This window comes from Bacillus sp. GbtcB14, assembly GCF_019091205.1.
GTDB lineage: Bacteria > Bacillota > Bacilli > Bacillales > Bacillaceae_G > Bacillus_A > Bacillus_A cereus_AG.
Map to the genome: position 1 here is coordinate 537,476 of NZ_JAGXJT010000001.1, position 230,686 is coordinate 768,161.

Genomic DNA, 230,686 nt, shown 5'->3' on the forward strand with positions numbered 1-230,686 from the left:
TCTTCTTTTGTTGGCATTTGCAACGGTACGCGCTCCGTAACTTTTAAATCGTAACCTTGTAAGCCAGCAATTTTTCTTGGATTATTCGTTAATAATCGTAAATGTTGTAAACCTAAATCTTTTAATATTTGAGCGCCGATACCGTAATCACGCAAATCAGCAGGGAACCCAAGTTTTTCGTTTGCTTCTACAGTATCGAACCCTTCTTCTTGTAACTTATAAGCGCGAAGCTTATTAAGAAGGCCGATGCCTCGTCCTTCTTGTCTCATATAGAGAAGAACGCCTTTTCCTTCACGCTCAATTTGAGCAAGTGCAGCATGGAGTTGTGGTCCGCAATCACAACGGCATGAGCCAAATACATCTCCTGTTAAGCACTCTGAATGAACGCGTACAAGTACAGGCTCTCCTGTTGAAATATCACCTTTTACGAGTGCGATATGTTCTTTCGTATCTAATGAATTAGAATAGCCAATTGCATGGAAAGTACCAAAATCTGTAGGTAATGTAATTTCTACTTCTCTCGTCACTAATGTTTGATGGTGGCGGCGATAAGCAATTAAATCTTCTATTGTAATCATTTTTATATCAAATTGTTTTGCACACTGTAGTAAATCAGGTACGCGTGCCATCGTACCGTCCTCATTGATAATCTCGCAAATAACTCCAGCTGGTTCTGCTCCGCAAAGCTGTGCTAAATCGACAGCAGCTTCTGTATGACCAGCGCGGCGGAGGACACCTCCTTCTTTCGCAATTAATGGAAAGATATGTCCAGGGCGATTGAAATCAGCACCTTTTGATGCAGGATTTAACAATTCTTGTATCGTAGTTGCACGTTCGTGAGCGCTAATTCCTGTTGTTGTAGAAACGTGATCAATGCTCACCGTAAATGCAGTATGATGCGAATCTGTATTATGAGCTACCATTGGTTCTAACTGTAGACGTTCTGCGTATTCTTCCGTAATCGGTACACAAACGAGGCCACGCCCATGTGTAATCATAAAATTAATCGTTTCCGGCGTAATATACTCTGCTAAAGCGATAAAATCGCCTTCATTTTCACGGTTTTCATCATCACATACGATAACGACTTTTCCTTGTTTTAAATCTTCTAGAGCTTCTTCAATACGATGAAACATCATGCTTCCCCCTTATAGAAATCCGTTTTCTTGTAAAAAGCTTTCGCTCATTGAACCTGTTCGTTTTACAGGTTTAGAAATAAAGCGTTCGATATATTTACCGATCATGTCACACTCGATGTTTACGATGTCACCGGCACTCTTTTCTCCGATAACAGATTCACTTACTGTGTGCGGGATGAGTGAGATTGTGATGGAAGTTTCGTCTATATCAAATATTGTTAAACTCGTTCCATCAACAGCAACGGATCCTTTATGCAAACAATAGCGCAGCAATTCATCAGAAATAGCTATTTTGTAATAGACGGCATTATAGTGCTGTTTTTTGTTTAATATCGTTCCGATGCCATCAATATGTCCTGAAACGAAATGCCCACCGAATCGTCCGTTTGCAGGCATTGCTCGTTCTAAATTTACTTTAGAGTGCGGTTTAAGCATGCGAAGTGATGTTGATTGCATCGTTTCAGGCATTGCGTCCACTGTGAAGGAAGTTGTTGTGAAACTCGTTACAGTTAAGCAAATACCGTTAACCGAGATACTATCACCTAAGTGAACATCTGATAAAATTTTGTTTGCATGAATCGTTAACTTCATCGCTTCTCCGCTTTGTTGCATGTTTGAAACAGTTCCTAATTCTTCTACAATTCCTGTAAACATTCCGTCACCTCACTGCGGGCATTTGCAACGATTTTTATATCATCGCCAATTTGTTTCATCTCTTGAATTTTCAAGGAAAGTGCATCTTGTAATGCTGTGAAACCATTTCCCCCAAATAAAGTAGGGGCATCTTTCCCACCAATTAATATCGGGCTTATATAAGTTATAATTTCATTGAAATACTTTGCTTGTAAGAAGCTTGCGTGAACGGTTTGACCACCTTCAACGAATAGAGAAAGAATTTGTTTTTTTCCAAGAAAGAAAAGGAGGTCCTCAATTTCAATTTGCTTCGTTTTCATTTGGAATATAGCTATATTTTCAGATTCATAAGAAGCTATTTTTTCTTTATTTACATCTTTCCCGACAAAAATCCATGTCGGTGCTAAACCATCTGTTATGACATGAGAAGATGGTGGCGTTCGTAAATGGGTATCTAAAATAACGCGAATAGGATGTTTACCCCCATTAGGAATTCTAGTTGTTAAATGCGGATTATCAGCTATAACTGTATTCACTCCAATGAGAATCGCATCATGTGTATGGCGGTATTGGTGAACATCAGCTCGTGCTGCTTCACCTGTAATCCACTTACTTTCACCAGTGACAGTTGCTGTTTTTCCATCTAAGCTCATCGCTGTTTTTATTGTTACAAATGGACGTTTCGTTTTCATGTAGTGAAAAAAGAAACGATTTAATAAGGTAGATTCTGCTTCAAGAACACCGGTAGTTACTTCAATGCCAGCTTCTTCTAATTTCCTTTTTCCATTACCAGAAACGAGAGGATTGCAATCAAGAGTAGCAATTACAACCCGTTTGACCCCTTTTTTGATGAGCAATTCACAGCAAGGTGGTGTCTTTCCAAAATGACTACACGGTTCAAGTGTTACATAAACGGTAGCTCCTTTTGCTTTTTCACCAGCCATATGAAGAGCATGAACTTCTGCGTGTTCTTCACCAGCACGTAAATGAGCTCCCATACCGACGATGTTTCCGTCCTTTACAACAACAGCACCAACCATAGGATTTGGACTTGTTTGTCCGGATGTCCCTTCGGCTAGCTGCAGGGCAATCCTCATATATTCTTGATCTGTCATTCTCTTCACCTCTCCTGAAAAAATCAAAAAACCCCAAGGATTTTATATCCTTGGGGTTTGGGAGACGTGATTTCTAGAAATATAGTTCGAATACGAAAGTATAGGAAAGAAACCTAACGATGATTGATATTTTGGCATAAGGAAAAAACCTAGCAAAATATCGAATTTTTCAAGCGCTAGTCGTATCTTTTTATTCCAGTATAGAAACATAAGTATACAAAATAAAACATATATAAAGATTCGAAATGAAACTTTAAAAATATGCATACTGAAATAAAAGTGTATTCGCTATATAAAATTACTAGAAAACATATCCTTCTCCCATCCAGACTATACTGTCGGCCCTAGAGTTTCACTAGATCCACCGTTTTCGAGTTGAAAACGGGTCACGGACTTAGAAGTTTGCACTTCATCACCGCCGGTTGGGAATTTCACCCGACCCCGAAGGATGTTGTTTGCTCAAATTATAGCACAAAAAAAATAAAAGGCTAGAAAAAAATATTCGAATGTGAAGAATTGTGTGAAAATATATGTAGGCTGGAATGGAGACAAAAGTATTAGAAATGTTGTAAGGAGAAGGGATATAACGGAGTTGCTAAAAAGAAAAAACATGCACAAAAAAATGTGCATGTCACATGTGAAATTATTCTGCCTCTGGTGCTCTAACAACAGACTCGAATTTCCCTTTATGCGAAGCATCGCAATAAGGCATATTTTTTGATAAACCACAACGGCATAAAGAAAATGCCGGTTTTGCTGGGAATACATTCCCTTGTGAATCGACTAATTCCACGTCCCCTGTAACGCGAAAAGAGCCATTATCATTTACTTTAATTTGTACTTTTGCCAACGCTATCCCTCCTTCCCAAACGCTTAATTTCATCATATAATCAAGGGAAGTGCTTGACAATATAAAAAGAGCACTTTGTTTGAGAAAGAAGAGAGTGTTATAATGGTTTTCATAACTGACTAGAGTAAGGTGACGAGAGATGGATAAACAATTACATACATTACGAAACATTGCAAATGAGCGCACGTGGGCATCATTTTTGAATGATAATCATCCATATAGTTTGTTACATTGGTCCATTGCAGGTGTAGGGCAAGAGGCGAAGGATGTTTGGTTACTTCAAGATGAAGTAACATTTCAAACGACAGAATTTCCAACGTTAGATGATGCAATGCAATGGATTTCTGAAAACATGGAACAAGTTACAGACGTTTTAGCGCAATAAAAAAACAGGCTTATGCAAGCCTGTTTTTTGTTTCTTTTACATATGAGTTTAAAAATTGATCAACGGCTGCTTCATACTCTTCTTTATTTTCGTTATAAGAGCAAGCGTGCGCGCCGCGCTCTGCAATATAAAGTTGTTTATTGTTTTCCTTTGCTTCATATAGTGCTTTCGTCATATCAGCTAAAATATAATCATCATCTTTACTATGAATAAAGAGGACGGGATTGTTAATGTTTTTTATACAATCAATTGGTGAAACTTCACGAATCGTATAACCGTCACGCACTTTTAAAAAAGCATTTGCTAAAGGTAATAAAGGCCATTTAGGTAAATGGAATTCAACTTTTAAACGGTGCTGTAATTGCCCGTAAAAATCAGAAAAAGGACAATCTGCAATATAGAAATCAGCACCATCTTCTACAAGTCCTGCGTATTGGAGAAGTGTTGCAGCGCCCATAGATTCACCATGAATACCGAGAGTAATATTTGTTCCAAAACGACTTTTTAGCCAGTCAACTACAGATTTTAAATCATGTTTTTCATAGTATCCATAGCTTGTTGTTTTTCCGCCAGTTTTACCATGACGACGATGATCATAAATAACGACATTATATCCTCTGTTTAAAAATAACCTTGCATATTTTACAGAGTTCATTTTATTTACAGTTACGCCGTGACAAAAAATCATAAACTTATTGGAATGACCAGCAGGAATGTAATATCCGTGAAGATCATATCCGAATTGCGAAGGAATATGAATTTCTTCTTTATGAAGAGCATCAAAATCCTCTATACGAAAATGTTTTTTCGTTTCTCTTTCGAGTACTTCTTCCTCTGTTTTTTTCTTTAAGTACATCACTTTATTTGTAAAGAAAATCCCAAGGGCAGTTATCGCACCTAGTATAGTAAACAATGCTGCAAAAAAACGTTTCATACTTTACCTCATCCTCCAAATACCATTACATGTGATACACTTACATTGTATCACAATGATAGAAAAGGGGAGAAATAGGAAATGGTGTATATACAAAAAATTACGCCAGCGATGAAAGAAACAATCCGAATGTTCATGTGTGAGAACTGGGGGAGTTCATTGATGGTTTCACGTGGTAAGGGGCATCAGTTAGAAGAGTTGCCAGGATTTGTTGCGCTCTTAGATGACAGAATAATTGGAATTATAACATATGAAGTGACCGGAAATATGTGCGAAATTGTATCTTTAGATAGCTTTGAAGAAAGAAAAGGAATAGGGACGAAACTTGTAGATTGTGTATTGCAAGTCGCAGAAGAAGAGCGGTGCAGGCAGGTTTGGCTTATTACAACAAACGATAATATGAATGCGTTACGTTTTTACCAAAAACGTAATTTTATGATGACTCATTTATATGTGAATGCAGTGGAAGAGGCACGAAAAATAAAGAAAGAAATTCCACGTATTGGGTATGATAATGTCCCAATTTTACATGAAATTCAGTTAGAGTATCGTTTAGTGTGATGATGTAACAATTTTCAGAAATGTAAGTTATTAACCTTGACGAATATTGTAATTTAGGTTACCGTAAAATTGTAATCTATTACCATATTAAGGGGTGACGATGTGGCAACTATACGTGATGTTGCAAAATTGGCAGGTGTTTCAGTCGCAACCGTTTCACGAGTTATTAATGAAAAAGGATACGTTCATGAGGACACAGTAAAACAAGTAAAGAAAGCAATTGAGGAATTACGTTATAGACCAAATAGTGCAGCAAAGCCATTGTTTAAAGAGAATTCAACGATAATTGCATTACTTGTAGACAATTTATATAACCCATCAAACATCACTTTGCTACATTGTATTGAGGAAATAGCATATAAAGAAGGGTATCAAATTATTGTTTGTAATATAGAGAATAAAGATGGATACATACATATGTTGAAGGAAAATAACGTTGCAGGTGTTATTTTGACAAGATCAGTTTTTAAAAGTATAGGAGAAATTCCACTTCCTTTTGTTGTGATTGATGAAAAAAAAGCTCATGCAAATTATTATGAAAGTGGACAAAGAGCGGTTTCTGTATTAAAAGAAAAAGACTGTCATTTTCTTGCTTATTTCGATGAGAGAGAAGATAGTGAAGAAATGGAAGAGCACATATCAGGATTTTTAGACGCTGCTTGGGAGGGAGGAATCTCTTATAGAGAAGTATGTGTACAAGGGTATACGAATAAACAGTTTATTACATTATTGCAAACTTATCCGTATATAGATGGAATTGTAACTTCAAGTGATAAGGTTACTTTTGAGTTAATTCGAGCAGCGAAAAATTTAAATATCCGTATACCGGATAAATTGAAAATTATCGGACTGAATGGGAACATAGAAAGTGAATGGATAGGTCCGTCACTCATGAAAATTGAAAGTTGTGTCGAAGAAAATGGGGAAATAGCTTTGCAACAATTAAAAGGAAAAATAAAAAAGTAAAAGGTGCGTATAAAACGCACCTTTTATAATGTAATTGCGGCAATAAAGCCGAATATAAGTAACGGTATATTATAATGCAGAAAAGTCGGTACACATGTATCCCATATATGATGGTGTTGACCATCAGCATTTAAACCGGATGTTGGTCCAAGTGTACTATCTGATGCTGGAGATCCCGCATCGCCTAGCGCTCCAGCTGTACCGATAATTGCAATTGTGGCCATTGGACTAAATCCAAGCTGCATGCAAAGAGGTACAAAAATTGTTGTTAAGATAGGAATGGTTGAAAAGGATGAACCAATTCCCATCGTAACGAGAAGTCCAATAACGAGCATAAGAAATGCAGCGAGTGGTTTGTTATTTCCAATTATATGTGCACTCGTTTGTACAAGGGATTCAACATGTCCTGTTTTTCGAAGGACAGCACCGAACCCGGCAGCAGAGATCATAACAAATCCGATAAAGGACATCATACGCATTCCGCTTGTTAAAATTGCATCTGCTTCTTTAAGAGGCAGACTACCACTAACTGATAAAACAATAATTCCCGCTAGAGCGCCGAAAATCATTGATTCTGTTGCTAATTGAACAGTCAATGTAGCTAAGATAGATACTAGCCCGAAAGTAATGCTTCGTTTTGTATAGGGAACGATTTCATTTTCGGTAGTATGAATTTGTTCTGTTTCGTACGTACGAGGTTTTCGATACGTAATAAATACAGCGACACATAATCCAATAATCATACCGATTGCTGGAATAGTCATCGCTTTTGGAATAAGCGTAACGTCAAATGTAAGACCACTTTGCGCCGCATTTGTTTGTAATACGTCATGATAAATTTTTCCGAATCCTGCAGGAATCCACATGTAAGGAGTAATTAAGCCGAATGTAATAATACATGTAACAAGCCTTCGATCTACTTTCAGCTCATTTAATACTTTTAAAAGTGCTGGAATTAAGATGGGGATGAAAGCGATATGAACAGGGATAACATTTTGTGAGAAACAAGCCATCGTTAAAATGATGAATAAAATAAGTATTTTTGAATAAACTTGTTTTTTTGTGTCTTGTTCATTGCCAATCCATTTTAATGCAGTTTGAATCATGGCATCTGGAAGTCCGGTTTTGGAAAGGGAAATAGCGAAACCGCCAAGCATTGCATAACTTAAAGCGATTGGAGCACTGTTTCCAAGACCAGTTGTAAAAGTGTTAATAGTTTCTGAAATACCGAGTCCGCCGATAATTCCGCCTGTTAAAGCTCCAACAATGATGGCGACAATGACCTGGACACGTAACAAACTAAGCAATAGCATAACTGCTACTGCGACGAGTACAGCATTCATAATAAATGTAATCTCCCTAAATTTTTATTGTGTTAAGGCAAGTAAATATGAAGCACTTTGCTATATTTATACATAGTTGCGACATATTATTATAAAATGTTTTCTATGAAATGTAAAAGAGCCTTTTGTTACTAATGTTGAAAAGCTAGCTCTTGTTTAATTGATTGTAAAGAATTAGCGAATAATTCTGGTTCTTCTAAATCAGGAGAATGTGCTGAATTTGGAAACCAAATCATCTTTTTTATGGGTGCTTCTATGACATCGCAATATTCCTGAACGAGTGCATAAGGAGTTTGATAATCATAGCGACCAGAACAAAAATAAACCGGAATAGATAAACTTGAAATAGAAGAAAAGAAATCGATTGTCAGCATTTCTTCCCATAAAACGCCAGATTTTAAATTTCCTGCGAGAAACTTGAACCAATCTAATAGCGTATATTCAGGAGAAAAGAAGCCTTTTCGTATGAAAGAAAAGGAAGATCCGTTTTGGATTGCTCCGCCGAATGTGCCAAGCCATTTTCTTTGAATAATGAGGCGTCTCGTATCTAAAAATGGTGGCTTGCCTAATTTTAAAAGGGAAGCTAACGCTTTTTTATGATTATGTTTTTTTGCAGAACGAATTAAATGCTGATATAGCAATTCTTCGTTTTGTTTCATATGTACAATCTGCCCAATACCGATGTAAGCCTCGATATACTGTGGATATTGATGTGCTATGTTAAGCCCAATAATGCTTCCCCAAGAATGACCAGCGAGAAATAGTTTCTGTTTATTGAACTTTTTAAGTACATAGTGAATAACTTCTTTTGCATCGGAAACGAATTGTTCGATTGTAAAATTTGCTCCGAAATCTTTCATTGAAAAAGATTTACCTGCCCCACGCTGATCCCAATTAATAACGATGAAATGTTTCTCCAATTCTTTTTGAAAATGGCGAATAAATCCGATTTGTGCCATGCCCGGTCCACCATGACAGCATAATAAAATAGGCTGCTCTATGCTTTGCCCGCGCATAAGGAGAGTTTGTTTTCGATTATGAATCATAACGCTTTCCATCGTAGCGATACTATTAGGAATGAGTTGTTTATTTTCATTATAAAACTGTGGAGTATAGCTACGAAAAAGCATATTGAAAACCTCCTTTTCTGAAATCGTATGAATCGCACAGGCTATTCGTTTTGCATATACTGTTAGAAAATCATTGTAACATACCATACTAGTGTCATTTCAACACGGGAGGAGGGAAATTGTGACGATTGGAGAAATTATAGATAGCTTAAATAGACGTGAATCCATCGCTATCATAGCAAAACGTCTTGAAATAAGCCCGTATACATTATCAAAGAAATTAAGATTAATTGGATACGAATATGATGGAGAACAGAAGAAACGTATTTTTGTAGGAGATGGAGAAGAACCGCGTCACTTACAACTCCAAGAAGCGACAGCCCTTCAATATGCGAAAACGGATTATCAATTATTAATTTATGAGCAATTACAAAGTATTTATGAGTTATTAAGAAAGAGAGAAGAAGTAATCGCGCCAATTATGAGTATAAGTACAGAGAAAAAGAAACGAACCTTTTCTATAAATAAAGAAATATTAGCAAAATTAGACGTTATATCAGAAGCGAAAGGAATTCAAAAATCTAAACTTGTAGAAGAGGCGTTACAGCAATTTTTACAGCAATATGACTTTAACAAAACAGCACATTTTGATGACTAAAGAAAAGGATACTAAGTTCATTGTAAGAACGAGTATCCTTTTTAGGTTTTACTAATATTGTGGATTAAGTAAGTATAAGTGCGTATCCTTTACAATGAAAATCTGGATCGCATATTAGGGAAATACTTAATTTATTTTTTGAATTCTACCATCAATAACTGGCTGAATTGGTTCTTTTAATTGTTTTACATAATCGACTAACGCTTCAAAGTCGTTTGGACCAGTTTCTGAATTCTTCCCATTTTTAAATGATACGAATCCGTCACCGCCAGAAGCTAAGAAAGCATTCGCAACTACGCTATACGTTTTAGATGGAGATAACTCTTCGCCATTTGTTAAGCGTATATTCGTAACTTTTTCACCGTTTGGTTTATTTGCATCCCACGTATATTGAATACCTGAAATTTGAAGCATTCTCGTCGTGCCTTTTTGCCATTGCTGATTTAAAATGTCGCGAATATCTTGGCCTGTTAAATCTACTTTAATCAATTGGTTTCCAAAAGGCTGAATGCCGTATAATTCGCCCCATGTAATATCGCCAGCATCTAAATCATTACGAATGCCTCCCGGATTCATAAGTGCGATTTGAGTTTGCATCGTTTGGCGCTGGGCATCGGCAACTAAATTTCCAAGAGTGGACTCACCAGCATCATTTTGTTTACGGTCAATAGGTGCTGTAGATTTTCCGACAACTTCATTTACAAGTGGTGCGATTTTTTCTTTATATTGATCTAGTTTTTTCTTTACTTGTTTATCAGGTTCTACACCTTCATGGTATGTTGTAATCACTTCAGCTTTTTTCTTTACAATATCTTTTGTTTTACGATCAATTGTTACATCTACGTCTGAGAAAGCTGTTCCGTAAGAGTTCGCTTGGACGATTAGTTTATTATTTACCGTACCATTTACATATGTGTGACTATGCCCACCAAAAATAACATCAACTTCCGGATCTGTTTCATTTGCAATTCGAGTAAGGTCTCCATTTGTCACACCAGACTCATCTGTTGTTCCGCCAACATGAGCAAGGACGACAATGGATTTAACGCCAAGACGCTTTAATTGTTGCGCTGATTTATTAATTGCTTCTACTTCGTCAGTGATTTCTACATTTTTAAGCATAGTAGGCATCACGACATTTGGTGTATCAGTTGTAACAACGCCAATGAATCCTACAGGCACACCATTTACCATTTTTACAGTAAATGGCGGTAAAAATAAGCGGCCGGTGGATTTATTATAGAAGTTAGCAGCGACATAAGGGAAGTTAGCACCTTTGAAATTCCCTGTTTTCTCGTGATATCCACCGTAAATGAGGCGTTTCATTTCATCGATACCTTCATCAAATTCATGGTTTCCGATTGTACCAACATCGAATTTTAAGTCATTTAAAAATTCAATCGTTGGTTCGTCTTGTAACAACGCTGAAACTGGTGGGCTAGCTCCGACAATATCGCCCGCATGTACGAGAAGTGTATTCGGGTTTTGCTTTTTACGTTCTTTTAAATAAGTAGCTAAGTAATCAGCGCCACCAGCTTCTTTGTTATTAATTTTTTTAACAGTATCTAGTTGTCCATGGAAATCATTAATACCAAGTATTTGTACGTCTATGTAGCGGTTTTGTTCAGCTGGAGTCTGAGATGGGGGAGCGGCAAATACAGTTGAAAAAGTAATGGTGCTTAAAACGGCAACAGCAGGAATGATTTTTTTCCACATAATTTAATTCTCCTTTTTTATAATCTGACATCATACGACATAATTTTAATAGATTCATAGGATTATATCTATATAAAAATTTAGTTTTTTTTGAAAAATTAATATATTTACAAAAAGTGAATAATAGAGTAACGAACCTTTTTTATTGTCGAGTTCATTGTGTATCTACTATAATGGAGAAAAAAGTAAAAGGTGAGTAACATGAAGAAAAAGAAGCAAAGACAAATGCAAAGACAATCGCAAGTGAATAAACCAGAGAAAGAGTCGCTTACATTAGGCGATCAATTAAATGATTCACTCATGCAGCAATTAAAGAATAAGAAGAAAGAATTGCAAGTGAGAGAAGAAGAAAAAGAGGCAGCTGAACTGGAAAGAAAGCGCCGAGAACAAAAAGAACGTGAAAAGAATAAATCATTTGAAGAACTGTTAAGTGAAAGTAGCCTTACTTGGAAAGACTTTAAATAATATAAAAAATGATCAGTGCATACCGCTGATCATTTTTTTGACGAGTTTGTAAGAAAAGGGGAGTTTTAATGAGAAAAATTGTAGTCGTTCCGCATGAAAATCATTGGAATGAAAAATTTCAAATAGAGGCCGAACGATTAAAATCGGCGATGCCAGAAATGGTGAAAGTCCATCATATTGGAAGTACATCAGTGCCAGGACTGGCAGCTAAACCAATTATAGATATGATTATGGAAGTAGAGAGTATCGACAGAGTAGATCATTGGAATGAACGTTTTGAAGAACTTGGTTATATCGTAAAAGGGGAAAATGGTATTTCAAGACGTCGTTATTTTATTCATGGAACGGAGGAAAAACGCTCGTATCACTTACATGTTTTTGAAAAAGGAAATCCTGAGATAGTAAGGCATTTAGCGTTTCGTGATTATATGATGGCTCATTGTGAAGAAGCAGAGGCATATGCAACCTTAAAGAAAGAATTAGCCGAAAAATATACATATGAGGGCACCTTATATACGGAAGGAAAAAATGAGTTTGTGCGTCGTGTTGATGAAAAAGCGAAAGAATGGAGAGAAGGAAATATGAATAATTGAGTTTGCGTTTTAGTGTATAAAATTATTATGTAAACTGTACATATGTTTTGACTTTTTGGTTGAATCTTGTTGAAATAAAGTGGTGGCTTATAAAAAATGTAACAATGAAAGGGAGACGACTGTGCACATTCCAACAACTACACTTCATAATGGCGTAAAAATGCCGATGATTGGTTTAGGCGTTTATAAAGCGAAAGAAGGCGACGAAGTAAAACAAGCAGTAAAAACAGCGTTAGAAGTTGGATACCGTTCGATTGATACAGCAACTGTATATGAAAATGAAAGCGGTGTCGGAGAAGCCGTTCGTGAATCAGGGATTCCGAGAGAAGACATATTTATTACAACAAAAGTTTGGAACGATGATCAAGGATATGAGGAAACACTTGAGGCGTTTGAAAAAAGCTTAAAGAAATTACAAATGGACTATGTAGATTTATATTTAATACATTGGCCAATAAGAGGGAAGTATGTCGATACGTACCGAGCGTTAGAAAAACTGTATGAAGAAGGTAAAGTGCGTGCGATTGGTGTTTCTAATTTTCATAAACATCATTTAGAGCTGTTATTACCAAATTGTAAGGTGAAGCCGATGGTCAACCAAGTGGAACTTCATCCGATGTTAGCGCAATTTGAATTGCGTGATTTCTGTCAAGGTGAGCAAATTCAAATGGAGGCATGGAGCCCATTAATGAGAGGTGGGGAAGTATTCGAGCACCCGATTGTTCAGGCCATTGCTACTAAATATGATAAAACACCTGCGCAAGTTATATTAAGATGGGATATTCAGAGCGGGGTAGTGACGATTCCCAAATCTGTTACACCATCTCGCATTAAGGAGAATTTTACTATCTTTGATTTTTCACTAACGGAAGAAGAGATGACTCAAATTAATACGTTAAATCGTAATTTACATGTAGGAACGAATCCTGATAAATATGATACGCTATGAAAAGACGCTACCAGTATGGTAGCGTCTTTTTTAACGATGTAAAGCGTAAGTATCACATTTCGCAATTTGCTGAAGTTGTATATATTCTGCTGTTGTTAACTGTGTTTGTTTACTAGCCTGTACATTTTCTTGTAATTGTTGAATAGAGCTTGCACCAGGTATAACAGCTGCAACGGTTTCGTTATGTAAGCAATATTGAATAGCTGTTCCTGTTAAAGAGCTTTCCCCGATTATTTCTTTTACACTCGCGAGTGTCGCATATAATTCATCGTAAGAATAAGAAAGGTAATCTTTTTCTTTTACTCTTTCTATCTTCCTTGCATTATTATCAGTTAAAATTCCTTTTGCAAGTGGTCCGCGAGCAATAATGCTAATTTGATGTTCATTTAGAAGTGGGAACCATTCTTCAGGGCGACGATTTAAAAGGCTATATTCCATTAGCACACTAACGATGTTTGAACGTTTTGCATACTCACGGATGACATTTGGACGTATAGAAGAAATACCGTAATGGCGAATAATACCTTCTTTTTTTAATTCTTCAAAGGCTTCAATTGTTTCATCTATTGGATCTTCAATCGTCCCGCCATGAAGTTGATAAAGATCAATATAATCAGTTTGAAGTCTACGTAAACTTTCTTTCACTTCAGCCTTTATGTAATTCTTAGAAGGATCCCAAGACCAGCCGTTTTTTTCTTCTGTCCATCGATTTCCAACTTTTGTTGTAAGAACAATTTGGTCTCGTTTCCCTTTTAAGGCTTTTCCAACAAATTCTTCGTTTAACCCATAATCATATAAATCCGCTGTATCAAAAAAATTGATTCCTAAATCGATTGCTTCATCGATAATACGCATAGCTTCTGTTTCAGATGTACCGAGAGACATGCAGCCAAGGCCCATTTCTGTAACAAACAAATCTGAGTTTCCTAATTGACGTTTTTTCATAGGTCAACCTCCTTACCCTTATTGTACGAAAGGAAAAAGAGGTTGACAAACGTTTCCTTTTTACCCTGATTGGTGAGGGCAAATAATCAGAGGGGATGCCTCCTCTGATTAAAGTTTCACTTTACTTGCTGTAATCCACTCTTGTACAGTTGTATACTCTTTGCCATATTGTTTTAGCTTATGACGAATTTGCCATGCTTTTCCGACTAAAGTGACGCGATTTGGTAAAATATAAACTTTCATTTCTATCACGCTCCTTTCAATGTGGTAAAATGTATGAGGAAAGAATAGGAAATAGAACAGGGAGATGAAGTAGTATGAGTAATCTTGCAGAGAGAACAGTAAAAACTGAGCCGATTTTTGATGGTAGAGTTATAAAAGTTCGTGTTGATGATGTAGTATTACCAAATGGAGCAATGAGTAAACGTGAAATTGTAAATCACCCTGGTGCAGTTGCTATTATTGCTATTACTGATGAGGGGAAAATTGTGCTTGTTGAGCAGTATCGTAAAGCGCTTGAAAAGGCGATTATAGAAATTCCAGCCGGCAAGTTAGAACCTGGTGAAAAACCTGAAGTGACAGCTGTTCGTGAATTAGAAGAGGAAACAGGATATGTATGTAAAAATATGGAGCTTATTACTTCTTTCTATACATCTCCAGGATTTGCAGATGAAATTTTATATGTATATAAAGCGACAGGTTTGACGAAAAAAGAAAATAAAGCTGAGTTAGATGAAGATGAGTTTGTGGAATTGATGGAAGTATCATTAGAAGAAGCGATTACTCTTATGAAAGATCTTCGTATTCATGATGCGAAAACGATGTTTGCAGTACAATATTTACAACTACAAAAATAAACACTCGCCAAAGGCGAGTGTTTTTTAATTGATTTTTGCGTATACGCGTGCATCACGTAAGCTACCGTCTGGTGCTATGAAATCATTTTCCATTGTACCTTCTAGAATAAATTCTAAACGTTCTGCTAGGTTACATGCATTTGTATTTGTTGCATCAATACGGATTTCAATTCTTCTAGCACTTAGCTTATCAAAGGCAAATTGAATGGCACCTTTAATAGCTTCAGTCATATAGCCTTGTTTTGTATAAGCACTATGCAGCCAAAAGTGAAGTGAAAACTTTGGAATATCCCAGTTTTCAGGCTTGAGCGTTATAGCCCCAATGAATGTACCAGATACTTTATCGTATAAGTGAAAATCAAGTGTTTCACGAAGTAAAAACTGCCCGTGAGCGTTACGAACGATTTCTTCAGCACTTTCTTCTGTCTCAGCGTTAATTGGCATCCACGGTACTAAGTCTTCTAGAGAAGCTTGGATTGCTTCATACACTTCTGCACCATCACCTGGAAATGGCTTACGAACTTGTAAGCGTTCAGTTTGAAATAATGTTGGAAAATCTAATAATAATGGTTTCAAGAGAAATCCCTCCTATTCTCTACTTTTTAGTTTAGCAAAGTAGAGCGGAATTTCAATGTTAATTCGTCATACTTTTTTCTTTCTTTCATACATTTTTAGTAAGAGTGTGAACGGAGGGAAGAAAAATGTGGAGAAAAACTTGGCAAGACCGTGTAATGTCTCACATACAGGAAAACTCTTCATTATATATATTTAACGCAGTTTTATTATTGATGGGAGTAATATTTGGGGCCATTCTCGTAAATAGTCTACAATTAAATCAAAAACAAGATTTATCATTTTATTTACAACGTTTTTTTGGACAAGTTTCTAAAGGAGAATTTGCTATTGCAAGCGAAATGTTTCGAGAAAGTTACTTTTCGCAATTAAAATACATTGGATTTATTTGGATTTTGGGGATTTCAATTATTGGTTTGCCACTTATTTTTATTTTATTGTTTGTAAAAGGAGTAGTTGTCGGATTTACAGTAGGTTTTTTAGTCAGTCAGCATGGATGGAATGGATTATTATTAGCATTCGTTTCTGTATTGCCACAAAACCTCATTATTATTCCAGTATTTCTCGTTATGACAACAATTGCAGCAAGCTTTTCCTTACGCATGATTAGGCATCAATTTATTCGGAAAATAACCGAGCCGCTATTACCGTTATTAATTCGTTATACATGCTTCTTTCTTGTAATTGGAGCGGTGTTAGCTCTTGCTTCTAGTGTAGAAGCTTATGCATCACCAGTTTTAATGAAAGAAGTCGTTGAGGCTATTAATAAACAATAAATACTTTATGAGAATAATTATCAATTTGTTTTTATTGTTTTTCTTTTGACAGAAGCCCTTCTTCTGATATAATGGTGTAAGAGTGGCGAGGAGGGAGTAGTACCGAATGGAAGAAAGAATTGAACGAATTAAGAAGCAATTACATGCAGCGAGCTACAAGTTAACACCGCAACGTGAAGCAACAGTTCGTGTGCTGCTAGAAAATGAAGAAGATCATTTAAGCGCAGAAGATGTTTACCTCCTTGTAAAAGAAAAGTCGCCAGAGATCGGATTAGCAACCGTCTATCGAACTTTAGAACTATTATCTGAGTTAAAAGTTGTCGATAAGATTAACTTCGGAGACGGTGTTTCACGCTATGACTTACGCCAAGAAGGTGCGCAGCGTTTCCACCATCATTTGATTTGTACACAATGTGGTGCTGTACAAGAAATACAAGAAGATTTACTTGGTGAAGTGGAAAGGAAAGTAGAACGTGACTGGAACTTTAAGGTGAAGGATCATCGTTTAACATTCCATGGGATTTGTAAAAATTGTCAAGAAAATGAAACGGATGAAAAATAACCTTTTCCTATTTATCTAGGAAGAGGTTTTTTATTTGAATAAGGTATAAATTGGTGAAAGCTTGGCATATGTTGTAATAACTTATATTTTGGAGGAATTTACAATGCGCCGAGCTTTAAAATTAACTTTTGATGGGATAAAAGTATTTTTATTATTTACAAGTTGTACGATTTTGTTTTATTTCGCTATACTATGGATAAATGAAGAATATGAAAGCTATCATCGTTATGAAAAGCCAAAAGAAGAGACTGTAGAAAAAGTATCAGGGAATGAAGAGCCGGCAAAGGATGCTTTCGTAAATAGAATGATGTTTTTCTATGAAAATGGGGAGTAGTGTAGATTGGAAGATCAATTAAAAGATTTTATTCATTATATGGTTGTCGAAAAAGGACTAGCGAAAAATACAGTAGTATCTTATGAACGGGATTTAAAAAGTTATGTAAAGTATTTGCAAAATGTAGAACAAGCGAAAAGCTTTCATGAAGTGACACGCTTGCACATTGTTAATTTTCTGCAGCACTTAAAAGAAAACGGAAAATCTTCGAAAACATTAGCACGTCATATTGCATCGATTCGTTCGTTTCACCAATTCTTACTTCGTGAACGAGCGGTAGAGCACGACCCATCCGTACATATTGAAACGCCGCAAGGAGAACGGAAATTACCGAAAGTATTATCAATCGATGAAGTAGAAGCGTTACTTCAGACACCAAAAATGACGAGTGCTTTTGGGGTTCGTGATAAAGCGATGCTAGAGTTATTATATGCAACAGGACTTCGTGTTTCGGAATTAATTGCCTTAAATTTAGAAGATGTACATTTAACGATGGGATTTGTTCGTTGCATAGGGAAAGGGAATAAAGAAAGAATTATTCCACTAGGAAGTTTAGCGACGGAAGCGATTCAAAAGTATATTGAAAAGGGAAGAAGAGAATTGATGGGTAAAAAAGTAGTAGATGCACTCTTTTTAAACCATCATGGGAATCGATTATCAAGACAAGGATTTTGGAAAATTTTAAAACGATTAGCGAAAGAAGCAAATATTGCAAAAGAGCTTACACCGCATACGTTGCGCCATTCTTTTGCTACGCATTTATTAGAAAATGGAGCAGACTTGCGTGCGGTGCAAGAAATGCTAGGACATGCAGATATTTCAACGACGCAAATTTATACGCATGTTTCAAAAGCTAGATTAAAAGATGTATATAAACAGTTTCATCCGAGAGCATAGTTACTATGCTCTTTTTTCATAGAATCAGAAGGGAAGACCGCTTCACAGAAACTTCACAAACATTTCGTATATTGTTTTCAGCAGAAGACTAGAATATTACAATGTATTTCCTCTATACTAAATAAGGAATGAAGGAGGAAATGATGATGAAAAAACTTATTATGATTTTATTTATCGCGATGCTAGCGTTGGCTGGCTGTAATACAAACAAAGAAGAACCGAAAAAAGAAAAGAAACTTGAAAGTATAAACGTAGCGATTCAAACGAATCCGAAAGAAATTAAACCTGGTGAAAAAACAGAAGTACAAGCACTTGTTACACAAGGTAAAGAAAGAGTAACGGATGCTGATGACGTAAAGTTTGAAATTTGGAAAGATGGCGACGAGAAACATGAGATGCTAGACGGTAAGCATAAAGGGAAAGGTGTTTATGCAGTAGAGAAAACATTTGAAACTGATGGAGTATATCATATTATTCCTCATACAAATGCACGCGATATGCACGTTATGCCAGCACACAAAGTTGCTGTAGGAAATGCGAAAGTAGAAGATGCGAAAAAAGAAAATAGTGATCACGGTGCAGGACATGGCGATCATAAAAGCGATACAATGATCCACCTTATGGCTGGTGATATAAAAGCAAATGCAGAATCAACAATGAAAGTTCATTTAAAACAAAAAGAAGAAGCGTTAACTGGTGCTGAAGTACAACTTGAGATTTGGAAAGATGGTGTTGAAAAGCACGAATTTATTCCAGCGAAAGAAGGAAATAAAGGAGAGTATGAAACGAAACATACTTTCAAAGAAAACGGTGCTTACAAAGTGAAAGTTCATGTTAAAAAAGGTGAACTACATGAACATAAAGAAGAAACAGTAGAAGTAAAATAAAAAGTAGCTCTTTAGAGCTGCTTTTTATTTTTATCCCGCAAACGCCCGATTGATGAGGGCTAATAATCATTGGAGACGAACGAAACATCTGCTAATCAAAGTTTCGTTTTATATGAAGAAATAAATCATAAAATAATTAGCACTTATTTGCATAATGGATTACAATAGAAGTGTGAAGAAAATGAGAAATTCTACGAAAATGTATTAAAAAGAAAGCGTAAACATGTTATGATATCAGTATCAGATGTCTGACATCTGACTTAGAAAAAACTAGAAATGTTTTTGAGTCGTTTCAAAGGAAACGAAATAGGTTAGAGAATCAATTAAAGAAGTACTGTTTGCCAGTGAGAACGAAAGATAATTCTTATGAATAACAGTTTCACTTTATAGCGTTTTGAACATACTACAAGAAGTAGAACTGAACTTATAGGAGGTCGCAGTTATGAATAAATATAAACGTATATTCCTAGTCGTAATGGACTCTGTAGGAATCGGCGAAGCACCAGATGCTGAGCAATTTGGTGATTTAGGTTCTGACACAATTGGTCACATTGCTGAACATATGAATGGATTACAAATGCCAAATATGGTGAAGTTAGGTCTTGGTAACATTCGTGAAATGAAAGGTATCTCTAAAGTAGAAAAACCGCTTGGATATTATACAAAAATGCAAGAGAAATCTACTGGTAAAGATACAATGACAGGACACTGGGAAATTATGGGTCTTTACATTGATACACCATTCCAAGTGTTCCCTGAAGGATTCCCAAAAGAATTACTTGATGAATTAGAAGAAAAAACAGGTCGTAGAATTATCGGTAATAAACCAGCTTCTGGAACTGAGATTCTTGATGAACTTGGTCAAGAACAAATGGAAACAGGTTCTTTAATCGTTTACACTTCTGCTGATAGCGTATTACAAATCGCAGCACACGAAGAAGTAGTGCCACTTGAAGAGTTATATAAAATTTGTAAAATTGCACGTGAATTAACGTTAGATGAAAAGTACATGGTAGGTCGTGTTATCGCTCGTCCATTCCTTGGAGAACCAGGGAAATTCACACGTACACCGAACCGTCATGATTATGCGTTAAAACCATTTGGCCGCACGGTAATGAATGAATTAAAAGATAGTGACTACGATGTGATTGCTATCGGTAAAATTTCTGACATCTATGATGGTGAAGGGGTAACTGAATCACTTCGTACGAAGTCTAACATGGATGGAATGGATAAGCTTGTAGATACATTAAACATGGACTTTACAGGCCTTAGCTTCTTAAACTTAGTTGACTTTGATGCATTATTCGGTCACCGCCGTGATCCACAAGGATATGGAGAAGCACTGCAAGACTATGATGCACGTCTTCCAGAAGTATTCGAAAAACTAAAAGAAGATGATTTATTATTAATTACAGCAGACCATGGTAATGATCCAGTACATCCTGGTACTGATCATACACGTGAATATGTACCGTTATTAGCATATAGCCCAAGCATGAAAGAAGGCGGACAAGAATTAGCACTTCGTCAAACATTTGCTGATATTGGTGCAACGGTAGCAGAAAACTTCGGTGTGAAAATGCCAGAACACGGAACAAGCTTCTTAAACGAGCTAAAGAAATAGGGGGATAAACAAATGAATCGTGAACTTATTACAAAATCAGCTTCATACTTAAAAGAGAAATTTCAAGAAACGCCACAAGTAGGACTAATCCTTGGATCTGGACTAGGTGTATTAGCAGATGAAATTGAGAACGCAGTAACAGTACCTTATAGTGAAATCCCTGAATTCCCAGTTTCAACTGTAGAAGGCCATGCAGGTCAATTAGTATTCGGTACACTTCAAGGTGTAACAGTAGTAGCAATGCAAGGACGTTTCCACTTCTATGAAGGATACGACATGCAAAAAGTAACATTCCCAGTTCGTGTTATGAAAGAACTAGGTGTAGAAACAGTTGTTGTAACAAATGCAGCTGGTGGTGTAAATACATCATTCGAGCCAGGCGATCTTATGTTAATTTCAGACCACATTAACTTCATGGGTACAAATCCATTAATCGGACCAAATGATTCTGAAATGGGTGTACGTTTCCCTGATATGTCTACATCATATACGACAGAACTTCGTGAAATGGCGAAACAAGTTGCAGCAGACTTAAATATTAAAGTACAAGAAGGTGTATACGTAGGAATGACAGGTCCTGTATATGAAACACCTGCTGAAATTCGTATGCTTCGTACACTTGGCGGAGATGCAGTTGGTATGTCAACAGTACCTGAAGTAATTGTAGCGCGTCATGCTGGTATGAAAGTACTTGGTATTTCTTGTATTTCAAATATGGCAGCTGGTATTTTAGATCAGCCACTTCACCACGATGAAGTAATCGAAACGACAGAACGTGTTAAAGCTAACTTCTTAGCATTAGTAAAAGCAATCGTAAAACAAATGAAGGGGTGACCTCACAATGAGAATGGTGGACCTAATTGCAAAAAAACGTGACGGACATGCATTAACGACAGAAGAAATTAACTTTATTGTTGAAGGATATACGAATGGTGATATTCCTGATTATCAAGTAAGTTCACTTGCAATGGCAATTTTCTTCCAAGATATGAACGATCAAGAACGTGCTGATTTAACAATGGCAATGGTAAATAGTGGTGATACAATCGACTTATCAGCTATTGAAGGAGTAAAAGTAGATAAGCACTCAACAGGTGGCGTTGGTGATACAACAACACTTGTATTAGGTCCATTAGTAGCCGCTTTAGGTGTACCGGTTGCAAAAATGTCTGGACGTGGTTTAGGACATACTGGTGGTACGATTGATAAATTAGAAGCAGTTCCAGGATTCCATGTTGAAATCGAAAATGATGAATTCATGCGTCTTGTAAATGAAAACAAAATCGCAGTTATTGGTCAAAGTGGAAACTTAACACCTGCGGATAAAAAATTGTATGCACTTCGTGATGTAACGGCAACAGTAAACTCAATTCCGCTTATTGCAAGCTCGATTATGAGTAAAAAAATTGCTGCTGGTGCAGATGCAATTGTTCTTGATGTAAAAACTGGAGCAGGTGCATTTATGAAAACAGATGAAGATGCAAAACGTTTAGCAGAAGCGATGGTGCGCATTGGTAATAACGTTGGTCGTAATACGATGGCTGTTATTTCTGATATGAGTCAACCGCTTGGTGAGGCCATTGGTAACGCACTTGAAGTACAAGAAGCAATTGATACATTACAAGGTAAAGGGCCAAAAGATTTAGAAGAGTTATGTTTAACACTTGGAAGTCAAATGGTGTACCTTGCTGGACAAGCTTCATCTTTAGAAGATGCACGTGAGAAATTAATTGAAGTAATGAACAACGGTAAAGCGCTAGAATCATTTAAAACGTTCTTATCAGCGCAAGGCGGCGATGCATCTGTTGTTGATGATCCTTCAAAATTACCACAAGCACAGTTTGAAATTGAAGTAGAAGCGAAAGAAGACGGTTATGTATCAGAAATCGTTGCAGATGAAATCGGAACAGCAGCAATGCTTTTAGGAGCAGGACGTGCGACGAAGGAATCTGAAATTGATTTAGCAGTGGGCTTAATGCTTCGCAAAAAAGTAGGGGACAGCGTGAAAAAAGGTGAATCCCTTGTTACAATTTACGCAAACCGTGAAAATGTGGAAGATGTAAAAGCAAAAATTTATGAGAACATGAAGATCTCTAAAGACCACGTAGATGCACCAACTTTAGTGCATGGTATTGTAACGAAGTAATAAAAAAGGCCAAGGAGTACTTCTCCTTGGCTTTTTTTACTATTTTTTGTTTATAATAATAATGGGTGAAATTATGATTAGAATTTGTGCAATAACAAAAACAGATGAAGTATTATATGATGTTTCGCTAGAAGAAACAACGAAAGACCATATTGTATGGTATTGGCTAGATTTATATAAGCCAACGAAAGAAGAGTATACATACATTTTGCAAGATCATTTTAAGTTCCATCCCCTTGCAATTGAAGACTGTATAGAATATGTACAGAGGCCAAAAGTTGATTTTTATGATGGATATAACTTTTTAGTTCTTCATGCATTTGGTGAGGATGGATTAGAACCGCACGAGATCGATTTATTTATTAGTGATCGTTTTATTGTTTCTTTCCACTTTTCTCATAACAATGCAATTGAAAGAGTATGGAAAACACTTGGAGAAAAGAAGCGTATTAAAAATAGTCCTTTACACGTAGCGCATACAATTATCGACCAGATTGTAGATGACTATTTTGCACCTGTATATTACATTGAGGATCATTTAAATGCCATTGATGATAATTTAACGGGTGAGACAGCCGGGAGTGTGCTAGAAGAAGTATTTGATATACGTGCAGATTTATCGAAACTAAGGCGTACAATCATTCCGATGCGTGATTTATTGTATCGTATTTTAAATTCGACTCGTTTTTACGGTATAAGTGATCATGAAATTTATTTTAAAGATATACATGATCATTTGCTGAAACTGACAGAAATGATTGAGGCAAGCCGGGAGTTAACGGCAGATATTCGAGATAGCTATTTTTCATTAAACTCACATCATATGAATAACATTATGAAAACATTAACGGTCTTCTCAACTATTTTCATGCCCCTAACATTTATCGCAGGAGTATATGGAATGAACTTTTCACATATGCCAGAGCTTGGTGGGAAGTATAGTTATTTTATTTGTTTATTGTTAATGGCGTTAATTGGTGGTGGAATGATGGCCTGGTTTTATAAAAAGGGCTGGTTTAAATAAAAAAACACCGAGGTATTCACCTCGGTGTTTTTTTATTTAACCAATAGCATGTAATACGAACATGGCTAAGAATAAGCATGTAACGATATACATAGACGGTGCGACTTCTTTACGCTTTCCAAGAGCAATTTTTAAGATAGGATAAGCAATAAATCCGAACGCAATGCCATCAGCGATACTATATGTGAGCGGGATCATGACGATAATTAAGAACGCTGGAAATCCTTCTGAAAAATCGTTCAGAGGAATTTGCTGAATGCTTGTAATCATCAGGCCGCCAATAATAATTAAGATTGGTGCAATGGCACTATCAGGAATTAGTTTCACAAACGGAAGTGCAAACAGTGATGCAAAGAATAACAACCCTGTAACGATAGACGTCAGACCTGTCTTTCCGCCTGCAGTAATACCTGCGGCACTCTCTACTGTTGATACGGTAGGGCTTGTGCCAAATAGACCACATGTCATTGCTGAAATTGCATTGGCTTGGTAAGCACGTGGGAATTTACGGTCATCTTCTAATAAACCGTGCAGTAGTCCCATGTTCTCAAAAATAAGCACCATGCTTAAGGAGAATGTTGCAATCCAAAACGGTAAGGAAGAAAGTTTGCCAAATGACATAGCTCCAAACACATCGCCGTAATTAGCGAATGAGAATGAACTATTTCCGATTTGACTTGTATCAACAAGACCAAATAGCCATGCAATACCAGTTCCTATTGCAATCGTCCATAAAAAGCTTCCACGTACGTTACGAATAAATAGTACAAGTGCAACGATAAGAGTAAGCACGGTCGCAAGAACGACAGGGTTACTTAATTTACCCATTGCAACAGCAGTATTTGGATTCGAAACGACTAAACCACCTTTTTGCAATCCGATAAATGCTAAAAATAATCCGATGCCGACAGTAATAGCTTCCTTTAATGACTTTGGAATCGATACTGAAAGCACGCGAGCGATTGGTGTAAACGCAGCAATTGCAAAAATAATACCAGAGATGAAGACAGCTGCTAATGCTTCCTGCCAAGTTAATCCGAGCGTATGCACAGCAGTGTACGTGAAGAATGCATTTACACCCATACCAGGGACAAGAATAGCAGGTGCATTTGCCCAAAATGCCATGAGTAGACATCCGATAAATGAACTGAAAACAGTTGCTAAAATTCCAGCTTCAAGAGGAATGCCAGCATCGGATAAAATTGACGCATTTACAATCATAATATATACGATCGTGAAAAATGACGTAACTCCAGCTAAAACTTCTTGTTTTGGTGATGTTTCGTGTAAACCTAATTTAAATGTTCTTTCAAGTATTCCTTTCATGTTAAACCTTCTTTTTCATATCCCTCTCCCACCCGTGATATCTCTTTCGTAAGAGCTCACCGTCCTTTATTATATCAGAACATCATGTTTTTACAACAAGGAAAATGATAACGTTTACTTATAAATGAAATTATTTATAAATACGTAAAAATGGCTCGTATTGTTGAAATGATTTCTAATTCTCCCGATTGAATGGGTGGAGCTGCTTGTGCATGTAAAGTAGCATAGGACGTTACTTCCCGTGGTAATTGGGCAGATTCTTCAACGAATGAGAGTGGAACAGGATTAATGTTTAAATTGTATGTACTCGCAATAGCACGAGCTTTTTCCACCGCTTGTTGCAGAGCTTGAATGAGAGCTTGCTCATAATATTTATTTGGATGAGATATTCGAAAACGTAATCCTTTTGCTAAGTTTGCTCCATTTGAAACGGCTATATCATATACTTCCCCTGCTTTTTGTACATTTAAAACGGTAATTTCATACAAATGTTCTACACGATATCCTTGTAATAATGCTTTATCATTTACATATTCGTACTGGGGCGTAATCGTATATGAAATGGTTTCTATATTTTTGTCGGCAATACCTAGTTGTTTTAGTGCATCCAATAATTGTTTTGATTGCACTGCATTTTCTTCTTGCGCTTGTTTCACATTTTTACTATCAGTTCTAATGCCAAGTGTTAATATAACAACATTGGGTTTTGCTTTGACAACACCTTCACCTTGTACAGTAATAGTCGCTTCTTTACCAGTATTAGCTGTGCGTACGTTGTGTAAATAAGGATTCATTCCACCTTGCATCTTCCATCACCATCCTTATTTATATGTATATGTGTGAACAAAAAAGAAATTTATATGAAAAAAGTTACATAAATGAGAATGTTGAGGGAAGAAAGCATATACAACATAGGTATTTATAGATTATAATATGTGTAAATATGATAAAAAAGGGACGAGGCTAGTGAACGAAAAAAGAGAAACACTGATTTTAGAGTTATCCGGATCATTCCGAAAGATGATACGTTTATTACAAAATGATATTAATACACGTTTTGCAGAACATATGCCATACAATGAATTTTCTGTATTACGCGCGTTATTTTTAAACAGTCCACAGATGGCTTCGCAAATTGCGAGTGAAGTAAACGTAACCTCCAGTCATATTACAGCTGTTACTGACCGTCTCGTACGAAAAGGGTTTGTAGAAAGAAAGCGTTCAAATTCAGACCGTCGTATCGTGTACCTAGAAATTACAGAACACGGAAGAGAAGTAACTGAAAAACTTGAAGCTGTGCGTAAAGAATATTATAAAGAGAGATTTAAAGGTTGGAGCGACCAAGAAATAGAAATGGTTTTAGATCTATTTGGCCGCGTATTATAATAAATGAGGATAGGAAGCGAAAGCTTTCCTATCCTTTTTCTTTTGAATAAAAACATTTTGAAACTCCAATACTTTAATTAAAAAGAATCGGAGTGAAAAATTATGAAACGTATTTCTATGCTTTTTATTATGATTGGAAGTTTTTTCTGTTTTCATCAATTCGCGGACGCCGCGACGCCTCTTCAAGTCGTTCAGAAAGAATTACAACATATTTCAAATAAGCAACCTGTTTTATATTCAAAACTATGGATTCGCTCTATGCAGAATGCTATTTTATTTCATCATAGTGATAACATTCGGCATGAAGATACGATCAGTAATGTAACAAAGTCTTCTCTTGTAAAAGTAAAACAGCTTCCACTTCAGAAAGCATCACAGTACATCCCGAGATTATCACAATATATTTCTAAGTTTGAGGCTGAGAATGTGCAAGTGTATTATGTGGCAGCTCGATATGAAGTGAAAAAAGAAAATCCGTATCAGTTAAATGGAATGAATTATTTTATGCAAGTGTTTATTCAACAAGGGGGAGAATGGAGAATTGCTGAAAGTATAGTTGCTCCAACAGATCAAATCGTCGCAAATGGTGACGGGTTTGGAACGAAGCAAGAAAAAGAGTATGGGAAAAGAAGAGAGAATGTGAAATAACCTCTTTATTTAGATCGGGATATATATAATAAAAAAGCATTGCTCTTGTGCAATGCCCTTTTTTATTTAGTTCATATAAGAGTTAAATAATCTATAACATCTTTCTTTTGTCATTGTATCACTTTTTTCGGCAGCTTCTATTAATGCCATTGTTCCGTGTTTATAGTTTCACATCTATAATGCTTTTTGAAACATGTATCCACCACCTTAATTCATATTTATTTTCCTCCAAAAGCAAACTTCAATTTTAAAAGACGTGTAAAAATGAAGTAACTCATGATAGCGAATAGGAAAAATCCAACATAATAAGATAGAAGTGCATCTCGTCCGCCTAATATTCTACCGCCAAGCAGTCCGAAGCATAGAACGGTGCAAATCATGAACCATTTTTGCAAGTTAGGAAACAATAGTATTTTTCCGTTTTGTTCGTTCGGTGTACGTGTGTATAGAAAGATTGCCATTGATAAAAAGATAATGATGTAAGCAAATGGTGTTAATAGTGTCCAAGGAGAAGGTACAGAAGTATGCTCCATTGGATTGTCCTGTGGTACACTAGAAAGTTTATTGCCACGGTCATCAAATGTTTCTATCGGGTGGTAATCATAAGTAATAGAAAAAGATTCTAATGGTGAAATGATACCTATATGTTGTAAGTACTCATAAGTATGGTGCTCTATTTCTCCCAATGCCTCTAAAGACCATTGTGTATGGGAATAAATGAATCCGGAAATTAACATTCCAAAACCGTATGGTAAAAATAATAAAATGATAGTTAAACTACTTTGAGAGAATATATGTCCAGTAATGGTTCCGATAAATAAGGTGAATGTATAAATAGCGATAAGTGCAACCGTAGCATATAGAAAGTAACTATGGAACGGAGTAAAGATTTGATACTCATTGTGAAACGACATGTTCTTTATTCCGTACATGCTAATCCAGCAAACAATTTGCACTGTAATAATATTCAAAACGCCAAGCCACCATTTTGTTAAAAAAATATCTTTTCGTTTAAAAGGCATCGAGAATAGAAAATCAGTTGATTGATTGTTACGTTCCCACCCAATTAAAAGACAAGCAAGTGCAATAAGAGTAGCTCCTTGAAAGAGGACGGCACCATCAGATGTCTGAAAATAGTAGGAGTAGTAATATGCATAGTCATCAAACTTCATTTTTGATTGTTTTAGCTGCATTTGCGCTGCTTGATAATATTTATAAGGTAGTTGATATAAACTAGTTAACCAAAATAATAGAATTATATATTTTCCTTGCTTCCATTGCCTCATCCATAAAGCTTTATGAAACATGCGAATCCTCCTCAAACGTTGTGATAAAGATATCTTCGAGCGACATGGTTAATTCCTCAATGAGCAGTGGCTGTTCTTTATGAAACTTTTCTAATGTAGCTGCTACATTGCCTTCAATTAAAATTGTATATACTTTTCCGGTTTGATTTAATATTTTTACATGTTTTAAATTTTCTAGTTTTTGTGGTAGTGACCGTTCGTAAGCAACTTGTATTTTTGCATAGCGAGATTTCGTATCTTCTAATGCTGTAATTGAAGCGATTGTGTGATCTTTTAAAATAATAACCGTGTCAGCAATTTTTTCGACTTCATCTAAATGGTGAGTAGAAATGAGAATAGTGATTTCCCGTTCCGATACTTTTTCAATTAAAAATTGCAAGATTTGTCTTTTTACAATTGGATCAAGTCCATTGGTTGGTTCATCTAAAATAATGTATTCTACGCCTGTACAAAAAGCTAAAATGATTGCAAGAAGTGCTTTCATACCGCGTGAGTAACTACGAATTCGTTTTTCAGGTAGATTGAAGCGCTCTAACAGCTGATAAAAATATTCTTCATTAAAGTTTGTATAAACAGCCTTATAAAACTTCGCAATTTCTTTTACTGTATATCCGCTTAATATATTAGTAGAATCTGGTACATAAGCTACCTTCTGCTTGATTTCTGGATGTTTATGAACATTCACATCATCATATGTAACAGTCCCCTCATCTGGGTCTAAAATGCCAACCATCGTTCGTAATAAAGTTGTTTTCCCCGCACCGTTTCTTCCGAGTAATCCGATGATACTTCCTCTTTGTAATGTGAAAGAAACATCATCTAAAATCGTTTGATTATCAATTGTCTTCTTCAAGTTCGTCACTTTCAGCATCCGCATTTCCTCCAATCTCTTTATAGTATGAATCTATCCAATCATGAATTTTATCTTTCGTAACACCGAGATAAGAGGCTTCTAATAGTAACTGATGAAATTGCTTTTCAACCATAGCGATTTTCCTTTCGTCTAATGTTGGGGTAATCGATTGGGATACAAATGTTCCTTTTCCTCGTAATGTTTCAATAATCCCTTGTCGCTCTAACTCTTGGTACGCTTTACTCACTGTATTTGGATTTATAACGAGTAAAGAAGCGAGTTCGCGTACAGAAGGTAGTTTGTCACTTGGAGCTAACATGTTCTTCAATACGAGTGCTTTTATATTTTGAACAATTTGTTCCCATATCGGAGTGTTGCTTCTTGGATCAAGTTGAATATGCAAGAGCAATGTCTCCTTTCTGACTTGTATTAAGTGTACTACTTCATGTAATACACTTAATACAATATAGGTGATGAATGTATTTGTCAACTGAAAATATTAGAAAAATATGGTATTAAAAAATAAGAAATTGGAAAAAATAGGTCTGATATAGAATGGAGGGTTAGTCATGAAGCGAGTTTTTGGAATACTTGTTTGTTTCATGTTATTGCTTTCTGGTACTTCAGTTAGTTTCGCACAATCTGAGAAGACAAAGCAGGAGAAAACAGAAGAAACAGCGCCGAAGTTAGCGGAACAAGCGTCGTCAGCAATCGTAATTGAACAAGATACAGGTAAAGTTTTATTTGATAAAAATCCAAATGAGAAGTTACCGCCTGCCAGTATGACGAAGATTATGACAATGCTATTAATTATGGAACAAGTTGAAAAAGGAAAACTAAAACTGACCGATAAAGTTAGGGCAAGTGAGCATGCAGCTTCAATGGGTGGATCGCAAATCTTTTTAGAGCCTGGGGAAGAGATGACTGTAAATGAAATGCTAAAGGGTATTGCAATTGCATCTGGAAATGATGCGTCTGTTGCAGTAGCGGAGCATATCGCTGGTTCAGAAGAAGGTTTTGTAAATATGATGAACAAAAAAGCGAAAGATTTAGGATTGAAAAATACTCATTTTCAAAATCCAACAGGTCTTCCAGCTAAAGACCATTATTCTACAGCAAATGATATGGCTATAATGGCGAGAGAATTAATGAAGTACCCACTTATTCGCAAATATACAGGTAAATACGAAGACTATTTACGTGAAGATACCGATAAGAAGTTTTGGCTCGTAAATACGAATAAGTTAGTACGTTTTTATCCTGGAGTAGATGGTGTGAAAACGGGCTTTACGACTGAAGCGAAATATTGTTTAACAGCATCTGCTGAAAAGAATGGGATGCGTGTTATTTCAGTTGTTATGGGAGCACCTACATCGAAAGAACGGAACAATCAAGTAACGAAGCTTCTTGACTACGCATTTGGTCAATATATGACAAAGAAATTGTATACACGAGGCGAAAAAATTAAGACTGTACAAGTAGGAAAAGGTAAAAAAGAAAAAGTAGATTTAGTTGCGTCAGACAACGTGTCTCTTCTTATGAAGAAAGGCGAAAATATGGATAAAGTAAAGCAAGAAGTAATTGCTGAAAAGAAAGTGAAAGCGCCGATTAAAAAGGGCGATGCACTTGGTACACTTGTTATTAAAAAAGATAAAGATGTTTTATTAAAGCAAACAATTGTAGCAAAAGAAGATGTTGCTGCAGCGAGCTGGTGGGAGTTATTTAAAAGAAGTTTTGGGATGTTTTCAACATCAAAATAGCGGCAAATATTTTGCCGCTTTTCTATTCGTATGAAAGTAAATAATTGCTGAATGGTTTCACTTTATGGCGAAATAGTTCTTCTTTTGTCAGTAGGAAGGATTCTTATGTTGAATCACGAAAATCTTTATGTATGTAAATGAGTAAAGTTTGAGCATAAGGAGGAAATCGTGTGAGTCTTTCCATGCAATTAGAAGTAAAACGTGACGTCCTATGTGTGAGACTAGCGGGTGAATTAGATCATCATACTGCTGAAGAGTTGCGAACGAAAGTAACAGATATGATTGAGACACATGGTGTTCATCATATTGTTTTGAGCCTAGAGAACTTATCGTTTATGGATAGTTCTGGTTTAGGTGTTATATTAGGCCGATATAAGCATGTAAAGGGATTAGGTGGAGAAATGGTTGTTTGTGCAATTTCACCGCCTGTTAAACGTTTATTTGAAATGTCGGGCTTATTTAAAATTGTTCGCTTAGAAGAAAGTGAAGCGCATGCGCTCGCGACGTTGGGGGTGGCATAAATGAGAAATGAAATGAACCTTCAATTTTCAGCATTAAGTCAAAATGAATCGTTCGCTCGCGTTACAGTAGCTGCTTTCATTGCGCAACTAGACCCAACGATGGAAGAACTTACGGAGATTAAAACAGTTGTGTCAGAAGCAGTTACAAATGCAATTATTCATGGGTACGAAGGAAATGCAGAAGGTGTTGTTTATATTTCTGTAATTTTGGAAGAAGCAATGGTGAAACTCACGATTCGAGATGAAGGGATTGGCATCTTTGATTTAGATGAAGCAAGACAACCCCTGTTTACAACTAAACCTGAATTAGAGCGTTCCGGAATGGGATTTACTATCATGGAAAATTTTATGGATGAAGTAGAAGTTATTTCAAACGAATCTTTCGGGACAACAATCCATTTGACAAAATACTTATCAAATAGTAACGCTCTATGCAATTAAGGAGAATAGCCTATGGACATCGAGGTCAAAAATGAAAAGAAGAAACCTCAGTTAAAGGACCACGAGCTAAAAGCGTTAATTCAACAAAGTCAAGATGGAGATCAACAAGCGAGAGATACAATCGTTCAAAGTAATATGCGTCTCGTATGGTCGGTTGTGCAGCGTTTTCTTAATCGAGGATACGAACCAGACGATTTATTTCAAATTGGATGTATTGGGCTCTTAAAATCGGTAGATAAATTTGATTTATCTTTCGACGTGAAATTTTCAACATATGCAGTTCCAATGATTATTGGAGAAATACAACGATTTTTACGTGATGATGGATCAGTGAAAGTAAGTAGATCTTTAAAAGAAACAGGAAATAAAATTCGAAAGATGAGAGACGAGCTTTCGAAAGAATTCGGAAGGGCCCCAACGATTAATGAAGTAGCCGAAGCGTTAGAACTAACGCCAGAGGAAGTGGTTCTGGCGCAAGAAGCGAGTCGAGCTCCTTCATCTATACATGAAACGGTGTATGAAAACGACGGGGACCCAATTACTATTTTAGATCAAATTGCAGATCAATCTGAAACGAAATGGTTTGATAAAATTGCTTTAAAAGAAGCAATTAGAGAATTAGATGAGCGAGAACGTTTAATTGTATATTTACGCTACTATAAAGACCAAACTCAATCGGAAGTAGCGGAGCGAATAGGTATTTCGCAAGTACAAGTTTCAAGACTCGAAAAGAAAATATTAAAACAGATGAAAGATCGAATAGATGAATAGCTATCTATTCGATTTTTTTTGGATTTAAATAGGAGCAGATTGTAAACTTCTATAAAAGTTTACAGAATTTATTGATAATTTAGTAAATTTAAAATATAATCCAAGTATGAACTTGTCACAAAGGGGGAAGAAAATATGGAAACGAGGCAACAATGGGGAACGAGGGCTGGATTTATTTTCGCAGCGGTCGGCTCTGCCGTTGGATTAGGAAACATATGGCGTTTTCCTTATACAGCGTATGAAAATGGAGGAGGCGCATTCTTTTTACCGTACTTATTCGCATTATTAACGACTGGTATTTCATTATTGGCGTTTGAATTTGCACTTGGGCATCGTCATCGTGGTTCAGCGCCACTTACGTTCTTCCGTATTCATCGGCGTGCTGAATTCATTGGATGGTGGCAAATGTGTGTAACGTTTATCGTTTCAACATATTATGCAGTAATTATTGCTTGGTCTATTTCATATACGTACTTTGCAATTACTGGAGCATGGGGGAAAGACACGCAATCATTTTTATTTAAAGAGTACTTACATGTTGCAGATAAGCCAGGGCAGTTTGGGGGGCTTGTGCCAGAAGTATTAATTCCATTAGCTCTCGTTTGGATTATTGTGCTTGGTGTTGCATTCAAAGGAGTTAAAAAAGGAATTGAAGTAGTTAACCGTATTTTCATCCCTTTACTAGTTGTTATGTTCCTTATTATCGTAGTTCGTGCAGTGACGATGGAGGGTGCGATGCAAGGATTAGATGCATTCTTCAAACCAGATTGGAGTCGTATTTTTGATGGAAAGGTATGGCTTGCTGCTTATGGTCAAATTTTCTTTAGCTTATCTTTAGCATTTGGAATTATGATTACGTATTCTAGTTATTTACCGAAAAACTCAGATACAACAAATAATGCCTTTATTACTGGTTTTGCAAACTCAGGATTTGAATTATTAGCAGGAATTGGGGTCTTTGCAGCTCTTGGATTTATGGCAAACAATATGGGAGTACCAGTTGATAAAGTAGCAAGTGCTGGTGTAGGACTTGCATTCGTAGTATTCCCGCAAATTATTAATGAATTACCGATGTCACCGTTATTTGGCGTATTATTTTTCTTATCATTAACGGTTGCCGGAATTACATCTCTCATCTCGCTTGCGGAAGTATGTTTTGCTGCCGTATCTGAAAAGTTCAGCTTAAGCCGCCAAAAAACAATTGGAATTATGGGGACGCTTCTCGTACTAGTTTCTCTTGTTTTTGCAACACGTGGCGGGCTTATGTTCCTAGACGTTGTTGATTATTTCGCTAATAACTTCGGATTAATTTCAATTGCATTAGCGGAAGTAGTTACGATAGGACTCATTCTACGCCGTTTACCAGTTTATCAAAATCACGCAAACTTCGTATCTGATATTAAGTTAGGGACATTTTGGAGAGTCAGTTTACTCGTTATTACCCCGCTTATGTTAGGGTACATGTTAATTGATGGGACAATCCAAAATATTAAAAAGAACTACGGAGATTATCCAACGGAGTTTGTCGTAACATATGGTTGGTCAATTGCGGCAGCATTCCTTATCGTTGCGCTAATCATTAGTCTAAAGAAATGGAATGCACAAATACATTCAGATTCTGCTAAGCTTGAAAAAGAATGGAAAGATCGGGGTGTTTCATAATGAGCGGATCAGCGATTATGATGATGGTTATTGGTATAGTAGTCATTTGGGGAGGACTCGCATTAAGTATTGCAAATTTATTTAAGAAAAAGGCATAAACTAAAAAACATCTGTACCGAAACGGTACAGATGTTTTTTTATGAAAAAATTGTATTAGAAAAAAATTCAATAACCATACTACAACTACGAGGAAGAGTGAAGAGGTGAATGGAAATTGGAACAAACAATTTATATTAAAATGCGTAATCGATTAAAAGTTTCGCCTACGTATGAAGTGAAGCTGGGTGATGTTGCTCAACTTGCGGGAGATGCTCTGGTAGTTCAGTCGTTACAGGATGAGGTAATTTACAAAATAACAGCGCATGATAAGACGCATGTCGTAATTGATGTTATGAAAATAATTGAAATCATTAGGAAAAAAGCGGCTCATATACAAATTAATTTACTCGGTTCTGGACAAACTCTTGTTGAAATTATATATGAAAAAAAGAAAGTACATCCAATTTTCTTCGGACTTGTATGGTTGTTACTTTTCATTGGAGCGGCCCTTGCGATCATTTATTTCCATGAAGATGTAAGCATGCAACAAGTGCACCAACGGTTATATTACATGATTACGGGAGAATTTAAGGCACAACCACTTTTATTTCAAATTCCTTATTCATTAGGTCTTGGGTTAGGTATGGTCTTATTTTTTAATCATGTATTTCAAAAGCGAATTAATGAAGAGCCGAGTCCGTTAGAAGTGGAGATGTTCCAATACCAGCAGTCACTTGACCAATATGTAATTGTTCATGAAAACAAGGACAATATGAAACAACTTGCCGATGATTGAGTCTGGGCTTGTTATTTTAATTGGTTTAGCGGGAGGGATTGCAGTAGGTAGCGGGTATGTCGCATTTTTAGCTGTACTTGGTATAATCCCTCGTCTAGCTCAATTAACGAGAAGTGGAAAGCACATTCAATATTTTGAGTGGGCAGTTATTGCAGGTACGTTAACAGGGGCTTGGTGTAGTTTGAAAAACATTACATTTCAAACGTCGCAATATTGGCTTGTTATATTAGGAATATTTTGTGGCACATTCGTTGGAATGCTTGCAGCCGCATTAACAGAAGTGTTAAATGTTTTACCTATTTTAGCGAAACGAATAGGGGTAGAGGGGAAAATTGTTGTTTTACTCGTTGCTCTTGTACTTGGCAAAGTAATAGGCTCGTTGTTTCACTGGATTTATTTCGTAAAGTAGGAGGCAATATATAAATGACAGGGCGAAAACTAAAGGATGATTACATAAATAAAGTGAAGGAGTACCATCCGAAACCAAATTATTTCTTAAATTGTGTTAAGGCATTTCTTGTAGGTGGACTCATTTGTACTGTCGGAGAAGTATTGATGAAATTTTATATACATTATTTTCATTTCAGTGAACAAGAAGCAGGAAATCCGACAGTTGCAACGCTTGTATTATTATCGGTGATTTTAACAGGTTGTGGTGTATATGATAAAATCGGTCAATTTGCTGGAGCGGGATCGGCCGTACCTGTTACGGGATTTGCGAATTCTATGGCGAGCGCTGCGCTAGAACATAAGAGTGAAGGAATTGTACTCGGGGTTGCTACAAATATGTTCAAGCTGGCGGGAAGTGTTATCGTTTTTGGGGTCGTTGGTGCATACATTATTGGGTTAATAAGATATACTTTTAACATTTTTATGTCTTAAAGGAGGGGCTAGTATGAGGTTGACCGGAAAACAAACGTGGGTATTTCAAAATGATATTTATGTGAATGCAACCGGTACTGCTGTCGGTCCAAAAGAAGCTGAAGGCCCTCTTGGAAAGGATTTTGATATTTCATACGATGATTTACATTGCGGAGAGGAAAATTGGGAACTTGCTGAACGAAGATTAATGTCAGATTCAATTCAACAAGTCTTGCAAAAAGGAAATGTAAAAACATCACAAATTGATTTCTTTTTAGCGGGTGATTTATTGAATCAAACAGTGACAGCAAATTATGTTGCGCGTAAGTGGGGGATTCCCTTTTTAGGGATGTTTAGCGCTTGTGCAACCTCGATGGAGACTTTAGCGGTTGGATCAGCCTTTATAGATGGTGGATTCGCAAATCGTGTTTTAGCGACGGTAAGTAGTCATAATGCGACGGCCGAAAGACAGTTCCGTTATCCAACAGAGTATGGGGGACAAAAACCAGGAACAGCAAATTCCACTGTTACAGGTGCGGGATCCATATTAATTAGTAAAGAAAAAAGTGCCATTAAAATTACGGCAGCTACGATTGGAACAGTGCAAGATTTAGGGATAGTAAATCCTTTAGATATGGGGTCGGCGATGGCACCTGCTGCTGCTCACACAATTCAACAACATTTTGAAGATTTGAAGAGAAGTGCAGCAGACTATGATTTGATTGTTACCGGTGATTTATCAGCTATTGGAACACCAATCGCGAAACAACTGTTACTGGAAGAAGGTTATGATCTTGGGCATATATATAATGATTGCGGATTAATGATCTATAATTCTGATCAAGAAGAAGTATTTGCAGGTGGTAGTGGCTGTGCTTGTTCAGCTGTTGTCACATATGGTCATTTATTAAGCGAGATGCAAAAAGGGAATTTACAACGAATTTTTGTCGTTGCTACTGGTGCATTATTAAGCCCGATGATGATGCAGCAGAAAGAAACCATTCCAACAATTGCACATGGTGTCGTATTTGAGAGAGTGAGGGGAGAGTGAATTGTGGATTTTATATATGCATTTCTTGTAGGAGGCGCCATTTGTGTAATTGGACAGGTATTGTTAGATTTCGCAAAGTTAACACCAGCCCATTTAATGGCTACCTTTGTAGTTATAGGAGCAGTTTTAGATGGATTCGGATTGTACGATAAGCTTATAAAGTTTGCTGGTGCTGGGGCGACAGTTCCTATTACAAGTTTTGGACATTCACTATTACATGGGGCAATGCATGCGGCAGAAAAACACGGATATATAGGGATTGGTATGGGTATGTTTAGTTTAACGTCTGCAGGCATTTCTGCAGCGATATTATTTTCATTTTTTGTAGCACTTATATGTAAACCGAAAGGATAAATCAAATGAGACGAAGGGTTGTTTTGGTCACAGATGGAGATGAATATGCAAAGCGAACAATTGAGCTTTTAACGAAGGAATTTGGGGGAAGGTGTATTTCAGCATCACAAAGTAATCCAACCAAATTGACAGGGAAGAAAGTTGTTGAGCTTATTATGCAAACGCCATATGACCCTGTATTTGTCATGTTTGATGACAGTGGATTTATTGGAGAAGGATCTGGTGAAAAAGCTTTAAAATATGTAGCCACACATAAACAAATTGATGTACTGGGGATTTTGGCAGTAGCGTCTAATACACATCATTGGGAATGGGCACGTGTAGATGTAAGTGTAGATCGGAACGGGAATTTAACCGAATACGGTGTTGATAAATTTGGACTTCCAGATGGTGAAATTGGCAGAATTAGCGGCGATACAATTTATTGTTTAGATGGTCTGAATGTTCCTGTCATTGTGGGAGTGGGTGATATTGGTAAGATGTGTGGAAATGACGAATGGGAGAGAGGATCACCTATTACTAGAAAAGCAATTCAATTAATTTTGGAAAGGAGTGGATTTTATGACGAAGCCTAAAAAAGTGGATATCCCTATCTCATCTTTCATAAGTGATAATGAAAATTACTTAAAGCAAACAGCTGGACTGGGTGTTACATACGATGTTGGCATTCGTAAATTTCAAATTTTAAATAAAGAAATTGGTGTGTTATTTGTAAACGGACTTTGTGATACGAATTATATTATCCCTATTTTAGAAGAAGCGGTGGATACAAATGAAATAAGGGATGTAGAAGAAGATACAGTGAAGCTATTAGAGAATCGTTTAATTCATCAACAAGTAAGTAAAGTGAAAACGATGGATGAGGTAATGCTCCAAGTATTATCAGGACTCATCATTATATTTGTGGAAGGTGAAACGGAAGCGTTCGCAATAGATGTTCGTAGTTATCCGGGCCGGACGCCGACAGAACCAGATACAGAAAAGGTAGTACGTGGTGCAAGGGATGGATTTGTTGAAAATATCGTTGTAAATACAGCGTTAATCCGTAGAAGGATACGTGACCCACGTCTTCGAAATGAAATGATTCGAGTAGGAGATAGATCGCAAACGGATATTTGTATTACATATGTACAAGATGTTGCAAATCCGGATTTAGTTAAGATTATAAAACAAGAATTAAATAACATCGATGTCGATGGAATTACGATGGCGGATAAAACAGTGGAAGAATTTGTTGTAAAGCAAAGCTATAATCCATTCCCGCTTATTCGGTATACAGAAAGACCGGATGTGGCGGCGAATCATATATTAGAAGGACATGTGTTAGTACTAGTTGATACATCACCAAGTGCTATGATTACTCCAACAACATATTTCCACCATTTACAGCATGCAGAAGAGTTTAGACAAAATCCGGCTGTCGGTACATTTTTACGCTGGGTACGCTTTTTAGGTGTCTTATTCTCCTTGTTTTTACTACCATTTTGGTTAGTGTTTGTATTTGATCCAACTCTTTTACCAGAAAATCTTGCTTTCATTGGGCCGAATAAGATGACGCATTTACCAATTTTATTACAAGTGTTGATGGCCGAAATCGGACTTGAGTTTTTAAGGATGGCAGCCATTCATACTCCAACGCCGTTATCGTCTGCTGCAGGACTAATTTCCGCCATATTAATTGGTCAAATAGCAATCGATGTAGGTTTGTTTGTACCAGAAGTTATTTTGTATGTAGCAGTTTCTATGATCGGTGCATATGCAACACCGAGTTATGAATTAGGACTCGGAAATAAGATTGGAAAATTATTTGTTATTATTTTAACCGGTCTCTTCCATGAGATGGGATTTGTAATAGGTATGACGATATTGCTTTTATTTTTAACATCGATAAAAAGTTTACAAACACCATACTTATGGCCATTTCTACCATTTGATTGGGGAGCTTTAACAAAGATTTTAATCCGCCCAACAATGTCTAGTTTAAAAGTGCGCCCAAGTATTGTAAGACCTCAAGATGTAAGAAGGCAAAAATAAGCAGGATTAATCTCCTGCTTATTTTTTTATCGAAAAATTTATTGTTTTTTAACAAAAATCAAACATTTTTTGTGTACACTTAGAGTAGATATTGTGTATGGAAGGGGAAGAGGACATGATTAAATTATTTGTAAGTGATTTAGATGATACGCTCGTTTACAATGTGAATCATATGCAAAAAGAAGATGAACGTGCAATTTGTTGGTTAGCTGAAAAAGGGACAAATATTTGTTTTGCCTCTGGCCGCTTTACTCATCGAATTGATGAAGTCGTAAATAGGTTTGCATTCCCGTATTACACAACTAGTTTAAATGGAGCGATGATGTTACTGCCGGATGGAAAAATATTTCATGAATCAAGTTTTGAAGATGGGATTGCCCAGGAAATATATCGATATATCCATAAAAAGGGACTAGCAGATATTGTTTGTGCAAATGAGCAACGGTATACAAAAAGAAAGAATGAACATCATCATAATTTTGAAACGTATATGGGCGTACATATTGCTGAGATAGAAGCATTGGAAGAGGAATTTGGTAAGACTGTACATCCTGCGAAATTGTTTGTTTTTGGAGAAGAAGAGACAATTGCAGCATTAGATCAAGAGTTACGAGATGCATTTCAGAGCGAAGCAGAAGTTTTTATGTCTGGTAAACGCTATGTTGACATTATGCCAAGGGGAGTAAGTAAAGGGAGTGCTTTAAGGCGGCTAATGGAACATTTGCAAATTGAAGCAAATGAAGTTGCATGCATTGGGGATTCTTTCAATGATATTTCTATGTTTGAAGTAACCCCGCATTCATTTACTCTTCATCATGCTCATCCATATGTGAAGGAGAAGGCAAATCATATTGTTCGTTCGGTTGAAGAAGCTGTTATGAAATTGCCGTTACTCGTATAAAAAAAAGAAGCTCGTCACTGACGAGCTTCTTTTTATTTGAATAACGATTTAACAAAATCAATGATACTTGAGAAGAAATCTTTCACTTTATCTAGGAATCCTTGCCCTTCTTCAGATCCTAAAAAGGCAGAAACGTGTTCTTTTGCTTTATTTAACTGACTGCCAACTTGATTCCAATCGATATTAAGATTTTTCATTTTATCAAATAGCGCAACTAAGTTATCTAACTGTTCATCCGTTAATGTAATACCAAGTTGATCCGCAATTTTTTTAATTAATGAACGTAAATCTTCAGTCGTTTTTGGCTGTTCTTTGGCAATTTCTTCTTTAATTTTTGCAACAAGTTGAACTGCTTTTTCTTCACCAATTTTATCGCCGAGTTGGGCTGTTTGCACCATTTCTTCATTGGCTACTTTTTTTACTTCCTCAGGAATTGCTTTGTTCGATGTTGTTTCATAAGCTTTCATTAAACCGGTTAAAGCAGCAGTTCCTGAAACTTTAAATGGTGCAGTAATTTGAATTTCTGCATCTTTCACACCTGCTGTAATAAGTGCGTTTGTGTACATTGCATCTGTTATCGAATTAATGTTTTTTGAACGTACAATGAGGCCAGACCCTGGCTTTGTGTATGTAATCATAGAAGAGGAAATTGCTCTCGTACCAATTTGCGCTTTTGGAACAATTCCTTCTAGAAATTTATGTTCTTCCGCATTAGACACAGTAATGATTGTAGCATCTTTTGGTGCTTTCATTTCTTTTAACAGATCTTGTTTTTGTTGTTCAGACAAGTTTTCTCCTAGTGTAACAATTGATTCTCCTTCGATGATGTCTGCAAACGAAGCTGTTGGCATCATAAATACCGTTACAGCTAATAGCAGAGCTAGTAATTTCGTTTTCACGAAAAATCGCTCCCTTTCTCTTTCTAAAATTTTCGGGCAACACAGTTATTATAGTATATATTTTTTATTTGTCACCTAGCTTTTTCCACATTTCAAAAAAGAAGTATGTAGATTGTCGGATTCTTTTTGTTTCTAGTCATGAATGTGGTAATATAGTGCTGAGATAGTTGAAAGGAGACATATACGTATGAAAACTTTAGGATACATATTAATGGAAAATGGTGAAAAAATCGATTTAGAATTTTTCCCAGAAGAGGCACCAAAAACAGTAGAAAACTTTAAAAAACTAGCAGAGCAAGGATTTTATGATGGTGTGACATTCCACCGCGTTATTCCTGGCTTCGTAAGCCAAGGTGGAGACCCGACAGGAACAGGTGCAGGTGGCCCAGGCTACTCTATCCCATGTGAAACTGATGGAAATCCTCATAGACACCTTGTAGGATCACTTTCTATGGCTCATGCTGGCCGTAACACAGGCGGTAGCCAATTCTTTGTTGTTCATGAGCCACAACCGCATTTAGATGGTGTACATACTGTATTCGGTAAAGCAACAAGCGGTATTGAAACAGTATTAAACATGCGTCAAGGCGATGTAATGAAAGAAGTTAAAGTTTGGGAAGAATAAGTTAATGGGAAAAGAGAGCTATTGCTCTCTTTTTTGTTTTTAGTAGGAATGGGTATTTCGGTTACAGTACATGATACAAGTAGTACTGTTTTTGTAGTGAAAATATGTCGCTTATGAGAACAAAATTTTAACAAATTACATAGAATACATTAGATTACATGTTTCAATAAATATTTTTTATTACATTAATTTTGCTAGAATTCATTTGCTCTCAGGTGATGAATATTGAAGTGATAATGAGCGATGGATGTTTTTTTTCGCTTTCATATAACAACGTTTCTCCTTCTATCTACTTAGAAAAAATAGTACTGAAACATATATTTGACTTTCTTCTTTTCGCTTTGTATGATTATCAAGTTGTTTTAAGCCCTTCTCACTCTGTTGAAAATATTGTAAAATGAATGTGATATGAAAAGAGTGGTTGAGGGGATTAATAGTTTGTAACTTTTGTAAGAAGGGATAAGGGTTATGTTAATTCGTTTTAAAAAAAGTTATGAAAAGATTGCAATGGGGCTTCTTTCATTTATGCCAACGGAAAAAGATGTGAAAACATTACAATTGACTATGAAAGATTATGAAGCAAAGGATGATTGGCAATTGTATTTGTGGAAACAAAACGAAGATTTTGTTGGGATAATGGGGATTGTAAAAAAAGAGAATCAAGTTTTGGAAATTCAGCATTTGAGTGTGAACCCATCTCACCGTCATATGGGTATTGGGACGAAGATGGTACAAGAGTTAAAGAGTAAATTTCTTGAATTTACAATTTGCGGAAATGAGCAAACAGCAAGTTTTTGCAAAAAGTGTAAAGGGCTTGAACAGAATATACATTCATGAAAGCAGAGATAAGTAGTTTTTTATCTCTGCTTTCTTTTTTGTAATTGTTCGTTTCGTTCAGTAATGACTTCTGTTCGATCACGTAATGTGTGCTTATGTATTATATATTCATTAGAAGTAGCATTCACGTCTTTCCAAGGGAGGTTTTGTTTCTGACATAATTCCATGCAGTGCTTTTCTAATGCTGTATCAGATAATGGTAAAAATAACGGTGTAAAACCTTCTTCTTTCTGTATAGATTGTAATCTTTCCTTGAGTAAGAATAGAAGTTGTGTGGCATTTATTCCTAAACGTAGTAAAGGTGTACTGTTTTTTTCTAAAATCGTTATGGCGCTTTTCATCATCTTTTCTGCGCCATTCCAGTTAGAGCGTCTTTGATGGTATAAAGAAACTGCAATTTGAATGAGACCGACTAAATAATGATCACGATCTCCTTTTGGTTTTTCCTTCCAATATTCTTCCAGTATTTCGTGACATTCAAAATAATCGTAATCTCCATGAAAATGAATTAAAAATTGTATGTATTCGGTAGGATACATGTTCTTCACCCCTGTTTAACGGTTATAAATACAAGTGTATCATAGAAATATGAACAATAAACGACTAGGGAATTTTCCCTAGTCGTTATTGTTCATATTAGCAGAAGCAAGCTGCCCCTACAATAATTAGTAAAATAAACAATACAACAAGTAATGCGAACCCACCGCTAAAACCGCAATCAACGTGACCCATAGTTTTTTGACCTCCTACATTGTTCTTACTACACTGTTATCATATGAAGCCGTGGGCATGATGACATAGGCATCGGTCTATTTTTAATTAAATTTCTTAAAAAGGTTGGATAGAACATGAGTATGCTCTATACTTATGTTGTTATAGAAAAAATGTGGTGGGATGCTTTGTGCAGTATAATTTTAAAGTAGAGGCTTTTGAAGGGCCTTTAGATTTATTGTTACATTTAATACATCGTTATGAAATTGACATATATAATATTCCTGTAGCGGAAATTACAGAGCAATATTTATCTTATGTTCATACGATGAAAGAACTACAATTAGATGTTGCAAGTGAGTATTTAGTAATGGCTGCGACTTTATTACAAATTAAAAGTAAAATGTTGTTGCCGAAACATGAAGAAGATGTACTTGATAACGGTGATGACTTTATAGATGACCCTCGTCAAGAATTGATGGAGAGGTTAATTGAATATAAGAAATATAAGCAAGTTGCTACTGAGCTAAAAGAAAGAGAACTAGAAAGAGCACAGCTATATACACGTCCGCCAATTGATTTTACATCATTGCAACAAGAAGAGGAGACAAACTTGCCTCTTGATGTTACGTTATATGATATGCTAGCGGCATTTCAAAAATTAATGCGCCGTAAAAAAGCAAAGAAACCTGTAACAACACGTATTACTCGTCAAGAAATACCAATTTCACAGCGCATGACTGATATTTTAAAGCAGTTAGAAATACAAGGTGGTCGTCAAAGTTTTTATGATTTGTTTGTTGATGATGAACGGGAAATAATGGTTGTAACATTTTTAGCGGTTCTTGAGCTTATGAAAAATCAACAAATTATAATTGAACAAGAACATAATTTTGATGAAATTTTCGTATCAAGCTCTACTAAATCTGCATAGAGTTAGTATGGTAAATGGGATAGAAATAGCTATATCTCATGCTAGGTTTGAATGTATCGTTTGGAACAAGAGAAAAAATATTGAACCGAACGCATGAATTGTGATTCGGTTTTTTGATGTGTATTTTTATGGAGAAAATAGGAGGAAGGAGCTCGTAAAATGGATAGAACAGAACAGAAATCAATCATTGAAGGGCTTTTATTTGTGTCTGGTGATGAAGGGATTTATCCAGAACAAATAGCGAAAGTCCTTGAAATTGAAGGAAATGAAGTAATCGATATTTTAGAAGAAATGCAAAAAGAATGTGAAGGTGCACACCGCGGTTTGCAAATTGTACAGTATGCAAAAGTATATCGTTTTGCTACAAAGAAAGAACATGCTTCGTACTATCAAAAATTAATAGATATCCCAACAGCTGCTTCACTCTCTCAGGCTGCTCTAGAAACGTTAGCGATTGTGGCATATCGTCAACCGATTACAAGGACTGAAATGGAAGAGATTAGAGGGGTAAAAACCGATAAGGCGTTACAGACGTTAGTTTCACACTTACTTATAAAAGAAATGGGAAGAGCAGAAGGGCCAGGGCGTCCTATTTTATATGGAACAACGAAAGAATTTTTGGATACATTTGGACTGAAAACATTAGATGATTTACCGGCACTTTCTGAAGAGAATGAACAAATGAATGAAGCAGATTTATTCTTTGGTTCTTTACAGGAGATATCGAAATAAAAGCTTAGCATTTTGCTAAGCTTTTTTTGTATATCAATTATATACCGTGCCATACTAATTGAAAAAGGAGACGAGTTATGAGAGGTATACGAAGTATTTTATTATTAGTTTCTGTTTTGTTATGCTTTTCTTTAAATAGTGCATCGGCCAAAAGATATATGATGTCTATTCATACCACGTCTCCTTTACATATGCAGCGGCAACATTTTGGTAAAATGAAAGTGAGTTTTTTAAAAGTTGGGCAAGGTGATGCGACACTTATTACATTGCCCAATGGACAAACGATGTTAATTGATGGGGGACCTTACGAAGCCGGAGAGGTTATCATTCAAAAACTAATCGAAAAAGGGATTAACCATTTAGATGCTATCGTCAGTACTCATCCTGATATGGATCATATAGGAGGGCTGATTCCGATTGTAGAACAAATGCCAGTATCACTTATATTAGATAGTGGAAAAACATATAGTTCTTTTACTTATCACACGTATCGGAATCATATTAAAAAAAGAGGAATTCCTTTCGTCTCTGTAAAAGAGGGACAATACATACCGTTAGATCCGCATGTTTCCATACAAGTATTAAATAATGGGAAATCAAAAGATGAAAATAATGAATCTTCAATTGTATTAAAGATTCGGTATGGAAAGGCGGATTTTTTGCTAATGGGTGATGCTGATGTGCGAACGGAAACTGAAATATTAAAGCAATTTGATGTACATGCAGATGTGTTAAAGGTGGGACATCATGGCTCATATACTTCAACAAGTGAAGTGTTTATAAAGAAAGTAGAGCCACAGTTCGCAATTCTTTCATATGGAAGCAAAAATCCGTATGGACATCCGCACCAAAGTGTAATGAGACGATTAAAACAGCATGGTATAATGATATATGGGACAAATAAACGTACAGTAGAAATGGAAACAGACGGCGAGCATATTACAGTAGGCACTAGTGGATTAATGCCATTACTTAAATGAGTGATAGGATACGAAGATATTCTCCCTTTTTGGAAAACTGAATAACATATATTATAATTGCGAGAGACGCAATAAGTGTCCTTTTTGTTAAACAAAAAGGAAATTTTATTCGAATGTCTAGACAACTACTCGTGCATATATTAAGATGGAATTAGGCGAATAAGGTAATAATAACAAGTAGGTATTTCATGGGAAAGGATCGATGAAAATGAAAACGCAAGTTGTCATCAATGCCAAAATTTATACAGGTCAAGAAGTAGTGGAAAACGGATTTATTCGTTACGCAGAAACAATTAAAGAAATTGGTTTGATGGCTCAATATGTATCACAAGAAAATGAAGCGGTTTTAGATGCGGCAGGGAAGATTGTGATTCCAGGTATGATTGATGTTCATATTCATGGTGGATACGATATTGATGCGATGGATGCAAATAGCGATGGATTAGTAACTCTAGGTAAAGAAATGTTAAAAGAAGGAGTTACAACTTACTTCCCAACAACAATGACACAAGCTCCAGAAGCAATCGAAGCAGCACTACATGCTGCGAAGGAAGCGAAAGAAAAAGGAGCACATTTCGAATATATTCACTTAGAAGGACCGTATGTTTCAAAAAAACGTGCAGGTGCACAACCACTTGAACATATTGTTCCTGCGAATATCGAACAATTTAAACAATGGCAGGAAGCAAGCGGGAATCTAATTAAATTAGTAACATATGCACCTGAAGAAGAAGGTGCGTTAGAGTTTGAGCAGTATCTTGCTGAAACTGGTGTTGTCGGCACAATGGGACATACAGATGCAATTGATGCGCAACTAAAAAATAGAAACATTACACATGCAACGCATTTATACAATCAAATGCGAGGATTACATCACCGTGAACCAGGAGTTGTGGGTCATGTGTTATTAAATCCAGATGTAATGGTTGAAGTAATTACAGATGGTATTCACATTCACCCTGATATGGTGAAATTAGCATATAAATTAAAAGGACCGAAAAAAGTAAGTGTTATTACTGACGCAATGCGTGCAAAAGGTCTTGAAGATGGATTATATGAGCTTGGCGGACAGCCAGTACATGTAAGAGACGGTAGTGCTCGATTAGAAGATGGAACGTTAGCTGGTAGTATTCTAAAAATGGATCAAGCTTTCCGAAATGTAATTGAATTTACAGGTTGTTCAATCGAAGATGCAGTACTGATGACATCAGTTAACCAAGCAGAAGAGTTTGGATTAAATCATAAAGGTGCATTAGCGGTAGGAAAAGATGCAGACTTTGTTGTGATGAATGAAGATTTACATGTATATGATACGGTTCGTTTAGGAATTCATATGAAGGAAGGGAAGTAATTAAATGAATATTCTTGTTGTAAAAACTCCAGAAGAACTAGCAGAAGCAGGTTATAAATTAATTGAAGAAGTTGTGAAAACAAAAGAAAATCCAACATTAGGAATGGCTACAGGAAGCTCTCCATTAGGTATTTATGCAGAAATGCGAAAAAATAAACTTGATACAAGCCGTGTAACCACTGTAAACTTAGATGAGTACGTAAATTTACCACATGAAGATAAAAACAGCTATCACTATTTCATGCAAGAACAGTTGTTTGATCATCTTCCATTTAAACAAACTTATGTACCAAACGGGATGGCAAGTGATTTAGAGGAAGAATGCAAACGTTACGAGGGCATTCTAGCTGCTAACCCAGTTGACCTACAGATTCTTGGAATCGGTGAAAACGGTCACATCGGATTTAACGAGCCAGGAACACCGTTTAATTCTCCAACAAACATTGTTGAATTAACAGAATCTACACGCCAAGCAAACCTTCGCTTCTTCGAAAAAGAAGAAGATGTGCCAACCCATGCGATTACAATGGGAATTGGAAGCATTATGAAAGCGAAACAAGTTCTACTTGTTGCTATGGGTTCTAAAAAGGCAGAAGCTCTTAAAGAATTATTGCAAGGTGAGTATAGTGAAGCGTGTCCTGCTACAGTTTTACAACGTCATCCGAATGTAACCGTAATTGCTGATCAAGAAGCTCTATCTTTATGCAGTGAGGCGATTGCTGATGAACATCGACAAGTATTCACCATTTCCGATCTATTATCAGATTCAAGAGTGGGTGAAACAGCTAATTGAGGACGGCGAATGGAAGCCGGGAGATAAAATCCCATCTGAGAATGAACTTTGCGATAAGTTCGAAGTGAGTCGTATGACAATCAGACAGGCGATTAATAATTTAGTGGAACAAGGCTATTTATATCGGAAACGTGGAATCGGTACGTTTGTCCAACTTCCGAAAGTGGAACAAAAATTGCAAGGAATGACGGGATTCACAGAAGATATGATTTCTCGTGGAATGAACCCAAGTAGTCAATTACTTAGTTTCCGCCTAGTTCCAGCTACTGCGAAAATAGCAGACAGGTTGAGAATACAGGAGGGAGAGTCGGTTTATGAAGTTAGGCGTATTCGCTTAGCTGATGATGAACCGATTGCTTTTGAGACGACATATTTGTCGCCAGCTCTTGTAAAAGATATTAACGAAGAAATATTGCAACAATCTTTATATGAACATTTAGAGAAAAAACTGGGCTTTAAACTTGTTAGCGCTACTCAATCAATTGAAGCTTCAATTGCAACGGATAATGAAGCTGAACATCTGCATATTCCTAAAAAGGCGCCAGTGCTTGTAATGCGTCAATGGTCATATTCAGAAGGTGAAGTACCGTTAGAGTATGTGAAATGTATTTATCGCGGGGATCGTTATAAGTTTATTACAAACATCGCACGTAACAAATAATATATTTCAGTTTGTGAAGTACAGTTAATGTCAAATTGTTTAACATGTAAAGAAATAAAAATACGACTCATCCTTACAAGGAGTGAGTCGTATTTTTATTATGAGCAATTACGTGGTTAACAGCATCTTTAACTGTATTTACTACATAGTGAGCGTGTTCTTTTACTGCTTCATCTGCTTGAGACATAGCAAAACTGTGAGGAGTTAAAGAAAACATTGGGATATCATTATAAGAATCCCCTATGCAAGCAACTTCCTCTGGTTGTATTTGAAACTCTTTTAATAAAACAGAAATAGCAGCCCCTTTACTAATATTAGGTGGCATTACATCTAAACATTGTTCTGCTGAAATGAATGTACTAACTTTTCCGTGGAATTGTTCATCAATTTTTTTCTGAAGGAGTTGTAAGCTTTCCTTTGTTCCACCGACAGAGATTTTATTTGGGAAAATTGTATCATCAATTTTCTGTAATAGATGCGGTTCTTCAACAGAAGTCATCGTTACTTCTTGTTCAAGCTCATGAATAAACGGTGTTTTCTCTTCAATGTAATAATTATGCTCATCACTTACATAACGAAAATAAGGATCTTCATTTGTCATTGCTAACAGGTCAGGTAGAATACTCGAATCGAATGTTGCGGATAATAGTTGCTTGTTTTCATGTGTGTACACGAAAACACCATTTACACTAATGCGATGGAAATTTGTATTTACAGCTTTCATTAAGTCTGCAATTTCATTATCAAGTCGGCCAGAAGCGAAACAAAGAATAACATTTTGCTCAGCAAGACTACGAAGTGCAACAATATCCTGTTCGTCAATTAATCCTCCGTGTTGCATCATTGTACCATCGATATCACTTACAAACATTTTAATCATGTTGTTATCCCCTTTCTATGTACAGTTGCTCTTACATTATACGCATCATATATAAACATGTCTAAAAAATGAATTTTTATGAAATGGTAGATGTTTTACATTGACGACAAAGAAGAATATTCTGTAACATAAAAGCAGGCTATTTAAGTACGAGGGTGGTGTTATATGAGTAATTATCTAGAAATTAAAAAAGTTTTAAATAATAATGTCATCATTGCTAGCCATCCTGAACACGAGGAAGTAGTAGTGATTGGTAAAGGAATTGGATTTGGGAAAAAAGCGAAAGACGTATTGGAGCAAGAACAAATTGAAAAAATGTTTGTTTTAAAAAATGAACGTGATCGTGAACAATACAAACTGTTAGTGCCGCATGTGAGTGAAAAATTAATTGAATTAATGAATGATATTATGTTCTACATTCAAGAAAAAGCAAAATCACCATTGAATGAACATATTCATATCGCTTTAACAGATCATATTTCTTTTGCAATTAAGAGATTAAAACAAGGACTTACAATTGATAATCCTTTTTTAGTTGAAACGAAAATGCTCTATCCAGAGGAATATGAAATTGCTGAAGGTGTTGTAGACCTTTTAAACTCTCGTTTGCAAATTACATTGCCAGAAGGAGAAATTGGGTTTATTGCACTCCATATTTACAGTTCACTTACAAATTCAGATTTATCTTCGGTTAATCAAAACTCCCGTCTCATTGCACAGCTTGTGTCTTTAATTGAGACAAACTTACAAATTACATTAGACCAAGAAAGTATCCACTATTTACGCCTAATCCGTCATTTGCAATATGCTATTGAACGGGTGAAAAAAGAGGAAAAAGTAGAGGAATCACAAAGTTTTGCTGATTTATTAAAGGCGGAATATCCTGTCTGTTATAATTTAGCTTGGAAGCTAGTTAAGGTCATGCAAAAAGAATTGCAACTTCCTGTGTATGAAGCAGAGAGCATATATTTAACGATGCACCTGCAGCGCTTAGTGAAAGCAGAGCATGTGTAAAAAGACATATATTTTTGTCTAAAATGAAAACGTTAAAAAAAATGATTGAATCGCTTACAATAGTTATGTATAATAACTATTGCAAAGTTATACAAATTTCGACAAACACATTAAGGTAAGTAAAGAAAACGTTTGCCTTAATTATAGTGAACTTATACGTAAACCTATTTTTGACACGTGTTACTGATTCGATCAGGCATGAGTGGAGAAAAGTAAGGAATGTAAGCTAGAGAAAGGGATATACTACCCTTTGTATAGCTATCGTTCTATCTTTTTTTCCTCATGTCTTTTTGGCGTTTGTCGGAAGGTATCAATATAGATAAGAGAGGAAGGGTTTCCATGTTTAAGAAGATCTTTGGTGTTCTTCAAAAAGTCGGAAAAGCGTTAATGCTTCCAGTAGCGATTTTACCGGCAGCAGGTATTTTACTTGGATTTGGTAATGCATTTCAAAATCCACAGTTAACAAATGTTATTCCTGCTTTAAAAGCAGATTGGTTCGTAATGGTAGCAAAAATTATGGAACAATCTGGTGATATTATTTTCGCTAACCTTGCATTATTATTCGCAGTTGGGGTAGCAATTGGTTTAGCTGGTGGAGATGGAGTAGCTGGTTTAGCAGCATTCGTCGGCTACTTAATTATGAACAAAACGATGAGTGTGTTCTTAGAAGTAGATAAGCTAGTGAAAGTAACAAGTTCTGGAGCAGATCCAGTAAAAATTGGATTTGCTGATCCAGCATATGCAAATGTATTAGGAATTCCAACGCTACAAACGGGAGTGTTTGGTGGTATTATCGTCGGTATAGTAGCCGCGTATTGCTACAATAAATACTTCAACATTGAATTACCATCATACTTAGGTTTCTTCGCAGGTAAGCGTTTCGTACCGATCGCAACTGCAACATTCTCTTTAGTAGTAGGTATAATCATGTGTTTCATTTGGCCATACATTCAAGGTGGCTTAAATACGTTCTCACATCAAATGATTGATGCAAATAGAACATTAGCAGCATTCATATTCGGTTTAATTGAACGTTCATTAATTCCATTTGGATTACATCACATTTTCTATTCACCGTTCTGGTTCGAATTCGGTCAGTATACAAATGCAGCTGGCGAATTAATCCGTGGTGACCAAAAAATCTTTATGGCACAGTTAAAAGACGGTGTAGAATTAACAGCAGGTACATTTACAACTGGTAAGTATCCGTTCATGATGTTCGGTCTTCCAGCAGCAGCATTAGCAATGTACCATGAAGCACGTCCTGAAAATAAAAAATTAGCAGCTGGTATTTTAGGCTCTGCTGCATTAACATCTTTCTTAACAGGTATTACAGAACCACTTGAATTTTCATTCTTATTCGTAGCACCAGTACTATTTGGAATTCACGCAGTATTTGCTGGTCTATCATTTATGACAATGCAAATTTTAGGTGTTAAAATTGGTATGACATTCTCTGGTGGTTTAATCGACTTTATGTTATTCGGTGTACTACCAGGCCGTACAGCATGGTGGTGGGTAATTATTGTTGGTCTTGTACTAGCAGTTATTTACTACTTCGGATTCCGCTTTGCAATCCGTAAATGGGATTTAAAAACACCTGGTCGTGAAGTAGCAAATGCGAATGACGGTGCAGGGAAAGCAGAAGCTGGTGAACTTCCTCGTGAAGTATTAGTGGCACTTGGTGGTAAAGAAAACATTGCTTCTTTAGACGCTTGTATTACTCGTTTACGTGTTCAAGTTAACGAACAAAAGAATGTAAACAAAGATCGCTTAAAAGAGCTTGGAGCGGCTGGTGTACTTGAAGTTGGAAATAACATTCAAGCTATTTTCGGACCGAAATCTGACACATTAAAATCACAAATTCATGATATTATGTCAGGTCGTACACCTCATGTTGAAAAAGAAGAGCCTGTAAAAGTAGAAGAAGCTCCTCAGCAAGTTGATGAAAACGAAACAATCGTATCACCAATTGAAGGGAAAATCTTACCGATTACAGAAGTACCTGATCAAGTATTCTCAGGAAAAATGATGGGAGACGGATTTGCAATCGAGCCAACAGAAGGAACAGTAGTTTCTCCAGTTAACGGTGAAATCGTCAACGTATTCCCTACAAAGCATGCGATTGGTATTCAATCTGAAGGCGGAAAAGAAATTTTAATCCACTTCGGTATTGATACTGTAAAATTAAATGGTGAAGGTTTTGAAGCACTTATAGCACAAGGCGACAAAGTGAAACAAGGACAACCATTATTAAAAGTCGATCTTGCATTTGTAAAAGAAAATGCACCATCTATCATTACACCAATTGTCTTTACGAATTTACAACAAGGACAACAAGTCGAATTGAAAAAAGATGGAAATGTTAAGAAGGGCGAAAACGCTATTATTGACATTCAGTAGGAATTTGACGCAAAATGTTTATAATTATAATAGGCGATGTGGTTGACCGAACATCGCCTATTATATACAATAGATGATGTAGTACTCACGTCTATACAACTAAAAAAATACTGTAATTTAAAGGAGATAAATTATCATGGAAAAAATCTTTAAAGTAACTAGCGACTCAGGAATTCATGCTCGTCCAGCAACTCTACTTGTAAACACTGCAAGCAAATTTGGTTCTGACATTAACTTAGAGTATAACGGAAAGAACGTTAACTTAAAATCAATCATGGGCGTTATGTCTTTAGGCATTCAACAAAACGCAGAAATTAAAATCACTGCAAATGGTGATGATGCAGCTCAAGCACTAGCAGCTATCGAAGAAACTATGAAAAACGAAGGATTAGGAGAATAATGACTCTTAATATTCAAGGGATCGCTGCATCAAGTGGGATTGCTATTGCAAAGGCTTTCAGACTTGAGAATCCTGAATTTAACATCGAAAAGAAATCAATTACAAACGAAGCTGCTGAAATTGCACGCTTAGACGCTGCGCTTGAGAAAGCAAAAACTGAATTAGAAGCAATTAAGGACCACGCTTTTGCTGAGCTTGGTGCTGACAAAGCTGCGATTTTTGAAGCACATTTATTAGTGTTAAATGATCCAGAACTAGTAAACCCAGTAAAAGATAAAGTAAATAGCGAAAAAGTAAATGCTGAATTTGCAATGGATGAAGTTGCATCAATGTTTATTTCTATGTTTGAAAACATGGATAACGAATATATGAAAGAACGTGCTGCGGACATTCGTGACGTAACAAAACGCGTTCTTGCACATTTACTAGGAATTAACTTCTCAAACCCTGGTACAATTTCTGAAGAAGTAATCATTATTGCTGAAGATTTAACACCATCTGATACAGCTCAGTTAAACCGTAAGTATGCAAAAGGTTTTACAACTGATATCGGTGGACGTACATCTCACTCTGCAATTATGGCTCGTTCTATGGAAATTCCTGCAGTTGTTGGTACGAAAGTTGTTATGGAGAAAATCCAAAACGGCGATATCGTAATCATCGACGGTTTAGATGGGGAAGTAATTGTAAATCCATCAGAAGAAACTCTTCGCTCGTTTGAAGAAAAGAAAGCGAAATTTGAAGAGCAAAAAACTGAATGGGCAAAATTAAAAGACCAAGCTACTGTAACAAGTGATGGACATCACGTTGAGCTTGTTGCAAATATCGGAACACCAAATGATGTACAAGGTATTATCGATAATGGCGGAGAAGGCGTTGGTTTATACCGTACAGAATTCTTATACATGGGCCGTGACAATCTTCCAACAGAAGAAGAGCAGTTCGAAGCGTATAAAGCAGTTCTTGAAGGTGTAAAAGAAGGTCAGCCTGTTGTTGTTCGTACACTTGATATCGGTGGAGATAAAGAGCTTCCATACTTACATTTACCAAAAGAAATGAACCCATTCTTAGGATACCGCGCAATTCGCTTATGTCTTGATGAGCAAGATGTGTTCCGTACACAACTTCGTGCATTACTTCGTGCTAGCGTATACGGTAACTTAAAAATTATGTTCCCAATGATTGCAACTCTTGATGAGTTCCGTCAAGCGAAAGCGATCTTATTAGAAGAGAAAGCAAAACTTGTAGAAGCGGGTACAACTGTTTCTGATTCTATTGAAGTGGGTATGATGGTTGAAATCCCAGCTTCAGCAGTATTAGCAGACCAATTCGCAAAAGAAGTTGATTTCTTCTCTATCGGAACAAATGACTTAATCCAATACACAATGGCTGCAGACCGTATGAATGAACAAGTAGCTTACTTATACCAACCATATAACCCATCTATTTTACGTCTTGTAAAAATGGTTATCGATGCTGCTCATAAAGAAGGAAAATGGGCTGGTATGTGTGGGGAGATGGCGGGAGATTCACTTGCTATCCCATTATTATTAGGATTAGGTTTAGATGAGTTCAGTATGAGTGCAACATCTATTCTTCCTGCAAGAACACAACTAAGTAAGTTGTCAAAAGCAGAAATGGAAACATTAGCAGAAAAAGCATTAATGATGTCAACTGCTGAAGAAGTTGTTGAACTAGTTAAAAGCATATAATCAATAAAAAAACCTGAGTCGATTTGAAATCGGTCTCAGGTTTTTTCTATGAGAAAAGTAAATCTTATTTTTTTACTATAGAGGATAAGGAACAGAATTAGATAGCGATTGCAACGATATCAGTTGGGCATACACGTAAAATACCAGTAAAAGTATTTCGGTTTTGATTGTTCTTATCGTCTTTATTGTTATCTTTGTTATCGTTATTACGAGCTAAAGCAGAGAAAAGAGCAACACCGTTAGCGAAACCTTCAAAAATTACATTGTTGAATGTGCCGTTACCTCTAATGCTTAAAAGAGAAAGCTCTGTTCCAACTGAAATGCTAGCAAGTACGTTACATACAGCTGGTTGTTGTGGTCTTACTTCTCTCTCTTTCTCGCGATGGTCACACTCTCTTTCACGATGATGACAGTCTCTAAAGTTATCACAGCATCCAAATGATCCAAACATAATCCTCATCACCCCCTTCACACTTATAATCTATGTAAGTTCGGTAGTGAGTGACTGGACAGAGAGTGGAATTTTTTCTGGGGGATTTTCTCATTTTAAAAGACTAGCTGGGTGTTTAGTACGGAATGATGTTTAAAATAGGGGAAATATCACAAAAAAGTGTAAAGACCACCGAAATGAATGAAAATAGGTAGGCTTTACACTTTTTTACTTTTATATAAAACGATGATATATACAGGGAGAGCTAAGAGCAGTGGTGCAATGGATCGTGCAGTATGTTTTTCTGATTCTAATTGGAACGTTTCTTCTTTTGGGAATTGTAACACTGATATGTTTGTAGCATCGCCAATAAAATATAACAGCAGTACAGTTACTATGTAACTTAAAAGTGCGATAAAGCTTCCGTATGAACTCAATGAAAATCCCTCTCTTGTTATCTATTTGTTATCATTGTATCATAATTGTAACAAAAATACACGGTTATATTTCGGTGTTTTAACAAATTTCGACATGAAACGCCATTTGTGTTTATGGAAATAGCATAAAATTTACTATTTTTTTATGTATAGATGTCGAATAATACGTTGTAATATTACGGATGTGTGACAGGATAAAAAAGAAACGAAGGCAATGAAATTGCCTTCGTTTCTTTTTTGTCCCGTATTAACGCAGTAAGCCCCTAATATTGATTAAAGGTTCACTTTCTTATTTTGCCCATTCACTTACTTGCTCTACGCTCATTCGTGGTGCAGGGTGGCCTTTTAAAGTCGATTCACCAATTGTAATAAGCATAATTGGTACGTAGCGAGATGAAACATTGAATTCTTCTGTAAGTGCTTGTGGGTTGAAACCACCAATAGCACAAGTATCCCAGCCAGTTGCTTTAGCTGCAAGCATAAGTTGCATTGCTGCTAAAGATGCATTTGAAAAGGCTGCATCTCTTGGGAATTGCTCACGAGCATATGCAGACTCAATATTTTTAGCTAAGCGCTCTTTTGCTTCTTCTTTCATAAATCCTTGTTCTACAATTGGACCGTAAACTGGTTCAACGTTTTTATAAGCTTCTAAATCACCTAAAATAGCGACTACAGCAGATGCATCAAGAATTTGTTGTTGGTTATAAGCAATTGGATGTAATCGTTTCTGTACATCTTCACCTTGGAATACAAGGAATTTCCAATGCTGCAAGTTCCAAGCAGAAGGTGCTTGAGCAGCTCCCTTTAAAATCTCGTGTAACTCTGAAGATGAAATTTCTTTTTCTGGATTGAATGCACGTGTAGAAGTGCGTTCGTATAGAACATTAAAAAAGTTGTCGTTTGTCATTATATATCCTCCAAGTTACATATCAAATTATGAAAAAACACATGTAATATATTCTACTTACATTTTGTAAGTTATCGAATTTAAGAATATAATATCTTTATTTTAATTGTCAAGTTTTAAAGAGGAAGCTAGGGCATTCATACAAACGATACAATTCTGATAATCATACACTAAAAAAGGAATTTATAGAGTGAAACAGCGAAGATAACATTCTCAATTAGCTTGTTAACATGAATTCCTCACGCATTCAAGTGTTTAGAGTACAGTCTTTTATAAAATGTTTGTGAGGGATTCAGTAGAACAAGATATATGAAGTGAGTGAAGACTAGTGATGAACATACTACATTTTTTATTAGAGAATACGGTTTTCCAAAATGTATTACAAGATCTTCAGTTAAATGTCCTTTATATAGAAAATGGGTGCACACATCAACAAACGATAGAAAGTATTCATCCAAAATGTATGTTTATAGCAAATAGTTTTGAAGAAGGAGAAGTATTGTATCAGAGGACTAAACCACATATTGTAATTATGTATGTAACAGATTTTTCTCAAATAAAATATATAAAGAATATGTATAATCCACAGAGTACTTTTATTGTCATTTGGGATCAACAGATAACAAGCGAGTTTACAGAGGTGCTTACGTTAGGGATACGTAATATTGTGATAGCCCCTGTGACTCCGCAAATGGTGTTAGAGGAAGTGAATAAAAGTTTGTATCAACTTTCTTTAGTGCGGCAAGTAAGTTTGCAACAAGAACTACTTCAAACGATGTTTGATTTTCAAAATGACTTATTATTTATAGTAGAAGACGATGAGATTGTTGATTGTAATACAAATTTTTTAGAGTTTTTCGGATATGAAAATTTGTTTGCCTATCGTGAGCAACATTTAGTATTTGCTGAACATTTTATTAGAGTAAATGGATACTACTCAACAACTCATGATATAACATGGCTAGATGATACATTATCATATGATAGAAGAATTAAGATGTCTAATTATGAAGGGGAAGTGTCAACTTTTTTATTGCGTGCGACACCATTGCCAGAAGATTTATCAAGATTTATTGTGAAGTGTACAGAGATTACAGAATTAGATGAAATCTATCAAGAACAAGAAAGGCTTGCTATGATAGATTCGTTAACAGAGATTTATAATCGTTTGAAGTTCCAACAAATACTAGAGGCTGAATGGGATAATGCAATGCGTAACGATGAAAAAATAGCGCTTATTTTATTTGATATAGATAATTTTAAAACAGTAAATGACACGTATGGCCACGATTTTGGTGACTTAGCATTAATTCAGCTTGCAGAGCTTATGAAATCTAAAGTGGAGCAGCAACATGTATTTGCAAGGTGGGGAGGAGAAGAATTTATTATATTAGTAACGAATACAGTAGAAAAAGAAGCATTTCAAGTTGCAGAATCATTACGGTTTTTCATTGAGACAAAGCAATTTTCAGGAATTTCGAAATTAACAGCGAGTTTTGGAGTTGCGTTATATGAACAAGGTATTACAAGAGAAGAATTAATGCAACGAGCGGATATTGCATTATATGAAGCGAAAAAAAATGGGAAAAATCAAGTGTGTGTATATAGAAAAGAAAAAAAGTGATTTTTCGCAACAAATTGTTGCGATTTTTTTTTATTGTTTGATAATAGAATATGAGGGGGATTTTGAACGAAGGAATTATGGAGGAGCAACATGATAAAAAAAATAATGATGATGGCTTCGCTGTCTGCTGTAGTTTGTGGTGGAGTATACTATTTTCTCTATAATCCCAATATAAAGGAAAGCACTGTATTAACAACTAAGGTGAATCCTACTATTGAATCAGAAGTACAAGAGAATATAGAAGAAAAAGAAGAACAACAAATTGATTATGCTAGTATATCTCAAAAGTTAGATCAATATTTAATAGGAAAGCAATTTAATGGAACAGTTTTAGTAACAGATAAAGAGCATGTTATATTGAATAAAGGATATGGATATGCTGATGTTCAATATAAGATAGAAAATACGCCTCAAACAAAATATCGTATCGGTTCTATTACGAAAACAGTCGTGGCCACATCTATTTTACAGCTACAGGAACAAGGGAAGCTAAATATTCAAGACAATGTAAATAAATATATTCCCTCTTTTCCGGTAGATAAAAATATCACCTTATATCATTTGTTAACACATACATCAGGTTTACCAGAAAGCGGAAAAGGGAAAGTGAATGCTGCTTCTCGTATAAATTTAGTAAATTGGATTGGAAGTCAAAAATTAGAATTTCCACCAGGAGCAGGTTGGAGATATACAGATTATAATTATATGGTGCTTGCCTATATTATAGAAAGCATATCAAAAAAAACTTTAGGAGATTACATAAAAGAAAATATATTTACTAAAGCAGAAATGCATGAATCTGGTATGGGAAATATGGCTCAGGGAGATCAGCATTTTACTAAAGGATATGTAAAGAAAGAGAATGTACTTGAACCTGCACAAAAATTGTTAATGGAGTGGTTATACGGATGCGGTGAGATGTATACGACAGTTGGCGATATGAAGAAATTAGACGAAGCGATTATAAATGGGAAACTTCTTTCTGAACAAAGTATACAAGCGATGTTTTCACCTTCAACAGAACGAAAATATGCATTTAGTTTTTATATATATCCGGATTATTTTCATAATCATGGTGTACTATCTGGTTGGAACACATTCAATAATTTTAATAAAGAAAAAGGCACTTTTGTTATTTTATTTTCAAATGTGAAAAATAGTATAGATGATGATTTTAATAATGAGTTTCGAAAGATGGTAAGTGATTTATTAGAACAAAGGGGATGAGAAAATGGAACGTAAAAATGTATCAATAGGTTTCATCGGTATTGGTGTAATGGGAAAAAGTATGGTGCGTCATTTAATGCAAGACGGCTATAAAGTATATGTATATAATAGAACAAAAGCGAAGACAGACTCTTTAGTGCAAGATGGTGCAAATTGGTGTGATACACCGAAAGAGTTAGTAAAGCAAGTAGATGTTGTAATGACTATGGTTGGATATCCACATGATGTTGAAGAAGTGTACTTTGGAAGTGAAGGCATTATAGAGAATGCAAATGAAGGCACGATAGCCATTGATTTTACGACATCTACACCCACATTGGCAAAACGTATAAATGAAGTTGGTAAAAGAAAGAATGTATTTACGTTAGATGCCCCTGTATCTGGAGGAGATGTTGGTGCGAAAGAAGCAAGACTTGCAATTATGGTCGGTGGAGAGAAAGACATATATGATAGATGTTTACCGTTGTTTGAAAAACTAGGAACAAATATTCAGTTACAAGGACCAGCTGGGAGTGGACAGCATACGAAAATGTGCAATCAAATTGCAATTGCATCCAACATGATTGGAGTATGTGAAGCTGTTGCTTACGCGAAAAAGGCTGGACTGAATCCAGATAAAGTATTAGAGAGTATTTCAACGGGAGCAGCAGGTAGCTGGTCATTGAGTAATTTAGCTCCTCGAATGTTAAAGGGAGATTTTGAACCAGGGTTTTATGTAAAGCATTTTATGAAAGATATGAAGATTGCTTTAGATGAGGCTGAAAAATTGCAATTACCAGTACCAGGTTTAAGTTTGGCGAAGGAATTGTATGAAGAGTTAATAAAAGATGGGGAAGAGAATAGCGGAACACAAGTGTTATACAAAAAATACATAAGGGGGTAAATGAGATGGAGCTTCAAAAATTTGATGAGATGATTGATACTGTACAACGAGCAACTTGTATACAAATTAATGAAAAACAAAAAGAAGCTTTTAAACAAAAATATGATTTTGAGCCGAAATTCGAATATGGAAGAGATGAAAAGGGGCATTACGTTATTCGAACTTCAAAAAAAATGCTAGAAGAAATGGAGTTTTATTTGGCATTGAAGTATGATCGAGATGGAGTTGATCTATATATGCAAGCAGAGATTGATGGTATATGTCACGTATCTGTTAGCTATAGTGAAGATGCCCTACATTTACAAGAATTGTTTCAATTTCTAGAAGAAAATAAATAAAAGTCCTCATTTGAGGACTTTTATTTATTTAGGTATATTAAATTTTTATAATTATAAGCTAGAAGCCCGGCGGCATCGTTCGATTGGGAATGGAATAACTTGCGCGATGTGATTAGGACCAAATTGTTTTGCACGAGCATGGCGTACTATATAAAATGCACACAGAATGGAAACAGGAATAGCACCGAATAAGCCGAAAAATAAAGCGCTTACACAAGATGCGACAAAACCTAAAACACCAACTTCCAACTCTTCCATAATAGCTCCTAGAATAACAGGAAGTGCTCCACACGTAACCCCTAGTATAAGTGCGATAAGTAAACTCATGATTATCCCCCTCTGTTTGCGATATTCTTTTCCTTCTTATTTAATTGTAGTATATCATATACAAAACAGAATTTTCAGAAAAAATTCAAAAAAAGTTCAATAAATGTTCAAAAAGTGTTAAAAAATTCATTGGAAAAATAGAAGGGGAGATTGTTTTGGAATAGAAGGACTCATATGTTTGAGAAAATAAAAAATCAGGCTTATTTCATTTTTTGAAATAAGCCTGTTCCATAGGAGGATGTATATATGTAGAGTGAATAAAAGGTTGGAAAAGGGGATCCAATTCCTTTTATTCAACTAACTACCTCAATAAATTGGAACCCAGCCTTCAGTTGTAACAAAAATACGAATAGCGACAACTTGACGATCATCTTGTAAGGTAAAATAATGTCTTGCATTTTCTGGAACAGATATGAGATCGCCTGGCTCAAGTTCAACGTCAAAGAATTTGCCATCTTTTCCTTCAATGGCAAATATGCCATGTCCACTAACAATAAAGCGAACTTCATCATCGGTATGATGGTGTTCTTTTTGGAAATTAATTAATAATTCGTCAAGGTTAGGTGTGCTATTTGAAAGTGAAATTACATCATGTGCTTTATAACCTCGGCGCGCTGAAACATCAGCGATTTCTTTTGAAAACACAGCTAATATTTCAGCCTTGTTTTCATCTGTTAACGAATAATTTTCATTTAAATAAGTAGGAAGTTTAGAGATGTTCCATTTCTCATATAAAACGCCTTCCTCTTGTAGAAATTTAGATACTTCTACTTCATTTTCTATGCGAGTATTTACTTCATGAATACGAATTTGCGCCATTAGAAACGCCTCCTTGAATTGATAATAGTTTTATATGAAATTGGAATAAAAACTCATAAGCTTCTAATCTTTTCTTTGCATCAAAGCTATCTCGGCCCCATACGGTAATACCGTGGTTACGAATTAATACTGCTCCAGAATCTCCTTGTATATGCTTTCGGAAGTTTTCTCCGAGCGTTGGGATATGGGCATGGTTTTCGATAATAGGAATGTGAATTGTTGCACCTTCTTCCCAAATATCGAGAGCTTTAATAATTTCTTGATTTTGAAGGGTGACTGCATCACTATATAAATTTGTGATGACATTATTATCAGTTGTATGAACATGAAGTACGCACCCGGCATTCGTATTGTTATAAATATGTGTATGCAATATTGTTTCTGCTGAAGGACGTAATTCAGTCTCTAATACGGGAACCCCTAGATAATCTACTAATAGAAAATCATCTGGAGTAGTTTTTGTTTTATCTTTACCACTTGCTGTAATAAGAAAAGTAAGTGGCTCATGACTAACCTTTATAGAAATATTACCACTCGTTGCTGGAAACCAATTTCGTGTTGTTAATTCTTTTTTTACCTCGCTTAAGTCATACCATTGACGAAAAAGTTGTTTCATGATTTCACCTCCAACAAACGTTTTAATTGGGTTTGAACATCGTGAAATGTTTCAAACGGTGTATAAGCAATATAATTCTCTTCACACTTTGTAATAAGGAAGTCGCGGGCAAATACTTTATCTGCTTGTTTCGCAGCTTGTAAATCAGTAATTGAATCTCCAATCACAATATGGAAGTCATTCGTATCACTTAATTTACGGATTAAAGATGATTTGCATAATCCGCAATGATTTTGACAATGATGATCACAAGGATGAGGCCACTTAACGGTAATGAATTCACTTGAAAAGTCTGTTTCATTACAGTAAATTTGCTCTTTTGAAATGATTCCTTGTAAGAGTGGATAGACGAAGAAATCCATTCCGCCTGATATAACGTAAAAAGAAATGTTATTTTCATTTACAAATTGTATAAATTCATGAAAACCATTACGTATTTCAGCAGTTTTTATTAAAAATTGAATCATATCATCGTGTAGACTAGTAGGTATTAATTGAAATAATTGAGAAACACCTTCTTGAATAGACAGCTCTTGTGATAAAATTCTGTTCTTTACTTCTTCGGCTTCTGGTGGTGCAAATTTTTCCATAATGGACATAATGTTATCATTATTTGTAATCGTGCCATCGAAATCACAAAATACTTGAATACTCATAATTTCACCCCATGAGAGGGATTTCCCCATATTTGTAGTGCACTGTGCAAATTTATGTCATCTACTTCATGAAGTGGTGTATTTTGCAAAGTAGCATCAATTGCAGTACGGAAAGCTTTACCGCCGCCTTGCGCCCCGCTCGGATGTCCATGTATCCCGCCGCCAGCATTAATAACAACCTCTTTACCGAAATCTCGTAAAATAAAGGGAACGAAACCAGGGTGAATACCAGCAGACGGAACAGAAAAACTCTTCTTGAAAAATGGATCGTCTTCAGTTAAATATTTCGAGATAGCAAGAGCGTCCTCTTTTTCTAGTGCAACACTTCCATATGGAGATGGGAATAATGAAAAGTCAGCGCCAGCATAACGTAATAGTTTTCCGAGTAATAATGGAGAGGAAACTCCATATAACTTGGATGCTGAGTAAGCACCACTTACAGCAGGGTGTGCCATAATAGGAACTGTGATTTCATTATCTTCTGCCAGTGATTGTAGTACATCTAGTCCGTAAGCAAATACGTTAAATAATAGAATATCAGCCCCGGCTTGCACTGCGCGTTTCGCATTTTCTTTTAAATCGAAAGTTCGACCTGTTAAATTTACGGCATATAACGTTTTATGTCCGTATGTTTCATATACGGATTGTAAAACTTCTTTTCCAGATACAATGCGTTTCGTAAGTGGTGTTAATGTATTCTCAAATAATATTTCATCATCTTTTACTATATCTACACCACCAATTGCTTGATCGCGTAATTGCGTTTTTAAATACCCAATATTTCGTCCAATCATTCCTTTAAAAATACTCATTAAAAGAGGACGCTCATGCACTTGTAGTAGGTTTCGAATACCATCTATCCCGAACTTTGGACCAGGAAAATGCTTTTTTAACTCGTCTGAAAAAGTTAAGTCGATTAATTTCACTTCGCCATCAAGAGATAGCTTTCCGAATGTAGTTGTTAAAATTGCTGGTAAGTCTGGACTGAAGTTTAATAACGGATATTCAATTTTAATAATCCCGCGTTTTACTTTTTTTCGTAAATACGAATTGGTATGTTCTTGTTCAGCTAATTCCTCAACATGAATGACGTTGCCTTTATGCTGTTTTAATTGTTCTTGCAATAAGTGTGGCAAATGAGTCCAAGATCCAATTGTTAAACCGAGTGCAATTTGCTCAGCTTTTTTTTCTAAGTTATGTGAATCATCATGGATTAAATATGTCGCTATAATTCCGCTCATTGTTAAAACCTCCTAGTTAAATAAAAAAACCTCTCAGCTAAGGAGAGGTTTTTTTACAACCAGCTCCTTATCTGTCAGCATAATGCTGCGAGAATTAGCACCGTGTCTACAATTGTAGATCGGTTGCCGGGTTTCGTCGGGCTCGTCCCTCCACCTGCTCTTGATAAGAAGTATTTAGAAATGTTTAAATTTTTAAGATAACTGAATTTTGTCAGATATTTTTCATGTTGTCAATGACTTTTTGAAAAAATTTAATTTATCAATTCGATTAATGGCTTCTTGCAATCTATCTTCTGTATGTAAGAGGCCAACGCGGACATACCCTTCGCCATGTTCACCAAATCCAACACCAGGGGCAACTGCAACATGTGCTTTTTCTAGTAAAATATCAGAAAATTGCTCAGATGTATAACCTTCTGGTACAGGAAGCCATGCAAAGAATGATCCTGTTGGAATGTCTACATCCCAGCCAATTGAGTGACAGGCTGAAATAAGAGCGTTTCTGCGAGATTCGTAACTATTTACAAGGTCTACGACGCAAGACTGTGAACTTAATAGTGCTTCACGGGCAGCATTTTGAACTGCACCAAAAATACTAACATACATATGATCTTGTAATAAGTTAATTGTTTCAATGACACTTGCATTTCCCACAGCAAAAGCAATACGCCATCCAGCCATATTGAAAGTTTTCGATAAAGTGTAAATTTCAATACCTGTATCTTTAGCGCCGTCTGCTTGCAAGAAACTAACAGGTTTTTGACCATCGAATCCAATCGCACCGTAAGCGAAATCATGAACGACTAATATATTATGTTCATTAGCAAAATGAATAGTTTCATCAAAGAAATCTTTTGATGCAGTAGCACCAGTAGGATTGTTTGGGTAATTTAAAAACATTAACTTTGCCCGCTCAGCGATAGTGTCATCAATTTTCGTATAATCCGGTAAAAAATTATTTTCTGCAAGTAGCGGCATTGTTTCAAATTGTGCTTTTGCTAAAGCAACTCCCGATAAATAATCTGGATATCCTGGATCTGGAACGAGAATGGTATCACCAGGGTTTGTAAAACAAATTGGTAATTCTACTAATCCAGCCTTTCCGCCAAACAAAATAGCAACTTCTGTTTTTGGATTTAATTCGACGCCGTATTCACGTTTATAGAATGTTGCCACAGCTTCTTTTAAACTTTCATGTCCACGAAATGGCGGGTATTTATGATGAATGGCCTTTTCAGCAGCGTCTTGTAAAGCTTTTACGATATGCTGTGGTGTTGGTTGATCTGGATTACCTTGTCCTAGATTAATAACATCGTGACCTGCTGCAACGACTTTGTTAACTTTTGCAACAAGTGAAGCAAAAAATTGTGTTGGCAATGATGTTACTATCTCAGAAGGTTGAAATAATTTCATACTTTCCACCTCTTTTGAAAGTTGTTACAATTCTAGTGACAAATGATATAATCTTTCCAGTATTTTGTAAAGAAAAAAATTAAGAATGGGGCTGACAAAATGAAAGTCGCATGTATTCAAATGGATATTGTCTTTGGAGATGTAGAAAAAAATATTGAGAATGCTAAAAATAAAATAAGTGAAGCAATGAAAGAAAGACCCGATGTTATTGTCTTACCAGAACTGTGGACAACAGGATATGATTTAACTAGGCTTTCTGAAATTGCAGATAGGGATGGATTAGAAACGAAAGAAAAGCTGAAAGAGTGGTCGAAACAATATGGTGTACATATTGTCGGTGGTTCTATAGCGAAGCAAATGGAGCAAGGCGTTACAAATACGATGTATGTTGTAAATAATGAAGGACAGCTAGTCAACGAATATAGTAAAGTACATTTATTTCAGCTTATGGATGAACATAAATATTTAATAGCTGGTAATAGTACGGGCGAATTTAAGCTAGATGATGTTGAATGTGCTGGAACAATTTGTTATGATATTCGTTTTCCAGAGTGGATGCGTGTCCATACTGCTAAAGGGGCAAAAGTATTATTTGTTGTAGCAGAATGGCCATTAGCTCGTTTAGCACATTGGCGTTTGCTATTGCAAGCAAGAGCAGTTGAAAATCAGTGTTATGTTGTTGCGTGTAATAGAGCAGGAAAGGATCCAAATAATGTATTTGCGGGTCATTCTTTAATTGTGGACCCTTGGGGTGAAGTTGTAGTAGAGGCGAATGAAGAGGAATCAATTTTATTTGGAGAGCTTGAATTCGAGAAAATTAAAGAAGTACGTAAAGGAATTCCAGTTTTTGCGGATCGCCGTCCAGAATTATACAAATAAAATGTTGACAAGTGATTTTTATTCTTGGTATAGTCTTCAACATAAAGTTAAAAATTCAAAAAATTATACAACTCTTATCAAGAGCAGGTGGAGGGATTTGGCCCGATGAAGCCCAGCAACCGACCGTAATACCATTGTGAAATGGGGCGTTTATTACGCCAAAAGGCACGGTGCTAATTCCAGCAGAAAGTAAAACTTTCTGGCAGATAAGAGGGGAGAAGATAAACTTCAAACCTCTTTCTTAGTGGAAAGAGGTTTTTCTATGTTAGAAAAACCTCTGAATTTAAAAAGGGGGAGAAGACGATGGGATATTATTCATTAACAGAAATAACAGCTGTACAATATGCGAAAGATCATGGCTATTTTGAAGCGAAGGCAAATGTCGTTTGTCATGAAATTGGAGACGGAAACTTAAATTACGTGTTCAAATTAGAGGATGGAGAGAAATCAATTATAATAAAACAAGCACTGCCTTATGCGAAAGTAGTTGGTGAAAGCTGGCCATTGTCTATAAAAAGAGCAACGATTGAAAGCAAGGCCTTACAAATTTTTGCGCAGTATGTACCGGATTATGTTCCAGTAGTGTACAGTCATGATGAAGAGTTAGCGATAACGGTAATAGAAGACTTATCAAGACTAACAATTACAAGAAAAGGATTAATAGACGGAGAAGAATATCCGCTTTTATCCCAGCATATCGGCCGTTTTCTAGCACATGTTTTATTTTACACTTCAGATTTTGGTTTACAGTCAGAAGAGAAGAGGGTACTAGAAGGTACCTTTGTAAATCCGGACCTTTGTAAAATTACAGAGGATTTAGTGTTTACAGATCCGTTTGGACATTATGATACAAATGATTATGAGCCAGATTTACAACTCGTGGTTGATGAACTTTGGAGTGATAAAACTTTAAAACTAAAAGTAGCACAATATAAATATAAGTTCTTAACAAGAAAAGAAACTCTTATTCATGGTGATTTACATACTGGTAGTATTTTTTCGTCACCTTCTGAAACGAAAGTGATTGATCCAGAATTTGCGACATATGGCCCATTTGGATTTGACATAGGTCAATTTATTGCAAATCTATTATTAAATGCTTTATCTAGAGAAGAAGAAAAAAGAAGTGTACTATTTTTCCATATAGAAAAGACGTGGAGTTATTTTGTAGAGACTTTTACAAAGTTATGGATTGGAGAAGGTGTAGAAGCATATACGAAAGAAAAACAATGGTTACCAATTATTTTGCAAAATATCTTTACTGATGCAGTTGGATTTGCCGGATGTGAACTGATTCGTAGAACAATTGGTTTAGCTCATGTAGCAGATTTAGATGAAATAGAAAATAAAGAAACAAGAATTCAAGCTAAGAAACAAGCGCTATCCTTAGGTAAAGAACTAATAAAATATGAATCTAAAAGTGCTGATATTCAACTGTTTCGAACATTATTTCAACAGACAGTTTCAGGGGGCGTAAAAGCGTGAGTACAATTGTTACTGTTCCGAGATCTGTAAGCTGGAAAGGTGATGCAATTGCTGTATTAAATCAAACAAAATTGCCGCATAGCACAGAATACAAAACATTGACGACTATTGAAGAGGTTTGGAAAAGCATCGTAATGTTAGAAGTACGAGGAGCGCCTGCAATTGGAATTGTAGCTGCATTTGGTTTGGCGCTTGCATCAAAAAAATATAACACTGTACATATTGAAGAATTTCAAAAGAAGTTTAATAGAGATTGTAATTATTTAGGAACGTCACGCCCGACAGCAGTAAATTTATTTTGGGCAATTGATCGTATGAGAGAATCTATTCGAGAGATTACTACAATAAAAGAAGCACAAAAAACATTAGAAGAAGAAGCGCTTCGCATTCAGCAGGAAGATGAAGAGGTGTGCCGAAATATTGGGGAATATGCGTTAACATGTTTTAAAGATGGCGATAATATTTTAACAATCTGTAACGCTGGAAGTATCGCAACTGCCAGATATGGAACTGCATTAGCTCCCTTTTATATTGGAAAAGAGAAAGGTGTGCGTTTACATGCATATGCGTGTGAAACGAGACCAGTTTTACAAGGTGGTCGCTTAACGACCTGGGAATTGAAGCAAGCAAATATTGATGTGACCCTTATTACAGATAATACTGCAGCTCATGCTATTCAAACGAAAGAAATAAATGCAATTATTGTAGGGGCGGATCGAATTGTCGCAAATGGAGATACGGCAAATAAAATAGGGACAATGAATTTAGCTATTTTAGCAAAGCACTTTGATATCCCATTTTATGTTGCTGCGCCACTGTCAACATTTGATGTTAGGAAAGAAACTGGAGCCGAAATAATTATTGAAGAAAGAGATGAAACAGAAGTTACGAAAATCTTTGGAAAACAAGTAGCACCAATCGGAACGAATGTTTATAACCCTGCATTTGACGTAACACCGAACGAATTAATTACAGGAATTATTACTGAGAAAGGTATTATAAGCGGGGATTATAAACGAGAAATTGCATCATTATTTGAAAAACAGGCTAATACATAATAGCTTGTTTTTTTATGCCTAAATGCATTGTTTTCTCTTACTTATATAATGAAAGGAGGAGAAGAGGATGGAAGAGTGGATCAAGATGATAGGTAATGTAGGGTTTCCAATTGTTGTAACATTATATTTACTCCACCGTATTGAAAGTAAATTAGAGGGGGTAATTGTTGCAATTGAGAAGTTCCCGCGGCAATTACTAAAGTACGAAGATCCTCGCGATAAAAAATAAAGTTTGCTCTTCTTGAGCAAACTTTATTTTTTATTGAGCAGTATAGCCACCATCGATAACGACAGCTTGACCAGTTATACCTTTAGCTTTTTCACTCGCTAAAAACATAGCATAATCAGCGATTTCTTGTACTTGTAATAAGCGCTTTTGTGGGACGAGTGGATAAATAACATCTTCTAAAACATTTTCAAGTGGTACATTTCGTGTAGTAGCTAAGTCTTGTAGTTGATTACGTACAAGAGGGGTATCGACATAACCAGGGCAAAGGGCATTAACAGTAATACCATGCGTAGCACCTTCTAAAGCGGCAACTTTTGTTAATCCAATTACGCCATGTTTTGCACTATTGTAGGCAGCTTTTCCAGCAAACCCGACAAGGCCGTTAATAGAAGCGACATTAATAATACGACCATATTTTTGTTGTTTCATAATCGGAAAGGCATGCTTAATTGCGATAAACGGAGCAATTTGCATAATTTGAATTAGTAGCTCAAACTTTTCAGTTGGAAAGTCTTCAATGGGTGAAACGTGTTGCATTCCTGCGTTGTTAATTAATATATGTAATGAACCGAAATGACTAACTGTTTGAGAAATTGATGCTGTAATTTCCTCTTCAGATGTAACGTCACATTTTAAACCGATAGCTTGAAAACCTTCATTTTGTAATTGTTCAGCAGCTTCTTTCGCACGTTCTTCAAGACGATCAGTAATCACAACTTTTGCACCTTCTTTTGCAAAAGCACTTCCCATTTCATATCCAATACCACTCGCAGCACCTGTTAAAAAGACAACTCGATTTGTAACCATGATGAAAAACATCCCTTCATAATAAAGTTTTCATAGTGCTCTATTTAGAGAGGTTATAATGAAATTCCTGCAAACATTTGGAAAAAATATCGTTAGGAGGATTTGAATTATGTCGACAAGTCAAATGTTGAAAGGGATTTTAGAAGGATGCTTACTTGCTATTATTTCTGAGGGTGAAATATACGGTTATGAAATGAGTGAAAGGCTAGCGAAGTATGGCTTTACAATGGCAAGTGAGGGAAGTATTTATCCGTTATTAATACGAATGCAAAAGGAAGGATTAATAACGAGTATAATGAAGGAATCTCCATCTGGTCCAAAGCGAAAATATTATACATTAACAGAAAAAGGCGAGGAAGCACTTAATGAGTTTATGGATCGCTGGGAAGCGATGCAAAGTAGTGTAGAGCGTCTACTTGAGGGGAAAGGGAGAAAAAAATAATGCTATCCAGTGAAGCACGAAAGTTTTTATTAGATATGAGATTATTTTTAGTGGCAAAGAGTGTGAAAGAAAGCGACATTGAAAGCTTTATCGAAGACGCAGAACTTCATTTAATAGAAGGTGAGACTGATGGGAAAAGTGTAGAAGAAATTTTCGGAGGCTCACCGAAAGAATATGCAAATGAACTTGTAAAAGTGATGGAAAGAGATAGGAAGGAAACGTGGAAGCAAATTGGTTTTACAGTAATGAATATCGTTTCGTTTTGGATTATTGCTTCTATCCTAATAGTGAATAACGGATTATTACAGATGTCACTTATTCAGTGCGTTGGGTATAGTTTTTCATTGATTTTAGTTGTTATGGGTCCTAATTTTTTACTTCGTAAAATGACCTTCGTAACAAGTTTTACAAAAACATGGTTTGCTATGTGGTCTTTAGTCATGATTGTACCAATGTTTCTAATAGGGGCTGTAACGATATTAGATGTGATATATCCTACAAAAATGTTTATATTCACTCAAACGCAAAGCTATATATTAGCTGGAGGTATATTTATCATCACAGTAGCGATAAATATATATTTTGAAGGATGGTTTAAAAACTTATATTTAATCATTCCGCTTTCAATTATGTTAGTATTTAAAACATTTACTTCGGAAGATCTCATGCCAATGTTATTTCAAATTATATGTTTATACGGAAGTTTGTTTATTTTAATTTTCCTTGAAATTATGATGAAGATGAATAGAAGAGAAGCTGTTTAATAAGGGAGGGGCTATAATGAAGGTTTCTAAAGAAGGAGAAAAGTTTTTAATTGATACGAAAGTGTATTTAATAACGAAGGGAATTAAAGAAGAAGATGTGGACGCTTTTTTAGAAGATGCAGAACTTCATTTAATAGAAGGCGAGAAAGAGGGAAAGACGGTAAAGGATATATTTGGTAACTCGCCAAAAGAGTATGCGGAAGAATTAGCGAAAGAGATGGAAAAGGATAAAGGCGGGAGTATAAAGAGTATTCTTGCGATGATAATTGGTATTGGCGGATATTGGCTACTAACTAATATATTATTTGAAAATCCTAATCATGAATTTACATTAACGAATGTACAATTGATTGGATACCCAATTGTTTTAATGATTACTATTGTAGGAATTGTATTTGCTTTTAGAATGTCATCATTTAAGAGCAAAATAAAAGAATTTGGCATTATTTATGTAGCATCTTTGCTACCAATTCTATTACTAGTATTGTTAATGTTTATGAATAAATGGTATGGGACACCTGTATTGCAATTAACGACTATGCAAAGTTATATACTAGCTGGAATTGTTTTATTAGTGCTGTTAATTAGTGAAGCGTACATACTTGGATGGATTGGAATATTAGCTGTTATCGTACCGTTATTCATTATGTTTGTATTTAAAGGATTAGGAGAGAAAAATCCATACTGGGGAATGTTAGAATCTTTACTTCTGTACGGAAGTTTATATGTATTAATGAGATGGTCTTTGAGAAATGAGGAGAAAAAAACTGTAAGCTAGATTTATATTAATAGCGAACGAACTGAATTTTTTATTAAGGGAGAACAAATATGCAAAGTATATTTCTAGGTATATTGTCTATTGTATTTTTAGGTTTAACGATTTTCGGGCTATATACTACCTTTTCGAAAAAGGTACACGATGACTATTTCGATACTTTATTAGATGACACATCGGGTTATGTTTTGTTCTTCGGTTTAATAGGAAAAGGGCTGCTCTGGATATGCAAAAAATTATTTCCAAAGAAATATTATATAGGGATTTTTAGAGGTATTACGTTTATGTTTAGTTGCCTATTTGTATTTCTAGCAGCCGGGATTTGGTTTGTGGATTGGAATAAGTTGTTTTAAACAGTAACAGGACAGTTACTGTTTTTTTCTTTGCAATAAAGAGCTTTGTAAAGAGAGCTCTTTTTGTTCGTTTGTTAATAAGGAATGAATATGGACATTTTCAGGACGAGGTACGATAGGGTACATAAGATTTGTTGGAGAAGGATGGTGCTCCGAGCCAGTTGGGGAATGAGGATCTGCGTGAGTAAGTTTCCCATGAATACGTCTTGTAAATAAAATATGACCGACTTCGTGAGCGAGCGTATATATATTTTTCATAGGAGCAGCTGAATTTGTTAAAACGATATAACCAGTAAGTTGCTGTTGTTTTGCTAAAGAGTAAGCGCAGGCAATGACGGCTGTTTCTTTAAAATAATCACTGCCAATATAACAAATGTAAAGGTCGCATTCAGGAGCTTCATTTACACAGGTTTGGAAAAAGGATGCTAATTTTTCCTGACTTTGAATAGAATTTTTATAACTAATTTCACGGTCAGAAAAACGGAAAAGTTCATTTAAAATAATTACGTCTTGAATTTGAAATGTAATGGGGTGCCAAATTGATTCTGCAACTGCTAAATCTTTTGCGATACGGTCATCAGAAATATTGGCGCCTGGAGTAATGCAAATACATATATTGACGTATGGATCCATAAGGAACACCTCAACTGAAAAAATTCTTTCTATAATATATGTTGGGAAAAGACCCTATGTATGGATAAACGCCTTGTTTATTACAAGTCGAAAAAATTTCATAGTTCTATAACGTAGTGTGATCGTCTTTTTGATATAGTAAAGGAAAGGGGGAGAATATATGTATACATTAAAAATCGTTTCAGACAGAGAAGCTCTTTATCAATTTGCAAGTTATGTAAGAGTTGTGCAAGGGGTGGAAGATGTATATGTAGAGGTGGGAGAACCTTTATATGAACATCCATTAATGAAGTTTTATGTACATATTAAGCTGAAGGAAACATATGAGCAACATAAAGCGTTACAAGAAATAGCAAGATTGGTAGAATTAGGGCGTTTTACATACGTTCATTATCGTAATGATGAAATTGAAGAAGCTTTTGAAGCTGTAAAATATGAAAGTTTTAAGAAATAAAGGTGAAAAAAGGAGGCGAAAGCTTCCTTTTTTTTCTTTAAAATTACATCAACAAAAGGAGAAGAATTTTGTTATGATAAGGAAGGGTGAGGAAAGGAGAGTTTACATATTGGGGTATATTGAAGAGTTACGCAAAGTCGTTGGTACAAGGCCGCTTATTCTAGTAGGATCAGCAATTATTATCTTAAATGATAACCAAGAAGTATTGCTTCAATATCGATCAGATACATATGATTGGGGTGTACCTGGCGGCGCGATGGAACTAGGAGAAACGACGGAAGAAACTGCTCGCAGAGAACTGTTTGAAGAGACAGGACTAAATGCGAAAATTATGCAATTTATCGGGGTTCTTTCGGGAAAAGAAGTGTACTTCCAATATCCGAATGGAGATGAAATTTTTAATGTCATTCATCTGTATCAGGGGCATCATGTGAGTGGAGAATTAAGGCTTGACCATGAAGGATTACAGCTTCAATATTTTCCAGTAGATAAGTTACCGAATTTGAATAAAACAACTGAGAAGATTTTACAAAAATTCCTATACGCATTAACAGAATAGAAGGTTAATTCCTTCTATTTTTATTATATTAAATATTTTGATTTTTTAGTATGTTTATAGTATGATAGATGTAGACATACATCTTATGGAATTTCACCTAAAAACTGACTAGGGTACATAAGAGAGGGGCAAGTACAAAATGCATAATGTTGTTATTACAGCTGCAGTTCGTTCGCCAATTGGAACTTTTGGAGGAGCGCTAAAAAATGTAACGCCAGTAGAATTAGCGGTTCCTGTACTTCAGGAAGCTGTAAAACGAGGCGGGGTAGAACCACATGAAGTTGATGAAGTAATTTTAGGTCATTGTATTCAAAGAACTGATGAAGCAAATACTGCAAGAACAGCTGCATTAGCGGCAGGATTTCCTGACACAGTTACGGGTTATACAATCCAACGCCAATGTTCTTCAGGTATGCAAGCAATTATGTCAGCTGCAATGCAAATTCAATTAGGTGTAAGTGATGTTGTTATTGCAGGTGGAGTAGAAGCAATGAGTTCAAGCCCTTATGCATTGAAACAACACCGCTGGGGACAACGTCTACAGCACGGAGAAATTCGTGATACGGTGTGGGAAGTGTTAGAAGATCCAATCCATCATATTATGATGGGGGAAACTGCGGAAAACTTAGTTGACCAATATGAAATTACAAGAGAGGAACAAGATGAAGTTGCGCTTCGTAGTCATACATTGGCACTGCAAGCAATCGAGTCTGGATACTTTGACGAGCAAATTGTTCCTATTACGATAAAAGAACGTAGAAAAGAAGTAGTATTTTCGAAGGATGAACATCCACGTGCAGATATTACAGCGGAAAAATTAGCAGGATTAAAACCAGCTTTCCGTAAAGATGGATCTGTAACGGCAGGGAATGCATCTGGCCTTAATGACGGAAGTGCGGTTCTAGTATTAATGAGCGAAGAAAAAGCGAAAGAAAAAGGCTTACAACCGTTAGCTAGAATTGTTGGATATTCAGTAGCTGGAGTAGATCCGAAAATTATGGGTATTGGACCAGCACCAGCAATTCGTAAAGGATTAGAAAAAGTAGATTGGTCATTAGAAGATGCAGATTTACTTGAAATTAATGAAGCTTTCGCTGCACAATACCTAGCTGTAGAGAAAGAATTAGGTTTAGATCGTGAAAAAGTGAACGTAAACGGTAGTGGTGTAGGACTTGGACATCCAATCGGTTGTACAGGAGCTCGTATTACGGTAAGTTTAATTCATGAATTGAAAAGACGCGGGCTAGAAAAAGGAATTGCCTCTCTATGCGTCGGTGGCGGTATTGGGGTAGCATTATTTATAGAAGCACTATAAAAAAGAAGCAGCAATCGCTGCTTCTTTTTTTTAAGAATCAAATAAATGATGAAATAATCGGTCACGATTTTCAAAGAAAAGTTTCGTCGTTTGGTAATGCTCGGTGTCTTCTAATGTGGATTCGTGAATCCCTTCTTGTGTTAATGAGTATATAGTAGATTCAGGATAAGCCATTAAAATAGGAGAATGCGTCGCGATAACAAATTGTGAACCTTGTTCCGCTAGTTCATGCATTCGAATGAGCATGGAAAGTTGTCTCATTGGTGATAGAGCGGCCTCAGGCTCATCTAAAATGTATAAACCTTGTCCTGAAAAACGATTCATAAATAATGAGAAAAATGATTCACCATGTGATTGTTTGTGGAGTGAGGTACCACCATATGAGTCAATAATTGGATTTCCGCGTGCTTCTAAATCAGCATCCATTTCATCAATATAAGAAGCAACGTTATAAAATGATTCAGCGCGAAGAAAGAAACCGTCATTTGGTGTATTGAAACTTTTGGAAATGCGAAGGTATTCATGTAAAGATGAATGTGAATCGTTTGTGCTAAAGCGGAAATTCTTCGTTCCACCTTCTGCATTAAATCCTAAAGCAATAGCAATTGCTTCGAGTAATGTTGATTTTCCCGTTCCGTTTTCTCCAATAATGAATGTTACATTTGGGTGGAATGCTAGCGATTGTAAAGTTCGGATAGCGGGTAAACAGTAAGGATATGCGGAAAAACTAGGGATATTTTCTTTTTTTAATGTGACATTTTTTAAAAAGGGTACGTCAATCAATATATAAACCTCAATTCATAACGGATTTTGATTCTAAAAAAGAAGCAAATACAAGGGTAAGACAACTTGCGAATAAAATTGTATATTGAAGTGCGCCAAAACCGAGACCTTCCCAGCCCCAAGACATTCTCTTCCATATAAATATGAAAAGAACACTCATAAAGCCAACGAGAGCAGGAAGGTATTTTATAATTTTTAAGTGCTTCCACAGAAAAAAGCCGATGTATGTAAATACAAAGAAGATAAGCAGAATGAGAAAAAAGGCAAGTGTTAATGACACGTGAACTCCTCCTTATTTTCTGAATATTTCATGTGGATTATAACATGTAAACTATCATATTCCAATGTGAAAATAAATATTGCATGAAGATCAATTCTCTCGTTATGATAGATGGTATTCTATTGAAAATATGAAAAGGAGTCAACGTATGCCGTTTACATTTGCACATCCAGCAGCAATTCTTCCTTTTGCGAAAAAGCATTTTCGATATATTTCAGTAACGGCTCTTATATTAGGGAGTATGGCGCCTGATTTTGAATATTTTTTACACTTTAGACCGTATGGTGTTATTGGCCATACATGGCTTGGGTTTTTATATTTAAATTTACCGCTCGTATTTCTGTTAGCATACATATATCATTACATTTTAAAAAAGCCGTTTATAACACATTTACCTAAACCATTTGCTGGCTATTATACATATGCAGTAGATGAGAGGTGGGGGCTTCATACATGGAAGGATTTCTTTGTATTTTGCTATTCCGCTTTATTTGGTATGCTCACGCATGTCGTGTGGGATGCTTTTACTCATCATACAGGCTACTTCGTTATGCAAATACCATCGTTACAAAGAGCATTATATAGTATTCCAGTGTATAAATATATGCAGCACGGGAGTACATGCGTTGGTTTATTATTACTAGTACATGTACTATGGAAGTATAAAGATGAAACAGGGGAAGATATTATGATAGCTTCAGAAAAAAGGAAGTATTGGGTTTCGGCAATCATTGTGGCAGCTATTATATTTATCGTCCACGCGTTCGTAAATCCCTATTTTCATATTTTCCAAATAGGGGGTATAATAGTATCTGGACTGACAAGTTCATTTTGTGGGCTTCTCATTGTTTCTATAGTTTACAAAGCAAGGGACTAATTAATATTAATGAATGATAGTGTTAGGAGAAATTATATGATGAAAGCATGGAAAAATATTTTTGTTTTATGTAGTTTTCTTCTTATGTTAAGTGGTTGCTTCCATCAAGAAGAAAAGAAAGTTGAACCGAAGAAGAAAGAATCTATTCCTGAAACAAAAGAATATGGTGGACGTGAGCTGAAAAAAGTAGGACAAAAAGTGAAAGAAACAGGGTGGGGTACTTTTAAGTTAGAACAGATTCAATCTGTGAATCAAACATTTGAAGTAGCACCAATGAAAATTCACATACAAGATGTGAAAGTAATCTCTTTATCGCAGATGAGTAAAGATGCAAAAAATACATTAAAAGTATATACGGCATTAACTCCTGAAGAAGTAAAGCGTAGATTAGGAGATAAAGTAAGTCAAGAAGATGCAGAGTTATATGCATCGATAAGTGGTACAGAGATTAGTGATACGATTCGTTACGTTGAAATTACATATAAGGTGGAAAATAGCGGGAATAAAAATATACAATTTTTCTCTATGAATGATGTTACGATTAATGATAAGCAACATTTTAAAGTAGCAACTCAAAACTTTTTATATGATGAAGATACGCTCGTTGGTACAAAAAATGTATCAAGGGAAGACTATAAGCCTGGTGAAACAAGAGATGGTATTATCGGCTTAATACTTGATGATGGAAAAGAAAAGGTAAAGGATATTAAGTTTACAACAGATAATGTAGTCGTAGCAGATACAGAAACGCAAGATGTTGCAAAAGAGGCACAAACTTTTAATATCTCACTTTCTGAGTAAGATGTTTTAAAAACATGTAAGAAAAAACAGTCAGCGCTTAAACTATTATGCTGACTGTTTTTTCTGTTCTTTTATGTATGAATCTACACTTTGAAAAGGTACCTTAATTTTAAACGCATCTTTTTGTTCATTAAATTGCTTTTCATTATAAGGACCAAAACGTTTATTATGCTTTACGTCAATAATCCAATAATGCTCACTTTTTTTATTTGCAATAGCTGCGTCAGGGTTATTCGGATCTGACTTTTCCTCAATTTGTTTTGCAATAATGTATTTATCATCCCAAGCAATGTCTGTAATTTTTGCAGGAATGTATTGTGTGGCGTATACAGCATCTTGCGACGGGAAAAGTTCAAATGCATTTCCAGAAGTACGTATGAGTTCATATTCATCGTTAATCGTATAAGTTATATGATTTGTATTTCCAGCACAACCGGCTAATAGGAATGCGACGAATAGGATTATCCATTTTTTCAATATGGGAACCTCCTTTACAATGCTGTTGTAACACATTGTACAAGAAAAGTAAGAGAAACGCTAGTTTACAATGTTTTTTAGAAGTGGTACGATGAGACGGGTAAAGAAGGATATGAAGGAGTCGACATAAAATGAAGTTAAAGATGCATCGTCCAGCGCTTGTAATGAATCGCATAGGTGCTTCCCTAATTGATATGTTTCTAATCTCGGTTATGTATGGTGCAGTAGTAGCTGTTATGACCGGAAATTATAGTGCTATTTTTAATCGCTTTAATATTAGTTTTGGCGATTATAGATATGATCTTGCAGTAGTTTTTATATTAATGGCGATATATTTTATTTTGGTACCCTTTATTTGGAACGGTGTTACACTTGGTAAAAAGGTAACGAGAATAAAATTAATTTCATTGAAGAGTGAAAAGATAACGTTACAAACATTAATTATACGATTTTTTGTATTGTTATTACCGAACATATTACTACTTGGAATTCCGATATTATGTAACGTATATATGATGTTATTCCGCAAAGATAATTGTGGTTTTCAGGATTTAATTACAAAAACGAAAGTGATAAGTCTTGTATAATAAAAACAGAGACCTTTTTATACATAAAATAAGAAGGTCTTTTTTTATTATACAAATATATTTTAAAGGATATATAATAGGAAAAAAGTTATTCCATATCATTATTAATTTCAATAGATTGAAAATTAAGAAAATGTTATAATAATTTAAATAATATCTATATATAATAAGGGGGAAATTGAAATGACTGGAGGTAGCGTAATCTTTTGGGGGATTTTAATTTTCATCGGTTTAGTTTTCGATCAGCGTAATAGTAAGAAAAAAGAAGAAGTAAAAAAGTAATCGCTTACAAATAAATAAGCAACTTTTCTTGCTTGCAGACTAATCTCATAAAGGAGTATACTGAATGACGGTAAGACTTATAGAAGGGGTAATGAAAATGAAGCTTGCAGGGAAAGTTGCTATCGTAACTGGCGGTGGCATCGGTATGGGACGTAATACAGCTCTTTTGTTGGCTAAACAAGGTGCAAAAGTAATTGTGACGGACATTGATCAAGAAAGTGGACAAGCAACAGTGGAGGAAATTACGAATCTAGGCGGAGAAGCACTTTTTGTATCCTATGATATGGGAAAGCAAGGAGATTGGCAACGCGTTATCAGTATTACTTTGAATGCATTTAGTCGTATTGATATGCTTTTTCAAAATGCTGGTTTATATAAAATAGATTCTATTTTTTCTCGCCAACAAGAGAACGATTCCAATGTACTTTGTATTAATGACGTTTGGATAGAGATAAAACAATTAACGTCATCTTTTATGAAACAGCAAGAAGAAGTGGTGCTGAGTGACTTACCGATTTTCGGTATTATTGGCACGAAAGGACAATCATTTCATACAGTAGAAGCCCTCGTATAATAATGAAAACCGCCCTCAAAATATGTGGACGGTTTTTTTGTATGTTATATAGGGAAAAATTATTTTTTAACGAATACGTTGTTCAGTTTGACTATCAAAGAAATGTGCTTTATTCAGATCAAATGCTAGTTTAATTTGATCTCCAGGTGAAAATGTATGTCTTGCATCAACACGTGCTGCAAAATCTTGATCTCCAAGTTTCATATATAAAATAGATTCAGCACCTAGTAACTCAGCAACTTCGATTTTTGTTGTGAAGGCAGTAGATTGTGAAGCTTCTAAAAATAAGAGTTCATCATGAATGTCTTCAGGACGAATACCTAAAACAATTTCCTTATTTACATATCCTTGTTCACGTAACATCTTCATTTTTCCTTCAGTTACTTTGACCTTTAATGAATTATCTATAACGAAATCGGTTTCAGTTAATTTACCACGGAAGAAATTCATTGCTGGTGAGCCAATAAATCCACCAACGAAAATATTTTCAGGTGTTTCATATACTTCTTTTGGAGTTCCGATTTGTTGAATCTTTCCGTCTTTCATAACAACGAGACGTGAAGCCATTGTCATTGCTTCTGTTTGATCATGTGTTACGTAAATTGTTGTCGTTCCAAGACGGTGATGTAATTTAGAAATTTCTGAGCGCATTGCAACACGTAATTTAGCGTCTAAGTTGGATAAAGGCTCATCCATTAAGAACACTTTCGCGTCTCGAACAATTGCTCTACCTAACGCAACACGTTGACGTTGTCCACCAGATAACGCTTTCGGTTTTCTATCTAAATATTGTTCCAGTCCTAAAATTTTTGCTGCATCTTTCACGCGACGATCGATTTCATCTTTTGGTATTTTTCTAAGTTTTAATCCAAATGCCATATTATCATACACACTCATATGTGGATATAAAGCATAGTTTTGGAAGACCATTGCGATATCGCGATCTTTTGGAGGGACATCATTCATTAGCTTACCATCAATTGAAAACTCTCCTTTTGAAATATCTTCAAGTCCAGCTACCATTCGTAATGTTGTAGATTTTCCGCATCCAGAAGGACCGACAAATACGATAAACTCTTTATCTTGAATGTGTAAATTAAAATCTGTTACAGCGGTTACATTATTATCATATATTTTATAAATGTTTTCTAATTTCAATTCTGCCATGGTATTGCCCCCTAGAAAAAATTATGCAAACGTTTTCTTTGAATTTATTATAAACTAATAGATTCAAAAAATAAACAAAAAAATAAAACGTTTTCATTTATTAGAGGAATATTAGTAATTTGCGTATATTTTCTTAGAAAAATAAGAATAAAAGTTGTAAGCGCTATTTTAAATTAAGATAGAATCTGTTATCATTCATTAATGAAAACGTTTGCGCCTTAAAAAGAGAAAATCGAATTATTAATGAAATGGGGTAGCATAATGGAAAAACAGTGGTGGAAAGAAAGTGTAGTATATCAAATTTATCCTCGTAGCTTTATGGATAGTAACGGTGATGGTATTGGGGATCTTCGTGGGATTATTTCAAAGTTAGACTACTTAAAAGAATTAGGGATTGATGTCATTTGGTTATCACCGGTCTATGAATCTCCAAATGATGATAATGGTTATGATATAAGTGATTATTGTAAAATTATGAATGAGTTCGGAACGATGGAAGATTGGGATGAGCTACTACATGAAATGCATGAACGCAATATGAAACTTATGATGGACTTAGTTGTTAACCATACTTCTGATGAACATAATTGGTTTATTGAATCACGTAAATCAAAAGATAATAAATATAGAGATTACTATATATGGCGTCCTGGAAAAGAAGGAAAAGAGCCGAACAACTGGGGAGCAGCTTTTAGTGGATCAGCATGGAAGTATGATGAAATGACAGATGAATATTATTTACATCTGTTTTCTAAAAAACAGCCGGATTTAAATTGGGATAATGAAAAGGTAAGACAAGATGTTTATGAAATGATGAAGTTTTGGTTAGAAAAAGGAATTGATGGCTTCCGTATGGATGTTATTAATTTTATTTCTAAAGAAGAGGGATTACCAGCTGTTGAAACGGAAGAAGAGGGGTATGTTTCAGGTCATAAGCATTTTATGAACGGTCCAAACATTCATAAATATTTACATGAAATGAATGAAGAAGTATTGTCTCATTATGATATTATGACGGTTGGTGAAATGCCTGGTGTAACGACAGAAGAAGCGAAAATGTATACTGGAGAAGAACGAAAAGAACTGCAGATGGTATTCCAATTTGAACATATGGATTTAGATTCGGGAGAAGGCGGGAAATGGGATGTAAAACCATGCTCACTCCTTACTTTAAAAGAGAATTTAACGAAGTGGCAAAAAGCATTAGAGCATACTGGATGGAATAGCCTGTATTGGAATAACCATGATCAGCCTCGCGTTGTATCTCGTTTTGGTAATGATGAAATGTATCGCATTGAATCTGCGAAAATGTTAGCGACGGTGCTTCATATGATGAAAGGAACACCGTATATTTATCAAGGAGAAGAAATCGGAATGACAAACGTTCGATTTGAATCGATTGATGAATATCGAGATATTGAAACATTAAATATGTATAAGGAAAAAGTGATAGAGCGCGGTGAAGATATAGATAAAGTGATGCAGTCTATTTATATAAAAGGCCGAGATAATGCTAGAACACCGATGCAGTGGGACGATCAGAATCATGCTGGATTCACAACAGGTGAGCCTTGGATTACGGTAAACCCTAACTATAAAGAAATCAATGTGAAACAAGCGATCCAAAATAAAGATTCAATTTTTTATTACTATAAAAAATTAATTGAGTTACGTAAAAATAATGAGATTATTGTGTATGGATCATATGATTTAATATTAGAGAATAACCCTTCTATTTTTGCATACGTAAGAACATATGGAGAAGAAAAACTTCTTGTCATTGCAAACTTTACGGCGGAAGAATGTGTATTTGAAATGCCTGAGGACATTAATTATAGTGAAGCAGAGTTATTCATACACAATTACGACGTAGAGAATGGATCGATAGATAACATGACATTACGTCCGTATGAAGCGATGGTATTTAAATTAAAATAAAAAAAATCCTTATACCACTTGGTATAAGGATTTTTTATTACCATTTTAAGATTGAGAATCCATATGGAGGAAGTGTAACTTGTAATACATTTGCTTCCGCTGAAAATTCTTCGTTTGTATAAATGTTAATGATTTTCTTTCCAGTAACATGGAGAGGGAGGGAAGCAGTAATTTCACTATCAGTCGGATTTAAAACGAAAAAGATAGTTTCGTCTTCATATGTTTTCGTATAAGAAATATAATTATATTCATCATTTGCTTCGATGAATTGGAAAGTACCATGCCCTCCAAATGCTTTATATTGCTTTCGTAATGAAATTAATGTTTGTACATGTGTAAATAATAGATGATCTTGTTCTTTCGTATCCCAAATCATACATTTACGGCAAGCTGGGTCCATACCGCCGTCCATACCAATTTCGTCTCCATAATAAATACAAGGAGAGCCGATGAAAGAAAGGTGGAATACATAAAGTAATTTTAATTTATTTTTATCTCCGTTACATGTTGTCAATATTCTTGGTGTATCATGGCTGTCTAATAAATGAAACGCTGCTTCATTTACGTTCATAGAGTAGGAATGGAGAGATTCTGTAATTTGTTTCATAAATTCATTTGCTTTAATGGAATCGTTAGCAAAGTAAGACAGTAGAGCGTTTGTAACAGGATAGCTCATTACAGCATCAAATTGATCTCCTTGTAGCCATGGAAGTGCATCGTGCCAAATTTCTCCTAAAATATATACTTCAGGATTTAATGTCTTTATCTCACTTCGGAATTCTCTCCAAAAGCTGTGGTCGACTTCATTTGCTACATCAAGGCGCCAACCGTCTATATTAAATTCTTTTACCCAATAACGCCCTACTTCAAGTAAATACTCTTTTACATCAGGGTGTGCTGTATTTAATTTAGGCATAAATGGTGTAAATGCGAAAGTATCATAATTTGGAAGTGGCTCAGTTCTAATTGGAAACTCATGAATATGGAACCACTCTTTATATGCTGACTGCTCACCATTTTCTAGTACGTCTTGAAATTTATCGAAAAGGTATCCACTATGATTAAACACGGCATCGAGCATTACTTTTATACCGTGTGTATGACATGCCTGAACGAGTTCTTTGAACGTTTCTTTTGTGCCAAATTGCGGATCGATTTCCATGTAGTCAATTGTGTCATATTTATGGTTTGAATGTGCTTTGAAAATAGGGGTGAAATATATTCCTGAAATTCCAAGCTTCACAAGGTAATCAAGGTTTTGAATAATACCAGCAAAATCTCCGCCGAAAAAATTAGTTGGAGTTGGCTCAGCGCTGCCCCAAGGAAGAGTATTTTCTGGATTTAGTGCACGATCTCCATTAGCGAACCGTTCTGGGAAAATTTGATACCAAACGGTGTCTTTAATCCAAGAAGGTGCTTTGAATACATCATTTGCATGAATAAATGGAAAACAGAAAAAGTTACCAACGTCATCATTTGGAATGGTAGAGAAAAATCCTCGCTCTGCATAAATAAGCGTTTCTGTATCATTTTTTAATTCGAATCCATAACGTAAGCGCTTAAATTGTGGTTCGATGGAAATAGACCAATAATCAAACAATGTAGTAGAACCAGTTTTTTTCATCGGTGTACTTGATGAAATCCATTTCCCATCTTTCCATTCATAAGGATCACCGTAAATAAGAGTGGCGCTTTGAGCATCCTCTCTTTTCGTACGTATTCGGATGTGAATCGTTTTTTCATCATAAGCGTATGCATAGTTATCTTTTGGCCTATGATAAATGGCTTCTTTAAGCATATAGAAAATCCCCCTTTAATATCTCCATACATATTGTTCCCTTAAGTGTAATAATAAAGCATATGTTGCAAACGATTGCTTTTTGCATAGCTTTAATATTGTTTATAAGAGTAGTATTCATTTCATATAAAGTCAATGTATAAAGAGTGTAGTAATAATATTTTTAAATTAATATTTGCAAAATGAATAAAAGAATGTATAATGATAGACAAATAGCGCAAACGTTTTCATAGATTGAGATATTGTTTGCGCTTCTATTAAACAATTCAATGCAAACGTTTTCAATTAGTAAGGTACATATACAATTTAGGGAGGTTTTTGGGATGAAGAAAGCATTATCATTATTAACGGTTTCAGCATTATCAATTGGTATGTTATCTGCATGTGGGCCGAAAGATTCAGGGAAGAAAGAAGAAAGTAAAGCAAAGAAAGATTACGATCTTCTTGTTTGGGAAGATGATAAAAAAGGTGTTGCTTTAGAACCAGCGGTGAAAAGCTTTGAGGAAAAATATAAAGTAAAAGTAAAAGTTGTTGAAATGCAAATGACAGACCAAGTGAAGAAGTTACGCCTTGATGGACCAGCGGGGACGGGACCAGATGTCGTAACATTGCCACATGATCAAATCGGAAACGCAGTAACAGAAGGTTTACTTTCTGAAGTGAAAGCTGATGATGCCGTAAAGAGTAAATTTACTGACTCATCAATACAAGCACAGACATATAACGGAAAATTATATGGTTTACCAAAAGCAATTGAGACACCAATCTTTATTTACAATAAAAAATTAATGCCAAAAGCACCAGAAACGATGGACGAGCTGTTTAACTTCTCAAAAGAATTTACGAAGGATGGCAAGTACGGATTTTTAACATTAGGAGATAACTTCTACTTTGCTAATGCATTCATGGCAGGTATGGGTGGTTATGTGTTTGGTGAAAAAGATGGAAAGCCAAATGCAAGTGATGTTGGATTAAATAATAGCGGAGCAGTACAAGGTGCTGAATACCTTCAAAAATGGTACAAAGAAAAGCTATTCCCAAAAGGTATTATCGGTGAATCTGGCGGACCTGCTGCTGATGGACTATTTAACGAAGGAAAAGCAGCATCTATCATGAACGGCCCATGGGCGTTCCAAGCGATGGAAAAGAACGGAATTGATTATGGTGTTGCTCCAATGCCGAAATTACCAAATGGTCAACCAATGAAAACATTTGTTGGGGTTAAAGGATGGCATGTAACAAGTTTCTCTAAACAAAATGATTTAGCTACAAAGTTCACTGAATGGGTAACGAATGAAGAAAATGCAAAAATTCGATTTGAGAAAACAAAAGAAATTCCTCCAGTAAAATCAGTAATGGAAGATCCAATTATTAAAGATAATGAAGCTGCAAAAGCAGTTGCGACGCAATCTGAAAATGGAATTCCAATGCCGAACATTCCAGAAATGCAAGAAGTATGGAAACCAGCTGGAGATGCACTTCAATTAGTTGTTACGGAGAAAGAGGCACCAAAAGCAGCACTTGATAATGCAGTGAAGCAAATTAAAGGTAATATTGAGGCAAATCATAGTAAGAAAAAATAAGGTGAAATTCGTGCCTCTAATATGAGGGGCACGAATTCTCTCCCAGAAAAAAGGGGGAAGGAACATGCAAACATCTATGGAACCAGCAAACGGCTTAAACGGTTCAAAACATAGGAAAATGGCAACCATGTTATCAATCATTCCAGGCATGGGCCAAATGTATAACAAACAATTTGTAAAAGGTCTTATTTTTCTAGTATTAACAGGTTCATTTATTGTAGCCTTTGCTGATTTATTAAATATGGGATTATGGGGAATTGTAACGCTTGGTACAGAAGTTCCACGCGACCATTCTGTCTTTCTATTAGTAGAAGGAATCTTGGCACTCATTGTCATCGTGTTTGGACTCGGAATATATGCATTTAATTTATATGATGCATACCAAAACGGGAAAAAACGTGATATAGGTACACCATTAAACTCTGTAAAAGAGCAATACCGTAATTTACTAGATCAAGGTTTTCCATATTTAATGGTTTCACCAGGTTTTCTATTACTTATCTTTGTAGTTGTATTTCCAATCATTTTCGTAATTTTAATTGGATTTACGAATTATGATTTATACCACTCGCCTCCAGCTAAATTAGTAGATTGGGTGGGCTTCAAAAACTTTATTGATATCTTTACATTACCGATGTGGAGAGAGACATTTTTAAGCGTATTTTCTTGGACTGTCATTTGGACATTCGTTGCAACGACATTACAAGTTGCGCTTGGTATTTTCTTAGCGATTATCGTAAATCAGCCTGGTATTAAAGGGAAGGCAATTATTCGGACAATCTTCATTTTACCGTGGGCGGTCCCAGCGTTCGTATCTATTCTTGTTTTCTCTGGTATGTTTAACGAAACATTTGGAGCAATTAACAATCAAGTATTAGCTTTATTTGGAATCGAAAAGATTGCTTGGATGACAGATCCATTTTGGGCAAAAATCGCTTTAATTATGATTCAAACGTGGCTTGGATTCCCGTTCGTCTTTGCAATGACAACAGGTATACTGCAATCGATTCCAGGAGAGTTATATGAAGCTGCTACAGTAGATGGAGCTACATCTTGGCAACAGTTTCGTAAAATTACATTGCCACTTGTCTTATATGCAACAGCACCAATATTAATTACGCAATATACGTTTAACTTTAATAACTTTAGTATCATCTATCTATTTAACGGCGGAGGTCCTGCTGTAGCTGGACAAGACGCGGGTGGAACGGATATTTTAATTTCATGGATTTATAAGTTAACGATGACTTCGGCGCAGTACGGGAAAGCAGCAGCTCTTACAATGATATTATCGTTAATCGTTATTACAGTTGCGTTATGGCAATTTAAGAGAACAAAATCATTCCAAGAAGAGGATATGATGTAAATGAATATTAAAAGACAAAAGATGTTACGTCTCTCATTAAGTTATTTCGTTATTTTCGTAATGTGTGCCATCATTTTCTATCCGTTATTATGGATTATTGGCTCATCATTTAATCCAGGTGATAGTTTATCTGGATCAAGTATTATTCCGCAAAATGCAACGTTAGATCATTATCGTAAGTTATTAGATTTAGAGAATAGTAATTATTTACTATGGTATAAAAACACATTAAAAGTAAGTGTTATAACGATGATTTTCTCAGTGTTAGCAATTAGTTTTACTGCTTATGCATTTTCAAGATACCGTTTTGTTGGAAGAAAAAATGGCTTATTAACGTTTTTAATTCTGCAAATGATTCCGAACTTTGCGGCGCTAATCGCTCTATATGTATTAGCACAGTTAACAGGGTTAATCGATACGCACCTTGCATTAATTTTAATTTATGTAGGCGGGGCAATTCCAATGAATACATGGCTTATGAAGGGATATTTTGATACGATTCCAAAAGAATTGGATGAGTCAGCTCGTATGGATGGGGCAGGACATTTCCGTATTTTTTGGCAAATCATTATGCCACTTGCAAAGCCAATCGTAGCGGTTGTGGCGTTATTCACTTTCATCGGTCCATTTACAGATTTCATTTTAGCGAGTGTTATTTTGCGCACACCAGAAAATTATACGTTAGCAGTTGGGTTATATGAAATGGTAGCGAAGAAATTTGGTAATGAATTTACAACGTTTGCAGCGGGTTCAGTATTGATTGCAATCCCAATTTCAATTTTATTCCTATCACTACAAAAATATTTTATTTCTGGTTTAACTGCTGGAGGTACGAAAGGATGAAAAATGGGACATTACGTCCCATTTTTCTTTTCATCTCCCTATAAAAAGCTTTATAGGGAGATGAAAAGAGATTTGACATCACATATGAAAAGAAGTGAAATAAATAGTATATTATAGTATAGGAAAAATGAGCTATATCCCTTACAATACATGGAGAGGGAGAATATGATAGGATTTACAAGATAGAATCAATGAAAGTTTATGATTTCTCCTATTACTTGCAACGGGTGCAAGATAAAAGTATATAAAAAATGGCAGAGAAGTGAGAGGAGGGGGATTTTTATGACAGTTACAATTAAAGATGTGGCGAAGAAGGCAAATGTAGCACCATCTACCGTTTCTCGTGTAATTGCTGATAACCCAAGTATAAGTGAAAAAACAAAGCGTCGTGTTCGGAAAGTAATGAGTGAACTGGGATATCATCCTAATTTAAACGCAAGAAATCTAGCTAACCAAACAACGAAAACACTTGGCCTTGTTATGCCAAGTTCTGCAAGTAAAGCTTTTCAAAATCCGTTTTTCCCAGAAGTTATAAGAGGGATTAGTTCATTTGCACATGTGGAAGGGTATGCGCTTTATATGTCGACAGGTGAAACGGAAGATGAAATTTATAATGGTGTTGTAAAGATGGTGCAGGGGCGCCAAATTGGTGGCATTATTCTTTTATATTCAAGAGAGAATGATCGGATTATTCAATATTTGCATAAACAAAATTTCCCGTTTGTTTTAATTGGGAAACCGTATGATCGAAAAGATGAAATTACATATGTAGATAATGATAATTATACAGCTGCAAGAGAAGTAGCAGAATATTTGATTTCATTAGGTCATAAACAAATCGCGTTCATCGGCGGTGGATCAGATTTACTTGTAACGAGAGATCGTTTGGCTGGTATGAGTGATGCTTTAAAATTAGCGGACATTGTATTACCAAAAGAGTATATTTTACATTTTGATTTTTCGAGGGAAAGTGGTCAACAAGCCGTTGAGGAGTTAATGGGACTACAGCAACCACCGACAGCAATTGTGGCAACGGATGATTTAATTGGACTTGGTGTGTTAAGTGCTCTTTCTAAAAAAGGATTCGTTGTACCAAAGGATGTTTCCATTATAAGCTTTAACAATGCTTTATTATCAGAAATTGCGAGTCCGCCACTTTCGACAGTTGATGTGAATATTTATCAACTAGGATATGAGGCAGCAAAAGCTTTAGTGGATAAAGTAGAGAATGCGGAGTCTACTGCAAAGTGTATTATTATTCCTCATAAATTACTAAAGCGCCAAACTTGCGATCATTATGCATAAAAAAAGCTAAGAGTTTAACTCTTAGCTTTTTGTTGTAGAAAGGCCTCTAATCGATCACAGCCTTCTTTTAAAGTTTCAATACTATACGCATAGGATAAGCGAAGATAACCTTCACCATATTCAGAAAATGCTGTTCCAGGAACGACAGCTAGTCCAGCTTCTTTGACAAGGTCAAGTGCAAAATCAAATGATGAAGATGTTAAATGACCAACATATGGGAATAAGTAAAATGCACCTGTTGGTTTTTCAACTGTTAAGCCCATTTGAATGAGTCTATTATACACGTAATCACGGCGTTTTTTGTATTGATGACGCATCATTTTTGGTGCATCTTTAGCAGCTGTTAATGCTTCAATTGCAGCATATTGAGCGATTGAAGTAGCACACGTTACGTTGTATTGATGAACTTTTAGTATATGTGCTGCTAAATAGCTTGGTGCGAATAATAGACCGATACGCCAGCCAGTCATAGAATGTGATTTAGATAAACCGTTAATGACAATCGCCTTTTCACGCATTTCTGGGAAATGAGCGATAGATGTGTGTTTTTCTTCGTATACAAGTTCGCTATAAATTTCATCAGAAAGAACGAAAATATTTTTATCTTTTAAAACAGTTACAATATCCTGTAATTCTTCTTTTGATAAAGTTACACCAGTCGGGTTAGAAGGATACGGTAGTACAACACATCTTGTTTTTTCTGTAATAGCATTTTCTAGCGCTTCGGCTGTTAAACGAAATCCAGTTTCACGAACATCGATAAAAATAGGTGTAGCACCGCATAATCGAATAATTGGCTCGTATCCTGGGTAAATAGGGGCAGGTAAAATAACTTCTGTTCCTGGCTCTAAAATCGTTCGGAATGCAATATCAATTGCTTCACTGGCACCGATTGTAACGATGGTTTCGTTTTCAGGTGAATACTGTAAATCGTAGTTATCTTTTACAAAGTTACAAGCTGCCTTGCGTAATTCTAGTAAACCGGCGTTATGTGTATAGCTTGTATAATTTTCTGTAATAGCCCGTTTTGCCGCTTCTTTTACGAGAGAAGGCGTAGGGAAATCGGGTTGTCCAATTGTTAAAGAGATAAGATTATCATAGTTTTGAATCATGTTAGAGAATTGACGGATTCCAGAAATTTGGATGTCTTTTACTCTAGGATTAATGAATTGTTCCATTGTATCTCCCTTTCTTCCGTTTGAAAATTAAGTTCATTTTAACATATTTTCTATGGTTTCGCTTGCGTATATGTTATGTAGAAAGAGCAAGGAAATAGAAAAAAAGCCGCTGTAAGCGACTTTTTAATATCCGTACTCCCAATCTATTTCATCTTCATTCCAAAGTACAGAGGATACTTTGCCAAGGTGAACAACTGATTCATTCACAGCACATGTGCAATTTTCTTCTCCGGTTTTATGCTGTAACTCTTCATATACTGATTTTTCAACATTTTCTAGAACGACCAAATTTTCTTCTTTTAAAACAAGCGTAGTACCCGCCATATTTATCTTCCTCCTACTAAAATAATGATCACTTATTTGTAAACATAGATAGTATGGATTATATGCTGTATTTTGCTATAGTTGTCCGTCTCATGAAGTATTTTTTATTTTCTTTGTAATCCGTATTCATTGTATACTGTCCGACGGAAATTTGGTACAGGGTTTACATTCATTTCGAAAATCTGTAACAATTATTATGTGCTGTTAACAAAGAATTAACAAATATGTTAAGAAAAATCAAAATTTTGAAACAAATAAACCCGTAAAATGATATAATCATATCAAAATACATATAGGGGATGAGAGGTTATGGAGCTGATCCGTGATTTAATGATCCAAATTGCCATCATTATTTTGCCACTATTTTTATATGAAGCGATTCGTTTAAATCGTTATCAAGAAATGCCTCCGAAGCCGAACCGCTACTTTATTATGTTTTTATCCAGCATTACACTCGTTCTCTCCATGACATACTCTATTTGTTTTGGTGACATTTGTGGGTATAATTTTCACCCAATCCCGATTGTTAGTGGTTTTTTATATGGTGGGATTGTTGGTTTAATCCCGGCCGTTATTTTTGTTGCATATGAATGGGCGCTAAAGGGAATGAGCCTTCTTCCAGTCATAGAAGTAATATTTCTATTGATAGTGCCATTATTTTTATCAAAGAAATGGTCTCTATTTTCAAGAGATAAGAAGCTAATTTTAGCATTTATGATTTCATCATTATACGTACTTGTTTATTTAGTGATTGGAATGATTAACGTTCTGTTAGAAACGGGGTTTACACCACATATCTCACACTTATATAGCGGATATATATTTGCTTCGCTTATTATGGTTATGACTATGGTATTTCAAGTGTACTTAACAGAATATTTAAATGAAAATGCAATATTACGTACAGAGATGCAAAAGTCAGAAAAGCTTAATATTGTAAGTGAGTTGGCAGCAAGTGTTGCACATGAGGTTCGAAATCCGCTCACTGTTGTTCGTGGTTTTATTCAATTGTTACAAAGTACGGAAGATGTGAAAAATAAGGATTATATGCGTCTCGTATTAGCCGAATTGGATCGGGCAGAACAAATTATTTCAGATTATTTGAATTTAGCAAGGCCACAAATTGAGAAAAAAGAACACATTTGCTTATCCGCTCAATTAATAGAAATGACAACTCTTATGTCATCATTTGCAGCGATGCAAGGTGTATATTTGCAAGTTGAGATTTCTGAAAGTCTTTATACGATCGGAGATAAGACGAAATTGAAGCAAGCTATTATGAATGTTGTTAAAAATGGTATTGAAGCAATTCAAGGAAATAAAGGATATTTAAAAGTAACGGCTATGCAAAAAGATGAAACGATTGTAATAAGAGTTAAAGATAGTGGTGTTGGAATGACGACAGAACAGTTAGCAAGGCTGGGACAACCATATTATTCTTTAAAAGAAAAAGGGACAGGATTAGGGCTTATGGTAACATTTAGTATTTTACAAGCGCATAATGGTACACTGGAATATAAAAGCGAAAGTGGGAAAGGAACTGAAGCGATTATTATATTGCCAGCTGTAAGAAATAAGGAATAAAAGTTACCGATGGAAGGTAACTTTTTATTTTATATAGGAAAAAATATAGTATTTTATTCAGATGTTTTTTCTTGTTTTGTTCGGCTAAATAAACTTCTAAATGATTGAAAAAAGCTTTGTTCTTTCGAAGCTGCGACTAATCTTTTTGTTTCTTGAATTTCGCGAATCACTTGCATAAGTTGTGCATCACGGTTGCTGTCTTTATTATAAATTTGATTTACGAGTTTATTCATTTTTTCTTCTTGCTTAGATTCTCGTTTATACATATGATTCATTAATAAGTCCATCTTTTCTTTTTGCAGGGCATCTGTTTGAGCCGCATGATCCACTAACTCTTGTAGCATTTTTTCTTGAGAGCCTTCTTTTACATAAACTTGTTGCATCAATTCATCTAGCTTTTCATCTTTTAAACGATTTTGGGTAATAAGGGTAGAATTTTGATGAATAATTGCTTCATTTAATTGAGCGAGCATTTCAAGTTTTAACATGAACTCCTCAAAGTTACGCCCATCTTCTTTTTCTTTCGGCTGTATTTCTTGCTTATCTTGTATAACGGGTACAGGTGGGGCCTCTTTTTCTTTTAAAATAATAGGTATCGTTTCTGAAATGTCTTCTTGCAATGTAGCAGCTCTTTCATGTATAGATTTCAATAGTTTTAAATCATCCAGTTTATAAATGCGAGCATCAGCTGTTTTGGAAATGATATAACCATGATCCTCTAACAGTTGACTATATTTGCGAACTATATGTTTTGGGATGCCTGTTTTATTCGTGACATCTTTCGTTTTATAGGTAGCTTCCATAATATTTCCTCCCCAAAAAGTATCGTATATATCATTTCAATCTTTTATGAGGACTTCCTTTGAAAAAGAATGTCGGAAGGTTATTAGTTTTCTACAGCATTAGTGAAAAGATGAAGGAAAATGAGAGTTTTTTGGCGGAATGGCGAAGAAGAGCTAAAATAATGTCTGAAAACATATACAGGAGAAGTTTGTTATAATAACTGAGGAAAAGAAACTGGTAGAATCATGGAGGTATACATGAAGCAATTAAAAGGTATTATCATTTCAATTATTGCAATTCTTTCTATTGTAGTAGCGGTGTATGAAGTACTTGTTCCAGAGGAAACAAGTATCAAAAAAACGAATGCGTATGATCAAGTTCTAGAATTTCCGAAAGAGCGATATCCAGAGACAGGGAAACATATTACGGATGCTATAAAAGAAGGACATTCAGAAGTTTGTACAATCGATCGTGGTGGCGCTGCGGATAGAAGGAAATTATCGTTAGCTCCATATCCATCAAAAAAAGGGTATGATCGTGATGAATGGCCAATGGCGATGTGTAAAGAAGGCGGAAAAGGAGCACATATTGAATATATAAGTCCAGCAGATAACCGCGGAGCAGGGTCTTGGGTAGGAAATAAGTTAGATAAATACCCAGATGGTACGCGTGTGAAATTTGACGTAAAGTAGTAGTTGCATATTTCATAATGAAGGAGAATGGGAACGATGGAGTTAACAATTTCTTATTCGCAATTAATGTTGATGAACTATGACGGTGATCAGCCTTACGTGGACTGGACGGATGAAGATTTTGAAAGAGGTTATGCGAAGGCGGATGGAACTGTTATTTTTGAAGCACTTTCTGATTATACTTGTGAAGTAAAAGTGACTTGCGGAAAGCATATTGAGAAAGAAGAAGCGATTAGAACGGTTACAGTTCCTTTTACAGTTGAAAATGGGTGTATCGTTGTAACAAGTATTCTTTCAAATAAATTTCAAATCCCTATTCCAAATGGTGAGTATACAGTTGTATTACAGGCAATTCCTCTTGAAGAACCAACGGATGATGAATTATATAAAATACAATACGAATTCTTTTTTGAAAGTAAAGAATAAAAAAAGGGTTATCCTCAAAAAGGATAACCCTTTTTTGTTATGCGTTTGTTTTTAGCAGGGAACGAGCATCTTTTGCTGCTTGCACCATGTGTTCTAAAGCTGGGATAACTTCTTCCGTTCTTCTCGTTTTTAAACCACAATCAGGATTAATCCAGAAATATTTAGGGTCGCATACTTCTAAAGATTGTTCTACGATTTTATACATTTCATCTTTACTCGGTACACGTGGACTATGAATATCATATACACCTAGACCGATGCCTTTTTCATATGTTGTATGTTTTAATGTATCAATAAATTCTCCGTGACTTCTTGATGTTTCGATAGAAATCACATCTGCATCTAATGCGCGAATCGCGTCAACAATATCTTCGAAATTACTGTAACACATATGCGTATGAATTTGTGTTTCATTTGCTACAGAAGAAGTTGCTAAAAGGAAGGATTGTACTGCCCATGTAATATAAGCGTCCCAATCTTTTTCTTTTAGTGGCATTCCTTCACGAAGTGCTGGCTCATCGACTTGGATTACTCGAATTCCGGAAGATTCAAGTAGTTCAATTTCGTGACGAAGAGCTAATGCAATTTGATACGAAACTTCTTTTCTTGGAATGTCATTTCGAACGAAGGACCAATTTAAAATCGTAACAGGTCCAGTTAACATTCCTTTTACAACTTTCTCTGTTAAGCTTTGTGCATAAACCGTTTCCTTAATAGTCATTCCGTTAATAAAGGCTACATCACCATAAATAACAGGTGGTTTTACGCAGCGGGAACCGTATGATTGTACCCAACCGTTTTTAGTGAATGAGAAACCAGCAAGGCGCTCACCAAAATATTCGACCATGTCAGTTCTTTCAAACTCGCCATGAACAAGAACATCAAGACCAATTTCTTCTTGGTAACGAATCCATTTTTCTGTCTCTTTTTCAATAAATTGTTCATATTGTTCATTTGAAATAACACCGTTACGCCATTCTTTTCGCGTTTGACGAACTTCAGTTGTTTGCGGGAAGCTACCGATAGTTGTTGTTGGTAACAATGGTAACTCCAGAGCAACTTGTTGTAATTCGTATCGTTTTTCAAATGGAAGAGGACGTGAAAAATCTTCTTCTTTTAGTGCTGTTCGTGCTGCTTTGACATCTTCACGGTTACGTGCAGCAGATGAGCGAATTGTATGATGTACATTTCGATATGTTTCTAGCTCATTACTAATGCTTTCTGTACCTTGAGTCAGAGCAGAATGAATAAGAACTAACTCTTCTAATTTTTGATTTGCAAATGCTAGCGCATCAAATAGCTCAGTCGATAAGTGGGTTTCTTCTGTTTTATCGATTGGTGTATGCAATAAGCTACAAGAAGGCTGAACGATGAAATCTTTCGTTTGGACTTGTTTTTGTAACGTTGTAAATAACGTAAGAACTTCATCAAGGTCAGCTCTCCAAATGTTACGGCCATCTATACAACCGACAGCTAAAGTTTTATCAGCTGGGAATCCATATTTTGAAATAGCATTTAGATTTCCTTCTTTACCATGAACGAAATCTAATCCAATACTAGATACAGGGAATGTAATGATTTCTTCATAGTTTTCTTCTACACTATCAAAATATGTTTGTAAAAGAAGAGTCGCATTTGGAACTTCTTTACGAATAGCTTCGTAAATTTCTTTTGCATGTTGAATTTCTTCTTTCGTTAAAGAAGCGAAAATCGGTTCATCAACTTGAATGATTTGTGCACCAGCTGCATGTAGTTCTGAAATTAGTTGTACGTAAGGTGCAACTAATTGGTTTAAAATCGTAGCAAATTGCTCTTGTGTATAGCCTTTCGCTAATTTTAAGAAAGTATATGGTCCTAAAATAACAGGCTTTCCATCTACTCCTAATTCTTGTTTTGCCTCTTCATATAAGCGAAGTGGACGATTATCTTTTAAGGAGATTTGTAATCCCTCTTCATATTCTGGAACGATATAATGATAGTTTGTATTAAACCATTTTGTCATTTCGGAAGCTACGTGATCTTTAGAGCCGCGCGCCATTGCGAAATATACATCAAGGTAAGATGTAAACTCAGAAAAACGTGATGGAATAAATCCTAGCATATAAGCAGTATCCAAAACGTGATCATAATATGTAAAATCGCCAACTGGAATAAGTTCAATCCCTTTTTCTTGCTGTGCTTTAACGTGTTGTAGGCGAATTTCTTTCATTGTTGTTAAAAATTGTTCTTCATCGATTTTATTGGACCAAAAAGCTTCCAATGTTTTTTTCCACTCTCGTTGTAGTCCGATACGTGGATAACCTAAATTACTTGTTTGAATTGCCATTTCAAATTCCTCCCTAATTGAAAGTAAGCATTTCCGTTTACTAGGAAATACCTATAACAAAAAGTACAAAGGCATAGAAAATAAGCCTTCCTTTTTGTTTTAACACCTCATCATCATCCGTGAATCTATCAGTGTTGTTAAAACAGGCAGGTCTCCTGACTTATGCTTCATATAATTACTTTCACCTTCCCGTTTTCACAGTGGCACTAAAAAGAAATCTCAGCATTTACAGTGGCGGGACCGTGTTGGAGTTTCACCAATCTTCCCTTTTAAACACGAAACAAAATGTTCGTGTACCCATTTTCCTTTTGAAAGGAATTTAACAAGCGATATGATATTGAAACAAATTCTAACACAATTTTTGGAATTTTGTCTACTGTTTTAAAATAAGAAAATTCTAAAGTTTTTTATTTTTATTATTCGGATTCTTCTGTTTTTTAAAGAGTTGGAGAGAGGTAGCGGTAATTGAAATAAAGTGCGATTAAACTTATAAAGAAGTGTGTACCTGTACAGAGATAAGATGCCAGTTATAGTATTTAACAATCGATCCATCTTATATCGAAAATAAAATAAGCATAACCTCGACCTAAATTAGAACGGGGTATGCTTATTTTAGGTTTTAAAATGAAATAACTGTATCGTCTTTTTACAGTTTCTTCTTTATAACTTCAACCTTCATTTTTATCAATTTCTGAAAGGCGTCCTGCAACTGCATCTGTAAGGAGGGTATTTAACCATTGTAATTCAACTGTAATATGTTCAATAACGCTTTGTAAAATATATAGTTGTGCACGTGGAATTTGTCCTTTGCTACAATCGTAAATAGTTTGCATCTTATGTAAATATTGAACGGTATCATTTTTCTTTTTTTCTAAAATCGGAACTAACTCTTGGTCATCACCGAAATGAGCGAAAGAGAGTGCCGAATAAATTGGTTTATATATTTGATTTTTTGCTTCGAATTGTTTTAATAGTAACTTGTGAAATAATTGTTTACCTTCTTCTGTTATATGAAAGATTGTTTTATCTGGTCTATTCGTATCTCGAACAATAGTTGTAATACTAATTGCACCTTGCTTTTCTAATTGCTCGAAGGCGTAGTAAAGTGATCCTTTTGCATATTTAATATAACAATCCATTTGTCTTTCTTTCATGATGTGTTGCACTTCATATGGATGTTTATCCCCTTCGAGTAGCAAGCCGAGAATGACTAATTTCATGCTCATTCTGTCTCAACTCCTGTATATAGAAACTTTATCCCGATTGGTGAGGGATAATAACCAGTGGGAATGGTTCCTTACTGATCAAAGATTTACTTTATATATTATAAACGGCATACCCTTTTTCATAAAGGGTATGCCGTTTATTTTTTCTATACTAACTTACTTGCTTTTGTTTTTGTTTCGTTTTTGGACCTGTAAAGAGGCGTTCATTTCCCATAAGTAAAATACAAATAATACTTAGTACAGCGGGGATAAGTGCCCAGAAGAATGTGCTGGCAATAGATGTTGCTAGAGCCTCTTTAATACCAGTTAATATTTCAGCTGGAATTTTCTCGGTAGCACCTTGTGATAATAAGAAACTTGTGTCGCCACCTTTTGGAGCTAATTTTGCTAGTTCAGGAGGGAACACAGTGTTTAGTTTATCTGTAAAAATATGATTTTGAATGGTACCAAAAATTGTTACACCAAGAGTCATACCGAGTGAACGGAAGAATGAGTTTGTTGATGTAGCAGAACCACGGTCTCGCATTTCTAACTTGTGTATAGAAGACATACTTAAAACTGAGAACGAGAAACCAACTCCAAGTCCAGTGAGAACCATAAATAGCGTTACAAGTAGACGAGGTGTATCCATTGTTAACGTGCTTAGTAAATAAATACCAATTACGAAGAAAATACCAGATACCACCATGATGTTACGATAACTTGTTCGAGAAGCTAACTGTCCACCTGTTTGACTTCCAATTACAGAGCCAACCATCATAGGTGTTAAAATTAATCCAGCATTGGAGGCTGAACCGCCGAGAACACCTTGAACGAAGATTGGGATATAAACTGTACAGATAATAAATGCGGCACCATAGAAAAAGGCAACGCCTTGGCTAGCTGCGAATAAAGGCTTTTTAAATAGATGGAAAGAAATGATAGGTTCAGTTGCTTTTCGTTCTACGAAGAAGAAAATAATAAGCATAATCACAACTGTTGTAAATAAACCGATAATTACAGTAGAATTCCATGCATATTCTTTACCACCAAGTTCTAAGGCGAACATTAAGCAAACGATACTAATAACAAGTGTAATAGCGCCAGCCCAATCAATTTTTTGTTTTCTAAATTCTAGAGATTCACTGTAGTATTTCGTAATGAAGAAGAAGGAAATAAGTCCTAATGGAATATTAATATAGAAGACCCAATGCCAACTTATATAGTCTGTAATATAAGCACCTAATAAAGGGCCGAATACACTAGATGTCCCGAAAACCGCACCGAATAGCCCTGTCATTTTTCCGCGCTTTTCTGGCGGGAATATGTCGTACATAATTGTGAAGGCGATAGGCATAAGAGCGCCGCCACCGATCCCTTGAATTGCTCTATAAATACTTAGCTGTTCAATACTAGATGCTGTTCCACAAAGTGCAGAACCGAATAAGAAAAGAATGAGGCCACCAATATAAAAGCGTTTCCGTCCGTACATATCAGAAAGTTTTCCGAAGATAGGCATCCCTGCCATTGTTGCTACCATATATGCAGATGTGACCCAAACGAACTTGTCAAATCCTCCTAGGTCTCCAACAATCGTTGCCATTGCTGTTGCAACGATCGTATTATCCATTGCTGCCATTAAAATACCAAGTAATAAACCTGCAACAACAAATTTTGTATTGTTGGAGTCTTTTTTTGATAATTGAGATTCCAAATATAACCCTCCTTTAATAATAAGTAAACTATATGAAGTTTTGAGTGCAGCACATAAAAATTTGAAATATAGTTTTTTAAATCAATACAAGTGCACTGACAAAGCCATAAAGAATATTATAGTCAAATTTGACTAAAAGGCAAACTTTTTCTTCCGCCAAAATATTCTGTTGTATGGACAGAGAAAGAGTGAGCAATACTTAGTATTGGTGTAAAGTCAATGAAGGAAATTGTAAAAAAATATTTCAGTAAGAATACCTTCTGTTAACAGAGGAAAAATGGTTTTTTCTTTATATTGTCGAATAGGATAAAAGGAAGAGTAATAACTATATATCGTTTGTAACAAGTTTTATTAATATTGTGTAGAGAGGCAGAATAAGGTCGTATGGATATGATGCATCTGAAATGGGGTGAATATTATTATGAAAATATGGAAACGAATTTCGGATCAAGGAAGGCATTCAATACCGCTACAACCGGTGTTATGGATTGATGGCTCAAAAAAGGAAAACGAATGTCCTAATGTAGCAGTTATATTGCAAATCCGTAGTATGTATAAAGAAAAATTTTCATATGAACTGACCTATGATGTAAATGACATACTTATTATGCGAATTGAAGTTGAAAATAAAGGAATGGAAATGATTTCACGAGTTGTAGTAAGTCATATGATTCGAGATTATTTTGCCTATATTCCAAACTCATTAAAGGCTGATAAGGGGATGAGTGAGTTCCTGTTCCAGCTTGTAAGGTGGCGAATCGATAATTTATTACCGAATGAGAAGGTAGAGCTAATTTGTAAAATAAAAGCAAATAAAGATAAAGCACTTAAAAACGCATTATTTCAGGCTACATATACATTTCAATATAAAGGAGTATCATATGGTCCACTGCAAACAAATGAAGTTGTAGTGAGGCAATGATAAAAAGGAACCTGTACGAAAGGTTCCTTTTTTTAATGAAGGTTGTGTTTTTTGAGTACTTTTTTTTGCTCGATTCCTTTTTTTCCTACATAATTATTTTTATAACCAAAATATAAAATGAAAAGAAAGGAAGCAACATTTACAATAGCATCAATTTGATCGTTTGTAATAAAGTTCACTCCGAAAGAATTAAACAGTAATTTTAATGATAATAGAAAACCTGCTAGTAAACGTATAATATCTGATAGATTCTCTTTTTGTAGCATATAAGTCACCTCTTTCTAAAACGATATATAGTATATATATGAAATAGAATAGAAATGGTAGACAAGCTTAAGCGGAAATGTACACTCAATATGTACATTTTTTATTTTGTAGAAAAACATAATTGTTATAGAAACATATATTGGTATAGAAGGGAGGGGAAGTATGAAACATAAAGGGAAAATTAGTGGATTATTACTTGGGAATACAGTGGCAGTTACAGAATGGATTGCGCTTCAGGATGTAATTACAAAACTGGATTCGCGATCATTTTATACTGTCTTTATTATTTATATATTGCAAATGATACTCAGCTATTATTTTGGACATTGGTATGATAAAAGGGCGAGCAGGAGTATGGATACGGAAGTAGGAGGAATGGCAAGTAATAATTTTGTAGTTGATTTCTTTGAGAAAGTAGCTGCTTTATCAGAACGGGATTCTCATAATATTACAGTGTACATTCTTTCTATGAAAGAATGGAAAGAACTAAAAGAAACAGTGCAAGAAAAAAAATTGGAGGTGCTAGTACAAAAATTGGAGAGTACGATTGTACAGACAATTCGTAAAGGAGACGTCGTTACTAGGTGGGATGAAAATAAGTATGTGATTGTGGCGATTGATAACGGACATGAAAAGTCGACAATAACAAACCGATTAATGAAAAGTATTGAAAGCGAAATAGAAAATGGCTTGTTAAGTATAACTCTATTATTTGGAGCTGCTAGTTATCCAATAGAAGGAAAAACTTTTGAAGAATTGTTAAGAAAGGCACAAAATCAATTGTACCAGCATAGGGATTTGTAAGAAAATGAGTGAAACTTCGATTTAAAGAAATATGATATGAAGAAGTTTTTAATGTAACATTTTTTTGACTTTTATTACAAAAAGAACTTTTATTGTAATAAAAGTCTTTAAAAATATATGGAATAAGCATATAATTATGATGGATGTGTCAATGCATTTTGCACAATGTGTTTCATTTTAAAAGTGTAGAGGAAAGCATGCTCTACACTTTTCCTTTTTAGGGAATGACAAGAATAATTGTAAGTTGTTACAAGTTAGTATTTGAACTGTGTAAAATGAACAAAGAAATTATTTGATAGAAAGCGGAAAGGGAATGATAGAATGATAGACGTGAGAGAACAACGAACATCTTTTACTAGGTGAATGATTACTGTTGTTCTTCAAATTATTATGGCTGTGATGAATTCCGTTGTACTTTTATGTAATACATAGTATGAACAGGTTTTAAAAAGTGCCAAGTAAAAGATGGATATGAAACTGCTATTTAGTTCAAAAACGTAAAATGCAATTTCAAGTAATACAATTTGTACAAGCATTATAAACAATAATAATGATTTTCGTAAAAAAGGTGCGAGTGTGGAGTTTATAGAAGGGTATATAACTGTCATAGCTTTTTACACGATGATCGTATATAAGTAGGAGGAAAAAGATGTTGAAGTATAGTAAATTAGCAATTGTAACTGCATTATCAATGACTTTACTAGCGGGTTGTTTCGGGCCGAAACCAGAAGAGGAATTATATGTTGCGTTTGAAAATGCTGCAAAGCAAGAGAAAACAATGTTTGAAGATGCAAAGAAACTTGAAACTTTAGAGAAAGAGGGACAAGAATTATATAACCAGATTGTTCAAGAAGGAAAAGATAATAATCAAACTGTTAAGGAAAAACTGAACCAAGCAGTGAAAAATACAGATGAACGAGAAAAAGTGCTTACAAAAGAAAAAGAATCTTTAAATAAAGCACAAGAAGAAGTAAAATCAGCAGATAAATATGTGAAGAAAATTGAAGATAAGAAATTGAAAGATCAAGCGGATAAAGTGAAAAGCACATATGAGAAACGACAAGATTCATTTAACAAAATGTATGATAGCTATAATAAATCGTTAAAACAAGAAAAAGAATTATATACAATGTTACAAGATAAAGGTACAAAATTAAAAGATATTAGTGAAAAGGTAAAGGTAGTAAATCAATCGTATAAGGATATTGAATCCGAAAAAGACAAGTTTAATGAATTTACGAAATCTTATAATACAGAAAAAATAGCTTTTTATAAACAAGCAAATATTAAAATTAAAGAAGAGAAAAAATAAAACAGTTTGGCCTACAATTGGCCAAACTGTTTTATTTTTTTGTATAAGTACGACTATACCATGGGACAGGTTCACTTAATTTTTTTTCTTGTTTCAGTGCTTCAGGACCAATATAATCTTGAAGTGTTTTTTTTGCTACTGTTAAAGATAAGGTTGTTTTCGGATTTCGATAGGAGGATTCAAGATGACCAAGATGTGGTAGGATTCGAAAATCTTCTTTTGTAGGAGGAATATGGAAAAAATAATCACCTAAACGTATAAGAACATCAGATTGTTGTTGGCTAAAACGTGGATTTCTAGAAAAATGTAATCCTTCTTTAATAGCTTTTTTTTCAGCAATTAAGCGTTCTAAAGCCGTCTTTTTTAACCAGTATAAATACTTCGGATTAGTTGCAGCTTTAGCATGACGATTCACAACGAAAATAGATTGAGCTAGTCGATTAATAGAATGTTGGTTTTGTAATTGAGATTGTGGTTGTGAAGGTTTCATATGGAATCTCCTTTCAATTTTTTATTATTATAACATAAATAAAAGAGGTTTTTATTATATGCAAAAAGTGATTGTATATATTTTCAATATTAAAGCAATATTGTTACAAAAAACAACTATTTTGTATAATAGTAATAGAATGTGCTTTAGAAATTTGATAATGAAAGAGTGAGAAGTTTGAAAGAAATATTAAAACAGCAATATGCCATTATAGATATTGGATCTAATACAATGCGTTTAGTTATTTATGAAAAGCAAAATGGAGGTTTTTATAAGGAGATTGAAAATACGAAAGTGGTTGCTCGGTTAAGGAATTACTTAATTGATGGTGTGTTGATTGAAGAAGGAATAGAGGTATTGTTACAAACGTTATTTCAATTTCAGGAAAGTACACGATTCCACCAGTTGCATCATGTACTTTGTGTTGCAACAGCAACAATTAGACAGGCTGAGAATCAAGTGGCAATTAAAAAACTTGTTGAAGGACAAACAGACTTTACTCTTAGAGTATTATCAGAATATGAGGAGGCATGTTACGGCTATTTAGCAGTTATGAATTCAACTTCGTTCTCTGAAGGAATTACAGTAGATATTGGTGGAGGAAGTACGGAAGTAACATACTTTCGAAATAGAGAGATATTAGAGTATCGTAGCTTTCCTTTTGGAGCACTTTCTTTAAAGCAACAATTTATTAAAGAGGATATACCTACTGAAGACGAGTTGGAAAAGATTCAAACGTACTTAGAATATCAATTTCGAACATTACCATGGTTAATTGATAAGAAATTACCTCTTATTGCAATTGGTGGTAGTGCGAGGAACTTAGTGAAAATCCATCAAAATTTAATTTGTTATCCTATAGCAGGGGTACATCTATATAAAATGAAAGAAGAAGATATTAAAAATGTGAAAGAAGAATTGGAAGTATTGTCGTTCATAGAACTTCAAAAAATGGAAGGGTTGGCAAAAGATCGAGCAGATACAATTATTCCAGCAGTCGAAGTTTTTCATACGCTTGTTAATGTTATAGAGGCACCAGCATTTGTATTAAGTAGAAAAGGGTTACGAGAAGGTGTTTTCTATGAAGAGTTGACAAAAGACTTGGGGATTTCATATTATCCGAACGTAGTCGAAGAAAGTTTACATTTATTATCACATGAATATGAAATGGATATGGAATTTGTAATTCAGCTTATTAAACATGGAAGATTGATTTGTCAACAGCTTGAGGAAACAGGGCTAATTTCTATGTCAGCAAAAGACTGGGAAGTATTCCATCAAGCGGCGAAAGTATTTAATATAGGTAAGTATATAGATGAAGAAGCGAGCCGCTTACATACGTTTTATTTATTAGCGAATAAAACAATTGATGGGATGATGCATAAAGAGCGAGTTAGATTAGCGCTTATTGCGTCTTATAAATCAAAAATGTTATTCAAACAACACTTGTCCCCATTTGAAGGATGGTTCGATAAAAATGAACAAAAAAAAATCCGTCTATTAGGAGCTGTTTTACAATTTTCAGCAGCTCTAAATATAAGACAAAGATCGCTTGTTGAATCGATATCTATAACAGAAAGTAAAGAAGGGTTAACATTTAAAATTGTATGTGAGCAATCGGCATTAGCGGAAAAAGTGCAAGCTGAAAAACAAAAAAAACAGTTAGAAAGAGTATTGAAAACGACTATTCATTTATCCTTTGAATCAAAATGTTAAGTTGTACGGATGTCTTTACAAAAAATTAACACTTTGGAATATTGTAATTTGCTAAAATAAAAGTAACTAAATTATAGTAAAAAAGTTTCAAGGGAAGTGTGAAGAGGATGGAAATGTTGAAGGGGAATATAGTAAATTTAAATGATACAGCTTATTACAATAATCGAGAATTAAGTTGGTTAGCATTTAATGAACGTGTACTACAAGAAGCACAGGATGAAACGAATCCGCTCTTGGAAAGATTAAAGTTTATTAGCATTTTCAGTTCAAATTTAGATGAATTCTTTATGGTACGCGTGGCAGGATTGAAGGATCAAGTGAGTGCTGGGTTTAACCAACCAGAAAATAAGGCTGGCTTAACACCAAAAAAGCAATTAAATAAAATTGCGATAAAGGCCCATGAATTAATGACTGTACAATATAATACGTTTAAAAATTATGTGTTGCCAGCGCTGGAGCTAGAGGGAATTGAGCGTTTAACATTCCACGATTTGACGAAAGAACAGAGAGAATTTATAGAAGAGTATTTTGATGAGCAAATTTTCCCAGTCTTAACACCTGTAGCTATCGATGCATACCGTCCATTTCCAATGTTATTAAATAAAAGTTTGAATTTAGCTACTCTTTTATATGATGAGAAACAAGTGGAGGAAGAAAACCGTACGAAGTTAGGAATTGTACAAGTTCCTTCATTACTCGAACGTTTCATATTTTTACCGAGTGAAGGGCAAAAACATAAATTTATTTTATTAGAAGATGTAATTAGTGGTTTTACTCATAAATTATTTACAGGATATAATGTATCATCTGTTACTCGTTTCCGTATTACACGTAATGCGGATTTAACAATTCATGAAGAAGGTGCGAGGGATTTATTAAAGGTAATTGAAAAAGAATTAAAGAAGCGTAAGTGGGGAGCTGCTGTACGTTTAGAAGTTGGCAAAGAGCATATTGATGAAAGAGTATTAGCATTATTATATGAGGTGTTGGAAGTAAAAGATGAAGATGTGTATATAATGGATGGACCGCTAGATTTAACATGTTTATTTTCTTTATATAAAAAACTAGCTCCTTTATATGAACATCTAGTATATCCGGCTCTTATTCCGCAACGGCCTCAAGACTTAGGGGATGCGGAAGATGTATTTGAAAAAGCAATTGAGCATGATATTTTATTACATCATCCCTTTGAATCATTTCAGCCGGTAGTTGATTTTGTCCGTGATGCGGCAGACGATCCGAATGTACTTGCGATCAAGCAAACATTATATCGAGTAAGTGGGGATTCGCCGATTATTCAGGCGCTAAAAGTAGCGGCTGAAAAAGGAAAGCAAGTGACGGTATTAGTTGAGTTAAAGGCAAGATTTGATGAAGAAAATAATGTGCATTGGGCTAAAGAATTAGAAAAGGCAGGCTGTCACGTTATTTACGGTGTAAGTCATTTGAAGACACATAGTAAAATTACGCTAGTTGTAAGAAGAAAAAACGGAAAAATTGAAAGGTTCGTACATCTTGGGACTGGAAATTATAATGACGCAACAGCAAAGTTATATACTGATTTTGGGTATATTACATCACGAAAAGACTTCGGGGTCGATGCAACAAATTTCTTTAATTATTTGAGTGGTTATACAACAAAGCCACATTTTCATCATTTATCGGTTGCGCCATTTGATATAAGAGAGCAATTTATGGATTTAATAGATGAAGAAATCCGTTATCATAGGCAATATGGAAATGGATATATTATTGCTAAGATGAATTCATTAACAGATAAACCATTAATAAAAAAAATGTATGAAGCATCACAAGCTGGAGTAAAGGTAGAGCTCATCGTTCGAGGAACATGTTGCCTACGGCCTGGTATTCCAAGTGTAAGTGAAAATATTCGGGTAGTTAGTGTTGTCGGGAGATATTTAGAACATAGCCGAATTTATTATTTCCATCATAATGGAGAGGAAAAGATATATTTATCTTCGGCTGATTGGATGACGCGAAATATGGAAAAGCGAGTAGAAATATCTTTCCCGATATTAGATATTGAAATGAAGGCGAGAATTAAGGCGATTTTACAGCTAACATTAGCTGATAATGTGAAAACGCGTGAACAAAATAAAACCGGTGACTATTATTACGTTATTAATAGTAGTACAGAAGAAATTGATAGCCAAGTGAAGTTGTTTAAGATGGCGTATCAAAACACGGATGCTGAATAATGAGAACAAAGTAAAAAACCTCTTTTTTAAGAGGTTTTTTACTTTGTTCTCTACTTATTATACGTTCTTTAATTAAAAGAATGCGTAGAGAGAATAGTTTTTATTGTAAGCATGTTAATGGATCATGAAACGGTTAAGAGAGGGAATAACATTGATAGAATTGTACGGTACATTAATAATAGTATGGTTGTTGACAAGGTCCACCATAACAAGGATAAGGTGTTGGCGGTGGGAAAGGTGGTGGATATGGTGGGTAATACGGTCTAGGACCGAAAGCTAATGCTCCACCGAGCAGTCCACCAGCAATGCCAGCTAGAAATGGAACGCCAAAAAACGGAAAGAAGCGTGAGTCGCCTACTGGACCAATAGGTGCTGAGCGGACTGGGATTGGTTGATAATATGGGTACATGAACAAACCTCCTTTATTGGACTCACTTTTATCATATGGTAAATGAAACATGGATGAGCGCGTACAAGAAAGGATATGTAAGAAAATAGGCGAATTATTACGAATGTTGGAGCGTGAAAATCGTAATTTCAGGTTTTGACATAAATCGGAATGGGACACGTGTTCTTCCAAGGCCCCGATTGACATAGAGAGCTAAGTCTTGAATCGTATAGAAGCCTTCAACATAGTTTTTAGCAAGTGATGGGGTAATAATAGCGCCTACAAAAGGAATTTGTACTTGTCCGCCATGGCTGTGACCAGAAAGTTGTAAGTTAACAGGATATTTAGCAATTTTGGGTGCAATATCTGGCTCGTGAACAAGAACAATATTATAAGTGTTTTGCCTCGCGTACTGTAGTGTCTCGTCTATTTTGGGCTTGCCTAGTAGTATATCATCAAGACCGAAAATTGAAATTTCACTATTATCCAGTAGACGAATTCTCTTTTCGCTATTTAATAATAGTTCAAATCCGGATTCGCGCATGATGTGTTCGTAGTATTCCGTTCCGTATCCGCCGTGATCATGGTTACCATAAATAGAAAATTTACCGAAGGGTGCTTGTATATTTTTTAAAATGGATGCAACGAAAGGAGTGTCAGTATATGTTTGATAATTATCAATGAGATCACCAGTAAAAAGAACAATGTCGGGTTTTACAGCATTAATTTTAGAAACGATTTGAGATAAATGTTGGAGAGAGAAATAGTATCCGAGATGTAAATCACTAAATTGAAGAATCTTCATACCATGAAAACTTTTTGGTATGAGTTGTGATGTAAGTGTATGCTCTGTAAAAGAGAGTAAATGAGGCTCAATATATTTAGCGTAATAGTATCCGATGCTAGTGGTTATAAATGAATATAGACAAGTGCGCATGCCAACTTTTAAAAAATCTCTTCTAGTAATTTTCTTCATAAAAATATGAGTATACCTATATGACTTATATCACATGTGTTCGTTACAATTATAGGTTACTCAAATCTCCTTTCAGTTTATTTAAAATATATTTTAAATAATAAAAAGTAGTATAGATTACGAAAAAAACGAATAAAAAGAAACCTCTTTACGTTAAAATATCAGAAAAGTTTAAAAATATAAAGATTTCTATTAAATAAAATGATAAAATGAATGTGTATTCATTTTTTTGGAGGGGATGTATGTGAAAGAGAAGGTAGTTATTATAACAGGTGGATCAAGTGGAATGGGAAAAGGAATGGCGACTCGTTTTGCAAAAGAAGGGGCACGAGTTGTTATTACAGGACGTACAAAGGAAAAACTAGAGGAAACAAAGTTGGAAATTGAACAATTTCCAGGGCAAGTATTACCTGTACAAATGGATGTAAGGAATACGGATGATATTCAGAAAATGATTGAACAGATTGATGAGAAGTTTGGTCGAATTGATGTTTTAATAAATAATGCAGCTGGAAACTTTATTTGTCCGGCAGAAGATTTATCCGTGAATGGCTGGAATTCAGTCATTAATATTGTGTTAAACGGTACATTTTACTGTAGCCATGCTGTCGGAAAATATTGGATTGAAAAAGGTATAAAAGGGAATATCATTAACATGGTAGCAACATATGCATGGGATGCAGGCCCGGGAGTTATCCATTCGGCAGCAGCTAAAGCCGGTGTATTAGCGATGACAAAAACTCTTGCTGTTGAGTGGGGACGTAAATATGGAATACGAGTTAACGCTATCGCACCAGGACCAATTGAACGTACGGGCGGTGCTGATAAATTATGGATTTCAGAAGAAATGGCTAAGCGTACGATACAAAGTGTTCCGCTTGGAAGGCTGGGGACGCCAGAAGAAATCGCAGGTCTAGCTTATTATTTATGTTCAGATGAAGCTGCGTACATAAATGGGACTTGCATGACAATGGATGGAGGACAACATTTACATCAATATCCATTTTAAAAGGGATGAGAAAATGAATGTTTAATTCGTTTTTCTACGGTTAAATGTGACGGAATTGTGACATATGAAAGAAAGGTATTTACAAGAGGTCATATATACGTTATATTTAAGACCTCTTTTTTCTTCATAGTAGAATTGCTAATTCCCCTTAGCATTTTACCCCTCTAATCCCTTCAGGAAAACTGAAGGGATTTTTTATTATTTTTCCGTAAATATCGTGTTATAATTTTTGAAAAGTAAAGGGAGGGAAGCACGTTGATAGACGCATTAGATGTAATGAGTAACTTGGATAAAGTCCTTCCTTATTATCAAGCTATTTTTAGTGCTGATGAGCATACAGTAATTGGATATGAAGTTGTAGGACGTATTCAAACAGAAGAGGGTATACAAAGTTTAGCATCTTTCTTCCATGATGATTCTATTCCAAGTGAGTTTCAACTGGAAGCGGATAACATTATAGTAGAAAAAGCTTTAAATCGTTATTTAGAAAGTGATCAAAAACTATTATTATTTATCCATCGGAATGCTAACGTATTAATGAACGATGATGATGAAAGTTTACTTCAACTTTTATTGATGTATGAAGAGCAAGGTTTAAATTTGAAACACATTGTTTTAGAAATTACAGAGCATGAATGTAAAGAAGATATAGAGCAATTTAATCATTTGCTTATGTATTATCGTACATATGGTATTCAAATTTCGATTAATAAAGTCGGAACGGGTACAAGTAATTTAGAACGTATTAGCGTGTTAGCACCAGATATTTTAAAAGTAGATTTAACAAACTTAAGACAAACTGCACTTTTACAATCTTATCAAGATATTTTATATTCTTTATCATTACTTGCTAGAAGAATTGGTGCGACATTGTTATATGAAGAAATAGATGCTTTTTATCAACTACAATATGCTTGGAAAAACGGTGGTAGATATTATCAAGGGAATTATTTGAAAGAGTGCTTACCTGATTTTATTGAAACGAACGTTTTGAAAGAACGACTTGGTAATGAGTGTCATCAATTTATTCAACATGAAAAGAAGAAATTACAAAAAATTTATAATTTAACCGAAATGTTACGTGATCGAATTGGTGATGTTCTAGCCAAACAGAAGAAGAATGAAGATATAAATGATTGGTTATTACAATTTAGCCAAAGTGTATCACAGTATAGTTTCCGCATATTTATTTGTAACGAAGATGGTTTCCAACAATCAGGAAACGTTATGAAAAAAGATGGGGAATGGATTGTGATGCCTGAGTATTATATGAAGAACTGGAGTTGGCGTCCGTATTTTCTAGAAAATATTATGAAAATGCGTTTTGAGAATAAGGCAAGACTTTCAGATTTATATGCTGATATTGAAACCGGTGAGATGGTACGAACATTTTCTTTCCCAATTGATGATGAAAACTTTTTATTTATAGATTTATCGTATGAATATTTATATGAAGAAGATGTTTTATTTTAATGCACGAAGAGATTCGTGCATTTTTTGTTTGTTTTTATCATAAATTGGTAATAGTGAAAATGGTGATGAAAATGCTGTCTATCGTTGTAAAGATTTTACGAACGAAACCAGCCCTTTCTTTGCATAATCATTGTTACAATGAATACTACAAAGACAAGTTCTCTTAAAGGGAAGGTGAAAAAATGAGGAAATATGGAATATGGTTAGTTCTATTTGTATGCGTTGCCTTTCTAGTTGGTTATAGTGTCACAACTGTTTTAGGAAAAGAGGAAGTGAAAGTCGATCGGAAAGAAGTGTTTACAACGATACAAAAGGGCTATGAAACCCAATTTTCAATTCGTGGGAAGCATTTGCCGATGAATAAGATGATAGAAACGTTATCACCATATTTTACAGAGAATTTCCTTCAAGTATTTACAGATGAAAATAGTAGAAGTGATAAACAAAGTGGTGAATATTTACTTCCAGCAAAAGAAGCGCCGTTTTCTTTTCATTCAGAAACGAAAATGTCATATGATGAAGAGCATAAAATTTTATATGTATATGAGCGGGCAAAAAGTGGACAATATCAAATTGTAACATTGCAAAGAGATCAAGGGAAATGGAAATTGGCCGGATATCATGAAAGTCAAGAACTTTTAACTGAAATAAAAAGATTACAACAATTATAAAGTGACACTTTACTCGGTGAGGGGTGTTCATCTCCCACTGAGTAATAGCCCACAAATAGCGGGATAAAAATAAGAATAGGTCTTTACCTATTCTTATTCAATATTGAGTAGCTGTTGTAATTTTTCAATTTGAAAACCAGCAACAACTTCTCCATCAATTACAACTGTTGGAGTAGAATACGAATCATAGTCATATAAAAGACGATTGCGTGCAGCAGCGTCTTTTTTTACGTCAAATTCTTCATATACAATGTTATTATGCTTTAAAAATTCTTTCACAATGACACATGGCGGACAATCAGGTTGTGTGTAAACCTCAATTTTTTTCATTGTAATTCCTCCTTTTTTCTGTTTTTTATTATATTCTTCCAGTATAAAAATCGCAATAAAGAAGGGAAAAGATGTTCTTTCTGTTTTTTTCCTTCGCATTTCGACAAATTTTTAGTTGAGTTTCTGGCCAATAACCTTTATCCTAGACTGTGGAACATTTTTTCTGTTATGACGGATAGAATGAGTATAGCTGTAAAACCTATTGGTAGGAAGATCAGAGAAAGGAGAGATTTCATGTCTCTACTCCAAGGAATTTTAACTCGACTTGTTAGTCTACAAGAACAAGCTGAAAGCGGTGAAGTAGCACAACGCTATTTTGAAGTGAACGGTGAGCGCAAATGTAGCGTGAAATTTTTCGATAAAAGTGAAATGTATGAGTTAGAAGTGTATCAACAAGGTGAAAAACCTCAAGTGTATCAATTCGATAATATCGACATGGTTGCAATTGAGATTTACGATATCATTTCTTGATACATATAAAAAAGGTGTTGCCATATGGCAACACCTTTTTTAGTTCTATTACTTTTTAGCATATATGTATAGGGAATTTTTATTTTTCCCACAATGGTAATAAAGTGAAATTGTAATCAGTGGGGCTTATTCGTCCTATACTGAATAGTAGTCATCATCAATTGGCTGTTTGCAGATAGCAAAAGCGGGATAAAAATAACGAGGAGGTGTATTGTATGGAACGTTTACCAGTTGTGATTTGTCCTAAATGTCACAATTCTGCTGAGATTCTTCATGTATTAACGGCTCAATCGAATCAAAATGTAATTTATACGTGCCAAGTTTGCCATTATGTAATTCGAAATATTGAAACGAATAAAGGATAGGAAGTTATAATTTTTATTTTTGTCCCATACAATGAGAATACGAAAAGTCTGTCTAATTGAAAGGACGTGACTATGTGGCCGGTGAACATACATTTTATAATGTTTCAGAGAGACATTTAAATTTTGATATGGTCTTTAGCCGTATTTGTAGTTTCATTGAAAAGGATCCACGAAATTTATATCGCTTATCCATTGGGACAGACTCACAAGCACATCAAAAGGATACGAGGTTTATTACGGCAATTCATATTCATCGCGTTGGAAAAGGTGCCTGGGGGTGTTTACACCATAAATCAGTGAAAGATAAGCCAGCAACTTTACGTGAGAAAATATATTTAGAAACGCAGTTTAGCCAAGAGATCGCATGCCTATTTACTCCAAAACATATACAAACAATATGGGATTTATTGCATCCATATGCTCAAGATGGGGCTGGATTTATAATGGAAATTCACTTGGATATCGGAAATGATGGTTTAACAAAAGAATTTATTCTAGATATGACAGCGAAAATTCAAGCGATGGGATTAACTGCAAAAATTAAGCCAGATGCTTATGCAGCGTTTAGTTATGCAAATCGATATACGAAATAAAGAACAATTTTTATATATCCTTCACTAAAAACTGAATATTACATCTATTAAATAGGCTGGAAATTTTATATAATAAGAGTAACGATGCGAGTATAAGGAGAGGGGTATATGAAAAGGGAAGTTGTTTTAACAGAAGAAGAAGAGAGTTTGTTACTAGATATTTTATTTCAGCAAAATTATGCGAGTGAAATTTTAGCTGTGGAACTTACAGATATTGAGAATGGTTTAAAACGGACAGATGTGACGCAATATAAAAAAATCACAAGATTATTTTACAGATTAAAAAATAAGGGGTATTAAGCGCTACCGGAATGGTAGTCTTTTTTTTGTGTTGTATGCTAAAATAGCTGTGTAATTTTGTTTTTATTGAAATAAAGTAAGGACAAAATAATAATATGAAAACGCTATCATAAAATGTGAATAGAGTCGGTGATTAAAAGTAGGAAAAAGGGAAGATGGGGGATGTAACATGATTAGTATTCCAAAAGACGAGTTTCAACAAATTTTTGTGAAAGATTTAATGATTTCATCAGAAAAAGTAGCACATGTCCAAATGGGGAATGGTTTAGAGCATGCTTTACTCGTTCTTGTGAAATCTGGATATTCGGCGATACCTGTTTTGGACCCGATGTATAAATTGCATGGGTTAATTAGTACTGCTATGATTTTAGACGGTATGTTAGGGCTAGAACGCATTGAGTTTGAAAGACTTGACGAAATGAAAGTAGAACAGGTGATGAAGGAAGACATTCCGGTTCTTAAGTTAGAAGATTCGTTTGCGAAAGCTTTAGAAATGACAATTGATCATCCTTTTATTTGCGCTGTTAATGAAGAGGGATATTTTGAGGGGATTTTAACACGCCGAGCTATTTTAAAATTGTTGAATAAAAAAGTAAGGCAACATAATCGATAATGTGAGAAAAGTGACTTCATAGAAGCGGAGAAGTCACTTTTTTTCGTGCATATCAGTTGTGTATGTATTATATTTAAAAAGATAAAAAATATAAGAGTATGAAGTTAAATTAAGGATGAAAAGCTTATTGAGATAAGGTGTATGGAAGCTAAGGAAAGAGGGAGAAAGTTGCAAATTGATGATTTTCAAATGATGGTTGTGTTAGCTCAGGAATCAAATATGAGAAAAGCGGCGGAACGTTTATTTGTTTCACAACCTGCGCTTAGTCAACGATTACAATCTATGGAGAAACAATGGGGAATGAAGTTTTTTATTCGCTCACAAAAAGGATTGACAATTACACCTGAAGGGGAAAAAGTCGCAAATTATGCAAAAGAAATGCTACAAAAGGAAGAGGATATTAAAAGTGAGCTAGCTGTTTTTAGAACAGAAACTCACGGAACGTTAAAAATAGCTGTTGCATCAGTTATTGGTCAATATTGGCTTCCTCCTGTTTTGAAGAAGTTTGTACATAAATACCCTTCTGTGAAAATATCGCTGTTTACTGGCTGGAGCAGTGAAGTGCAAAAGCAATTTTATGAAGGAGACGTTCATGTCGCTATATTGAGAGGAACACAAGAATATAAAGGTCAGAAGCAACAATTATTTGAAGATGAACTTTATTTAGTGGATAAAGAAATAAAAGATATTTCGATGTTAAAAGAAACAAATAGACCGTTTATTCAATTTAAAAGTGATTCGACTTATTATGGACAAATACAAAATTGGTGGTATGGTTTATTTTCTAATCCGCCTAAGAGAACAATTGTCGTTGATCAAATTGAGACTTGTAAACAACTCGTTTTAAATGGTATAGGTTATGCTCTTTTACCTTCTACTGTTTTAAAAGAAGTACAGGAAAATATGTATAAAACACCTGTTCAATTAACGAGAGAAACATGGTTATTGACGAGTGAATCCGCCAGACAATTAAAGCAAGTACGGGCATTTTTAGAAATTATAGAAGAAATTCAAATGGAAAAATAGGATTATTATCTTGCTACTCGCTCTATCGTTTGGTAGAGTAACATTATAAATGGATTTAGGAGGCAACAAGAATGAAAATGATGGACGCTAACGAAATTATTTCGTTTATTCAAAAAAGTGAAAAGAAAACTCCTGTAAAGGTATACATAAAAGGGGATTTAAAAGAAGTAACATTCCCTGAAACAGTACAAGCATTTGTAAATAAAAAGTCTGGTGTATTATTTGGAGAATGGTCTGATATTAAGACAATTCTTGATGAAAATAGCAAGCACATTGTTGATTACGTTGTTGAAAATGACCGTCGTAATTCTGCGATTCCAATGCTTGATTTAAAAGGTATTAAAGCTCGTATTGAGCCAGGCGCGATTATTCGTGACCACGTTGAAATCGGCGACAACGCTGTTATTATGATGAATGCAACAATTAATATCGGTGCTGTAATTGGTGAAGGTACTATGATTGACATGAACGCGGTACTTGGTGGACGTGCAACAGTTGGTAAGAACTGTCACGTAGGTGCGGGTGCAGTACTTGCAGGTGTTATTGAGCCGCCTTCAGCAAAACCAGTTATCGTTGAAGATGATGTTGTAATTGGTGCTAACGTAGTTGTGTTAGAGGGCGTTACAGTAGGTAAAGGTGCAGTTGTAGCAGCAGGCGCTGTTGTAACAGAAGATGTGCCTCCATATACAGTTGTTGCGGGTACTCCAGCACGTGTAATTAAAGAGATTGATGAGAAGACAAAAGCAAAAACTGAAATTAAACAAGAGCTTCGTCAATTAAACCCAGAGAAATAAAAACAAAAAAGCGTAAGAGCATAATTGGCTCTTACGCTTTTTATAGATAGAGGTGCAAAAATGGCAGTAAGCAAATTCGTTCAAATTCGTAGAGACTTACACAAAATACCGGAAATTGGATTTAAAGAGTGGAAAACACAACAGTATATTTTAGATTACATAGGAACGCTTTCGAATGAATATGTGGAAGTGAAAGTATGGAAAACGGGTGTCATTGTTAAAGTAAATGGAAAAAATCCAGAAAAAATTATCGGTTATCGCGCAGATATAGACGGTTTACCAATTACCGAAGAAACTGGATATGAGTTTGCTTCTATTCATGAAGGAATGATGCATGCATGTGGGCACGATTTGCATACAACAATCGGTTTAGGCCTTCTAACAGCAGCTGTAACAGAAAGAATAGATGATGACCTTGTGTTTCTATTCCAACCAGCTGAAGAAGGTCCAGGAGGGGCTCTTCCTATGTTAGAGAGTGAAGAGTTAAAAGAATGGAAGCCGAATATAATTCTTGGGCTTCATATTGCACCTGAATACGCTGTAGGAACAATTGCAACAAAAGAGGGGCTATTATTTGCGAATACATCAGAGTTATATGTTGATTTAAAAGGGAAAGGTGGACATGCAGCCTACCCGCATACTGCAAATGATATGATTGTTGCAGCAAGTCACCTTGTTACACAACTTCAATCCGTTATTAGTCGTAATGTGAATCCTCTTGATAGTGCAGTAATTACAATCGGAAAAATAACAGGTGGTACAGTTCAAAATATCATAGCAGAAAAGTCTCGGTTAGAAGGAACAATCCGAACGTTATCAGTGGAATCAATGAGTCGTGTTAAAAGTAGAATTGAGGCAATTGTTGCAGGTATAGAAGCTTCCTTTCAATGTGAAGCAGCCATTGACTACGGGGCGATGTACCATCAAGTACATAACCATGAAGCATTAACGAGAGAGTTTATGCAGTTTGTAAGTGAACAAACTGATATGAATGTAATTACATGTACTGAGGCAATGACAGGGGAAGATTTTGGTTATATGCTTCAAGAGATTCCTGGATTTATGTTTTGGCTTGGGGTAAATTCAGAATATGGTTTACACCACGCAAAATTAAAACCAGATGAAGAGGCTATTGAGAAAGCTATCGCATTTTTAGATCAATATGTGAAGTGGAAAGGAACTAGAAAGTAAACTTGCTCGTCAAATTTGCAAAAAATTTAAAGTGGGTACTTGTTAGTTCCAAGACGAAAACATCTTTCATATTTGTTTTGGATAGACATCGGTATACAAATGGATAAAGTAATGAGCAGTGGTTTTGAGCCGCTGCTCATTATTCATTATCGCTTATTGGGAAGATGATTAGTAACTAGCTTATATATGTTTACATTTCGTGTAGAAAGTGTGTAAAATCAATGTGAAACATAGAAAAAAGGGTGGGGAATTACGTGCAAATTAGCAGTGCAATGTTGTGTTTCGTCTTATATGCGTATGTTATTATTGCGGCGGTGTATTTTGGGATAAGTTTTTATGCCTACCGTTTAGTGGAGAATCATGAATATGATGAAACATATAAATGGGTGAAGAGATATTTATCACCTGTATTAGAAATTATGAATGGGTTTGTGCTCTTTTTATTTATTGGATTAATTGCTTTCTCAACGAGTTTAGTAGGGAATAAAACGACATTATTTGTACTAGGTATCATTATTTTTATGTTGTTAGGAATACGGATTGGTAACACGGTGTTTTGGAATGAAAGAAAAGTAGATGGTTGGACTGGAATGCTAATCCCGTGTATGTTAGCGGCTATCGTGACAAACATAGAGCATGAGTATTATCAATTACATTTTTGGCTTATTATCGTTTTAACAATTCTTTCAGTTTTGTATATAAGTACGGTAGTACTAACATACATTGCACATGAAAAAGGTGATGTTAAAGGAACTCTCTTCTTTAGAGGACGAGCATTATTTTGGAGTGTGCCAACGATGGCAGTTATAGGAATTATTGCGATATTAGTAAATGGATATCAATTTACTAATTGGCAACTGTTTTTAGAAAATTGGTGGATTTTCATCATTTCGTTTATCGCTTTTTTAGGTGCAACACATTATTTATTCCATCAACATCATTATATGTTGGCATTGCTATTCGCATTTACACAACTATTATTTGCTTTCTTCGGACAAGAAACGTTATTATTCGTTTTTGAAACATTTAGTTCATTTGGAAATATATTTGTATTTGGTATGTTAATTTTCAGTATCGCATTTTATTTACAACAGTATTTTTATATGCAAAAACAAAAATAAGAATGATATACAGGTTTTTGTAGCAAATCTAAAGTATGTTACAATAAAAATACATAGTATTCGATGTTATTGGAGGAATTCCTGTGGGTGAAAAAGAGAAAGAATTTGCTGTCATTGGGCTTGGACGTTTTGGTGGAAGTATTTGCCGGGAACTCGCTCAATTAGGTATGGAAGTAATGGCAATTGATTCAGATGAGGATAAAATTAATGAGTTTGCAAATATCGCTTCGCATGCTGTAATTGCAGATTCGACAGATGAGATGGTATTAAAAAGTCTTGGTATTCGTAATTTTGATCATGTAGTCGTTGCGATTGGAGACAATTTAAATTCAAGTATTTTAACAACATTAATTCTGAAAGAGTTAGGTGTAAAAAATATTACTGTAAAAGCTCAAAATGATTACCATGAAAAAGTGTTAAGTAAAATAGGGGCAGATCACATTGTGCACCCTGAGCGTGATATGGGAAAAAGGATTGCTAATAATATTGCATCAAGTAATGTATTAGACTACCTTGAGCTTTCAGATGAGCATAGTATTGTAGAGATTATTGCGAATAAAAAAATTGATGGTCATTCTTTAATCGAATTAGATATTCGTGCGAAGTTTGGATTGAATATTGTAGCGATTAAACGTGGTAAAGAAGTTATTGTATCTCCTCGAGCTACGGAAAATATTCAAGCGGGAGATATATTAATTGTAATTGGTCATGACGATGAAGTAGATCGTTTCAAACACTTTTTAAGATAAGAGAAAAGGACAATACCATGAAGGTATTGTCCTTTTTCTTATATTTCCATAATGATTGGTAAAATCATTGGGCGACGTTTCGTTTTCTCATAAAGGAATGGTGCTAATGTGTCTGTAATTTCATTTTTAATTTCAGACCATTGTGTTGTTTTACGCTCCATTACTTTTTCTAAATGAGTTGTAATTAATGTTTGAGCATCATTAATTAAATCACTACTTTCGCGCATATACACGAAACCACGTGAGATAATATCAGGTCCTGCTGCAACTTTAAACTCTTTCATATCGATGCTTACAACTACAATAACAAGACCTTCTTCAGAAAGAATACGACGATCGCGTAATACGATATTACCGATATCTCCAATACCATTTCCGTCAATATAGACAGATCCAGATGGTATTTTACCAGCTACGCTTGCTTCATCAGAACGAAGAGCAAGAACATCTCCATTATCCATGATGAAACAGTTTTCTTCTGGAATACCACAATCGTTTGCTAACTTCATATGCATACGTTGCATGCGATATTCACCATGAATTGGCATGAAATACTTCGGTTTAATTAGACGAAGCATTAGTTTTTGTTCTTCTTGTCCACCATGTCCACTTGTATGAATGTTTGACAGTTTTCCGTGGATTACATCAGCACCAGCACGATACAACATGTTAATTGTACGGCTTACACTAATTGTATTACCAGGGATTGGAGAAGAAGAGAAAACAACTGTGTCGCCAGGAATGATTTGAATTTGACGATGAGTACCATTAGCAATACGTGAAAGTGCTGCCATTGGTTCCCCTTGACTACCTGTACATAAAATAACAACTTTATTAGCCGGTAGGCGGTTTAGTTGAGATGTATCTATGAATGTATCTTTCGGACAGCGAATATAACCGAGGTTTTGTCCGATTTCAATTGCTGCTTCCATACTGCGACCGAACACAGCAACTTTACGATTGTTTTCAACAGCCGCTTCAACAACTTGTTGTAGACGATGGATATTTGATGCAAAGGTTGCGAAGATAATACGACCTTCTACTTTGCGGAAAATATCTTGAATACTATCGCCAACACGGCGCTCAGACATTGTAAAGTTTGGAACTTCACTATTTGTACTGTCAGATAAGAGACAAAGTACACCGTCTTTTCCGATTTCAGCCATTTTTGTTAAGTCCGCTGGTTCACCGACTGGTGTGAAATCAAATTTGAAATCTCCAGTATGAACAACTTGTCCTTGAGGTGTTTTCACAACAACTCCGTATGAATCTGGGATACTGTGAGTTGTACGGAAGAAGGAAACAGATGTCTTTTTAAATTTAATAACATCATCTTCTTGAATTTCATAAAGTTTTGCTTTACGAAGTAATCCGTGCTCTTCTAATTTGTTTTTGATTAGCGCAATTGCTAATTTCCCACCATAAATCGGGATGTTTACTTGACGTAATAAGTAAGGAATTCCACCGATATGATCTTCGTGACCATGTGTAATGAATAATCCTTTAATTTTATCTTCGTTTCGCACAAAATAAGTGTAATCTGGTATTACATAATCGATTCCGAGGAGTTCGTCTTCTGGAAATTTAATTCCAGCATCAATAATAATAATTTCATCTTGAAATTGAACAGCATATGTATTTTTACCGATTTCACCAAGTCCACCTAAAGCAAAAACGGCAGCCTGATCATTCTTTAGAAATTTCATATGACTATACGATTTCCGCTAATGTTAAATCAGCGTTTTCTTTTTCATATTCAAGATGAGCACCAGTAACAGACTGAACGAACTCGATATTATATGCGAACTTATTTAATTTCTTACGAACATCCTTTTCAGACGTAGCCTCTAAATATAAAACTTTTGTATTTTCACGTACTGGAACCTCAGTCATTTTGTCTTGATAAAATACTTTAAAAATCATTTGGAAAACCTCTCCTTGTCTATGTTTTGCATTATCTGTTACTTATTATAAAGCAAACAGTCACGATTTTCATGTTTTTTCGAATGAGAATGAAGAAAAAGCCCGAAATGGGCACAATTTAAGCGATTGTCTTTTTACGGACTAGATCTTTTAAATAACGCTTGAGCTTTTTCTTCAGCTTCTTCAGCATGATTACTCCTTCCTTTCCTTATTTTAAACATGCATATTACTAGTGAAAACTCCGTCTCTGATATAAGAAAGAAGACAAAAGTGAATGTTGAATCTTGTCCTTTCTCATACAGGGAAAGTTATTCTATAGTAACGATTAGTAGCCGTTAGTTATAGGTATAGTATGAGAAAGAATAGAAAAGAAAATTCATACGAACAAGTATCCACATTTTTTACTAATATATATATGCAGGTTTCATAAATAAGGTCAGAAAGTGAACGCTTTCTTCACAGATGTTTAATATGTTATACTTTTTTTTAGAATTTGAAAAGCGATAATCAAAATAGGAATATAGAGTAACAGAAAGGATTTTGACAAATGAATGATAAAATTGTCTTTTTTGATATTGATGGAACATTATTAGATCATGATAAGAAGATTCCGCAATCTACACGAGATGCAGTAAGACATTTACAAGAAAAAGGTGTGCATGTAGCAATTGCGACAGGACGTGCGCCATTTATGTTTGAAGATATTCGTGAGGAACTCAATATACACAATTATGTTAGCTTTAATGGACAGTACGTTGTATTTGAAGATGAGGTAATATTTAATAACCCGTTACATCCAGCTGCCTTACATAAGTTTACTCAGTTTGCAAAACAAGAAGGATATCCGCTTGTATACCTTGATCATCAAGAAATGAGAGCATCAGTGGAATATCATGATTATGTGAAAGAAGGTTTTGGAAGCTTAAATTTTGAGCATCCGGCATATGAACCTGATTTCTATGAGAAACGTAATATTTATCAAACACTTCTTTTCTGTGAAGTGAATGAAGAGGAAAAGTTTATTAATCAGTATCCAGACTTTCATTTTATTCGCTGGCATGCATATTCAATGGATATTATTCCAAATGGTGGTTCGAAGGCAAAAGGAATTGAGAAATTCATTGAAAAATTAGGATTTAACCGTGAACAAGTGTATGCATTTGGAGATGGCTTAAATGATTTAGAAATGATTGAAGCAGTTGGGACAGGTATTGTGATGGGGAACGGTCATGAAGACTTGAAAAAGCTTGCAAATCATGTGACAAAGGATGTTAGTGAAGACGGCATATATCATGGCTTAAAATGGGCTGGATTGCTATAAGTGAATATGGAACCCATTTCATAAAAAAAGGCGGAAGATTCACTCCCGCCTTTTTTATTATCGCTCTAGAGGTTTTGAATCGTCAGGAGCAGCAAATGGATTTTCTTTATTAATGTGGTCATAGAACATAACACCATTTAAATGGTCAATCTCATGCTGAAATACGATTGCTGGTAAACCTTTTAAACGTAATTTTACTTCTTCACCGCTAATAGATGTTGCTTTCACTGTAATTCTTGTGTAACGAGGGACATAACCAGGTACTTCACGGTCTACTGATAGACAGCCTTCCCCGCTTTGTAAAAATGTACGTTCAACAGAATGACTAATGAGTTTTGGGTTGAATAATGCATGACTATATAACGTACCGTCCGTATCTGTTACGTGAACTGCAATCATTTTCTTTGAAATACCGATTTGCGGAGCAGCTAATCCGATTCCAGGGCGTAAACTATATTTTTCAGCCATTTCAGGATCTTGGCTATTGATTACAAATTCAATCATTTCTTTAAGGGCAGTTGTATCTTCTTCGCTCGCCGGCATTGATACCTCTTCTGCAACGTTTCGCAAAATAGGATCTCCTTCGCGAATGACATCTTTCATTGTAAGCATATGTAATCTCTCCTTTCTTCTTTAGTCTACCAAAGGAGATGAAAAAAGTCATCGACAAGTAGGGAAGCACTTTGGAAAGCGTTTTACTATAGAATATTTATGTATGTAATAAAAAAACAGACGGCAAAGCCGTCTGTTTTTTTCCATAGTTGTTTCATTTTACATTAGCGAATGCAAGCAGCACCAACGATAATTAAAAGAATAAACAACACAACGATTAAGGCGAAGCCGCGTCCAGACCCACCACAAGAATCGCCATAACCGTAGGAAGGATATGAACAAGTTGGATAGCAATATGAGTATCCGTACATGAGATGACCTCCTTTATCATTTCCCGCTAATATTGCGGTTACTATAATGTATGGAGGGAAGAGTAGAAATGTATGGGTAATTACCTATAAAAGGAAGAAGAGTTTGTATATTTTTGTTAAGAAGAGAGAAAAACTAAAAAGAATTAAATCGTTTACATATTATTCTAAGAGAAAAAACAAGTTAAAAAGGGAATAATATAACAGCAGGTTAATGCTTACTAATACAGATGTGAAAAATAAAAACACGTTTGTGTAGAAGAAACCTGCAGATTATTTATAAAAAAACGTATTCAAAGTAATTGACATCGTAATTAGAATAGTTGTAAACTAAAAAACGTGATCAAGATTGTATTAATATGTTTCTGAAAAAACATTAGTACAGATTGTTAGGTACACAAAATTATTCTCAACCGACAGATAAATTTGTTGGTTTACATTGTTGCGTTTTCAGTCTAGCTAATAGATAGTGAAAGCGTTTCAGAATATGGTTCAAGAGAGGAAGAGGTGAACGGAATGGGTACTAAAACAAAAAAGACCCTATTTAATGTTGATGAGCAAATGAAAGCTATCGCGGCTCAATTTGAAACATTACAAATTTTAAATGAAAAAGGCGAAGTTGTGAATGAAGCAGCTATGCCTGAATTATCAGATGATCAATTAAAAGAATTAATGCGCCGTATGGTGTATACTCGCGTACTAGATCAACGTTCTATTTCTTTAAACCGTCAAGGACGTTTAGGTTTCTACGCACCAACAGCTGGACAAGAGGCTTCTCAATTAGCAAGTCATTTCGCACTTGAAGCAGAAGATTTCATCTTACCAGGATATCGTGATGTGCCACAATTAGTATGGCACGGTTTACCATTATACCAAGCATTCTTATTCTCTCGTGGACATTTCATGGGTAACCAAATGCCTGAGAATGTAAATGCACTTGCTCCACAAATCATTATCGGTGCGCAAATCATCCAAACTGCTGGTGTTGCGTTAGGTATGAAACTACGTGGTAAAAAATCTGTTGCAATTACTTACACTGGTGACGGTGGTGCTTCACAAGGTGACTTCTACGAAGGTATGAACTTTGCAGGTGCTTTCAAAGCTCCAGCAATCTTCGTTGTACAAAACAACCGTTATGCAATCTCTACTCCAGTAGAAAAGCAATCTGCAGCTAAAACTGTAGCACAAAAAGCAGTAGCAGCAGGTATTTACGGAATTCAAGTAGACGGTATGGATCCATTAGCTGTATACGCAGCAACTGCTTTCGCTCGTGAGCGTGCAGTAAATGGCGAAGGCCCTACTTTAATCGAGACTTTAACATTCCGTTACGGTCCACATACAATGGCTGGTGATGACCCAACTCGTTACCGTACAAAAGATATCGAGAACGAATGGGAACAAAAAGATCCAATCGTACGCTTCCGTGCATTCTTAGAAAACAAAGGCCTATGGTCTCAAGAAGTTGAAGAGAAAGTAATCGAAGAAGCAAAAGAAGATATCAAACAAGCAATTGCTAAGGCTGACCAAGCTCCAAAACAAAAAGTTACTGATTTAATGGAAATCATGTACGAAAAAATGCCTTACAACTTAGCTGAACAATATGAAATTTACAAAGAAAAGGAGTCGAAGTAAGCCATGGCTCAAATGACAATGATTCAAGCAATCACTGATGCTTTACGCGTTGAAATGAAAAATGACCCTAACGTACTTGTGTTTGGTGAAGACGTTGGTGTAAACGGCGGTGTATTCCGTGCTACTGAAGGTTTACAAGCTGAATTCGGTGAAGATCGTGTAATGGATACTCCACTTGCAGAGTCTGGTATTGGTGGACTTGCAGTTGGACTTGCACTTGAAGGATTCCGTCCAGTTCCAGAAATCCAATTCTTCGGTTTCATTTATGAAGTAATGGATTCAGTTTCTGGTCAATTAGCTCGTATGCGTTACCGTTCTGGTGGACGTTGGACTGCTCCAGTAACAATTCGTTCTCCATTCGGTGGTGGCGTTCATACTCCTGAACTACATGCTGATAGCTTAGAAGGATTAGTGGCTCAACAACCTGGTCTAAAAGTTGTTATTCCATCTACTCCATACGATGCAAAAGGTCTTTTAATCTCTGCGATTCGTGACAACGATCCAGTTATCTACTTAGAGCATATGAAATTGTACCGTTCATTCCGTCAAGATGTACCAGAAGGCGAATACACAATTGATTTAGGCAAAGCTGATATCAAACGTGAAGGTACAGATGTATCTGTTATCGCTTACGGTGCTATGGTTCACGCTGCATTAAAAGCTGCTGAAGAACTTGAAAAAGAAGGTATCTCTTTAGAGGTTGTTGACTTACGTACAGTTCAACCATTAGATATCGAAACAATCATTGCTTCTGTTGAAAAAACAGGCCGCGTAGTTGTAGTTCAAGAAGCGCAAAAACAAGCTGGTATTGCAGCTAACGTTGTAGCGGAAATTAACGACCGTGCAATCTTAAACTTAGAAGCTCCAGTTGTACGTGTTGCAGCTGCTGATACAGTATTCCCATTCTCTCAAGCTGAGAGCGTATGGTTACCAAACCATAAAGATATTGTTGAAGCTGTTAACAAAGTAATGAACTTCTAATTTTTAGCTTTTCATGTGCAAAAGAAATCAGCACATGCTGGTTTCTTTTGTACATATTCCATAATAATGAAATGAATCAGGGGGCTGAATTCCGTGGCATTTGAATTTAAACTACCAGATATCGGTGAAGGTATCCACGAAGGTGAAATCGTAAAATGGTTTATTAAACCAGGCGATGAAGTAAACGAAGACGATGTACTTCTTGAAGTACAAAATGATAAAGCAGTAGTAGAAATCCCTTCTCCTGTTAAAGGTAAAGTACTTGAAGTACTTGTAGAAGAAGGAACAGTTGCAATTGTAGGAGATACATTAATTAAATTTGATGCTCCTGGATACGAAAACCTTAAATTTAAAGGTGACGATCATGACGAAGCTCCAAAAGCTGAAGAAGCAGCAGTAGAAGCTCCAGCAGCGGAAGCTACTCCAGCAGCAACTGCAGAAGTAGTAAATGAGCGCGTAATCGCTATGCCATCTGTTCGTAAATATGCTCGTGAAAACGGCGTAGACATTCATAAAGTAGCTGGTTCTGGTAAGAACGGCCGTATCGTTAAAGCTGACATCGATGCATTTGCAAATGGTGGACAAGCAGTAGCAGCAACTGAGGCTCCAGCAGCAGTAGAAGCTACTCCAGCAGCAGCGAAAGAAGAAGCAGCACCAAAAGCACAACCAATCCCAGCTGGTGAATATCCAGAAACTCGTGAGAAAATGAGTGGTATCCGTAAAGCGATTGCAAAAGCAATGGTTAACTCTAAGCACACAGCTCCTCACGTAACATTAATGGATGAAGTTGATGTAACTGAGCTTGTTGCTCACCGTAAGAAGTTCAAAGCTGTTGCAGCTGACAAAGGTATTAAATTAACTTACCTTCCATACGTTGTTAAAGCTTTAACATCTGCATTACGTGAATTCCCAATGTTGAATACTGCTTTAGACGATGCTTCTCAAGAAATCGTTCATAAACATTACTTCAACATCGGTATCGCAGCTGATACAGACAAAGGTCTATTAGTACCAGTTGTTAAAGATACAGATCGTAAATCAATCTTCACTATTTCTAACGAGATCAATGATCTTGCTGGTAAAGCACGTGAAGGTCGTTTAGCTCCGGCTGAAATGAAAGGTGCTTCTTGCACAATTACAAACATTGGTTCTGCAGGTGGACAATGGTTCACTCCAGTTATCAACCACCCAGAAGTAGCAATCCTTGGTATCGGCCGTATCGCTGAGAAGCCAGTTGTGAAAAACGGTGAAATCGTTGCAGCTCCAGTATTAGCTTTATCTCTAAGCTTTGACCATCGTTTAATTGACGGCGCAACTGCTCAAAAAGCATTAAACCAAATTAAACGTCTATTGAATGACCCACAATTATTAGTAATGGAGGCGTAATAACAATGGTAGTAGGAGATTTCCCAATTGAATTAGATACAGTCGTTGTTGGTGCAGGTCCTGGTGGATACGTTGCGGCAATTCGTGCAGCACAATTAGGTCAAAAGGTAGCAATCATTGAAAAAGCTAACCTTGGTGGCGTATGCTTAAACGTTGGATGTATTCCTTCAAAAGCGTTAATCAATGCAGGTCATCGTTATGAGAATGCAATGCATTCTGATGACATGGGTATCACTGCAGAGAACGTAAAAGTTGACTTTACAAAAGTTCAAGAATGGAAAAACGGCGTAGTTAAGAAATTAACTGGCGGTGTTGAAGGCCTTCTTAAAGGTAACAAAGTTGAAATCATTCGTGGTGAAGCTTACTTCGTAGATGCTAACACATTACGCGTAATGACTGAAGATGCAGCTCAAACGTATACGTTTAAAAATGCTGTTCTTGCAACTGGTTCTACACCAATCGAAATTCCAGGATTCAAATACTCTAAACGTGTTATCAACTCTACAGGCGCTTTAAGCTTACCTGAAATTCCTAAAAAACTTGTTGTAATCGGCGGCGGTTACATCGGTATGGAATTAGGAACTGCATATGCTAACTTCGGTACAGAAGTTACTGTAGTAGAAGCTGGCGACGAAATCTTAGCTGGTTTCGAAAAAGCTATGAGCTCTGTTGTTAAACGTGCTCTTCAAAAGAAAGGTAACGTTAATATCCATACAAAAGCTATGGCTAAAGGCGTTGAAGAAACAGAAACTGGCGTAAAAGTTAGCTTTGAAGTTAAAGGTGAAATCCAAACTGTAGAAGCAGATTACGTATTAGTAACTGTAGGTCGTCGTCCAAACACTCAAGAAATCGGTCTTGAGCAAGTTGGAGTTAAAATGACTGACCGCGGCATCATCGAAATCGATGAGCAATGTCGTACAAACGTATCAAACATCTATGCAATCGGTGATATCGTTCCTGGACCACCATTAGCTCACAAAGCTTCTTACGAAGGTAAAGTAGCTGTTGAAGCAATTAGTGGCCATGCATCAGCAATCGATTACATCGGAATTCCTGCAGTATGCTTCACTGATCCAGAATTAGCATCTGTTGGTTACACTAAGAAACAAGCAGAAGAAGCAGGAATGACAGTAGCTGTATCTAAGTTCCCATTCGCTGCTAACGGTCGTGCGTTATCATTAAACAGCACTGACGGTTTCCTACAACTTGTAACACGTAAAGAAGACGGTCTTCTTGTAGGTGCTCAAGTTGCAGGTGCAGGCGCTTCTGATATTATCTCTGAGATTGGTTTAGCTATCGAAGCAGGAATGACTGCAGAAGATATCGCTCAAACAATCCACGCTCACCCAACATTAGGTGAGATCACAATGGAAGCAGCTGAAGTTGCTCTTGGAATGCCAATTCACATTGTAAAATAATTATAAAAAAACGTCTTCTAAATTTAGAAGACGTTTTTTTTTATGCGTTATATGCATAGAAAAACAAGAGGTGAATTTTGTTGATTCACCTCTTGTTTTTATTCTTTATTTTCAAATTGATACATTTCTTTATTTGTACTAGTGTCATTATAAAGGAATAACACGATATCAGCATTTAGTTTTTCGAGTTCTTGTTTTACATTTTTGCTTGCCGCAAATCGTGGATCAATAAATGTTGTTTGTTCAAACTCTTGTGCAAATAAAGGATAAGTTGCATCTGCATAAGAATCTTTAATAATGGCAGCATGTAGTTTGGTTTTTGCATCTGGATTTATGATATTTATCTGTGCATAGTCTGTTTGATAAACGGAACTATAGTCTGGTGAAAGCTTATTTTTGTCCACTGCAAAGAATTCCTTCATCGGCATTTTCATCGATTCTTCTGATTTTGGACCGAGATATACAGTGTAATTATCCCACATATTTGGGTTTTGCTTTAATTGTACATATGGGATTGTTTCAGGTGTTTCTATTAAATTATACAGTTGTTTATTCCAACTACCGATAAATTGTCCATTCGGTTTTTCTATAGTTATTTTATAATCATCTCGATTAACAGCATTACCTTTAAATGTTTTAGATTCATTAGCAATGTGCTTCATTGTTTGCTCGTATGCATAAAATGCACCTTTCATATTCCAATGGTGATCAGTTTTAAAGTATAGCTCTTCTAATTGTTCATGAGTAAATTCTTTTTGAAAAGCAGGAAGAACATCAATAACAGGGAAATTTATTTTCTGTAACTCTTGTACAAAATAATCTCGATGCTTTTGATCGTACCCACGATCTACATATGGCGGGTATTTATACGAAAATGCCGTTAGTTTACTTGGAGCTAACAAGAAATAAAATTCTGTTTTTGGAAATTGAGTTTGTAAGTTTTCTAATTCGTTAACAGATTGTTTAATTTGATTACGCATATCTATTTTGGTAGGTGCAGATAAAATAAACCCGTCATCTGCAACATAATTGTTATTTACGAAAGTTCGATTGAATTTCATTTGTAACTTTGTGTATGTTTCAATAAATCTGTCTCGTGCTGCAATGTGATCTGTAAAGTGTAATTCAGTATCTTTGAAATATTTTCCGGATTTTATAGTATCAATAGTTAGGACTGGATTCAAAGCTAATTCTCTATTTTCAAAATCAGAAAAACTTTTTTTGTCCCAATATATTATTTTTCCGGTCCATATACACATGCCAAAAATAATCGTGAGAAATCCTGTAATTAATATACGATTAGTGAAATTTTTCATAGTTAGCCCTCCTTTAGAAGCGGAAGTAAATAAATGGATTGTAAGTTGCATTCGTTAAATACATCATAGTTATGATTAAGACACTCAAGTAATAAAGTGGAGATAAAATGACTACCTTTTTATTTGCTAATTGATTCTTGATCCAAGAGAAAATTGGAGCTGATGTAATAATAGCAAGTATAAAGATTCCCCAATAATTCATCACATAGAAATAACTCGTAATGTCAGTCAACGATCCATTTAATCCGAACATTGCTTGTAAAAATTTAGAACAGTAGCTAAAATTATCAGCGCGGAAGAACACCCAACCAATAATCACTAAAAACATAACGTATACGTGTTGAATCGGCCACCATAATTTTTGTAATAATTTCTCGAAACCAGCCTTTTCTAAAGCAATTAAACATCCGTAATAAATACCCCAAATCATAAATGTCCAACTAGCTCCATGCCAAAATCCGGTTAATGCCCATACAATGAAGAGATTACGATAGATTTTCCAAGTGGATACGCGATTCCCACCTAATGGAATATACACATAATCACGGAACCAAGAACCAAGTGAAATGTGCCAACGACGCCAAAATTCAGAGATGGACTTGGAGATATATGGGTAATTGAAATTTTCTAAGAAATCAAATCCAAACATTTTTCCTAATCCAATTGCCATATCACTGTAACCTGAAAAATCGAAATAAATTTGTAATGTGTAAGCGATCGCACCAATCCAAGCGGTAGATACGCTCATTGTTGCTGGATCCATCGCAAATATTTCATCGGCAATAGCTCCTAATTGATTCGCAATTAAAACCTTCTTTCCTAATCCAATGATAAAACGACGAATTCCTTCTGAAAACTTATCAGCAGTAACTGTTCTAACATGTAATTGATAAGCGATTGTATTATATCGAACAATTGGTCCTGCTACTAATTGTGGGAAAATAGTAAAGTATAGTGCGAGATCAAATAGATTTCGCTGAGCTTCTACTTTTTTCTTATAAATGTCAATAATATAACTCATTGCATGGAAAGTGAAAAATGAAATCCCAATTGGTAATGGGATTTTTTCTAGTACAATGTTTGTATGGAAAATTCCATTTATATTATCTACTAAGAAATTAGCGTATTTAAAATATCCGAGTATAGCAGTATTGACAACGATTGCTATAGTTAGAATAACTTTTCTATTTGCACTAGACAGTCGGTCTTTATTAAGCCATATTCCAAACCAATAGTTTATGAAAATAGAAAAAAGCATTAGGAAGACATATATTGGTTCTCCCCAAGCATAAAATAATAAACTAAATAATAGAAGAACTATGTTTTGCAATTCTTTCCGTACTGAGTAGTACACGAAAAGAATTGCAGGTAAAAAAAGGCATAAGAAAAACAAATTGCTAAATACCATGTATCATTAATTCCTTTCTATCTTTTCTCTTTAAGGAGTATACCATGCGATAAATGAATAATCTATCTTATAGGAGATAGAAGAGAATTTATTGTTAAAAATGAGTGAGATTCGTATTTGAATAGTTGGAGAATTTATAAAAGAAAAAATCCAACGATTAATTAGGTAGATTTTAGGAAAGTCTACTTTCAAAATGTTAAGAGGGAAGAGCTGAAGCATATAATAGGAAGAAGAAGGAGGTAACGCTATGAAAATTACGCTAGCTTCATTTTTTCATCTAGTTTTATGGAGTGGATTTTCAGCAGTGTTATTACTGTCAAGTCGTGATAAACTTCATTATAAAATTTTTCTTTTTCTTATATTTTTGTACTTAGCGTACGTAATAGCGTATGTCATACTAAGTGCAAGGAGAAAAGCGATGCTTCTTACTTGCACAAATAGTATGATCTTTCTAATCATTTATTTTTGTTTTTAAATTAACGTTTATAGAAATACATTGTTCTTCCATTAAATAGTTGTAATTCTCCTTCTAATTTCTTCGCTAGAAAACGGCAAAATTCATTTGCTTTTCCTTTATCACCGAATGTTGCATTAGGTGGTAAAGAAATCTGAATAAAAGATTGTTCCTTTTCTATACCAACACCAACATAAATGGAGTCATATCGATCGTGAGTAGATTGTAGTTTTAATGTTGTTGCTGATGTATCTAAAATTTCGTAAGGGAAAGCGGTATTCGTATAAGCGTAATTAATTTGAACACCAGTTTTGGAAGTAACTGTTTTATAGTACTGAAAAAGTTGTTTTATATCATCTGTTGAAACAGCTTGTTGATTGGATTTAGGTACAAGCGTAATAAAGGCATGTTGCATATAAGTTCCTCCTAACTTAGTAGAATACTATTATCTTACATCCTACTGAATTTTTTGACAATTAAAAGGAGTATTCCTTTTTTTGTTTAATATACTTAATGAAAGGTGATGTAGAAAGGTGGAAAACGATGTTTGAAAAATTGTATGATGAGCATGAAAGTGTGAAGGTACGATTTTTGGGGTTTATGACACATGATACTCGTTATGATTTTGGTGTTATTTATACAAATATGTTTTTTGGAAAGCCGCTCATTGTTTGCATGCAAACAGGAAGGTCTACTTTACTTGGAAGAGATGATGTAGAGAATGTGCAACATATACAGGAAGTTTTTAAATTAGGATCAGAAGAAGAAGCAGTAGAGCTAGCTCAGTTTTTTAAATTTTTAGTCCCATCTACTTCTTTGCATGCGGAGTATGAAGAATAATTAATGTAAAACAGTCGTACGTATAAATATGGCTGTTTTTTTGTTTTAATATCGCATACTAATTTAAATTAAAAATATTTAATGTGTTATACTAAAAACCTATTGACGTAAAAAGTATAACATATTAAAATAAAGACAGAAAGTTAAGCGGTTACAAAAGTTTTTGGGATTATAAACTTAGGGGGAAATGAAAAATGGGAACGATCGTATGTCAAGATTGTGAAGGTACAATTGCACACTTCGAGGATGAAAAAGTAACGGTACTTTACGGGAAATGTGGATCTTGCGGATGTGATCACACAGAGCATACAAAAGCCCAATAATTGATAGGAAATGGACAGCTAAAAGTTTTTAGGACCATAAACTTAGGGGGAAATGAAAAATGGGAACAATCGTATGCCAAGTATGTGAAGGAACAATCGGACATTTTGAAGATGAAAAAACGACAGTGCTTTACGGAAAATGTGGTACAAATTGTGACTGTGCTAATAGAGACAAGGCGAAAGCTTAATTATAAATAAGTAGATTAGTATTAAAACTCAGGGGGAAATGAAAAATGGGAACAATCGTATGCCAAGTATGTGAAGGAACAATTGGACATTTTGAAGATGAAAAATCAACAGTACTATACGGAAAATGTGGATCTCATTGCGAATGTGACCATAAAGAACATACAAAAGCTTAAATAAGAAGAAGCGCCTACATATATATGTAGGCGCTTTTTTAATAAATTGTAGTCGTATGGCCAACTGTTGCAACGATTGCATCATCTCTAATCGGAATAAATCCTATCGATGTCTGTGGAGTGCTAGGAGAGGCGTAGTGGCTCATCAGACGGCTATCAATACGGGTAATCGTATCGGTCAAGAAAGCTGAAATAAAAGCGTAAGGGACTCGTCGTTCATTTAATGAGTATATAATTTCCTCTTTTGTTTTTACACCTACGCCATGTCCGTAAAAAAAGAAATTTCCTAGATAGATTGTATTTTCTCCTTGCCACTCGATCGTAGCTGGATTCACTTGTGGATTTTTAAAATAAACGAGATCACCTGGAACAAGATCGCCACCCGTTTTTGTTATGAGCTTTAAATCTTGATCGTAGTCCCATGTATAAAGTAAAAGGTTTGCAAAGAGACGGTTGAAAGTTTCTTCCTCATATAATGTTAGTAAAGCTTTGTAAAAAATAATGATCATTGCGGTGGCGCATTCAGTTCCATATAGTTTTCCGTTTTTGAAAATATCTTGAATGGCAATGGAAGGGGGTATGTTTGGTAGGAGCTCAAATCCTCCAAGTGACGTTCTTTTCCAATACTGGGGGTTGCAAAAGGATTGTTGAAATGTGCGAAACTGAAATCCACTTTGAAAAAGTTCTAATGCAGAAGTAATAATGTTCACTCGCAAATTTAGATCAAAGCTGAGTTCATCAGATGTTCGGAAGGAATAAATTTCTTGATTTCCTGCCATTATCGATAAAATTTGTTGTTTCTCAGCTGCAAATGGCTCATATTCATTTGTGATATAAGGATGTACAATAGAACGGCCTATTACAATCATAATCGTATCCCCACCTATACGTTACATTACTTAATATCGTATGAGAAAAGGGAAAAAGGGTGAAAGAAAAGCCTATCAACTGATAGGCTTGTACTCTTTAATTACACGTAATGTCTGTAATGTCATATCTTCAGGACCTTGTACAGGTAAACCCGCTTCTAAGTTTTTACGAATATACTCTAAGTTATCTTGTGTAATAATTTCCCCCGGAGTAAAGATTGGAATCCCTGGCGGATAAACCATAACGAAATCAGCTATAATACGACCTGCTGCATTTTCAAACGGGATGACTTCTGTTTCCGAATAAAAAGCATCTCGAGGAGAAAGTGCTAGCACTGGTATTTCTGGAATTTCTACTTGTATTTGAACACCTTTATCGGCTTTATTTCTAAATGTCGCTGCTAAATCTTGTAATGCTGCAATAAGTGTATTTGTTTCACTTTCTGTATCCCCAAAAGTGACAAGACATAGTATATTGTATAAATCTGAGAGTTCTACTTCAATGTTATATTGCTCTCTAAGCCATACTTCAGCCTGATGGCCTGTAATACCTAAATCTTTTACAGATACAATTATCTTTGTAGGATCATAGTTAAAAGTAGCATCTGTACCTAGCATTTCTTTCCCAGGACAGTAAAGATCCTCAATAGCGTTAATAGCATCACGAACTTGTTCCGCTAATTGTATTGTTTGTTCTATGAGTGCCGTTCCTTCTGTAGCAAGACGTTTTCTAGCAACATCTAGGGACGCTAACAAGATGTAAGAAGTTGATGTAGTCGTAAGCATGCTAATGATAGATTGAACATGTTTTACATTCACAAGGCCTTCCTTCACATTAAGAATAGAACTTTGCGTTAAAGATCCACCTAGTTTGTGAACGCTTGTTGCTGCCATATCTGCACCGGCTTGCATCGCTGACATCGGCAATTCATCGTGAAAATGAATATGAACACCATGAGCCTCATCAACTAATACAGGGATATCATAAGAATGTGCTAATTGTACAATCTGTTCTAAGTCCGCAGCAAAGCCAAAGTATGTTGGGTTAATAACAAGTAAGCCTTTCGCATCTGAATGCTCTTCAAGTGCCCTTTTGACAGATTGAATTGTGATTCCGTGTGAAATACCAAGTTTTGGATCGATTTCAGGATGCATGAAAATCGGTTTTGCACCTGAGAAAATAATAGCTGACATTACTGATTTATGCACGTTTCGTGGCACTAGGATTTTGTCACCAGGACCGCAAACGCTCATCACCATTGTCATTATTGCACCACTTGTACCTTGAATAGAAAAGAAAGTATGATCTGCACCAAATGCAGCGGCTGCTAAATCTTGTGCTTCTTTAATCATACCTTTTGGATGATGTAAATCATCGAGCGGCGCAATATTAATTAAATCAATTGCTAATGCATTATGCCCAATAAATTCGCGAAATGTAGGATCCATGCCTTGTCCTTTTTTGTGACCAGGAATATGGAATTGAATTGGATTTCGCTTACTGTGCTCAACTAAAGCGGTAAACAATGGTGTTTCGTATTGGGACAATCTATACACCCCTTCTTTTTCATAATATTTATTAGAGTTTGTTTTATATAATCTGTTCTAAAAAAGTTAAGTGCTTTTTTAGAATGAGACTTGTTTTTCTGCCAATCACAAAAGCGTTTTTGAGATGGTAGGTTCACTTTATTTTCTATAAAACAAAAGGATTATATCACCAATAATTATAGATGTATAGAAAAAAATGTTTTTACAGTGAATATGTTAAATAGTTATTTCCAATTGCCTTATAGAGGAAGACAATTCCATCACAATGAATAAATAGTGTATAATGCAAAGTGGCTATAGTGAAGAAGAAAAAATCCCTTTAAGATAGCATATTGAAATAAGAAGAAATGATAAATGAGGTGCAAAATGGAATATCAATATCCGTTAGATTATGATTGGTCAAATGAGGAAATGGTTGCAATTGTGAAGTTTTATGAAGCAATTGAGAAAGCATACGAAAAAGGAATTATAAGAGAAGAGTTAATGGGATTATATCGTCGTTTTAAAGAGATTGTTCCATCCAAAGCAGAAGAGAAGAAAATTGATAAAGAGTTTCAAGAAGTAAGTGGATATTCTATATACCGTGCGATTCAAAGGGCGAAAGAAACTGAAGAACAAAAGCTTGTGAAATTGTAAAAAATATTTTGAAAAATGAAAACTGAAGTGATATAATGTGATAACAACTAAAAACGGACAATATAAATTGTCCGTTTTCTACTATCGATTACAAAGTGCATATAAAGGAAGGAGTGATTGCATCGTAGATTCAATCTTAGCAAGGAATTGTTCGTTGGTCATTGCTGAAAACTCCTCTGGTGATATATGAATACCAACTAATAATTCCGCTTTTTTCACAGTAGCTAGACGTTCAATCATCTTTTGTAAGTCTGCTGTTTCAAGTGTTTTATGTAATTTTACACTTGGTTTAGTATGGTCAATGGACCAAACGAAGTCATTTGGAATATTTGTTTTTAAATCATTTAAATGTTCTAAGAAGGCGTGAGCCGTCTCCACTTTTTGTGGACACTCATAGATTAAACCAAAGTATATGAAGGCATGAGTACCCCATAATCCAATTTGGAAATGTGGTAGCATTTTATATCCGCGTTTATTTGTTGAAAAAGCAACCCAAGTATCGTTTGGTGGATTGACTTTGCGACGTGCATGTTTTGCTACATGATAAAAAAAGTTCTCATCAGTTTGTTTGGATAAATACGTTGCAAACTGTTCCCCTAAAGCTTCCAGTTTAGGATGAATGTTCGTTTTAATTGCACTCATTCGTTCTTCGAGACCATCAACTGTAAAGACCTCAAAATCAGTTGACTTGAATGTTTGTAGTGTCATGATTGTTCCTCCAACTCCTATTTTGCTTTTATTTTAGCATAGCTTGTACTATTCATAAAAAAAACAGCACAAAAAAATTTAAATAAAAAAATATAATTTTGTTGCATAGATGATTTATCCAACATAGTATAGTATAAAACAAAAAATCAGAAAATTAAATCAATTCTAGTCCGAGGGCAGACGAATATTGGGAGGAGGCAAATAATATGAGACAGGTGATTAATGCGTTAAAGAGAACAGATGCTGAAAAGAGAATACCGGTGCTACGTTTGGAGCTAGATTATGAATTAGCAACTTTATATGATGCGATGATGGAAAATGATAAACTGAAAAAAGAAGAGTGTGTACAAAAGTTAGAAGTGTTAAGACTTGAAATGATTCGTTTAGAAGCGTAATAATAGTATATGTATAAAAAATTAGTTGGTGCGAACCTTATAAAGGGTTCGTTTTTTCTGTGAACAGTATAGATCGGAGTGTTTAAACATGCAAGAAGTATGGAAAGACATCGATGCACACGCCAAGCAGTGGATTCGAGATGCAGGAGAGTTTTTAATGGCATCAATGGAAAACGCACTTATTATAGAAACGAAATCCAATGCAGCTGATTTAGTAACAAATATGGACCGAGAAATAGAACAGTTTTTAATTGGGAAAATTAAAGAAACATTCCCGAACCATAATATTTTAGGAGAAGAAGGTTATGGAGATGAGGTAACTTCTTCGGATGGGGTTGTTTGGTTAATTGATCCAATTGATGGCACGATGAACTTTGTTCATCAAAAAAGAAATTTCGCAATTTCAATTGGAATTTATGAGAACGGTATCGGAAAGGTTGGACTCATTTATGATCCAGTTCATGATGAATTATACCATGCGGTAAAGGGAGCTGGAGCATTTTGTAATGAAGTACCAATACCTTTATTGGAAAAAGGAGCTGTAGAGCAAGGTATTGTAGCTTTAAATGCGATATGGCTTACCGACAATCCATTGCTTAATAAGGAAAGTATGATGGCACTGGTTAAGAAAGCAAGAGGCACGAGATCATATGGCTGTGCAGCGTTAGAGATGGTATACGTTGCAACAGGAAGAATAGATGCATATGTAACGCCGAGATTATCACCATGGGATTTTGGTGGGGGGCAGATAATTGTAGAGGAAGTTGGAGGCAAGGTGACCACATTTTCTGGATTCCCGCTTTCTATGGTAGAGAAGAGCAGCGTATTAGTTGCAAAACCAGGGGTGTATGAAGAGGTGTTACGATTTATAGCGGAGTAACAAAAAAAGTAAGAGGCTGTATAAGCGCTTCTTACTTTTTGACGTTATTGCGATTTACGCATTTTTCTTTTTGTTACAAAACCGTATCCAACTGTAACAAATGTGCCGATAATGCAAATAATAATACCGATGGGACTATTTTCAGCAACCATAATGCCGATACCGATTAAGAAAATAACACCGATAATTGCAGTTAATAAAAAGCGATATTGAATGTGTTCCATTTCTTCACCCTCCAATTTTATTTTACTTTCACAAAAGTAAGAATACAACTATATTTTCATTCTTGATTTTATTTTGATTGCCATTGTATCCCCTTCGCTCTTATAATAGAGAAGGATTAAAAAGACATTAGGAGTTGGACATGTTGAAAAAACGACAAGATTTACGAAATATAGCAATTATTGCCCACGTTGACCATGGTAAAACAACACTTGTTGACCAGTTATTACGTCAAGCGGGGACGTTCCGTGCGAATGAACATATTGAAGAACGCGCAATGGACTCAAACGATCTAGAAAGAGAACGTGGTATTACAATTTTAGCGAAGAATACTGCGATTCACTATGAAGATAAAAGAATTAACATTTTAGATACACCTGGTCACGCTGACTTCGGTGGAGAAGTAGAACGTATCATGAAAATGGTTGATGGTGTTCTACTTGTTGTTGATGCATATGAAGGTTGTATGCCACAAACACGATTTGTTTTAAAGAAAGCTCTTGAGCAAAACTTAACTCCAATCGTTGTTGTAAACAAAATTGACCGTGACTTCGCTCGCCCTGATGAAGTAGTTGATGAAGTAGTTGACTTATTCATCGAACTTGGTGCAAATGAAGATCAATTAGAGTTCCCAGTTGTATTTGCATCAGCAATGAACGGAACAGCAAGCTTAGATTCAAATCCAGCAAATCAAGAAGAGAATATGAAATCATTGTTTGACACAATTATTGAACATATTCCAGCACCAGTTGATAACAGCGAAGAGCCACTTCAATTCCAAGTAGCACTTCTTGATTACAATGACTATGTTGGTCGTATCGGGGTTGGACGCGTATTCCGTGGTACAATGAAAGTAGGACAACAAGTTGCATTAATGAAAGTTGACGGAACTGTAAAACAATTCCGTGTAACGAAATTATTTGGTTACATTGGATTAAAACGTCAAGAAATTGAAGAAGCAAAAGCTGGAGATTTAGTAGCGGTTTCAGGTATGGAAGACATTAACGTAGGTGAAACAGTATGTCCGGTTGAGCATGAAGAGGCTTTACCATTATTACGTATTGATGAGCCAACACTACAAATGACATTCCTTGTAAATAACAGCCCATTTGCAGGTCGTGAAGGTAAATTCATTACATCTCGTAAAATTGAAGAGCGTCTTCGTTCACAATTAGAAACAGATGTAAGTTTACGTGTAGATAATACAGATTCTCCTGATGCGTGGATCGTATCTGGACGTGGAGAATTACATTTATCTATCCTAATTGAAAACATGCGTCGTGAAGGTTATGAACTACAAGTATCTAAGCCTGAAGTAATTATTAAAGAAGTTGATGGCGTAAGATGTGAGCCTGTAGAGCGCGTGCAAATCGATGTACCTGAAGAATACACTGGTTCTATTATGGAATCTATGGGTGCACGTAAAGGTGAAATGTTAGATATGGTGAATAACGGAAACGGTCAAGTTCGCCTTACTTTCATGGTTCCAGCACGTGGTTTAATTGGTTACACAACAGAATTCTTAACATTAACTCGTGGTTACGGTATTTTAAACCATACATTCGATTGCTACCAACCAGTACACGCTGGACAAGTTGGTGGACGTCGCCAAGGTGTTCTAGTTTCACTTGAAACAGGAAAAGCATCACAATATGGTATCATGCAAGTTGAAGACCGTGGTGTAATCTTCGTTGAACCAGGTACAGAAGTATATGCTGGTATGATTGTCGGAGAACACACTCGTGAGAACGACTTAACAGTTAACGTTGTGAAAATGAAACAACAAACTAACATTCGTTCTGCGACGAAAGATCAAACTTCAACAATGAAAAAACCACGCTTAATGACTTTAGAAGAGTCATTAGAGTACTTAAACGATGACGAGTTCTGTGAAGTAACTCCAGAATCAATTCGTTTACGTAAAAAGATTCTTGATAAGAGCGAACGTGAAAGAGCTGCTAAGAAAAAGAAATCTGTAGAAGCGTAAAATAATAGAACAGCTACCTTTGAGGGGTAGCTGTTTTTTTTATTATATTTATTTTTGGAATATTTACTCTTTTTTGTGGACAGTATTTTTTTTGCAGGTTACTCTTGTATTAAGTACATAAATAAAATTTGTTTTTTGTGAGAAAGGGGGATGAATGATGTTAGAAAGAATGTCGTTTTTTGCGAAATTATGTAAAGTTGATGAAAATCCAGAACTAGGGATGTGGTTACTGTATGGCATCATTATTATATTAAGTGCACTTGTGTATAATTTAGGTTTTGCAAGAAAACTATCAATAATAAAAAATATAGTGATATATATATCGTTAGCGATTGGGTGTACAGTTTTAACTTTCTTTGCAGTTTTTTTACCTGTTGGAGAGGGCCTTGTTGTAGCGGCAATTGTACTGGGGATTTATAGGTTGCGTTTACGTCAAGCAAGACAACAAAAAGCTGGGTGAGGGGGCGAATTTTTATGCGTTCAGTACAAGATGCATTATATAATTGGTTAACGATTAAAACAGTTGCTGAAGCACGTCCAGATGATCGTGCTGCAAAAGAAACGTATTTGTTATTTCAAAATATGATATATGAAGAACATAAATTAAAAAATGTGGAAGTTCAAAAGAACGAAGAAATGTATTTGATTACATATGAAATGAATGGAGAAAAAAAATCTGCCAGGTTTCCATTAGAAGCTATTGATTGCTTTTTGGATCAAATGAATCGTGAACCTGAAAAATATAAATAAGTCCTTATCTATATGATTAAGGACTTATTTATATTTTACCAATCGTCTTCGACTTTTTTATCACGATATAATCGGAAATTACCACTTGCATGACGTTCCACCGTACGTTCTGCAATTCGTTCCGAACATTCCATGCACATATATGTATGAATAGGGCGGTTACGCAGTTTTTTTGCCATAGGATTTTCATCATCTAACATATCTTTTTTATCACAAATCATACATTTGACTCTCATTTCGTCACCTCAATACGGATTCTATCAGTACAAGTATATCATGGAAGTATAATGTTTTTGAATAATAGCGGGAAAAAATAATATTTTCGCAATTCGAAAAATAGGTTATGATAAGGATATATTAAGTATATTTGGAGGTGGAAATATGGCGAATGTAGTAGAGCCTACATTAACAGATGATTTAGTACAAACGTTACGTAAAGAATGTATTGTTATGGTAGCAACAACAGACTTCGAAAAACAAGTTCCTAACGTAAGTGCTATTTCTTGGGTGTATGCAGTGAGTAAAACTAGCATTCGATTTGCAGTAGATCAACGTTCACGTATTGTGGAAAATATACGGCATAGTGCTGGGGTGGTATTGACTATAATGGCGAATGAATCCGTATTTTCCATAAGTGGTGCAGGTGAAATTTTGACTGATAGAATGGAAGGCATTCCTCTAAAATTAACTGTAATAGAAGTAAATGTACAAGAAGTACGTGATGTTATGTTTTATGGAGCGAAACTTGCAATTGAGCCAACGTATGAAAAAACATATGACATTCGCGCAGCGAAAAAGCTGGATAACCAAGTGTTAGTAGGAATAAAAGAATTATAAATGTGATAAATAAGAAAATCAGTTATTGTGATTTTATGTTAATAATTATAATTAAAAGTAATATATTGAATAGAAATGAATAAAAAATAAATAAAAGGTTTAATGGCTATGAATTTCGATTCTACCTCGTTTATACGGTACATATAATTATAACAATGGTTCGTCCATATTTTATGGATGAAACCCTTGTTCTACAAATTTAAAAGTGGAGTCAGGGGGTAACAGGTTGGATAAAATTTATGTGTTAGATACGAATGTACTTTTGCAGGATCCTTTATCTATTTTTTCATTTGAAACCAATGAAGTAGTGATTCCGGCAGTTGTATTAGAAGAGGTTGATTCGAAAAAACGTTATATGGATGAAGTAGGACGAAATGCTCGTTATGTATCTAAGTTAATAGACAAATTTCGTGAAATAGGAAAGCTGCATGAAAGTATTCCGCTAGAAAACGGCGGTACATTTCGTATTGAATTAAATCATCGTTCATTTGTTCAACTACAAGATATTTTTGTAGAAAAAACAAATGATAATCGAATTTTAGCTGTAGCAAAAAATTTATCTTTAGAAGAACAAGAAAAAGAGGACGGGAAGTCTGTTATTTTAGTAAGTAAAGACGTGCTCGTAAGGGTAAAAGCTGATGCAATTGGTTTGAAGGCGGAAGATTATTTAAGTGATCGTGTAATTGAAGTAGATAATATATATTCAGGATTTTTAGAAGGGTATATATCAAAAGAGCAATTGGATTATTTTTATGAAAAAGGTGAATTGCCTTTATCCGAAATTGCAAATCACCCTTTTTATCCAAATCAGTTTGTAGTGATGAAAGATGCATTAGGGGGATCTAGTTCAGCACTTGGCATTGTGGATCACTTAGGTAAGAAGGTAAAGAAGCTTATTTTTCACAATGAACAAGTATGGGGGATACGACCACGAAATGTGCAGCAAATTATGGGATTAGAATTGTTGCTTCGTGAAGATATTCCGCTAGTAACGTTAACAGGGAAAGCTGGTACAGGAAAAACATTACTAGCTTTAGCTTCGGGGCTTATGCAAACTGAAGATTTAGGGCTATATAAAAAACTACTAGTTGCAAGGCCAATTGTTCCAGTCGGAAAAGATATCGGCTATTTACCAGGAGAAAAAGAAGAAAAGTTAAGACCGTGGATGCAACCGATTTTTGATAATCTAGAGTATTTATTTAATACGAAAAAGCCAGGAGAGTTAGATGCTATTTTAGCTGGAATGGGTTCGATTGAAGTGGAAGCTCTTACCTATATACGTGGGAGAAGTATTCCGGATCAGTTCATTATAATTGACGAAGCACAAAATTTAACGAAGCATGAAGTGAAAACGATACTAACAAGAGTAGGAGAAAAAAGTAAAATCGTATTAATGGGAGATCCCCAGCAAATTGATCATCCGTATTTGGATGAGTATAATAACGGTTTAACATATGTTGTAGAGAAGTTTAAAGAGCAACGTATTAGTGGTCATGTGAAGTTTGTTAAAGGGGAGCGATCTAATTTAGCTCAACTAGCAGCAGATTTATTGTAAAAAGGAGTGAGCTTAAGCTCACTCCTTTTCTTTAAATAATTGTAAATTTACGGATGTTGCGGATTGGATTTTGTTGATTAGATCCATCATTGAAATAGAGATGAACAGGCCCATCCTCTTTTAATGGCTTTCCTTCTTTTGAAAAACCAAGAATAGCATTTTCTACAGTTTCTAATGGAAGTAGTATTGTTTGATCTACTGTTTCAATTTCGACTTGCGTAGCGTCATCTGAAATTTCGGCGTTAGCAAGAAATGGATGAAATGGTATACCAAACGTTCCAGTAATTAGCTGTTCTTTTTTATATTTCTTTACACTTTGTTGTATCGGTGGAAACGCAGCACCATCACGGATTTCGCGATCCCAATGTTCTGAAGTGTTTTTTAAATAAGCTTCTAGTTCTGATGTGTTTTCTCTTGTTTCATCAAAGTAAGTTGTCAAATCTACTTTTCGATCATCAAAGATCCAAACCGTTGGATCGATAGTGATTGGAAAACGAACTTTTCCATTAATAAATAAAATTTCGCTCATTGTTGTTCCCCCATTTGTGTTATACTCCCACTTTTCAGTATAATAGCATTAGACACGGTTGTCACAAAAAATGTTTCTATTGCAATTTACTAAAACTATCGCTAATATTAATAGATAGGAGAGAGTAGGACGGAAACGGAGGGAATCAATTTGGCGTCTGAGACAGTATCAAATCATCAGGAAAAGGCACTAGCCCTTCTACAAGCGGATGCGGAGAAGATTTTAAGACTTATTAAGGTACAAATGGACAATCTGACAATGCCGCAATGTCCATTATATGAAGAAGTGTTAGACACACAAATGTTTGGACTATCCCGCGAGGTCGATTTTGCAGTTCGCCTTGGTCTTATTGCAGAAGAACAAGGGAAAGCAATGTTAGGAGAGCTTGAACGTGAGTTATCTGCACTTCATGAAGCATTTACAAACAAACAACAATAACGGGTTCAAATAAGGGGGCTCAAACTGAAAAAGTTTGGGCTTTTTATTTGTATAATAAAGCAGGAAGAATCAATGTACATATGGAATACAACAATAATTAAATTGAAACAGAAAGAGGAAATGAAATGAAAAGAGTATGGAAATCAATGGATTATTCATTATTACTTCCTCTTGTTATCTTATGTGTTTTGGGAGTTATAATGGTATATAGTTCTAGTTCCATTGTCGCGATTTCGTCGAAATATAACTGGCCAGCAGATCACTTTTTTAAAAAACAATTAGTTGCTCTTGCTATTGGAACGGTAATACTAGTGATTGTCGTTATAATCCCTTATAAATTTTGGAGAGAACAAATGGTTCTAGCAGCAATCGGGTTAGGGAGTCTTGCCTTACTAACAGCAGCCTTAGTTTTCGGGCAGGTCATAAATGGTGCAAAAGGATGGATACTAGGTATACAACCAGCTGAGTTTGTAAAAATAGCAGTTATTATTACGCTAGCAAGTTTTTTTGCTAAGAAACAAGAGAGGCAAACCCCTTTTTTTCAAGGGATAATACCTCCTATATTTGTTGTCGGTGGATCGATGGTGTTAATTTTATTACAAAATGACTTAGGGACCGACATATTAATAGGTGGAACAGTGTTAATTATGTTCTTCTGTTCAGGAGTTAATGTTAATTTGTGGATTAAAAGATTTTTATTAACATCTGTCGTGTGGATTCCGGCGTTGTATTTTATCGGAAACTATAAATTAAGTCCATACCAAAAAGCTCGATTTTCAGTTTTTCTTGATCCATTTAGTGATCCGCAAAAAGATGGATTTCAACTAATAAATTCATTTATTGGAATTGCCTCAGGTGGATTAGGTGGTAGAGGATTAGGGAATAGTATACAAAAGTATGGCTACTTACCAGAGCCGCAAACGGATTTTATTATGGCAATTATATCTGAAGAACTAGGTTTTATAGGTGTAGCTATCATTTTAATCTGTTTATTACTTATTATCATTCGTTCGTTTAGAGTAGCACAAAAATGTAAAGATCCATTTGGAAGTTTAATTGCAATCGGAATTGCAAGTTTAATTGGAATACAAACATTTGTTAATGTGGGTGGTATGTCTGGATTAATACCGCTTACAGGGGTACCTTTACCGTTTATTAGTTATGGCGGTAGTTCTTTGTTGGCTAATCTAATCTCGATGGGTATATTATTAAATATTGCTAGTCATGTAAAACGACAAGAGAAACAGCAAAATGAGGTAATGAAAGAAAGAGAACAAGACGGACCACGTCTTGTAGTTGTGAAATAAAAAAACACATTGTGCTTTAAAGCACGATGTGTTTTTTTATTTTTTAGAAATATTAAATATGATATATTAATTAGTATTTACAATAAAAAATATATCACATTTAATCTAATGTGATATACAATTGAGTTGTTAGAAAAGGAAGAGGTATGCTATACTATTTTTGTGAAACAAATTGCACAGAAAACTTATCATTTGTTAAAAAATAAGGTATGATGGATAAAAATAAAGTGAAGCTTTCTAAGTATAATATAATGTGGAAAGTGAAGAACTTCACGCTTTTTAAGGTGTGTATATATTTTATCTCTAGAGTGGTAGGAAAGTAGAGGGGGAAAATCATGACAAAGCTGCAACGTATTCAAAAAGTATTGGTAGCTAACCGTGGAGAGATTGCAATTCGTGTATTTCGAGCTTGTTCGGAACTTGGATTAAAAACAGTTGCAATCTATTCTAAAGAGGATAGTGGTTCTTATCATCGTTATAAAGCCGATGAGTCCTATTTAGTTGGGGAAGGAAAAAAGCCAATTGATGCTTATCTAGATATTGAGGGCATTATTGAGATTGCGAAAAGTAATCATGTAGATGCAATCCACCCTGGATATGGTTTCTTGTCAGAAAATATTCAATTCGCGAAACGTTGTGAAGAAGAAGGGATTATCTTTATTGGTCCAAAGAGTAAGCATTTAGATATGTTTGGAGATAAAGTGAAAGCAAGAACACAAGCGCAGCTAGCACAAATTCCAGTTATACCTGGTAGTGACGGTCCAGTAAATTCATTAGAAGAAGTCGAAAAATTTGCTGAAAAGTATGATTACCCGATTATTATTAAAGCATCTCTTGGTGGTGGCGGTCGTGGTATGCGTATTGTGCGTACTAGTGAGGAATTAGGAGAATCATATAATCGAGCGAAATCAGAAGCAAAAGCAGCCTTTGGTAATGATGAAGTATACGTAGAAAAATTCGTTGAAAAACCTAAACATATAGAAGTACAAATTTTAGCAGATGAAGAAGGCAATGTTGTTCATTTATACGAGCGTGACTGTTCTGTACAACGTCGTCATCAAAAAGTTGTAGAAATAGCACCGAGTGTATCACTTTCAGATGATCTGCGTCAGCGTATTTGTGATGCTGCTGTGAAGTTAACGAAAAATGTAAACTATTTAAATGCAGGAACAGTAGAATTCCTTGTAAAAGGTGATGAGTTTTACTTCATAGAAGTAAACCCACGTGTTCAAGTTGAACATACGATTACAGAAATGATCACAGGAGTCGATATCGTTCAATCACAAATTTTAATAGCTGATGGACATGCATTACATAGTAAAATAGTAGGTGTTCCGAAGCAAGAGGAAGTGGTTGTACACGGATTTGCAATCCAATCTCGTGTAACAACTGAAGACCCACTAAATAATTTTATGCCGGATACAGGAAAAATTATGGCGTATCGATCAGGCGGTGGTTTTGGTGTGCGTCTTGATACAGGAAATAGCTTCCAAGGTGCAGTTATTACACCATACTACGATTCTTTACTTGTAAAAGTTACAACTTGGGCACTTACTTTTGAGCAAGCTGCTGCAAAAATGGAACGTAACTTAAAAGAATTCCGTATTCGTGGTATTAAAACAAATATTCCATTCCTAGAGAATGTAGTAAAACATAAAAACTTCTTATCAGGAGAATATGATACTTCGTTTATTGATGTGTCACCTGAACTATTCTTGTTCCCGAAACGTAAAGACCGCGGAACGAAAATGTTAAATTATATTGGTTCAGTAACAGTAAATGGCTTCCCAGGAGTAGGGAAAAAAGAAAAGCCAATATTCCCAGATGCTCGTATTCCATGTTTAAAACATTCAGAGCCAATCCAAAATGGAACGAAACAAATTTTGGACGAGCGTGGAGCAGATGGATTAGTAAAATGGGTACAGGATCAAAACCGTGTACTTTTAACGGATACAACATTCCGTGATGCACATCAGTCATTACTTGCAACTCGTATTCGTACAAAAGATTTACATCAAATTGCAGAGCCAACAGCGAGAATGTTACCAAACCTATTCTCAGCTGAAATGTGGGGCGGTGCAACGTTTGATGTCGCGTATCGTTTCTTAAAAGAAGATCCATGGGAACGATTACTAGATCTTCGTGAAAAAATGCCAAACGTTTTATTCCAAATGTTACTTCGTTCTTCAAACGCAGTTGGTTACAAAAACTATCCAGATAATTTAATTCAAAAATTTGTGGAATGTTCTGCTCAAGCTGGAATTGACGTGTTCCGTATTTTTGATAGTTTAAACTGGGTGGAAGGTATGAGAGTTGCAATTGATGCTGTACGAGATACTGGTAAAATTGCAGAAGCAACAATGTGCTACACAGGAGATATTCATGATCCGTTACGTAGTAAATATGATTTAAATTACTATAAAAACTTAGCAAAAGAGTTAGAAGCATCAGGAGCACATATATTAGGAATTAAAGATATGGCAGGCTTATTAAAACCTAATGCGGCATATGATTTAGTTTCTGCATTAAAAGAGACGGTATCGATTCCGATTCACTTGCATACACACGATACGAGTGGAAATGGTATATTAACGTATACAAAGGCAATTGAAGCAGGTGTTGACATTGTCGATGTAGCAGTAAGTTCTATGGCTGGTCAAACGTCACAACCAAGTGCGAACACGCTATACTATGCATTAGGTGGAAACGAAAGACAGCCAGACGTTAATATAGATTCATTAGAAAAGCTATCTCATTATTGGGAAGATGTACGCAAATACTATGCACCGTTTGAAAGTGGTATGAATGCACCTCACACAGAGGTATATATGCATGAAATGCCAGGTGGACAGTATAGTAATCTTCAGCAACAAGCGAAGGCGGTTGGTTTAGGAGATCGCTTTGATGAAGTGAAAGTAATGTACCGTCGTGTGAATGACATGTTTGGAGATATTGTAAAAGTAACACCGTCATCAAAAGTTGTTGGCGATATGGCATTATTTATGGTTCAAAACCACCTGACAGAACAAGATGTTTTAGAGCGTGGACATGCTTTGGACTTCCCTGGATCTGTTGTTGAAATGTTCTCTGGTGATTTAGGTCAACCGTACGGTGGTTTCCCGAAAGAATTGCAAAAGATTATTTTAAAAGGGAAAGAGCCGTTAACAGTAAGACCAGGTGAACTACTAGAGCCAGTAGATTTCGACGCGTTAAAAGAAGAATTATTCCATAAACTTGGACGCGAAGTAACAATTTTTGATGTAGTTGCATATGCATTATATCCGAAAGTATTTATGGATTACGAAAAAGTTGCTGAGCTTTATGGAAGTGTATCTGTACTTGATACACCGACATTCTTCTATGGTATGAGACTTGGTGAAGAAATCAATGTGGAAATCGAACAAGGTAAAACATTGATGGTTAAACTAGTATCAATTGGAGAGCCACAGCCGGATGGAAATCGAATTCTTTACTTGGAGTTTAACGGACAACCACGTGAGATTGTTGTGAAAGATGAAAGTGTGAAAGCAACAGTGGCACAACGTGTGAAAGGAAACCGTGAAAATCCAAACCATATTAGTGCAACAATGCCAGGAACGGTTATTAAAGTAGTTGTAAAAGAAGGCGATGAAGTGAAAAAAGGCGATTCTATGGCAATTACAGAAGCGATGAAAATGGAAACGACAGTTCAAGCGCCGTTCAATGGTAAAGTGAAAAAAGTATATGTTAATGATGGAGATGCAATTCAAACGGGTGACTTACTGATTGAATTAGATCACTAAAATAGAAAAAGAGCTGTGTAAATACAGCTCTTTTTTTATCGCAAAAAATACCTTGCCAATTCGGCAAGGTATTTTAATTTGAATTTAAATTTATTTTGTTTGTTTAGAAGTTGATTCAGCTTCTTTTGCATTCGCTTTACTTCTTGTACCTAACATAACTAAATAGCATAGTACAGCAAACAAGCAAGAAATGAATAGTGAATGTAATAATGCCATTACTAAATTAGCATTTGTAAATACGACTAAAATTCCTACGATCGCTTGAAGTGTAACAAGGATAAATGAAATGATCCATCCCCAGTATACGACAGGCTGCTGTTTGTAATGGCGAATAGCGAGAATCATCGCGTATAGTATCCAAGCGAAAATTAACATCGCTGCAACCCTATGTCCCATTTGAACCCATTCATGTAGTTGAGTTGGCATAGGTCTATTTTTGCTACATAAAGGAAAGTCTGGACAGGCTAAGCTAGCTCGTTCGTGACGGACTAAAGCCCCTGTGTAGACGACAATATAACTGTAAATTGTTACACCATAAATATGAAATTTCATTTTTTTGTCCATAATAAGTGAACGTGCATCAAATTTCTGGTCGATTTCAAAGATAAGACACGTTAATAAAATGACAGATGCAAATGAAATTAAGGAAATACCGAAATGGATAGCAAGTACAGCTGGCATTTGTCCCCAAACAACTGCTGCAGCTCCCATTAATGCTTGTGCAACTAAAAATACGAAGGATAAAATTGCTAACGTTTTTGTTTCGCGCACATGTTTATAATATTTCCAGGACAAAATACAAAGGAGAGTGACAAGAATTCCTGCTGATCCTGATGTAAGGCGGTGACTTAGTTCAATAATAGTTTCCATTGATAAATTAGATGGAACAAATTCACCGTTACAAAGTGGCCATGATTTACCGCACCCTTGGCCAGAACCTGTTTTTGTAACTAAGGCGCCTCCTAGTAAAACTATTAATAAATCAAGACTCGTAATGACTGCTAACCATTTAATAAAGCGTTGCAATCTATTTCACCATCTTTCTGCTATGAAGTTATTGCGAAATATTTTCATTCCATTATGTATAGAATAAAAAGCGCTAGTTCCTATGATATATAAAAAATAATAAAATAGCAAAGAAATGGCGGGGGCAGACAGGGGAGAGAAAATGGGTGTGGAAATAGGATGTATAAGGGAATTTTTAGGTGAAAAACAGGCTATTTTGAAAAGATATGGGGAGAATACGTGTTAAATATGACAAAAAAGTTTATTATAGAAGGTAACATCATGTTATGATAAGGACAAGTAAGAATTAAGTTTTTATATTCGACACAAAAAGTTCATGTTTTCTTCACAAAATGTTCGGGAAATATGATTTAATATATTGGAGTATGGGCGTAGATTAGTAGTAGAATGGATTAACAATATTTCTACTGTAATAATATTGCTATATAGAAGCGAAATATTTCATTCGAAATAGGCGCAAAAAGAAAGATGAAAGTTTTAAGAGGGGGTTAAAGTGATGAACCATGCAACAAGTGAGCTGCATGATGAGTCAGCTGTTACAAGTGTACCGGAAACAACTCGGTTACAAGATTTATCAGCGCTCGTTAAAATGGGGATTGTAAACTCAAATACACTTACTGTATTTACAGGATTTTGGTTGGCATTACATTTCAATGGATTAAGTGTGATGGACAATCTGGATAAGTTATTCTTTACAATCGTTGGTTCTGGATTAATTATGGCAGGGGTATGTTGTTTAAATAACTACATTGATCGAGACATCGACCCGTTAATGGAAAGAACAAAAACCCGTCCAACGGTTACTGGGAAGTATAAACCGGGATTTGCACTTACATTTGGACTAGTTATATTACTTCTTGGATTTGTATTTTTATTATTAACAACACCAATGGCAGTATTAATGGGATTTATTGGTGCTTTCACATATGTTGTCTTATATACATTATGGACAAAGAGAAAGTATACACTAAATACTGTTGTAGGTAGTATATCTGGAGCAGTTCCACCTTTAATTGGATGGGCAGCAATCGATCCATCTTTAGGTCATCCAATTGCTTGGATGTTATTTTTAATTATGTTTATTTGGCAAATCCCACATTTTCTCGCATTAGCGATGAAGCGTGTTGATGAATATCGAAATGCAGGAATTCCAATGCTTCCTGTAGTTCATGGATTTGAAATTACGAAACGCCAAATTATGATTTGGACAGTATGTTTATTACCACTACCATTTTATATGAGTGGACTAGGGATAACATTTATGGTAATTGCAACATTGTTAAACATCGGATGGATCGTTTTAGGATTTTATGGCTTCCGTAAGCAAGATGACATCAAATGGTCCGTACAAATGTTTGTTTATTCCCTAAATTATTTAACAATCTTATTTGTATCAATGATTGTAGTTACATTCTTCTAAGACAACGACATAATTGGATTTCTTTACGTTGAGATTTACTTTACTTAACTATAAAGTACAATCTAATTCACAAGGAAAGTGGGGGTTGTTTGTATGAAGAAACAGTGGCGACTGCTTTCGTTCGTTTCACTGCTGGCTTTACTGTTAGGGGGATGCGGTAAAGCCTTTCAATCTACTTTAATTCCGCAAGGAGAAGTAGCAAAAATGCAATATGATTTGCTCTTACTAGCAACTGCGATTATGGTAGGAGTAGTACTAGTAGTTACTATTATTTTCTTATATGTAATTGTGCGTTTCCGACAAAAGAAAGGTCAGGAAGATTATATTCCGGAGCAAGTTGAAGGGAATCACAAACTAGAAATTATTTGGACAGTTATTCCGATTATTCTTTTGCTAATCTTAGCTGTTCCGACGGTTACATATACATTCAAACTTGCTGATGTAAGTGCGATGGAGAAAAAGAATATTGATAAAGATACTATCGTTGTTGATGTAACAGCGAATCTTTATTGGTGGGAATTTTCTTATAAATCAGAAAAAATAGTAACTTCTCAAGATTTAGTCATCCCCACAGGTAAGAAAGTGTATTTGAATTTGAAGGGTGCCGATATTAAACATTCGTTTTGGGTTCCATCTTTAGCTGGGAAAATGGATACAAATACAGACAATGTGAACAAAATGTGGTTAAAGGCAGATAAATCGGGCACTTATAATGGTTTTTGTACAGAATTTTGCGGCCCATCACATTCTTTAATGCAATTCAAAGTGAAAGCTTTAGATGAAAGCGAGTACAAAAAGTGGCTTGCTGATATGAAGAAGATTGATGGGAAGAAAGAAGTAGCTTCAACAAAGGCGCAAGAGGGCCAAGAAATATTTAATAAAAGCTGTATTGGTTGTCACGCAGTTGGATCTAATGATAGTAGACCACCTTCCGCTCGTATCGCACCAAACTTAGCAAACTTTGCGGATCGCGATATGGTTGCCGGTATTGCCGAAAATAATGAAGAAAACTTAAAAAAATGGCTGAAAGATCCTGAAAATATGAAACCAGGAAATAAAATGACTGGTAAATATGGCAACTTAACGGATGATCAAATTGATGCATTAAATGCATACTTACAAACGTTAAAAGTTGAAAAGTAAAGAGGGATTATTCGCGAAGGGGAGGTTGAAAACGTGAGTTCTGTAGCAAAAAAACAGGGGATGGGTGCTGTCATATGGGATTATTTAACGACAGTAGACCATAAAAAGATTGCCATTCTCTATTTAATTGCAGGTGGATTGTTTTTTATAATAGGCGGAATAGAGGCTCTATTTATTCGCCTTCAATTAGCGATTCCTAACAACGCTTTTCTTGTTGGGGATGCTTATAATCAAGTATTAACGATGCACGGTACAACAATGATTTTCCTCGCAGCTATGCCACTCGTGTTTGCATTTATGAACGCCGCTGTACCACTTCAAATTGGTGCACGTGATGTAGCGTTCCCGTTTTTGAATTCACTCGGATTTTGGTTATTTTTCTTTGGTGGAGTATTTTTAAATTTAAGTTGGTTTTTAGGTGGAGCACCTGATGCAGGATGGACATCTTATGCATCTTTAGCTTTAGCCTCAAAAGGCCATGGTGTTGATTTTTATGTACTCGGCTTGCAAATCTCCGGTATTGGTACATTAATTGGAGGTATTAACTTCCTTGTAACCATTATTAATATGCGTGCGCCAGGAATGACGTATATGCGTATGCCGATGTTTACATGGACGACATTTGTAACATCTTCGCTAATATTATTCGCTTTTCCGCCGTTAACTGTAGGATTGGGACTTTTAATGTTAGATCGTTTATTTGGAACAAGTTTCTTTAATCCAGCATTGGGCGGGAATACAATTATATGGGAGCATTTATTCTGGATTTTCGGTCATCCAGAAGTATACATTCTTATACTCCCAGCTTTCGGAATATTCTCAGAAATCTTCGCGACATTTTCGAAAAAGCGATTATTTGGTTATTCATCGATGGTGTTTGCGACAGTATTAATTGGATTCTTAGGATTTATGGTATGGGCGCATCATATGTTTACTGTTGGGCTTGGTCCAGTTGCAAATGCTATTTTCTCAGTTGCAACAATGGCGATTGCGGTTCCGACCGGTATTAAAATATTCAATTGGCTCTTTACGATGTGGGGCGGAAGTATTCGTTTTACGACACCGATGATGTGGGCAGTAGCTTTCATTCCATCATTCGTAATGGGAGGAGTTACAGGTGTTATGCTAGCATCTGCGCCTGCTGATTATCAATTTCATGACAACTATTTCGTAGTAGCGCACTTTCATTATGTAATTGTCGGCGGTGTGGTATTTGGTTTACTTGCAGGAGCTCATTATTATTGGCCACTGATGTTTAATAAAGTATTGAATGAAACGTTAGGAAAGATAACATTTTGGCTATTCTTTATCGGTTTCCATTTAACGTTCTTCATTCAGCATTTCCTTGGATTGATTGGTATGCCGCGTCGTTACTACACATATCTTGAAGGTCAAGGGTTGGAAATGGGGAATATGATTAGTTCTATTGGAGCGGTATTTATGGCTCTTGGAACGATTGTTCTTCTATTCAATGTAATCAAAACAACAGTATCAAAAGAAAAGGCTGGTCGTGATCCATGGGATGCACGTACATTAGAATGGACAATGCCAGCACCTACACCGGAATATAACTTTAAACAATTGCCATTTGTTCGCGGATTAGATCCGTTTTGGATTGAAAAACGTGAAGGGAATAAAGAGATGACCGCGGCGGAACCAGTTGGTGATATTCATATGCCAAATCCATCGTTTTCACCATTTATCATTTCTTTAGGATTGTTTATAGCGGCATTCGGTGCAATGTATATGCAGGGTGGAAAAGATAAGTTTTGGTTATTAGTAGCAATTATTGGTTTAATCATTACATTTGGCACAATGTTCTTACGTTCAGTAATCGATGATCATGGATATCATATTCATAAGGAAGATTTAGAAGATAAGGGGGGCAAGGCATAATGCATGTAGATGAAAAATTAACGAATGAAACATTTCCAGCAGAGCCTGAAAAAGCAACCCTTGAGGGGAAAAATAAGTTTGTCGGTTTTTGGTTATTTCTTGGAGGCGAAACAGTATTGTTCGCTTCCTTGTTTGGCACATATTTAGCGTTAAAGAATTCTACAAATGGTGGACCAACATCTCAAGAGATGTTCCAAATGCCCCTCGTTTTCATTATGACGATGCTTTTATTAACGAGTAGCTTAACGAGCGTATATGCGATGTATCATATGAAAAACTTTAACTTTAAGAAAATGCAACTTTGGTTATTAGTAACAGTGTTGCTAGGTTTAGGATTTTTAGGGTTTGAGATATATGAGTTTTATCATTATACGCATGAATTTAAGCATACTATGAGAAGTAGTGCGTTTGGTTCCGCGTTTTATGCTCTTGTTGGTACGCATGGACTCCACGTATTGTTTGGATTGTGTTGGATTTTAACATTAATCTTTAGAAATGCGAAGAGAGGTCTAAATTTATACAATGCACCGAAGTTTTATGTTGCATCGATTTATTGGCACTTTATTGACGTAGTTTGGGTGTTTATTTTCACTGTAGTATATTTAATGGGAATGGTGGGATAAACAATGGCGATAAAGCAAATGAATAATCCTAAAGTTGATCTTGTTTATCGAAAGAGAAAAAGTGCGGAGGAAATGAAGCATCAAGTTATTACGTTTGCATTAATGATTTTTTTAACATTAGTTGCATTTGTAGCAGTAGCATATCCGAAAACTTTTAGTCCGACTTTCTCAGTACCATTTATTTTACTATTAGCGGTGGTACAAGTAATTTTTCAATTGTATTATTTTATGCATATGAGTCATAAAGGGCATGAAGCGGCAAGTTTCTTTCTTTATTCCGGTCTGTTAATCGGGTTAATTACAATTTTAGCTTTTATGACAATTGTGTGGATTTGAAAAGTGAAAAATAAGGGAGCTTGTGTTGTCACAGCTCCCTCTTCATATTATGTGAAAGGGTAACCTTCAGAAGGTGGGTGTGACAATGAGTAACTTGTGGATATTTGGTTTTCAAGCTCTATGGAGTCCAATTTTTTTATTATTTATGCTTTCGATTCTTATTGGGTACTTTTTAATTATTGGGCCATATAGAATGCGATTTGAACATGCGACGAAGGTAAGTAAGAAGCAAATTTTTTATTTTACGACCGGGATTGTTCTTTTGTACTTTGTAAAGGGAGGGCCTATTGATTTAATTGGTCATATTATATTTAGTGCACATATGTTTGAAATGGCAGTCATGTATATTGCAGTTCCACCGTTATTGTTGCTTGGTATACCAACTTGGTTATATCGTTATATTACTTCTTTTAAGTTCGTTCAAATTATATTAAAGATATTTGCTAAGCCACTTATTGCATTGTTTGTATTTAATGGCCTGTTTTCTTTTTATCATTTACCAGTTGTTTTTGATACAGTAAAACAAAGTCAAATTGCTCATCCTATTTGTCTCGCTATATTGTTCTTTACGGCAATCATGATGTGGTGGCCGATGCTAAATCCATTACCAGAATATCAAACGTTAAGTGATATAAAGAAACTTGGTTATATGTTTGCTAACGGAATATTATTAACGCCAGCTTGTGCGTTAATCATTTTTGCGACTGCACCGTTATTCGCAACGTATACGGATCCGGCTGCTTGGATGAAGGCGATGGAACTTTGTGTACCAGCGGGAACTTTATCAGATTTAAATATAACGGGACCAGAATTTTTACACTGGATGCCAGTCGTACAAGACCAACAAACAGGCGGCATTATTATGAAAATTGTCCAGGAAATAGTGTATGGCACAATTATAGGCTATGTATTCTTTCGATGGGCGCGTCGAGAGCGTGAAAAGGATAAAGAGCAGTTGCAACAATTGCCGCCGTATTTACAAACGAAATAAAAGTGAGTGCATCATATTGATGCACTCACTTTTATTTTATTCAATGATTTGGAATTCTTTTAACTCTTTTTCGATATTTTGTAGGAGTTGCTCGCTTTTTTGAAGTACATTCGTTGGGAACGTTTCACCATCACCATATTCAACGCCGTGAGGATAATAATGTTTTCCTAATAAGGGAGGAAGTAGCTTTATTTCAGCGTGTCTGCTACCAACATCACCTTCAACAGCCAAACCTTGTACGCGCAAATAATAAATATCATTTAATATTTCAAATTTATAATCGTATGTAACTCGTTCATAATCCCACTGTCCAGCAAGTACGAAATGGTTCTTTTCCATAATCTCTGTTAATAGTGTTAAATCAACGACTGCCCCATTAAATTTCGTATTTGTAAATTGCATATAATACCTCCTCTTTTCATGTTACATCATTATTTTTATAATAGTATGAATAATGAGAAAGTGCAATTCATATTGAGAGAAAAGGGATAATCCAGACTTTTTTTGTGAAAATATGATATAGTGAAAAGAGTACGGTACACACAAAAAAGGGAAGAAAAGGATTTGTGTATATCTCAATTTTATGTTTTGTGCAGGAGGTATATCGATTGAAGAAATTATTGCGTATCGTAATGATTACATTTTTAATTTTAGCTGTTGATTTATACGGGAAATTACTCGTTTCACAATATATATTAACCCCATCTCAATCAAAGCAAGAAAATAAAATTGTGAAAAAGAAAAAACAAGTAAATGAAGACTCTTCCGATACTGTTTTAAATATGATTGGTGGGGACTCTGAAAATTTATTAGCAAAATGGGGCGAACCATCTCGAATAGAGCCATCTGCTTACGGATATGAATGGTGGGTATACAATCAAGATTTAACTCAGTATGTGCAATTTGGGGTTGCGGAACGAAAAGTTGTAACGGCGTATGTTGCTGGAGAACAAGTTAAGGTGCCGCCTTATTATATAAATGAAAAGTATGAAGAAGTGTATAAAAAGAATCCACTCTCGCATGAGATTTCGTTGAAAAGAGGGAAAAATAGTTATCAATTTGAGTTATCTGACACGGAAGTGATGGAACAACCATTAATACCTGTAGAAGATGGCTGGGCACAATTATATTTTGATCATTTTACACATGAGCTTGTTGGTGTTCGTTATATGGATGATGAAACCTTATTACGCCAAAGACCGTATCAGCTTGTTTATTCAGGTGAATTACTAGCTGAACAACCATTGACTCCAGATAAAATGAAACAAATAGAGAATGGGAATATGCAACAAATTTTTGACTTAACAAATATTATTCGAAGTCGCCATAAGTTACCGCTGTTAGCTTGGGATCAACAAACAGCAGATGTGGCTATAGGGCATAGTAAAGATATGAAGGATAATAATTACTTTTCACACGATTCACCTACACTAGGTACGTTAGGAGATCGTTTACAGCGCGGGAAAGTAGGGTTTCAACTTGCTGGTGAGAACATAGCGGCGCAACATAGTGATGGAATTGCGGCGGTGCAAGGTTGGTTAAATAGTGAAGGGCATAGAAAGAATGTATTAAATGAACAATTTACAGGATTAGGTGTTGGGGTATACGATAAGTTTTATACACAAAACTTTATTCGAAAATAAAGTGAAATTTTAAGTCGTGTAGGGACACCTCAAGTTTAAGTACTTCGTATTCACTGAAGTGTAGGTCGGAATCTTACCGTATGCAAATAGCAGGATAAAAAGGTGCATGAATCGTCTAAAAATAGGCGAACCATGTGCCTTTTTTTTCTTACTATATAGTAGATATACATGAAGAGGTGAGGATTATGCCAACAACAAAAGGGCCGTTACATCCATCGGTTCAACAGTTTAAAGAGTTTGTAAACCATCACCCTAAAATGGTTCATGAGGTTAGAAGTGGTCACAAAACTTGGCAACAGTTTTATGAAGAATGGTACTTACTTGGTGAAGAAGATCCAATATGGGCAACTTTTAGACCTGATGGAGCGCCAGCTTTTTCTTCGGTAAAAGAAAATAAACAAGAAAAAGAAAAAGATATTCGAACTGAAGAGGAAAAAACTGCTGATGTGATGGGACAAATGCTTTCTTTCTTTAAAAAGCTAGATGTGGAACAGATGCAACACCATTTAGCTAATGTGACGAGTGCTATTGGTAGTGTGCAACAAGTTTTTCAACAATTTCAAGGGAAGCCCGCGCGGCAAGAAGAAAGTACTTCCGAAAATAATCCATTTTTCTTTCAGAAGGATTAGGGGGAAAGCGGATGAGAGCAGAAATTATGGAGTTTATAAAGGCTGATGAGGATTTATCTCGCTATATTAGGGAGCAACCGTACTGGTATAGAAAACTAACGCGAAACCCTGAAGAAAAAGAGGCATTTGAGTTAGCGGCTATGCAACATTTCAAAAAAACGATACCAGATAAAGTTGAGAAATTTCAAAACCAATTGGCAGTTGCTTCCATTATGATCGATATGTTTCAGTATATGAAGCAGCAAAATACAACATAATTGGAAGGGAAAACTATGTCCGTCATGCAGAACTTTTGATACAATAGAAGCGGATTATTTAAAAAGGAGTTGCAGCATGAGCATGACGGAAATTTGTTTAGTACGACATGGACAAACTGATTGGAATTTTCAAGAGATTATTCAGGGACGTGAAGATATTCCCCTTAATGAAGTGGGAAAGAAGCAAGCAAGTCAAAGTGCAGTTGCTTTGCAAGCGGAAGCATGGGATGTAATTATAAGTAGCCCATTAATTAGAGCGCACGAAACAGCTAAGGAAATTGCAGGGGCTACAGGATTGCAATCGATTTTATTAGATGAGCGATTTGTTGAACGTAATTTTGGTGAAGCTTCTGGGAAACCGGTTGCGACTGTTAGGGAGCTAATTGCAGAAGGTAAAGTAGAAGGTATGGAGCAAGATGAAGAGATTGTAACTCGTTGTTTTGCTGCTGTAAAAGATGTTGCAGAAACTCATTCTGGCAAACGTATTATCATTGTAGCTCATTCACATGCGATAAAAGCAATTTTACATGCAATTGCACCGGAAGATATTTCGTTTAAGACACCATTAAAAAATGCATGTATTAGTTATGTGAAAGAAAATGGTGGGAAATGGGATGTTCTGAAATATAATATTGCGGAACATATTAATGTATAAGTACACGCTGGAATTATACGGAAAATAGTTAGAGTGATATCTTTCTGTTTAGTGAGACACTTCAATTAGTAGTTCTATTCTAAATGTGGTATGATGAATACTCGGAGGTGTCTCTCATGATTGTAGCGACGCTGGAAAGCGTATTGATATTAGATAAGGCAGAGCAGCTTGCAAAAGCGATCATCTGTTCAGATATAGCAGAAGATTATCGTAAGTGTTATAAAGAATTGCATGAAGATATGGAAGTTCAGACGTTAATTCAGCAATTTACAGCGATGAAAGAACGATATGAAGAAGTGCAACGTTTCGGTAAATACCATCCTGATTATACTTTCGTTTCGACGAAAATGAGGGAGTTAAAGCGTGCTATAGACTTACATGATAAGATTGCAGCTTTTAAACGAGTAGAAACAGCTTTGCAAAAGTTGTTAGATGAAGTTAGTGTCGCAATCGGTTCTGAGGTGTCTTCTTCCATCAAAGTCCCAACAGGAAATCCATTTTTTGATGCTGGTGGCTGTGGTGGCGGTTGTGGTACCGGCGGAGGTTGTGGCTGTAAAACGGGGTAAAACACCCCGTTTTTTAGAAGGTAGAAGAAAACGTATACAGAGTTTGTCCTGTAATGTCATAAATTTCTGATTGGTTTTCATAAAATATAAAATATATGTTTTTAAAAGGAGAAGATGGAGAAGAATATGTTCGGGCAACGACAAAGTATGATTGTTTATTTACATTCATTGAAACATGCCAAGATTTTAAGGAAATATGGTAACATACATTACATATCAAAACGCTTAAAATACGCAGTAGTATATTGTGATATGGAACAAATTGAGCATATGATGCAAAAGTTGAACAAACTTCCTTTTGTGAAAAAGATAGAACAGTCGTACCGCCCGTATTTAAAAACGGAATTTGAAAATTCACGTCCTGATCGGGCAAAAGAATACGATTATAGCTAATAAAAAAATCCCTTGCTAATTTTAGCGGGGGATTTTTTTATTTGAAATAAAGTGTTATTTCATTGGAGGAATGAAATTATTCATTCGTAAAATACCAATTAAATGATTGAAGAACAGTTCTTTTTCTGGGAAAGTTGTGGATGGTTTTACCGTAAAGCTAGTCACTTTTTTTCCTAGTTGTTCTGCCGCTTCTTCAAATAAAATGACACGTTTACTTTTTTTATTTTCAAGTACAGGAATGCCTTCACGACATATGTATAATGGTTGGAAATCACCAGTAGTAGTTGGTTTTAATATTACAACAAGTGAGCACACTTTTTTTTCATTTTTAATCGTTTCAAACTGTAACATATGTGTTATACGTTCTTGATTTGATTTGGCAATTTCAAGTAATTCATATAAATCAGAGTAGCCTTCTCCGAGTTCTATAAAGCGTTGAATCATATTTTTTCCTCCTCTTTCTTTTACTTACTGTACCATCTCACTTTTTAAATGAAAAGTAGACAAAGAAAAAAAACCCTGCAAAGCAGGGCCCTTCTTATACTAGCTTGTACTAGTAAGAAGGCAAAGGGAGAGGAGAAACCGGAGGAAGAACTTATGGGGAAACGTAAGTCTTCTCCGCGGTTGGCAACAACATCGAAGGTGATGTTGTTATAATTATTTATGTCCAATCTAAATGAAGATATACATCATGAAATTAAATTTTATGTTTGGCTTTTTATTTTTCTTTTTTTTATTTTATGATAGGATAAAAAAGATAAAGTGAAACAAATATACATAATGGGTTCGTGTTAGCGAATGGTGAGATGAATACATAAAAATGCAGAGCGGTTATTTTCAGCCGAATTCTCCTATTGTTCGTTGAGAGATGAATGGAATATTTCATGGAATAGTATAGTTTGGTAGCGGTTACTGAATGGAGAAAGGCTTTCTATAATTGCTCGATAGATTGAAATAAAGGTAGTGACAACAGATGAGAGTAGTTTCAGGAAAATGTAAAGGGCATCCACTTAAAGCGGTGCCAGGTAATACAACACGTCCAACGACAGATAAAGTAAAAGAATCGATTTTTAATATGATAGGCCCTTATTTTGATGGCGGTACAGCCCTTGATTTATTTGGCGGTAGTGGTGGTCTTGGAATCGAGGCTATAAGTAGAGGGATTGATAAAGCAATCTTTGTTGATCGAGATAATAAAGCGATAAAGGTAATCCATCAAAATTTAGAAAGTTGTCGAATACAGGAACAAGCTGAAGTATATCGAAATGATGCAGAACGTGCGGTAAAGGCTCTTATAAAACGTGAAATATCATTCGATCTTATATTAATTGATCCTCCATATAAAGATCAAAAAATTGTATCTTTAATTAGTGTGATGGATCAACACGGATTGTTACATAGAGATGGATTAATTATGTCAGAGCATGGTAATGATGTGGTTTTACCTGATTCTATAGGGAGACTTGTAAAAGTAAGAGCTGAAAATTATGGGATTACAGCAATATCGATTTATAAGTATGAAGGTGAGGGGACGGAATGACTAGTATAGCTATTTCTTCGGGAAGTTTTGATCCAATTACCCTTGGGCATCTGGATATTATTAAAAGGGGAGCAAAAGTATTTGATGAGGTATATGTAGTAGTTTTAAACAACTCGTCAAAAAAACCGTTCTTTTCAGTTGAAGAGCGCTTAGATTTAATTCGAGAAGCAACAAAGCATATCCCGAATGTAAAGGTAGATTCACATAGTGGACTATTAGTGGAGTATGCGAAAATGCGTAATGCAAACGCGATTTTACGTGGGCTACGAGCAGTTTCTGATTTTGAATATGAGATGCAAATTACTTCTATGAATCGAAAATTAGATGAAAATATTGAAACCTTTTTTATTATGACAAACAATCAATATTCATTTTTAAGCTCGAGCATTGTGAAAGAAGTTGCGAGATATGGAGGAAGCGTGGTAGATCTTGTACCTCCTGTTGTAGAACGTGCTTTAAAAGAAAAGTTTCAAACCCCGTTAAAGTGAACGGGGTTTTTCTTTGTTGCTACGAAAAAATAATAAGATAACATATACATATAAACAAAATAATGTAAATATCGGTCCGTAGTGCACAAAAGATGTCCAAATTTCATGCAGTATAGAATGATTCGATAAAAATACGGGGATATCTTTTTGCATAGGTGAAAAAGAGGTTACTTTTTCATAAAATGGTTTCCAAAATATAAAAGTAAAAATAGGGGCAAGAATACTTTGAATAATTCGTGCGAAAAAATAGGGCTTAAATCGGATATCTGTTTCAGCTAATATGCTAGCAACTTGTGCCTGAATAGAAAGGCCGCTAAATGCTAAAATAAAGCTTGTTACCATAGCTTGCTGCAGGAGGGGTGTTTCATTTACTTGACTAATCATTTGGCTTCCGAGTGTCATTTCAAAAATGCCTGATAATATCGGAATGCTAAATTCTGTAGTTAGTTGGAAGAATGATAAAATATGTTGCATAATAAAAGAAAGTGCTGTTGTAATATGGAATACAGTAATCATTTTATTTAAAACAGAGAATAAAATAATAAATCCACCAATCATAAGTAACGTTTGAATAGAAGAAACGATAGCGTCCCCAAGTAATTTTCCTATCGGTCTTTTTTCTTGCATGCGTGTCTCGTGTAGGATTGAAAAAGGATTTTGAAAAGGACGTTTTTTAGTAGTATGTTTATCATTCGTGGAAATGTTGTTATTACCGTAAAAACGCATCAATAACCCGACGAAAAAGTTACTTAAATAATGTGCAGCAGCTAATACGATTCCTAATTTCGGATTATTGAAAAAACCGATAGAAACAGCTCCAAAAATAAAAAGTGGATTAGATGAGTTTGTAAAAGATACGAGGCGCTCTGCTTCAATTTGTGTTAGCTGATTACTTTTACGCAGTCTAGCGCTTAATTTGGCGCCAGCAGGGAATCCTGAAGCCATTCCCATTGCCCAAACAAATCCGCCTATTCCTGGAACGCGAAAAAGTGGTCGCATGAGTGGTTCTAATATAACGCCTATAAATTTTACAACACCAATACTAATTAGAAGTTCCGCAATGATGAAAAACGGTAAAAGTGAAGGGAATACAACTTCCCACCATATATTTAACCCTCGAATGGAAGCTTGCAGAGCAGCTTGGGGGTGGAGTACAAGAGAAAAGGTTAAAAACAGTGTTGATATGGTAAGGAAAGCCGTTTTCCATTTTTCATACATGTAAGTAAATCCCCCTTTGTCCCAAAAAACGTTCATTTCAGTATACGTGGATACGTGGTGAATTTAGACCATAAGTATGAAAAAAGGAATGAAAAAAAATAAAGGGTGAGAAAAATGAAAGAACCGAAAATTGGTTTAGCTCTTGGATCTGGGGGCGCAAAAGGATTTGCTCATATTGGTGTTATAAAAGTTTTAAGGGAAAATGGTATACCGATTCATATGATTGCAGGAAGTAGTATGGGGGCTTTAGTAGGTACATTTTATGCAGCTAGCTCAAACGTTGAAAGGCTGTATAAACTGGCAAATGTTTTTAAGAGGAAATATTATTTAGATTTTACGGTTCCGAAAATGGGATTTATTGCTGGAAAACGTGTCAAAGATATGATTAAAATGTTTACATATAATAAAAATTTAGAAGAGTTAGATATCCCGACGGCTGTTGTGGCTACTGACATCTTGAAGGGGGAAAAAGTAGTTTTTACAAGTGGTCCTGTTGCAGAGGCGGTGAGGGCTAGCATATCTGTACCTGGAGTGTTTGTACCAGAAAAAATAGATGGACGATTATTGGTGGATGGCGGAGTGATTGATCGCATTCCAGTATCGGTTGTGAAAGAGCTAGGTGCCGATATTGTTATCGCTGTTGATGTATCCCCGATTAAAGTGAATGGAGAGGTTACATCTATTTATGATGTAATTATGCAGAGTATTGAAATTATGCAACATGAGCTTGTGATGAATCGACAAATTGCATCGGATTTAATGATGCGACCAGCTGTAGAACAATTTAGCTCACGTGCTTTTACAAACATTGAAGACATTATACGAGTTGGAGAAGTAGAAGCGGAAAAACATGTTGCAAATATTTTTTTATTAATTGAGAAGTGGAAGGAGAAACATAATGTTTAAGCGTTTTCGGTTTATATATGCAATTTTAATAGGGGTTATATTGGCGATGTTACTTGTTTACGTACGTTTACCGTATTATGTAACAAAACCAGGAATGGCGGCCAAATTAGAGCCTTACGTTCAAGTTGAAGGTGGAACGAAAGAGTCTGGTGATTTTATGCTTGTTACGGTTTCAATGGGGCCAGCAAATGTGGTGAATTTAATAGCGGCACAGTTTAATAAATATACACATATTTCGAAAGCGGAAGAAATATTACAAAAAGGTGAAAGTGATGAAGAATATCAATTTCGCCAAAATTATGCGATGAAAGATTCGCAAAATGCAGCAATCTATAATGCTTATAAACGTGCAAATCGTACTGTTTCTTTTGAAAATAAAGGTGTATTGGTTGCTGGTGTAGCGAAAGGGATGCCGTCAGAAGGAAAGCTTAAACTTGGAGATGTCATCGTAGCTGTCGACGGAAAAACATTTGAAAAGACGGAGCAATTTATTGAATATATGACGGGAAAAAAAGAAGGGGACGCAGTAAATGTTGAGTACAAGAGGAATGGAAAACAGTTAAAAGAAAATTTAAATGTAAAGACCATTCCGAATGGAAATGGGCGTGTTGGTATAGGGGTTTCTATCGTTACGGAAAGAGAACTAGTGGTAGATCCGAAAGTGAAAATTGATTCTCATGAAATAGGCGGACCATCGGCAGGCCTAATGTTTACATTAGAAATATATAATCAACTTGTGGAAGATGATTTAACAAGAGGGCATGAAATAGCTGGAACAGGGACGATTAATGAAAAGGGAGAAATTGGTCCGATTGGTGGTATTCAGCAAAAAGTGGTCGCTGCAAGTGATGCTGGTGCTGAAGTGTTCTTTGCGCCAAATGAAAAAGGTGCGGAGAAATCGAATTATAAAGATGCACTTGAGGCTGCGAAAGATATTAAAACAAAAATGAAAGTTGTGCCAGTTGATACGCTGGATGATGCATTATTGTATTTGGAAAAAATGGGCGAGAAAAAATAAACCTCTCTGAAAAAGAGAGGTTTTTTTATAGAAATTTTGCAGTTGATTCATCATAACGAATTGGATGGTGTGTTGCATCTTGTTTTAGTAGTTCTGTTCGGAATGGTTCTTGCATGATGGAGAAATATACAGAATTGGCTTTTCGCTCTATACGTAAAGTAGGATGGTCAAATGTTTTTGTATGGGTAAGGATGGGAAGATCTATTTTTTTCTTGTTTTTTGAAAGGTAAGTTTGTCCTTTTTGTGACATGCCTAGTAGACGAATGTACGGTGCATGCTGCTCTATATTTGCGCTATGTATTTCTTCTTTTGTTGTATTTGTTAAAATGTGTGTACAAGCTCTTTGTAATCTAGTCCATGTATAACGCTTCGTTTTTAATGCTTCCATGAATGAATGGAAGGAGGAACTGGTTTGTATTTTTGATAAAATACGATGCTCTAAACCTTCTTCTATTTCATATATATGTCGTAAGTCTTCTGGGGACATCGTCATGAGTTTGTATTTAAAAAATGAAAAGTATTGTTCCCAATTATGTAATATCCCGTAGTTTTGTTTGTAATTTGCTATAAGAGAAGCAGTCGCTTTTGGGATAAAAGGCTCAATTTCTGTAAAAGAACTATTTTCGCTAAAAAGTTGCTTGCGAATACTAGTTGCGCTTGCAATATGTTGGTCGCGAAATGTTTCATCATGATAATGAGATGCGAATCTTTTTATCGTTTGTGCGTGCATAGAACTATTTTGCGTCAGGATTGCTTTCATGTATTGGAAACCTAAAATATTATTTGGTTGTGACATGTCTATGTTTTTTTCAGAAGGTAAAATGTGTAGGAAAGCTTCAGATGTAGCTTTTGCGTAACTATTACCTGCGTTCATAAATTGCTTTACAAGACGATTAAAAGTCTCGTCTTCATTTTTTTGCACAGAAATGGTGTTATAAAAATTTTCGATTTGTCCATCTTCACTACCGAAACAAATTTCAGACACGTGCAGGGCGTTTAAAATGGAAATAGCGCCATTTGCAAAGGTTTCAGCCTTTTGTGTTGAGAAGGCGTATGGAAGCTCTACAACAAGGTCTACACCGCATGATAAGGCCATTTTGGTACGATACCATTTGGATAGGAGTGCTGGCTCACCACGCTGTAAAAAAGGACCACTCATAACGGCGATTGTAATATCAGCGTGTGTTAACTTTTTTGTTTGTTGCACATGATAATCATGACCGTTATGAAAAGGGTTATATTCAACAACAATACCACTGGCTTTTATGGTAATCTCTCCTTTCGATGTAGCATCTTTTTGAAAAACATGATACTCTATATATTATTTACTATGATGACTTCATTATAGTGTAAAGAAAAAACATTGACAAATATAAAATGGCTAGCTATAATTTTGTTTGTTGCCTTGAGGTGATATGATATGAAATGGTCCATCCATCAATTGAATAAATTGAGAAATAAAGGATTGACATTGGATGAGATGGTAGATGTAAGTGAGCTACAAGAGGTCGAGAAAGATATTCGTGAAATTAATCCTGCTCATGTAACAGGAAGAGTTGATTTTGGATCCGGTAAGTTTACGTTCCATCTACATATAACTGGAAGCATGGTTTTACCATGTTCTCGCTCTTTAGTAGATGTGACATTACCATTTGACATTAAAACAACTGAGGTGTTCCAAACTTCACAAGAAGAATTTGAAACTGAAGCTGAAATTCATTGTTTAGAAGGAGAAGTACTTGACTTACTGCCCGTAATCAAGGAAAATATACTTTTGGAGATTCCAATGCAAATTTTCAGTGATGATGTTTCTGGTGGAGCACCGATGCAAGGTCAAGACTGGCAAGTGATTTCGGAAGAAAACAAAGAAAAGACTGTTGATCCACGATTAGCAGGACTTGCAAAGTTTTTTGACAAATAATCGGAAGACTGGTTTAGGCCTTCATATGAAAATAACTATTTCTTTTAAGGAGGTGGGAAGAATGGCTGTACCTTTTAGAAGAACTTCTAAAACAGTAAAAAGAAAGCGTCGTACGCATTTCAAATTATCAGTACCTGGTATGGTAGAGTGCCCAAGCTGTGGTGAAGCGAAATTAGCTCACCGTGTATGTAAAGCATGCGGTACTTACAAAGGTAAAGAAGTAATCAGCAAGTAATTGCGGGAAAATAAACGTAGAAGATATCTTCTACGTTTATTTTTTTTGTCTTATTCTTTATTTGTTGTATTCTATCTTTTCTAGTAACTGCATATGCTTAATAAAAAATGCATAGGGAGGACTAGAGAGATGGCGACAACAAGACAAGATGCTTGGACTGATGATGAAGATTTGCTTCTGGCAGAAGTAGTACTCCGGCATATTCAAGAAGGTGGAACGCAATTATCTGCCTTTAAAGAAGTGGGAAGACATTTATCTCGTACACCAGCAGCATGTGGCTTTAGATGGAATTCTTACGTTAGAAAACAATACAAAGAACGTATTGAAGAAGCGAAGCAACTACGTAAAGTAGAAACTTATGAAGTAAAAGAGACAAGGGTAGTAGAGCCTACGTCAATTACATTAAATGATGTTATTGATTTTTTGCAAAATTATAAAGATGAAAACTCTTTAATGGTGTTGCAACAGCAAATTGAATCGTTACAAACAGAGAGAGAGAATCTTTTGGAGCGATTATCAGTATATGAGGAAGAGTATAGAACATTGCTTGATTATATCGATCAAAAAAGAAGTGTAATGGTAGCGGAAAGAAATAGCGCTCGTTCGAATGGGAAATTAGAAAAGTTAAAGAAATAAAAAAACAGCTGCTATGTAGCTGTTTTTTTTATTTCTTATGCGGACTCTTCGTTTGTAACCGCATTCAAATTTGTTTCGGGGTTCCAAACATAAAAATCACCATCAGGTACTGATACGGGCTGGAAATTTAATTTATCCCAAAAACCAGCTGAATGGATACGTGCGATCGTTTTAATTGGGAACTGTAGCCCCTTCGCATAATTTACAAGCATTTCTCCGAATCCTTGTTTTTGGAAAGTTGGTAACACTTCAAGTTTATAGAGTTCTAGGTAAGTACCTGTAATTTCGAATGGTTCCCCGCCGTGCCTTTTCATATATAGACTCATACGTGCAATTAGTGATCCACCATAATAAATACCGTAAAATGGAGATTCACTATCGTTTTCAATAATGTTTGCCTGTAATTCTTCTAACATGGATAATTCTTGAGCTCCGCAACCTTTAAATTTTTTAAATTCGTCTAATGTTTTATAATTGATGAGCAAGCGCTCAACTTTTGGGAATCCCATAACATCACATCCTTTTCTTGTCTCGTTGAATGCAGAAAAGTAAAAATATTTATAATAATATTATAACTCATTTTTTTATTTTTATGAAGAAGATAGTATATTTCTTTTATTATTTTTTTGAGGATTTGCTAAACTAAGAGTAGAAGCATATTAATAGGTAGTATATACATATTGAAAGTAGAGGTTGCATTTGTTTGTTAAAGAGCAATGAAATTGTAAACTGTGTTCATGGAATTGAGAAAGATAAAGTGAAACTGTAATCGGTGGGATTTGTTCACCTTTAGTTAATTATAATTTCGCACCAATCAGGCGTTTGCGGGATAAAAAGGGGGAGGGAAAAGGGACTTATGTATCGTATTTATATGAGTTCCTTGTGTGAAAATGAAAATTGGAGTTGTGGGACCAGGAGCTATCGGTCTGTTATATGCATTTTATTTACAAAAAAGTAAGCAAGATGTTACGTTGTTTGCAAGGACAGCTAAACAGGCTGAGGAATTGAATATAACGGGTGTAACTTGTATGAGGGAGGAAAAATGTGAAACCGTATTCCCGCCTGTTTTGCCAATAGCGAGTATGCTAGACCAGAAGCTAGACTATATATTTATTGCTGTTAAGCAATATCATATAACTGACATACTGCCTTTTGTGCGAGGGGAATCCTCATTAATCTTTTTGCAAAACGGAATGTCGCACCTTCATGCTATGCAGCAAATAAAGAATGAAAATATTGCGGTTGGGATTGTAGAGCATGGTGCAAAAAAAGAAGAAAGACATACCGTTTATCATACGGGGATAGGTGTAACGAAGTTTGGAATCGTGCACGGCCAGTTTATACATTTTGAAAAAATATTTAATTGCTTTCCATTTCCTCATTTTCCGATTCAAATAGAAGATGATTGGAAGGATGTCATGCACAAAAAATTAGTAGTTAATGTATGTATCAATCCATTGACAGCATTATTACAAGTCCAGAACGGAGAGTTGATTACGAACCCGTTTTTTTATCGATTGATGGAGCAAGTATTTCAGGAAGTCGTTTTTCTTGTTAAAGAAGAAAAAGAAATGGTATGGAAAATGGTACGTCACGTATGTGAAAGAACGTCTCATAATACATCATCTATGCTGGCAGATGTAAGGGCGAATAGACAAACGGAAATTGGTGCGATTGTTGGATATGTATTAGAGGAAGCTAAGAAACAGCAACGATCCGTTCCGACACTTCAATTTTTGTTCGATGCAATAAAAGGATTAGAAGTAAAAGAATAAGTGTAATTCTTTGCTTTTACGTGCAACATTGACTACAATGTGGATTGGTGATAGAACAGGATACGAAAGGAAGAATTATATGGAGATAAAAGAAATCTCTGTTCCGCAACAAGGTGTTGTAGCGGACTATATGAACGGTAAAAAAGAGATACAGTCGTGTTTTGACTATATGTTAACAGAAGATGCTTTTAAACAGCGTGTACATGATTTGCGTGAGAGGGAGTTTTTCCGCCAAGATTTAGTAGCGCATTTATTAGAATATAATACAAAATTACAAGCGGGAGAAGCTACGATTCAAAATGTAAAAGCGCTTGGAGATGAAAATACATATGTTGTTATAGCTGGACAACAAGCTGGTTTATTAACTGGACCACTTTATACAATTCATAAAATCATTTCAGTTTTACAGCTTGCGAGGGAAAAGGAAGAAAGTTTAGGTGTTAAAGTTGTTCCTGTTTTCTGGATTGCTGGTGAAGACCATGATATGGATGAAATTAATCATACTTTTGTAACGAAGAATAAAAAAATAAAAAAGACTATTTTTCATGATCGTAATCCGAAAAAGGCGAGTGCTTCAGAGTCCGATCTTTCTTTGGAAGACTGTAGAAAGTGGATTGAAGAAATTTTTAAAACATACCCTGAAACGAATTTTACAAAGGATGTACTGCAATTTATTGATGATTCTTTGGGGAAATCGAAAACGTATGTAGATTTCTTTGGCCATCTTATTATGAAAATGTTCGTGAATTCTGGTTTAATTCTTGTCGATTCGCATCATCCTGAATTAAGAAAATTAGAAGTGCCGTTTTTCAAGCGAATTATAGGTAAGTATAAAGAAGTGCAAGAGGGGCTTCATAACCAACAGGAAATAATTAAAGAATTAGGATATAAACCGATTATTGAAACGAAGTATAATGCAGTGCATATATTCATGGAAATTGATAACGAGCGAGTGTTACTTGAAGACAATCAAGGGAAGTTTGTTGGGAAGGATGGAGCGTATTCCTTTTCGTATGAGGAATTGATGGAAGAGCTAGAGAGAAGCCCGGAACGCTTTAGTAATAATGTTGTAACGCGCCCTCTTATGCAAGAGTATGTATTTCCTACACTGGCGTTTATTGGAGGGCCAGGGGAATTAGCTTACTGGAGTGAATTACAACAAGTCTTCCATACTATCGGTTTCCGAATGCCACCTGTCGTTCCACGTATTACAATCACTTATATAGAGAGGGATGTAGCGACAGATTTACACGATTTACAATTGCGAGACAGTGATCCGTTTTTAAATAACGTAGATAAGTTGCGTGAAAACTGGTTATCTAATCAAATAGAGGAACCGATAGATGATCGATTTGTAGAGGCGAAAAAAGAAATAATGGATATCCATACGTCATTACAACAGTTTGTGAAGAAAATAGATCCTGGATTAAGTGCGTTTGCAGGGAAAAATGAATTCAAAATTAATGAACAAATTGAACTGTTGGAAAGAATGTTGAAAAGAAATGTTGAGAAAAAACATGAAGTACAGCTAAATAAATTCCGTCGCATACAATTTGCACTTCGTCCATTAGGGGCGCCGCAAGAGCGTGTGTGGAATATATGTTACTACTTAAATCAGTTCGGTTTGGATTTCGTTGAGCGTGTAATGGAAAAATCGTTTTCTTGGGATGGAAAACATCATGTTATAAAACTATAGAATCTTGCTCTTAGGAGCAGGATTTTATTTTTGTTCCGTTGAATTTACTGTGAAGTGAAATTTTTCTGAATTATTAATCTGGCAAACGGTGAATATCGTAATTATGCAGGATACTTAAATATATGACAAAATAGCACAAAATGTAAACGTATTATTATCTTTTTCGACAGTTTTTTATTTAAATTCCCGCAAAAGATGATAAAATTTAGTATATAATAAAAGAAAATAGCGATTTGTATAGTATGCTGCCTTTGTAGGCAAGTTAAATGAGTCGTTCTTTCATAGTATTTCGTTCTCTAATCGTGAAATATACGTTTGGAGGAGGAGATGCATTCAACATAATTAATTGGAAAAAGAGTAGGTGCAACAATGTTTAAACACGTAACAGTGCTTTTAAAGGAAACAGTAGACGGCTTAGATATAAAGCCAGGTGGTACATATGTAGATTGTACACTGGGGGGAGGAGGACATAGTTCTTATTTATTATCCCAATTAACTGAAGGCGGAAAGTTAATCGCGTTTGATCAAGATGAGATAGCGATTCAAAATGCGAAAGAAAAATTCTCTTCATACGGTGAACAGTTCATAACAGTAAAAAGTAATTTCCGTCATTTATCTGAAAAACTACAGGAATTAGGTATAACAGAAGTAGACGGTATTTTATTTGATCTAGGTGTCTCATCCCCACAATTAGATACACCAGAGCGTGGCTTTAGTTATCATCATGATGCACCGTTAGATATGCGAATGGATCAAGATGCCCCATTAACAGCATATGATGTTGTAAATAGCTGGTCATATGAACAACTTGTAAGAATTTTCTTCCAGTATGGTGAAGAGAAATTTTCAAAACAAATAGTAAGGAAAATTGAAGCGTATCGTGAGAATAAAGCTATTGAAACGACAGGAGAATTAGTAGAACTAATTAAAGAGGGTATTCCAGCTCCTGCTCGTAGAACGGGTGGACATCCTGCGAAGCGAGTGTTCCAAGCAATCCGTATAGCTGTAAATGATGAATTGAAAGTATTTGAAGAAGCGTTGGAATCTGCGATTGAGATGGTCAAGCCAGGTGGAAGGGTTAGTGTTATAACATTCCATTCTTTAGAAGACCGTATTTGTAAAACGACGTTTAAGCGAAATAGTACAACGCCACAATTGCCACCAGGATTACCAATTATTCCTGATGAATTTAAGCCGAAATTAAAGCTTATTACAAGAAAACCGATTTTACCTTCTGATATAGAGTTAGAAGAAAATAATCGAGCGCGTTCTGCGAAATTGAGAATCGCTGAAAAACGATAAAAAGGGGAGAGAGGTATGAGTAACTTAGCTGTAAAGTACAAACAACAAGCGCAAGAAGAGGTACAGATTCAAACGCCCCCACAGCAGATGGTTCAGCCAAAAGCTAAAGCGAAGATTACAAGAATCGAAAAACTGTTGTATGTAGCATTTATTGGCTTTTTATTGTATGCCTGTGTAGCGTTTATTGGAAATAAAGCAGGCCTTTATCAAGTTAATGTAGAAGCAGCGACGATAGAACAAAAAATTGTACAGCAGCAAAAAGAAAATCAAGAGTTACAGGCTGAAGTAGAGAAATTAAGTCGCTATGAACGAATCGCTGAAGTTGCAAAAAAACACGGGCTAGAAATTAATGCGAATAATGTGAAGGGCCTCAAATAAGGCAATAGGTGTGAAGGGAAAATGAAGAGAAATATGACTAAATTTCATACCAATAAGGGAGCAGGGTATTTTATGATTTTATTCCTCCTGCTCTTTTTGCTATTATTAGCCCGATTTTTTTACATACAAGCAACAGGAACTGTTCATGATCATGATTTGGATGCACTCGCTAAGCAAAAACATAGTAAAACAGGAGTTCTGGAAGCGAATCGCGGGACGATTTATGACCAAAATGGTCATGTGTTAGCGCAAGATGCAAACTCTTATAAACTTGTAGCAGAATTAAAAGGTGCGAATCATGTTGAAAATAAAGAGGATACTGCAAAGAAAATTGCGGGAGTACTCGGAAAAGATGAAGAGAAAATTTTAGCCACGTTAAATAAAAAAGATAAAAATCAAGTCGAATTTGGAACACTAGGTAAAGATTTGACGAAAGAACAGAAGGAACAAATAGAAGCATTGAAATTGCCAGGCATATCTTTTATTACTGAAAATGCAAGAGTGTATCCGAACGGTGATTTTGCATCTTACGTTATAGGTCATGCTAAACCGAATGAAGAGGGAACTTCGGTAGGACAATTTGGTTTAGAAAAAAGTTTAGATAAGTATTTAAGTGCTTCTAACGGAAAAGTAGCTTATACAGGCGATCGTAAAGGTGTGTCTCTTGACGGCGGGAAAGTGAACGTAGAGGCACCTAAAAATGGAGATAACACGTATTTAACGATAGATCAACGTATTCAAAGTTATTTAGAAGATGCGATGAAATCTGCAAGTAAACATTACGACCCAGAAAGTTTAATAGGGATTGTTGCGGATCCAAAAACAGGGAAAATATTAGCGATGTCTAGTAAGCCTAGTTATGATCCAAATGATCGTCAAATTAAATATTTCTTCAATGATGCAATTGCAAATGCATTTGAACCTGGATCAACAATGAAAATTTTCACGCTAGCAGCAGCTATTAATGAAGGCGTGTATAAAGGACAAGATTATTATCAGTCTGGTACATACCAAGTCGGAAACCGAAAAATAAAAGATCATAACGGAGGCGCTGGATGGGGATCTATCACGTTTGATGAAGGGGTAGAGCGTTCTTCCAACGTAGCGTTTGCAATTTTAGGGGATCAAAAACTTGGCCCAGAACGTTTCCGAAAATATATTCATAGTTTTGGATTAGATGAAAAAACGAACATTGATTTACCTGGTGAAGGTTCAAATACAATTCTATTCGATCAGCAAATACAGCAAGTAACAACAGCTTTTGGACAAGGTTCTACTGTAACGCCAATACAGCTTGTACAAGCAGCAACTGCTATTGCAAATGATGGGAAAATGATGAAGCCGTATACAATTGATAAAATTGTAGATCCAATAACAGGTGAAGTAAAATTAGAACATAAGCCAGAAGAAGTGGGAAAACCTGTTACGAAAGAAACAGCAGCGCAAGTAAGACAGTTATTAGAACGTGTTGTTACATCGCCGAAAGGAACAGGAACTGCTTATAAAGTCGATGGATATTCAGTGGGTGGTAAAACAGGGACGGCGCAAATTCCGGATGGAAAAGGTGGCTATATGACGGGAAGAGAGAATTATATATTCTCATTCTTAGGGATGGCACCTATGGACGATCCGCAACTTGTTGTGTATGTAGCTGTAAAACAACCGAAATTGAAAGATGATGAGAATGGCGCACAGCCTTTAGCTGATATTTTTAAATATGTAACCAAAAATAGTTTAGAGTATTTAAAGATTAAGCCAAATGAAATAAAAGACCCGAAAAAATATGTGAAAGAACAACAAACTGTCGTTCCAGATGTAACCGGGAAAACGATGGAAGAAGCGAAAAAAGCAATTGATAAAGCAAAACTTCGTCCAATCGTATTAGGTGAAGGAAAAGTGCAGCAGCAAGTGCCAAAAGCAACGGAGCAAACATTAAAAGGCGATCGAGTCTTCTTAGTAGGAGATAAGCCTACAATGCCAAATATACAAGGCTGGGCACTGCGTGATGTTATGAATTTAGCAAAAACATTAAAGCTTAACTTAAAACCTACTGGTACCGGATATGTAACCGAACAAAGTGTGGCGGAAGGAACATTGTTGCAACCTGGTACAGAGTTAGGTGTAACGCTTGTACCGCCACTTGAACCACAACAAGAAGCAGAAAAACAGTAATGGTAAAAGAGAAGAAGTTCTAATTAAATAAGTACAAGCATATATTGGAACAAGCTAGGCGTAAGGGAGGCTTGTTCCAATATGCGTGTATCAAATGTAACGGTTAGAAAACGACTTATTTTTATACTCATATCAGGTATACTTATTTTCACTATCATCGATATTCGTCTTGGATATGTACAATTTTTTCTTGGGAATATGTTAACGGATCGTGCAAAGGATTCGTGGAGTCGTAATATTACTTTTGAACCTGAACGTGGGAAGATTTTAGACCGAAATGGTGTGGAACTTGCTACGAATAAAAGTGCCCCAACGGTCTTTGTTGTACCGAGGCAAATTGAAAAACCAGCAGAGACTGCAGAGAAGTTAGCTGCAGTATTAGGTGTGGAAAAAGATGAGATTTATAAGAGGATTACAAAAAAAGAATCGATTGTAAGGTTAGATAAAGGCGGAAGAAAAATATCACATGATAAAGCGAAAGAGGTACGAGGATTAAGTTTGAAAGGTGTTTATATCGCAGAGGACTCTATCCGGTACTATCCATTCGGTAACTTTTTATCACACGTATTAGGGTTTGCAGGTAGTGATAACCAAGGTTTGATGGGGCTTGAAAAATATTATGATAAAGAGCTAAATGGTGATGAAGGTCATGTGCGTTTTTTTGCAGATGCAAAAGGACAAAGGATGCCTAATGTTGGCGATGATTTCAAAAAACCAGAAGCTGGTTTGAATTTAGGCTTAACAATTGATGCGCGTATTAATAGAATTATGGAAAGAGAAATGAATATTGCAGAGTCGACATATAATCCAGATGGTATGATTGCGATTGCAATGAATCCGAAAAATGGTGAAATTTTAGGTATGTCGAGTCGGCCGAGTTTTGATCCAGCAGATTTTCAAAGTGTTTCTCCAGAAGTGTATAATAGAAATTTACCAGTATGGAGTACGTATGAGCCTGGTTCAACATTTAAGATCATTACGTTAGCGGCAGCTTTGAATGAAAATTTAGTAGACTTAGAGAAAGATACGTTTTATGATGATGGAGCAGCTGAAGTGGGTGGAGCTAGATTGAAATGCTGGAAAGCAGGAGGCCATGGTAGCCAAACGTTTTTAGAAGTAGTTCAAAACTCATGTAACCCAGGATTTATTGAACTTGGTGATCGTCTTGGTAAAGACCGATTGTTTAAATACATTCGTAATTTCGGCTTTGGACAGAAAACAGGAATTGATTTGCAAGGTGAAGGTAGTGGGATTTTATTTAATTTAGATAAGGTTGGTCCAGTCGAGCAAGCAACTACTTCATTTGGTCAAGGAGTTTCTGTAACACCAATTCAACAAGTAGCAGCAGTAGCAGCGGCTGTAAATGGTGGGACATTGTATCAACCATATATAGCTAAGGAATTTATTGATCCGAAAAATAATCAAGTTGTAAGTAAAAAGACACCTGTGGAAAAAAGAAAAGTTATTTCCAAGGAAACTTCAGAAAAAGTTCGGTATGCATTAGAGAATGTTGTAGCAAAGGGATCTGGTAAAGGTGCTTTCATTGATGGGTATCGTGTAGGTGGAAAAACAGGTACGGCTCAAAAGGTGAAAGATGGTAAATATTTAGAGAATAATTATATAGTATCTTTTATCGGTTTTGCTCCAGCGGATGATCCGGAAATTGTTGTCTATGTTGCTGTTGATAATCCGAAAGGTGTAACGCAATTTGGTGGAGTAGTAGCAGCTCCAATTGTTGGGAATATTCTTCGGGATGCACTTCCTGTTATGGGAGTGAAACCGAGAAAAGAACAAGTTGAGAGAGAATATAAATGGGGCGATACACCAACTGTGGAAGTTCCGAATTTAATTGGTATGAAAAAGAAAGACTTACAGACACAACTCGTCGATTTGAAGCTTGATATAAGTGGAGACGGAGAGAAAGTAATTAAACAATCCCCAGAAGCAGGAGCTAAAGTAAAAGAGGGCTCAAAAATTAGAATTTACTTCGGGAATTAAAGGTAACCTAGTACGTTTTATGGTACAATTGGTGGAAGTGAGTTCTTTATAGAAGAGTTACTTAATTTGAGGCTGTAAGAGCCCTAATTATAAATAAGTCTATTTATTAGACACAGTAGCACTTACCTCCTATTTTACATATTTAGGAGGTAACGTGTTGCCTATTAAAAAAGAGATAAATACACAATGTAGAGAGGGTTTAGTGAAATGAAGTTGCATACACTTTTATCATGTTTGCATGATTTTCCAGTTGTTCCAAAAGAAAATCCAGAAATCACATCTATAGAAGCTGATTCACGTAAAGTGAAAGAGGGAAGCTTATTTGTATGTATGAAAGGATATACGGTTGATAGCCATGATTTTGCTAAGCAAGCAGCGGCACAAGGAGCGGCTGCTATTGTTGCGGAAAGACCAATTGATGTTGACGTTCCAGTTGTACTTGTGAAAAATACTTTTCGTTCGTTAGCGGTTTTAGCTGATTATTTTTATGGTCAACCAACACACAAGTTACATTTAATCGGAATTACAGGTACAAATGGAAAGACAACAACATCGCATATTATGGATGAGATTATGCGCGCACATGGTCATAAAACGGGGCTAATTGGAACGATTAATATGAAAATCGGTGATGAAACATTTGAGGTGAAAAATACAACACCAGATGCACTAACACTTCAACAGACGTTTTCAAAAATGGTTGAGCACGGTGTAGATAGTACAGTAATGGAAGTTTCGTCACATGCTTTAGATCTTGGTCGTGTACACGGATGTGATTACGATGTAGCAGTGTTTACAAATTTAACACAAGATCATTTAGACTATCATAAAACGATGGAAGAATATAAACATGCAAAAGGATTGCTATTTGCACAACTTGGCAATAGTTATAACCATGATCGTGAAAAGTACGCGGTACTGAATAATGATGATGCTGTAACTGCGGAATATATGAGAAGTACTGCGGCAACTGTTGTAACATATGGAATTGATACAACAAGTGATATTATGGCCAAAGATATCGTTATGACGAGCGGTGGAACTACATTTACGCTTGTAACACCGTATGAAAGTGTAAATGTCACGATGAAATTGATTGGGAAATTTAATGTATATAACGTACTAGCAGCAACAGCGGCAGGACTTGTTTCTGGTGTAAGTTTAGAAACGGTTATTGATGTAATAAAGCAACTAGCTGGAGTTCCAGGACGTTTTGAAGTAGTTGATGGTGGACAAAATTATACAGTTATTGTTGATTATGCACATACACCAGATAGCTTAGAGAATGTATTAAAAACAGCAAAACAGTTTGCAAAAGGCGATGTATATTGTATCGTCGGTTGTGGCGGAGATAGAGATCGAACAAAGAGACCAATCATGGCAAGTGTTGCAACAAAATATGCAACTCATGCAATTTATACTTCTGATAATCCAAGAAGTGAAGAGCCAGGGGCTATTTTAGATGATATGGTGCAGGGTGCAAATGGGAATAATTATGAAGTAATTATTGATAGAAAAGAAGCGATATACCATGCAATTGCTAACGCGAAAGCTGAAGATATTATCATTATTGCTGGTAAGGGTCATGAAACGTATCAAATTATTGGCAAAGACGTTCATCATTTTGACGATCGTGAAGTCGCCAAAGAAGCAATTACAGAGCGTTTAAACAACGAAGAGTAACAACGTGAGAGGAGGACTACATGTGCTTGAGCAAGGTTTATTAGTAACGGCTGGGGTAGCATTCTTAATTTCTGTTGCCCTTTCGCCATTGTTTATTCCATTTTTAAGGAAATTAAAGTTCGGACAGAGTATTCGTGATGAGGGACCAAAGTCACATCAAAAAAAATCAGGGACACCGACAATGGGTGGTATTGTCATATATGTATCTATGATGGTAACTTCACTTATTATGGCGATTAAGTTTAATCATTTAGGTGCAGAGGTTTCGTTATTATTATTAGTGACATTTGGCTACGGATTAATTGGATTTTTAGATGACTACATAAAGGTAGTTAAGAAGAGAAATCTTGGTTTAACATCAAAACAAAAATTAGTAGGTCAGCTTGTTATTGCTATTGCGTTCTTTTTAATTGGAAAAGGGCAAGCGTTCCACACATACATCATGATTCCGGGAACAGATGTTAAGTTTGAACTAGGTTGGGCGTATTTTGTACTTGTATTATTTATGCTTATTGGTGGATCAAATGCAGTTAACTTAACTGACGGTTTAGATGGTTTATTATCAGGAACAGCTGCTATTGCATTTGGAGCGTTTAGTATTATTGCAGTAGCACAAGAGCAATTTGGAGTAGCGATATTCTGTATGGCAGTTGTAGGAGCTGTACTTGGATTTTTAGTATTCAATGCAAATCCAGCGAAAGTGTTTATGGGAGATACAGGTTCCTTAGCTTTAGGTGGAGCCATTGCAGCTGTAGCGATTTTATTAAAACAAGAATTGCTACTTGTAATCATTGGTGGAGTATTCGTAATGGAAACTTTATCTGTTATTATTCAGGTCATTTCTTTTAAAACAACAGGAAAACGTGTCTTTAAAATGAGTCCATTACACCATCATTATGAATTATGTGGTTGGTCAGAGTGGCGTGTTGTTGTGACATTTTGGTCTGTAGGATTTTTATTAGCTGTGTTAGGAATTTATATCGGGGTGTGGATGTAATTGAAAACTGTAACTGAATTTCAAAATAAAAATATTCTTGTATTAGGCATTGCAAAAAGTGGTTATGCAGCAGCTACGCTGTTACAAAAATTAGGGGCAAATGTTATTGTAAATGACGGAAAGCCTTTAGCGGATAATGTACTTGCTGCAGAATTACAAGCAAAAGGAATGGACGTTGTATGCGGTGGTCATCCTTTAGAATTGTTAGAGAGAAATATTTCTCTTGTTGTAAAAAATCCAGGAATCCCGTATTCTAATCCATTATTAGTTGCTGCGAAAGAAAAGCAAATTCCAATTGTTACGGAAGTTGAATTAGCATATCGTATTTCAGAAGCGCCATTTGTTGGGATTACAGGGTCTAACGGTAAAACGACGACGACAATGCTTGCATTTGAAATGCTAAAAGAAGGACAAAAGCATCCTGTAATTGCAGGAAACATAGGAACTGTAGCGTGTGAAGTAGCACAGGATGCAAAAGAAAATGAAGTTGTAGTTACAGAACTTTCATCGTTCCAACTGATGGGAGTAGAATTGTTCCAGCCTAAAATTGCTGCGTTTTTAAATTTATTTGAGGCCCACTTAGATTATCACGGGACGAAGAAGGAATATGGTTTAGCAAAAGCAAATATTTTTAAAAACCAAACAGAAAATGATTATAGTGTAATAAATGCAGATGATGCAGATGTGATGGCTTTATCTGCTTATAGTAAAGGGCAAAAAGTACTATTCTCGACAACGAAAGAAATTGAAGATGGTGCATGTATAAAAGAGAATGCTCTTTGTTTTAAAGGTGAAAAAGTTGTTGAAGTAGGCGATATCGTTTTACCTGGTCAACATAATTTAGAAAATATTTTAGCAGCAATGAGTATCGCAAAATTATTAGGTGTTTCTAATGAAGCGATTACAGCGGTGTTAAAACGTTTTACAGGTGTAAAACATCGTTTAGAATATGTAACAACTATTAACAATCGTAAGGTTTATAATGACTCAAAAGCAACGAATATGTTAGCGACTGAGAAAGCTTTATCTGCGTTTACACAACCGATTGTGTTATTAGCAGGCGGGCTTGATCGTGGAAATGAATTCGATGATTTAATTCCGTATTTCAAAAATGTAAAAGCAATTGTGACATTTGGACAAACAGCTCCAAAATTAGTAAGAGCTGCAGAAAAAGCGGGATTAGATACAATTGAAAGTGTCGATACTTTAGATGAAGCTGTAGTGAAAGCTTATGCTCATTCTACAGATGGCGATGTAATTCTTCTTTCTCCAGCATGTGCAAGCTGGGATCAATTTAAAACATTTGAAGAAAGAGGAGACATTTTTATACAAGCTGTGCATAAACTTATATAAAGTAAATCAAAACATCAGTAGGCTAACACCTACTGATGTTTTGTTACATAGGGCAAAAGTTTCTGCCTAAAGAGGTGGTGTTTATGGGTAATGAAGAAAACGCCTGATTTTATTCTCATCATCGTTACACTTGCGTTGTTAACAATCGGAATGGTTATGGTGTATAGTGCGAGTGCGGTTTGGGCCTCTTATAAAATGGGGGACTCATTCTTTTTTGCAAAAAGGCAATTGCTATTTGCAAGTATTGGTGTAGTGGCTATGTTTTTAATTATGAAAATTGATTATTGGGTGTGGCGTACGTATTCAAAAGTAATTTTGCTAGTTTGCTTCATTCTTCTTATTCTTGTTCTTATTCCTGGGGTAGGGCTTGTTCGAGGAGGAGCGCGAAGTTGGATTGGAATCGGGGCATTTTCCATTCAACCATCAGAATTTATGAAGTTTGCGATGATTATTTTCTTAGCAAAATTTTTAGCGGAACGACAAAAATTAATTACCTCTTTTAAACGTGGTTTACTACCAGCTCTTAGTTTTGTATTTCTTGCTTTTGGGATGATTATGTTACAGCCAGATCTTGGCACAGGAACGGTAATGGTTGGGACATGTATCATTATGATATTTATCTCGGGGGCAAGGGTCTTTCACTTTGCAATGTTTGGTTTGCTTGGTGTAGCAGGATTTGTAGGGCTGATTGCATCAGCACCGTATCGAATGAAACGTATTACATCATATTTAGATCCGTGGTCAGATCCGCTTGGAAGTGGATTTCAAATTATTCAATCGTTACTCGCAATTGGACCAGGTGGATTATTCGGGCTCGGACTTGGACAAAGTAGACAAAAGTTTCTTTATTTACCTGAACCACAAACAGACTTTATATTTGCAATCTTATCTGAGGAATTAGGTTTTATTGGTGGTTCATTTGTGTTATTATTATTTAGTCTGTTATTATGGCGTGGGATTCGTATAGCTTTAGGAGCGCCTGATTTATATGGTACGTTTTTAGCAGTAGGTATTGTGGCGATGATTGCGATTCAAGTAATGATTAATGTTGGTGTTGTAACAGGATTGATGCCTGTTACGGGTATTACTTTACCGTTTTTAAGTTATGGTGGATCAAGTTTGACATTAATGTTAATGGCAGTAGGTGTATTATTAAATATAAGTCGCCATTCTCGCTACTAAACCCTGTTTTATAAGACAGGGTTTTTCGTATGTGCGCGAAGAAACATGATGTATATAGAAATAAATACGACTGAAATAAGAAAAGAGAAGCGGAGGAATTAGTAGTGCGTGTATTAGTAAGTGGTGGGGGTACTGGAGGTCATATTTATCCGGCTCTTGCTTTAATAAGGGAAATAAAAAAATTAAATCCGGAAGCAAGGTTTTTATATATTGGTACGGAGAGCGGATTAGAGAGCACAATTGTTCCAAAAGCAGGTATACCGTTTCAATCTATTGTTATAAGTGGATTTAAGCGTAAAATATCGTTAGATAACGTGAAAACGGTGATGCGTTTCCTAAAGGGTGTACAAGATAGTAAACGATATATTCGTCGTTTTAATCCGGATATTGTGATTGGAACGGGTGGATATGTATGTGGCCCAGTTGTATATGCTGCAGCAAAATTAGGTATTCCAACCATTGTACATGAACAAAATAGTGTACCTGGTGTAACGAATAAATTTTTAAGCCGCTATGTTGATAAAGTTGCGGTTTGTTTTGAAGCGGCTGCAGAACATTTTCCACAGTCAAAAGTGGTTATGACAGGAAATCCACGAGCATCAGAAGTAATGGATCAGAATGGAATGAAAGGAAAACGTTCAGTAGGTTTATCTCTTCCTAAAAAATCCGTACTTATTTTTGGTGGAAGTCGTGGAGCTAGACCGATTAACGATGCTTTCGTAGAGGCAATTGAACAGTTTGGAAATAAAAGTTACGAAATATTGTATGTAACAGGTGAAGTTCATTATGACAAAGTGATGGAAGCAGTGACGCAAAAAGGGAATCCGAATAATGTTATTATTAAACCTTTCATTCATAATATGCCAGAGGTACTTACAGGTGTAGATCTTGTTGTTTCAAGAGCGGGGGCAACAACACTTGCAGAATTAACCGCGTTAGGTAAGCCAAGTGTGTTAATTCCGAGTCCTTACGTAACAAATAACCATCAGGAAAAGAATGCACGCTCTGTTGTCGATAAAGGAGCAGCAAAAATGTTGCTTGAAAAAGATTTAACAGCAGAAACGCTTATTCGTGATATTGATGAGATTTTATTAGATGAACAAACATTACAAAATATGAAGCTGGCTGCGGGGCAATTAGGTATTCCAGATGCAGCAAATAAGCTGTATGAAGTAATGAATAAGCTTGTAAAAAAATAACGTTAGGTGAACGCCCTGCATACTACTGTAATAAGGATACTTAGTATGGGGGAGATTGTTTATGGAGCAATTAGTAAATGAGCTTATAGAAGCAAATGTTGGTCGCGTGTTAGTGAATGAAGCGTTAGCGCGTTATACCACTATGAAAATAGGTGGACCAGCTGATATTTTAATTGTGCCAAAGCATGTTGCCGGTATTGAAAAAACGTTGCAGTTAGTAAAAAAATATAAAACAAAGTGGACTGTAATTGGTCGCGGTTCGAACCTTCTTGTATCTGACCTAGGTATAGAAGGTGTCGTTATTCGTTTAGGAGAAGGATTAGACCACTTAGAAGTCGAAAAACATAGAGTAAGAGTTGGTGGCGGGTATCCCCTTATTAAATTATCAACTTTACTTAGTCGTCAAGGGTTATCCGGCCTGGAATTTGCCAGTGGTATTCCAGGAAGTGTTGGTGGTGCAGTGTATATGAATGCAGGAGCACATAAATCGGATATATCAAACATATTATCAAAAGCTCTTATTTTGTTTGAAAATGGAACAATTGATTGGTTAACGCATGAAGAAATGGAGTTTTCCTATCGTACTTCTGTATTGCAAACGAAACATCCTGGTATTGTTTTGGAAGCTGAGTTTCAATTGCAGGTAGGAGAGCGTGAGGGAATCGTAAGCGTCATGCAAAAGAATAAAGATTACCGCCGTGAAACACAGCCGTGGAATCATCCTTGTGCAGGAAGTATATTTCGGAATCCAATTCCATACTTTGCAGGAAACTTAATAGAAAAGGCGGGGCTTCGTGGTTATCAAATAGGCGGAGCTCAAATTTCTGAAATGCATGGGAATTTTATTATTAATACTGGGGGAGCCAGTTCGCAAGATGTCTTATCGTTAATTGCATTAATAAAACAAACAATCAAGGATAAATTTGGCGTAGAAATGCATACAGAAGTAGAAATCATTGGAAGATAACGGTTATTCGTTCCGCTCATTATCATTTATGTTATAATAAGAAGATAAGAACGGCATGAGGAACATGCCGTTCTTTATGTTACGTAGGGGGATCGTACATGAAAAATAGTAAAGTGATTAAACTACAGGATCGTGTACCAAAGTTAAAAAATCAACAGAAAAAAAACAAGAAAAATGTTAATCATCGGTTGATTTTATACATATCAATTTTATTTTTATTAGTGCTCTTTTTAATTTACTTTCGGTCTCCGCTAAGCAATATCAAAAAGATAAGTGTGTTTGGAAATCATTATATGACAGATGAACAAGTGATGAAGGAATCAGGTGTGACGTATGATACAAGTTATTTCCGAGTGACAGCACATAAAGCAGAAGAAAACCTAACGAAACGAAAAGAAATTAAAGCGGTAAATGTAAAAAAACGTTTTCCAAATAAAATTGATGTTCATATTGAAGAATATTTAACGATTGGTTATATAAACAAAGATGGGAAATTACAACCGTTATTAGAGAACGGGAAAACACTTGAGGTACTTCCGAACGGAAAACTTCCTGTTGCAGCGCCAATTTTCGAACCTTTTAAAGAGGAGAAAATGAAGGAGTTAATTGCCGAGCTTGAAAAATTAACACCAACTATTTTAAGATCTATTTCTGAAATTCGTTATTCACCGACGAATGCGAATGAAGATCACCTTACTTTATATATGAACGAAGGGTACGAAGTGAGCACTACAATTCAAAATTTCGCAAAGCGTATGGAAGCTTATCCGCTTATCTTAAAAACAATTGAGCCGGGTAAAAAGGTATTAATTGATTTAGAAGTAGGGGCATATACGAAAGAATTAGGAGCGGAAGAAAAAAAAGAATAGAAAGATAGTTTTCACTACGTTATTGTAGAAAAAACAAAACGAATGTTCTACTTGGTGCATCTGAATTTACAAGAATGGTTCATTTGATGAAAAAGATGTAAAAATTCTTAGATTCATACTAGGATTGGTACAAGTTTCACTTTTCTATGAGTACATCTTAGTGTAGACTTATACTTGGCGGTAATCTTTACACTTGAAATAGAATTATTTCAAGATAAGCAGTTATTCACAGTTTACTGCGATATTCTTAAATGAATGTTAAATAAAAATAAGAAAAATATAGGGTTAAAAAAGGGAAACGTATAAAGACGTTGAATATTTTTCTTATAAATAGTAAAGTTGCGATTGTTGTTCCATATATTGAGTTGTATGGTATAAATAAAGAAGGAGGTGCCAAAGAATGAACAGCAATGAAATATATGTTAGTCTTGACATCGGTACATCCAATGTTAAAGTCATCATTGGTGAAATGGTTAATGACAGCTTAAACATTATTGGTGTTGGAAATGTAAAATCAAATGGTTTAAAGAAGGGATCGATAGTTGATATAGACGAGACTGTTCGATCAATTAAAAAAGCAATTGAACAAGCTGAGCGCATGGTGGGAATCCACATTGAGCAAGTTGTAGTAGGTGTCAATGCAAACCAGGTACAGCTACTTCCTTGTCACGGAGTAGTCGCTGTTTCAAATGAAGATCGTGAAATCGGGAATGAAGATGTCTTACGCGTTCTAGATGCAGCACAAGTTGTGTCAATTGCTCCAGAACGTGAGTTTATTGATGTGGTACCTCGACAGTTCATCGTAGACGGTCTTGACGAGATTAACGATCCACGCGGGATGATCGGTGTAAGATTAGAAATGGAAGGTACACTTATAACAGGCTCGAGAACTTTACTACATAACCTACTTCGTTGTGTAGAAAAAGCAGGTCTTGAAATAGTTGATATTTGTCTTCAACCTTTAGCGGCTGCAACAGTTGCGATATCTTCAGATGAAAAACATAGAGGAGTAGCCCTTGTTGATATGGGGGGAGGATCTACAACTTTATCTATTTTTAAAGATGGAGAGTTACAAGCGACAAGCGTATTACCGTTAGGCGGAGACCATATAACGAAGGATATTGCGATTGGGTTGAAAACTTCAACAGACAATGCAGATCAAATTAAGTTGAAATATGGACATGCTTTTTATGATACAGCATCTGAAGAAGAGATGTTTACGGTTCCTATTATGGGAAGCGACCAAACAGAACAATATTCTCAGTTGGAATTATCGGATATAATAGAGGCTCGTGTAGAGGAAATTTTAATGTTTGTTCAAGATGAAGTGCGTAAGTTAGGAGTAAAGCAAGTAGCTTCTGGTTATGTACTAACTGGTGGAATTGCTTCTATGCCGGGTGTTCTTGATCTTGCATATGATATTTTACATGAAAATGTTCGTATAGCGACTCCTGATTATATTGGTGTGCGTGAGCCCCAATATACAAGTGGAGTAGGATTAATTAAACATTCTTATCAAAAAGCTAAATTACGTGGGAAAAATGTGCAGGAAAAGCAAGAACATTTTGAACCAGTACCAGCACCAGCACCAACGCCGGTACAACAGCAACCTGCGAAACAAAAAACTCGTAATCAAAACAATAATAATCAAAATGATGACCGTATGATGTCAAAAGTAAAACGTGTATTCCGTTATTTATGGGATTAAAATTGGACACGAAAAATGAGGTTCTAGGGGGATTTCGACATGTTAGAGTTTGATACTACTCAAGATCAATTAGCGAATATAAAAGTTATCGGTGTCGGCGGTGGCGGAAACAATGCTGTAAACCGTATGATTGAACACGGTGTACAAGGTGTAGACTTTATCGCTGTGAATACTGATGCACAAGCATTAAATCTATCAAAAGCTGAAACAAAAATGCAAATTGGTGGAAAATTAACACGTGGACTTGGTGCAGGTGCAAACCCTGAAGTAGGGAAAAAAGCTGCAGAAGAAAGTAAAGAACAGATCCAAGAAGCACTTCGTGGTGCAGATATGGTCTTCGTAACTGCTGGTATGGGCGGCGGAACTGGAACTGGTGCAGCTCCAGTTGTTGCTCAAGTTGCAAAAGAATTAGGTGCATTAACAGTTGGTGTTGTAACACGTCCATTTACATTTGAAGGACGCAAGCGTGCAACACAAGCAGCATCTGGTATTGCGGCATTTAAAGAAAATGTAGATACACTTATTGTAATTCCAAATGATCGCTTATTAGAGATTGTTGATAAAAATACGCCGATGTTAGAAGCATTCCGTGAAGCGGATAACGTATTACGTCAAGGTGTTCAAGGTATTTCTGATTTAATTGCAACACCAGGTTTAATTAACTTAGACTTCGCAGACGTAAAAACAATTATGTCTAATAGAGGTTCTGCTTTAATGGGTATTGGTTCTGGTAATGGAGAAAATCGTGCTGCTGAAGCTGCGAAAAAAGCGATTTCTAGTCCATTATTAGAAACTTCTATTGATGGAGCTCAAGGTGTTATCATGAACATTACGGGTGGAGCTAACTTAAGCTTATATGAAGTACAAGAAGCGGCAGACATTGTAGCTTCAGCTTCAGATCCAGAAGTAAATATGATCTTCGGTTCTGTTATTAATGAAGGATTAAAAGATGATATCGTTGTAACTGTAATTGCAACTGGTTTTGATGATAGTGCTTCGACGCAGCCACCAAAACCAATTATCCGTCCGACTGCGAATCACACGCAACAACAGCAACAGCAAGTAGCTCAACCTTCCAAACAACGTGAAGTTAAGCGTGAAATGAAACGTGAAGAGCCGGTTGTGCATGAGCGTCATACAGATTCAGATGACATCGATATTCCAGCATTCTTACGTAACCGTCGTAGACGATAAAAGAAAAGGAGCTTTCATGCTCCTTTTTTGTTTTATACAGGGAAAAGATCTGCTAAGCAGGTCTTTTTTTATTTTATATATTTCGATTTATATGTAAGTAAAAAGTATAGTATTCTATGAAACATATACTTTTATTTTTTACCGACAGATTTTGTCTAGAAAGCACAAAATAACAAAAAAACACCTCCGCAAATTGACACACTTTCCTATTGGATATGCATTATACTAGTCTCAACTTAAAAAAAGAGGTGAATTGTTTGGTTGTTTACGCCGACGTTGTTTGGTTGTTAAACGCCTGCATTGATTTTCTTTTACTTTTATTAACAGCAACCGTGTTAAAAAAGAAGATCAAAAGATGGAGGCTTGTGTTAGGGGCATTTATAGGTTCAACCATTGTTATTTTTGCCTTTACTCCTTTTGCTTCTATGATGACACATCCAATTATGAAACTACTGTACTCGTTACTTATTGTGTATACAGCATTTGGGTTTACAACGTTTAGAAACTATACACAAACTGTTTTTACTTTTTACTTTGTAACCTTTATGGTTGGCGGAGGGTTAATTGGAACTCATTTCTTTTTGCAAACGAATGAAATGGTAAATGGATTGGTTCAATCTCAATCAATTTCTTACGGTGATCCAATTAGCTGGTTGTTTGTTGTTTTTGGTTTTCCAGTAATTTATTATTTTTCTAAAAAGCGTATTGAAAGCGTAGAGGTTACAAAAATACACTATGATCAAATTGTGAAATTGAAAATTCAATTAGCTGAAGAGGAACTAGAACTCGCAGGTTTAATTGATAGTGGGAACCAACTTTACGACCCGTTAACAAAAACACCCGTTATGATTATGCATATTTCATCATTAGAACATTGTTTGCCAGCTTGGTTAACAGAACAAATTTATTCCAAAACAGAGATTCCTAAAATACCAGAAAATGATTCAGGGTGGGCGACAAAATTACGCTTAATTCCTTTCAGAGCAGTAGGAGTAGAGAATCAATTTTTATGGGCAATTAAGCCAGACAGTGTGCAAATTTATCATGAAGGTAGTTCTATTGTAGTCAGCAAAGTATTGATTGGATTAAATACACAACAGTTGTCAACCAATGGAGAGTATCAATGTATTGTGCATCCGAAAATGTTGATTTCGCAAAAAATGGTAATTGCTTAATAATGGGAGGCGGGATAATATGATGAAATTAAAATTTTATTTAGTATACCTTTGGTATAAAGTATTGCTGAAATTAGGAATTAAGACCGATGAAATTTATTACATTGGTGGAAGTGAAGCGTTGCCACCACCGTTAACGAAAGAAGAAGAGGAAGTTCTTTTGAATAAATTGCCAAAAGGAGATCAGGCAGCAAGATCGTTACTGATTGAGCGAAACTTACGGTTAGTTGTATATATAGCAAGAAAGTTTGAAAATACAGGGATAAATATTGAAGATTTAATTAGTATAGGAACAATCGGCCTTATTAAAGCAGTGAATACATTTAATCCGGAAAAGAAAATAAAATTAGCAACATATGCCTCACGTTGTATAGAAAATGAAATTTTAATGCATTTGCGCCGGAATAATAAAAATCGTTCAGAAGTTTCTTTTGACGAACCACTTAACATCGATTGGGATGGGAATGAACTTTTGCTATCAGATGTATTAGGTACAGATGATGATATTATTACAAAAGATTTAGAAGCTACTGTAGATCGTCATCTTCTAATGAAAGCATTGCATCAATTAAATGATCGTGAAAAACAAATTATGGAACTTCGGTTTGGGCTTGCTGGAGAAGAGGAAAAGACACAAAAAGATGTGGCGGATATGCTTGGGATTTCACAGTCATACATTTCGCGTTTAGAAAAAAGAATCATAAAAAGATTACGAAAAGAATTTAATAAAATGGTGTAAAGAAGAAGACCAGCCGTTATCTAGGCTGGTCTTCTTCTCTTACGTTGTATGAGAAAAGACGACGAAAATGAAAATTGAAGAGAAAACCGCATGCATAAAATCCCCTTCAAAGGAAATACTTTACACTGTACAGCAACTCCCGATAGGAGGGAACACTTTGACGAGAAACAAAGTAGAAATTTGCGGTGTTGATACAGCTAAACTTCCCGTACTAAAAAATGATGAAATGCGTAAATTATTTCGTGAAATGCAAAGTGGAGAGATAAGCGCAAGAGAGAAATTAGTGAATGGAAACTTACGTCTTGTACTGAGCGTCATCCAGAGATTTAATAACAGAGGAGAATATGTTGACGATTTATTTCAAGTTGGTTGCATCGGACTTATGAAATCCATTGATAACTTTGATTTAGGTCAAAATGTAAAATTTTCAACGTATGCTGTGCCGATGATTATTGGGGAAATACGCAGATATTTGCGTGATAACAATCCGATTCGCGTATCACGATCATTACGAGATATTGCGTATAAAGCGTTACAAGTAAGAGAGAAATTGATTGCAGAAAATTCAAAAGAACCAACGGCAATGGATATTGCAAAAGTGCTTGAAGTGACTCATGAAGAAATTGTTTTTGCTTTAGATGCGATTCAAGATCCAGTTTCATTATTTGAACCGATTTATAACGATGGGGGAGATCCTATTTTTGTTATGGATCAGTTAAGTGATGAGAAACAAAAGGACGAGCAGTGGGTTGAAGAGTTAGCACTGAAAGAAGGGATGAAGCGTTTAAATGATCGTGAGAAAATGATTATTCGAAAACGTTTCTTTCAAGGAAAAACACAAATGGAAGTTGCAGAAGAAATTGGGATTTCTCAAGCACAAGTGTCACGTTTAGAGAAATCAGCTATTAAACAAATGAATAAGACGATTCAAGGATAAGGTTTCACCATTTATGGTGAAGCCTTTTTATATGTAATATAGTTTGTCTTCGCTCATAGTAGGGCAGCTGTGTTCATATAATGAAAATAATATGGGATTAGTAGAGGGTGCTTCCTGGTAATTTGAGAAAAAGTGTTTTTTCAATTCGTCATATATAAGGGAGAGGATGAAAGTGATAAGAATCTCAGAGTTGCAGATGAAAGATATAATAAATGTTTCAGATGGAAAAAGGCTTGGGAATATTGGAGATATTGAAATTGATATGAACACAGGGAAGATCGAGTCTATTATTATTTCCAAACAGGCACGTATGTTAGGGATTTTTGGGAAGGATGTAGAAATTGTAATTCCTTGGGAGGAAATTATGAAAATTGGGGAAGATGTCATACTTGTTAGAGTAAATCCTGTTAATTCTGTAACAGAATCAATACAAACACCGACAATTTCATAAAGAATATTACAAATTCCTCTTTTTTTTCTGTTGGCATTATGAAAAAATAAAAGTATGGTAAAATAGACAGGAAGTACCATGCTTTTTTATGTTATTTTAATTAAAAGGAGTCACTTTATGAGACAACCATTTAAATATGTGGACGGTATACTGTATTTACAAGCGTGGAAAGAACTTGGAAACATTACAGCTGGATTTACGACAAAAGATGGTGGGGTAAGTACGGGCTCCTTTCATGCGATGAATTTAGGATTACATGTGAATGATATCGTGGAGAACGTTCATGCAAACAGACGCATTTTAGCAAATAAGTTACAAAAACCATTAGAAAACTGGATTTGCTCTGAACAAGTGCATGATCATCGTGTTGAAAAAGTAGGACAACAGGAAAAAGGAAGTGGCGTCTATTCATATGAAGACGGCATTTCAAAAACAGATGGCATTTATACGACTAATAATGATGTTCTTCTAACATCATGTTACGCGGATTGTGTTCCACTCTATTTTTATGCACCATCACATGGTATGATAGGACTTGCGCATGCTGGATGGAAAGGGACTGTAAAAGAGATCGCAAAGGAAATGATTCAAAAATGGAATGCAGAAGGGATTTCAAGTGATGAAATTCATGTTGCAATTGGGCCATCAATTGGATCTTGTTGTTACGTTGTTGATGACCGAGTGTTAACAGCAGCAGAGCAAGTAGTAAACGGTCCTGTCCCTTATAAAAAAATTTCTGACGGGCAGTACGCAATTAATTTAAAAGAAATTAATCGTATATTATGTGTACAAGCAGGCATAAAAGAAGAGAATATTGTAATGTCATCTCTTTGTACAAGCTGTGAAGAACAACTATTTTTCTCTCATCGTCGTGATCAAGGTAAGACAGGGAGAATGTTGAGTTTCATAGGTTTTAAGGAGGAAGAAAGCAAGTGACAGTACAAAAAAATTTAACAACTGTAAACGAAGCAATTAAACAATCTTGCGTACGAGCGGGACGTTCGTTGCAAGATATTAAACTCATTGCGGTTACAAAAACGGTAGGAATTGAAAAAACAAACGAAGTAGTTGAAGCTGGAATTAGCGATTTAGGTGAAAATAGAAATGAAGGTTTCTTACAGAAGTACGAACATTTCGGCTCAAAAGTGAATTGGCATTTTATTGGATCATTACAAACGAGAAAAGTAAAAGAAATCATTAATGAAATTGATTATTTACATTCGTTAGATCGTCTTTCGCTTGCAAAAGAAATTCAAAAACGTGCTGATAAGAAAGTGAAATGTTTTATTCAAGTGAAAACATCATCTGAAGAATCAAAGCAAGGATTGGCAATAGAAGAAACCGTTTCTTTTATTCAAAGTTTGCAAGAATTGGATAACATTGAAGTGGTTGGACTAATGACAATGGCTCCGTTTACAGAAGAAGAGGACGAAATCAGACGTTGTTTTAAGGAGTTACGTACGCTACAAACAGAGGTGCAGGAGCTAGAATTATTACATGCGCCATGTAAAGAATTATCAATGGGAATGTCTAATGATTACACGATTGCCATTGAAGAAGGTGCTACATATATTCGTTTGGGGACGATTTTAGTAGGGAAAGCGTAAAAGGAAGGAGAATCTTATTATGAGTTGGTCAAAAGTAAAATACTTCTTTTTTGATACACCGGAAGAAAAAGAAGCAGCTCAATATAGTTATGAAAAGGAGCAAACAGACATGAAGAAACAGCAAGATCCGCCAGAACAACAAGATGTTACGTTTCCAAAAGCGCAACCGAAACAAAATGTTGTGAGCATTGAAACGGCAAAGCAATCTTCAAAAGTTGTTTTATTAGAACCACGCACATATTCGGAAGCACAAGGGATTTCGGACCATTTAAAAGGTAGACGAGCTGTTGTGATTAACTTACAACGAATGTCTACTGATCAAGCTGTACGTATCGTTGACTTTTTAAGTGGTACTGTATACGCTATAGGCGGGGACATTCAAAAAATAGGACCGAAAACATTTATGTGTACGCCTGAAAATGTAGATATTGTTGGTGCAATTTCAGAGTTATTCGGTGAAGAAGAAGACACAAATATAAAGAGGTGGTAATACGCCATGGAAACAGTTTTAAGGCTTTTAGTTTATGCTATCGAGATCTACTCGTGGGCACTTATTATTTACATTCTCCTATCATGGTTCCCTGGTGCAAAGGAATCAACTTTCGGAGATATTCTTGCGCGTATTTGTGAACCATATTTAGAACCATTTCGCAGATTTATTCCGCCGCTTGGTATGATTGATATCTCTCCACTCGTTGCGATTTTCACGTTAAAGCTTGCTACGAATGGTTTAGTAAGTATATTCCGCTATTTCTTATAGTAAGAGGTTAAATACATGAGCATCTATGAACATTTCAGACCCGATGAAGAGGTCTTTGTGGATAAGGTGTTAGAGTGGAAGCGAGCAGGGGAGTACCATCAAGTGAAGTTAACAGACTTCCTTGATCCAAGACAACAACAAATTGTCACTATGGTGATAGGTCAAGGGGATGTTGCTGTACAGTTTGATGGTGCAACGCCTCATGCAGAGCGTAAAAGAGCACTCATTTATCCAGATTATCTAGAAGTGAATGAAGAGGAATTTCAAGTAGAAGTATTGGAAATTGACTATCCTTCCAAGTTTTATACGCTAGAACATAGGCAAATATTAGGTACATTTATGTCTCTTGGTTTAACGAGAGAAAAATGTGGTGATATTTTGCTTCAAGAAGATCGTGCCCAAATTGTAGTTGCGAAAGAAGTTGTATCTTATATTGAGATGAACTTACAATCTATAGGGAAAGTAAAAGTCTCCTTATCACCAGTGCAAGGAGAAAGAATTCTACAGATGCAAGAAACATGGGGAGAGAAATCTGGAACGGTTTCTTCACTTCGTTTAGATGTTATGTTAGCTGAAATGCTACATATATCCAGACAAAAAGTACAACCTTTCATAAAAAATGGTTTAGTAAAAGTGAATTGGAAAACAGTGGAGCAAACTTCTTATGAATGTTATCCAGGAGATGTTTTTTCAGTGAGAGGATATGGACGAAGTAAATTGTTTTCTGTAGAAGGTAGAACAAAGCGCGACAAATGGAGAATTTTGTATGGTATACTAAAATGATTGGTTTTTTAGAAGGAAATCCTCCTATTTTGTCGAAGAAAAGATATAATTGAAAGAGGAAATTTAGATAACTACTTGGAGGTGGCGTTGTGCCGTTAACACCATTAGATATTCATAACAAAGAATTTGGTCGCGGATTCCGTGGCTATGATGAAGATCAAGTAAATGAGTTTCTTGATCAAATTATCAAAGATTATGAATTAGTCATTCGTGAGAAAAAAGCTTTAGAAGAAAAAGTTGCGCAATTAGAAGGGAAGTTAGATCATTTCTCTAATATTGAAGATACGTTAAACAAATCTATCGTCGTTGCACAAGAAGCAGCGGAAGAAGTAAAACGTAATGCGCAAAAAGAAGCAAAATTAATCGTACGTGAAGCTGAAAAGAATGCAGACCGTATTATTAACGAAGCGTTAGTAAAATCAAGAAAAGTTGCTTTTGATATTGAAGAGCTAAAGAAACAAGCGAAAGTATTCCGCACTCGTTTCCGTATGTTACTAGAAACACAGCTTGAAATGTTAAACAACGATGATTGGGATAAACTAATTGAGTTAGAAGACGAAGTAGATGAACTGTTGAAAAAAGAAGAAACAGTGTAAGCTTGACGTTTTTCTCATTATTACATATAATTTTAAACAACATATTTATTAAGAAAAACGAAGATAGGGATAAGTACCTTTTTCATACCTTATATAGCGAACTGAGGATGGTGTAAGCTCAGTATAAGGAGATGATGGGAATATCACCCTGGAGTTCCACGCTGAACAAATAGAGTAAGCGTAGGCGTATATTCGCGTTAAGAATATAAAGAGGATTGTATACATACGTATAGGATCTACTAGGGTGGTACCGCGGGAGACTTTCTCGTCCCTTTTTGGGATGAGAAAGTCTCTTTTTTATTCCGTTTTTTAAGTGTTTCTTTTATACATGTAAGGAGGAATTGAGCATGGAGTACAAAAATACATTACTAATGCCAAAAACAGAGTTCCCAATGCGTGGGAATTTACCAAAACGTGAGCCTGCAATGCAAGAACAGTGGGCTGAAATGAATATTTATGAAAAGGTACAAGAACATACGAAAGGTCGTCCTTTATTTGTACTGCATGATGGACCTCCATATGCGAATGGTGACATTCATATGGGACATGCGTTAAATAAAGTGTTAAAAGACTTTATTGTTCGTTATAAATCAATGACTGGTTACTGTGCACCATATGTACCAGGTTGGGATACACACGGTTTACCAATTGAGCAAGCTTTAACAAATAAAGGTGTAAAGCGTAAAGAAATGACAGTTGCTGAGTTCCGTAAGTTATGTGCAGAGTATGCATATGAACAAGTAGAACGTCAACGTGAACAATTTAAGCGTTTAGGTGTACGTGCTGATTGGGATAACCCATATATTACTTTAGAGCCAGCTTATGAAGCGCAACAAATTAAAGTGTTTGGTGATATGGCGAAAAAAGGTTATATCTATAAAGGGCAAAAACCAGTTTACTGGTCTCCAACGAGTGAATCAGCTTTAGCAGAAGCTGAGATTGAATACCAAGATAAAAAATCAGCATCTATTTACGTAGCATTCCCTGTAAAAGACGGAAAGAACGTATTAGAAGGTGATGAGAAATTCATTATCTGGACAACAACACCTTGGACGCTGCCTGCAAACTTAGGTATTTCTGTTCACCCAGAACTTGAATACGCTATTGTAAAAGTAAATGATGAAAAATATATTATTGCTTCTGAACTATTTGAGACAGTTGCAAAAACGTTAGAGTGGGAAAATGCTGAAGTTGTGAAAACGGTAAAAGGTAGCGAACTTGAGTATACAGTTGCAAAACATCCATTCTACGATCGTGATTCATTAGTTATGCTAGGAGATCACGTAACAACAGATGCAGGTACAGGTTGTGTTCATACAGCACCAGGACACGGGGAAGATGACTTCGTTGTTGGTAAAAAGTATGGATTAGAAGTACTTTGCCCAGTTGATGATAAAGGTGTATTAACAAATGAAGCACCTGGATTTGAAGGCTTATTCTATGATAAAGCTAACAAGCCAATTACAGAAAAATTAGAAGAAGTAGGCGCGTTACTGAAACTAACATTCATTACGCATTCATACCCACATGATTGGAGAACGAAAAAACCAATTATTTTCCGTGCGACAGCACAGTGGTTTGCATCTATTGAAGCGTTCCGTAAAGAATTATTAGAAGCTGTTGCGGAAACAAAATGGGTACCAGCATGGGGAGAAACTCGTCTTCATAACATGGTTCGTGACCGTGGTGACTGGTGTATTTCTCGTCAGCGTGCATGGGGTGTGCCAATTCCTGTATTCTATGCTGAGAATGGTGATCCAATTATTACAGATGAAACAATTAACCATGTAGCAGATTTATTCCGTGAACACGGTTCTAACGTATGGTTCGAGCGTGAAGCGAAAGATCTATTACCAGAAGGATTTACACATACAGGTAGCCCAAATGGTGAATTCCGTAAAGAAACAGACATCATGGATGTATGGTTCGACTCAGGTTCTTCTCACCAAGCGGTATTAGAAGAGCGCGATGACTTACAACGTCCAGCAGATTTATATTTAGAAGGATCTGACCAATATCGTGGTTGGTTTAACTCTTCATTATCAACAGCAGTTGCTGTAACAGGTAAAGCACCATATAAAGGCGTACTAAGCCATGGTTTCGTATTAGATGGTGAAGGACGTAAAATGAGTAAATCGATTGGAAACATCGTCGTACCGAAGAAAATTATGGATCAATTAGGCGGAGACATTCTACGCTTATGGGTATCTTCTGTTGACTATCAATCTGACGTACGTATTTCAGATGATATTTTAAAACAAGTAGCAGAAGTGTATCGTAAAATTCGTAACACATTCCGTTTCTTATTAGGGAACTTAGACGACTTTAAGCCAAGTGAAAATACAGTAGCAGTAGCTGAACTTCGTGAAGTAGATCGTTACATGTTAGTGAAATTAAATGACTTAATTACAAAAGTAAAAGAAGCATATGAGACATATGACTTTGCTGCTGTATATCATGCAATTCATAACTTCTGTACAATTGATTTAAGTTCATTCTACTTAGACTTTGCAAAAGACATTTTATACATTGAAGGTGCAAACCATGAAGATCGTCGTGCGATTCAAACTGTATTATATGATGTTCTTGTTGCATTGACGAAACTTGTAACACCAATCTTACCGCATACAGCTGATGAAGTATGGCCATACATTCCAGGTGTAACAGAAGAAAGTGTACAATTAACTAATATGCCAGAAGCTGCAGAAATAGATGGTGCGGAAGCATTAAAAACAAAATGGGATGCATTTATGACGCTGCGTGATGATGTATTAAAAGCGTTAGAAGTAGCTCGTAATGAGAAAGTAATCGGTAAGTCATTAAATGCAAGTATTACGCTATATCCGACTGTAGAAATGAAAGTTATGTTAGAGTCTATTAGCGAAGACTTAAAGCAATTATTCATCGTTTCTGAGTATAAACTTGGTGGCATGATGGAAGAAGCGCCAGCAGATGCGCCGAAGTATGAGCATACAGCGGTTGTTGTTACTCAAGCAACTGGTGAAACATGTGAACGTTGTTGGGTAGTTTCAGAAACAATTGGTAAAGATGCTGAACATGAAACATTATGTGAGCGTTGTGCAACAGTTGTTAAAGAAAACTATGTAAAATAATAACAAACTGACTGTGCGAAAGTGCAGTCAGTTTTTTTGTTGATGATATATTAAAATAACTTTCACGCTCTTTCCTATGAAGGAAAAATGTGTGTGAGGTAAGCATGGAAATTTCGGACACACTAATCGTACATTGCAGCTGGGAGGAATGTACACGTGAATGAAATATATATGGAAATCAAAGAAGAATTGCAATTGATGCGAAAAGAGCTACAAGAGAGGCTAGCTAAAGAGGTCATGCACAAATATGATACAGAGTTTAGCGAAGAGCTTGGATATGAAATTAAAGAAGAGATAAAGAAAAAACTCCTATTACATGATATAAAAGAGGACTTAAAAGATGTAGAACGTGCATTATTTAAAATGGAAATAGATATGTATGGTATTTGTGAAGAAACGGGGAGAGCAATTTCGGTAAAACAAATGAAGACGATGCCGACTGCCCGTACCATTCATGAATTCTTCTATGAAAAAGTAAATGTATGAATGCGCACAACGATATTATATTACCTTTTTTTAATTTATTTTATTCTTCTATAAAGGTTCATTGTGAAAAGGTTGCAGCTATGCTAAAATTTTGAGGTACACTGTCTTTGTGGGGGAAATGAAAATGATATATTATGTAATAGCGTTATTTGTCATTGCCATCGATCAAATATCGAAATGGCTAATTGTAAAGAACATGGAATTGGGTACGAGCATTCCGATTATCGATAATGTATTATACATAACATCACATCGAAATAGAGGAGCTGCCTGGGGGATTTTAGAAAATAAAATGTGGTTCTTCTACATTATTACAGTCGTTTTTGTAGCATTTATCGTAATTTATATGAAAAAATATGCGAAAACAGACAAACTTCTAGGGATTTCATTAGGTCTAATATTAGGCGGAGCAATTGGTAATTTCATTGATCGTGTATTTAGACAAGAAGTAGTGGATTTCATTCACGTGTATATTTTCTCGTACAACTATCCAGTATTCAATATAGCTGATTCAGCATTATGTATTGGTGTTGTATTAATTATTATTCAAACATTATTAGAAGGAAAGAAAACGAAGGAGTAATTGAATGAGTGAAGTAGTACAAGTAACAGTTGCAGAAGAACAAAAAAGTGAGCGAATTGATAAATTCGTTGCAGAAATAAACAGTGAATGGTCACGTTCACAAGTACAACAATGGATTAAAGATAATGTCGTTACAGTTAATGGAAAGTCGGTAAAAGTGAATTATAAAGTTAAAGAAAACGATGAAATTACAGTAACGATTCCTGATCCAGAAGAGTTAGATATCCAAGCAGAAGATATGAGCTTAGAAATTTATTATGAAGATGCAGATGTACTCGTTGTAAATAAGCCACGTGGTATGGTTGTACATCCAGCTCCAGGGCATACAAGCGGTACGCTTGTAAACGGACTTATGCACCATTGTACAGATCTGTCAGGTATTAACGGTGTAATGCGTCCTGGTATTGTGCATCGTATTGATAAAGATACATCGGGACTATTAATGGTTGCTAAAAATGATATAGCGCATGAGTCACTTGTAAATCAACTTGTAGCAAAAACAGTAACAAGACGTTACAAAGCGATTGTACACGGTGTGATTCCGCATGATAAAGGAACGATCGATGCGCCAATTGGTCGCGATAAGAAAGAACGTCAAAGCATGACAGTTGATGAAAATGGTAAGAATGCTGTTACGCACTTCCAAGTGCTAGAACGTTTTAAAGATTTTACACTTGTAGAATGTCGCTTAGAAACGGGACGTACGCACCAAATTCGTGTTCATATGAAATATATTGGCTATCCACTTGCAGGAGATCCGAAGTATGGTCCGAAGAAAACATTAGACATGAATGGACAAGCACTTCACGCAGGCATTTTAGGGTTTGACCATCCTCGTACTGGTGAATATATTCAGTTTGAGGCACCGATTCCAGAAGTGTTTGAAGACGCATTAAATATTTTACGGAAATAGTATTGACAAATCATAAGAAAACTGAGATACTGACAACAGTTAAATAATGATCCTTTAACACAGCCCCGTGAGGTTGAGAAGGTAACGGTTTGAAATACTTAGGGTATGTTGTACCCTTTTTTCAAAAGTCCTCTCGCACACGCTGAGAGGACTTTTTTTATACCATTACTCTCACGCAAGAAAAAAAGCTTGGAGGTGTAGAGCATGCAAGAGAAAGCTGTCGTTTTAGATGACCAAATGATTCGCCGCGCTTTAACACGAATTAGTCATGAAATCGTGGAACGAAATAAAGGTGTCGATAATTGTGTTCTTGTCGGAATTAAAACTCGTGGAATTTTTATTGCACAACGTTTGGCAGAACGAATTGGTCAAATTGAAGGAAAAGAAATGGAAGTTGGAGAGTTAGATATTACGTTATATCGTGATGACCTAACACTACAATCGAAAAATGAAGAACCACTTGTAAAAGGTTCTGATATCCCTGTAGATATTACGAAGAAAAAAGTTATCCTTGTGGATGATGTATTATATACAGGAAGAACAGTTCGAGCAGCAATGGATGCTCTTATGGATTTAGGTAGACCATCACAAATCCAACTGGCGGTTCTTGTTGATAGAGGTCATCGTGAACTACCAATTCGCGCTGATTATGTAGGAAAGAACATTCCAACATCAAGTGAAGAGCGTATCGAAGTTGATTTGCAAGAGACAGATCAACAAGATCGAGTAAGCATATACGATAAGTAAAGCCCTTTTAAATGTAGTCCTGTGAGGCTGCCAAAGGGTCTTGGCTTTCATATGTCAAATTTGGCATACGAAAGTGTAGGACTCTTTGTGCACAGGCACAAAGAGTTTTTTTATTGCAAAGATTTAAACTGAAGGAGGATGTAACAATGGAACAAAAGCCAGTGTTAGACGTTAATGAAGTACCGAAACCGGGAAAATGGTTATTTTTAAGTATACAACATTTGTTCGCGATGTTTGGATCAACAGTGCTTGTTCCATTTTTAACAGGATTGAATCCGTCAGTAGCATTAATATCAAGTGGATTAGGAACGCTAGCGTTTCTTCTTATAACAAAAGGTCAAGTACCTGCCTATCTAGGATCATCATTCGCCTTTATCGCACCGATTATAACAGCGAAAACAGCAGGTGGACCTGGAGCAGCAATGCTCGGAGGTTTGTTTGCAGGACTTGTGTACATCTTAATCTCACTCGGAATTAAGAAATCAGGATCAGAGTGGATTATGAAATTACTTCCGCCAATCGTAGTTGGTCCAGTCGTAATGGTAATCGGTCTAGCTTTAGCACATACAGCAGTTAATATGGCGATGAACGGTGCAGATGGTAAGTATAGCATGACACACTTTTCAGTAGCATTAGTAACATTAGCAATTACAATTATCTGCTCTATATTCGGAAGAGGATTTTTCAGTATAATACCAGTACTGCTTGGTATCGTCGGCGGGTATATCTTCGCTTACTTCCAAGGGCTAGTAGACTTAAAGCCGGTAGCTGAGGCAAAATGGTTTGTTGTACCAGATTTCACAGTACCGTTTGTAACATACACTCCGGAGTTTTCGTGGAAGATTGTACTCTTGATGGTACCAGTTGCACTAGTAACAATTTCAGAGCATATCGGACATCAAATTGTACTTGGAAATGTTATTAAAAGAGATTTAATTGAAAAACCAGGCTTACATCGCTCGATATTCGGTGATGGTATAGCAACATTAATCGCATCACTAATCGGTGGACCACCGAATACAACGTACGGTGAAAACATCGGTGTGCTAGCAATTACGAGAGCATACAGTGTATACTTATTCATCGGTTCAGCAGTGTTCGCAATCATGTTCGGATTTATCGGTAAGATTTCTGCACTGATTCATTCGATCCCAACACCGGTTATGGGCGGAGTATCAATCTTACTATTCGGTGTAATCGCATCAAGCGGATTACGCATGATGGTAGATGATAAAACAGACCTAAGTGACAAACGCAACTTAATGATTGCATCAGTAATACTAGTAATCGGTATTGGTGGAGCGGTACTTCATGTAGGAGAATCGTTCCAAGTAGAAGGAATGGCACTAGCAGCAATTGTAGGTGTACTGTTAAATCTACTACTACCGGAAACGAAACAAATAAAACAATCTAAGCAGATTGCTTCATAATAATAACCTTTTAATTCAGTCCTGTGAGACCGGAAAGGGTGGCTTCTTTCATGCACCCTAGTCTCACACGACTAGGGTATTTTTATGCAAAGGTTGTTATAAAAATACAAAAGTGGTAACATAAAAATCAGAAAGATGAGGGATGACGATGAGCCATTTGTTAACGATGAGTGAATTATCGGAAGTAGAAATTTCAGAAATCCTAAAAGACGCAGAAGATTTCGCGAATGGAAAAGAGAGCAAAACGACAGAGCAAATTTTTGTTGCGAACTTGTTCTTTGAGAATAGTACGAGAACGAGATTTAGCTTTGAAGTTGCTGAGAAGAGATTAGGACTTGATGTTTTAGACTTTTCAGCTGATGCATCTAGCGTACAAAAAGGAGAAACTTTATACGATACGATAAGAACACTAGAATCAATCGGAACAAAAGCAGTGGTCATCCGCCATGAACAAGATCGCTACTTCGATGAACTAAAAGATCAGGTGAATATCCCAATCTTAAACGCTGGAGATGGATGTGGAAACCACCCAACGCAGTGCCTACTCGACCTTCTTACAATTAAACAAGAGTTTGGAAGATTTGAAGGATTGAAGATTGCAATAGTAGGAGATGTTCGTCATAGCCGAGTAGCACGTTCTAATGCAGAAGCATTAACGAAACTAGGTGCAACAATTTACTTTGCAAGTCCAGAAGAGTGGAAAGATGAAGACAACACATTTGGAACATACAAACCATTAGATGAACTTGTTCCAGAAGTGGATGTAATGATGTTACTTCGTGTACAACATGAGCGTCATGATCATTATGAAACAGACATTATGAAAGAGTATCATGAGAAACATGGATTAACAGTGGAAAGAGAAAAGCGTATGAAAGAAGGAAGCATTATTATGCATCCAGCTCCTGTAAACCGTGATGTTGAAATTGCAAGTGAACTTGTTGAGTGTGAGCGTTCACGCATATTTAAACAAATGGAAAATGGAGTTTACGTAAGAATGGCTGTACTAAAACGCGCCTTACCAAATGTATTAGGAGGAATGAAACATGAATTACTTGTTTAAAAATGGTCGTTATATGAATGAAGAAGGAAAAATCGTAGCAACAGATCTTCTCGTACAAGACGGTAAAATCGCTAAGGTAGCAGAAAATATTACGGCAGATAATGCTGAAGTAATCGATGTGAACGGAAAGTTAATCGCACCTGGATTAGTAGATGTACACGTACATCTTCGTGAACCAGGTGGTGAACATAAAGAAACAATTGAAACAGGTACACTAGCAGCGGCAAAAGGTGGATTCACTACAATTTGTGCAATGCCAAATACACGCCCAGTACCAGATTGCAGAGAACATATGGAAGACTTGCAAAATCGTATTAAAGAAAAAGCGCATGTCAACGTATTACCATACGGAGCAATTACAGTACGCCAAGCGGGTTCTGAAATGACAGATTTCGAAACATTAAAAGAGCTTGGAGCATTTGCTTTCACTGATGACGGTGTAGGCGTACAAGATGCTAGCATGATGTTAGCTGCTATGAAGCGTGCAGCGAAATTAAATATGGCAGTAGTTGCGCACTGTGAAGAGAATACTCTTATTAATAAAGGTTGTGTACATGAAGGGAAGTTTTCTGAGAAACACGGATTAAACGGTATCCCATCAGTATGTGAATCTGTACATATTGCAAGGGATATACTGCTTGCTGAAGCGGCAGATTGTCACTATCACGTATGTCACGTAAGTACGAAAGGATCTGTACGTGTAATCCGTGATGCGAAACGCGCTGGAATTAAAGTAACAGCAGAAGTAACACCTCATCACCTAGTGTTATGTGAAGATGATATCCCATCAGCTGATCCTAACTTTAAAATGAACCCACCGCTTCGTGGAAAAGAAGATCACGCAGCACTAATTGAAGGTTTATTAGATGGAACAATCGATATGATCGCAACTGATCATGCACCGCATACAGCGGAAGAGAAAGCACAAGGAATTGAAAGAGCACCATTTGGAATTACTGGTTTTGAAACAGCATTCCCACTTCTATACACAAACCTTGTGAAAAAAGGAATTATTACATTAGAGCAGTTAATTCAATTCTTAACAGAAAAGCCAGCTGATACATTCGGCTTAGAAGCAGGTCGCCTGAAAGAAGGTAGAACAGCTGATATTACAATCATTGATTTAGAACAAGAAGAAGAGATTGACCCAACAACATTCTTATCTAAAGGAAAAAATACACCATTCGCAGGTTGGAAATGCCAAGGATGGCCGGTAATGACAATCGTTGGCGGTAAGATCGCATGGCAAAAGGAGAGTGCATTAGTATGAAAAGACAACTTATCTTAGAAGATGGAACAGTATTAATTGGAAAAGGTTTCGGAGGAGAAATCGAAAAGTCAGGTGAGGTTGTATTTACAACAGGAATGACTGGATATCAAGAAACATTATCTGATCCATCATATTGCGGTCAAATCGTAACATTCACGTACCCATTAATCGGAAACTACGGCATCAACCGTGACGATTTTGAATCGATTCACCCATCTGTAAATGGTTTAATCGTAAACGAAATTTGTGATCACCCATCAAACTTCCGTAATGAAATTTCGTTAAATGATTACTTAAAGGAAAGAAATATCCCAGGATTAGCAGGAATTGATACAAGAAAATTAACGAGAAAAATTCGTCAATACGGTACATTACGTGGACGTCTATGTAACATGGATGCAGATGTAGAATACATCGTTAGCCAATTGAAAGCAACGGTCTTTACAGATCATGTGAAACGCGTATCAACGAAAGATCCATACCCAAGTCCAGGCCGTGGACATCGAGTTGTACTTGTAGACTTCGGAATGAAACATGGTATTTTACGAGAATTAAATAAGCGTGATTGTGATGTAATTGTTGTACCTTACAATACAACAGCAGAAGAGATTTTACGTCTTAGCCCAGATGGAATTATGTTAAGTAACGGACCTGGGGATCCAAAAGATGTACCAGAAGCAATTGAAATGTTAAAAGACATTATCGGTAAAGTTCCTTTATTCGGAATTTGCCTAGGACATCAATTGTTTGCGCTAGCATCTGGTGCGAATACAAGTAAGTTAAAATTCGGTCACCGTGGTTTAAATCATCCAGTAAAAAATCTTGCAACTGGAAAAGTAGCAATTACATCTCAAAACCATGGTTACGCAGTAGAAGAAGAATCAGTTGGAAATACAGAACTTGAAATTACACACGTTGCTTTAAATGATGGAACAGTAGAAGGTCTTCGTCATACGAAATTCCCAGCATTTACAGTGCAATACCATCCAGAAGCTTCGGCAGGACCAGAAGATGCAAACGATTTATTCGAAGATTTCTTAGCAATGATTGAAAACTTCAAGAAAGAAGGGGAAGAGTTATGCCAAAACGCCTAGACATTAACACAATTTTAGTAATCGGATCAGGACCAATTGTAATTGGGCAAGCAGCAGAGTTTGACTACTCTGGTACACAAGCTTGTCAATCTCTTAGAGAAGAAGGTTACAAAGTAATCCTTGTTAACTCTAACCCAGCAACAATTATGACAGATACTGCAACAGCAGATAAAGTATATATAGAACCATTAACACTAGAATTCGTAAGCCGTATCATTCGTAAAGAACGTCCAGATGCAATCTTACCAACATTAGGTGGTCAAACAGGCTTAAATATGGCGGTTGAACTTGCGAAATCAGGCATACTTGAAGAATGCGGAGTTGAAATTTTAGGAACAAAATTATCAGCAATCGAGCAAGCTGAGGATCGCGATTTATTCCGTACATTAATGCAAGATTTAAATGAACCAATTCCATCTAGCACGATCATTCATACGCTAGAAGAAGCACATGAATTTGTAAAAGAAATTGGTTATCCAGTTATTGTTCGCCCAGCATTTACAATGGGAGGAACAGGTGGCGGAATCTGTAGTAATGAAGAAGAACTAATCGAAATCGTATCAGGTGGATTAAAACATAGTCCAGTAACACAATGTTTATTAGAAAAGAGCATTGCTGGTTGTAAGGAAATTGAATATGAAGTAATGCGTGATTCGAATGATAACGCGATTGTAGTATGTAACATGGAAAACATTGATCCAGTTGGGGTTCACACAGGTGATTCTATCGTAGTAGCACCGAGCCAAACATTAAGCGACCGTGAATATCAAATGTTACGAAACACTTCATTACGAATTATTCGCGCATTAGGAATTGAAGGTGGATGTAACGTTCAGCTTGCACTTGATCCACATAGCTTCCAATACTATGTAATCGAAGTAAACCCGCGTGTAAGTCGTTCATCTGCACTAGCATCTAAAGCAACGGGATATCCAATTGCGAAGCTAGCGGCAAAAATTGCAGTCGGTTTAACATTAGATGAAATTATAAATCCAGTAACACAAAAAACATATGCTTGTTTCGAACCAGCATTAGACTATGTTGTTTCAAAAATTCCGCGCTGGCCATTTGATAAGTTTGAATCAGCAAACAGAACACTGGGTACACAAATGAAGGCAACTGGTGAAGTTATGTCAATCGGACGTAACTTAGAGCAATCATTATTAAAAGCGGTTCGTTCTTTAGAACTTGGCGTTTATCACTTAGAATTAGAGCATTTAAAAGAGCTTGATAAAGAGACAATGAAAAAACGCATTATAAAAGCTGATGATGAGCGACTGTTTATTGTAGCAGAAGCGATCCGTCAAGGTGTAACGAAAGAAGAAATCAACGAATGGTGTGAAATGGACTTCTTCTTCTTACAAAAAGTTGAAAACATCGTAAACATGGAACGCGAAGTAAAAGCGAATGTAGGAAATATGGAAGTGTTACAATCAGCGAAAGAAATGGGCTTCAGTGACCATTACATCGCCAATGCTTGGAACAAAACAGAGCGTGAAATTTACGATATGCGTAAAGAAAGCAATATAACTCCTGTTTATAAAATGGTAGATACTTGTGCGGCAGAGTTTGAATCTGCAACGCCATACTACTACAGCACATATGGTGACGAGAATGAATCGGTTAGAACTGATCGTAAGAGTGTAGTAGTTCTAGGATCTGGTCCAATCCGTATCGGTCAAGGTGTTGAGTTTGACTATGCAACAGTTCACTCTGTATGGGCAATTAAAGAAGCTGGATATGAGGCAATTATTGTTAATAACAATCCAGAAACAGTTTCAACAGACTTCAGTATTTCTGACAAATTATACTTTGAACCATTAACAATCGAAGATGTAATGCATATTATCGATTTAGAAAAACCAGAAGGTGTTATCGTCCAATTCGGTGGACAAACGGCAATTAACTTAGCTGCTAAATTAGAGGCTCACGGTGTGAAAATCTTAGGAACATCACTTGAAGATTTAGACCGTGCAGAAGATCGTGATAAGTTTGAAGCAGCTCTAACACAGCTGGGTATCCCGCAACCAGTTGGTAAAACAGCAACGACTGTAGAACAAGCGGTAGCAATCGCTGACAAAATTGGTTACCCAGTATTAGTAAGACCATCTTACGTACTAGGTGGACGCGCGATGGAAATCGTATATCGTCAAGAAGAACTGCTGCACTACATGAAAAATGCGGTTAAAGTTCACGCAGATCATCCAGTATTAATCGATCGTTACATGGTTGGTAAAGAAATTGAAGTAGATGCAATTTCAGACGGTGAGAATGTATTCATTCCAGGTATTATGGAACATATTGAACGCGCTGGAGTTCACTCTGGTGACTCAATCGGAGTATATCCACCACAAAGCTTATCTGCAAAACTGAAAGAACAAATTATTGAACATACAATTGCACTTGGAAAAGGTTTAAACATTGTTGGATTACTAAACATTCAGTTTGTAGTATTCAAAGATGAAGTGTATGTAATTGAAGTAAATCCACGTGCGAGCCGTACAGTACCATTCTTAAGTAAAATTACAGGTGTACCGATGGCGAATGTTGCAACGAAAGTTATTTTAGGTCAAGATCTTGTAGAACAAGGATATGGAACTGGTTATCACCCAGAAGAGAAAGAAGTGTATGTAAAAGCACCGGTATTCTCATTTGCGAAGCTACGTTCAGTTGATACAACATTAGGACCTGAAATGAAATCAACAGGGGAAGTAATGGGGAAAGACTTAACACTTGAAAAAGCATTATACAAAGGGTTAGTTGCTTCTGGAATTAACATTCCAACACACGGATCAGTAATCATTACTGTAGCGGATAAAGATAAAGAAGAAGCAATGGAAATTGCAAAACGTTTCCACGAAATCGGCTATAACTTATTAGCAACAGCTGGAACAGCACAATCGTTAGCAGAGCAAAATATTCCAGTACAAGTTGTAAACAAAATTGATTCTGAAGAATACAACTTACTAGATATTATCCGTCAAGGAAAAGCACAGTTTGTAATCAATACATTAACAAAAGGTAAACAACCAGCGCGTGATGGTTTCCGCATTCGCCGTGAATCAGTAGAAAATGGTGTGGCTTGCTTAACATCACTTGATACAACAAGAGCAATCTTACGAGTATTAGAATCTATGACATTCTCAGCTCATTCAATGAAAGAAATTACGCAAACAAAGCGTCACGAGGTGGTACATGCATGATGCAAAAGCAAAATATGATTGTCGTTAACCAAAAAGAAATCGCAAAAAACATTTACGAATTAGTGCTTCAAGGAAATTTAGTACAGCAAATGAACGAACCAGGGCAGTTTGTACACATTAAGGTAGCAGAGGGCATTGCGCCCCTTCTGCGCCGCCCAATTAGTATTTGTAATGTAGATCAAGAGAAGAACGAATTTACAATGCTATATCGTGCGGAAGGACAAGGGACAAAAACATTAGCAACTAGAAAACAAGGTGAAATGGTAGACGTTCTAGGACCATTAGGACACGGCTTTCCTGTAGAAGAAGCAGAAGCTGGACAAACAGCTTTATTAGTAGGCGGGGGAATTGGTGTACCACCACTTTATGAATTATCACAGCGCCTCGTTGCAAAAGGTGTACGTGTGATTCACATCTTAGGTTTTCAAACGAAAGATGTTGTTTTCTATGAAGAAAAATTTGCAGAACTTGGTGATACGTATGTTGCGACAGTAGACGGTACACACGGTACAAAAGGGTTTGTCACAGATGTAATTGATAATTACGGAATTGACTTTGACATTCTATACTCATGTGGCCCGTTAGCGATGCTTCGTGCATTAGAAGGACGTTACAAAGAGAAAAAAGCCTATATTTCATTAGAAGAACGTATGGGCTGTGGTATTGGAGCTTGTTTCGCATGTGTATGCCACTTACAAGAAGATCCAAGTGGACATTCTTACAAGAAGGTGTGTAGCGACGGACCAGTATTTCCAATCGGGGAGGTTGTACTATGAACAGATTGCAAGTTGAATTACCAGGATTATCATTAAAAAATCCAATTATACCGGCATCTGGATGCTTTGGATTTGGTCGTGAATATGCACAGTTTTACGATTTAAGTGTACTAGGATCAATCATGATTAAAGCGACGACAGAACAACCACGTTATGGAAATCCGACGCCTCGTGTTGCTGAAACACCAGGCGGCATGTTAAATGCCATCGGACTTCAAAACCCAGGGCTAGAAAAAGTAATGAATTCTGAATTACCTTTTCTCGAGCAATTTGACCTTCCGATTATTGCGAACGTTGCAGGCTCACAAGCTGAGGATTACGTAGCGGTTGCAAAGGAAATTTCTAAAGCGCCTAATGTTCATGCACTAGAGTTAAATATTTCTTGTCCAAACGTAAAAACAGGTGGTATCGCCTTTGGTACAAATCCTGAAATTGCTGCTGATTTAACGAAGCGAGTAAAAGAGGTTTCTGAAGTACCTGTATACGTGAAATTGTCACCGAACGTGGCAAATATAGTGGAAATTGCGAAAGCGATTGAAAATGCAGGTGCAGACGGTTTAACGATGATTAATACATTGCTTGGTATGCGTCTAGATTTAAAAACAGCTAAACCAATTTTAGCAAACCGTACAGGCGGACTATCAGGACCTGCGATTAAGCCAGTAGCAATTCGTATGGTACATGAAGTAAGTCAAGCGGTTAACATTCCAATTATCGGAATGGGTGGTATTGAAACAGCTGAAGATGTAATTGAATTCTTCTACGCTGGTGCAAGCGCAGTTGCAGTAGGTACAGCGAACTTTATCGATCCGTTCGTATGTCCGACAATTATTGAAGAGTTACCAGCACTATTAGATGAACTAGGATTTGATCACATTTCGGAATGTCAAGGAAGGAGCTGGAAGCAAACATGTCACAGTCGTTAATCGTTGCACTAGATTTTCCAGGGAAACAAGAAGTAGAGCAATTTTTACACCACTTTGAAGGGGAAGAGTTATTTGTCAAAGTAGGTATGGAGTTATTCTACAAAGAAGGCCCTGCGATTATTACGTACTTAAAAGAAAAGGGACATAAGATCTTCCTAGATTTAAAACTTCATGATATTCCGAATACAGTAAAAAGTGCTATGCGTAGCCTAGCTAGTCTAGATGTTGATATGGTAAATGTTCATGCTGCTGGAGGAAGTAGCATGATGAAAGCTGCGATTGAGGGATTAGAGGAAGGTAAGCAAGAAGGAAAAGAGAGACCGATTTGTATTGCAGTTACACAACTAACAAGCACTTCGGAAGCTATGATGAAAAAAGAAATCGGCATTGAGAAAACGTTAGAAGAAGCGGTTGCTCATTATGCAAAATTAACGAAAGAAAGTGGACTTGATGGAGTTGTTTGTTCAACACTTGAAGTTCCAAAATTACGTGAAGTATGCGGAAATGAATTTGTAACAGTAACACCGGGGATTCGTCTTGCAAGCGATGATGTAAATGACCAGGTGCGCGTAGCAACACCGAAACGTGCGAGGGAACTTGGCTCAAGCTACATCGTAGTTGGACGTAGTATTACAAAAGCAAAAAATCCGCTTGAAGCGTATAAAACAGTAAAACAACAGTGGGAAGGTGTAACAGTATGAAAAAAGAAATCGCATCGCATTTATTAGAAATTGGAGCAGTATTTTTACAACCGAATGATCCATTCACTTGGTCTTCTGGTATGAAATCACCAATTTATTGTGATAATCGTTTAACTTTATCTTATCCAAAAGTACGTCAAGCAATTGCAGCTGGATTAGAAGAGTTAATTAAAGAGCACTTCCCAACTGTAGAAGTTATTGCAGGAACAGCAACTGCTGGTATTGCGCACGCTGCATGGGTAAGCGATCGTATGGATTTACCAATGTGCTACGTACGTAGTAAAGCAAAAGGTCACGGTAAAGGGAACCAAATCGAAGGAAAAGCTGAAAAAGGTCAAAAAGTAGTAGTAGTAGAAGACTTAATTTCAACTGGCGGTAGTGCAATTACTTGTGTAGAAGCACTTCGCGAAGCTGGCTGTGAAGTATTAGGAATCGTATCAATCTTCACATACGAGCTAGAAGCAGGAAAAGAAAAACTAGAATCAGCGAACGTAGCATCATACTCTTTAAGCGACTACAGTGCATTAACTGAAGTTGCAGCAGAAAAAGGTATGATCGGACAAGCTGAAACGAAAAAATTACAAGAGTGGCGTAAAAATCCAGCAAACGAAGCTTGGATCACAGCGTAACACGAAAAAAAAGACCGCGGGGGAACGCGGTCTTTTTTTTATATAATTGTTAAAAATTCACGTAAAGAACGTATGTGAGCACATCGTATTTTAGCAGTGAGTCGTTCCGGTTTAACTGAATACCATGCATTCCAGCGCTGGAAGAAATGTAAAATACCATTTCTCTCAGCGGAGTCATAATCAAGTAAAGAGTTCCATCGATATCAAAGAAAATCTCCCTACTAATAACTACCTATTGCTTTCTGCAATCTCATATCCTCTTACAAACAATAGAGTCATATAAGAAACGATAAACGAGAAGATGCTGTACATGCCAACCCAAAAGAAAAATTTAGGAGTAAAGGCGATAACACCTATTATTAAAAAACTAGCAAACGTTACAATCGGCATTACGTAATACGTTTTCGTCTTGCGTGTTCCAATAACAGAAATGATAAAGATAAGTAATGGACAAATTAATAAGACGAAAATCAATTCATTCATAGTTATGTCCCCTTTTCTAATGGAAGTAATCTGTTTCTCGTAAACGTTTTGAAGTAAATACTCTCTTAATATAATTTCGCTAATATATCCATAATCCCTTTTGGAGGTCAGTAATAAATGATGGATTTCACAATAAAAAACGTAAGCAAGAGAACACTTACTTACGTTATAAAATAAACATCGCAACGATCGTGGTGACAATTAAGCCAATCACAACAGGTAAAAAATTTCGGCGTGCAAGTTCAAATGGATCAACTTTACAAATGGCAGCGGCAGGAATAAGCGCCCAAGGAATTAATGTTCCGCCTCCCGTCCAGATTGCTGCGATTTGCCCGAGTGCTGTTAATGTAGCTGTTCCATGCCCAAGTGCTGTTCCAAAAAGGTTAGCAATCGAACCAGCAAGCGATATACCTGAAAATCCAGATCCATCTAATCCTGTTATAACACCAACGATAGTTAATGTTCCTGCCGATACATATTGGTTTAAAGGAACATTTTGAGATAAGGCGATTCCTAAGTCGTTAATGATTCCATGTGAACCTTTCGGTAAATAGTCTCCAATAATTTTTACAAAACCGCTATCCCCTAAATAAAAGAGTGCAGCAATTGGAATAACTGGACCAAAGATTTTAAATCCAAATTGGAGCCCTTCTATAAAATAATCGGTCGTTTTATTCAGCCCATTTCCTTTGTAGGCGATGAGGGAAATAATGATAATCATAATAACAGTCGTCCCGCCGATAAGTGCAGTTGCATCGCTTCCTTGTAGTTTAAATTGAATCATGCAAAGGATATCGATGGCATATACGATCGGAATACAGATAGCGAGCCATTTTTTTGTCCGAGAAGATAATGAAGTGAGCGTTTTAGAAGACTCAGTTGATGGAATAGATTCTTGTATAGATAAGCCTGTATGAAATTCTTTACGCAAGAAGAAAAATGCGACGGAAGTTGTTACAATCCCCATAACGATAACGAGGGGAACACTAGCAGAAACAACGCTGGAAACAGGAAGACCAGCAGCATCTGCAGTTAATTTCGGTGCACCTTGAATAACGAAGTCACCAGATAAGGCGATGCCGTGTCCGAATAAGTTCATAGCAATGGCAACTCCAATTGGCGGAAGACCGACGCGTACAGCGACGGGTAATAAAATAGCTCCCATTAAGGCGACAGCTGGAGAAGGCCAAAAGAAGAAAGAAATTGTCATCATTAAAAGTCCGATAATCCAGTAGGCGAGGGTAGGGGTACGAATCATTTTTGTAAATGGTGAAATCATCGTATCATTTATGCCAGTATGAACGAGTAAATTGCTCATTGATACGATAATGGAGATGATTAATATAGTTGGTAATAGCTCAGTAATGGCATAAATGAAACTTTGAAAAATACCGCTAATGGCAAGAGGGATAGAACTTGTAGCAGTTAATGCTAATAAAAAGATAAAAACGATACAAATAATCGTCGTATCTTTCCTGAGAATAAAAAAAGTAATAATAGTGAGTAAACAAAGAATATAGAGAGCATGTAATAGCGTTAATTCAACTCCCATAACATTCACATCCTTTAGGCATTCGTGTAGTTTATTGTATGAAAGCGGTGAAAGTATGTGAGTATAGGAAAAAGAAAAAAAGTGAAATTTCATGTACTGTAATGGTAAGAAGAGAAAATGGATGTTACAATACAATTAATCCTAAAAATGGAATTAAAGGAGGGCTTATGCACAAAAAAATTGGATTTTGGGGATTTATCATATCTTGTAGTCTATTAATCATTTTAAATCTGTTTACAAACAATGAATGGATAAGTATCATACCTGTTTTCGGGTTTGTTTTTGTACTGTTATATAACTGGGATGATATGAAACAATATAGCAAGAAAAGTATTGGAATTATGATAGGTGTCACTGTTGTTTGCTCATTTTTCGTAGGGTTCCTTTTAATAGAAGGGCAGAAACAAATGGAGAAAATGTCTATTTTTCAAGAATGGATGTCTTCAGCAAAAGGTCTTTATATTGTAATTGTAGTTGTTATTTTTCTAAGAATTGTTATAAGTATAGTAAGTTACATATTAAAGAAGAAGTAGAATGGGGGGTACGAATGAGAGAGAAGATAGGGTATTATGGTGTGCTCGTTTGTTTACTATTATCAGTTATTTCAGGGCAATTTCTTAAAAGTGAATGGGTACCAGTTATATTATGTATAGGAGTATTGATTTTTGCACCTATGTATCGCTGGAATGAATGGAAAGCATATAGCCGAAAAAAGAAAATTGTTTTCAGCATCGAGTTTGTCATTATAATTAGCACGATTCCATTTTTGTTATTGAAAGGAAATGAGATAATAGATGGAATTGTAATGTTTCAAGGGTGGTTGTTTATTGCGAAATTGCTATACTTAATATGTATTTTAATATCGATAGCGGTAGTTGCTAAAAAAGTAAACGCAAAGTTATTCGTTAATGAATAAAAGAAAATGCCACCTTATTCGGTGGCATTTTCTCATTTTACTGAATGAGCTGTTTGCATCTTTTTAACTAAACGAATTTGTCCACGATGATTGATTTCATCTTCAAATACGTGAAACCACTTAAAATAGTTATTCGCTGGTTTGTCATACCAAAATTCTGTCGTTTTAAATAGCCATTCATCAGGTAACGATTGAAAAGTCTCGATCGTTTTGGAACGTATTTCTTGTAATGTGTTTATGTAAAATTCTATAGGGTTTCCTTTTATTTTCTCGCGTCCCAGAGATCCTAACTCAATAGCAGGTAACCACTGTTCTAATTCAGCCTCCGTTGGTTCACGGTCTTCAAAAGTATGAATCTGGTAGTAAAATTCAATAGCGGCCATATGGTACAAAAGCATGCCAATTGAATTTGCTTCCTCATCATATAAATAATCAAGTTCTTCAATTGTTAAACCTTCCACTGCCTGCATTGTTGTATAGCGAGCGTAATTCATCATGGAAACAAGTTTGGAAAATTCAGGCTGTAAACCATCTATTTTATCAATTACAAAATTCAATTTAAATGCCCCCTCTTTAAACGATGACTCCAGAGAAAGAATTCTATGTGTAGAGAAAAACTCCTTTTAAAAAGGTCATGATTTTAACAAGGAATCACAATTAGTTCCCGATTTGATTTTGTAATAACTTCATAGCCGTCTTTTGTGATGACAATATCATCTTCAATCCTACAACCGCCCCAGTTTGGTATATAAATGCCTGGTTCCACTGTAACAACCATACCTTCTTCTAAAGTGGCTTTACTTTCTTGGGATAGGCGAAGAGGTTCATGTATTTCTAACCCAAGACCATGACCAGTAGAGTGTCCAAAATATTGACCGTATCCATGTTCAGTGATGTAATCTCTCGTTATATCATCGATACTTTTCGCAGTTTCTCCAGGCTTAATTGCTTCAGTTCCACGTTTTAAGGCTTCTCGTACAACATTGTATATCTTTTTGAATTCTTCTGATGGTTCGCCGATTGCTACAGTACGAGTTATATCGGAACAATATCCATCGTAAAGTGCACCGAAATCTAATGTAACGATGTCGCCTCGTTCGATTATTTTATTTGATGCAACTCCATGAGGAAGTGAAGAACGAACGCCAGAAGCTACAATGATTTGGAATGAAGAAGATGTAGCCCCTTTTTTTCGCATGAAAAATTCTAACTCATCTCGTACATCATTTTCACTTATTCCTGGTTTTAGAAACGTAAGGATGTGTCGAAAAGCTTCATCAGCAATATTAGCAGCGATTTTCATTGTTTCTATTTCAGGCGTGTCTTTAATAATACGAATATTTTCGATGATTTCGCACACTTGAACCATTTCCGCATGTACATATTTTTGTAAGTTTTTATATTGTTGTAATGTCATGTTATTTTCTTCAATTCCGAGTTTTTGAATGTTTAATTTCGATATTTGATGTGCAACTTCTTTTTCTAAATTTCCTTTATGCATAATAATTTCAGCATCTTTTATTTGTGATTTCGCTTGATCTACATAGCGAAAATCAGTTATAAAAACAGCTTTATCCGCAGAGATTAAGACGACGCCAGCGCTACCTGTAAAGCCAGTTGCATATTGACGATTTTCTTTTTTTGTAATAAGTAATCCGTCAATTTCATAGTTTTGTAGTTGATTTTGGATTTTATTAATTTTCAAATTCATGTTAATTCCCCCTATTCACAGTATTGAATAAAGCAAATAGCGTGCCAAAAAATATTTTTAGAGAAAAGATAACAGAAATTGCATATATTTTAGGTAGGGAATTTAGCCTGCCATTTGTGGGTGATGGGCTGCTCGTGAAATACAGATTATTTCAATTATCAGTGGGAGAATAAGAAAAATATCGACCGAAATGTCACTTTCTTCACAAGGTGTCAAAAAATTTATACAAATTCGAAAGAGCACTGTCAATTTTTTTGACAATATGGAAGAAAAGGAGAAGAGATTTTTTAGTATATATATTTTGAAAGTATGTCCTTTGTTTTATTCTGATATAACATAAAATTTAATATACAAATAAACAACTGTTATTGATATAATAGGTAATTGTTAGATTTCTCTCAGAGATAGGGAAACGTAACGAATATGAAGGAATAAGGATTGTGAGTATATGAAGAAATTAAGTAAAGTAATGTCATTTTGTTTGGCCGCTAGTATGCTTGTTATAACGGGGTGTGAAACAAGTGAACACAAAGTTCAAGTAAATGAAACGATTGAACAGCTTGATGAAGCGCCAGAAGTGACAGAAAAAGAAGCGAAAAAGATTGTAAGAAAGAGTGTAGATGGAATAGCAAATGCGTTTAGTGAGATGGAAAAAGAAAATGGATGGAGCCGAAATAATCCTGGGGATTTAGAGACAGCTAAAAAAGGAGTTAAGGGATTAGTTTCAGAAAAGTTTGTAGAGAATCAGCTTCCTGAATTGCTTGATAACTTTAATAGATCGAGAGAGACTGATATGTTACCATTCCCAAATTATTTTCAAACTGAAATAAGATTTTCTTCTTCACAAGATAAAGAAAATTTAACGGTACATACATTAAGTTTAGAAGATGAAATAGGTCATGCGGCCCAAGATTGGGAATTTCATTTGGTGTATAAAGAAGGGGAATGGTTAATGGATAAATGGTCATTCGTTTTTCCTGAAGATTTAAAACTTACAAAAGAAGAAGCAAATAGAATTTTAAAAATGCCAGACGATAAGAATGTGTCATTTGTAAGTGAAGAAAATAGTGGCGATAAGAAATACATATTCAAAGATAGTAACGGATTAATTACTGTAAATGCGAAAACATCTCTTATTTCATACAATGTAGATAAAAATAGGTATGAAAAGGTAACGAAAGAAAGAAATATTCAAGAAACAGAACAAGTACAGAGAAAGGATTCGGGTGCGTATACAGGCTCAAAAGAAGAGAAACAATCGCAAAAAGAATCTTCTTCAAAGATAGATAGAGCAAATGTTTTAAGCGAATTAGCTGCTATAGATAAACAAGAAAAACATACAAATGCCATGTCCACAAACGATATAGTAAATGAAATAGAAGGAAATTATGAACTGTGGGATAATAAACTAAATGAAATTTACAGTACATTAAAAAGTACGATATCACCTGATGCGTTCCAGTCGTTAAAAACGGAACAAATTGCGTGGGTTAAAGAAAAAGAAAGTAAAGTTAAAGCAATTGGTACTGATACAAATAACGGAACGATGAGGCGTATAGAAGCTTCAGAAGAGAAATACAAGATGACGAAAGCAAGATGTTATGAATTAGTAAATGGGTATATGAACTAGTGTGAACGAATGTAAAAAATGCGTTGCTTATAAGCAACGCATTTTTTATTTACGCTTTTAATTTCATTACAGTATCAGCATCAGGTGTTACATATACGGTTTGCTGATTGTCGTACGTAACAAAACCAAGTTTTGCACCACTCGGTTTTTTGACATGGCGTATTTTGGTGAAATCTATAGGAACAGAACTAGAATCTTTTGCTTTACTAAAATAGGCAGCAATTTTAGCAGCTTCTAACAGAGTTTCTTCGGTAGGTTCAAGAGAACGAATGACAACATGAGACCCCGGGATATCTTTCGTATGTAACCAAATTTCATCACGACGGGCAAACTTCGTTGTTAAATAATCATTTTGTTTATTGTTTTTACCAACGAAAATCTCTGTACCATCACTTGCTAAATATTTATCTAATACTGGTTTGGTAGGCTTTTTCTTTGCGTTTTTCGTTTTACGATTGCGCATATAACCTTCTTCAGCTAATTCCTCACGAATTTCTTCAATATCTTTTGAAGAAGCAGCTTCCATTTGTTGAAGTAAGCTATCAAAATAAAGAATTTCTTCATTTGTTTTTTCGATTTGTTCTTCTACAACAACAACTGAATTTTTCGCTTTTTGGTACTTTTGGAAATAGCGTTGCGCATTGTCAGATGGTGTTTTTAAAGGATCTAATGTAATTTTTACAGTTCCGCCATTTTCGTCGTAATAGTTAACGACTTCAATATCTTTATCCCCTTTTTTCAAAGCGTACATGTTGGCTGTAAGTAGTTCTCCAAATAGTTGATATTTATCTGCTTTTCCGGCATCTTGTAATGTTTTTTCTAGTTTAATGAGTTTTTTCTCATTTTTATTTTTTTCGTTTTGCATAAAGCGCTCTAAATCATAAGCTTGTTGTTTTACTCGGTCGCGCTCTGCTTTTCCGAAAAAGAAACGGTCTAGCAATTCACTAACAGATGAGAATGTCTTGTCTTTTCCTTGTAAGTGTGCAAGAGGGAAAAGATAAAAGAATTCTTTCCCATTTGAAGTAGTCATTGTTGGTGAATATGTATGAGTTAGTAATGGTTTTTGTATGGAGAAAAATGCGTCCGCTAATGCTTTTTCATTTACCATACCCGCTTTTTTCACGACTTCTTTTGCGAATAACGGCGAAATTCCCGTAAAGGTGCCGACAAGCTGTTTATCCATGTTTCCAGATAGAAAGTCTAGCGGTCTAATAAATTCATCATTTGTTTCAATCTGAAGTGGATTAATTTTATGTTGTGCTGGTGGTGCAATATACTCCGCTCCAGCATATACAGTTCGATGTCGGTTTACCGCTAAAGAAACGTGTTTTAAGCTATCTAAAATATTGTTTGTTTTTGTGTCTACTAAAATGATGTTACTATGTCGTCCCATTATTTCAATTACTAATGTTTTTAGCGATTCGTCACCAATTTCATTTCTGCTACGAACTGTAATTTGAATAATGCGCTCTAAATCAATTTGTTCAATTTTTTCAATGAACCCACCTTCTAAATGCTTACGAAGAAGCATACAAAACATTGGCGGAAGTGCAGGTGAATCGTAATTTTGATTTGTTAAGTGTAAACGTGCATATGTCGGATGAGCGGAAAGAATTAGTTTTTGATTTTTTCCGTTTGCTCGAATATGTAATAAAATCTCGTATTTTGAAGGTTGGTATATCTTAGAAATTCTTCCCGTGTAAAGAGAATTTGCAATTTCATGTGTAATTGCTCTTGTAAATAATCCATCGAATGCCATAAATGAACACTCCTTTCTAACTAAAAGTTAATTATAGCATTTTTTTGGACGAGGCTGAATAAGCTTTCAATAGAGTATGTCTGGAATCAGGAGGTCGATAGCGGGATGAACTGGTATGGAATGCGCGCACACGAAGTGGAAGAAAGAACGAATACGAATGTGAAGGTTGGACTTACAGAGAAGGAAGCAGAAGGGCGAATAAAAAAATTTGGTACAAATGAATTAGATGAAGCCAAAAGGCCTTCTGCACTGATGGTATTTTTGGCGCAGTTTAAAGATTTTATGGTACTTGTTTTATTTGGTGCAACAATAGTTTCGGCTTTTTTAGGTGAATACATTGATTCTATTGCGATTGTTGCGATTGTTATTATCAATGGTATTCTTGGCTTTTTTCAAGAAAGAAAGGCTGAAAAGTCACTGGAAGCTTTAAAAGAGCTAGCCGCCCCGCAAGTTACTGTAATGCGGAATGGAAAGTGGGTAAAAGCACCGTCTAAAGCACTTGTTTTAGGTGATGTCATTAAATTTTCTAGTGGTGATCGTATTGGGGCGGATGTACGTCTTGTTGAGGCATCAAGTTTATATATCGAAGAATCAGCTTTGACAGGAGAGTCAGTACCGGTGCAGAAGAAGGTAGAAGCTCTGCAGGGGCAAGATGTTTCAATTGGTGATCAAAAAAATATGGCTTTTATGGGTACGATGATTACACGAGGAGCTGGAACAGGGGTCGTTGTAGCAACTGGTATGAATACAGCGATGGGCCAAATTGCAAATATGTTACAAAATGCAGAGCAAATGGAAACACCACTGCAAAGAAGATTAGAGCAACTCGGAAAAATATTAATTATTGTGGCTCTTATTTTGACAGCGCTTGTTGTATTAGCCGGTGTGTATCAAGGGAATGAAGTGTATCATATGTTTTTAGCAGGCGTGTCGCTAGCTGTTGCTGCTATTCCTGAAGGATTACCAGCAATCGTTACAGTAGCTTTATCGCTTGGTGTACAGCGTATGATTAAAAAGAGAGCAATTGTAAGGAAGTTACCAGCGGTAGAAACGTTAGGATGCGCTTCTGTTATATGCTCTGATAAAACAGGAACAATGACGCAAAATAAAATGATGGTAACACATATGTGGTCAGGTGGAGAGTTATGGAAAGTGACAGGTCAAGGATATGAACCTAAGGGCTCTTTTTTGAAAGGTGAAAAAGAATTCGATCCAGCTAAAACAAAAGCACTGTATCAACTACTCACATTTGGTTCACTATGTAATAACGCAAATATTATTCAAAAGAAAAAGGCGTATGTATTAGATGGAGATCCAACTGAGGGAGCACTTGTAGCTGCAGCAATGAAAGCGGGGATAACGCGTGAGGCGCTGAAAGGGAAATTTGAAATTATTCGTGAATTTCCATTCGATTCAACTCGAAAAATGATGAGTGTTATTGTGCGAGATAGAGAGGGGAAGAAGTTTCTTGTTACGAAGGGAGCACCAGATGTCCTCTTGCAAATGAGTCAAACGATTTTATGGGGGGATAAGCAGCAACCGTTAAGTGAGTTGTATAGAAAAGAAGTACAGGCGGCTATTCATAGTTTAGGTAGTCAAGCGCTTCGAACAATTGCAGTTGCATTTAAGCCATTAAAAGTAACAGATTCTATTGAACATGAAAGAGACGTTGAAAAAGATTTTATGTTGGTCGGGATACAGGGAATGATTGATCCGCCAAGACCAGAGGTAGAACAGGCTGTAAAAGAGTGCAGAGAAGCTGGTATTCGAACAGTGATGATTACAGGAGATCATAAAGTGACAGCAATGGCAATTGCGGAACAATTAGGGGTTTTACCACCTGGTGGACGTGTTGTTGAAGGAGTAGAACTCGCGAATATGGATGTAGAGGAACTAGAAAGTGTTGTAGAAGATACGTATGTATTTGCTCGAGTATCACCTGAACATAAATTGAAAATTGTTAAGGCGTTGCAAAATAAAGGGCATATAGTAGCGATGACAGGTGATGGAGTAAACGATGCGCCGGCTATAAAAACAGCGGATATTGGGATAGCGATGGGAATTACAGGAACAGATGTTGCGAAAGAAGCTTCTTCTCTTGTTTTGCTAGATGATAATTTTGCTACGATTAAATCAGCAATTAAAGAAGGTAGAAATATATACGAGAATATACGTAAGTTTATTCGTTATTTATTAGCATCGAACGTAGGAGAAATTTTAGTCATGTTATTTGCAATGCTACTTGCATTACCGCTGCCGATGGTTCCCATTCAAATTTTATGGGTGAACTTAGTTACTGACGGTTTACCGGCGATGGCATTAGGATTGGATAAGGCGGAAGGAGACGTGATGAAGAGAACGCCGCGTCATCCGAAAGAAGGGGTATTTGCTAGAGGGCTCGCGTGGAAAATTATAAGTCGTGGCTTTCTAATTGGAGCAGTGACGTTAGTGGCGTTTATTATTGCATATAATCAACATCCAAATGAACTGAAATATGCACAAACTGTGGCGTTTGCGACGTTGGTACTTGCACAACTTATTCATGTATTTGATTGCCGAAGCGAACATTCTATCTTCCACCGTAATCCGTTTGGGAACGTGTATTTAGTAGGAGCGGTTATCATTTCTTTACTGTTAATGTTAGTGGTTATATATTACCCACCGCTACAACCGATCTTTAGTACAATGCCAATACAAGCGAGAGATTGGTTGTTAATTGGAGGTTTGTCATCAATTCCGACCTTCTTACTAGTAGGTTCTTTATTAACAGGGAAAAAGGGGAAGAAGGAAAAGCCAGTATTATATAAGAAGGGATTAAACTTGAAATAGTCAATGATATGAAAATGTGATATAATTTACAGAAGGTAGTAGAGCCTTGTCTCTATTACCTTTTTCATTGAGTTATTTCATGGCTTGGATGTGATAAAAATGATTTGTAGTATGACAGGATTTGGAAGATCGAAAGTAGAAAATGATACTTTTCAAATTACAGTAGAAATGAAATCGGTGAACCACCGTTTTCTAGAGATGAGTATTCGACTTCCGAAGCAAATGATGGTATTTGAAGACAAAATTCGTAAAATAATTGCACAGCAAGTTCGGCGTGGACGCATTGAAGTGTCTATTAGTATAACGGGTGAAGGGCTTGTTGAAAGAAAATTAAGTGTGAATTGGTCGCTTCTTGAGCAGTACCAATCGATTATGGAAGATATAAAAGAAAAATTTCAATTACAAGATTCTATTACACTTCAGCAATTAATGGCGATGCCAGAAGTAACAGCGATTGAAGAAGTAGAAAATGTAAATGAACAATTTGAGAACAGTTTATATGAGGCTGTTCGCCAAGCTGCTCATATGTTAAAAACGATGAGAGATGGCGAAGGAGAACGATTACATAAAGATATAGCGTATCGTTTACAAGAGATTCACAATTGTGTAAATGCAATTATTCCGCATGCACCGATTGTTACGCAAAAATATCGTGAACGATTAGAAAATCGCTTAAAAGAATTACATAATCAAGAGCTAGATGAACAAAGATTGTTAACAGAAGTCGCAATCTTTACAGAGCGTTGTGATATTCACGAAGAGTTAGTTCGTTTGCAAAGTCATTTAGAGCAATTTCGTGAAACACTGCAGATTGAAGAGCCTGTTGGAAGGAAAATGGATTTCATCGTGCAAGAGATGCATAGAGAAATTAATACGATTGGTTCTAAGGCAAATGACTTAACAATTTCAAAATATGTTGTCGAAATGAAAAATAACCTTGAAAAAATTCGTGAACAAGTACAAAATATTGAGTAGCTTTCAAAAAATATATAAAGTTATACGTGGTGGAGAAATCGGATAGACTTACTAGGAGGCGCAAACTATGGCCATGCGGTTTTTAAATATTGGATACGGAAATATTGTATCTGCTCATCGAATTATTGCTATTGTAAGTCCGGAGTCAGCTCCTATTAAACGAACAGTACAGGAAGCGCGCGAACATAATGCTTTGCTTGATGCTACGTATGGGAGAAAAACAAGGGCGGTTATTGTTATGGATGATGGGCATGTGGTATTAAGTCCAATTCAGCCAGAGACGATTGCACATCGTTTGAATAATAAAGAAGATTTAAGTGAGGAAGGGTAGGTTTTACATATTTATGAGAAGTAGAAGAGGATTGCTCATCGTTCTTTCAGGACCTTCTGGGGTTGGTAAAGGAACGGTTCGAAAAGAGCTGTTTAGTCATGAGGATACACGTTTTCAGTACTCCATTTCAGTAACGACACGTAAGCCACGTGAAGGTGAAGTAGATGGTGTGGATTATTTCTTTAAAGAGAGAGAAGAATTTGAGGAAATGATTCGTAATGAAAAATTACTTGAGTGGGCTGAGTTCGTAGGTAATTATTACGGAACACCGATTGACTATGTTGAAAAAACATTACAAGAAGGAAAAGATGTATTCTTAGAAATTGAAGTGCAAGGAGCAATTCAAGTTAAGAAAGCATTCCCAGAAGGTGTATTTATTTTCTTAGCACCTCCAAGTTTATCTGAACTAAAGAACCGTATTGTCGGTCGTGGTACAGAAACTGAAGATGTTATTGAAAATCGTTTAACGGTAGCGAAAGAAGAAATCGAAATGATGGACGCTTACGACTATGTTGTAGAAAACGATCAAGTTGAACTAGCTTGTGAAAGAATTAAAGCAATTGTGGTTGGTGAACATTGCCGCCGCGAAAGAGTAGCAAAATATTATAAAGAAATGACGGAGGGTCTATAATTATGTTAAATCCATCAATTGATTCATTATTAACAAAAATCGATTCTAAATATACACTTGTAACAGTAGCTGCAAAACGTGCGCGTGAAATGCAACTTGCTGATAACTGTGTTATCGAGCAACCTGTTTCTCATAAATGTGTAGGTAAATCACTAGAAGAAATCGATGCAGAAGTATTAAAATATGTACCAAGCGAAGACAAAATCATCGATTAAGACATTCTTTTCGACAAATTAAAACATAGACTTTATAATTTTCTATGTAACGGTAACAACCTATTTACAAGTAGGTTGTTATTTTTTTACGATAGGGAAGAAATATTGGTACTGACGAACTGGGAATTCTGTTTCAGTATTATAAGTTTGAAAAAGAAAGAGGACGAGCCATATGCTAAAAGGGAAAAAGATACTTCTGTGTGTAACAGGAGGCATTGCGGTCTTTAAAGCGGCTGCGTTAACTAGTAAATTGACACAAGCTGGTGCTATTGTAAAAGTAATGATGAGTGAGTCGGCAATGAAGTTTGTTACGCCTCTTACATTTCAAGCACTTTCTCGCCATGACGTATATACAGATACATTCGATGAGAAAGACTCAGCTGTTATTGCGCATATCGATTTAGCAGATTGGGCAGATATAGTACTTGTTGCACCTGCTACTGCCAATTGTATTGGGAAGTTAGCTGGCGGTATTGCAGACGATATGATTACAACTACTTTGTTAGCTACTACAGCCCCAGTGTGGATTGCACCTGCTATGAATGTGCATATGTATGAAAACAAAATTGTACAAAAAAATATGATGACGTTGAAAACGTTAGGATATACATTTATTGAGCCTGGAGAAGGTTTTTTAGCGTGTGGTTATGTAGCGAAGGGAAGACTAGAAGAACCGGAAGCAATTATTGCACGGTTAGAAGAGGCTTTTTCAGAACAAAAACCATTGCAAGGAAAAAAAATATTAATAACTGCTGGCCCAACTCGTGAAAAGATTGATCCAGTACGTTTCATGACCAATTTTTCTTCTGGAAAAATGGGATATGCAATTGCGGAAGTGGCAGCGAACTTAGGTGCTGATGTCATACTTGTTTCGGGACCGACAGCATTAAACCCGCCATTACATGTAAATACGGTACAAGTGGAATCTGCACAAGATATGTTAGAAGTAGTTCTGCAACAGTATCAAAACGTAGATGTTGTCATTAAAACAGCAGCAGTTGCAGATTATCGTCCGAAATATGTTCATGATAATAAAATGAAAAAGAAAAATGGTGATGCTGTAATCGAACTAGAGAGAACAGTAGATATTTTAAAAACGTTAGGTGAGATGAAGGACAAACAGTTACTTATCGGTTTTGCGGCTGAAACGACAAACGTAGAGGAATACGCAACAAAAAAATTACGTGAGAAAAATGCGAATATGATTGTTGCGAACGATGTAAAGGCGCAAGGAGCTGGATTTGGTACAGATACGAACATTGTAACAATGTATAGAAAAGATGGAGAAATTATAGAGTTGCCACTTTTAACGAAGAAAGAGGTTGCTCGTGAAATATTAAAGCAAATTGAAATGATGTTAGAAGATGATCGTCTATGAAATTTGCAAGTGTAATTGTTGATGTACCTGCACGTCAGACAGATCGACCATTTGATTATATTATCCCTAAAAAGTGGGAAGATATTGTCCAGACAGGCATGCGTGTAGTAGTTCCATTTGGCCCAAGGAAATTGCAAGGCTTTATTATTGGGATCAAAGATTCGGCTGAAGTAGAAAGTAAGAAATTAAAGACAATCCATGAAATATTAGATGTAACACCAGTTTTAAACGAGGAATTATTAAAGCTTGGATATTGGCTTACAAGCGAAACGTTATGTTATATGATTTCAGCTTTTCAAGTCATGCTTCCAACGGCGATAAAAGCGACGTATAAAAAGCGTCTACAACTTCGTAAACAAGAAGTTGTAGCACCTGAACTGCTGTTTTTATTTCAGGATAAAGAAGCGATAGATTGGGAAGTTATTGAGACGCAGCCACATCTATACCGCACGATTCAACAAGAAATTAAAAATGGCACGATTGAAGTTGTTTATCAGGTAAAAGATAAAGTGCAAAAGAAGAAACAAAGAGTCATCCAACCGGAG

At 35.8% G+C, this 230,686-nt stretch carries 251 protein-coding genes, 2 pseudogenes, 4 riboswitches and 1 other annotated feature (2 of these 258 cut by a window edge); of the genes and pseudogenes, 181 read left to right on the forward strand and 72 right to left on the reverse strand.

The features are described 5' to 3' along the window. The 4 genes from ribBA to KVT31_RS02920 all read right to left on the reverse strand — a co-directional run. On the reverse strand, positions 1-1,136 hold the 5' portion of the coding sequence (gene ribBA / locus KVT31_RS02905) for a bifunctional 3,4-dihydroxy-2-butanone 4-phosphate synthase/GTP cyclohydrolase II (RefSeq protein ID WP_088097661.1). 58 nt of this gene lie to the left of the window's left edge; only the first 1,136 of its 1,194 coding nucleotides appear in the window; it begins with the start codon at positions 1,134-1,136; its stop codon lies off the left edge, out of view. Positions 1,137-1,148: 12 nt separating this feature from the next. Then, the gene (ribE, locus tag KVT31_RS02910) at positions 1,149-1,793 is read right to left on the reverse strand and encodes a riboflavin synthase (RefSeq protein WP_088097660.1); all 645 of its coding nucleotides are present in this window, start codon (positions 1,791-1,793) and stop codon (positions 1,149-1,151) included. Then, positions 1,775-2,887 (reverse strand): bifunctional diaminohydroxyphosphoribosylaminopyrimidine deaminase/5-amino-6-(5-phosphoribosylamino)uracil reductase RibD, encoded by a 1,113-nt coding sequence (gene ribD / locus KVT31_RS02915; RefSeq protein WP_088097659.1) that lies wholly within the window; start codon positions 2,885-2,887, stop codon positions 1,775-1,777. Before ribD ends, ribE begins: the two co-directional genes overlap by 19 nt. Before the next feature lie 309 nt (positions 2,888-3,196). After that, positions 3,197-3,340, reverse strand: a riboswitch (FMN riboswitch). A 190-nt stretch (positions 3,341-3,530) separates the two neighbouring features. Beyond that, on the reverse strand, positions 3,531-3,737 hold the full coding sequence (locus tag KVT31_RS02920; protein ID WP_001151582.1) for a CDGSH iron-sulfur domain-containing protein: 207 nt from the start codon (positions 3,735-3,737) through the stop codon (positions 3,531-3,533). A 139-nt stretch (positions 3,738-3,876) separates the two neighbouring features. Between KVT31_RS02920 and KVT31_RS02925 the strand changes: the two genes are divergently transcribed. Continuing rightward, positions 3,877-4,122 carry a DUF2552 family protein gene (locus KVT31_RS02925; protein WP_000360793.1) on the forward strand — a complete coding sequence of 82 codons (246 nt, stop codon included), beginning with the start codon at positions 3,877-3,879 and terminating at the stop codon, positions 4,120-4,122. Between the two features lie 10 nt (positions 4,123-4,132). Here the strand turns inward: KVT31_RS02925 and KVT31_RS02930 are convergent, their stop codons facing one another. Beyond that, entirely contained in the window at positions 4,133-5,056 is a 924-nt protein-coding gene (locus tag KVT31_RS02930) for an alpha/beta hydrolase (RefSeq protein WP_048546291.1), read from the reverse strand. 81 nt (positions 5,057-5,137) lie between these two features. On the opposite strand from KVT31_RS02930, the gene KVT31_RS02935 reads away from it, so the two are divergent. Both KVT31_RS02935 and KVT31_RS02940 read left to right on the forward strand, forming a co-directional pair. Further along, the gene (locus KVT31_RS02935) at positions 5,138-5,617 is read left to right on the forward strand and encodes a GNAT family N-acetyltransferase (protein WP_088097657.1); all 480 of its coding nucleotides are present in this window, start codon (positions 5,138-5,140) and stop codon (positions 5,615-5,617) included. Positions 5,618-5,719: 102 nt separating this feature from the next. Then, entirely contained in the window at positions 5,720-6,583 is an 864-nt protein-coding gene (locus KVT31_RS02940) for a LacI family DNA-binding transcriptional regulator (protein WP_088097656.1), read from the forward strand. Positions 6,584-6,606: 23 nt separating this feature from the next. Here the strand turns inward: KVT31_RS02940 and KVT31_RS02945 are convergent, their stop codons facing one another. Together KVT31_RS02945 and KVT31_RS02950 are read right to left on the reverse strand one after the other, a co-directional pair. Then, the gene (locus tag KVT31_RS02945; protein WP_088097655.1) at positions 6,607-7,926 is read right to left on the reverse strand and encodes a Na+/H+ antiporter family protein; all 1,320 of its coding nucleotides are present in this window, start codon (positions 7,924-7,926) and stop codon (positions 6,607-6,609) included. A 131-nt stretch (positions 7,927-8,057) separates the two neighbouring features. After that, positions 8,058-9,056, reverse strand: coding sequence for an alpha/beta fold hydrolase (locus KVT31_RS02950; protein ID WP_088097654.1), 999 nt, complete (start codon positions 9,054-9,056; stop codon positions 8,058-8,060). A 121-nt stretch (positions 9,057-9,177) separates the two neighbouring features. Between KVT31_RS02950 and KVT31_RS02955 the strand changes: the two genes are divergently transcribed. Then, the gene (locus KVT31_RS02955) at positions 9,178-9,654 is read left to right on the forward strand and encodes a ribbon-helix-helix domain-containing protein (RefSeq protein WP_088097653.1); all 477 of its coding nucleotides are present in this window, start codon (positions 9,178-9,180) and stop codon (positions 9,652-9,654) included. A gap of 126 nt (positions 9,655-9,780) precedes the next feature. On the opposite strand, the gene KVT31_RS02960 is transcribed toward KVT31_RS02955, so the two are convergent. Then, entirely contained in the window at positions 9,781-11,370 is a 1,590-nt protein-coding gene (locus KVT31_RS02960) for a bifunctional metallophosphatase/5'-nucleotidase (protein WP_088097652.1), read from the reverse strand. Positions 11,371-11,571: 201 nt separating this feature from the next. On the opposite strand from KVT31_RS02960, the gene KVT31_RS02965 reads away from it, so the two are divergent. From KVT31_RS02965 to KVT31_RS02975, 3 genes are all read left to right on the forward strand, one after another. After that, positions 11,572-11,835 (forward strand): YqkE family protein, encoded by a 264-nt coding sequence (locus KVT31_RS02965; RefSeq protein WP_140392541.1) that lies wholly within the window; start codon positions 11,572-11,574, stop codon positions 11,833-11,835. 68 nt (positions 11,836-11,903) lie between these two features. Continuing rightward, the gene (locus tag KVT31_RS02970; protein ID WP_088097651.1) at positions 11,904-12,428 is read left to right on the forward strand and encodes a GrpB family protein; all 525 of its coding nucleotides are present in this window, start codon (positions 11,904-11,906) and stop codon (positions 12,426-12,428) included. 121 nt (positions 12,429-12,549) lie between these two features. Continuing rightward, entirely contained in the window at positions 12,550-13,377 is an 828-nt protein-coding gene (locus KVT31_RS02975) for an aldo/keto reductase (protein WP_088097650.1), read from the forward strand. A gap of 30 nt (positions 13,378-13,407) precedes the next feature. Here the strand turns inward: KVT31_RS02975 and lolS are convergent, their stop codons facing one another. Both lolS and mciZ read right to left on the reverse strand, forming a co-directional pair. Next, positions 13,408-14,322, reverse strand: coding sequence for an aldo/keto reductase (gene lolS / locus KVT31_RS02980; protein WP_088097649.1), 915 nt, complete (start codon positions 14,320-14,322; stop codon positions 13,408-13,410). A gap of 108 nt (positions 14,323-14,430) precedes the next feature. After that, positions 14,431-14,565 (reverse strand): Z-ring formation inhibitor MciZ, encoded by a 135-nt coding sequence (gene mciZ / locus KVT31_RS02985; protein ID WP_088097648.1) that lies wholly within the window; start codon positions 14,563-14,565, stop codon positions 14,431-14,433. A gap of 74 nt (positions 14,566-14,639) precedes the next feature. Here mciZ and KVT31_RS02990 point away from each other — a divergent pair, with 74 nt between their 5' ends. Then, positions 14,640-15,179: an NUDIX domain-containing protein gene (locus KVT31_RS02990; protein WP_088097647.1), complete on the forward strand. Its 540-nt coding sequence runs from the start codon at positions 14,640-14,642 to the stop codon at positions 15,177-15,179. Between the two features lie 24 nt (positions 15,180-15,203). On the opposite strand, the gene KVT31_RS02995 is transcribed toward KVT31_RS02990, so the two are convergent. Next, positions 15,204-15,755 carry a GNAT family N-acetyltransferase gene (locus KVT31_RS02995; RefSeq protein WP_000803488.1) on the reverse strand — a complete coding sequence of 184 codons (552 nt, stop codon included), beginning with the start codon at positions 15,753-15,755 and terminating at the stop codon, positions 15,204-15,206. 155 nt (positions 15,756-15,910) lie between these two features. On the opposite strand from KVT31_RS02995, the gene spoIIM reads away from it, so the two are divergent. The 9 genes from spoIIM (at position 15,911) to corA (ending at position 24,005) form a co-directional block, all read left to right on the forward strand. Beyond that, positions 15,911-16,528 carry a stage II sporulation protein M gene (spoIIM, locus tag KVT31_RS03000; RefSeq protein ID WP_226544967.1) on the forward strand — a complete coding sequence of 206 codons (618 nt, stop codon included), beginning with the start codon at positions 15,911-15,913 and terminating at the stop codon, positions 16,526-16,528. A gap of 106 nt (positions 16,529-16,634) precedes the next feature. Continuing rightward, positions 16,635-17,090, forward strand: a complete 456-nt coding sequence (gene fur / locus KVT31_RS03005) for a ferric iron uptake transcriptional regulator (protein ID WP_088097646.1) — start codon at positions 16,635-16,637, stop codon at positions 17,088-17,090. A gap of 103 nt (positions 17,091-17,193) precedes the next feature. Then, positions 17,194-17,424 (forward strand): YqzK family protein, encoded by a 231-nt coding sequence (locus KVT31_RS03010; RefSeq protein WP_001250432.1) that lies wholly within the window; start codon positions 17,194-17,196, stop codon positions 17,422-17,424. Between the two features lie 6 nt (positions 17,425-17,430). Then, positions 17,431-18,321, forward strand: coding sequence for a site-specific tyrosine recombinase XerD (gene xerD, locus KVT31_RS03015; protein WP_088097645.1), 891 nt, complete (start codon positions 17,431-17,433; stop codon positions 18,319-18,321). 143 nt (positions 18,322-18,464) lie between these two features. Next, complete coding sequence (locus KVT31_RS03020) at positions 18,465-19,208, forward strand: FixH family protein (RefSeq protein ID WP_140392540.1); 744 nt, start codon at positions 18,465-18,467, stop codon at positions 19,206-19,208. 442 nt (positions 19,209-19,650) lie between these two features. Further along, positions 19,651-20,835 (forward strand): phosphopentomutase, encoded by a 1,185-nt coding sequence (gene deoB / locus KVT31_RS03025; RefSeq protein ID WP_098341834.1) that lies wholly within the window; start codon positions 19,651-19,653, stop codon positions 20,833-20,835. 12 nt (positions 20,836-20,847) lie between these two features. Next, positions 20,848-21,669 (forward strand): purine-nucleoside phosphorylase, encoded by an 822-nt coding sequence (locus tag KVT31_RS03030; protein ID WP_001078444.1) that lies wholly within the window; start codon positions 20,848-20,850, stop codon positions 21,667-21,669. 7 nt (positions 21,670-21,676) lie between these two features. Continuing rightward, entirely contained in the window at positions 21,677-22,981 is a 1,305-nt protein-coding gene (locus tag KVT31_RS03035) for a pyrimidine-nucleoside phosphorylase (RefSeq protein WP_088097642.1), read from the forward strand. A gap of 61 nt (positions 22,982-23,042) precedes the next feature. Next, complete coding sequence (gene corA, locus KVT31_RS03040) at positions 23,043-24,005, forward strand: magnesium/cobalt transporter CorA (RefSeq protein WP_140392539.1); 963 nt, start codon at positions 23,043-23,045, stop codon at positions 24,003-24,005. Positions 24,006-24,041: 36 nt separating this feature from the next. On the opposite strand, the gene KVT31_RS03045 is transcribed toward corA, so the two are convergent. Together KVT31_RS03045 and KVT31_RS03050 are read right to left on the reverse strand one after the other, a co-directional pair. Continuing rightward, the gene (locus KVT31_RS03045; RefSeq protein ID WP_088097640.1) at positions 24,042-25,331 is read right to left on the reverse strand and encodes an NCS2 family permease; all 1,290 of its coding nucleotides are present in this window, start codon (positions 25,329-25,331) and stop codon (positions 24,042-24,044) included. Between the two features lie 134 nt (positions 25,332-25,465). Next, the gene (locus KVT31_RS03050; RefSeq protein ID WP_076540012.1) at positions 25,466-26,137 is read right to left on the reverse strand and encodes an SIMPL domain-containing protein; all 672 of its coding nucleotides are present in this window, start codon (positions 26,135-26,137) and stop codon (positions 25,466-25,468) included. 160 nt (positions 26,138-26,297) lie between these two features. Here KVT31_RS03050 and KVT31_RS03055 point away from each other — a divergent pair, with 160 nt between their 5' ends. After that, positions 26,298-26,717 carry a MarR family winged helix-turn-helix transcriptional regulator gene (locus KVT31_RS03055; RefSeq protein WP_001003312.1) on the forward strand — a complete coding sequence of 140 codons (420 nt, stop codon included), beginning with the start codon at positions 26,298-26,300 and terminating at the stop codon, positions 26,715-26,717. A gap of 102 nt (positions 26,718-26,819) precedes the next feature. Next, a complete protein-coding gene (locus KVT31_RS03060; protein ID WP_088097639.1) occupies positions 26,820-27,365 on the forward strand; it encodes a hypothetical protein in 546 nt (181 codons plus the stop codon). A gap of 218 nt (positions 27,366-27,583) precedes the next feature. On the opposite strand, the gene KVT31_RS03065 is transcribed toward KVT31_RS03060, so the two are convergent. From KVT31_RS03065 to KVT31_RS03075, 3 genes are read right to left on the reverse strand one after another with little or no spacing between them, the layout of a single operon-like run. Beyond that, a complete protein-coding gene (locus KVT31_RS03065; protein ID WP_088097638.1) occupies positions 27,584-28,672 on the reverse strand; it encodes an ABC-2 transporter permease in 1,089 nt (362 codons plus the stop codon). Continuing rightward, on the reverse strand, positions 28,662-29,543 hold the full coding sequence (locus tag KVT31_RS03070; RefSeq protein ID WP_088097637.1) for an ABC transporter ATP-binding protein: 882 nt from the start codon (positions 29,541-29,543) through the stop codon (positions 28,662-28,664). Before KVT31_RS03070 ends, KVT31_RS03065 begins: the two co-directional genes overlap by 11 nt. After that, a complete protein-coding gene (locus tag KVT31_RS03075) occupies positions 29,509-29,928 on the reverse strand; it encodes a GntR family transcriptional regulator (RefSeq protein WP_088097636.1) in 420 nt (139 codons plus the stop codon). Before KVT31_RS03075 ends, KVT31_RS03070 begins: the two co-directional genes overlap by 35 nt. Positions 29,929-30,094: 166 nt before the next feature. On the opposite strand from KVT31_RS03075, the gene dacF reads away from it, so the two are divergent. The 14 genes from dacF to KVT31_RS03145 all read left to right on the forward strand — a co-directional run bounded on the left by dacF (position 30,095) and on the right by KVT31_RS03145 (position 40,716). After that, positions 30,095-31,285: a serine-type D-Ala-D-Ala carboxypeptidase DacF gene (dacF, locus tag KVT31_RS03080; RefSeq protein ID WP_088097635.1), complete on the forward strand. Its 1,191-nt coding sequence runs from the start codon at positions 30,095-30,097 to the stop codon at positions 31,283-31,285. Positions 31,286-31,455: 170 nt separating this feature from the next. Continuing rightward, positions 31,456-31,806 (forward strand): anti-sigma F factor antagonist, encoded by a 351-nt coding sequence (gene spoIIAA, locus KVT31_RS03085; protein WP_000059133.1) that lies wholly within the window; start codon positions 31,456-31,458, stop codon positions 31,804-31,806. Continuing rightward, positions 31,807-32,247: an anti-sigma F factor gene (spoIIAB, locus tag KVT31_RS03090; protein WP_001243399.1), complete on the forward strand. Its 441-nt coding sequence runs from the start codon at positions 31,807-31,809 to the stop codon at positions 32,245-32,247. It begins immediately after the preceding gene. A gap of 12 nt (positions 32,248-32,259) precedes the next feature. Continuing rightward, positions 32,260-33,018 carry an RNA polymerase sporulation sigma factor SigF gene (gene sigF, locus KVT31_RS03095; protein ID WP_000350734.1) on the forward strand — a complete coding sequence of 253 codons (759 nt, stop codon included), beginning with the start codon at positions 32,260-32,262 and terminating at the stop codon, positions 33,016-33,018. 135 nt (positions 33,019-33,153) lie between these two features. Further along, positions 33,154-34,680: a sodium-dependent transporter gene (locus KVT31_RS03100; protein ID WP_088097634.1), complete on the forward strand. Its 1,527-nt coding sequence runs from the start codon at positions 33,154-33,156 to the stop codon at positions 34,678-34,680. Further along, entirely contained in the window at positions 34,680-34,778 is a 99-nt protein-coding gene (locus tag KVT31_RS03105) for a methionine/alanine import family NSS transporter small subunit (RefSeq protein WP_000016826.1), read from the forward strand. Before KVT31_RS03100 ends, KVT31_RS03105 begins: the two co-directional genes overlap by 1 nt. A 116-nt stretch (positions 34,779-34,894) precedes the next feature. Continuing rightward, the gene (gene spoVAA / locus KVT31_RS03110; RefSeq protein WP_088097633.1) at positions 34,895-35,515 is read left to right on the forward strand and encodes a stage V sporulation protein SpoVAA; all 621 of its coding nucleotides are present in this window, start codon (positions 34,895-34,897) and stop codon (positions 35,513-35,515) included. After that, the gene (gene spoVAB, locus KVT31_RS03115; RefSeq protein WP_088097632.1) at positions 35,508-35,924 is read left to right on the forward strand and encodes a stage V sporulation protein SpoVAB; all 417 of its coding nucleotides are present in this window, start codon (positions 35,508-35,510) and stop codon (positions 35,922-35,924) included. The genes spoVAA and spoVAB overlap by 8 nt, the downstream gene beginning before the upstream one ends. A gap of 14 nt (positions 35,925-35,938) precedes the next feature. Next, complete coding sequence (spoVAC, locus tag KVT31_RS03120) at positions 35,939-36,397, forward strand: stage V sporulation protein AC (protein ID WP_088097631.1); 459 nt, start codon at positions 35,939-35,941, stop codon at positions 36,395-36,397. Between the two features lie 13 nt (positions 36,398-36,410). Continuing rightward, on the forward strand, positions 36,411-37,427 hold the full coding sequence (spoVAD, locus tag KVT31_RS03125) for a stage V sporulation protein AD (RefSeq protein WP_088097630.1): 1,017 nt from the start codon (positions 36,411-36,413) through the stop codon (positions 37,425-37,427). 3 nt (positions 37,428-37,430) lie between these two features. Continuing rightward, positions 37,431-37,781, forward strand: coding sequence for a stage V sporulation protein AE (gene spoVAE / locus KVT31_RS03130; protein ID WP_000345909.1), 351 nt, complete (start codon positions 37,431-37,433; stop codon positions 37,779-37,781). A gap of 5 nt (positions 37,782-37,786) precedes the next feature. After that, entirely contained in the window at positions 37,787-38,356 is a 570-nt protein-coding gene (gene spoVAEA / locus KVT31_RS03135; RefSeq protein WP_088097629.1) for a stage V sporulation protein SpoVABEA, read from the forward strand. After that, entirely contained in the window at positions 38,343-39,815 is a 1,473-nt protein-coding gene (spoVAF, locus tag KVT31_RS03140) for a spore germination protein SpoVAF (RefSeq protein WP_088097628.1), read from the forward strand. The genes spoVAEA and spoVAF overlap by 14 nt, the downstream gene beginning before the upstream one ends. A gap of 97 nt (positions 39,816-39,912) precedes the next feature. Continuing rightward, positions 39,913-40,716, forward strand: a complete 804-nt coding sequence (locus KVT31_RS03145; protein ID WP_140392538.1) for a Cof-type HAD-IIB family hydrolase — start codon at positions 39,913-39,915, stop codon at positions 40,714-40,716. Between the two features lie 32 nt (positions 40,717-40,748). Here the strand turns inward: KVT31_RS03145 and KVT31_RS03150 are convergent, their stop codons facing one another. Beyond that, positions 40,749-41,615: a DUF1002 domain-containing protein gene (locus KVT31_RS03150; protein ID WP_000850509.1), complete on the reverse strand. Its 867-nt coding sequence runs from the start codon at positions 41,613-41,615 to the stop codon at positions 40,749-40,751. Positions 41,616-41,802: 187 nt separating this feature from the next. Between KVT31_RS03150 and KVT31_RS03155 the strand changes: the two genes are divergently transcribed. The 3 genes from KVT31_RS03155 to ribT all read left to right on the forward strand — a co-directional run bounded on the left by KVT31_RS03155 (position 41,803) and on the right by ribT (position 43,077). Next, positions 41,803-42,240: a peptidylprolyl isomerase gene (locus KVT31_RS03155; RefSeq protein WP_000853785.1), complete on the forward strand. Its 438-nt coding sequence runs from the start codon at positions 41,803-41,805 to the stop codon at positions 42,238-42,240. A 218-nt stretch (positions 42,241-42,458) separates the two neighbouring features. Further along, positions 42,459-42,641 (forward strand): hypothetical protein, encoded by a 183-nt coding sequence (locus tag KVT31_RS30175; protein ID WP_088098186.1) that lies wholly within the window; start codon positions 42,459-42,461, stop codon positions 42,639-42,641. Positions 42,642-42,708: 67 nt separating this feature from the next. After that, entirely contained in the window at positions 42,709-43,077 is a 369-nt protein-coding gene (gene ribT / locus KVT31_RS03160; protein ID WP_000908397.1) for a GNAT family N-acetyltransferase RibT, read from the forward strand. A gap of 20 nt (positions 43,078-43,097) precedes the next feature. Here ribT and KVT31_RS03165 read toward each other — a convergent pair whose 3' ends face one another. Together KVT31_RS03165 and KVT31_RS03170 are read right to left on the reverse strand one after the other, a co-directional pair. Beyond that, positions 43,098-43,616: a DUF309 domain-containing protein gene (locus tag KVT31_RS03165; protein ID WP_088097626.1), complete on the reverse strand. Its 519-nt coding sequence runs from the start codon at positions 43,614-43,616 to the stop codon at positions 43,098-43,100. A 97-nt stretch (positions 43,617-43,713) separates the two neighbouring features. Next, positions 43,714-43,809 (reverse strand): YjcZ family sporulation protein, encoded by a 96-nt coding sequence (locus tag KVT31_RS03170; RefSeq protein WP_000510194.1) that lies wholly within the window; start codon positions 43,807-43,809, stop codon positions 43,714-43,716. 169 nt (positions 43,810-43,978) lie between these two features. Between KVT31_RS03170 and scpA the strand changes: the two genes are divergently transcribed. The 6 genes from scpA to phnF all read left to right on the forward strand — a co-directional run bounded on the left by scpA (position 43,979) and on the right by phnF (position 49,239). After that, on the forward strand, positions 43,979-44,722 hold the full coding sequence (gene scpA / locus KVT31_RS03175; RefSeq protein ID WP_061679113.1) for a segregation/condensation protein A: 744 nt from the start codon (positions 43,979-43,981) through the stop codon (positions 44,720-44,722). 159 nt (positions 44,723-44,881) lie between these two features. Beyond that, the gene (scpB, locus tag KVT31_RS03180) at positions 44,882-45,454 is read left to right on the forward strand and encodes a segregation/condensation protein ScpB (protein ID WP_088097625.1); all 573 of its coding nucleotides are present in this window, start codon (positions 44,882-44,884) and stop codon (positions 45,452-45,454) included. Between the two features lie 77 nt (positions 45,455-45,531). After that, the gene (locus KVT31_RS03185; protein WP_088097624.1) at positions 45,532-46,434 is read left to right on the forward strand and encodes a ComEC/Rec2 family competence protein; all 903 of its coding nucleotides are present in this window, start codon (positions 45,532-45,534) and stop codon (positions 46,432-46,434) included. A 208-nt stretch (positions 46,435-46,642) separates the two neighbouring features. Then, entirely contained in the window at positions 46,643-47,785 is a 1,143-nt protein-coding gene (gene nagA / locus KVT31_RS03190; RefSeq protein ID WP_088098185.1) for an N-acetylglucosamine-6-phosphate deacetylase, read from the forward strand. A gap of 4 nt (positions 47,786-47,789) precedes the next feature. Continuing rightward, positions 47,790-48,578 carry a glucosamine-6-phosphate deaminase gene (gene nagB / locus KVT31_RS03195; protein WP_088097623.1) on the forward strand — a complete coding sequence of 263 codons (789 nt, stop codon included), beginning with the start codon at positions 47,790-47,792 and terminating at the stop codon, positions 48,576-48,578. Next, positions 48,508-49,239, forward strand: a complete 732-nt coding sequence (phnF, locus tag KVT31_RS03200; RefSeq protein WP_002194085.1) for a phosphonate metabolism transcriptional regulator PhnF — start codon at positions 48,508-48,510, stop codon at positions 49,237-49,239. The genes nagB and phnF overlap by 71 nt, the downstream gene beginning before the upstream one ends. Positions 49,240-49,312: 73 nt before the next feature. Here the strand turns inward: phnF and KVT31_RS03205 are convergent, their stop codons facing one another. Continuing rightward, a complete protein-coding gene (locus tag KVT31_RS03205) occupies positions 49,313-50,119 on the reverse strand; it encodes a Cof-type HAD-IIB family hydrolase (RefSeq protein WP_088097622.1) in 807 nt (268 codons plus the stop codon). A gap of 165 nt (positions 50,120-50,284) precedes the next feature. On the opposite strand from KVT31_RS03205, the gene glcT reads away from it, so the two are divergent. The 4 genes from glcT (at position 50,285) to ptsP (ending at position 55,648) form a co-directional block, all read left to right on the forward strand. Beyond that, positions 50,285-51,133 carry a glucose PTS transporter transcription antiterminator GlcT gene (gene glcT, locus KVT31_RS03210; protein ID WP_088097621.1) on the forward strand — a complete coding sequence of 283 codons (849 nt, stop codon included), beginning with the start codon at positions 50,285-50,287 and terminating at the stop codon, positions 51,131-51,133. A gap of 339 nt (positions 51,134-51,472) precedes the next feature. Continuing rightward, positions 51,473-53,536: a PTS glucose transporter subunit IIABC gene (gene ptsG, locus KVT31_RS03215; protein ID WP_088097620.1), complete on the forward strand. Its 2,064-nt coding sequence runs from the start codon at positions 51,473-51,475 to the stop codon at positions 53,534-53,536. Positions 53,537-53,672: 136 nt separating this feature from the next. Beyond that, on the forward strand, positions 53,673-53,936 hold the full coding sequence (gene ptsH / locus KVT31_RS03220) for a phosphocarrier protein HPr (RefSeq protein WP_000411080.1): 264 nt from the start codon (positions 53,673-53,675) through the stop codon (positions 53,934-53,936). Further along, on the forward strand, positions 53,936-55,648 hold the full coding sequence (ptsP, locus tag KVT31_RS03225; protein WP_000174214.1) for a phosphoenolpyruvate--protein phosphotransferase: 1,713 nt from the start codon (positions 53,936-53,938) through the stop codon (positions 55,646-55,648). Before ptsH ends, ptsP begins: the two co-directional genes overlap by 1 nt. Before the next feature lie 97 nt (positions 55,649-55,745). Here the strand turns inward: ptsP and KVT31_RS03230 are convergent, their stop codons facing one another. The 3 genes from KVT31_RS03230 to KVT31_RS03240 form a co-directional block, all read right to left on the reverse strand. After that, positions 55,746-56,099, reverse strand: coding sequence for a DUF3915 domain-containing protein (locus KVT31_RS03230; protein ID WP_088097619.1), 354 nt, complete (start codon positions 56,097-56,099; stop codon positions 55,746-55,748). Positions 56,100-56,296: 197 nt separating this feature from the next. After that, positions 56,297-56,515, reverse strand: a complete 219-nt coding sequence (locus KVT31_RS03235) for a hypothetical protein (RefSeq protein WP_088097618.1) — start codon at positions 56,513-56,515, stop codon at positions 56,297-56,299. Between the two features lie 289 nt (positions 56,516-56,804). Then, positions 56,805-57,422: a nitroreductase family protein gene (locus KVT31_RS03240; protein ID WP_088097617.1), complete on the reverse strand. Its 618-nt coding sequence runs from the start codon at positions 57,420-57,422 to the stop codon at positions 56,805-56,807. A 331-nt stretch (positions 57,423-57,753) separates the two neighbouring features. Here KVT31_RS03240 and KVT31_RS03245 point away from each other — a divergent pair, with 331 nt between their 5' ends. The 4 genes from KVT31_RS03245 to KVT31_RS03260 all read left to right on the forward strand — a co-directional run bounded on the left by KVT31_RS03245 (position 57,754) and on the right by KVT31_RS03260 (position 61,494). Beyond that, the gene (locus KVT31_RS03245) at positions 57,754-59,046 is read left to right on the forward strand and encodes a GGDEF domain-containing protein (RefSeq protein WP_140392537.1); all 1,293 of its coding nucleotides are present in this window, start codon (positions 57,754-57,756) and stop codon (positions 59,044-59,046) included. 90 nt (positions 59,047-59,136) lie between these two features. Next, the gene (locus KVT31_RS03250; RefSeq protein WP_140392536.1) at positions 59,137-60,273 is read left to right on the forward strand and encodes a serine hydrolase; all 1,137 of its coding nucleotides are present in this window, start codon (positions 59,137-59,139) and stop codon (positions 60,271-60,273) included. Positions 60,274-60,277: 4 nt separating this feature from the next. Continuing rightward, complete coding sequence (locus tag KVT31_RS03255) at positions 60,278-61,156, forward strand: NAD(P)-dependent oxidoreductase (RefSeq protein ID WP_088097615.1); 879 nt, start codon at positions 60,278-60,280, stop codon at positions 61,154-61,156. Positions 61,157-61,161: 5 nt separating this feature from the next. After that, a complete protein-coding gene (locus tag KVT31_RS03260) occupies positions 61,162-61,494 on the forward strand; it encodes a DUF3909 family protein (RefSeq protein WP_088097614.1) in 333 nt (110 codons plus the stop codon). Positions 61,495-61,545: 51 nt separating this feature from the next. On the opposite strand, the gene KVT31_RS03265 is transcribed toward KVT31_RS03260, so the two are convergent. The 6 genes from KVT31_RS03265 to KVT31_RS03290 all read right to left on the reverse strand — a co-directional run bounded on the left by KVT31_RS03265 (position 61,546) and on the right by KVT31_RS03290 (position 66,566). Continuing rightward, on the reverse strand, positions 61,546-61,821 hold the full coding sequence (locus KVT31_RS03265; RefSeq protein WP_000054671.1) for a hypothetical protein: 276 nt from the start codon (positions 61,819-61,821) through the stop codon (positions 61,546-61,548). Between the two features lie 306 nt (positions 61,822-62,127). Continuing rightward, positions 62,128-62,640 (reverse strand): 1,2-dihydroxy-3-keto-5-methylthiopentene dioxygenase, encoded by a 513-nt coding sequence (locus tag KVT31_RS03270; protein WP_000057324.1) that lies wholly within the window; start codon positions 62,638-62,640, stop codon positions 62,128-62,130. Next, positions 62,618-63,256, reverse strand: coding sequence for a methylthioribulose 1-phosphate dehydratase (locus tag KVT31_RS03275; RefSeq protein WP_088097613.1), 639 nt, complete (start codon positions 63,254-63,256; stop codon positions 62,618-62,620). Before KVT31_RS03275 ends, KVT31_RS03270 begins: the two co-directional genes overlap by 23 nt. Next, positions 63,253-63,912, reverse strand: coding sequence for a 2-hydroxy-3-keto-5-methylthiopentenyl-1-phosphate phosphatase (locus KVT31_RS03280; protein WP_088097612.1), 660 nt, complete (start codon positions 63,910-63,912; stop codon positions 63,253-63,255). Before KVT31_RS03280 ends, KVT31_RS03275 begins: the two co-directional genes overlap by 4 nt. Continuing rightward, on the reverse strand, positions 63,909-65,153 hold the full coding sequence (gene mtnW / locus KVT31_RS03285) for a 2,3-diketo-5-methylthiopentyl-1-phosphate enolase (protein ID WP_088097611.1): 1,245 nt from the start codon (positions 65,151-65,153) through the stop codon (positions 63,909-63,911). Before mtnW ends, KVT31_RS03280 begins: the two co-directional genes overlap by 4 nt. A gap of 64 nt (positions 65,154-65,217) precedes the next feature. Continuing rightward, positions 65,218-65,323, reverse strand: a riboswitch (SAM riboswitch). Between the two features lie 52 nt (positions 65,324-65,375). Then, positions 65,376-66,566: a pyridoxal phosphate-dependent aminotransferase gene (locus KVT31_RS03290; protein ID WP_088097610.1), complete on the reverse strand. Its 1,191-nt coding sequence runs from the start codon at positions 66,564-66,566 to the stop codon at positions 65,376-65,378. A gap of 99 nt (positions 66,567-66,665) precedes the next feature. On the opposite strand from KVT31_RS03290, the gene KVT31_RS03295 reads away from it, so the two are divergent. The 4 genes from KVT31_RS03295 to KVT31_RS03310 all read left to right on the forward strand — a co-directional run bounded on the left by KVT31_RS03295 (position 66,666) and on the right by KVT31_RS03310 (position 70,217). After that, positions 66,666-67,445, forward strand: coding sequence for a carbon-nitrogen family hydrolase (locus KVT31_RS03295; protein WP_088097609.1), 780 nt, complete (start codon positions 66,666-66,668; stop codon positions 67,443-67,445). 71 nt (positions 67,446-67,516) lie between these two features. After that, a riboswitch (SAM riboswitch) is annotated at positions 67,517-67,658 on the forward strand. 90 nt (positions 67,659-67,748) lie between these two features. Then, on the forward strand, positions 67,749-68,930 hold the full coding sequence (mtnK, locus tag KVT31_RS03300; protein ID WP_088097608.1) for an S-methyl-5-thioribose kinase: 1,182 nt from the start codon (positions 67,749-67,751) through the stop codon (positions 68,928-68,930). Then, a complete protein-coding gene (gene mtnA, locus KVT31_RS03305) occupies positions 68,927-69,988 on the forward strand; it encodes an S-methyl-5-thioribose-1-phosphate isomerase (protein ID WP_000104611.1) in 1,062 nt (353 codons plus the stop codon). The genes mtnK and mtnA overlap by 4 nt, the downstream gene beginning before the upstream one ends. 67 nt (positions 69,989-70,055) lie before the next feature. Continuing rightward, entirely contained in the window at positions 70,056-70,217 is a 162-nt protein-coding gene (locus KVT31_RS03310) for a YvrJ family protein (RefSeq protein ID WP_088097607.1), read from the forward strand. 30 nt (positions 70,218-70,247) lie between these two features. Here the strand turns inward: KVT31_RS03310 and KVT31_RS03315 are convergent, their stop codons facing one another. Then, entirely contained in the window at positions 70,248-71,024 is a 777-nt protein-coding gene (locus KVT31_RS03315) for a 3-hydroxybutyrate dehydrogenase (RefSeq protein WP_088097606.1), read from the reverse strand. Positions 71,025-71,133: 109 nt separating this feature from the next. Here KVT31_RS03315 and KVT31_RS03320 point away from each other — a divergent pair, with 109 nt between their 5' ends. From KVT31_RS03320 to KVT31_RS03335, 4 genes are read left to right on the forward strand one after another with little or no spacing between them, the layout of a single operon-like run. Continuing rightward, positions 71,134-71,466 carry a PadR family transcriptional regulator gene (locus KVT31_RS03320; protein ID WP_088097605.1) on the forward strand — a complete coding sequence of 111 codons (333 nt, stop codon included), beginning with the start codon at positions 71,134-71,136 and terminating at the stop codon, positions 71,464-71,466. Beyond that, positions 71,466-72,230: a DUF1129 domain-containing protein gene (locus KVT31_RS03325; protein ID WP_088097604.1), complete on the forward strand. Its 765-nt coding sequence runs from the start codon at positions 71,466-71,468 to the stop codon at positions 72,228-72,230. The genes KVT31_RS03320 and KVT31_RS03325 overlap by 1 nt, the downstream gene beginning before the upstream one ends. A 16-nt stretch (positions 72,231-72,246) precedes the next feature. Beyond that, complete coding sequence (locus KVT31_RS03330; RefSeq protein WP_088097603.1) at positions 72,247-73,008, forward strand: DUF1129 domain-containing protein; 762 nt, start codon at positions 72,247-72,249, stop codon at positions 73,006-73,008. Positions 73,009-73,058: 50 nt separating this feature from the next. After that, the gene (locus tag KVT31_RS03335) at positions 73,059-73,358 is read left to right on the forward strand and encodes a DNA-binding protein (RefSeq protein WP_088097602.1); all 300 of its coding nucleotides are present in this window, start codon (positions 73,059-73,061) and stop codon (positions 73,356-73,358) included. Positions 73,359-73,373: 15 nt separating this feature from the next. Here the strand turns inward: KVT31_RS03335 and KVT31_RS03340 are convergent, their stop codons facing one another. Then, positions 73,374-73,991 (reverse strand): DUF955 domain-containing protein, encoded by a 618-nt coding sequence (locus KVT31_RS03340; protein WP_088097601.1) that lies wholly within the window; start codon positions 73,989-73,991, stop codon positions 73,374-73,376. 160 nt (positions 73,992-74,151) lie between these two features. Between KVT31_RS03340 and KVT31_RS03345 the strand changes: the two genes are divergently transcribed. The 3 genes from KVT31_RS03345 (at position 74,152) to KVT31_RS03355 (ending at position 76,319) form a co-directional block, all read left to right on the forward strand. Next, positions 74,152-74,445, forward strand: coding sequence for a DUF3928 family protein (locus KVT31_RS03345; protein WP_000288330.1), 294 nt, complete (start codon positions 74,152-74,154; stop codon positions 74,443-74,445). Positions 74,446-74,554: 109 nt separating this feature from the next. Continuing rightward, positions 74,555-75,004, forward strand: a complete 450-nt coding sequence (locus KVT31_RS03350) for an NUDIX hydrolase (RefSeq protein WP_000540524.1) — start codon at positions 74,555-74,557, stop codon at positions 75,002-75,004. Positions 75,005-75,143: 139 nt separating this feature from the next. Further along, complete coding sequence (locus KVT31_RS03355) at positions 75,144-76,319, forward strand: acetyl-CoA C-acetyltransferase (RefSeq protein WP_088097600.1); 1,176 nt, start codon at positions 75,144-75,146, stop codon at positions 76,317-76,319. A gap of 30 nt (positions 76,320-76,349) precedes the next feature. On the opposite strand, the gene KVT31_RS03360 is transcribed toward KVT31_RS03355, so the two are convergent. Then, positions 76,350-77,102 (reverse strand): AAA family ATPase, encoded by a 753-nt coding sequence (locus KVT31_RS03360; protein WP_088097599.1) that lies wholly within the window; start codon positions 77,100-77,102, stop codon positions 76,350-76,352. A gap of 10 nt (positions 77,103-77,112) precedes the next feature. Continuing rightward, the gene (locus KVT31_RS03365) at positions 77,113-77,382 is read right to left on the reverse strand and encodes a hypothetical protein (protein ID WP_016086475.1); all 270 of its coding nucleotides are present in this window, start codon (positions 77,380-77,382) and stop codon (positions 77,113-77,115) included. A 148-nt stretch (positions 77,383-77,530) separates the two neighbouring features. Here KVT31_RS03365 and KVT31_RS03370 point away from each other — a divergent pair, with 148 nt between their 5' ends. Together KVT31_RS03370 and KVT31_RS03375 are read left to right on the forward strand one after the other, a co-directional pair. Beyond that, a complete protein-coding gene (locus KVT31_RS03370; protein ID WP_088097598.1) occupies positions 77,531-78,259 on the forward strand; it encodes a DUF4184 family protein in 729 nt (242 codons plus the stop codon). A 36-nt stretch (positions 78,260-78,295) separates the two neighbouring features. Further along, a complete protein-coding gene (locus KVT31_RS03375; protein ID WP_088097597.1) occupies positions 78,296-79,060 on the forward strand; it encodes a hypothetical protein in 765 nt (254 codons plus the stop codon). A gap of 45 nt (positions 79,061-79,105) precedes the next feature. On the opposite strand, the gene KVT31_RS03380 is transcribed toward KVT31_RS03375, so the two are convergent. After that, positions 79,106-79,537 carry a DUF3997 domain-containing protein gene (locus KVT31_RS03380; RefSeq protein WP_088097596.1) on the reverse strand — a complete coding sequence of 144 codons (432 nt, stop codon included), beginning with the start codon at positions 79,535-79,537 and terminating at the stop codon, positions 79,106-79,108. A gap of 131 nt (positions 79,538-79,668) precedes the next feature. Here KVT31_RS03380 and KVT31_RS03385 point away from each other — a divergent pair, with 131 nt between their 5' ends. The 3 genes from KVT31_RS03385 to KVT31_RS03395 all read left to right on the forward strand — a co-directional run bounded on the left by KVT31_RS03385 (position 79,669) and on the right by KVT31_RS03395 (position 80,980). Then, a complete protein-coding gene (locus KVT31_RS03385; protein WP_088097595.1) occupies positions 79,669-80,124 on the forward strand; it encodes an RDD family protein in 456 nt (151 codons plus the stop codon). Between the two features lie 183 nt (positions 80,125-80,307). Further along, on the forward strand, positions 80,308-80,406 hold the full coding sequence (locus tag KVT31_RS03390; protein ID WP_087954423.1) for a flagellar motor protein: 99 nt from the start codon (positions 80,308-80,310) through the stop codon (positions 80,404-80,406). A 64-nt stretch (positions 80,407-80,470) separates the two neighbouring features. Then, positions 80,471-80,980: an SDR family NAD(P)-dependent oxidoreductase gene (locus KVT31_RS03395; protein ID WP_088097594.1), complete on the forward strand. Its 510-nt coding sequence runs from the start codon at positions 80,471-80,473 to the stop codon at positions 80,978-80,980. Between the two features lie 66 nt (positions 80,981-81,046). Here the strand turns inward: KVT31_RS03395 and KVT31_RS03400 are convergent, their stop codons facing one another. Beyond that, positions 81,047-82,147: an ABC transporter ATP-binding protein gene (locus KVT31_RS03400; RefSeq protein WP_088097593.1), complete on the reverse strand. Its 1,101-nt coding sequence runs from the start codon at positions 82,145-82,147 to the stop codon at positions 81,047-81,049. A gap of 261 nt (positions 82,148-82,408) precedes the next feature. On the opposite strand from KVT31_RS03400, the gene malL reads away from it, so the two are divergent. Next, on the forward strand, positions 82,409-84,085 hold the full coding sequence (gene malL / locus KVT31_RS03405) for an oligo-1,6-glucosidase (RefSeq protein WP_088097592.1): 1,677 nt from the start codon (positions 82,409-82,411) through the stop codon (positions 84,083-84,085). Positions 84,086-84,122: 37 nt separating this feature from the next. Here the strand turns inward: malL and KVT31_RS03410 are convergent, their stop codons facing one another. Beyond that, positions 84,123-85,883, reverse strand: a complete 1,761-nt coding sequence (locus KVT31_RS03410; RefSeq protein WP_088097591.1) for an alpha-glycosidase — start codon at positions 85,881-85,883, stop codon at positions 84,123-84,125. Positions 85,884-86,206: 323 nt separating this feature from the next. On the opposite strand from KVT31_RS03410, the gene KVT31_RS03415 reads away from it, so the two are divergent. The 4 genes from KVT31_RS03415 to malR all read left to right on the forward strand — a co-directional run bounded on the left by KVT31_RS03415 (position 86,207) and on the right by malR (position 90,980). Beyond that, positions 86,207-87,466, forward strand: a complete 1,260-nt coding sequence (locus KVT31_RS03415; protein ID WP_088097590.1) for an extracellular solute-binding protein — start codon at positions 86,207-86,209, stop codon at positions 87,464-87,466. 64 nt (positions 87,467-87,530) lie between these two features. Continuing rightward, the gene (malC, locus tag KVT31_RS03420; RefSeq protein WP_088097589.1) at positions 87,531-88,832 is read left to right on the forward strand and encodes a maltosaccharide ABC transporter permease MalC; all 1,302 of its coding nucleotides are present in this window, start codon (positions 87,531-87,533) and stop codon (positions 88,830-88,832) included. Then, positions 88,833-89,675 (forward strand): maltosaccharide ABC transporter permease MalD, encoded by an 843-nt coding sequence (gene malD, locus KVT31_RS03425; RefSeq protein ID WP_001022594.1) that lies wholly within the window; start codon positions 88,833-88,835, stop codon positions 89,673-89,675. It begins immediately after the preceding gene. A 282-nt stretch (positions 89,676-89,957) separates the two neighbouring features. Continuing rightward, positions 89,958-90,980, forward strand: a complete 1,023-nt coding sequence (malR, locus tag KVT31_RS03430) for a maltose operon transcriptional repressor MalR (RefSeq protein ID WP_088097588.1) — start codon at positions 89,958-89,960, stop codon at positions 90,978-90,980. A 14-nt stretch (positions 90,981-90,994) separates the two neighbouring features. Here malR and KVT31_RS03435 read toward each other — a convergent pair whose 3' ends face one another. Beyond that, positions 90,995-92,158, reverse strand: coding sequence for an aminotransferase A (locus tag KVT31_RS03435; protein WP_088097587.1), 1,164 nt, complete (start codon positions 92,156-92,158; stop codon positions 90,995-90,997). A gap of 123 nt (positions 92,159-92,281) precedes the next feature. After that, positions 92,282-92,482, reverse strand: coding sequence for a hypothetical protein (locus tag KVT31_RS03440; protein WP_000929285.1), 201 nt, complete (start codon positions 92,480-92,482; stop codon positions 92,282-92,284). A gap of 309 nt (positions 92,483-92,791) precedes the next feature. Here KVT31_RS03440 and kinB point away from each other — a divergent pair, with 309 nt between their 5' ends. Beyond that, positions 92,792-94,066: a sporulation sensor histidine kinase KinB gene (gene kinB / locus KVT31_RS03445; protein ID WP_088097586.1), complete on the forward strand. Its 1,275-nt coding sequence runs from the start codon at positions 92,792-92,794 to the stop codon at positions 94,064-94,066. Between the two features lie 53 nt (positions 94,067-94,119). Here the strand turns inward: kinB and KVT31_RS03450 are convergent, their stop codons facing one another. Then, complete coding sequence (locus KVT31_RS03450) at positions 94,120-94,869, reverse strand: DUF3967 domain-containing protein (protein ID WP_088097585.1); 750 nt, start codon at positions 94,867-94,869, stop codon at positions 94,120-94,122. Positions 94,870-95,106: 237 nt separating this feature from the next. Between KVT31_RS03450 and nucA the strand changes: the two genes are divergently transcribed. Together nucA and comJ are read left to right on the forward strand one after the other, a co-directional pair. Then, positions 95,107-95,541 carry a DNA-entry nuclease gene (gene nucA, locus KVT31_RS03455; RefSeq protein ID WP_000811502.1) on the forward strand — a complete coding sequence of 145 codons (435 nt, stop codon included), beginning with the start codon at positions 95,107-95,109 and terminating at the stop codon, positions 95,539-95,541. 36 nt (positions 95,542-95,577) lie between these two features. Further along, positions 95,578-95,967, forward strand: coding sequence for a competence protein ComJ (gene comJ, locus KVT31_RS03460; RefSeq protein WP_088097584.1), 390 nt, complete (start codon positions 95,578-95,580; stop codon positions 95,965-95,967). Between the two features lie 37 nt (positions 95,968-96,004). On the opposite strand, the gene metE is transcribed toward comJ, so the two are convergent. From metE to KVT31_RS03475, 3 genes are all read right to left on the reverse strand, one after another. Then, positions 96,005-98,293 (reverse strand): 5-methyltetrahydropteroyltriglutamate--homocysteine S-methyltransferase, encoded by a 2,289-nt coding sequence (metE, locus tag KVT31_RS03465; RefSeq protein ID WP_088097583.1) that lies wholly within the window; start codon positions 98,291-98,293, stop codon positions 96,005-96,007. Between the two features lie 128 nt (positions 98,294-98,421). Beyond that, a riboswitch (cobalamin riboswitch) is annotated at positions 98,422-98,609 on the reverse strand. 352 nt (positions 98,610-98,961) lie between these two features. Continuing rightward, complete coding sequence (locus KVT31_RS03470) at positions 98,962-99,519, reverse strand: PadR family transcriptional regulator (RefSeq protein WP_061678299.1); 558 nt, start codon at positions 99,517-99,519, stop codon at positions 98,962-98,964. A 151-nt stretch (positions 99,520-99,670) separates the two neighbouring features. Continuing rightward, positions 99,671-101,212, reverse strand: coding sequence for an MDR family MFS transporter (locus KVT31_RS03475; RefSeq protein WP_088097582.1), 1,542 nt, complete (start codon positions 101,210-101,212; stop codon positions 99,671-99,673). Between the two features lie 421 nt (positions 101,213-101,633). On the opposite strand from KVT31_RS03475, the gene KVT31_RS03480 reads away from it, so the two are divergent. Further along, positions 101,634-102,134: a hypothetical protein gene (locus KVT31_RS03480; RefSeq protein ID WP_088097581.1), complete on the forward strand. Its 501-nt coding sequence runs from the start codon at positions 101,634-101,636 to the stop codon at positions 102,132-102,134. A 32-nt stretch (positions 102,135-102,166) separates the two neighbouring features. On the opposite strand, the gene KVT31_RS03485 is transcribed toward KVT31_RS03480, so the two are convergent. Further along, a complete protein-coding gene (locus tag KVT31_RS03485) occupies positions 102,167-102,400 on the reverse strand; it encodes an SPP1 phage holin family protein (protein WP_000939452.1) in 234 nt (77 codons plus the stop codon). Between the two features lie 163 nt (positions 102,401-102,563). Between KVT31_RS03485 and KVT31_RS03490 the strand changes: the two genes are divergently transcribed. After that, positions 102,564-103,205, forward strand: a complete 642-nt coding sequence (locus KVT31_RS03490; protein WP_088097580.1) for a diguanylate cyclase domain-containing protein — start codon at positions 102,564-102,566, stop codon at positions 103,203-103,205. A 649-nt stretch (positions 103,206-103,854) separates the two neighbouring features. Continuing rightward, on the forward strand, positions 103,855-104,517 hold the full coding sequence (locus tag KVT31_RS03495; RefSeq protein WP_088097579.1) for a YkyA family protein: 663 nt from the start codon (positions 103,855-103,857) through the stop codon (positions 104,515-104,517). A 31-nt stretch (positions 104,518-104,548) separates the two neighbouring features. Here the strand turns inward: KVT31_RS03495 and KVT31_RS03500 are convergent, their stop codons facing one another. Next, positions 104,549-105,007 (reverse strand): YkyB family protein, encoded by a 459-nt coding sequence (locus KVT31_RS03500; RefSeq protein ID WP_000804864.1) that lies wholly within the window; start codon positions 105,005-105,007, stop codon positions 104,549-104,551. Between the two features lie 177 nt (positions 105,008-105,184). Here KVT31_RS03500 and KVT31_RS03505 point away from each other — a divergent pair, with 177 nt between their 5' ends. Both KVT31_RS03505 and KVT31_RS03510 read left to right on the forward strand, forming a co-directional pair. Continuing rightward, positions 105,185-106,723, forward strand: coding sequence for a Ppx/GppA family phosphatase (locus tag KVT31_RS03505; protein ID WP_088097578.1), 1,539 nt, complete (start codon positions 105,185-105,187; stop codon positions 106,721-106,723). A 107-nt stretch (positions 106,724-106,830) separates the two neighbouring features. Further along, positions 106,831-108,939 carry a polyphosphate kinase gene (locus KVT31_RS03510; protein ID WP_088097577.1) on the forward strand — a complete coding sequence of 703 codons (2,109 nt, stop codon included), beginning with the start codon at positions 106,831-106,833 and terminating at the stop codon, positions 108,937-108,939. Between the two features lie 172 nt (positions 108,940-109,111). Here KVT31_RS03510 and KVT31_RS03515 read toward each other — a convergent pair whose 3' ends face one another. After that, positions 109,112-109,348 (reverse strand): hypothetical protein, encoded by a 237-nt coding sequence (locus tag KVT31_RS03515; protein ID WP_048563234.1) that lies wholly within the window; start codon positions 109,346-109,348, stop codon positions 109,112-109,114. Positions 109,349-109,445: 97 nt separating this feature from the next. Continuing rightward, a complete protein-coding gene (locus KVT31_RS03520; RefSeq protein WP_088097575.1) occupies positions 109,446-110,303 on the reverse strand; it encodes a metallophosphoesterase in 858 nt (285 codons plus the stop codon). A gap of 244 nt (positions 110,304-110,547) precedes the next feature. Between KVT31_RS03520 and fadH the strand changes: the two genes are divergently transcribed. The 3 genes from fadH to KVT31_RS03535 all read left to right on the forward strand — a co-directional run bounded on the left by fadH (position 110,548) and on the right by KVT31_RS03535 (position 113,456). After that, positions 110,548-111,312, forward strand: coding sequence for a 2,4-dienoyl-CoA reductase (fadH, locus tag KVT31_RS03525; protein WP_000660913.1), 765 nt, complete (start codon positions 110,548-110,550; stop codon positions 111,310-111,312). A 255-nt stretch (positions 111,313-111,567) separates the two neighbouring features. Beyond that, positions 111,568-112,785, forward strand: a complete 1,218-nt coding sequence (locus KVT31_RS03530) for an EAL domain-containing protein (protein ID WP_000564301.1) — start codon at positions 111,568-111,570, stop codon at positions 112,783-112,785. 182 nt (positions 112,786-112,967) lie between these two features. Continuing rightward, positions 112,968-113,456, forward strand: a complete 489-nt coding sequence (locus KVT31_RS03535) for a DUF3993 domain-containing protein (protein ID WP_016086504.1) — start codon at positions 112,968-112,970, stop codon at positions 113,454-113,456. A gap of 93 nt (positions 113,457-113,549) precedes the next feature. On the opposite strand, the gene KVT31_RS03540 is transcribed toward KVT31_RS03535, so the two are convergent. Beyond that, on the reverse strand, positions 113,550-113,786 hold the full coding sequence (locus KVT31_RS03540; protein WP_088097574.1) for a glutaredoxin family protein: 237 nt from the start codon (positions 113,784-113,786) through the stop codon (positions 113,550-113,552). 234 nt (positions 113,787-114,020) lie between these two features. On the opposite strand from KVT31_RS03540, the gene KVT31_RS03545 reads away from it, so the two are divergent. From KVT31_RS03545 to KVT31_RS03590, 10 genes are all read left to right on the forward strand, one after another. Continuing rightward, positions 114,021-114,257 (forward strand): YkuJ family protein, encoded by a 237-nt coding sequence (locus KVT31_RS03545; protein WP_000055151.1) that lies wholly within the window; start codon positions 114,021-114,023, stop codon positions 114,255-114,257. A 215-nt stretch (positions 114,258-114,472) separates the two neighbouring features. Then, positions 114,473-114,622, forward strand: coding sequence for a hypothetical protein (locus tag KVT31_RS03550; protein WP_088097573.1), 150 nt, complete (start codon positions 114,473-114,475; stop codon positions 114,620-114,622). Positions 114,623-114,696: 74 nt separating this feature from the next. Further along, the gene (locus KVT31_RS03555) at positions 114,697-115,215 is read left to right on the forward strand and encodes a ribonuclease H-like YkuK family protein (protein WP_000896653.1); all 519 of its coding nucleotides are present in this window, start codon (positions 114,697-114,699) and stop codon (positions 115,213-115,215) included. 108 nt (positions 115,216-115,323) lie between these two features. Continuing rightward, on the forward strand, positions 115,324-115,515 hold the full coding sequence (gene abbA / locus KVT31_RS03560) for an antirepressor AbbA (protein WP_000818083.1): 192 nt from the start codon (positions 115,324-115,326) through the stop codon (positions 115,513-115,515). Between the two features lie 169 nt (positions 115,516-115,684). Beyond that, positions 115,685-116,128 (forward strand): cyclic-di-AMP-binding protein CbpB, encoded by a 444-nt coding sequence (gene cbpB / locus KVT31_RS03565; protein WP_016086509.1) that lies wholly within the window; start codon positions 115,685-115,687, stop codon positions 116,126-116,128. Between the two features lie 141 nt (positions 116,129-116,269). Then, positions 116,270-117,154 carry a transcriptional regulator CcpC gene (locus KVT31_RS03570; RefSeq protein ID WP_061678286.1) on the forward strand — a complete coding sequence of 295 codons (885 nt, stop codon included), beginning with the start codon at positions 116,270-116,272 and terminating at the stop codon, positions 117,152-117,154. A gap of 71 nt (positions 117,155-117,225) precedes the next feature. After that, the gene (gene dapD, locus KVT31_RS03575) at positions 117,226-117,948 is read left to right on the forward strand and encodes a 2,3,4,5-tetrahydropyridine-2,6-dicarboxylate N-acetyltransferase (protein ID WP_061678285.1); all 723 of its coding nucleotides are present in this window, start codon (positions 117,226-117,228) and stop codon (positions 117,946-117,948) included. A 60-nt stretch (positions 117,949-118,008) separates the two neighbouring features. Beyond that, on the forward strand, positions 118,009-119,139 hold the full coding sequence (locus KVT31_RS03580) for an N-acetyldiaminopimelate deacetylase (RefSeq protein ID WP_088097572.1): 1,131 nt from the start codon (positions 118,009-118,011) through the stop codon (positions 119,137-119,139). A gap of 254 nt (positions 119,140-119,393) precedes the next feature. Further along, complete coding sequence (locus tag KVT31_RS03585) at positions 119,394-120,260, forward strand: cytochrome C oxidase assembly protein (RefSeq protein ID WP_088097571.1); 867 nt, start codon at positions 119,394-119,396, stop codon at positions 120,258-120,260. Positions 120,261-120,343: 83 nt separating this feature from the next. Continuing rightward, positions 120,344-121,009 carry a potassium channel family protein gene (locus KVT31_RS03590; RefSeq protein ID WP_000504032.1) on the forward strand — a complete coding sequence of 222 codons (666 nt, stop codon included), beginning with the start codon at positions 120,344-120,346 and terminating at the stop codon, positions 121,007-121,009. 38 nt (positions 121,010-121,047) lie between these two features. Here the strand turns inward: KVT31_RS03590 and rnjA are convergent, their stop codons facing one another. Both rnjA and KVT31_RS03600 read right to left on the reverse strand, forming a co-directional pair. Beyond that, complete coding sequence (gene rnjA, locus KVT31_RS03595; RefSeq protein WP_000670372.1) at positions 121,048-122,715, reverse strand: ribonuclease J1; 1,668 nt, start codon at positions 122,713-122,715, stop codon at positions 121,048-121,050. A gap of 4 nt (positions 122,716-122,719) precedes the next feature. Further along, positions 122,720-122,932, reverse strand: a complete 213-nt coding sequence (locus KVT31_RS03600) for a DNA-dependent RNA polymerase subunit epsilon (RefSeq protein WP_000576434.1) — start codon at positions 122,930-122,932, stop codon at positions 122,720-122,722. A 547-nt stretch (positions 122,933-123,479) separates the two neighbouring features. On the opposite strand from KVT31_RS03600, the gene KVT31_RS03605 reads away from it, so the two are divergent. Further along, a complete protein-coding gene (locus KVT31_RS03605; protein ID WP_000998282.1) occupies positions 123,480-124,253 on the forward strand; it encodes a Cof-type HAD-IIB family hydrolase in 774 nt (257 codons plus the stop codon). A 57-nt stretch (positions 124,254-124,310) separates the two neighbouring features. On the opposite strand, the gene def is transcribed toward KVT31_RS03605, so the two are convergent. Next, the gene (gene def, locus KVT31_RS03610) at positions 124,311-124,865 is read right to left on the reverse strand and encodes a peptide deformylase (RefSeq protein WP_088097570.1); all 555 of its coding nucleotides are present in this window, start codon (positions 124,863-124,865) and stop codon (positions 124,311-124,313) included. A 164-nt stretch (positions 124,866-125,029) separates the two neighbouring features. Further along, positions 125,030-125,110: pseudogene (locus KVT31_RS30970) on the reverse strand (YjcZ family sporulation protein); the annotation flags it as partial. 579 nt (positions 125,111-125,689) lie between these two features. Between KVT31_RS30970 and pdhA the strand changes: the two are divergent. The 4 genes from pdhA (at position 125,690) to lpdA (ending at position 130,590) form a co-directional block, all read left to right on the forward strand. Continuing rightward, positions 125,690-126,805 (forward strand): pyruvate dehydrogenase E1 component subunit alpha, encoded by a 1,116-nt coding sequence (pdhA, locus tag KVT31_RS03620; RefSeq protein ID WP_000536893.1) that lies wholly within the window; start codon positions 125,690-125,692, stop codon positions 126,803-126,805. Positions 126,806-126,808: 3 nt separating this feature from the next. Beyond that, entirely contained in the window at positions 126,809-127,786 is a 978-nt protein-coding gene (gene pdhB / locus KVT31_RS03625) for a pyruvate dehydrogenase complex E1 component subunit beta (protein WP_088097569.1), read from the forward strand. Between the two features lie 93 nt (positions 127,787-127,879). Then, positions 127,880-129,172, forward strand: coding sequence for a pyruvate dehydrogenase complex dihydrolipoyllysine-residue acetyltransferase (pdhC, locus tag KVT31_RS03630; protein ID WP_063260465.1), 1,293 nt, complete (start codon positions 127,880-127,882; stop codon positions 129,170-129,172). A 5-nt stretch (positions 129,173-129,177) separates the two neighbouring features. Continuing rightward, complete coding sequence (gene lpdA, locus KVT31_RS03635) at positions 129,178-130,590, forward strand: dihydrolipoyl dehydrogenase (RefSeq protein WP_000260106.1); 1,413 nt, start codon at positions 129,178-129,180, stop codon at positions 130,588-130,590. A 98-nt stretch (positions 130,591-130,688) separates the two neighbouring features. Here lpdA and KVT31_RS03640 read toward each other — a convergent pair whose 3' ends face one another. Together KVT31_RS03640 and KVT31_RS03645 are read right to left on the reverse strand one after the other, a co-directional pair. Further along, complete coding sequence (locus KVT31_RS03640) at positions 130,689-131,906, reverse strand: DHHW family protein (protein WP_088097568.1); 1,218 nt, start codon at positions 131,904-131,906, stop codon at positions 130,689-130,691. A gap of 13 nt (positions 131,907-131,919) precedes the next feature. Next, positions 131,920-133,314 carry an MBOAT family O-acyltransferase gene (locus KVT31_RS03645; RefSeq protein WP_088097567.1) on the reverse strand — a complete coding sequence of 465 codons (1,395 nt, stop codon included), beginning with the start codon at positions 133,312-133,314 and terminating at the stop codon, positions 131,920-131,922. 247 nt (positions 133,315-133,561) lie between these two features. Between KVT31_RS03645 and KVT31_RS03650 the strand changes: the two genes are divergently transcribed. Continuing rightward, entirely contained in the window at positions 133,562-133,789 is a 228-nt protein-coding gene (locus KVT31_RS03650; protein ID WP_000705129.1) for a hypothetical protein, read from the forward strand. A 1-nt stretch (position 133,790) separates the two neighbouring features. On the opposite strand, the gene KVT31_RS03655 is transcribed toward KVT31_RS03650, so the two are convergent. Next, entirely contained in the window at positions 133,791-134,183 is a 393-nt protein-coding gene (locus KVT31_RS03655; protein ID WP_061678276.1) for a DUF1885 family protein, read from the reverse strand. A 128-nt stretch (positions 134,184-134,311) separates the two neighbouring features. On the opposite strand from KVT31_RS03655, the gene KVT31_RS03660 reads away from it, so the two are divergent. The 4 genes from KVT31_RS03660 (at position 134,312) to KVT31_RS03675 (ending at position 135,293) form a co-directional block, all read left to right on the forward strand. Further along, positions 134,312-134,608 (forward strand): DUF3055 domain-containing protein, encoded by a 297-nt coding sequence (locus KVT31_RS03660; RefSeq protein WP_088098183.1) that lies wholly within the window; start codon positions 134,312-134,314, stop codon positions 134,606-134,608. A 194-nt stretch (positions 134,609-134,802) separates the two neighbouring features. Further along, positions 134,803-134,931, forward strand: coding sequence for a GapA-binding peptide SR1P (locus KVT31_RS03665; protein ID WP_000536778.1), 129 nt, complete (start codon positions 134,803-134,805; stop codon positions 134,929-134,931). A gap of 59 nt (positions 134,932-134,990) precedes the next feature. Further along, complete coding sequence (locus KVT31_RS03670; protein ID WP_000536801.1) at positions 134,991-135,119, forward strand: GapA-binding peptide SR1P; 129 nt, start codon at positions 134,991-134,993, stop codon at positions 135,117-135,119. Positions 135,120-135,164: 45 nt separating this feature from the next. Then, complete coding sequence (locus tag KVT31_RS03675) at positions 135,165-135,293, forward strand: GapA-binding peptide SR1P (RefSeq protein ID WP_000536796.1); 129 nt, start codon at positions 135,165-135,167, stop codon at positions 135,291-135,293. Positions 135,294-135,331: 38 nt separating this feature from the next. On the opposite strand, the gene KVT31_RS03680 is transcribed toward KVT31_RS03675, so the two are convergent. Beyond that, positions 135,332-136,162, reverse strand: coding sequence for a protein-glutamine gamma-glutamyltransferase (locus KVT31_RS03680; protein WP_088097566.1), 831 nt, complete (start codon positions 136,160-136,162; stop codon positions 135,332-135,334). A gap of 75 nt (positions 136,163-136,237) precedes the next feature. Then, complete coding sequence (gene speA / locus KVT31_RS03685; RefSeq protein ID WP_140392535.1) at positions 136,238-137,710, reverse strand: arginine decarboxylase; 1,473 nt, start codon at positions 137,708-137,710, stop codon at positions 136,238-136,240. Between the two features lie 366 nt (positions 137,711-138,076). On the opposite strand from speA, the gene KVT31_RS03690 reads away from it, so the two are divergent. After that, complete coding sequence (locus KVT31_RS03690; RefSeq protein ID WP_088097564.1) at positions 138,077-138,346, forward strand: UPF0223 family protein; 270 nt, start codon at positions 138,077-138,079, stop codon at positions 138,344-138,346. Between the two features lie 81 nt (positions 138,347-138,427). Here KVT31_RS03690 and KVT31_RS03695 read toward each other — a convergent pair whose 3' ends face one another. Further along, positions 138,428-139,054: a YktB family protein gene (locus KVT31_RS03695; RefSeq protein ID WP_088097563.1), complete on the reverse strand. Its 627-nt coding sequence runs from the start codon at positions 139,052-139,054 to the stop codon at positions 138,428-138,430. 206 nt (positions 139,055-139,260) lie between these two features. On the opposite strand from KVT31_RS03695, the gene KVT31_RS03700 reads away from it, so the two are divergent. Together KVT31_RS03700 and KVT31_RS03705 are read left to right on the forward strand one after the other, a co-directional pair. Beyond that, on the forward strand, positions 139,261-139,449 hold the full coding sequence (locus tag KVT31_RS03700) for a hypothetical protein (RefSeq protein WP_001250166.1): 189 nt from the start codon (positions 139,261-139,263) through the stop codon (positions 139,447-139,449). A gap of 88 nt (positions 139,450-139,537) precedes the next feature. Next, a complete protein-coding gene (locus tag KVT31_RS03705; protein ID WP_088097562.1) occupies positions 139,538-140,329 on the forward strand; it encodes an inositol monophosphatase family protein in 792 nt (263 codons plus the stop codon). Between the two features lie 44 nt (positions 140,330-140,373). Here KVT31_RS03705 and KVT31_RS03710 read toward each other — a convergent pair whose 3' ends face one another. Beyond that, the gene (locus KVT31_RS03710) at positions 140,374-140,553 is read right to left on the reverse strand and encodes a DUF5325 family protein (protein ID WP_000400129.1); all 180 of its coding nucleotides are present in this window, start codon (positions 140,551-140,553) and stop codon (positions 140,374-140,376) included. Between the two features lie 140 nt (positions 140,554-140,693). On the opposite strand from KVT31_RS03710, the gene typA reads away from it, so the two are divergent. From typA to KVT31_RS03725, 3 genes are all read left to right on the forward strand, one after another. Further along, positions 140,694-142,538 carry a translational GTPase TypA gene (gene typA / locus KVT31_RS03715; protein WP_000914755.1) on the forward strand — a complete coding sequence of 615 codons (1,845 nt, stop codon included), beginning with the start codon at positions 140,694-140,696 and terminating at the stop codon, positions 142,536-142,538. Positions 142,539-142,695: 157 nt separating this feature from the next. After that, the gene (locus KVT31_RS03720; RefSeq protein WP_000893656.1) at positions 142,696-142,998 is read left to right on the forward strand and encodes a YlaH-like family protein; all 303 of its coding nucleotides are present in this window, start codon (positions 142,696-142,698) and stop codon (positions 142,996-142,998) included. A gap of 14 nt (positions 142,999-143,012) precedes the next feature. Next, positions 143,013-143,288, forward strand: coding sequence for a hypothetical protein (locus KVT31_RS03725; protein ID WP_088097560.1), 276 nt, complete (start codon positions 143,013-143,015; stop codon positions 143,286-143,288). 35 nt (positions 143,289-143,323) lie between these two features. Here the strand turns inward: KVT31_RS03725 and KVT31_RS03730 are convergent, their stop codons facing one another. After that, positions 143,324-143,524: a YlaI family protein gene (locus tag KVT31_RS03730; RefSeq protein ID WP_088097559.1), complete on the reverse strand. Its 201-nt coding sequence runs from the start codon at positions 143,522-143,524 to the stop codon at positions 143,324-143,326. A gap of 145 nt (positions 143,525-143,669) precedes the next feature. On the opposite strand from KVT31_RS03730, the gene KVT31_RS03735 reads away from it, so the two are divergent. Further along, complete coding sequence (locus KVT31_RS03735; protein ID WP_088097558.1) at positions 143,670-144,125, forward strand: pyridoxamine 5'-phosphate oxidase family protein; 456 nt, start codon at positions 143,670-143,672, stop codon at positions 144,123-144,125. 226 nt (positions 144,126-144,351) lie between these two features. Next, positions 144,352-145,680, forward strand: coding sequence for a PhoH family protein (locus tag KVT31_RS03740; protein ID WP_000358079.1), 1,329 nt, complete (start codon positions 144,352-144,354; stop codon positions 145,678-145,680). A gap of 31 nt (positions 145,681-145,711) precedes the next feature. Here KVT31_RS03740 and KVT31_RS03745 read toward each other — a convergent pair whose 3' ends face one another. After that, a complete protein-coding gene (locus tag KVT31_RS03745) occupies positions 145,712-146,209 on the reverse strand; it encodes a molybdopterin-binding protein (RefSeq protein WP_088097557.1) in 498 nt (165 codons plus the stop codon). A 150-nt stretch (positions 146,210-146,359) separates the two neighbouring features. Between KVT31_RS03745 and KVT31_RS03750 the strand changes: the two genes are divergently transcribed. The 3 genes from KVT31_RS03750 to pyc all read left to right on the forward strand — a co-directional run bounded on the left by KVT31_RS03750 (position 146,360) and on the right by pyc (position 151,736). After that, positions 146,360-146,647 carry an Fpa/YlaN family protein gene (locus KVT31_RS03750; protein WP_000135698.1) on the forward strand — a complete coding sequence of 96 codons (288 nt, stop codon included), beginning with the start codon at positions 146,360-146,362 and terminating at the stop codon, positions 146,645-146,647. 125 nt (positions 146,648-146,772) lie between these two features. Further along, the gene (ftsW, locus tag KVT31_RS03755; protein ID WP_088097556.1) at positions 146,773-147,954 is read left to right on the forward strand and encodes a putative lipid II flippase FtsW; all 1,182 of its coding nucleotides are present in this window, start codon (positions 146,773-146,775) and stop codon (positions 147,952-147,954) included. Between the two features lie 335 nt (positions 147,955-148,289). Next, complete coding sequence (gene pyc, locus KVT31_RS03760) at positions 148,290-151,736, forward strand: pyruvate carboxylase (protein ID WP_088097555.1); 3,447 nt, start codon at positions 148,290-148,292, stop codon at positions 151,734-151,736. Positions 151,737-151,826: 90 nt separating this feature from the next. Here pyc and ctaA read toward each other — a convergent pair whose 3' ends face one another. Beyond that, the gene (ctaA, locus tag KVT31_RS03765) at positions 151,827-152,762 is read right to left on the reverse strand and encodes a heme A synthase (protein ID WP_001188734.1); all 936 of its coding nucleotides are present in this window, start codon (positions 152,760-152,762) and stop codon (positions 151,827-151,829) included. Between the two features lie 496 nt (positions 152,763-153,258). On the opposite strand from ctaA, the gene ctaB reads away from it, so the two are divergent. The 6 genes from ctaB to ctaG all read left to right on the forward strand — a co-directional run bounded on the left by ctaB (position 153,259) and on the right by ctaG (position 159,171). Next, positions 153,259-154,182, forward strand: coding sequence for a protoheme IX farnesyltransferase (ctaB, locus tag KVT31_RS03770; protein WP_001015062.1), 924 nt, complete (start codon positions 153,259-153,261; stop codon positions 154,180-154,182). A 93-nt stretch (positions 154,183-154,275) separates the two neighbouring features. Next, entirely contained in the window at positions 154,276-155,325 is a 1,050-nt protein-coding gene (gene coxB, locus KVT31_RS03775; RefSeq protein WP_000745278.1) for a cytochrome c oxidase subunit II, read from the forward strand. Positions 155,326-155,385: 60 nt separating this feature from the next. After that, positions 155,386-157,221, forward strand: coding sequence for a cytochrome c oxidase subunit I (ctaD, locus tag KVT31_RS03780; RefSeq protein WP_000501451.1), 1,836 nt, complete (start codon positions 155,386-155,388; stop codon positions 157,219-157,221). After that, a complete protein-coding gene (gene ctaE, locus KVT31_RS03785) occupies positions 157,221-157,844 on the forward strand; it encodes a cytochrome c oxidase subunit III (protein WP_000557861.1) in 624 nt (207 codons plus the stop codon). Before ctaD ends, ctaE begins: the two co-directional genes overlap by 1 nt. 3 nt (positions 157,845-157,847) lie before the next feature. Then, entirely contained in the window at positions 157,848-158,180 is a 333-nt protein-coding gene (ctaF, locus tag KVT31_RS03790; RefSeq protein WP_087981715.1) for a cytochrome c oxidase subunit IVB, read from the forward strand. A gap of 85 nt (positions 158,181-158,265) precedes the next feature. Next, positions 158,266-159,171: a cytochrome c oxidase assembly factor CtaG gene (gene ctaG / locus KVT31_RS03795; protein ID WP_088097554.1), complete on the forward strand. Its 906-nt coding sequence runs from the start codon at positions 158,266-158,268 to the stop codon at positions 159,169-159,171. A gap of 36 nt (positions 159,172-159,207) precedes the next feature. Here the strand turns inward: ctaG and KVT31_RS03800 are convergent, their stop codons facing one another. Continuing rightward, positions 159,208-159,573: a YugN family protein gene (locus tag KVT31_RS03800; protein ID WP_001160938.1), complete on the reverse strand. Its 366-nt coding sequence runs from the start codon at positions 159,571-159,573 to the stop codon at positions 159,208-159,210. Between the two features lie 206 nt (positions 159,574-159,779). On the opposite strand from KVT31_RS03800, the gene KVT31_RS03805 reads away from it, so the two are divergent. The 6 genes from KVT31_RS03805 (at position 159,780) to KVT31_RS03830 (ending at position 163,314) form a co-directional block, all read left to right on the forward strand. Beyond that, positions 159,780-160,814 (forward strand): CAP domain-containing protein, encoded by a 1,035-nt coding sequence (locus KVT31_RS03805; RefSeq protein WP_000735386.1) that lies wholly within the window; start codon positions 159,780-159,782, stop codon positions 160,812-160,814. Between the two features lie 185 nt (positions 160,815-160,999). Next, positions 161,000-161,443, forward strand: coding sequence for a YlbD family protein (locus KVT31_RS03810; RefSeq protein WP_088097553.1), 444 nt, complete (start codon positions 161,000-161,002; stop codon positions 161,441-161,443). An 11-nt stretch (positions 161,444-161,454) separates the two neighbouring features. Then, a complete protein-coding gene (locus KVT31_RS03815) occupies positions 161,455-161,700 on the forward strand; it encodes a YlbE-like family protein (protein WP_001200991.1) in 246 nt (81 codons plus the stop codon). A gap of 82 nt (positions 161,701-161,782) precedes the next feature. Beyond that, positions 161,783-162,355 (forward strand): histidine phosphatase family protein, encoded by a 573-nt coding sequence (locus KVT31_RS03820; protein ID WP_140392577.1) that lies wholly within the window; start codon positions 161,783-161,785, stop codon positions 162,353-162,355. Between the two features lie 116 nt (positions 162,356-162,471). Further along, on the forward strand, positions 162,472-162,921 hold the full coding sequence (locus KVT31_RS03825) for a YlbF/YmcA family competence regulator (RefSeq protein WP_088097551.1): 450 nt from the start codon (positions 162,472-162,474) through the stop codon (positions 162,919-162,921). A gap of 126 nt (positions 162,922-163,047) precedes the next feature. After that, entirely contained in the window at positions 163,048-163,314 is a 267-nt protein-coding gene (locus tag KVT31_RS03830; protein ID WP_002080814.1) for a YlbG family protein, read from the forward strand. Positions 163,315-163,368: 54 nt separating this feature from the next. On the opposite strand, the gene KVT31_RS03835 is transcribed toward KVT31_RS03830, so the two are convergent. Then, positions 163,369-163,758, reverse strand: a complete 390-nt coding sequence (locus KVT31_RS03835) for a DUF7147 family protein (RefSeq protein WP_088097550.1) — start codon at positions 163,756-163,758, stop codon at positions 163,369-163,371. Positions 163,759-164,287: 529 nt separating this feature from the next. Here KVT31_RS03835 and rsmD point away from each other — a divergent pair. After that, positions 164,288-164,854 (forward strand): 16S rRNA (guanine(966)-N(2))-methyltransferase RsmD, encoded by a 567-nt coding sequence (rsmD, locus tag KVT31_RS03840; RefSeq protein WP_073516240.1) that lies wholly within the window; start codon positions 164,288-164,290, stop codon positions 164,852-164,854. Continuing rightward, entirely contained in the window at positions 164,851-165,342 is a 492-nt protein-coding gene (coaD, locus tag KVT31_RS03845) for a pantetheine-phosphate adenylyltransferase (RefSeq protein ID WP_088097549.1), read from the forward strand. Before rsmD ends, coaD begins: the two co-directional genes overlap by 4 nt. On the opposite strand, the gene ylbJ is transcribed toward coaD, so the two are convergent. Next, positions 165,334-166,560 (reverse strand): sporulation integral membrane protein YlbJ, encoded by a 1,227-nt coding sequence (gene ylbJ / locus KVT31_RS03850; protein WP_088097548.1) that lies wholly within the window; start codon positions 166,558-166,560, stop codon positions 165,334-165,336. The genes coaD and ylbJ overlap by 9 nt on opposite strands. A 114-nt stretch (positions 166,561-166,674) precedes the next feature. Between ylbJ and KVT31_RS03855 the strand changes: the two genes are divergently transcribed. Then, entirely contained in the window at positions 166,675-167,466 is a 792-nt protein-coding gene (locus KVT31_RS03855; RefSeq protein ID WP_088097547.1) for a patatin-like phospholipase family protein, read from the forward strand. After that, positions 167,459-168,484 (forward strand): SepM family pheromone-processing serine protease, encoded by a 1,026-nt coding sequence (locus KVT31_RS03860; RefSeq protein WP_088097546.1) that lies wholly within the window; start codon positions 167,459-167,461, stop codon positions 168,482-168,484. Before KVT31_RS03855 ends, KVT31_RS03860 begins: the two co-directional genes overlap by 8 nt. Before the next feature lie 25 nt (positions 168,485-168,509). On the opposite strand, the gene KVT31_RS03865 is transcribed toward KVT31_RS03860, so the two are convergent. Continuing rightward, positions 168,510-169,751, reverse strand: a complete 1,242-nt coding sequence (locus KVT31_RS03865) for a nucleotidyltransferase (protein ID WP_170930159.1) — start codon at positions 169,749-169,751, stop codon at positions 168,510-168,512. 153 nt (positions 169,752-169,904) lie between these two features. Between KVT31_RS03865 and KVT31_RS03870 the strand changes: the two genes are divergently transcribed. The 3 genes from KVT31_RS03870 to KVT31_RS03880 all read left to right on the forward strand — a co-directional run bounded on the left by KVT31_RS03870 (position 169,905) and on the right by KVT31_RS03880 (position 171,276). Further along, positions 169,905-170,405 carry a YceD family protein gene (locus KVT31_RS03870; RefSeq protein WP_000872150.1) on the forward strand — a complete coding sequence of 167 codons (501 nt, stop codon included), beginning with the start codon at positions 169,905-169,907 and terminating at the stop codon, positions 170,403-170,405. A 61-nt stretch (positions 170,406-170,466) separates the two neighbouring features. Further along, complete coding sequence (gene rpmF / locus KVT31_RS03875; protein ID WP_001984764.1) at positions 170,467-170,640, forward strand: 50S ribosomal protein L32; 174 nt, start codon at positions 170,467-170,469, stop codon at positions 170,638-170,640. 129 nt (positions 170,641-170,769) lie between these two features. Continuing rightward, on the forward strand, positions 170,770-171,276 hold the full coding sequence (locus KVT31_RS03880) for an RsfA family transcriptional regulator (protein WP_088097544.1): 507 nt from the start codon (positions 170,770-170,772) through the stop codon (positions 171,274-171,276). Positions 171,277-171,311: 35 nt separating this feature from the next. Here the strand turns inward: KVT31_RS03880 and KVT31_RS03885 are convergent, their stop codons facing one another. Next, positions 171,312-171,785: an N-acetyltransferase gene (locus tag KVT31_RS03885; protein ID WP_060488409.1), complete on the reverse strand. Its 474-nt coding sequence runs from the start codon at positions 171,783-171,785 to the stop codon at positions 171,312-171,314. A gap of 375 nt (positions 171,786-172,160) precedes the next feature. Here KVT31_RS03885 and panE point away from each other — a divergent pair, with 375 nt between their 5' ends. From panE to pyrE, 39 genes are all read left to right on the forward strand, one after another. Then, positions 172,161-173,051 carry a 2-dehydropantoate 2-reductase gene (gene panE / locus KVT31_RS03890; protein WP_088097543.1) on the forward strand — a complete coding sequence of 297 codons (891 nt, stop codon included), beginning with the start codon at positions 172,161-172,163 and terminating at the stop codon, positions 173,049-173,051. 79 nt (positions 173,052-173,130) lie between these two features. Then, the gene (gene bshC / locus KVT31_RS03895) at positions 173,131-174,747 is read left to right on the forward strand and encodes a bacillithiol biosynthesis cysteine-adding enzyme BshC (protein ID WP_088097542.1); all 1,617 of its coding nucleotides are present in this window, start codon (positions 173,131-173,133) and stop codon (positions 174,745-174,747) included. 369 nt (positions 174,748-175,116) lie between these two features. Next, complete coding sequence (gene rsmH, locus KVT31_RS03900; protein WP_088097541.1) at positions 175,117-176,049, forward strand: 16S rRNA (cytosine(1402)-N(4))-methyltransferase RsmH; 933 nt, start codon at positions 175,117-175,119, stop codon at positions 176,047-176,049. Positions 176,050-176,064: 15 nt separating this feature from the next. Then, positions 176,065-176,427: a cell division protein FtsL gene (gene ftsL / locus KVT31_RS03905; RefSeq protein ID WP_000067081.1), complete on the forward strand. Its 363-nt coding sequence runs from the start codon at positions 176,065-176,067 to the stop codon at positions 176,425-176,427. 21 nt (positions 176,428-176,448) lie between these two features. After that, positions 176,449-178,599 (forward strand): penicillin-binding protein, encoded by a 2,151-nt coding sequence (locus KVT31_RS03910; protein WP_088097540.1) that lies wholly within the window; start codon positions 176,449-176,451, stop codon positions 178,597-178,599. A gap of 81 nt (positions 178,600-178,680) precedes the next feature. After that, positions 178,681-180,597: a stage V sporulation protein D gene (locus KVT31_RS03915; RefSeq protein WP_001266227.1), complete on the forward strand. Its 1,917-nt coding sequence runs from the start codon at positions 178,681-178,683 to the stop codon at positions 180,595-180,597. 207 nt (positions 180,598-180,804) lie between these two features. Next, positions 180,805-182,280: a UDP-N-acetylmuramoyl-L-alanyl-D-glutamate--2,6-diaminopimelate ligase gene (murE, locus tag KVT31_RS03920; RefSeq protein ID WP_088097539.1), complete on the forward strand. Its 1,476-nt coding sequence runs from the start codon at positions 180,805-180,807 to the stop codon at positions 182,278-182,280. Positions 182,281-182,302: 22 nt separating this feature from the next. Further along, on the forward strand, positions 182,303-183,277 hold the full coding sequence (gene mraY / locus KVT31_RS03925; RefSeq protein WP_000893058.1) for a phospho-N-acetylmuramoyl-pentapeptide-transferase: 975 nt from the start codon (positions 182,303-182,305) through the stop codon (positions 183,275-183,277). After that, the gene (gene murD / locus KVT31_RS03930) at positions 183,278-184,630 is read left to right on the forward strand and encodes a UDP-N-acetylmuramoyl-L-alanine--D-glutamate ligase (RefSeq protein ID WP_088097538.1); all 1,353 of its coding nucleotides are present in this window, start codon (positions 183,278-183,280) and stop codon (positions 184,628-184,630) included. Between the two features lie 90 nt (positions 184,631-184,720). Further along, entirely contained in the window at positions 184,721-185,812 is a 1,092-nt protein-coding gene (gene spoVE / locus KVT31_RS03935; RefSeq protein ID WP_000753516.1) for a stage V sporulation protein E, read from the forward strand. 104 nt (positions 185,813-185,916) lie between these two features. Then, positions 185,917-187,011 (forward strand): undecaprenyldiphospho-muramoylpentapeptide beta-N-acetylglucosaminyltransferase, encoded by a 1,095-nt coding sequence (gene murG / locus KVT31_RS03940; protein WP_088097537.1) that lies wholly within the window; start codon positions 185,917-185,919, stop codon positions 187,009-187,011. 61 nt (positions 187,012-187,072) lie between these two features. Beyond that, a complete protein-coding gene (gene murB, locus KVT31_RS03945; RefSeq protein ID WP_088097536.1) occupies positions 187,073-187,978 on the forward strand; it encodes a UDP-N-acetylmuramate dehydrogenase in 906 nt (301 codons plus the stop codon). A gap of 98 nt (positions 187,979-188,076) precedes the next feature. After that, on the forward strand, positions 188,077-188,847 hold the full coding sequence (divIB, locus tag KVT31_RS03950; RefSeq protein ID WP_088097535.1) for a cell division protein DivIB: 771 nt from the start codon (positions 188,077-188,079) through the stop codon (positions 188,845-188,847). A gap of 400 nt (positions 188,848-189,247) precedes the next feature. After that, positions 189,248-190,555 carry a cell division protein FtsA gene (gene ftsA, locus KVT31_RS03955; protein ID WP_088097534.1) on the forward strand — a complete coding sequence of 436 codons (1,308 nt, stop codon included), beginning with the start codon at positions 189,248-189,250 and terminating at the stop codon, positions 190,553-190,555. A 39-nt stretch (positions 190,556-190,594) separates the two neighbouring features. Next, positions 190,595-191,749 (forward strand): cell division protein FtsZ, encoded by a 1,155-nt coding sequence (ftsZ, locus tag KVT31_RS03960; RefSeq protein ID WP_000888983.1) that lies wholly within the window; start codon positions 190,595-190,597, stop codon positions 191,747-191,749. Positions 191,750-192,006: 257 nt separating this feature from the next. Next, positions 192,007-192,924, forward strand: coding sequence for a sigma-E processing peptidase SpoIIGA (gene spoIIGA / locus KVT31_RS03965; protein ID WP_140392534.1), 918 nt, complete (start codon positions 192,007-192,009; stop codon positions 192,922-192,924). A gap of 19 nt (positions 192,925-192,943) precedes the next feature. Then, positions 192,944-193,663 carry an RNA polymerase sporulation sigma factor SigE gene (sigE, locus tag KVT31_RS03970; RefSeq protein WP_000976947.1) on the forward strand — a complete coding sequence of 240 codons (720 nt, stop codon included), beginning with the start codon at positions 192,944-192,946 and terminating at the stop codon, positions 193,661-193,663. A gap of 157 nt (positions 193,664-193,820) precedes the next feature. After that, the gene (gene sigG, locus KVT31_RS03975) at positions 193,821-194,600 is read left to right on the forward strand and encodes an RNA polymerase sporulation sigma factor SigG (protein WP_000197753.1); all 780 of its coding nucleotides are present in this window, start codon (positions 193,821-193,823) and stop codon (positions 194,598-194,600) included. 166 nt (positions 194,601-194,766) lie between these two features. Continuing rightward, positions 194,767-195,051 (forward strand): YlmC/YmxH family sporulation protein, encoded by a 285-nt coding sequence (locus KVT31_RS03980; RefSeq protein WP_088097532.1) that lies wholly within the window; start codon positions 194,767-194,769, stop codon positions 195,049-195,051. Positions 195,052-195,168: 117 nt separating this feature from the next. Further along, positions 195,169-195,987 carry a peptidoglycan editing factor PgeF gene (gene pgeF, locus KVT31_RS03985; RefSeq protein ID WP_088097531.1) on the forward strand — a complete coding sequence of 273 codons (819 nt, stop codon included), beginning with the start codon at positions 195,169-195,171 and terminating at the stop codon, positions 195,985-195,987. Further along, positions 195,984-196,658, forward strand: a complete 675-nt coding sequence (locus tag KVT31_RS03990; RefSeq protein WP_088097530.1) for a YggS family pyridoxal phosphate-dependent enzyme — start codon at positions 195,984-195,986, stop codon at positions 196,656-196,658. The genes pgeF and KVT31_RS03990 overlap by 4 nt, the downstream gene beginning before the upstream one ends. 19 nt (positions 196,659-196,677) lie before the next feature. Next, complete coding sequence (locus tag KVT31_RS03995; RefSeq protein ID WP_064474974.1) at positions 196,678-197,148, forward strand: cell division protein SepF; 471 nt, start codon at positions 196,678-196,680, stop codon at positions 197,146-197,148. A gap of 6 nt (positions 197,149-197,154) precedes the next feature. After that, entirely contained in the window at positions 197,155-197,418 is a 264-nt protein-coding gene (locus KVT31_RS04000) for a YggT family protein (protein WP_088097529.1), read from the forward strand. Positions 197,419-197,433: 15 nt separating this feature from the next. After that, entirely contained in the window at positions 197,434-198,201 is a 768-nt protein-coding gene (locus tag KVT31_RS04005; RefSeq protein ID WP_088097528.1) for a YlmH family RNA-binding protein, read from the forward strand. An 89-nt stretch (positions 198,202-198,290) separates the two neighbouring features. Then, on the forward strand, positions 198,291-198,797 hold the full coding sequence (gene divIVA / locus KVT31_RS04010; protein WP_001131611.1) for a septum site-determining protein DivIVA: 507 nt from the start codon (positions 198,291-198,293) through the stop codon (positions 198,795-198,797). A 51-nt stretch (positions 198,798-198,848) separates the two neighbouring features. Beyond that, positions 198,849-199,073 (forward strand) — a binding site (T-box leader). A 71-nt stretch (positions 199,074-199,144) separates the two neighbouring features. Then, the gene (ileS2, locus tag KVT31_RS04015) at positions 199,145-201,910 is read left to right on the forward strand and encodes an isoleucine--tRNA ligase (protein ID WP_088097527.1); all 2,766 of its coding nucleotides are present in this window, start codon (positions 199,145-199,147) and stop codon (positions 201,908-201,910) included. Positions 201,911-202,066: 156 nt separating this feature from the next. Next, complete coding sequence (locus KVT31_RS04020; RefSeq protein WP_088097526.1) at positions 202,067-202,396, forward strand: TraR/DksA C4-type zinc finger protein; 330 nt, start codon at positions 202,067-202,069, stop codon at positions 202,394-202,396. A 124-nt stretch (positions 202,397-202,520) separates the two neighbouring features. After that, complete coding sequence (lspA, locus tag KVT31_RS04025) at positions 202,521-202,979, forward strand: lipoprotein signal peptidase LspA (protein WP_000642179.1); 459 nt, start codon at positions 202,521-202,523, stop codon at positions 202,977-202,979. 4 nt (positions 202,980-202,983) lie between these two features. Beyond that, positions 202,984-203,892 carry an RluA family pseudouridine synthase gene (locus tag KVT31_RS04030; protein ID WP_088097525.1) on the forward strand — a complete coding sequence of 303 codons (909 nt, stop codon included), beginning with the start codon at positions 202,984-202,986 and terminating at the stop codon, positions 203,890-203,892. Between the two features lie 204 nt (positions 203,893-204,096). Further along, positions 204,097-204,639, forward strand: a complete 543-nt coding sequence (gene pyrR / locus KVT31_RS04035; RefSeq protein ID WP_001156490.1) for a bifunctional pyrimidine operon transcriptional regulator/uracil phosphoribosyltransferase — start codon at positions 204,097-204,099, stop codon at positions 204,637-204,639. A gap of 146 nt (positions 204,640-204,785) precedes the next feature. Then, positions 204,786-206,069: a uracil permease gene (gene uraA, locus KVT31_RS04040; RefSeq protein WP_044737666.1), complete on the forward strand. Its 1,284-nt coding sequence runs from the start codon at positions 204,786-204,788 to the stop codon at positions 206,067-206,069. 148 nt (positions 206,070-206,217) lie between these two features. After that, on the forward strand, positions 206,218-207,132 hold the full coding sequence (pyrB, locus tag KVT31_RS04045) for an aspartate carbamoyltransferase (RefSeq protein ID WP_088097523.1): 915 nt from the start codon (positions 206,218-206,220) through the stop codon (positions 207,130-207,132). Beyond that, on the forward strand, positions 207,116-208,402 hold the full coding sequence (pyrC, locus tag KVT31_RS04050) for a dihydroorotase (RefSeq protein WP_001108374.1): 1,287 nt from the start codon (positions 207,116-207,118) through the stop codon (positions 208,400-208,402). Before pyrB ends, pyrC begins: the two co-directional genes overlap by 17 nt. Next, the gene (locus tag KVT31_RS04055; RefSeq protein ID WP_088097522.1) at positions 208,399-209,496 is read left to right on the forward strand and encodes a carbamoyl phosphate synthase small subunit; all 1,098 of its coding nucleotides are present in this window, start codon (positions 208,399-208,401) and stop codon (positions 209,494-209,496) included. Before pyrC ends, KVT31_RS04055 begins: the two co-directional genes overlap by 4 nt. Further along, positions 209,481-212,699: a carbamoyl-phosphate synthase large subunit gene (gene carB, locus KVT31_RS04060; protein ID WP_088097521.1), complete on the forward strand. Its 3,219-nt coding sequence runs from the start codon at positions 209,481-209,483 to the stop codon at positions 212,697-212,699. Before KVT31_RS04055 ends, carB begins: the two co-directional genes overlap by 16 nt. Further along, positions 212,696-213,475: a dihydroorotate oxidase B electron transfer subunit gene (gene pyrK / locus KVT31_RS04065; protein ID WP_088097520.1), complete on the forward strand. Its 780-nt coding sequence runs from the start codon at positions 212,696-212,698 to the stop codon at positions 213,473-213,475. The genes carB and pyrK overlap by 4 nt, the downstream gene beginning before the upstream one ends. Beyond that, on the forward strand, positions 213,472-214,401 hold the full coding sequence (gene pyrD / locus KVT31_RS04070) for a dihydroorotate oxidase B catalytic subunit (protein ID WP_001081053.1): 930 nt from the start codon (positions 213,472-213,474) through the stop codon (positions 214,399-214,401). Before pyrK ends, pyrD begins: the two co-directional genes overlap by 4 nt. Beyond that, positions 214,386-215,102: an orotidine-5'-phosphate decarboxylase gene (gene pyrF, locus KVT31_RS04075; RefSeq protein ID WP_088097519.1), complete on the forward strand. Its 717-nt coding sequence runs from the start codon at positions 214,386-214,388 to the stop codon at positions 215,100-215,102. The genes pyrD and pyrF overlap by 16 nt, the downstream gene beginning before the upstream one ends. After that, positions 215,099-215,731: an orotate phosphoribosyltransferase gene (gene pyrE / locus KVT31_RS04080; RefSeq protein WP_063260442.1), complete on the forward strand. Its 633-nt coding sequence runs from the start codon at positions 215,099-215,101 to the stop codon at positions 215,729-215,731. Before pyrF ends, pyrE begins: the two co-directional genes overlap by 4 nt. Positions 215,732-215,847: 116 nt before the next feature. Here pyrE and KVT31_RS30675 read toward each other — a convergent pair. The 3 genes and pseudogenes from KVT31_RS30675 to KVT31_RS04090 form a co-directional block, all read right to left on the reverse strand. Further along, positions 215,848-215,945, reverse strand: a pseudogene (locus KVT31_RS30675) (HAD family hydrolase); the annotation flags it as partial. A gap of 14 nt (positions 215,946-215,959) precedes the next feature. Continuing rightward, positions 215,960-216,214, reverse strand: coding sequence for a YbeF family protein (locus tag KVT31_RS04085; protein ID WP_088097518.1), 255 nt, complete (start codon positions 216,212-216,214; stop codon positions 215,960-215,962). Between the two features lie 166 nt (positions 216,215-216,380). Continuing rightward, positions 216,381-217,766 carry a hypothetical protein gene (locus KVT31_RS04090; protein ID WP_088097517.1) on the reverse strand — a complete coding sequence of 462 codons (1,386 nt, stop codon included), beginning with the start codon at positions 217,764-217,766 and terminating at the stop codon, positions 216,381-216,383. Between the two features lie 101 nt (positions 217,767-217,867). On the opposite strand from KVT31_RS04090, the gene KVT31_RS04095 reads away from it, so the two are divergent. Then, positions 217,868-218,299: a YoqO family protein gene (locus tag KVT31_RS04095; protein WP_170930158.1), complete on the forward strand. Its 432-nt coding sequence runs from the start codon at positions 217,868-217,870 to the stop codon at positions 218,297-218,299. 14 nt (positions 218,300-218,313) lie between these two features. Then, the gene (locus KVT31_RS04100) at positions 218,314-218,682 is read left to right on the forward strand and encodes a YoqO family protein (protein WP_088097516.1); all 369 of its coding nucleotides are present in this window, start codon (positions 218,314-218,316) and stop codon (positions 218,680-218,682) included. A 32-nt stretch (positions 218,683-218,714) separates the two neighbouring features. Here the strand turns inward: KVT31_RS04100 and KVT31_RS04105 are convergent, their stop codons facing one another. Both KVT31_RS04105 and KVT31_RS04110 read right to left on the reverse strand, forming a co-directional pair. Then, entirely contained in the window at positions 218,715-219,239 is a 525-nt protein-coding gene (locus KVT31_RS04105) for a DinB family protein (RefSeq protein ID WP_088097515.1), read from the reverse strand. An 83-nt stretch (positions 219,240-219,322) separates the two neighbouring features. Further along, on the reverse strand, positions 219,323-220,393 hold the full coding sequence (locus KVT31_RS04110) for a M24 family metallopeptidase (protein WP_088097514.1): 1,071 nt from the start codon (positions 220,391-220,393) through the stop codon (positions 219,323-219,325). Positions 220,394-220,841: 448 nt separating this feature from the next. Between KVT31_RS04110 and KVT31_RS04115 the strand changes: the two genes are divergently transcribed. After that, positions 220,842-222,023, forward strand: coding sequence for a lysozyme inhibitor LprI family protein (locus KVT31_RS04115; protein WP_088097513.1), 1,182 nt, complete (start codon positions 220,842-220,844; stop codon positions 222,021-222,023). Between the two features lie 49 nt (positions 222,024-222,072). Here KVT31_RS04115 and KVT31_RS04120 read toward each other — a convergent pair whose 3' ends face one another. Further along, positions 222,073-223,782: an Rqc2 family fibronectin-binding protein gene (locus tag KVT31_RS04120; RefSeq protein ID WP_088097512.1), complete on the reverse strand. Its 1,710-nt coding sequence runs from the start codon at positions 223,780-223,782 to the stop codon at positions 222,073-222,075. 105 nt (positions 223,783-223,887) lie between these two features. Between KVT31_RS04120 and KVT31_RS04125 the strand changes: the two genes are divergently transcribed. From KVT31_RS04125 to priA, 7 genes are all read left to right on the forward strand, one after another. Next, positions 223,888-226,611, forward strand: coding sequence for a calcium-translocating P-type ATPase, SERCA-type (locus KVT31_RS04125; protein WP_088097511.1), 2,724 nt, complete (start codon positions 223,888-223,890; stop codon positions 226,609-226,611). Positions 226,612-226,710: 99 nt separating this feature from the next. Next, positions 226,711-227,586, forward strand: a complete 876-nt coding sequence (locus KVT31_RS04130) for a YicC/YloC family endoribonuclease (RefSeq protein ID WP_088097510.1) — start codon at positions 226,711-226,713, stop codon at positions 227,584-227,586. A 67-nt stretch (positions 227,587-227,653) separates the two neighbouring features. Beyond that, a complete protein-coding gene (gene remA / locus KVT31_RS04135) occupies positions 227,654-227,917 on the forward strand; it encodes an extracellular matrix/biofilm regulator RemA (RefSeq protein WP_001251456.1) in 264 nt (87 codons plus the stop codon). A gap of 13 nt (positions 227,918-227,930) precedes the next feature. Then, positions 227,931-228,548, forward strand: a complete 618-nt coding sequence (gmk, locus tag KVT31_RS04140) for a guanylate kinase (protein WP_001257740.1) — start codon at positions 227,931-227,933, stop codon at positions 228,546-228,548. 2 nt (positions 228,549-228,550) lie between these two features. Next, positions 228,551-228,763 carry a DNA-directed RNA polymerase subunit omega gene (gene rpoZ, locus KVT31_RS04145; RefSeq protein WP_000933964.1) on the forward strand — a complete coding sequence of 71 codons (213 nt, stop codon included), beginning with the start codon at positions 228,551-228,553 and terminating at the stop codon, positions 228,761-228,763. A 172-nt stretch (positions 228,764-228,935) separates the two neighbouring features. Beyond that, a complete protein-coding gene (gene coaBC / locus KVT31_RS04150; protein ID WP_088097509.1) occupies positions 228,936-230,141 on the forward strand; it encodes a bifunctional phosphopantothenoylcysteine decarboxylase/phosphopantothenate--cysteine ligase CoaBC in 1,206 nt (401 codons plus the stop codon). After that, positions 230,138-230,686, forward strand: the start of a protein-coding gene (gene priA / locus KVT31_RS04155) for a primosomal protein N' (protein ID WP_088097508.1). Its footprint extends 1,857 nt past the window's final position; 549 of the gene's 2,406 nt are visible here — the first part of the coding sequence; it begins with the start codon at positions 230,138-230,140; its stop codon lies off the right edge, out of view. Before coaBC ends, priA begins: the two co-directional genes overlap by 4 nt.

What these genes read in the sequence shown, in the direction of transcription:
- ribE (WP_088097660.1), bottom strand. Translation starts at nt 1,793, where the DNA reads ATGTTTACAGGAATTGTAGAAGAATTAGGAACTGTTTCAAACATGCAA.
- ribD (WP_088097659.1), bottom strand. Translation starts at nt 2,887, where the DNA reads ATGACAGATCAAGAATATATGAGGATTGCCCTGCAGCTAGCCGAAGGG.
- KVT31_RS02925 (WP_000360793.1), top strand. Translation starts at nt 3,877, where the DNA reads ATGGATAAACAATTACATACATTACGAAACATTGCAAATGAGCGCACG.
- KVT31_RS02930 (WP_048546291.1), bottom strand. Translation starts at nt 5,056, where the DNA reads ATGAAACGTTTTTTTGCAGCATTGTTTACTATACTAGGTGCGATAACT.
- KVT31_RS02935 (WP_088097657.1), top strand. Translation starts at nt 5,138, where the DNA reads ATGGTGTATATACAAAAAATTACGCCAGCGATGAAAGAAACAATCCGA.
- KVT31_RS02945 (WP_088097655.1), bottom strand. Translation starts at nt 7,926, where the DNA reads ATGAATGCTGTACTCGTCGCAGTAGCAGTTATGCTATTGCTTAGTTTG.
- KVT31_RS02950 (WP_088097654.1), bottom strand. Translation starts at nt 9,056, where the DNA reads ATGCTTTTTCGTAGCTATACTCCACAGTTTTATAATGAAAATAAACAA.
- KVT31_RS02960 (WP_088097652.1), bottom strand. Translation starts at nt 11,370, where the DNA reads ATGTGGAAAAAAATCATTCCTGCTGTTGCCGTTTTAAGCACCATTACT.
- KVT31_RS02965 (WP_140392541.1), top strand. Translation starts at nt 11,572, where the DNA reads ATGAAGAAAAAGAAGCAAAGACAAATGCAAAGACAATCGCAAGTGAAT.
- KVT31_RS02970 (WP_088097651.1), top strand. Translation starts at nt 11,904, where the DNA reads ATGAGAAAAATTGTAGTCGTTCCGCATGAAAATCATTGGAATGAAAAA.
- lolS (WP_088097649.1), bottom strand. Translation starts at nt 14,322, where the DNA reads ATGAAAAAACGTCAATTAGGAAACTCAGATTTGTTTGTTACAGAAATG.
- mciZ (WP_088097648.1), bottom strand. Translation starts at nt 14,565, where the DNA reads ATGAAAGTTTATATTTTACCAAATCGCGTCACTTTAGTCGGAAAAGCA.
- KVT31_RS02990 (WP_088097647.1), top strand. Translation starts at nt 14,640, where the DNA reads ATGAGTAATCTTGCAGAGAGAACAGTAAAAACTGAGCCGATTTTTGAT.
- spoIIM (WP_226544967.1), top strand. Translation starts at nt 15,911, where the DNA reads ATGTCTCACATACAGGAAAACTCTTCATTATATATATTTAACGCAGTT.
- fur (WP_088097646.1), top strand. Translation starts at nt 16,635, where the DNA reads ATGGAAGAAAGAATTGAACGAATTAAGAAGCAATTACATGCAGCGAGC.
- KVT31_RS03010 (WP_001250432.1), top strand. Translation starts at nt 17,194, where the DNA reads ATGCGCCGAGCTTTAAAATTAACTTTTGATGGGATAAAAGTATTTTTA.
- KVT31_RS03020 (WP_140392540.1), top strand. Translation starts at nt 18,465, where the DNA reads ATGATGAAAAAACTTATTATGATTTTATTTATCGCGATGCTAGCGTTG.
- deoB (WP_098341834.1), top strand. Translation starts at nt 19,651, where the DNA reads ATGAATAAATATAAACGTATATTCCTAGTCGTAATGGACTCTGTAGGA.
- KVT31_RS03030 (WP_001078444.1), top strand. Translation starts at nt 20,848, where the DNA reads ATGAATCGTGAACTTATTACAAAATCAGCTTCATACTTAAAAGAGAAA.
- KVT31_RS03035 (WP_088097642.1), top strand. Translation starts at nt 21,677, where the DNA reads ATGAGAATGGTGGACCTAATTGCAAAAAAACGTGACGGACATGCATTA.
- corA (WP_140392539.1), top strand. Translation starts at nt 23,043, where the DNA reads ATGGGTGAAATTATGATTAGAATTTGTGCAATAACAAAAACAGATGAA.
- KVT31_RS03045 (WP_088097640.1), bottom strand. Translation starts at nt 25,331, where the DNA reads ATGAAAGGAATACTTGAAAGAACATTTAAATTAGGTTTACACGAAACA.
- KVT31_RS03050 (WP_076540012.1), bottom strand. Translation starts at nt 26,137, where the DNA reads ATGCAAGGTGGAATGAATCCTTATTTACACAACGTACGCACAGCTAAT.
- KVT31_RS03060 (WP_088097639.1), top strand. Translation starts at nt 26,820, where the DNA reads ATGAAACGTATTTCTATGCTTTTTATTATGATTGGAAGTTTTTTCTGT.
- KVT31_RS03065 (WP_088097638.1), bottom strand. Translation starts at nt 28,672, where the DNA reads ATGTTTCATAAAGCTTTATGGATGAGGCAATGGAAGCAAGGAAAATAT.
- KVT31_RS03070 (WP_088097637.1), bottom strand. Translation starts at nt 29,543, where the DNA reads ATGCTGAAAGTGACGAACTTGAAGAAGACAATTGATAATCAAACGATT.
- dacF (WP_088097635.1), top strand. Translation starts at nt 30,095, where the DNA reads ATGAAGCGAGTTTTTGGAATACTTGTTTGTTTCATGTTATTGCTTTCT.
- spoIIAB (WP_001243399.1), top strand. Translation starts at nt 31,807, where the DNA reads ATGAGAAATGAAATGAACCTTCAATTTTCAGCATTAAGTCAAAATGAA.
- sigF (WP_000350734.1), top strand. Translation starts at nt 32,260, where the DNA reads ATGGACATCGAGGTCAAAAATGAAAAGAAGAAACCTCAGTTAAAGGAC.
- KVT31_RS03100 (WP_088097634.1), top strand. Translation starts at nt 33,154, where the DNA reads ATGGAAACGAGGCAACAATGGGGAACGAGGGCTGGATTTATTTTCGCA.
- KVT31_RS03105 (WP_000016826.1), top strand. Translation starts at nt 34,680, where the DNA reads ATGAGCGGATCAGCGATTATGATGATGGTTATTGGTATAGTAGTCATT.
- spoVAB (WP_088097632.1), top strand. Translation starts at nt 35,508, where the DNA reads ATGATTGAGTCTGGGCTTGTTATTTTAATTGGTTTAGCGGGAGGGATT.
- spoVAC (WP_088097631.1), top strand. Translation starts at nt 35,939, where the DNA reads ATGACAGGGCGAAAACTAAAGGATGATTACATAAATAAAGTGAAGGAG.
- spoVAD (WP_088097630.1), top strand. Translation starts at nt 36,411, where the DNA reads ATGAGGTTGACCGGAAAACAAACGTGGGTATTTCAAAATGATATTTAT.
- spoVAEA (WP_088097629.1), top strand. Translation starts at nt 37,787, where the DNA reads ATGAGACGAAGGGTTGTTTTGGTCACAGATGGAGATGAATATGCAAAG.
- spoVAF (WP_088097628.1), top strand. Translation starts at nt 38,343, where the DNA reads ATGACGAAGCCTAAAAAAGTGGATATCCCTATCTCATCTTTCATAAGT.
- KVT31_RS03145 (WP_140392538.1), top strand. Translation starts at nt 39,913, where the DNA reads ATGGAAGGGGAAGAGGACATGATTAAATTATTTGTAAGTGATTTAGAT.
- KVT31_RS03155 (WP_000853785.1), top strand. Translation starts at nt 41,803, where the DNA reads ATGAAAACTTTAGGATACATATTAATGGAAAATGGTGAAAAAATCGAT.
- KVT31_RS30175 (WP_088098186.1), top strand. Translation starts at nt 42,459, where the DNA reads ATGAATATTGAAGTGATAATGAGCGATGGATGTTTTTTTTCGCTTTCA.
- ribT (WP_000908397.1), top strand. Translation starts at nt 42,709, where the DNA reads ATGTTAATTCGTTTTAAAAAAAGTTATGAAAAGATTGCAATGGGGCTT.
- KVT31_RS03165 (WP_088097626.1), bottom strand. Translation starts at nt 43,616, where the DNA reads ATGTATCCTACCGAATACATACAATTTTTAATTCATTTTCATGGAGAT.
- KVT31_RS03170 (WP_000510194.1), bottom strand. Translation starts at nt 43,809, where the DNA reads ATGGGTCACGTTGATTGCGGTTTTAGCGGTGGGTTCGCATTACTTGTT.
- scpB (WP_088097625.1), top strand. Translation starts at nt 44,882, where the DNA reads ATGGATAGAACAGAACAGAAATCAATCATTGAAGGGCTTTTATTTGTG.
- KVT31_RS03185 (WP_088097624.1), top strand. Translation starts at nt 45,532, where the DNA reads ATGAGAGGTATACGAAGTATTTTATTATTAGTTTCTGTTTTGTTATGC.
- nagA (WP_088098185.1), top strand. Translation starts at nt 46,643, where the DNA reads ATGAAAACGCAAGTTGTCATCAATGCCAAAATTTATACAGGTCAAGAA.
- nagB (WP_088097623.1), top strand. Translation starts at nt 47,790, where the DNA reads ATGAATATTCTTGTTGTAAAAACTCCAGAAGAACTAGCAGAAGCAGGT.
- phnF (WP_002194085.1), top strand. Translation starts at nt 48,508, where the DNA reads ATGAACATCGACAAGTATTCACCATTTCCGATCTATTATCAGATTCAA.
- KVT31_RS03205 (WP_088097622.1), bottom strand. Translation starts at nt 50,119, where the DNA reads ATGATTAAAATGTTTGTAAGTGATATCGATGGTACAATGATGCAACAC.
- glcT (WP_088097621.1), top strand. Translation starts at nt 50,285, where the DNA reads ATGAGTAATTATCTAGAAATTAAAAAAGTTTTAAATAATAATGTCATC.
- ptsG (WP_088097620.1), top strand. Translation starts at nt 51,473, where the DNA reads ATGTTTAAGAAGATCTTTGGTGTTCTTCAAAAAGTCGGAAAAGCGTTA.
- ptsH (WP_000411080.1), top strand. Translation starts at nt 53,673, where the DNA reads ATGGAAAAAATCTTTAAAGTAACTAGCGACTCAGGAATTCATGCTCGT.
- ptsP (WP_000174214.1), top strand. Translation starts at nt 53,936, where the DNA reads ATGACTCTTAATATTCAAGGGATCGCTGCATCAAGTGGGATTGCTATT.
- KVT31_RS03230 (WP_088097619.1), bottom strand. Translation starts at nt 56,099, where the DNA reads ATGTTTGGATCATTTGGATGCTGTGATAACTTTAGAGACTGTCATCAT.
- KVT31_RS03240 (WP_088097617.1), bottom strand. Translation starts at nt 57,422, where the DNA reads ATGACAAACGACAACTTTTTTAATGTTCTATACGAACGCACTTCTACA.
- KVT31_RS03245 (WP_140392537.1), top strand. Translation starts at nt 57,754, where the DNA reads ATGAACATACTACATTTTTTATTAGAGAATACGGTTTTCCAAAATGTA.
- KVT31_RS03250 (WP_140392536.1), top strand. Translation starts at nt 59,137, where the DNA reads ATGATAAAAAAAATAATGATGATGGCTTCGCTGTCTGCTGTAGTTTGT.
- KVT31_RS03255 (WP_088097615.1), top strand. Translation starts at nt 60,278, where the DNA reads ATGGAACGTAAAAATGTATCAATAGGTTTCATCGGTATTGGTGTAATG.
- KVT31_RS03260 (WP_088097614.1), top strand. Translation starts at nt 61,162, where the DNA reads ATGGAGCTTCAAAAATTTGATGAGATGATTGATACTGTACAACGAGCA.
- KVT31_RS03265 (WP_000054671.1), bottom strand. Translation starts at nt 61,821, where the DNA reads ATGAGTTTACTTATCGCACTTATACTAGGGGTTACGTGTGGAGCACTT.
- KVT31_RS03270 (WP_000057324.1), bottom strand. Translation starts at nt 62,640, where the DNA reads ATGGCGCAAATTCGTATTCATGAAGTAAATACTCGCATAGAAAATGAA.
- KVT31_RS03275 (WP_088097613.1), bottom strand. Translation starts at nt 63,256, where the DNA reads ATGAAACAACTTTTTCGTCAATGGTATGACTTAAGCGAGGTAAAAAAA.
- KVT31_RS03280 (WP_088097612.1), bottom strand. Translation starts at nt 63,912, where the DNA reads ATGAGTATTCAAGTATTTTGTGATTTCGATGGCACGATTACAAATAAT.
- mtnW (WP_088097611.1), bottom strand. Translation starts at nt 65,153, where the DNA reads ATGAGCGGAATTATAGCGACATATTTAATCCATGATGATTCACATAAC.
- KVT31_RS03290 (WP_088097610.1), bottom strand. Translation starts at nt 66,566, where the DNA reads ATGAAATTATTTCAACCTTCTGAGATAGTAACATCATTGCCAACACAA.
- KVT31_RS03295 (WP_088097609.1), top strand. Translation starts at nt 66,666, where the DNA reads ATGAAAGTCGCATGTATTCAAATGGATATTGTCTTTGGAGATGTAGAA.
- mtnK (WP_088097608.1), top strand. Translation starts at nt 67,749, where the DNA reads ATGGGATATTATTCATTAACAGAAATAACAGCTGTACAATATGCGAAA.
- KVT31_RS03310 (WP_088097607.1), top strand. Translation starts at nt 70,056, where the DNA reads ATGGAAGAGTGGATCAAGATGATAGGTAATGTAGGGTTTCCAATTGTT.
- KVT31_RS03315 (WP_088097606.1), bottom strand. Translation starts at nt 71,024, where the DNA reads ATGGTTACAAATCGAGTTGTCTTTTTAACAGGTGCTGCGAGTGGTATT.
- KVT31_RS03320 (WP_088097605.1), top strand. Translation starts at nt 71,134, where the DNA reads ATGTCGACAAGTCAAATGTTGAAAGGGATTTTAGAAGGATGCTTACTT.
- KVT31_RS03325 (WP_088097604.1), top strand. Translation starts at nt 71,466, where the DNA reads ATGCTATCCAGTGAAGCACGAAAGTTTTTATTAGATATGAGATTATTT.
- KVT31_RS03330 (WP_088097603.1), top strand. Translation starts at nt 72,247, where the DNA reads ATGAAGGTTTCTAAAGAAGGAGAAAAGTTTTTAATTGATACGAAAGTG.
- KVT31_RS03335 (WP_088097602.1), top strand. Translation starts at nt 73,059, where the DNA reads ATGCAAAGTATATTTCTAGGTATATTGTCTATTGTATTTTTAGGTTTA.
- KVT31_RS03340 (WP_088097601.1), bottom strand. Translation starts at nt 73,991, where the DNA reads ATGGATCCATACGTCAATATATGTATTTGCATTACTCCAGGCGCCAAT.
- KVT31_RS03345 (WP_000288330.1), top strand. Translation starts at nt 74,152, where the DNA reads ATGTATACATTAAAAATCGTTTCAGACAGAGAAGCTCTTTATCAATTT.
- KVT31_RS03355 (WP_088097600.1), top strand. Translation starts at nt 75,144, where the DNA reads ATGCATAATGTTGTTATTACAGCTGCAGTTCGTTCGCCAATTGGAACT.
- KVT31_RS03370 (WP_088097598.1), top strand. Translation starts at nt 77,531, where the DNA reads ATGCCGTTTACATTTGCACATCCAGCAGCAATTCTTCCTTTTGCGAAA.
- KVT31_RS03375 (WP_088097597.1), top strand. Translation starts at nt 78,296, where the DNA reads ATGATGAAAGCATGGAAAAATATTTTTGTTTTATGTAGTTTTCTTCTT.
- KVT31_RS03385 (WP_088097595.1), top strand. Translation starts at nt 79,669, where the DNA reads ATGAAGTTAAAGATGCATCGTCCAGCGCTTGTAATGAATCGCATAGGT.
- KVT31_RS03390 (WP_087954423.1), top strand. Translation starts at nt 80,308, where the DNA reads ATGACTGGAGGTAGCGTAATCTTTTGGGGGATTTTAATTTTCATCGGT.
- KVT31_RS03395 (WP_088097594.1), top strand. Translation starts at nt 80,471, where the DNA reads ATGACGGTAAGACTTATAGAAGGGGTAATGAAAATGAAGCTTGCAGGG.
- KVT31_RS03400 (WP_088097593.1), bottom strand. Translation starts at nt 82,147, where the DNA reads ATGGCAGAATTGAAATTAGAAAACATTTATAAAATATATGATAATAAT.
- malL (WP_088097592.1), top strand. Translation starts at nt 82,409, where the DNA reads ATGGAAAAACAGTGGTGGAAAGAAAGTGTAGTATATCAAATTTATCCT.
- KVT31_RS03410 (WP_088097591.1), bottom strand. Translation starts at nt 85,883, where the DNA reads ATGCTTAAAGAAGCCATTTATCATAGGCCAAAAGATAACTATGCATAC.
- KVT31_RS03415 (WP_088097590.1), top strand. Translation starts at nt 86,207, where the DNA reads ATGAAGAAAGCATTATCATTATTAACGGTTTCAGCATTATCAATTGGT.
- malC (WP_088097589.1), top strand. Translation starts at nt 87,531, where the DNA reads ATGCAAACATCTATGGAACCAGCAAACGGCTTAAACGGTTCAAAACAT.
- malD (WP_001022594.1), top strand. Translation starts at nt 88,833, where the DNA reads ATGAATATTAAAAGACAAAAGATGTTACGTCTCTCATTAAGTTATTTC.
- malR (WP_088097588.1), top strand. Translation starts at nt 89,958, where the DNA reads ATGACAGTTACAATTAAAGATGTGGCGAAGAAGGCAAATGTAGCACCA.
- KVT31_RS03435 (WP_088097587.1), bottom strand. Translation starts at nt 92,158, where the DNA reads ATGGAACAATTCATTAATCCTAGAGTAAAAGACATCCAAATTTCTGGA.
- KVT31_RS03440 (WP_000929285.1), bottom strand. Translation starts at nt 92,482, where the DNA reads ATGGCGGGTACTACGCTTGTTTTAAAAGAAGAAAATTTGGTCGTTCTA.
- kinB (WP_088097586.1), top strand. Translation starts at nt 92,792, where the DNA reads ATGGAGCTGATCCGTGATTTAATGATCCAAATTGCCATCATTATTTTG.
- KVT31_RS03450 (WP_088097585.1), bottom strand. Translation starts at nt 94,869, where the DNA reads ATGGAAGCTACCTATAAAACGAAAGATGTCACGAATAAAACAGGCATC.
- nucA (WP_000811502.1), top strand. Translation starts at nt 95,107, where the DNA reads ATGAAGCAATTAAAAGGTATTATCATTTCAATTATTGCAATTCTTTCT.
- comJ (WP_088097584.1), top strand. Translation starts at nt 95,578, where the DNA reads ATGGAGTTAACAATTTCTTATTCGCAATTAATGTTGATGAACTATGAC.
- metE (WP_088097583.1), bottom strand. Translation starts at nt 98,293, where the DNA reads ATGGCAATTCAAACAAGTAATTTAGGTTATCCACGTATCGGACTACAA.
- KVT31_RS03470 (WP_061678299.1), bottom strand. Translation starts at nt 99,519, where the DNA reads ATGAGCATGAAATTAGTCATTCTCGGCTTGCTACTCGAAGGGGATAAA.
- KVT31_RS03480 (WP_088097581.1), top strand. Translation starts at nt 101,634, where the DNA reads ATGAAAATATGGAAACGAATTTCGGATCAAGGAAGGCATTCAATACCG.
- KVT31_RS03485 (WP_000939452.1), bottom strand. Translation starts at nt 102,400, where the DNA reads ATGCTACAAAAAGAGAATCTATCAGATATTATACGTTTACTAGCAGGT.
- KVT31_RS03490 (WP_088097580.1), top strand. Translation starts at nt 102,564, where the DNA reads ATGAAACATAAAGGGAAAATTAGTGGATTATTACTTGGGAATACAGTG.
- KVT31_RS03495 (WP_088097579.1), top strand. Translation starts at nt 103,855, where the DNA reads ATGTTGAAGTATAGTAAATTAGCAATTGTAACTGCATTATCAATGACT.
- KVT31_RS03500 (WP_000804864.1), bottom strand. Translation starts at nt 105,007, where the DNA reads ATGAAACCTTCACAACCACAATCTCAATTACAAAACCAACATTCTATT.
- KVT31_RS03510 (WP_088097577.1), top strand. Translation starts at nt 106,831, where the DNA reads ATGGAAATGTTGAAGGGGAATATAGTAAATTTAAATGATACAGCTTAT.
- KVT31_RS03515 (WP_048563234.1), bottom strand. Translation starts at nt 109,348, where the DNA reads ATGTACCCATATTATCAACCAATCCCAGTCCGCTCAGCACCTATTGGT.
- KVT31_RS03520 (WP_088097575.1), bottom strand. Translation starts at nt 110,303, where the DNA reads ATGAAGAAAATTACTAGAAGAGATTTTTTAAAAGTTGGCATGCGCACT.
- KVT31_RS03535 (WP_016086504.1), top strand. Translation starts at nt 112,968, where the DNA reads ATGAGGAAATATGGAATATGGTTAGTTCTATTTGTATGCGTTGCCTTT.
- KVT31_RS03540 (WP_088097574.1), bottom strand. Translation starts at nt 113,786, where the DNA reads ATGAAAAAAATTGAGGTTTACACACAACCTGATTGTCCGCCATGTGTC.
- KVT31_RS03545 (WP_000055151.1), top strand. Translation starts at nt 114,021, where the DNA reads ATGTCTCTACTCCAAGGAATTTTAACTCGACTTGTTAGTCTACAAGAA.
- KVT31_RS03550 (WP_088097573.1), top strand. Translation starts at nt 114,473, where the DNA reads ATGGAACGTTTACCAGTTGTGATTTGTCCTAAATGTCACAATTCTGCT.
- abbA (WP_000818083.1), top strand. Translation starts at nt 115,324, where the DNA reads ATGAAAAGGGAAGTTGTTTTAACAGAAGAAGAAGAGAGTTTGTTACTA.
- cbpB (WP_016086509.1), top strand. Translation starts at nt 115,685, where the DNA reads ATGATTAGTATTCCAAAAGACGAGTTTCAACAAATTTTTGTGAAAGAT.
- KVT31_RS03570 (WP_061678286.1), top strand. Translation starts at nt 116,270, where the DNA reads ATGGAAGCTAAGGAAAGAGGGAGAAAGTTGCAAATTGATGATTTTCAA.
- dapD (WP_061678285.1), top strand. Translation starts at nt 117,226, where the DNA reads ATGAAAATGATGGACGCTAACGAAATTATTTCGTTTATTCAAAAAAGT.
- KVT31_RS03580 (WP_088097572.1), top strand. Translation starts at nt 118,009, where the DNA reads ATGGCAGTAAGCAAATTCGTTCAAATTCGTAGAGACTTACACAAAATA.
- rnjA (WP_000670372.1), bottom strand. Translation starts at nt 122,715, where the DNA reads ATGAAATTTCTAAAGAATGATCAGGCTGCCGTTTTTGCTTTAGGTGGA.
- KVT31_RS03600 (WP_000576434.1), bottom strand. Translation starts at nt 122,932, where the DNA reads ATGATTTTTAAAGTATTTTATCAAGACAAAATGACTGAGGTTCCAGTA.
- KVT31_RS03605 (WP_000998282.1), top strand. Translation starts at nt 123,480, where the DNA reads ATGAATGATAAAATTGTCTTTTTTGATATTGATGGAACATTATTAGAT.
- def (WP_088097570.1), bottom strand. Translation starts at nt 124,865, where the DNA reads ATGCTTACAATGAAAGATGTCATTCGCGAAGGAGATCCTATTTTGCGA.
- pdhA (WP_000536893.1), top strand. Translation starts at nt 125,690, where the DNA reads ATGGGTACTAAAACAAAAAAGACCCTATTTAATGTTGATGAGCAAATG.
- pdhB (WP_088097569.1), top strand. Translation starts at nt 126,809, where the DNA reads ATGGCTCAAATGACAATGATTCAAGCAATCACTGATGCTTTACGCGTT.
- lpdA (WP_000260106.1), top strand. Translation starts at nt 129,178, where the DNA reads ATGGTAGTAGGAGATTTCCCAATTGAATTAGATACAGTCGTTGTTGGT.
- KVT31_RS03640 (WP_088097568.1), bottom strand. Translation starts at nt 131,906, where the DNA reads ATGAAAAATTTCACTAATCGTATATTAATTACAGGATTTCTCACGATT.
- KVT31_RS03645 (WP_088097567.1), bottom strand. Translation starts at nt 133,314, where the DNA reads ATGGTATTTAGCAATTTGTTTTTCTTATGCCTTTTTTTACCTGCAATT.
- KVT31_RS03650 (WP_000705129.1), top strand. Translation starts at nt 133,562, where the DNA reads ATGAAAATTACGCTAGCTTCATTTTTTCATCTAGTTTTATGGAGTGGA.
- KVT31_RS03655 (WP_061678276.1), bottom strand. Translation starts at nt 134,183, where the DNA reads ATGCAACATGCCTTTATTACGCTTGTACCTAAATCCAATCAACAAGCT.
- KVT31_RS03660 (WP_088098183.1), top strand. Translation starts at nt 134,312, where the DNA reads ATGTTTGAAAAATTGTATGATGAGCATGAAAGTGTGAAGGTACGATTT.
- KVT31_RS03665 (WP_000536778.1), top strand. Translation starts at nt 134,803, where the DNA reads ATGGGAACGATCGTATGTCAAGATTGTGAAGGTACAATTGCACACTTC.
- KVT31_RS03670 (WP_000536801.1), top strand. Translation starts at nt 134,991, where the DNA reads ATGGGAACAATCGTATGCCAAGTATGTGAAGGAACAATCGGACATTTT.
- KVT31_RS03675 (WP_000536796.1), top strand. Translation starts at nt 135,165, where the DNA reads ATGGGAACAATCGTATGCCAAGTATGTGAAGGAACAATTGGACATTTT.
- KVT31_RS03680 (WP_088097566.1), bottom strand. Translation starts at nt 136,162, where the DNA reads ATGATTGTAATAGGCCGTTCTATTGTACATCCTTATATCACAAATGAA.
- KVT31_RS03690 (WP_088097564.1), top strand. Translation starts at nt 138,077, where the DNA reads ATGGAATATCAATATCCGTTAGATTATGATTGGTCAAATGAGGAAATG.
- KVT31_RS03695 (WP_088097563.1), bottom strand. Translation starts at nt 139,054, where the DNA reads ATGACACTACAAACATTCAAGTCAACTGATTTTGAGGTCTTTACAGTT.
- KVT31_RS03700 (WP_001250166.1), top strand. Translation starts at nt 139,261, where the DNA reads ATGAGACAGGTGATTAATGCGTTAAAGAGAACAGATGCTGAAAAGAGA.
- KVT31_RS03705 (WP_088097562.1), top strand. Translation starts at nt 139,538, where the DNA reads ATGCAAGAAGTATGGAAAGACATCGATGCACACGCCAAGCAGTGGATT.
- KVT31_RS03710 (WP_000400129.1), bottom strand. Translation starts at nt 140,553, where the DNA reads ATGGAACACATTCAATATCGCTTTTTATTAACTGCAATTATCGGTGTT.
- typA (WP_000914755.1), top strand. Translation starts at nt 140,694, where the DNA reads ATGTTGAAAAAACGACAAGATTTACGAAATATAGCAATTATTGCCCAC.
- KVT31_RS03720 (WP_000893656.1), top strand. Translation starts at nt 142,696, where the DNA reads ATGTTAGAAAGAATGTCGTTTTTTGCGAAATTATGTAAAGTTGATGAA.
- KVT31_RS03725 (WP_088097560.1), top strand. Translation starts at nt 143,013, where the DNA reads ATGCGTTCAGTACAAGATGCATTATATAATTGGTTAACGATTAAAACA.
- KVT31_RS03730 (WP_088097559.1), bottom strand. Translation starts at nt 143,524, where the DNA reads ATGAGAGTCAAATGTATGATTTGTGATAAAAAAGATATGTTAGATGAT.
- KVT31_RS03735 (WP_088097558.1), top strand. Translation starts at nt 143,670, where the DNA reads ATGGCGAATGTAGTAGAGCCTACATTAACAGATGATTTAGTACAAACG.
- KVT31_RS03745 (WP_088097557.1), bottom strand. Translation starts at nt 146,209, where the DNA reads ATGAGCGAAATTTTATTTATTAATGGAAAAGTTCGTTTTCCAATCACT.
- ftsW (WP_088097556.1), top strand. Translation starts at nt 146,773, where the DNA reads ATGAAAAGAGTATGGAAATCAATGGATTATTCATTATTACTTCCTCTT.
- pyc (WP_088097555.1), top strand. Translation starts at nt 148,290, where the DNA reads ATGACAAAGCTGCAACGTATTCAAAAAGTATTGGTAGCTAACCGTGGA.
- ctaB (WP_001015062.1), top strand. Translation starts at nt 153,259, where the DNA reads ATGAACCATGCAACAAGTGAGCTGCATGATGAGTCAGCTGTTACAAGT.
- coxB (WP_000745278.1), top strand. Translation starts at nt 154,276, where the DNA reads ATGAAGAAACAGTGGCGACTGCTTTCGTTCGTTTCACTGCTGGCTTTA.
- ctaD (WP_000501451.1), top strand. Translation starts at nt 155,386, where the DNA reads ATGGGTGCTGTCATATGGGATTATTTAACGACAGTAGACCATAAAAAG.
- ctaE (WP_000557861.1), top strand. Translation starts at nt 157,221, where the DNA reads ATGCATGTAGATGAAAAATTAACGAATGAAACATTTCCAGCAGAGCCT.
- ctaF (WP_087981715.1), top strand. Translation starts at nt 157,848, where the DNA reads ATGGCGATAAAGCAAATGAATAATCCTAAAGTTGATCTTGTTTATCGA.
- ctaG (WP_088097554.1), top strand. Translation starts at nt 158,266, where the DNA reads ATGAGTAACTTGTGGATATTTGGTTTTCAAGCTCTATGGAGTCCAATT.
- KVT31_RS03800 (WP_001160938.1), bottom strand. Translation starts at nt 159,573, where the DNA reads ATGCAATTTACAAATACGAAATTTAATGGGGCAGTCGTTGATTTAACA.
- KVT31_RS03810 (WP_088097553.1), top strand. Translation starts at nt 161,000, where the DNA reads ATGCCAACAACAAAAGGGCCGTTACATCCATCGGTTCAACAGTTTAAA.
- KVT31_RS03815 (WP_001200991.1), top strand. Translation starts at nt 161,455, where the DNA reads ATGAGAGCAGAAATTATGGAGTTTATAAAGGCTGATGAGGATTTATCT.
- KVT31_RS03820 (WP_140392577.1), top strand. Translation starts at nt 161,783, where the DNA reads ATGACGGAAATTTGTTTAGTACGACATGGACAAACTGATTGGAATTTT.
- KVT31_RS03825 (WP_088097551.1), top strand. Translation starts at nt 162,472, where the DNA reads ATGATTGTAGCGACGCTGGAAAGCGTATTGATATTAGATAAGGCAGAG.
- KVT31_RS03830 (WP_002080814.1), top strand. Translation starts at nt 163,048, where the DNA reads ATGTTCGGGCAACGACAAAGTATGATTGTTTATTTACATTCATTGAAA.
- KVT31_RS03835 (WP_088097550.1), bottom strand. Translation starts at nt 163,758, where the DNA reads ATGATTCAACGCTTTATAGAACTCGGAGAAGGCTACTCTGATTTATAT.
- rsmD (WP_073516240.1), top strand. Translation starts at nt 164,288, where the DNA reads ATGAGAGTAGTTTCAGGAAAATGTAAAGGGCATCCACTTAAAGCGGTG.
- coaD (WP_088097549.1), top strand. Translation starts at nt 164,851, where the DNA reads ATGACTAGTATAGCTATTTCTTCGGGAAGTTTTGATCCAATTACCCTT.
- ylbJ (WP_088097548.1), bottom strand. Translation starts at nt 166,560, where the DNA reads ATGTATGAAAAATGGAAAACGGCTTTCCTTACCATATCAACACTGTTT.
- KVT31_RS03855 (WP_088097547.1), top strand. Translation starts at nt 166,675, where the DNA reads ATGAAAGAACCGAAAATTGGTTTAGCTCTTGGATCTGGGGGCGCAAAA.
- KVT31_RS03860 (WP_088097546.1), top strand. Translation starts at nt 167,459, where the DNA reads ATGTTTAAGCGTTTTCGGTTTATATATGCAATTTTAATAGGGGTTATA.
- KVT31_RS03870 (WP_000872150.1), top strand. Translation starts at nt 169,905, where the DNA reads ATGAAATGGTCCATCCATCAATTGAATAAATTGAGAAATAAAGGATTG.
- rpmF (WP_001984764.1), top strand. Translation starts at nt 170,467, where the DNA reads ATGGCTGTACCTTTTAGAAGAACTTCTAAAACAGTAAAAAGAAAGCGT.
- KVT31_RS03880 (WP_088097544.1), top strand. Translation starts at nt 170,770, where the DNA reads ATGGCGACAACAAGACAAGATGCTTGGACTGATGATGAAGATTTGCTT.
- KVT31_RS03885 (WP_060488409.1), bottom strand. Translation starts at nt 171,785, where the DNA reads ATGGGATTCCCAAAAGTTGAGCGCTTGCTCATCAATTATAAAACATTA.
- bshC (WP_088097542.1), top strand. Translation starts at nt 173,131, where the DNA reads ATGGAGATAAAAGAAATCTCTGTTCCGCAACAAGGTGTTGTAGCGGAC.
- rsmH (WP_088097541.1), top strand. Translation starts at nt 175,117, where the DNA reads ATGTTTAAACACGTAACAGTGCTTTTAAAGGAAACAGTAGACGGCTTA.
- ftsL (WP_000067081.1), top strand. Translation starts at nt 176,065, where the DNA reads ATGAGTAACTTAGCTGTAAAGTACAAACAACAAGCGCAAGAAGAGGTA.
- KVT31_RS03910 (WP_088097540.1), top strand. Translation starts at nt 176,449, where the DNA reads ATGAAGAGAAATATGACTAAATTTCATACCAATAAGGGAGCAGGGTAT.
- KVT31_RS03915 (WP_001266227.1), top strand. Translation starts at nt 178,681, where the DNA reads ATGCGTGTATCAAATGTAACGGTTAGAAAACGACTTATTTTTATACTC.
- murE (WP_088097539.1), top strand. Translation starts at nt 180,805, where the DNA reads ATGAAGTTGCATACACTTTTATCATGTTTGCATGATTTTCCAGTTGTT.
- spoVE (WP_000753516.1), top strand. Translation starts at nt 184,721, where the DNA reads ATGAAGAAAACGCCTGATTTTATTCTCATCATCGTTACACTTGCGTTG.
- murB (WP_088097536.1), top strand. Translation starts at nt 187,073, where the DNA reads ATGGAGCAATTAGTAAATGAGCTTATAGAAGCAAATGTTGGTCGCGTG.
- divIB (WP_088097535.1), top strand. Translation starts at nt 188,077, where the DNA reads ATGAAAAATAGTAAAGTGATTAAACTACAGGATCGTGTACCAAAGTTA.
- ftsA (WP_088097534.1), top strand. Translation starts at nt 189,248, where the DNA reads ATGAACAGCAATGAAATATATGTTAGTCTTGACATCGGTACATCCAAT.
- ftsZ (WP_000888983.1), top strand. Translation starts at nt 190,595, where the DNA reads ATGTTAGAGTTTGATACTACTCAAGATCAATTAGCGAATATAAAAGTT.
- sigE (WP_000976947.1), top strand. Translation starts at nt 192,944, where the DNA reads ATGATGAAATTAAAATTTTATTTAGTATACCTTTGGTATAAAGTATTG.
- KVT31_RS03980 (WP_088097532.1), top strand. Translation starts at nt 194,767, where the DNA reads ATGAAAGTGATAAGAATCTCAGAGTTGCAGATGAAAGATATAATAAAT.
- pgeF (WP_088097531.1), top strand. Translation starts at nt 195,169, where the DNA reads ATGAGACAACCATTTAAATATGTGGACGGTATACTGTATTTACAAGCG.
- KVT31_RS03995 (WP_064474974.1), top strand. Translation starts at nt 196,678, where the DNA reads ATGAGTTGGTCAAAAGTAAAATACTTCTTTTTTGATACACCGGAAGAA.
- KVT31_RS04000 (WP_088097529.1), top strand. Translation starts at nt 197,155, where the DNA reads ATGGAAACAGTTTTAAGGCTTTTAGTTTATGCTATCGAGATCTACTCG.
- KVT31_RS04005 (WP_088097528.1), top strand. Translation starts at nt 197,434, where the DNA reads ATGAGCATCTATGAACATTTCAGACCCGATGAAGAGGTCTTTGTGGAT.
- ileS2 (WP_088097527.1), top strand. Translation starts at nt 199,145, where the DNA reads ATGGAGTACAAAAATACATTACTAATGCCAAAAACAGAGTTCCCAATG.
- lspA (WP_000642179.1), top strand. Translation starts at nt 202,521, where the DNA reads ATGATATATTATGTAATAGCGTTATTTGTCATTGCCATCGATCAAATA.
- KVT31_RS04030 (WP_088097525.1), top strand. Translation starts at nt 202,984, where the DNA reads ATGAGTGAAGTAGTACAAGTAACAGTTGCAGAAGAACAAAAAAGTGAG.
- pyrR (WP_001156490.1), top strand. Translation starts at nt 204,097, where the DNA reads ATGCAAGAGAAAGCTGTCGTTTTAGATGACCAAATGATTCGCCGCGCT.
- uraA (WP_044737666.1), top strand. Translation starts at nt 204,786, where the DNA reads ATGGAACAAAAGCCAGTGTTAGACGTTAATGAAGTACCGAAACCGGGA.
- pyrB (WP_088097523.1), top strand. Translation starts at nt 206,218, where the DNA reads ATGAGCCATTTGTTAACGATGAGTGAATTATCGGAAGTAGAAATTTCA.
- pyrC (WP_001108374.1), top strand. Translation starts at nt 207,116, where the DNA reads ATGAATTACTTGTTTAAAAATGGTCGTTATATGAATGAAGAAGGAAAA.
- KVT31_RS04055 (WP_088097522.1), top strand. Translation starts at nt 208,399, where the DNA reads ATGAAAAGACAACTTATCTTAGAAGATGGAACAGTATTAATTGGAAAA.
- carB (WP_088097521.1), top strand. Translation starts at nt 209,481, where the DNA reads ATGCCAAAACGCCTAGACATTAACACAATTTTAGTAATCGGATCAGGA.
- pyrK (WP_088097520.1), top strand. Translation starts at nt 212,696, where the DNA reads ATGATGCAAAAGCAAAATATGATTGTCGTTAACCAAAAAGAAATCGCA.
- pyrD (WP_001081053.1), top strand. Translation starts at nt 213,472, where the DNA reads ATGAACAGATTGCAAGTTGAATTACCAGGATTATCATTAAAAAATCCA.
- pyrF (WP_088097519.1), top strand. Translation starts at nt 214,386, where the DNA reads ATGTCACAGTCGTTAATCGTTGCACTAGATTTTCCAGGGAAACAAGAA.
- pyrE (WP_063260442.1), top strand. Translation starts at nt 215,099, where the DNA reads ATGAAAAAAGAAATCGCATCGCATTTATTAGAAATTGGAGCAGTATTT.
- KVT31_RS04085 (WP_088097518.1), bottom strand. Translation starts at nt 216,214, where the DNA reads ATGAATGAATTGATTTTCGTCTTATTAATTTGTCCATTACTTATCTTT.
- KVT31_RS04090 (WP_088097517.1), bottom strand. Translation starts at nt 217,766, where the DNA reads ATGGGAGTTGAATTAACGCTATTACATGCTCTCTATATTCTTTGTTTA.
- KVT31_RS04095 (WP_170930158.1), top strand. Translation starts at nt 217,868, where the DNA reads ATGGTAAGAAGAGAAAATGGATGTTACAATACAATTAATCCTAAAAAT.
- KVT31_RS04100 (WP_088097516.1), top strand. Translation starts at nt 218,314, where the DNA reads ATGAGAGAGAAGATAGGGTATTATGGTGTGCTCGTTTGTTTACTATTA.
- KVT31_RS04110 (WP_088097514.1), bottom strand. Translation starts at nt 220,393, where the DNA reads ATGAATTTGAAAATTAATAAAATCCAAAATCAACTACAAAACTATGAA.
- KVT31_RS04115 (WP_088097513.1), top strand. Translation starts at nt 220,842, where the DNA reads ATGAAGAAATTAAGTAAAGTAATGTCATTTTGTTTGGCCGCTAGTATG.
- KVT31_RS04120 (WP_088097512.1), bottom strand. Translation starts at nt 223,782, where the DNA reads ATGGCATTCGATGGATTATTTACAAGAGCAATTACACATGAAATTGCA.
- KVT31_RS04125 (WP_088097511.1), top strand. Translation starts at nt 223,888, where the DNA reads ATGAACTGGTATGGAATGCGCGCACACGAAGTGGAAGAAAGAACGAAT.
- KVT31_RS04130 (WP_088097510.1), top strand. Translation starts at nt 226,711, where the DNA reads ATGATTTGTAGTATGACAGGATTTGGAAGATCGAAAGTAGAAAATGAT.
- remA (WP_001251456.1), top strand. Translation starts at nt 227,654, where the DNA reads ATGGCCATGCGGTTTTTAAATATTGGATACGGAAATATTGTATCTGCT.
- gmk (WP_001257740.1), top strand. Translation starts at nt 227,931, where the DNA reads ATGAGAAGTAGAAGAGGATTGCTCATCGTTCTTTCAGGACCTTCTGGG.
- rpoZ (WP_000933964.1), top strand. Translation starts at nt 228,551, where the DNA reads ATGTTAAATCCATCAATTGATTCATTATTAACAAAAATCGATTCTAAA.
- coaBC (WP_088097509.1), top strand. Translation starts at nt 228,936, where the DNA reads ATGCTAAAAGGGAAAAAGATACTTCTGTGTGTAACAGGAGGCATTGCG.